This window comes from Huaxiibacter chinensis, from assembly GCF_022171985.1.
Lineage (GTDB): Bacteria > Pseudomonadota > Gammaproteobacteria > Enterobacterales > Enterobacteriaceae > Enterobacter > Enterobacter chinensis_A.
Genome location: NZ_JAJVHF010000001.1, coordinates 680,521 through 911,206, shown reverse-complemented (window position 1 = coordinate 911,206; position 230,686 = coordinate 680,521). Strand labels below are relative to the sequence as shown.

At 54.3% G+C, this 230,686-nt stretch carries 207 protein-coding genes, 12 tRNA genes and 3 pseudogenes (2 of these 222 running past the window's edge); 111 read left to right on the top strand and 111 right to left on the bottom strand.

What is annotated here, in order from left to right; translation table 11 throughout:
• Positions 1 to 1,354: the 3' portion of a cation-transporting P-type ATPase gene (locus LZP96_RS04410; protein ID WP_064325194.1), read on the top strand. Its footprint begins 1,343 nt before the window's first position; the window shows 1,354 of its 2,697 coding nt (coding positions 1,344-2,697); its start codon lies off the left edge, out of view; the stop codon is at positions 1,352 to 1,354.
• Between the two features lie 200 nt (positions 1,355 to 1,554).
• Here the strand turns inward: LZP96_RS04410 and LZP96_RS04405 are convergent.
• A pseudogene (locus tag LZP96_RS04405) lies at positions 1,555 to 2,123 on the bottom strand (hypothetical protein).
• Positions 2,124 to 2,470: 347 nt separating this feature from the next.
• Between LZP96_RS04405 and LZP96_RS04400 the strand changes: the two are divergent.
• Entirely contained in the window at positions 2,471 to 3,394 is a 924-nt protein-coding gene (locus LZP96_RS04400) for a hypothetical protein (RefSeq protein WP_064325195.1), read from the top strand.
• A 210-nt stretch (positions 3,395 to 3,604) separates the two neighbouring features.
• Here LZP96_RS04400 and LZP96_RS04395 read toward each other — a convergent pair whose 3' ends face one another.
• On the bottom strand, positions 3,605 to 4,501 hold the full coding sequence (locus LZP96_RS04395) for a LysR substrate-binding domain-containing protein (protein ID WP_198324763.1): 897 nt from the start codon (positions 4,499 to 4,501) through the stop codon (positions 3,605 to 3,607).
• Positions 4,502 to 4,588: 87 nt separating this feature from the next.
• Between LZP96_RS04395 and LZP96_RS04390 the strand changes: the two genes are divergently transcribed.
• From LZP96_RS04390 to LZP96_RS04380, 3 genes are read left to right on the top strand one after another with little or no spacing between them, the layout of a single operon-like run.
• Positions 4,589 to 4,891, top strand: a complete 303-nt coding sequence (locus tag LZP96_RS04390) for a carboxymuconolactone decarboxylase family protein (protein WP_064325197.1) — start codon at positions 4,589 to 4,591, stop codon at positions 4,889 to 4,891.
• Positions 4,892 to 4,896: 5 nt separating this feature from the next.
• On the top strand, positions 4,897 to 5,286 hold the full coding sequence (locus LZP96_RS04385; protein ID WP_064325198.1) for a tautomerase family protein: 390 nt from the start codon (positions 4,897 to 4,899) through the stop codon (positions 5,284 to 5,286).
• Positions 5,287 to 5,327: 41 nt separating this feature from the next.
• On the top strand, positions 5,328 to 5,783 hold the full coding sequence (locus LZP96_RS04380; protein ID WP_232462956.1) for a DUF4865 family protein: 456 nt from the start codon (positions 5,328 to 5,330) through the stop codon (positions 5,781 to 5,783).
• A 361-nt stretch (positions 5,784 to 6,144) separates the two neighbouring features.
• Here LZP96_RS04380 and LZP96_RS04375 read toward each other — a convergent pair whose 3' ends face one another.
• Positions 6,145 to 6,426, bottom strand: coding sequence for a hypothetical protein (locus LZP96_RS04375; RefSeq protein ID WP_064325200.1), 282 nt, complete (start codon positions 6,424 to 6,426; stop codon positions 6,145 to 6,147).
• Positions 6,427 to 7,091: 665 nt separating this feature from the next.
• On the opposite strand from LZP96_RS04375, the gene LZP96_RS04370 reads away from it, so the two are divergent.
• Positions 7,092 to 12,002 (top strand): NACHT domain-containing protein, encoded by a 4,911-nt coding sequence (locus tag LZP96_RS04370; protein ID WP_064325201.1) that lies wholly within the window; start codon positions 7,092 to 7,094, stop codon positions 12,000 to 12,002.
• A 680-nt stretch (positions 12,003 to 12,682) separates the two neighbouring features.
• Positions 12,683 to 13,597 carry a hypothetical protein gene (locus tag LZP96_RS04365; RefSeq protein ID WP_038418598.1) on the top strand — a complete coding sequence of 305 codons (915 nt, stop codon included), beginning with the start codon at positions 12,683 to 12,685 and terminating at the stop codon, positions 13,595 to 13,597.
• A 144-nt stretch (positions 13,598 to 13,741) separates the two neighbouring features.
• On the opposite strand, the gene LZP96_RS04360 is transcribed toward LZP96_RS04365, so the two are convergent.
• Positions 13,742 to 14,260 carry a hypothetical protein gene (locus LZP96_RS04360; protein ID WP_048968430.1) on the bottom strand — a complete coding sequence of 173 codons (519 nt, stop codon included), beginning with the start codon at positions 14,258 to 14,260 and terminating at the stop codon, positions 13,742 to 13,744.
• Between the two features lie 353 nt (positions 14,261 to 14,613).
• Positions 14,614 to 15,714 (bottom strand): hsdR, encoded by a 1,101-nt coding sequence (locus LZP96_RS04355; RefSeq protein ID WP_258925701.1) that lies wholly within the window; start codon positions 15,712 to 15,714, stop codon positions 14,614 to 14,616.
• A 398-nt stretch (positions 15,715 to 16,112) separates the two neighbouring features.
• Between LZP96_RS04355 and LZP96_RS04350 the strand changes: the two are divergent.
• Positions 16,113 to 16,714 (top strand): annotated as a pseudogene (locus LZP96_RS04350) (site-specific integrase).
• A gap of 151 nt (positions 16,715 to 16,865) precedes the next feature.
• Here LZP96_RS04350 and LZP96_RS04345 read toward each other — a convergent pair.
• On the bottom strand, positions 16,866 to 17,636 hold the full coding sequence (locus LZP96_RS04345) for a DUF5677 domain-containing protein (protein WP_064325203.1): 771 nt from the start codon (positions 17,634 to 17,636) through the stop codon (positions 16,866 to 16,868).
• Between the two features lie 466 nt (positions 17,637 to 18,102).
• Positions 18,103 to 18,660, bottom strand: coding sequence for a histidine phosphatase family protein (locus LZP96_RS04340; protein WP_232462957.1), 558 nt, complete (start codon positions 18,658 to 18,660; stop codon positions 18,103 to 18,105).
• A 764-nt stretch (positions 18,661 to 19,424) separates the two neighbouring features.
• On the opposite strand from LZP96_RS04340, the gene LZP96_RS04335 reads away from it, so the two are divergent.
• The 3 genes from LZP96_RS04335 to bglB all read left to right on the top strand — a co-directional run bounded on the left by LZP96_RS04335 (position 19,425) and on the right by bglB (position 22,965).
• Positions 19,425 to 20,414 (top strand): LacI family DNA-binding transcriptional regulator, encoded by a 990-nt coding sequence (locus tag LZP96_RS04335; RefSeq protein ID WP_064325206.1) that lies wholly within the window; start codon positions 19,425 to 19,427, stop codon positions 20,412 to 20,414.
• A gap of 241 nt (positions 20,415 to 20,655) precedes the next feature.
• The gene (locus LZP96_RS04330; RefSeq protein WP_198324753.1) at positions 20,656 to 21,747 is read left to right on the top strand and encodes an alcohol dehydrogenase catalytic domain-containing protein; all 1,092 of its coding nucleotides are present in this window, start codon (positions 20,656 to 20,658) and stop codon (positions 21,745 to 21,747) included.
• Positions 21,748 to 21,822: 75 nt separating this feature from the next.
• Positions 21,823 to 22,965, top strand: a complete 1,143-nt coding sequence (gene bglB, locus LZP96_RS04325) for a beta-galactosidase BglB (RefSeq protein ID WP_064325208.1) — start codon at positions 21,823 to 21,825, stop codon at positions 22,963 to 22,965.
• Between the two features lie 277 nt (positions 22,966 to 23,242).
• Here the strand turns inward: bglB and LZP96_RS04320 are convergent, their stop codons facing one another.
• The 3 genes from LZP96_RS04320 to LZP96_RS04310 all read right to left on the bottom strand — a co-directional run bounded on the left by LZP96_RS04320 (position 23,243) and on the right by LZP96_RS04310 (position 26,591).
• Positions 23,243 to 25,075 carry a glycoside hydrolase family 15 protein gene (locus LZP96_RS04320; protein ID WP_232462958.1) on the bottom strand — a complete coding sequence of 611 codons (1,833 nt, stop codon included), beginning with the start codon at positions 25,073 to 25,075 and terminating at the stop codon, positions 23,243 to 23,245.
• Positions 25,076 to 25,370: 295 nt separating this feature from the next.
• On the bottom strand, positions 25,371 to 25,958 hold the full coding sequence (locus LZP96_RS04315; RefSeq protein WP_064325209.1) for a DUF4142 domain-containing protein: 588 nt from the start codon (positions 25,956 to 25,958) through the stop codon (positions 25,371 to 25,373).
• A 222-nt stretch (positions 25,959 to 26,180) separates the two neighbouring features.
• Positions 26,181 to 26,591, bottom strand: a complete 411-nt coding sequence (locus LZP96_RS04310; RefSeq protein ID WP_064325210.1) for an ASCH domain-containing protein — start codon at positions 26,589 to 26,591, stop codon at positions 26,181 to 26,183.
• A gap of 190 nt (positions 26,592 to 26,781) precedes the next feature.
• Between LZP96_RS04310 and LZP96_RS04305 the strand changes: the two genes are divergently transcribed.
• From LZP96_RS04305 to LZP96_RS04250, 12 genes are all read left to right on the top strand, one after another.
• Positions 26,782 to 27,291, top strand: coding sequence for a hypothetical protein (locus tag LZP96_RS04305; RefSeq protein ID WP_198324754.1), 510 nt, complete (start codon positions 26,782 to 26,784; stop codon positions 27,289 to 27,291).
• A 563-nt stretch (positions 27,292 to 27,854) separates the two neighbouring features.
• Complete coding sequence (locus LZP96_RS04300; RefSeq protein ID WP_064325211.1) at positions 27,855 to 28,601, top strand: alpha/beta fold hydrolase; 747 nt, start codon at positions 27,855 to 27,857, stop codon at positions 28,599 to 28,601.
• A gap of 69 nt (positions 28,602 to 28,670) precedes the next feature.
• Entirely contained in the window at positions 28,671 to 29,015 is a 345-nt protein-coding gene (locus LZP96_RS04295; RefSeq protein WP_064325212.1) for a DUF1294 domain-containing protein, read from the top strand.
• 126 nt (positions 29,016 to 29,141) lie between these two features.
• A complete protein-coding gene (locus LZP96_RS04290; protein WP_064325213.1) occupies positions 29,142 to 29,870 on the top strand; it encodes a MerR family transcriptional regulator in 729 nt (242 codons plus the stop codon).
• A gap of 215 nt (positions 29,871 to 30,085) precedes the next feature.
• Complete coding sequence (locus LZP96_RS04285; RefSeq protein ID WP_064325214.1) at positions 30,086 to 30,520, top strand: nuclear transport factor 2 family protein; 435 nt, start codon at positions 30,086 to 30,088, stop codon at positions 30,518 to 30,520.
• Complete coding sequence (locus LZP96_RS04280; protein ID WP_064325215.1) at positions 30,517 to 31,236, top strand: SDR family NAD(P)-dependent oxidoreductase; 720 nt, start codon at positions 30,517 to 30,519, stop codon at positions 31,234 to 31,236. Before LZP96_RS04285 ends, LZP96_RS04280 begins: the two co-directional genes overlap by 4 nt.
• Positions 31,233 to 32,489, top strand: a complete 1,257-nt coding sequence (locus LZP96_RS04275) for an NAD(P)/FAD-dependent oxidoreductase (protein ID WP_064325216.1) — start codon at positions 31,233 to 31,235, stop codon at positions 32,487 to 32,489. Before LZP96_RS04280 ends, LZP96_RS04275 begins: the two co-directional genes overlap by 4 nt.
• A gap of 1 nt (position 32,490) precedes the next feature.
• Positions 32,491 to 33,213: a DUF1365 domain-containing protein gene (locus LZP96_RS04270; protein ID WP_064325217.1), complete on the top strand. Its 723-nt coding sequence runs from the start codon at positions 32,491 to 32,493 to the stop codon at positions 33,211 to 33,213.
• A complete protein-coding gene (locus LZP96_RS04265) occupies positions 33,210 to 34,430 on the top strand; it encodes an SAM-dependent methyltransferase (protein ID WP_064325218.1) in 1,221 nt (406 codons plus the stop codon). The genes LZP96_RS04270 and LZP96_RS04265 overlap by 4 nt, the downstream gene beginning before the upstream one ends.
• Positions 34,427 to 34,912, top strand: a complete 486-nt coding sequence (locus tag LZP96_RS04260; RefSeq protein ID WP_064325219.1) for a DUF2878 domain-containing protein — start codon at positions 34,427 to 34,429, stop codon at positions 34,910 to 34,912. Before LZP96_RS04265 ends, LZP96_RS04260 begins: the two co-directional genes overlap by 4 nt.
• Positions 34,909 to 35,436, top strand: coding sequence for a chalcone isomerase family protein (locus LZP96_RS04255; protein ID WP_258925700.1), 528 nt, complete (start codon positions 34,909 to 34,911; stop codon positions 35,434 to 35,436). Before LZP96_RS04260 ends, LZP96_RS04255 begins: the two co-directional genes overlap by 4 nt.
• Positions 35,433 to 35,981 carry a DUF3833 domain-containing protein gene (locus tag LZP96_RS04250; protein ID WP_064325221.1) on the top strand — a complete coding sequence of 183 codons (549 nt, stop codon included), beginning with the start codon at positions 35,433 to 35,435 and terminating at the stop codon, positions 35,979 to 35,981. The genes LZP96_RS04255 and LZP96_RS04250 overlap by 4 nt, the downstream gene beginning before the upstream one ends.
• 12 nt (positions 35,982 to 35,993) lie before the next feature.
• Here the strand turns inward: LZP96_RS04250 and LZP96_RS04245 are convergent, their stop codons facing one another.
• Both LZP96_RS04245 and LZP96_RS04240 read right to left on the bottom strand, forming a co-directional pair.
• Positions 35,994 to 36,764, bottom strand: coding sequence for a hypothetical protein (locus LZP96_RS04245; RefSeq protein ID WP_064325222.1), 771 nt, complete (start codon positions 36,762 to 36,764; stop codon positions 35,994 to 35,996).
• A 1-nt stretch (position 36,765) separates the two neighbouring features.
• On the bottom strand, positions 36,766 to 36,951 hold the full coding sequence (locus LZP96_RS04240; protein WP_374230084.1) for a hypothetical protein: 186 nt from the start codon (positions 36,949 to 36,951) through the stop codon (positions 36,766 to 36,768).
• A 310-nt stretch (positions 36,952 to 37,261) separates the two neighbouring features.
• On the opposite strand from LZP96_RS04240, the gene LZP96_RS04235 reads away from it, so the two are divergent.
• A complete protein-coding gene (locus LZP96_RS04235; RefSeq protein WP_064325224.1) occupies positions 37,262 to 37,732 on the top strand; it encodes a cold-shock protein in 471 nt (156 codons plus the stop codon).
• Between the two features lie 164 nt (positions 37,733 to 37,896).
• Positions 37,897 to 38,592 (top strand): GNAT family N-acetyltransferase, encoded by a 696-nt coding sequence (locus LZP96_RS04230; protein ID WP_064325225.1) that lies wholly within the window; start codon positions 37,897 to 37,899, stop codon positions 38,590 to 38,592.
• 10 nt (positions 38,593 to 38,602) lie between these two features.
• Here LZP96_RS04230 and LZP96_RS04225 read toward each other — a convergent pair whose 3' ends face one another.
• From LZP96_RS04225 to betI, 6 genes are all read right to left on the bottom strand, one after another.
• Positions 38,603 to 39,247 (bottom strand): anti-sigma factor, encoded by a 645-nt coding sequence (locus tag LZP96_RS04225; RefSeq protein WP_064325226.1) that lies wholly within the window; start codon positions 39,245 to 39,247, stop codon positions 38,603 to 38,605.
• Positions 39,244 to 39,798 (bottom strand): RNA polymerase sigma factor, encoded by a 555-nt coding sequence (locus LZP96_RS04220; RefSeq protein WP_064325227.1) that lies wholly within the window; start codon positions 39,796 to 39,798, stop codon positions 39,244 to 39,246. Before LZP96_RS04220 ends, LZP96_RS04225 begins: the two co-directional genes overlap by 4 nt.
• A 43-nt stretch (positions 39,799 to 39,841) precedes the next feature.
• Positions 39,842 to 40,405, bottom strand: coding sequence for a fasciclin domain-containing protein (locus LZP96_RS04215; protein ID WP_064325228.1), 564 nt, complete (start codon positions 40,403 to 40,405; stop codon positions 39,842 to 39,844).
• 136 nt (positions 40,406 to 40,541) lie between these two features.
• Positions 40,542 to 42,206, bottom strand: coding sequence for a choline dehydrogenase (gene betA / locus LZP96_RS04210; protein WP_064325229.1), 1,665 nt, complete (start codon positions 42,204 to 42,206; stop codon positions 40,542 to 40,544).
• Between the two features lie 13 nt (positions 42,207 to 42,219).
• Positions 42,220 to 43,692 carry a betaine-aldehyde dehydrogenase gene (gene betB / locus LZP96_RS04205; protein WP_064325230.1) on the bottom strand — a complete coding sequence of 491 codons (1,473 nt, stop codon included), beginning with the start codon at positions 43,690 to 43,692 and terminating at the stop codon, positions 42,220 to 42,222.
• 13 nt (positions 43,693 to 43,705) lie between these two features.
• Positions 43,706 to 44,293 carry a transcriptional regulator BetI gene (betI, locus tag LZP96_RS04200; protein WP_064325231.1) on the bottom strand — a complete coding sequence of 196 codons (588 nt, stop codon included), beginning with the start codon at positions 44,291 to 44,293 and terminating at the stop codon, positions 43,706 to 43,708.
• A 127-nt stretch (positions 44,294 to 44,420) separates the two neighbouring features.
• Between betI and betT the strand changes: the two genes are divergently transcribed.
• The 5 genes from betT (at position 44,421) to LZP96_RS04175 (ending at position 50,222) form a co-directional block, all read left to right on the top strand.
• The gene (betT, locus tag LZP96_RS04195) at positions 44,421 to 46,454 is read left to right on the top strand and encodes a choline BCCT transporter BetT (RefSeq protein WP_064325232.1); all 2,034 of its coding nucleotides are present in this window, start codon (positions 44,421 to 44,423) and stop codon (positions 46,452 to 46,454) included.
• Positions 46,455 to 46,814: 360 nt separating this feature from the next.
• On the top strand, positions 46,815 to 47,726 hold the full coding sequence (locus LZP96_RS04190) for a metal ABC transporter substrate-binding protein (protein ID WP_064325233.1): 912 nt from the start codon (positions 46,815 to 46,817) through the stop codon (positions 47,724 to 47,726).
• Positions 47,727 to 47,728: 2 nt separating this feature from the next.
• On the top strand, positions 47,729 to 48,532 hold the full coding sequence (sitB, locus tag LZP96_RS04185; protein ID WP_064325234.1) for an iron/manganese ABC transporter ATP-binding protein SitB: 804 nt from the start codon (positions 47,729 to 47,731) through the stop codon (positions 48,530 to 48,532).
• Positions 48,529 to 49,386 carry an iron/manganese ABC transporter permease subunit SitC gene (sitC, locus tag LZP96_RS04180; RefSeq protein WP_064325235.1) on the top strand — a complete coding sequence of 286 codons (858 nt, stop codon included), beginning with the start codon at positions 48,529 to 48,531 and terminating at the stop codon, positions 49,384 to 49,386. Before sitB ends, sitC begins: the two co-directional genes overlap by 4 nt.
• Positions 49,383 to 50,222: a metal ABC transporter permease gene (locus LZP96_RS04175; protein ID WP_064325236.1), complete on the top strand. Its 840-nt coding sequence runs from the start codon at positions 49,383 to 49,385 to the stop codon at positions 50,220 to 50,222. Before sitC ends, LZP96_RS04175 begins: the two co-directional genes overlap by 4 nt.
• Here the strand turns inward: LZP96_RS04175 and entD are convergent.
• Positions 50,164 to 50,853: an enterobactin synthase subunit EntD gene (gene entD / locus LZP96_RS04170; protein ID WP_064325237.1), complete on the bottom strand. Its 690-nt coding sequence runs from the start codon at positions 50,851 to 50,853 to the stop codon at positions 50,164 to 50,166. The genes LZP96_RS04175 and entD overlap by 59 nt on opposite strands.
• Positions 50,854 to 51,346: 493 nt before the next feature.
• Positions 51,347 to 53,596 (bottom strand): TonB-dependent siderophore receptor, encoded by a 2,250-nt coding sequence (locus LZP96_RS04165; protein ID WP_064325238.1) that lies wholly within the window; start codon positions 53,594 to 53,596, stop codon positions 51,347 to 51,349.
• Positions 53,597 to 53,849: 253 nt separating this feature from the next.
• On the opposite strand from LZP96_RS04165, the gene fes reads away from it, so the two are divergent.
• The 3 genes from fes to entF are packed head-to-tail and all read left to right on the top strand — an operon-like array spanning position 53,850 to position 59,132.
• Entirely contained in the window at positions 53,850 to 55,055 is a 1,206-nt protein-coding gene (gene fes, locus LZP96_RS04160) for an enterochelin esterase (protein WP_064325239.1), read from the top strand.
• Positions 55,056 to 55,065: 10 nt separating this feature from the next.
• Positions 55,066 to 55,278: an MbtH family protein gene (locus tag LZP96_RS04155; protein ID WP_064325240.1), complete on the top strand. Its 213-nt coding sequence runs from the start codon at positions 55,066 to 55,068 to the stop codon at positions 55,276 to 55,278.
• Positions 55,275 to 59,132 carry an enterobactin non-ribosomal peptide synthetase EntF gene (gene entF, locus LZP96_RS04150; protein WP_064325241.1) on the top strand — a complete coding sequence of 1,286 codons (3,858 nt, stop codon included), beginning with the start codon at positions 55,275 to 55,277 and terminating at the stop codon, positions 59,130 to 59,132. The genes LZP96_RS04155 and entF overlap by 4 nt, the downstream gene beginning before the upstream one ends.
• Positions 59,133 to 59,311: 179 nt before the next feature.
• Here the strand turns inward: entF and fepC are convergent, their stop codons facing one another.
• The 3 genes from fepC to fepD are packed head-to-tail and all read right to left on the bottom strand — an operon-like array spanning position 59,312 to position 62,102.
• On the bottom strand, positions 59,312 to 60,112 hold the full coding sequence (gene fepC, locus LZP96_RS04145; RefSeq protein WP_064325242.1) for an iron-enterobactin ABC transporter ATP-binding protein: 801 nt from the start codon (positions 60,110 to 60,112) through the stop codon (positions 59,312 to 59,314).
• The gene (gene fepG, locus LZP96_RS04140) at positions 60,109 to 61,101 is read right to left on the bottom strand and encodes an iron-enterobactin ABC transporter permease (protein ID WP_064325243.1); all 993 of its coding nucleotides are present in this window, start codon (positions 61,099 to 61,101) and stop codon (positions 60,109 to 60,111) included. The genes fepC and fepG overlap by 4 nt, the downstream gene beginning before the upstream one ends.
• Complete coding sequence (gene fepD / locus LZP96_RS04135; protein WP_064325244.1) at positions 61,098 to 62,102, bottom strand: Fe(3+)-siderophore ABC transporter permease; 1,005 nt, start codon at positions 62,100 to 62,102, stop codon at positions 61,098 to 61,100. Before fepD ends, fepG begins: the two co-directional genes overlap by 4 nt.
• A gap of 111 nt (positions 62,103 to 62,213) precedes the next feature.
• On the opposite strand from fepD, the gene entS reads away from it, so the two are divergent.
• Positions 62,214 to 63,461, top strand: a complete 1,248-nt coding sequence (gene entS, locus LZP96_RS04130; RefSeq protein ID WP_064325245.1) for an enterobactin transporter EntS — start codon at positions 62,214 to 62,216, stop codon at positions 63,459 to 63,461.
• Positions 63,462 to 63,507: 46 nt separating this feature from the next.
• Here the strand turns inward: entS and fepB are convergent, their stop codons facing one another.
• Positions 63,508 to 64,467 carry a Fe2+-enterobactin ABC transporter substrate-binding protein gene (fepB, locus tag LZP96_RS04125; RefSeq protein WP_064325246.1) on the bottom strand — a complete coding sequence of 320 codons (960 nt, stop codon included), beginning with the start codon at positions 64,465 to 64,467 and terminating at the stop codon, positions 63,508 to 63,510.
• A gap of 187 nt (positions 64,468 to 64,654) precedes the next feature.
• Here fepB and entC point away from each other — a divergent pair, with 187 nt between their 5' ends.
• From entC to entH, 5 genes are read left to right on the top strand one after another with little or no spacing between them, the layout of a single operon-like run.
• Positions 64,655 to 65,830: an isochorismate synthase EntC gene (entC, locus tag LZP96_RS04120; protein WP_064325247.1), complete on the top strand. Its 1,176-nt coding sequence runs from the start codon at positions 64,655 to 64,657 to the stop codon at positions 65,828 to 65,830.
• A gap of 9 nt (positions 65,831 to 65,839) precedes the next feature.
• The gene (entE, locus tag LZP96_RS04115; RefSeq protein WP_064325248.1) at positions 65,840 to 67,450 is read left to right on the top strand and encodes a (2,3-dihydroxybenzoyl)adenylate synthase EntE; all 1,611 of its coding nucleotides are present in this window, start codon (positions 65,840 to 65,842) and stop codon (positions 67,448 to 67,450) included.
• Between the two features lie 10 nt (positions 67,451 to 67,460).
• Entirely contained in the window at positions 67,461 to 68,315 is an 855-nt protein-coding gene (locus tag LZP96_RS04110) for an isochorismatase (protein WP_064325249.1), read from the top strand.
• Positions 68,315 to 69,070 carry a 2,3-dihydro-2,3-dihydroxybenzoate dehydrogenase EntA gene (gene entA / locus LZP96_RS04105; protein ID WP_064325250.1) on the top strand — a complete coding sequence of 252 codons (756 nt, stop codon included), beginning with the start codon at positions 68,315 to 68,317 and terminating at the stop codon, positions 69,068 to 69,070. The genes LZP96_RS04110 and entA overlap by 1 nt, the downstream gene beginning before the upstream one ends.
• Complete coding sequence (entH, locus tag LZP96_RS04100; RefSeq protein WP_064325251.1) at positions 69,071 to 69,484, top strand: proofreading thioesterase EntH; 414 nt, start codon at positions 69,071 to 69,073, stop codon at positions 69,482 to 69,484.
• Between the two features lie 406 nt (positions 69,485 to 69,890).
• Here the strand turns inward: entH and LZP96_RS04095 are convergent, their stop codons facing one another.
• On the bottom strand, positions 69,891 to 71,003 hold the full coding sequence (locus tag LZP96_RS04095) for a M20 family metallopeptidase (RefSeq protein WP_258925699.1): 1,113 nt from the start codon (positions 71,001 to 71,003) through the stop codon (positions 69,891 to 69,893).
• A 289-nt stretch (positions 71,004 to 71,292) separates the two neighbouring features.
• Between LZP96_RS04095 and cstA the strand changes: the two genes are divergently transcribed.
• Positions 71,293 to 73,398, top strand: coding sequence for a pyruvate/proton symporter CstA (cstA, locus tag LZP96_RS04090; RefSeq protein ID WP_064325254.1), 2,106 nt, complete (start codon positions 71,293 to 71,295; stop codon positions 73,396 to 73,398).
• A 54-nt stretch (positions 73,399 to 73,452) separates the two neighbouring features.
• Positions 73,453 to 73,650: a YbdD/YjiX family protein gene (locus tag LZP96_RS04085; RefSeq protein WP_064325255.1), complete on the top strand. Its 198-nt coding sequence runs from the start codon at positions 73,453 to 73,455 to the stop codon at positions 73,648 to 73,650.
• Here the strand turns inward: LZP96_RS04085 and LZP96_RS04080 are convergent.
• The 4 genes from LZP96_RS04080 to LZP96_RS04065 form a co-directional block, all read right to left on the bottom strand.
• Positions 73,647 to 74,000, bottom strand: a complete 354-nt coding sequence (locus LZP96_RS04080; RefSeq protein ID WP_258925730.1) for a helix-turn-helix domain-containing protein — start codon at positions 73,998 to 74,000, stop codon at positions 73,647 to 73,649. The genes LZP96_RS04085 and LZP96_RS04080 overlap by 4 nt on opposite strands.
• A gap of 31 nt (positions 74,001 to 74,031) precedes the next feature.
• On the bottom strand, positions 74,032 to 74,328 hold the full coding sequence (locus LZP96_RS04075; protein WP_064325257.1) for a type II toxin-antitoxin system RelE family toxin: 297 nt from the start codon (positions 74,326 to 74,328) through the stop codon (positions 74,032 to 74,034).
• A gap of 190 nt (positions 74,329 to 74,518) precedes the next feature.
• Positions 74,519 to 75,262, bottom strand: coding sequence for an SDR family NAD(P)-dependent oxidoreductase (locus tag LZP96_RS04070; protein ID WP_064328081.1), 744 nt, complete (start codon positions 75,260 to 75,262; stop codon positions 74,519 to 74,521).
• Positions 75,263 to 75,317: 55 nt separating this feature from the next.
• Entirely contained in the window at positions 75,318 to 76,406 is a 1,089-nt protein-coding gene (locus LZP96_RS04065) for an oxidoreductase (RefSeq protein WP_064325258.1), read from the bottom strand.
• 159 nt (positions 76,407 to 76,565) lie between these two features.
• On the opposite strand from LZP96_RS04065, the gene LZP96_RS04060 reads away from it, so the two are divergent.
• Genes LZP96_RS04060 through LZP96_RS04045 form a run of 4 tightly spaced genes read left to right on the top strand, consistent with a single transcriptional unit; the run spans position 76,566 to position 81,382 of the window.
• On the top strand, positions 76,566 to 78,068 hold the full coding sequence (locus tag LZP96_RS04060) for a sugar ABC transporter ATP-binding protein (protein ID WP_064325259.1): 1,503 nt from the start codon (positions 76,566 to 76,568) through the stop codon (positions 78,066 to 78,068).
• On the top strand, positions 78,065 to 79,060 hold the full coding sequence (locus LZP96_RS04055) for an ABC transporter permease (protein ID WP_064325260.1): 996 nt from the start codon (positions 78,065 to 78,067) through the stop codon (positions 79,058 to 79,060). Before LZP96_RS04060 ends, LZP96_RS04055 begins: the two co-directional genes overlap by 4 nt.
• A gap of 19 nt (positions 79,061 to 79,079) precedes the next feature.
• Positions 79,080 to 80,144 (top strand): sugar ABC transporter substrate-binding protein, encoded by a 1,065-nt coding sequence (locus LZP96_RS04050; protein WP_064325261.1) that lies wholly within the window; start codon positions 79,080 to 79,082, stop codon positions 80,142 to 80,144.
• Positions 80,141 to 81,382, top strand: coding sequence for an LVIVD repeat-containing protein (locus LZP96_RS04045; RefSeq protein ID WP_064325262.1), 1,242 nt, complete (start codon positions 80,141 to 80,143; stop codon positions 81,380 to 81,382). The genes LZP96_RS04050 and LZP96_RS04045 overlap by 4 nt, the downstream gene beginning before the upstream one ends.
• A gap of 51 nt (positions 81,383 to 81,433) precedes the next feature.
• On the opposite strand, the gene mtnK is transcribed toward LZP96_RS04045, so the two are convergent.
• On the bottom strand, positions 81,434 to 82,633 hold the full coding sequence (gene mtnK, locus LZP96_RS04040; protein WP_064325263.1) for an S-methyl-5-thioribose kinase: 1,200 nt from the start codon (positions 82,631 to 82,633) through the stop codon (positions 81,434 to 81,436).
• A gap of 105 nt (positions 82,634 to 82,738) precedes the next feature.
• Between mtnK and mtnA the strand changes: the two genes are divergently transcribed.
• Positions 82,739 to 83,767: an S-methyl-5-thioribose-1-phosphate isomerase gene (gene mtnA / locus LZP96_RS04035; protein WP_064325264.1), complete on the top strand. Its 1,029-nt coding sequence runs from the start codon at positions 82,739 to 82,741 to the stop codon at positions 83,765 to 83,767.
• A gap of 462 nt (positions 83,768 to 84,229) precedes the next feature.
• Here mtnA and LZP96_RS04030 read toward each other — a convergent pair whose 3' ends face one another.
• The 3 genes from LZP96_RS04030 to LZP96_RS04020 are packed head-to-tail and all read right to left on the bottom strand — an operon-like array spanning position 84,230 to position 86,069.
• On the bottom strand, positions 84,230 to 84,772 hold the full coding sequence (locus LZP96_RS04030; RefSeq protein ID WP_064325265.1) for a 1,2-dihydroxy-3-keto-5-methylthiopentene dioxygenase: 543 nt from the start codon (positions 84,770 to 84,772) through the stop codon (positions 84,230 to 84,232).
• Positions 84,769 to 85,458 carry an acireductone synthase gene (gene mtnC / locus LZP96_RS04025; RefSeq protein ID WP_064325266.1) on the bottom strand — a complete coding sequence of 230 codons (690 nt, stop codon included), beginning with the start codon at positions 85,456 to 85,458 and terminating at the stop codon, positions 84,769 to 84,771. Before mtnC ends, LZP96_RS04030 begins: the two co-directional genes overlap by 4 nt.
• A complete protein-coding gene (locus LZP96_RS04020; RefSeq protein WP_064325267.1) occupies positions 85,455 to 86,069 on the bottom strand; it encodes a methylthioribulose 1-phosphate dehydratase in 615 nt (204 codons plus the stop codon). The genes mtnC and LZP96_RS04020 overlap by 4 nt, the downstream gene beginning before the upstream one ends.
• A gap of 125 nt (positions 86,070 to 86,194) precedes the next feature.
• On the opposite strand from LZP96_RS04020, the gene LZP96_RS04015 reads away from it, so the two are divergent.
• On the top strand, positions 86,195 to 87,355 hold the full coding sequence (locus LZP96_RS04015) for a pyridoxal phosphate-dependent aminotransferase (RefSeq protein ID WP_064325268.1): 1,161 nt from the start codon (positions 86,195 to 86,197) through the stop codon (positions 87,353 to 87,355).
• On the opposite strand, the gene LZP96_RS04010 is transcribed toward LZP96_RS04015, so the two are convergent.
• The 3 genes from LZP96_RS04010 to citR all read right to left on the bottom strand — a co-directional run bounded on the left by LZP96_RS04010 (position 87,356) and on the right by citR (position 90,265).
• The gene (locus LZP96_RS04010; RefSeq protein WP_064325269.1) at positions 87,356 to 87,982 is read right to left on the bottom strand and encodes an IbrB-like domain-containing protein; all 627 of its coding nucleotides are present in this window, start codon (positions 87,980 to 87,982) and stop codon (positions 87,356 to 87,358) included. It lies immediately after the preceding gene.
• Positions 87,967 to 89,190, bottom strand: coding sequence for a phosphoadenosine phosphosulfate reductase (locus LZP96_RS04005; protein ID WP_064328082.1), 1,224 nt, complete (start codon positions 89,188 to 89,190; stop codon positions 87,967 to 87,969). Before LZP96_RS04005 ends, LZP96_RS04010 begins: the two co-directional genes overlap by 16 nt.
• A 175-nt stretch (positions 89,191 to 89,365) precedes the next feature.
• A complete protein-coding gene (citR, locus tag LZP96_RS04000) occupies positions 89,366 to 90,265 on the bottom strand; it encodes a DNA-binding transcriptional repressor CitR (protein ID WP_064325270.1) in 900 nt (299 codons plus the stop codon).
• Positions 90,266 to 90,917: 652 nt separating this feature from the next.
• Here citR and ahpC point away from each other — a divergent pair.
• Both ahpC and ahpF read left to right on the top strand, forming a co-directional pair.
• Positions 90,918 to 91,481, top strand: coding sequence for an alkyl hydroperoxide reductase subunit C (ahpC, locus tag LZP96_RS03995; RefSeq protein WP_064325271.1), 564 nt, complete (start codon positions 90,918 to 90,920; stop codon positions 91,479 to 91,481).
• Positions 91,482 to 91,667: 186 nt separating this feature from the next.
• A complete protein-coding gene (gene ahpF / locus LZP96_RS03990) occupies positions 91,668 to 93,233 on the top strand; it encodes an alkyl hydroperoxide reductase subunit F (protein ID WP_064325272.1) in 1,566 nt (521 codons plus the stop codon).
• A 112-nt stretch (positions 93,234 to 93,345) separates the two neighbouring features.
• Here ahpF and uspG read toward each other — a convergent pair whose 3' ends face one another.
• A complete protein-coding gene (uspG, locus tag LZP96_RS03985; protein WP_064325273.1) occupies positions 93,346 to 93,774 on the bottom strand; it encodes a universal stress protein UspG in 429 nt (142 codons plus the stop codon).
• Between the two features lie 223 nt (positions 93,775 to 93,997).
• Between uspG and LZP96_RS03980 the strand changes: the two genes are divergently transcribed.
• Positions 93,998 to 95,236 (top strand): zinc-dependent alcohol dehydrogenase, encoded by a 1,239-nt coding sequence (locus LZP96_RS03980; RefSeq protein WP_064325274.1) that lies wholly within the window; start codon positions 93,998 to 94,000, stop codon positions 95,234 to 95,236.
• A gap of 4 nt (positions 95,237 to 95,240) precedes the next feature.
• Here LZP96_RS03980 and yldA read toward each other — a convergent pair whose 3' ends face one another.
• Both yldA and rnk read right to left on the bottom strand, forming a co-directional pair.
• Positions 95,241 to 95,330: a small membrane protein YldA gene (gene yldA / locus LZP96_RS24130; protein WP_272482199.1), complete on the bottom strand. Its 90-nt coding sequence runs from the start codon at positions 95,328 to 95,330 to the stop codon at positions 95,241 to 95,243.
• A 138-nt stretch (positions 95,331 to 95,468) separates the two neighbouring features.
• A complete protein-coding gene (gene rnk / locus LZP96_RS03975; protein WP_064325275.1) occupies positions 95,469 to 95,879 on the bottom strand; it encodes a nucleoside diphosphate kinase regulator in 411 nt (136 codons plus the stop codon).
• Between the two features lie 253 nt (positions 95,880 to 96,132).
• On the opposite strand from rnk, the gene LZP96_RS03970 reads away from it, so the two are divergent.
• The 3 genes from LZP96_RS03970 to LZP96_RS03960 all read left to right on the top strand — a co-directional run bounded on the left by LZP96_RS03970 (position 96,133) and on the right by LZP96_RS03960 (position 98,528).
• A complete protein-coding gene (locus LZP96_RS03970) occupies positions 96,133 to 96,963 on the top strand; it encodes an alpha/beta fold hydrolase (protein WP_064325276.1) in 831 nt (276 codons plus the stop codon).
• A gap of 88 nt (positions 96,964 to 97,051) precedes the next feature.
• Entirely contained in the window at positions 97,052 to 97,672 is a 621-nt protein-coding gene (locus tag LZP96_RS03965) for a flavin reductase family protein (protein ID WP_064328083.1), read from the top strand.
• A complete protein-coding gene (locus tag LZP96_RS03960; protein WP_087892577.1) occupies positions 97,656 to 98,528 on the top strand; it encodes an AraC family transcriptional regulator in 873 nt (290 codons plus the stop codon). Before LZP96_RS03965 ends, LZP96_RS03960 begins: the two co-directional genes overlap by 17 nt.
• 3 nt (positions 98,529 to 98,531) lie before the next feature.
• On the opposite strand, the gene ptsP is transcribed toward LZP96_RS03960, so the two are convergent.
• The 7 genes from ptsP to dcuC form a co-directional block, all read right to left on the bottom strand.
• Positions 98,532 to 101,027, bottom strand: a complete 2,496-nt coding sequence (ptsP, locus tag LZP96_RS03955; protein ID WP_064325278.1) for a phosphoenolpyruvate--protein phosphotransferase — start codon at positions 101,025 to 101,027, stop codon at positions 98,532 to 98,534.
• A gap of 22 nt (positions 101,028 to 101,049) precedes the next feature.
• Positions 101,050 to 102,090, bottom strand: a complete 1,041-nt coding sequence (gene ypdE / locus LZP96_RS03950) for an aminopeptidase (RefSeq protein ID WP_064325279.1) — start codon at positions 102,088 to 102,090, stop codon at positions 101,050 to 101,052.
• A complete protein-coding gene (ypdF, locus tag LZP96_RS03945; RefSeq protein ID WP_064325280.1) occupies positions 102,090 to 103,175 on the bottom strand; it encodes an aminopeptidase in 1,086 nt (361 codons plus the stop codon). The genes ypdE and ypdF overlap by 1 nt, the downstream gene beginning before the upstream one ends.
• Before the next feature lie 12 nt (positions 103,176 to 103,187).
• On the bottom strand, positions 103,188 to 104,438 hold the full coding sequence (locus tag LZP96_RS03940; protein WP_064325281.1) for a PTS fructose transporter subunit IIC: 1,251 nt from the start codon (positions 104,436 to 104,438) through the stop codon (positions 103,188 to 103,190).
• A gap of 24 nt (positions 104,439 to 104,462) precedes the next feature.
• A complete protein-coding gene (locus tag LZP96_RS03935; RefSeq protein WP_064325282.1) occupies positions 104,463 to 104,789 on the bottom strand; it encodes a PTS fructose transporter subunit IIB in 327 nt (108 codons plus the stop codon).
• 172 nt (positions 104,790 to 104,961) lie between these two features.
• Positions 104,962 to 105,771: a ribonuclease I gene (rna, locus tag LZP96_RS03930; protein WP_064325283.1), complete on the bottom strand. Its 810-nt coding sequence runs from the start codon at positions 105,769 to 105,771 to the stop codon at positions 104,962 to 104,964.
• 90 nt (positions 105,772 to 105,861) lie between these two features.
• Complete coding sequence (dcuC, locus tag LZP96_RS03925) at positions 105,862 to 107,235, bottom strand: anaerobic C4-dicarboxylate transporter DcuC (RefSeq protein WP_064325284.1); 1,374 nt, start codon at positions 107,233 to 107,235, stop codon at positions 105,862 to 105,864.
• Positions 107,236 to 108,063: 828 nt separating this feature from the next.
• Between dcuC and pagP the strand changes: the two genes are divergently transcribed.
• Positions 108,064 to 108,639, top strand: coding sequence for a lipid IV(A) palmitoyltransferase PagP (gene pagP / locus LZP96_RS03920; protein WP_064325285.1), 576 nt, complete (start codon positions 108,064 to 108,066; stop codon positions 108,637 to 108,639).
• Between the two features lie 190 nt (positions 108,640 to 108,829).
• Positions 108,830 to 109,039, top strand: coding sequence for a transcription antiterminator/RNA stability regulator CspE (gene cspE, locus LZP96_RS03915; RefSeq protein ID WP_000034826.1), 210 nt, complete (start codon positions 108,830 to 108,832; stop codon positions 109,037 to 109,039).
• Between the two features lie 219 nt (positions 109,040 to 109,258).
• Here cspE and crcB read toward each other — a convergent pair whose 3' ends face one another.
• The gene (gene crcB / locus LZP96_RS03910) at positions 109,259 to 109,642 is read right to left on the bottom strand and encodes a fluoride efflux transporter CrcB (protein ID WP_064325286.1); all 384 of its coding nucleotides are present in this window, start codon (positions 109,640 to 109,642) and stop codon (positions 109,259 to 109,261) included.
• A 67-nt stretch (positions 109,643 to 109,709) separates the two neighbouring features.
• Between crcB and LZP96_RS03905 the strand changes: the two genes are divergently transcribed.
• Both LZP96_RS03905 and tatE read left to right on the top strand, forming a co-directional pair.
• A complete protein-coding gene (locus tag LZP96_RS03905; protein WP_064325287.1) occupies positions 109,710 to 110,498 on the top strand; it encodes a deaminated glutathione amidase in 789 nt (262 codons plus the stop codon).
• Between the two features lie 128 nt (positions 110,499 to 110,626).
• A complete protein-coding gene (gene tatE / locus LZP96_RS03900; protein WP_064325288.1) occupies positions 110,627 to 110,830 on the top strand; it encodes a twin-arginine translocase subunit TatE in 204 nt (67 codons plus the stop codon).
• 78 nt (positions 110,831 to 110,908) lie between these two features.
• Here tatE and lipA read toward each other — a convergent pair whose 3' ends face one another.
• The 14 genes from lipA to leuS all read right to left on the bottom strand — a co-directional run bounded on the left by lipA (position 110,909) and on the right by leuS (position 125,869).
• Positions 110,909 to 111,874, bottom strand: coding sequence for a lipoyl synthase (lipA, locus tag LZP96_RS03895; RefSeq protein ID WP_064325289.1), 966 nt, complete (start codon positions 111,872 to 111,874; stop codon positions 110,909 to 110,911).
• A 206-nt stretch (positions 111,875 to 112,080) separates the two neighbouring features.
• Positions 112,081 to 113,034 (bottom strand): YbeF family transcriptional regulator, encoded by a 954-nt coding sequence (locus LZP96_RS03890; RefSeq protein ID WP_064325290.1) that lies wholly within the window; start codon positions 113,032 to 113,034, stop codon positions 112,081 to 112,083.
• Between the two features lie 297 nt (positions 113,035 to 113,331).
• Entirely contained in the window at positions 113,332 to 113,973 is a 642-nt protein-coding gene (lipB, locus tag LZP96_RS03885; protein WP_064325291.1) for a lipoyl(octanoyl) transferase LipB, read from the bottom strand.
• A gap of 95 nt (positions 113,974 to 114,068) precedes the next feature.
• Positions 114,069 to 114,332, bottom strand: coding sequence for a DUF493 family protein YbeD (ybeD, locus tag LZP96_RS03880; RefSeq protein ID WP_064325292.1), 264 nt, complete (start codon positions 114,330 to 114,332; stop codon positions 114,069 to 114,071).
• A 105-nt stretch (positions 114,333 to 114,437) separates the two neighbouring features.
• Positions 114,438 to 115,649, bottom strand: a complete 1,212-nt coding sequence (dacA, locus tag LZP96_RS03875; protein WP_064325293.1) for a D-alanyl-D-alanine carboxypeptidase DacA — start codon at positions 115,647 to 115,649, stop codon at positions 114,438 to 114,440.
• A gap of 139 nt (positions 115,650 to 115,788) precedes the next feature.
• The gene (gene rlpA, locus LZP96_RS03870) at positions 115,789 to 116,895 is read right to left on the bottom strand and encodes an endolytic peptidoglycan transglycosylase RlpA (RefSeq protein WP_258925698.1); all 1,107 of its coding nucleotides are present in this window, start codon (positions 116,893 to 116,895) and stop codon (positions 115,789 to 115,791) included.
• Positions 116,896 to 116,911: 16 nt separating this feature from the next.
• A complete protein-coding gene (mrdB, locus tag LZP96_RS03865; RefSeq protein WP_064325295.1) occupies positions 116,912 to 118,024 on the bottom strand; it encodes a peptidoglycan glycosyltransferase MrdB in 1,113 nt (370 codons plus the stop codon).
• A 2-nt stretch (positions 118,025 to 118,026) separates the two neighbouring features.
• Positions 118,027 to 119,928: a peptidoglycan DD-transpeptidase MrdA gene (gene mrdA / locus LZP96_RS03860; protein ID WP_064325296.1), complete on the bottom strand. Its 1,902-nt coding sequence runs from the start codon at positions 119,926 to 119,928 to the stop codon at positions 118,027 to 118,029.
• 27 nt (positions 119,929 to 119,955) lie between these two features.
• Positions 119,956 to 120,423: a 23S rRNA (pseudouridine(1915)-N(3))-methyltransferase RlmH gene (gene rlmH, locus LZP96_RS03855; RefSeq protein ID WP_064325297.1), complete on the bottom strand. Its 468-nt coding sequence runs from the start codon at positions 120,421 to 120,423 to the stop codon at positions 119,956 to 119,958.
• Positions 120,424 to 120,426: 3 nt separating this feature from the next.
• Positions 120,427 to 120,744, bottom strand: a complete 318-nt coding sequence (gene rsfS / locus LZP96_RS03850) for a ribosome silencing factor (RefSeq protein WP_064325298.1) — start codon at positions 120,742 to 120,744, stop codon at positions 120,427 to 120,429.
• A gap of 266 nt (positions 120,745 to 121,010) precedes the next feature.
• A complete protein-coding gene (nadD, locus tag LZP96_RS03845) occupies positions 121,011 to 121,676 on the bottom strand; it encodes a nicotinate-nucleotide adenylyltransferase (RefSeq protein ID WP_258925696.1) in 666 nt (221 codons plus the stop codon).
• Positions 121,669 to 122,700 (bottom strand): DNA polymerase III subunit delta, encoded by a 1,032-nt coding sequence (holA, locus tag LZP96_RS03840; protein WP_064325300.1) that lies wholly within the window; start codon positions 122,698 to 122,700, stop codon positions 121,669 to 121,671. Before holA ends, nadD begins: the two co-directional genes overlap by 8 nt.
• Complete coding sequence (gene lptE, locus LZP96_RS03835) at positions 122,700 to 123,272, bottom strand: LPS assembly lipoprotein LptE (RefSeq protein ID WP_064325301.1); 573 nt, start codon at positions 123,270 to 123,272, stop codon at positions 122,700 to 122,702. Before lptE ends, holA begins: the two co-directional genes overlap by 1 nt.
• Before the next feature lie 14 nt (positions 123,273 to 123,286).
• Complete coding sequence (leuS, locus tag LZP96_RS03830; protein WP_064325302.1) at positions 123,287 to 125,869, bottom strand: leucine--tRNA ligase; 2,583 nt, start codon at positions 125,867 to 125,869, stop codon at positions 123,287 to 123,289.
• Positions 125,870 to 126,083: 214 nt separating this feature from the next.
• On the opposite strand from leuS, the gene LZP96_RS03825 reads away from it, so the two are divergent.
• On the top strand, positions 126,084 to 126,566 hold the full coding sequence (locus LZP96_RS03825; protein ID WP_064328084.1) for a zinc ribbon-containing protein: 483 nt from the start codon (positions 126,084 to 126,086) through the stop codon (positions 126,564 to 126,566).
• Positions 126,567 to 127,020: 454 nt separating this feature from the next.
• Here the strand turns inward: LZP96_RS03825 and rihA are convergent, their stop codons facing one another.
• The 10 genes from rihA to miaB all read right to left on the bottom strand — a co-directional run bounded on the left by rihA (position 127,021) and on the right by miaB (position 137,235).
• Positions 127,021 to 127,962, bottom strand: a complete 942-nt coding sequence (gene rihA, locus LZP96_RS03820; protein WP_064325303.1) for a pyrimidine-specific ribonucleoside hydrolase RihA — start codon at positions 127,960 to 127,962, stop codon at positions 127,021 to 127,023.
• Between the two features lie 122 nt (positions 127,963 to 128,084).
• Complete coding sequence (locus tag LZP96_RS03815) at positions 128,085 to 128,810, bottom strand: amino acid ABC transporter ATP-binding protein (RefSeq protein ID WP_064325304.1); 726 nt, start codon at positions 128,808 to 128,810, stop codon at positions 128,085 to 128,087.
• Entirely contained in the window at positions 128,807 to 129,484 is a 678-nt protein-coding gene (gene gltK, locus LZP96_RS03810) for a glutamate/aspartate ABC transporter permease GltK (RefSeq protein WP_064325305.1), read from the bottom strand. The genes LZP96_RS03815 and gltK overlap by 4 nt, the downstream gene beginning before the upstream one ends.
• Positions 129,484 to 130,224, bottom strand: a complete 741-nt coding sequence (gene gltJ, locus LZP96_RS03805) for a glutamate/aspartate ABC transporter permease GltJ (protein WP_064325306.1) — start codon at positions 130,222 to 130,224, stop codon at positions 129,484 to 129,486. Before gltJ ends, gltK begins: the two co-directional genes overlap by 1 nt.
• Positions 130,225 to 130,380: 156 nt before the next feature.
• Positions 130,381 to 131,286, bottom strand: a complete 906-nt coding sequence (locus tag LZP96_RS03800; protein ID WP_064325307.1) for an amino acid ABC transporter substrate-binding protein — start codon at positions 131,284 to 131,286, stop codon at positions 130,381 to 130,383.
• Positions 131,287 to 131,620: 334 nt separating this feature from the next.
• A complete protein-coding gene (gene lnt, locus LZP96_RS03795) occupies positions 131,621 to 133,159 on the bottom strand; it encodes an apolipoprotein N-acyltransferase (RefSeq protein ID WP_064325308.1) in 1,539 nt (512 codons plus the stop codon).
• Between the two features lie 5 nt (positions 133,160 to 133,164).
• A complete protein-coding gene (gene corC, locus LZP96_RS03790) occupies positions 133,165 to 134,043 on the bottom strand; it encodes a CNNM family magnesium/cobalt transport protein CorC (RefSeq protein WP_064325309.1) in 879 nt (292 codons plus the stop codon).
• A 104-nt stretch (positions 134,044 to 134,147) separates the two neighbouring features.
• Positions 134,148 to 134,615: an rRNA maturation RNase YbeY gene (gene ybeY / locus LZP96_RS03785; RefSeq protein ID WP_064325310.1), complete on the bottom strand. Its 468-nt coding sequence runs from the start codon at positions 134,613 to 134,615 to the stop codon at positions 134,148 to 134,150.
• Positions 134,612 to 135,658 carry a PhoH family protein gene (locus LZP96_RS03780; protein ID WP_064325311.1) on the bottom strand — a complete coding sequence of 349 codons (1,047 nt, stop codon included), beginning with the start codon at positions 135,656 to 135,658 and terminating at the stop codon, positions 134,612 to 134,614. The genes ybeY and LZP96_RS03780 overlap by 4 nt, the downstream gene beginning before the upstream one ends.
• Before the next feature lie 152 nt (positions 135,659 to 135,810).
• Positions 135,811 to 137,235 carry a tRNA (N6-isopentenyl adenosine(37)-C2)-methylthiotransferase MiaB gene (gene miaB / locus LZP96_RS03775; protein ID WP_064325312.1) on the bottom strand — a complete coding sequence of 475 codons (1,425 nt, stop codon included), beginning with the start codon at positions 137,233 to 137,235 and terminating at the stop codon, positions 135,811 to 135,813.
• Between the two features lie 134 nt (positions 137,236 to 137,369).
• On the opposite strand from miaB, the gene ubiF reads away from it, so the two are divergent.
• Entirely contained in the window at positions 137,370 to 138,545 is a 1,176-nt protein-coding gene (ubiF, locus tag LZP96_RS03770) for a 3-demethoxyubiquinol 3-hydroxylase (protein WP_064325313.1), read from the top strand.
• 477 nt (positions 138,546 to 139,022) lie between these two features.
• Here ubiF and LZP96_RS03765 read toward each other — a convergent pair.
• From LZP96_RS03765 to nagB, 12 genes are all read right to left on the bottom strand, one after another.
• Positions 139,023 to 139,097, bottom strand: a tRNA-Gln gene (locus LZP96_RS03765).
• 37 nt (positions 139,098 to 139,134) lie between these two features.
• Positions 139,135 to 139,209: transfer RNA gene (locus tag LZP96_RS03760), tRNA-Gln, on the bottom strand.
• A 44-nt stretch (positions 139,210 to 139,253) separates the two neighbouring features.
• Positions 139,254 to 139,330 (bottom strand) — tRNA-Met (locus LZP96_RS03755).
• Between the two features lie 16 nt (positions 139,331 to 139,346).
• A tRNA-Gln gene (locus tag LZP96_RS03750) sits at positions 139,347 to 139,421 on the bottom strand.
• Between the two features lie 31 nt (positions 139,422 to 139,452).
• Positions 139,453 to 139,527 (bottom strand) — tRNA-Gln (locus LZP96_RS03745).
• A 22-nt stretch (positions 139,528 to 139,549) separates the two neighbouring features.
• Positions 139,550 to 139,634, bottom strand: a tRNA-Leu gene (locus tag LZP96_RS03740).
• 8 nt (positions 139,635 to 139,642) lie between these two features.
• Positions 139,643 to 139,719 (bottom strand) — tRNA-Met (locus tag LZP96_RS03735).
• 222 nt (positions 139,720 to 139,941) lie between these two features.
• Positions 139,942 to 141,606: an asparagine synthase B gene (gene asnB, locus LZP96_RS03730; RefSeq protein WP_064325314.1), complete on the bottom strand. Its 1,665-nt coding sequence runs from the start codon at positions 141,604 to 141,606 to the stop codon at positions 139,942 to 139,944.
• A gap of 251 nt (positions 141,607 to 141,857) precedes the next feature.
• Positions 141,858 to 142,610, bottom strand: coding sequence for a ribonucleotide monophosphatase NagD (gene nagD / locus LZP96_RS03725; RefSeq protein ID WP_064325315.1), 753 nt, complete (start codon positions 142,608 to 142,610; stop codon positions 141,858 to 141,860).
• A 47-nt stretch (positions 142,611 to 142,657) separates the two neighbouring features.
• Complete coding sequence (gene nagC, locus LZP96_RS03720) at positions 142,658 to 143,878, bottom strand: DNA-binding transcriptional regulator NagC (RefSeq protein ID WP_064325316.1); 1,221 nt, start codon at positions 143,876 to 143,878, stop codon at positions 142,658 to 142,660.
• A gap of 8 nt (positions 143,879 to 143,886) precedes the next feature.
• Entirely contained in the window at positions 143,887 to 145,035 is a 1,149-nt protein-coding gene (gene nagA / locus LZP96_RS03715) for an N-acetylglucosamine-6-phosphate deacetylase (protein ID WP_064325317.1), read from the bottom strand.
• Between the two features lie 54 nt (positions 145,036 to 145,089).
• Positions 145,090 to 145,890 (bottom strand): glucosamine-6-phosphate deaminase, encoded by an 801-nt coding sequence (nagB, locus tag LZP96_RS03710; RefSeq protein ID WP_064325318.1) that lies wholly within the window; start codon positions 145,888 to 145,890, stop codon positions 145,090 to 145,092.
• Between the two features lie 325 nt (positions 145,891 to 146,215).
• Between nagB and nagE the strand changes: the two genes are divergently transcribed.
• A complete protein-coding gene (nagE, locus tag LZP96_RS03705; RefSeq protein ID WP_064325319.1) occupies positions 146,216 to 148,165 on the top strand; it encodes a PTS N-acetyl glucosamine transporter subunit IIABC in 1,950 nt (649 codons plus the stop codon).
• Positions 148,166 to 148,334: 169 nt separating this feature from the next.
• Complete coding sequence (gene glnS, locus LZP96_RS03700; RefSeq protein ID WP_064325320.1) at positions 148,335 to 150,002, top strand: glutamine--tRNA ligase; 1,668 nt, start codon at positions 148,335 to 148,337, stop codon at positions 150,000 to 150,002.
• A gap of 43 nt (positions 150,003 to 150,045) precedes the next feature.
• On the opposite strand, the gene LZP96_RS03695 is transcribed toward glnS, so the two are convergent.
• From LZP96_RS03695 to LZP96_RS03685, 3 genes are read right to left on the bottom strand one after another with little or no spacing between them, the layout of a single operon-like run.
• The gene (locus LZP96_RS03695) at positions 150,046 to 151,338 is read right to left on the bottom strand and encodes an ABC transporter substrate-binding protein (protein WP_064325321.1); all 1,293 of its coding nucleotides are present in this window, start codon (positions 151,336 to 151,338) and stop codon (positions 150,046 to 150,048) included.
• Positions 151,335 to 153,476, bottom strand: coding sequence for an ADP-ribosylglycohydrolase family protein (locus LZP96_RS03690; protein ID WP_064325322.1), 2,142 nt, complete (start codon positions 153,474 to 153,476; stop codon positions 151,335 to 151,337). Before LZP96_RS03690 ends, LZP96_RS03695 begins: the two co-directional genes overlap by 4 nt.
• A gap of 29 nt (positions 153,477 to 153,505) precedes the next feature.
• Positions 153,506 to 154,507 carry a LacI family DNA-binding transcriptional regulator gene (locus LZP96_RS03685; RefSeq protein ID WP_064325323.1) on the bottom strand — a complete coding sequence of 334 codons (1,002 nt, stop codon included), beginning with the start codon at positions 154,505 to 154,507 and terminating at the stop codon, positions 153,506 to 153,508.
• Positions 154,508 to 155,030: 523 nt separating this feature from the next.
• On the opposite strand from LZP96_RS03685, the gene chiP reads away from it, so the two are divergent.
• Both chiP and chiQ read left to right on the top strand, forming a co-directional pair.
• On the top strand, positions 155,031 to 156,428 hold the full coding sequence (chiP, locus tag LZP96_RS03680) for a chitoporin ChiP (protein WP_064325324.1): 1,398 nt from the start codon (positions 155,031 to 155,033) through the stop codon (positions 156,426 to 156,428).
• 45 nt (positions 156,429 to 156,473) lie between these two features.
• Positions 156,474 to 156,803 (top strand): ChiQ/YbfN family lipoprotein, encoded by a 330-nt coding sequence (gene chiQ, locus LZP96_RS03675; RefSeq protein ID WP_064328085.1) that lies wholly within the window; start codon positions 156,474 to 156,476, stop codon positions 156,801 to 156,803.
• A gap of 155 nt (positions 156,804 to 156,958) precedes the next feature.
• Here chiQ and fur read toward each other — a convergent pair whose 3' ends face one another.
• The 4 genes from fur to ybfF form a co-directional block, all read right to left on the bottom strand.
• On the bottom strand, positions 156,959 to 157,405 hold the full coding sequence (gene fur, locus LZP96_RS03670) for a ferric iron uptake transcriptional regulator (protein WP_064325325.1): 447 nt from the start codon (positions 157,403 to 157,405) through the stop codon (positions 156,959 to 156,961).
• A 291-nt stretch (positions 157,406 to 157,696) separates the two neighbouring features.
• Positions 157,697 to 158,227: a flavodoxin FldA gene (gene fldA, locus LZP96_RS03665; protein WP_064325326.1), complete on the bottom strand. Its 531-nt coding sequence runs from the start codon at positions 158,225 to 158,227 to the stop codon at positions 157,697 to 157,699.
• A gap of 157 nt (positions 158,228 to 158,384) precedes the next feature.
• A complete protein-coding gene (gene ybfE / locus LZP96_RS03660; RefSeq protein WP_064325327.1) occupies positions 158,385 to 158,672 on the bottom strand; it encodes a LexA regulated protein in 288 nt (95 codons plus the stop codon).
• 129 nt (positions 158,673 to 158,801) lie between these two features.
• Positions 158,802 to 159,575, bottom strand: a complete 774-nt coding sequence (gene ybfF / locus LZP96_RS03655) for an esterase (protein WP_064325328.1) — start codon at positions 159,573 to 159,575, stop codon at positions 158,802 to 158,804.
• Positions 159,576 to 159,758: 183 nt separating this feature from the next.
• On the opposite strand from ybfF, the gene seqA reads away from it, so the two are divergent.
• Complete coding sequence (gene seqA / locus LZP96_RS03650) at positions 159,759 to 160,301, top strand: replication initiation negative regulator SeqA (protein WP_064325329.1); 543 nt, start codon at positions 159,759 to 159,761, stop codon at positions 160,299 to 160,301.
• Positions 160,302 to 160,325: 24 nt separating this feature from the next.
• Positions 160,326 to 161,966 (top strand): phosphoglucomutase (alpha-D-glucose-1,6-bisphosphate-dependent), encoded by a 1,641-nt coding sequence (pgm, locus tag LZP96_RS03645; RefSeq protein WP_064325330.1) that lies wholly within the window; start codon positions 160,326 to 160,328, stop codon positions 161,964 to 161,966.
• A 54-nt stretch (positions 161,967 to 162,020) separates the two neighbouring features.
• On the opposite strand, the gene potE is transcribed toward pgm, so the two are convergent.
• The 9 genes from potE to kdpF all read right to left on the bottom strand — a co-directional run bounded on the left by potE (position 162,021) and on the right by kdpF (position 173,957).
• Positions 162,021 to 163,337, bottom strand: coding sequence for a putrescine-ornithine antiporter (gene potE, locus LZP96_RS03640; protein WP_064325331.1), 1,317 nt, complete (start codon positions 163,335 to 163,337; stop codon positions 162,021 to 162,023).
• Positions 163,334 to 165,532, bottom strand: coding sequence for an ornithine decarboxylase SpeF (gene speF / locus LZP96_RS03635; protein WP_064325332.1), 2,199 nt, complete (start codon positions 165,530 to 165,532; stop codon positions 163,334 to 163,336). Before speF ends, potE begins: the two co-directional genes overlap by 4 nt.
• A gap of 253 nt (positions 165,533 to 165,785) precedes the next feature.
• Positions 165,786 to 165,890 carry a leader peptide SpeFL gene (gene speFL / locus LZP96_RS03630; protein WP_157685350.1) on the bottom strand — a complete coding sequence of 35 codons (105 nt, stop codon included), beginning with the start codon at positions 165,888 to 165,890 and terminating at the stop codon, positions 165,786 to 165,788.
• A gap of 280 nt (positions 165,891 to 166,170) precedes the next feature.
• Positions 166,171 to 166,848, bottom strand: a complete 678-nt coding sequence (gene kdpE / locus LZP96_RS03625) for a two-component system response regulator KdpE (RefSeq protein ID WP_064325333.1) — start codon at positions 166,846 to 166,848, stop codon at positions 166,171 to 166,173.
• Positions 166,845 to 169,532 carry a two-component system sensor histidine kinase KdpD gene (gene kdpD / locus LZP96_RS03620; RefSeq protein ID WP_064325334.1) on the bottom strand — a complete coding sequence of 896 codons (2,688 nt, stop codon included), beginning with the start codon at positions 169,530 to 169,532 and terminating at the stop codon, positions 166,845 to 166,847. Before kdpD ends, kdpE begins: the two co-directional genes overlap by 4 nt.
• On the bottom strand, positions 169,533 to 170,108 hold the full coding sequence (gene kdpC / locus LZP96_RS03615; RefSeq protein WP_064325335.1) for a potassium-transporting ATPase subunit KdpC: 576 nt from the start codon (positions 170,106 to 170,108) through the stop codon (positions 169,533 to 169,535).
• 12 nt (positions 170,109 to 170,120) lie between these two features.
• Positions 170,121 to 172,169 carry a potassium-transporting ATPase subunit KdpB gene (gene kdpB / locus LZP96_RS03610; protein ID WP_064325336.1) on the bottom strand — a complete coding sequence of 683 codons (2,049 nt, stop codon included), beginning with the start codon at positions 172,167 to 172,169 and terminating at the stop codon, positions 170,121 to 170,123.
• 19 nt (positions 172,170 to 172,188) lie between these two features.
• Positions 172,189 to 173,868, bottom strand: coding sequence for a potassium-transporting ATPase subunit KdpA (gene kdpA / locus LZP96_RS03605; RefSeq protein WP_064325337.1), 1,680 nt, complete (start codon positions 173,866 to 173,868; stop codon positions 172,189 to 172,191).
• Positions 173,868 to 173,957 (bottom strand): K(+)-transporting ATPase subunit F, encoded by a 90-nt coding sequence (gene kdpF, locus LZP96_RS03600; protein WP_014069365.1) that lies wholly within the window; start codon positions 173,955 to 173,957, stop codon positions 173,868 to 173,870. Before kdpF ends, kdpA begins: the two co-directional genes overlap by 1 nt.
• A gap of 306 nt (positions 173,958 to 174,263) precedes the next feature.
• Between kdpF and LZP96_RS03595 the strand changes: the two genes are divergently transcribed.
• The 10 genes from LZP96_RS03595 (at position 174,264) to nei (ending at position 182,775) form a co-directional block, all read left to right on the top strand.
• A complete protein-coding gene (locus LZP96_RS03595; protein ID WP_064325338.1) occupies positions 174,264 to 174,470 on the top strand; it encodes a YbfA family protein in 207 nt (68 codons plus the stop codon).
• A gap of 604 nt (positions 174,471 to 175,074) precedes the next feature.
• Positions 175,075 to 176,487: a deoxyribodipyrimidine photo-lyase gene (gene phrB / locus LZP96_RS03590; protein ID WP_064325339.1), complete on the top strand. Its 1,413-nt coding sequence runs from the start codon at positions 175,075 to 175,077 to the stop codon at positions 176,485 to 176,487.
• Positions 176,488 to 176,498: 11 nt separating this feature from the next.
• A complete protein-coding gene (locus tag LZP96_RS03585; RefSeq protein WP_064328086.1) occupies positions 176,499 to 177,242 on the top strand; it encodes a type 2 GTP cyclohydrolase I in 744 nt (247 codons plus the stop codon).
• 14 nt (positions 177,243 to 177,256) lie between these two features.
• The gene (gene pxpB / locus LZP96_RS03580) at positions 177,257 to 177,913 is read left to right on the top strand and encodes a 5-oxoprolinase subunit PxpB (protein ID WP_064325340.1); all 657 of its coding nucleotides are present in this window, start codon (positions 177,257 to 177,259) and stop codon (positions 177,911 to 177,913) included.
• Positions 177,907 to 178,839, top strand: coding sequence for a 5-oxoprolinase subunit PxpC (pxpC, locus tag LZP96_RS03575; protein WP_064325341.1), 933 nt, complete (start codon positions 177,907 to 177,909; stop codon positions 178,837 to 178,839). Before pxpB ends, pxpC begins: the two co-directional genes overlap by 7 nt.
• The gene (gene pxpA, locus LZP96_RS03570; RefSeq protein WP_064328087.1) at positions 178,829 to 179,563 is read left to right on the top strand and encodes a 5-oxoprolinase subunit PxpA; all 735 of its coding nucleotides are present in this window, start codon (positions 178,829 to 178,831) and stop codon (positions 179,561 to 179,563) included. Before pxpC ends, pxpA begins: the two co-directional genes overlap by 11 nt.
• A 40-nt stretch (positions 179,564 to 179,603) precedes the next feature.
• Entirely contained in the window at positions 179,604 to 180,323 is a 720-nt protein-coding gene (locus LZP96_RS03565) for a DUF969 domain-containing protein (protein ID WP_064325342.1), read from the top strand.
• Positions 180,320 to 181,315, top strand: a complete 996-nt coding sequence (locus tag LZP96_RS03560) for a DUF979 domain-containing protein (RefSeq protein WP_064325343.1) — start codon at positions 180,320 to 180,322, stop codon at positions 181,313 to 181,315. The genes LZP96_RS03565 and LZP96_RS03560 overlap by 4 nt, the downstream gene beginning before the upstream one ends.
• Positions 181,316 to 181,324: 9 nt before the next feature.
• Positions 181,325 to 181,969, top strand: a complete 645-nt coding sequence (pcp, locus tag LZP96_RS03555) for a pyroglutamyl-peptidase I (protein ID WP_064325344.1) — start codon at positions 181,325 to 181,327, stop codon at positions 181,967 to 181,969.
• A 14-nt stretch (positions 181,970 to 181,983) separates the two neighbouring features.
• Entirely contained in the window at positions 181,984 to 182,775 is a 792-nt protein-coding gene (gene nei, locus LZP96_RS03550; protein WP_064325345.1) for an endonuclease VIII, read from the top strand.
• Positions 182,776 to 182,872: 97 nt separating this feature from the next.
• Here nei and LZP96_RS03545 read toward each other — a convergent pair whose 3' ends face one another.
• The gene (locus tag LZP96_RS03545) at positions 182,873 to 184,156 is read right to left on the bottom strand and encodes a citrate synthase (protein ID WP_064325346.1); all 1,284 of its coding nucleotides are present in this window, start codon (positions 184,154 to 184,156) and stop codon (positions 182,873 to 182,875) included.
• Positions 184,157 to 185,033: 877 nt separating this feature from the next.
• Here LZP96_RS03545 and sdhC point away from each other — a divergent pair.
• The 8 genes from sdhC (at position 185,034) to sucD (ending at position 194,679) form a co-directional block, all read left to right on the top strand.
• Positions 185,034 to 185,438 carry a succinate dehydrogenase cytochrome b556 subunit gene (gene sdhC / locus LZP96_RS03540; protein ID WP_064328088.1) on the top strand — a complete coding sequence of 135 codons (405 nt, stop codon included), beginning with the start codon at positions 185,034 to 185,036 and terminating at the stop codon, positions 185,436 to 185,438.
• The gene (gene sdhD, locus LZP96_RS03535; protein ID WP_064325347.1) at positions 185,432 to 185,779 is read left to right on the top strand and encodes a succinate dehydrogenase membrane anchor subunit; all 348 of its coding nucleotides are present in this window, start codon (positions 185,432 to 185,434) and stop codon (positions 185,777 to 185,779) included. The genes sdhC and sdhD overlap by 7 nt, the downstream gene beginning before the upstream one ends.
• Positions 185,779 to 187,545, top strand: a complete 1,767-nt coding sequence (sdhA, locus tag LZP96_RS03530; RefSeq protein WP_064325348.1) for a succinate dehydrogenase flavoprotein subunit — start codon at positions 185,779 to 185,781, stop codon at positions 187,543 to 187,545. The genes sdhD and sdhA overlap by 1 nt, the downstream gene beginning before the upstream one ends.
• 15 nt (positions 187,546 to 187,560) lie before the next feature.
• Positions 187,561 to 188,277, top strand: coding sequence for a succinate dehydrogenase iron-sulfur subunit (locus LZP96_RS03525; protein ID WP_064325349.1), 717 nt, complete (start codon positions 187,561 to 187,563; stop codon positions 188,275 to 188,277).
• Positions 188,278 to 188,501: 224 nt separating this feature from the next.
• Positions 188,502 to 191,309 (top strand): 2-oxoglutarate dehydrogenase E1 component, encoded by a 2,808-nt coding sequence (sucA, locus tag LZP96_RS03520; protein WP_064325350.1) that lies wholly within the window; start codon positions 188,502 to 188,504, stop codon positions 191,307 to 191,309.
• 14 nt (positions 191,310 to 191,323) lie between these two features.
• Positions 191,324 to 192,544 (top strand): 2-oxoglutarate dehydrogenase complex dihydrolipoyllysine-residue succinyltransferase, encoded by a 1,221-nt coding sequence (gene odhB / locus LZP96_RS03515; RefSeq protein WP_064325351.1) that lies wholly within the window; start codon positions 191,324 to 191,326, stop codon positions 192,542 to 192,544.
• 99 nt (positions 192,545 to 192,643) lie between these two features.
• Complete coding sequence (gene sucC, locus LZP96_RS03510) at positions 192,644 to 193,810, top strand: ADP-forming succinate--CoA ligase subunit beta (protein ID WP_064325352.1); 1,167 nt, start codon at positions 192,644 to 192,646, stop codon at positions 193,808 to 193,810.
• Positions 193,810 to 194,679, top strand: a complete 870-nt coding sequence (gene sucD / locus LZP96_RS03505; RefSeq protein ID WP_006809578.1) for a succinate--CoA ligase subunit alpha — start codon at positions 193,810 to 193,812, stop codon at positions 194,677 to 194,679. The genes sucC and sucD overlap by 1 nt, the downstream gene beginning before the upstream one ends.
• An 83-nt stretch (positions 194,680 to 194,762) precedes the next feature.
• Here sucD and LZP96_RS03500 read toward each other — a convergent pair whose 3' ends face one another.
• A complete protein-coding gene (locus LZP96_RS03500; protein WP_258925695.1) occupies positions 194,763 to 195,479 on the bottom strand; it encodes a GntR family transcriptional regulator in 717 nt (238 codons plus the stop codon).
• Positions 195,480 to 195,650: 171 nt separating this feature from the next.
• Between LZP96_RS03500 and mngA the strand changes: the two genes are divergently transcribed.
• From mngA to pnuC, 20 genes and pseudogenes are all read left to right on the top strand, one after another.
• The gene (mngA, locus tag LZP96_RS03495) at positions 195,651 to 197,567 is read left to right on the top strand and encodes a PTS 2-O-a-mannosyl-D-glycerate transporter subunit IIABC (RefSeq protein ID WP_064325354.1); all 1,917 of its coding nucleotides are present in this window, start codon (positions 195,651 to 195,653) and stop codon (positions 197,565 to 197,567) included.
• 22 nt (positions 197,568 to 197,589) lie between these two features.
• Positions 197,590 to 200,223: pseudogene (gene mngB / locus LZP96_RS03490) on the top strand (mannosylglycerate hydrolase).
• Between the two features lie 679 nt (positions 200,224 to 200,902).
• Positions 200,903 to 202,471, top strand: a complete 1,569-nt coding sequence (cydA, locus tag LZP96_RS03485) for a cytochrome ubiquinol oxidase subunit I (protein ID WP_064325356.1) — start codon at positions 200,903 to 200,905, stop codon at positions 202,469 to 202,471.
• 15 nt (positions 202,472 to 202,486) lie between these two features.
• The gene (gene cydB / locus LZP96_RS03480; RefSeq protein WP_064325357.1) at positions 202,487 to 203,626 is read left to right on the top strand and encodes a cytochrome d ubiquinol oxidase subunit II; all 1,140 of its coding nucleotides are present in this window, start codon (positions 202,487 to 202,489) and stop codon (positions 203,624 to 203,626) included.
• 14 nt (positions 203,627 to 203,640) lie between these two features.
• Entirely contained in the window at positions 203,641 to 203,754 is a 114-nt protein-coding gene (cydX, locus tag LZP96_RS03475) for a cytochrome bd-I oxidase subunit CydX (protein WP_064325358.1), read from the top strand.
• Complete coding sequence (ybgE, locus tag LZP96_RS03470; RefSeq protein WP_064325359.1) at positions 203,754 to 204,044, top strand: cyd operon protein YbgE; 291 nt, start codon at positions 203,754 to 203,756, stop codon at positions 204,042 to 204,044. Before cydX ends, ybgE begins: the two co-directional genes overlap by 1 nt.
• 148 nt (positions 204,045 to 204,192) lie before the next feature.
• Positions 204,193 to 204,597, top strand: coding sequence for a tol-pal system-associated acyl-CoA thioesterase (gene ybgC, locus LZP96_RS03465; protein WP_064325360.1), 405 nt, complete (start codon positions 204,193 to 204,195; stop codon positions 204,595 to 204,597).
• The gene (tolQ, locus tag LZP96_RS03460; RefSeq protein ID WP_064325361.1) at positions 204,594 to 205,286 is read left to right on the top strand and encodes a Tol-Pal system protein TolQ; all 693 of its coding nucleotides are present in this window, start codon (positions 204,594 to 204,596) and stop codon (positions 205,284 to 205,286) included. Before ybgC ends, tolQ begins: the two co-directional genes overlap by 4 nt.
• A 3-nt stretch (positions 205,287 to 205,289) precedes the next feature.
• On the top strand, positions 205,290 to 205,718 hold the full coding sequence (tolR, locus tag LZP96_RS03455; protein WP_064325362.1) for a colicin uptake protein TolR: 429 nt from the start codon (positions 205,290 to 205,292) through the stop codon (positions 205,716 to 205,718).
• A 28-nt stretch (positions 205,719 to 205,746) separates the two neighbouring features.
• Positions 205,747 to 207,027, top strand: coding sequence for a cell envelope integrity protein TolA (tolA, locus tag LZP96_RS03450; RefSeq protein ID WP_064325363.1), 1,281 nt, complete (start codon positions 205,747 to 205,749; stop codon positions 207,025 to 207,027).
• 134 nt (positions 207,028 to 207,161) lie between these two features.
• The gene (gene tolB / locus LZP96_RS03445) at positions 207,162 to 208,454 is read left to right on the top strand and encodes a Tol-Pal system beta propeller repeat protein TolB (RefSeq protein WP_064325364.1); all 1,293 of its coding nucleotides are present in this window, start codon (positions 207,162 to 207,164) and stop codon (positions 208,452 to 208,454) included.
• 35 nt (positions 208,455 to 208,489) lie between these two features.
• On the top strand, positions 208,490 to 209,011 hold the full coding sequence (gene pal, locus LZP96_RS03440; protein WP_003858578.1) for a peptidoglycan-associated lipoprotein Pal: 522 nt from the start codon (positions 208,490 to 208,492) through the stop codon (positions 209,009 to 209,011).
• Positions 209,012 to 209,020: 9 nt separating this feature from the next.
• The gene (cpoB, locus tag LZP96_RS03435) at positions 209,021 to 209,821 is read left to right on the top strand and encodes a cell division protein CpoB (RefSeq protein ID WP_064325365.1); all 801 of its coding nucleotides are present in this window, start codon (positions 209,021 to 209,023) and stop codon (positions 209,819 to 209,821) included.
• 162 nt (positions 209,822 to 209,983) lie between these two features.
• Positions 209,984 to 210,059 (top strand) — tRNA-Lys (locus LZP96_RS03430).
• Between the two features lie 27 nt (positions 210,060 to 210,086).
• Positions 210,087 to 210,162, top strand: a tRNA-Val gene (locus LZP96_RS03425).
• Positions 210,163 to 210,165: 3 nt separating this feature from the next.
• Positions 210,166 to 210,241, top strand: a tRNA-Lys gene (locus tag LZP96_RS03420).
• A gap of 140 nt (positions 210,242 to 210,381) precedes the next feature.
• Positions 210,382 to 210,457 (top strand) — tRNA-Lys (locus LZP96_RS03415).
• Between the two features lie 28 nt (positions 210,458 to 210,485).
• Positions 210,486 to 210,561: transfer RNA gene (locus LZP96_RS03410), tRNA-Lys, on the top strand.
• Between the two features lie 401 nt (positions 210,562 to 210,962).
• Positions 210,963 to 212,006 (top strand): quinolinate synthase NadA, encoded by a 1,044-nt coding sequence (gene nadA / locus LZP96_RS03405; protein WP_064325366.1) that lies wholly within the window; start codon positions 210,963 to 210,965, stop codon positions 212,004 to 212,006.
• Between the two features lie 22 nt (positions 212,007 to 212,028).
• A complete protein-coding gene (pnuC, locus tag LZP96_RS03400) occupies positions 212,029 to 212,748 on the top strand; it encodes a nicotinamide riboside transporter PnuC (protein ID WP_064325367.1) in 720 nt (239 codons plus the stop codon).
• Here pnuC and zitB read toward each other — a convergent pair.
• Together zitB and LZP96_RS03390 are read right to left on the bottom strand one after the other, a co-directional pair.
• A complete protein-coding gene (zitB, locus tag LZP96_RS03395) occupies positions 212,745 to 213,677 on the bottom strand; it encodes a CDF family zinc transporter ZitB (protein ID WP_064325368.1) in 933 nt (310 codons plus the stop codon). The genes pnuC and zitB overlap by 4 nt on opposite strands.
• A 106-nt stretch (positions 213,678 to 213,783) precedes the next feature.
• Positions 213,784 to 214,164 (bottom strand): YbgS-like family protein, encoded by a 381-nt coding sequence (locus LZP96_RS03390; protein ID WP_064325369.1) that lies wholly within the window; start codon positions 214,162 to 214,164, stop codon positions 213,784 to 213,786.
• Between the two features lie 304 nt (positions 214,165 to 214,468).
• Between LZP96_RS03390 and aroG the strand changes: the two genes are divergently transcribed.
• Positions 214,469 to 215,521: a 3-deoxy-7-phosphoheptulonate synthase AroG gene (gene aroG / locus LZP96_RS03385; RefSeq protein ID WP_064325370.1), complete on the top strand. Its 1,053-nt coding sequence runs from the start codon at positions 214,469 to 214,471 to the stop codon at positions 215,519 to 215,521.
• A gap of 59 nt (positions 215,522 to 215,580) precedes the next feature.
• On the opposite strand, the gene gpmA is transcribed toward aroG, so the two are convergent.
• A complete protein-coding gene (gene gpmA, locus LZP96_RS03380) occupies positions 215,581 to 216,333 on the bottom strand; it encodes a 2,3-diphosphoglycerate-dependent phosphoglycerate mutase (protein WP_064325371.1) in 753 nt (250 codons plus the stop codon).
• 379 nt (positions 216,334 to 216,712) lie between these two features.
• Here gpmA and chbC point away from each other — a divergent pair, with 379 nt between their 5' ends.
• Together chbC and chbR are read left to right on the top strand one after the other, a co-directional pair.
• Entirely contained in the window at positions 216,713 to 218,071 is a 1,359-nt protein-coding gene (chbC, locus tag LZP96_RS03375) for a PTS N,N'-diacetylchitobiose transporter subunit IIC (RefSeq protein ID WP_064325372.1), read from the top strand.
• Between the two features lie 12 nt (positions 218,072 to 218,083).
• The gene (chbR, locus tag LZP96_RS03370) at positions 218,084 to 218,902 is read left to right on the top strand and encodes a transcriptional regulator ChbR (protein WP_064325373.1); all 819 of its coding nucleotides are present in this window, start codon (positions 218,084 to 218,086) and stop codon (positions 218,900 to 218,902) included.
• Between the two features lie 108 nt (positions 218,903 to 219,010).
• Here chbR and galM read toward each other — a convergent pair whose 3' ends face one another.
• The 6 genes from galM to modE form a co-directional block, all read right to left on the bottom strand.
• Positions 219,011 to 220,051: a galactose-1-epimerase gene (gene galM, locus LZP96_RS03365; protein WP_258925694.1), complete on the bottom strand. Its 1,041-nt coding sequence runs from the start codon at positions 220,049 to 220,051 to the stop codon at positions 219,011 to 219,013.
• The gene (galK, locus tag LZP96_RS03360) at positions 220,045 to 221,193 is read right to left on the bottom strand and encodes a galactokinase (protein ID WP_258925693.1); all 1,149 of its coding nucleotides are present in this window, start codon (positions 221,191 to 221,193) and stop codon (positions 220,045 to 220,047) included. Before galK ends, galM begins: the two co-directional genes overlap by 7 nt.
• Positions 221,194 to 221,197: 4 nt before the next feature.
• Positions 221,198 to 222,244, bottom strand: coding sequence for a galactose-1-phosphate uridylyltransferase (gene galT / locus LZP96_RS03355; protein WP_064325376.1), 1,047 nt, complete (start codon positions 222,242 to 222,244; stop codon positions 221,198 to 221,200).
• 9 nt (positions 222,245 to 222,253) lie between these two features.
• A complete protein-coding gene (gene galE / locus LZP96_RS03350) occupies positions 222,254 to 223,270 on the bottom strand; it encodes a UDP-glucose 4-epimerase GalE (RefSeq protein ID WP_258925692.1) in 1,017 nt (338 codons plus the stop codon).
• 199 nt (positions 223,271 to 223,469) lie between these two features.
• Positions 223,470 to 224,942, bottom strand: a complete 1,473-nt coding sequence (gene modF, locus LZP96_RS03345; RefSeq protein WP_258925691.1) for a molybdate ABC transporter ATP-binding protein ModF — start codon at positions 224,940 to 224,942, stop codon at positions 223,470 to 223,472.
• Between the two features lie 67 nt (positions 224,943 to 225,009).
• Positions 225,010 to 225,798 carry a molybdenum-dependent transcriptional regulator gene (modE, locus tag LZP96_RS03340; protein WP_064325379.1) on the bottom strand — a complete coding sequence of 263 codons (789 nt, stop codon included), beginning with the start codon at positions 225,796 to 225,798 and terminating at the stop codon, positions 225,010 to 225,012.
• Between the two features lie 129 nt (positions 225,799 to 225,927).
• Between modE and LZP96_RS03335 the strand changes: the two genes are divergently transcribed.
• The 4 genes from LZP96_RS03335 (at position 225,928) to modC (ending at position 228,779) form a co-directional block, all read left to right on the top strand.
• On the top strand, positions 225,928 to 226,077 hold the full coding sequence (locus LZP96_RS03335; RefSeq protein ID WP_064325380.1) for an AcrZ family multidrug efflux pump-associated protein: 150 nt from the start codon (positions 225,928 to 225,930) through the stop codon (positions 226,075 to 226,077).
• A gap of 178 nt (positions 226,078 to 226,255) precedes the next feature.
• A complete protein-coding gene (gene modA / locus LZP96_RS03330) occupies positions 226,256 to 227,032 on the top strand; it encodes a molybdate ABC transporter substrate-binding protein (RefSeq protein WP_258925690.1) in 777 nt (258 codons plus the stop codon).
• Positions 227,029 to 227,718 carry a molybdate ABC transporter permease subunit gene (gene modB / locus LZP96_RS03325; RefSeq protein ID WP_064325382.1) on the top strand — a complete coding sequence of 230 codons (690 nt, stop codon included), beginning with the start codon at positions 227,029 to 227,031 and terminating at the stop codon, positions 227,716 to 227,718. Before modA ends, modB begins: the two co-directional genes overlap by 4 nt.
• Before the next feature lie 2 nt (positions 227,719 to 227,720).
• Positions 227,721 to 228,779, top strand: coding sequence for a molybdenum ABC transporter ATP-binding protein ModC (gene modC / locus LZP96_RS03320; RefSeq protein WP_064325383.1), 1,059 nt, complete (start codon positions 227,721 to 227,723; stop codon positions 228,777 to 228,779).
• Here modC and LZP96_RS03315 read toward each other — a convergent pair whose 3' ends face one another.
• Positions 228,780 to 229,598 carry a pyridoxal phosphatase gene (locus LZP96_RS03315; RefSeq protein WP_064325384.1) on the bottom strand — a complete coding sequence of 273 codons (819 nt, stop codon included), beginning with the start codon at positions 229,596 to 229,598 and terminating at the stop codon, positions 228,780 to 228,782.
• Between the two features lie 140 nt (positions 229,599 to 229,738).
• On the opposite strand from LZP96_RS03315, the gene pgl reads away from it, so the two are divergent.
• Positions 229,739 to 230,686 carry the 5' portion of a 6-phosphogluconolactonase gene (gene pgl / locus LZP96_RS03310; RefSeq protein ID WP_064325385.1) on the top strand. It continues 48 nt past the right edge of the window, so the window shows 948 of its 996 coding nt (coding positions 1-948); the start codon lies at positions 229,739 to 229,741; the stop codon falls past the right edge of the window.

Genomic DNA, 230,686 nt, shown 5'->3' with positions numbered 1-230,686 from the left:
CACACTGTACCGTCTGGGCGATGAAGAGGTCATTTTAATCACTGGCGCGCCGGACGTCCTGTTCCGCCTCTGCCAGTTCCAGCAGACCAATGACGGGCTGCAGCCGTTCGATCAACCTTACTGGGAAGGGAAGATTGAAGAGTATGCCCGAGAAGGGCTGCGCATGGTGGCTGCGGCCTGGAAATCTGCCCGCGAAGGACAACGCGAGCTGACTCACGCTGACCTGCAGGATGGCGTGATCCTGCTTGGCATTGCCGGAATGATGGATCCGCCGCGTCCGGAGGCCATCACCGCCATTGCCGATTGCCTGCAGGCAGGGATCCGCGTGAAGATGATCACCGGCGACCACCCGCAAACGGCGATGAGCATTGGACAAATGCTGGGTATTGGTAACGCCGCAAGCGCTATCACCGGACGCGAGCTGGAGGTGATGGACGATAATCAACTGAGCGAAGCCGCGCAGCAGTATGATATTTTCGCCCGCACCAGCCCCGAGGATAAATTCCGCCTTGTCCAGGCCCTGCAAAGTAAGCAGGAAGTTGTGGGCATGACCGGAGATGGCGTGAACGATGCCCCGGCGCTCAAACGGGCGGATGTGGGTATCGCTATGGGGATTAAGGGAACGGAGGTAACCAAGGAAGCCGCTGACATGGTGTTAACGGATGACAACTTTGCCACTATTGCCCGGGCAGTACACGAGGGACGGCGGGTTTACGATAACCTGAAAAAGACCATTCTTTTCGTTATTCCCAGCAACATTGCTCAGGCCCTGCTGATTATCATCGCGCTGCTGGCGGGCAACCTGATCCCGCTGACGCCGGTCCTGATCCTGTGGATGAACATGGCAACCTCGGCAACGCTCTCTTTTGGGCTGGCGTTTGAGGCGGGTGAAAAGGACATTATGAACCGACCGCCGCGCAAGGCGAATCTGCACGTGATGGACGGTTATGCCATCTGGCGCGTGATCTTTGTCGGCTTAATGATCGCTATCAGCGCCTTCGTGCTGGAAGCCTGGCTGCAGCCACGCGGCTACTCAGCGGAGTTTATCCGTACCGTGTTGCTGCAAATGCTGGTCACCGCGCAGTGGTTTTACATGCTCAACTGCCGTGTTAACGACGGCTTCTCGCTGAGCAAAGGCCTGCTGGAGAATAAAGGGATCTGGATCGTGAGCGGCGTGCTACTGGCACTCCAGCTTTTAATCATCTACGCGCCGTTTATGCAGATGCTGTTTGGCACCGAAGCGCTGCCGTTCCGCTACTGGGTCATCACCTTCCTGATTGGTTTTGCGATGTTCATGATTGTCGAAATAGAAAAACCGTTGGCGCGAATCTGGAGAGAAAAATATCGCCGATAGAATCCCTGTATCGTTCTAAAAAAGACATCCACATAAGTGGATGTCTTTTTTAGTTTTTGAGAATGGAAGGATACTGTTAAGGCGTAGCAATTTTTTTCGTTATTTCGTTTTCTTCGATACAGCCGGGTTTACACTATTACACCGTCTTCTGGCCAGATATAACCCGCTCATCACATTAAGATCGTTACCAAAAAATTTCATTATATACAGGGCCCAGTCGCGCATCCGTACATCATGAACAGCGGGAACAAAGGCAATAAAGGGATCAGGGCGAAGGTGCCAGCAGTGCTCAGCGTTTGGGTTTTATCATTGATTGACACCACCACTGGGCGTTCTAACCGGTAGGGGGCGGCCATTTCTTCAGCGTACGATGAAGACCAAAATCCTGCCGCTTTAAACAAAATGCCGAGGCGCGCATTGTCTATTTGCACCGCCTGATACTCATTAACCAGCACCCTAAGCTGCCCGGAATCCAGCTTGCGTTTATCAATTACACCAGATATTGCGCTGTCACTTTATGGTGTTCTACTTCAAAGTTAACCCGCACACCGGACGCTTGCTGATGAAAGCGGTCATAAAATATCTTACAACGCTCATATTCATGGGGCACACCGTTACGTAAGAAGCGGTAACTGTATTTGGCTGAGCTGGCGATAATGCCGGTCTCAATAGGTTTAAGAGCCACAATTGTATCAGTAGGGGGTAAGTTTGGTGCACTTGTACACCCTGTGAGAATCATCACCGCCAGCAGCGATAAATATTTCATTATGTCAATCATGCCATGTTCATGATTTCGTCTGTGACGTTAGGGCAATTTTGCTGTAGACGCAGCCCACGCATGCTCGTTCCTGTTTATCATCACGGCCGTACCTGCTTAACATAGACGAACCCTCACCGTGTCAGGTCCGCTTCTCGCGCGTTGCGGACAGCGGTTCTCGCTCACCGCGTATCGCCATTCAATGAGTGAGTTCGCTCTTTACCTCGAGCGGCTGTCGTCACAATATAGTTTTGAACGTTTACGTCCCACCTCACTTTTGTGATATGCCCATAAAAAATCAAGTTTTTAGCAGTGGTTGCCGATATTCGTTTCTCAGGATTAAACAAGGGGAAGGATGAATGAAAATTTTGTTATCGCGATCGCTTTCAATTGTGTTTACAACGCTGCTACTGACGGCCTGCTCGGGCATTCGTGACAATTCTACAAAGCCTTATACCTATCGAGCTGAACATAGCGTCGCCTGGAATATTATCAACGCATCCGGCATGGACCTCTACAGCGACGCCCCGGTCAGCCAGTCTCAAAGCGAAATGTTCAGCCGCACTGATTACGAATTTACCTTTCCGACAGAGGGAAATGATAATTCAAATGAAGCGTTATTGCCTTTGACCCCGTTACTGCAATATCGTCCCACGGGTATGAGTGTGGAAGATTGGTATTTTGATGGGCTTCTGGCATGGATCCCTACCGAACTGGCAACCACACCCCAGGCGGCTTCACTGGTACTCTCCGATAAAATAGAATCTGCTGTGCTGGCGACCTTAAAAGAATCTAAACGCGAATATAGCGATGTTCGTAAGGGGGCGGGATACAATGACTGGTTAGGAAAATACGTTTTTCAGGTCAATGCCTCCCGCTATCTGGTCATTAAATTTGCAGATAAAGATGCGGGATGTGAGCTTCCAAAAGATGAATATTTCGATCCTGCACGCATGAATAGTCCGACCTGTATCTTTTACTCAAGCTTCCACGATGCAGAAAAAATTGTCCGCACGCCTGATTTTATAGGCGCAAATGCAACCGGGAAAAGTTATTTCATAAGAAATGATGGTGTAAATGGAAGTTCACTCCCCCCGGTATTCAGAAAAAGTGCCGGTCATTCCGATGCAGAAAATGAGCGTATGAATTATGCCTTCATGCAGCAAGTCAGTCGCCATCTTCCCGCCTGGGTAATACTTTACCTGTCACCTCATGAGAGACAGGGTTTGCCTGCCGTTGCATTACAGCAAGGAAAAGTCCATTTTTTCTTTCACGTTAAATAAAGCCGATTGCATCAATAAATGATTATAATGTCCGCTTCGTGCAGGGAGCGGACGTTAACTAAGCTGGCAGAATCTATATTTTTGACAGACAACGACAGAAGGTATTGAAGCCCTCCTGGATTTTAAATAATTCAAACATTTTATTATACATGTCTTGTCTTCACGCAAACGATCGCTCTTTCCCGTCATCATTGACGACCCAGGACAGGATTATTTTACGCTGAGCAGCGCCTCTTCCATCAAGTGCGCAAGTACTGTCTGCGCCCCCTGATCCGCGTCGTTCACCTGCCCCTGCTCCAGGGAAATCCCCAGGCTTCCCGGCGACGGCAACATGCTTCCCGCCGTACGCAGAATACCGGGCATCCCGACACGCGTACGTACGGTAATCCCCAGTCCTGCCTGTACAGCCGCCCAGATACCGCTCAGACTATGGCTGACAAATATAACCCGCCATGGGATGCCCGCCCGGTCCAGGCAGGCGATGGCACGCGAGCGCATCAGGCAGGGGTTGTCAAACATCACCAGCGGCAAGGGTTCCCCATGCTCCAGTAGCGTGCTGAGGTCAAAATCAGCGTGCAGTATCCACTCAAGCTGACACTGACCGATAATCTTGCATGTTCGCTGCACGCTTTCCGGCTGCCATAGCAGCGCCATATCAAGGGCGTTCTCATCAAGCGCATTAAGCAGTGCCTGGTTACGGTCCACTCGGGCAATAATACGCATTCCAGGATGGTGGCGTTTGAATTCACCAAGGATGCCGGGCATCAGAGATTCGCCAAAATCTTCCTGCATACCAATGCGTATTTCCCCCTGCAACAGCTCACCTTTAAGTGCACGCTTCGCTTCATCATTTAACGCCAGCAGGCGACGGGCATACCCCATTAATATCTCACCGTTACGGGTCAACGCCAGGTGACGCCCGTCCTTTACTACAAGTTGGGCCCCGCATTGTTGTTCGAGTTTCTTAAGCTGCGCGCTGACCGCGGAGGTTGAACGACAAAGTCGCGTAGCCGCCAGCGCGAAGCTGCCGCACTCAATGCCGGTAACAAAACTGCGGAGTGCATCAAGGTCTAATGTCGGCGCTAACTTTTCCATAATAATCCTGATATTCGGGATCGTTGATCTCGTTTAATTTGATTTTCAGGATGAAAGTATTTGGTCAGAATCGCTTTACTGTCAATACGGAGAAACATCATGACGACTTGCCTTAATCGCGAAACCCTGGCCCGTGTTGCGCCGAAGCTGGCCGAACTGAGTCAGGAGGTACTTTTCAATGATATCTGGAAACGTGAAGCGCTATCTCCGCGCGAGCGCAGCCTGATTACGCTGAGTGCTCTTACTGCTTTGGGTCGGGTGCAGCAGTTATCCTGGCATATCGACTTCGCGCAACAAAATGGCCTGACCCGTGTAGAAATTGTCGAAGTCTTCACGCATCTGGCGTTCTATGCCGGCTGGCCTTCAGCTGTTTCTGCTCTGGCATGTCTGGAAGAGGAGTAGCATAAATGCCTTTTACCCGTATCTCTCTGCGTCAGGATTACAGCGACGCACACTTAATGCAAATTTCGGACATTCTGCAACAAAGCCTTGAGGAGGAGTTTGCTGTCCCGCCTGGCGATCGCTTTCAAATTTACGAAGCGCTTCCTGCCCGACTGCGTAGGTTTGACCGTCATTATAAAAGCGGCGGGCGCAGCGATAATTTTATTCAGTTCCATATCCTCGCGGGCAAGCCTCGCTCATTCGAGCAGAAGCAAAACCTGTGTCGGGTGCTGTGCGAAAAACTGCATGATTGTCTGAATATCTCTCCGGATGACGTGATGGTGATGATTCAGTTCAACACCTCCGATGAATGGAGTTTTAGTAAGGGCCAGATGTTGTCTGAGGAGAAATTATGATCGTTATGCAATATCGTTTTACCCTGCCTGGCGACTACGATATGTCCATCATCGAGACACGCATTAAAGAGAATGGCGCAAAACTCAATGGTTTTGCAGGGCTGTTTTTTAAGGCTTATCTGGTTTCAAGACGTGATGAAGCCAATACGGACGAAAATCGTTACGCTCCGATTTATGTCTGGAAAAATGCTGAGGCAATGGCACAATTTTTACAGAGCGCCGGCTTCAAAAAGCTGACGCAGGATTTTGGCTGGCCGCAGATTGACACCTGGCTGGCGTTGCGCCTTCCGGCCATTGATGTAGTAAAAAAGGCTGGATGGCTCTCAATAACCAGAAAGCATATTGCCGCGCATACCGACCTTTCGACTCTGGCGCTGGACGGTCAGCTTTGTGCGTGGGATGTCAGCCAATGGCAAATGCTTCAGATTGATTTTTGCGAAACGATGCAGGCTGGTAAAGAGCGTTATCGCATTGAATATGTGGCAAACGAGGCGTGAAAAATGGTGTCGTAAGGGGGAGAACGTATGTCATTTCCTGCAATGAAGGACATATAACATGTTCAAATAAGGGGGTTAAGAAAACTCCTGCTCAATGTCGAACATGTCAAACTGTGTTCCGTCAGGGTGGCAGGCTGATCATTTCAAGCACCTTACGCCAACATAACAGATAAGCATTACAGCTCCGTTCTGCCGTAGCATCTTACAATCCACAGGATCTAAAAACGTGGTACATGACCGTCCGCTCTGTGCCAGAAGCGGACGTTATTAGCATCGAATTTTTTATTAACCGTGAGCAGTTCACAGGATATGCGGTTCGCGCGATTAGGGCGGAGTCTGGAAGCCTTCCAGGCCTGACAAATCAGTTGGCTTCGCCCTGCAGTCGGTGTCGATAATATTTCAGGATAACGTGTGTCACGATCTGGCCGTAAATAAAGCCGCCCAACCCAGAAAATATTGCAGTGCTGGCTATGCCGCCAAAGTACGCTCCCGCGCCGCCGAAGGCCCCGCAGAGGGCGATGCCGCCCCAGGTCTGCCAGTGCCGGAAGGCCGATTTATACGCACTCCGCCACCGTCTTCCGCGCTCCCGAAACGATAAGTCTTTTAGTTCGGTAATGCTTTTTAGGGTCCAGTAGATTTTCACAGGGATTTCCTTGTTCCGTTGCCTGAGCGAAGGAAAACATAAAACGATGGCATAGGAAAGTATTACACACCATCCGCTTTTCGCTCTTAACGGACATCGTTCTAGAATGAGGTACAAATTCCATTCTCAGCTGTATATCATTTGTGCTCCACCTCTTTGCCATCAAACCCCAGCCGCATGGCCCGAAATGCAGCCTTTGGCGGTTCGGCGAAGCTTGCCGGCTTTGCCGGATAGCGAATTCGGGCTGAATCCCCGAGTATATCAAGGAGCAGGCTGGATGGTTTAGGAGAACCTGGATTTTCCTACGAACCTAATCCGGCCTGAGTGCTACTGGTGTAATGGCTGAACGCTGACGCCACTGTGCAATAAACAGGGGAGCAGTGTGCCTTTCAATGCTTATGAGTTAAACTGTTGATAATCTAAACGTACATTACCGCCATGCGTAAGGCAGCGACGATTGCCCAGGTCACTTCCAAGGGATTTATTGCGACTTAAGCCCGCTGAAGACAGCTGTTTGTTCGCTGATGTTACGGGGTAAGAAAATGCGGTGCGGCTTGAGGGCATCGGGTCTACCGCTTGCCTGAAAACAGTGCCACCGCATCGTTAAATGAAGCTGGTCAGTTACAGACAAGATGTCAGATTTCCATAATCATGAAGGAACAAACATGTTTTCTGATATTAGTACCGCGAATATACCTGCATGGCTGAGCGCTCCTCCTGATAAATCGTTTCCGGCGCTTCCTCTGGATACCCGCCTGCAAACCCTGCCTTTTGGTGAGCTAGCATGGGAAAACTTCGAACGTTTAATCAAACGAATCGTAACCCGAGAACAGATTATAACTGATTGCTGGATTTATGGTCTTCCGGGGCAGACTCAGTTCGGTCTGGATATACTGGCAAAAGGAAAGGGCGACTCGGGGATTTTTTGTTATCAATGCAAACGTGTAAAAATTTACAACGCCGATGATATAAAGAAAGCCGTTGATAAATTTCTGGATGGGAAGTGGGCAATCAAATGCGGGAATCTCGTCCTGTGTGTATCATCCACATTAAGTAAAACGGAATGCGTTGATGAAATAAACCGCCAGATTGAACGGCTGTCATTGCGGAATATCCATTTTGAAGTATGGGATGGCGCCGAAGGCGGAGTTTTAGCGGAAAAACTGAAACTTCATCCAGATTTGGTTGATGATTTCTTTTCAAGGGAATGGGTGAGACGGTTCAACGGAGAACATGCAGCTGAGGCACTCGGAGAACGACTTCAGGGTCTGGAGCTGCACCAGTTACGCGTCCAGCTCAATAACATTTACAAGACCCTTTTTCTCCGTCATGACCCCGGTCTTCGACTGGGATCGCAAAGACCAGCCTCGCTGATTAGCCGCTATATTCCCCCCGTGGTTATTGAGACTAGGAATATTATTACAACCGATACGACTACTGAAGAAAAAGTCTATCATCACCACATTGGTGCCCCTACTCACCATGACTCTAAACCTTCACCACACACGAAAGTAAAAACAAGCAGTCCTCAGGAAATTCGCATTTCGCTGGGTGAGTGGTTTTCCAGACATCACCGCAGTGTTGTACTGGGTGAGCCTGGATTTGGTAAGAGCACCTTGTTACGCGTTCTGGCGCTGCAATTGCTTTCCGCAAGTGATGACCCGATTAAAAACCCCTGGAGTGATTTGCTGCCGGTGTGGATTTCATTTGGCGGATTCAGTTCTGCGGTGCAGACACATCCGGGCCTCAGTCTTGAGGATTACTTTGATAACTGGCTGCATCAGAATGCCGCTGATGATGTCCGTCCTCTTTTCAGGCGCGCCATAAAACAAAGTGGGTTGCTTCTCCTTATTGATGGTCTGGATGAAGGGCAGGATGTGGATGCTGCAAAGCAGGCCATGGACAGGATAAGCGCGTTTCTGGCCATCAGGCCGGTACCTGCCATTTTTACCAGCAGGCCACGAGGATATGAGCGTGTCCGCCCTGATGGTAACTGGCCAGTAACCCGATTGGGTGCGTTCGATAAAAATCAAATCGAAAAATTCGCCACAATGTGGTTTGAATATCTTGAGTCACCCTTAACGAGCCAGCCTGATCGTATTAGTGGACATGTCCAGCAACGCACGAGCGATTTCCTTAAAGCCACTCAGGTCAACTCAAGGATCATTGAGCTGGCCCAAACGCCTTTGTTCTGCCAGCTGCTGATAGATATTTTCAGATTCTCACATCATCTTCCGGAACAACGCATTAAAGTTTATGAAAAAATAATTGATCTGTTACTTTCGGACCATCCGTCCGCCCGATCACAGGCTTCGGGCATTAAGGGAAATCTTCTGCCCCGTGCGGAAGATATGCGCCAGATGCTGATGAGGTTAGCATTGAGTATTCAGGAGGCGGGCGGTGCGGGCGTTATATCTGTTGAAGCTTGTCAGGCTTCTTTTTGCGGTTTTTTAACGGATGATCTGAATGGCCCCGGTCTCAGTAATTATGATGCAAAGTATCAGGCTAGTATTATTACAGATTACGCGTTAGCTGGTCTGGGGCTGATGACTGAGCGTGCGCCTGATGAACTGGGATTCTTTCACCTGACCATCCAGGAATACCTCGCTGCTCAGGCGATGATCCGTCAGGAAGAAGAACAGCAACTTATCTGGTTGGTTAGAGTATGGAATCTTCCTCAGTGGCACGAGGTTGTACTGGCCTGGTTCAGCATCCGCGGTATGGATCAGGGGAAAGGGGCAACCCAGCGCGCGATTGACCGTTTAAAAGAATCAGCACGTTCACCCTGGGAGTGTCTTCAGCTGCTGGTGCTACGTACCGAACTGGCTGCAAACGATTTGGGTCTGTCACCAAGAGAAGCCCGGGCCACGATTGAACAGGCAGCGATTGAAATAGAAACCACACCATTTCCCAAGGTCAGGCTGGTATTGTCCGGTTATATCACACAGGGACTTCGCTCATCTTCCGTAAACAGTTTATGTGAACAGTATATTACGAGATGGATACCGGCCCGAAGCGAATGGGACAGATCGAGGCTGATTAGCCAATTATCGCACTGGAAGCCTTCCGACGACTTACTAAATGCCCTCAAGTTGTGCCTGCATGACGAGAGCCTCAGATGCCGCTGGTCTTCGGCCGAAAGCTTGGCTGCACTTTATTCAGGTGATGAAGAGACCGGACGTGAGCTTTTAACCAAAGCCAGAGACTGGCCTGATGTAAATGTGCGGGCAGCAGCGTTATATTGCCTCTGGATGGGCTGGAGAGATCATGAAATGTTGGATTCGCTTGCAGAGGTGGCCAGTCATTCACCTGACTCGGTTTCAGCATTGGTGGGTATCTTGATCAAGATATCCAGAAATCATGCCACTGAGCAGGACTGTCAGCGGGTCTGCCATATGTATTTCGACCGGACGGTCCCCTATGATCTGGAAGGGTTTTGCTGTGATATCTTGGTAAAAGGCTGGAGCAAAGACGAACGCCTTAAAAAGCGGGTTCTGGAACTTCTGAAGATTAAGCGTAACAGCGGCATTTTTGAAACCGAGCGATTCATTTCCTTCCTGACGCGCGCATGGCCAGGGGACGATAAAGTCAGTCATGTCATCATTGACTATATGAAGAAATACGCTTCTGGAATGATGCACGTCTCAGGACTATGGAAGACGATTGCATCGAATTTTAGCGGTAATAAAGAGCTTATTGTCTTAGTCAGAGAAACTTTAAAAGAACGCAAAGAGAAATTTAGTGCTATCTACTGGGGACCGGATGTAAAACACGCGTATCTACTTATCGGGGATGAAGCGGCAAAAAAAGAGCTGATCGACGCATTTTCCAGCACAAATAATCCAATGGATAAACACTGGATATGCGCGACACTCATAGCTGGATGGTTAGATGATGCCGAAGTTAAGCAACTCTTGACAGATACATTTCTGAAATCACCGAGAGAAAATGCCGTGCTTGCGGCATGGGTACGTTTATTTATTCATGATAAAGATGCTAGACGTTTATGGTTGCTTGAGGCTGCTAAGTCCGAGTCCAAAAGAAGTAATTTATCGGCTTTAGGTCAGTTACTGGATGAGTTTAAGGATGAAGAGTGTATTGATGCCGCTTGGTCATTTCTGTCCGAAAAGCATAATTTATATTCTGAAATTGAGGTGAAAAATAAACTCGTCACCGCCATTCCTGACGACCCGCAGGTTTCTGAATGGGTGGGCAAGGCATTTGAAGAAACAGAAGGAGTTTCGCTTGCAGTAATAGCGATGAGTCATGAGGATAACATGGCTGTTAGAAGAAGGATTCTGGATTCCATTTGCCCAATTCACTCTGAAGCTAGGAGGGAGATTTTCAGGGTTATCCGTGAAACACTTATGCCACCTGCCACGGTGATACGGGTGACCAACCAAATTCTCGCCGAAACTAACCCATCAATCCGCACCTCTGGACTCATCGCAAGATGTATTGCAAGCCAGCATGATCCTGAGGTTCAGTTATCTTTTCAGCATGCTTTGCTGAACGAACTGAGCGCGGTGGGGATGAGTTTTGAGATGCGCAGGCGCAGTGCATTTTCAGCGCTCTTATACCTCAAATGTTATGATGAGTGTGCCGATTATTTATGTCGTGAGAATAATGGGTCGACTCACTGGTTAAGTGATCATTTGCAGGAAGATGTCTTATCTACGCGAATTATGTTTGATAACTGGCCGGCACTGAAAAATCATGAACTTCTGTTACAAGAGGAGTTTGAGATTAGCTGGTCCATCTTCATCCATAACGGTGCGGCCAGAGGTGGGATGATGGATGATTTTGTCAGGCATCATCTTATCGACTGCTTAAAGCAGATGTCTGTAAATGAACACAGCGCGCAAAGTTTGTATTTAATGGCTGACCTGCTTCCTGCATCCCATGAGTTACAGGGCAGTCTGATAGAGTTAATGAGCCAGACAGGTAACAACAGTAATCATTCCATTGAGAAACTGGCTATTGCGCAGAGTATCTATGCAGAGCAATTCTCAGGCATTACTGAGGCATATCAGTCACTGGCGAAATTATGGATTTCACTTGGTCTGAATGAGGATATTAATTCAGAAAATCTTTGTAATATATTATACGCCCTTGTTACAGGATGGCCGCATTCAGCCCTGGTGCAGTCATATATAGATAATCCTGTACAGCCAAAGGTAGTATTACATGCTGCTTTGGTACTTTGTGGTCTGACAGGTGATATTGATAGAGCACAGCGCTGTATTGAAGCAATGAGTGTAGAGGCATTAAATGAATTTCATCCCTTTACTGAATTATATGCAAAGGCGCTCAGGAAATGGTCAGTATCTTCATCAGCCGACATTCTTTTGAATACTTTCCTAAACGAATCAAACCCCACTAATTTGATAACTTCGCTCAGGTTGCTCAGTTTTAGGGGAAAAGCAGAGGAAGAGTTACGCTTGAGAATGGTTGGCATTTTTAATCAGCAACTGAATGGCGAAAGTGAGATAATAGAAGGGATTGATGTTTTCAGAGGGAAAGTGGCTTCCGTTATTCAGGTGATTGCCGATGAGTTTATCCTTATGACTCATTAACTTGATTGAGAAGTGCTTCTCTACTTATAGCGTACTAAGCGTTCTCGTACGCTTTTTGAAGCATAAATGGCCATACCCATTAGTCGCTATCTATCAATAGCAATAACTCATTGGCTTGAGTTATTGCGCAGGATGTCACGGCCCTTATCATTTACAGAGTGGGCCTATATGTACTGAATCCCTGAATAACCTCCCCCCTTTGGTTGTCACACTGCATTGCCAGAACATCTATGGTTACGAAATCTGAGGTGCGAACGTCCGCTCCCCGCTCACAGTGGACTTTCTGCTCAGTGAATCCGTCCACTCCGTGCCAGAAGCGGACGTTGGATTAACTTTTAATTTCTCAGGCCAAAAGCTAAAGCCTTTTTATTAGTGATACTAGGTGAATCTTTCTACAATCTGCTTTTCAATTAACTGGAGGGCTATCAGCGTTTAAACTCCACAAAGGCTATCACCTCAAGCCCTAGGTTAGCACCGCATGTGGGGCTGATTGCTCGTTGATGTCATAGACGACCCGAATTTAAAGCGTAATGCGCTGTTAAACTTAATCATGTATGGTTTGGTTAATCATCCCTAATGGTTCTGGTTTCTTGTAGCCCTATCAAAAAAATGGGGTTGTATATATTTTCATCGATGCTACCATTACGAGGGATAATTTAATAAAAGGGGTTATTTTCCAGATGGTTAGTACAAAACAGCAAAGGGTAGATCTAAATAACAATTGGCCTACAAAGTCATTATTTCCAGCCGAAAAGTCTCTAATTGATAAAATGGCTAAATTTGGCATTGAGCAAGTTTTCCAACCGGCGAAATTACAATACTCAAAAGACCAAAATTTTCATGATATGCTTAGTCATTATTTAGAGGCTCTAGATCAACTACCCTTGAGACCAGATATTGCTTTTGATTGTATTTGGAAGGCATTAGATGCGGAGTTTGTCCGACTTCAGAAAGAGAATGGAAGCAAAGAAGGTAGATTTAGTCTTTTCTATAAACACATAAGCAAAAGCACATATACTTGTAACTCATATTCACAGTTAACAGAAGTAATACCATTACAAACATGTGAATTTGTGGCAAAGAGAATATTAGAAAATAACATTTCATATAAAGCTAGCCCGAGAAACAACGACTTCCAAAGTTTTAGGAAGAGAATAATCCAAAGCTTCGGTCAAAGTCTTTATAACGTCTTTATTGATAAATACGAGACATTGTGGGCATCCAATAAAGCTAACACACAACGTGATGCGGGACTTTTGATCCAAAAGTTGCTAAAGGGGAAGAAATTATTAATTGAAACAATCGAGTTTCAACTTTCGGATCAAGATAGGGCTCTTTTTTTGACGGCAGTAACCATGCCTCAGTTCAGAAATGAGCGATTTCATGGTCTAACGACACCTCCTTTTAGATCAAGCGCTGCCACATTAAAGACCTATTCTCATGCTTATTTTGTATTCCATGTGGCATATATTCACCTTTTAGAGGTATTCCTGTATAGGCAATTTAATACTATTGACATCAAGACTGCAACCCAATCAATTAATGACAACTTAAATTTGTTCTTAACAGTATTTAAAAGTGAAATAAATAAATAAAGCCCCTAATCGCGGGGGCTTTCAGTATTATTAAAATTTATTCAAAATTGGATATCATCTGCGAAATTGATCGATAGCTCATTACTCAGCGCAAGGGATCCCTACTGCGCTTCGTCAGAATATACAGTTAACACCAGAAATTAGCTAGAGATTATTAATCAAGGTGTTCAAACATTTTGCCATGCCTAGTTTATTCATTATGTGATAATAGCATTTTTTTATTCTTACATAATCTTCAGGAGAAAATTTCATAATTACAGAAGGTAGATTAATAGACTCTACATACTCACGCTGCTTTTCATTCCATTGGCCATGAACGTAAGCATTTCTTATGTATTTACAGGCAAGGAAATCATCAAAGCACTCTCTTTCAGGAGAAAAACCTCTTATTTCAAATGCTTTAAATAATCTATCAATCCTTTCTGTATTTGAACCTTCTTCAAAATAAGAGGCTATGTCAGCCATTGCGTAGTTTGACTTAGTCCATACTTTAATCATCATCTCTATACTTCCCACCATCATAACTACCCAAAGCCGACAGAAAGAAGAGTATTTTATACTGTCTGGAACCAATCCTTCGGACGAATGCTCATTGACTAATTTCTCTATCATTTCTAGATATATTTGGTCATCAGAGTATGCATCTATAAATTCGTTAGTCAAAATAAACTCCTGTTCATAAAGTAGGCTAATTACTACATCATCACGAATCTTCGTCAAGTTGCGATTCAGAATCGTTTCCGTAGTTCTTACTAGACTACGTCAGAATAGAATATAAATGAATAATTTCTCGTTCTTAATTCTTGCTTAAGCAATTGCGCAGTCACGTCAGTCAGTTAACTTCGATTTTAGCAGGGATAGCCACGGCTTCCGTAGCCATTTTTCATCGTAGGTAGATCAGTATTAACGTCCGCTCCTCGCTCCCAGCGGACCTTCAGCTTCGTTAACACGTCCGCTTCGTGCCAGGAGCGGACAGTCCAACCCATCCCTGAAGAGCTTAGATTATGTATGGTAATTCAGTCATCAAAATAACGTTGGTCACCATCACAAAATTCACATCCTCGGATATGGCTCAGTTCAGGAACGCCATCGCTCAGGTGACCGCAACAACCACATACATGAAGCTCGGTGTAATAGATGAAACACTGAGTGCAAAGATAGCCGTCTCCAAATTTACATACGCTTTCAGGAGTCATGCAATTGGTACATCCAGCAGGAAATACGGAGAGTAGCTGTTCATCCACACTGTGGAACAACTCCTCATCCAGCAGTTTATACCTATCCGAAGTGTAGTCGCAGTGTTCGCATTCAAAATCACCATCTCCCTCAGGTAGCAATTGAGGTATTTCGCAGTCTGGACAAACCAGGGTAATTTGCCTTACAGCACTGGTGCAAACCTTACACCGCGTAACTTCAAGCTTGCGGTTTTCATTACCGGTCGTTTCAGTCCCTGTTACCGTCGCATGCTGATGGCACTCATTGCAGTTACCGATTTGAATATTCTTTTCAGAGAGCTGCTCGAGTTCAGGCTTAACCTGTTTAAACCGCACCTCGGCATAAAATTCGTTTCCCCTAATCAGACGAGTTTCACCGAAAGCCAGCTTCCAATTATGTTTGACACCGAAGATAACTTTCCATTCATCCCTTAATAACCGGTTCAGGGCAAACCAGGCGTCAGCTTGTTCTTTGAGTATTTGACGTTGTTCAGCCTCGGTGAAAGTGGGGTGGTAGAAATGAACTACGCGGTTGCGGTGCTTTCTGACCTTATCAAAAGCACTGTCCGTTTCTCTGTCTAGGGGTCTTTCAAGTACGTCCTTAAGCCTTTCACGGGTTTCTTCGTAGGTCACCGACTGAAAATCACCGGCTAGGTAAGCCTGCTTTTTTATTGGCTTTTTCGGGCTGCAGACCAACGACCAGTGTTCGTGCGCCAGCGGAACTTTCAGTAAAATCTCGACCGCAGTCCAGAAACTGACGACGGAGAACTTCGGCTTCGAGGCCTCCAACTCTTCACGGGCTTTATCCAGAAAATCCAGACCATTGTTGATCAGCGCCTGCACATCCTGACTGAGTTCACGGGGGTCGGGAGTATCGGGTGCAGTATCGTCAACATCGAACATCATTATCTCCTTTAATCAGCTTCCACCACGCAGTTGCTACAGCGCGTTAGTTGTATCCAGTGTAAACTGGACTTGGTAGCTGGCAGCCACATCGAGCGCAAAAAACCGTAAATTAACTTCTGTAGACTCGTACTTTTCGTGACCCATGCGTACCCGCAGGATCTTCGGGTGCACGTGACCATAAAGCAGGTGCCTACTAAAGCTGTGGCGATTCAGATCTCTAAACTGATGGGGTCCCAAAAAGTATGCCATAGCAAGTGTAAGTATCCCTAAAATCTGCACTATTCTCTTTTTATAAATCCTCTGACATGTGAATTAGATTGCCCTAAAGTGAGCTTCCGCTCCTCGCTCATAAGGACAACCATACTCAAATCTCCCACATTGCAGGAGATTTGAGTATGAACACGTCACCGTGGAACAAAGACCGTATCATAGGCCAAAAAAGACCACTTCAGATATCTCATATCTGGGGTATCCGAATCCGACTTGAACTGGAAGGTAAAACGCGCGATTTAGCTCTGTTCAACATGGCCCTGGACAGTAAGCTTCGAGGCTGTGATCTGGTCAAACTCAAAGTATCTGATGTTGCATATGGTAGCTCTGTTTCAAGCAGAGCTACGGTTCTACAACAGAAAACCGGCAGCCCTGTCCAATTTGAGATAACCAAAGGGACAAGAGAAGCTGTTTCTGCATTGATAAAGCTTGGCAATTTACGCAGTAAAGATATTTGTTCCGATCTCGGGTCGGTACTAAGCAACACATATCAACCCGGCAATACAACCGAATTTTTCATGGGTGGGTAGCAAAACTTGGTCTCGAAGATTCGCTTTACAGTACACATTCCTTGAGAAGAACAAAACCTTACCTGATTTACAAGAAAACTAAGAATCTCAGGGTGATCCAACTTCTGTTAGGCCATAAGAAACTGGAAAGCACAGTCCGTTATCTGGGCATTGAAGTCGATGATGCGTTAGAGATCTCTGAATCGATTGAAGTCTAAGGTTGCCAGGGCTGCAACAGCAGTCCTGTGCCAAAAGCGGGCATTGCTAACATCAATATAAATTGTTCTATGGGGCGCATGTCATTTGCAGTATATAAAGAAGAAATTAAAAGACTGTCAAATAAAAAGCCCCTCTACAGGGGCTGAGTTTTTACTGTTTACCACGTTTAGTCATCTCATCTGCCAACTGTGAAGACCAATAATGTTGATTCTTCGCATCTAATATGAAGTGTAGCGCTCTCGCGCAATGTATCTGAGCAGACTTATAAGCATGGATATTACCAACTGAAGTAGGAACTAAGTGGGTTTCAGGTGTGTAGTATTGGTAGATGCTCGTTTGTGAAGGATGAACATATTCGCTAAGTATGTCATACGTCAGTTCAAAATCGCTTTCTCTCCCCTTAGTCTGTTTCATCTCATCTTCATAGAGATCGCGTAAAGCATTCATCACATGCTGACTGACAGCAAGTAGGTTTTCAAAACGATGCTTAGTCTCTTCAGTAAACATGTAGTCGTTAGGGTCAAATACTCCTTTCCGAATCTTTTCTTGCTCTGACTTTTTAAATCGGGAACTGTTCGTAAAGCCCAGGATGACATCGAGAGCTTTATCTACACTTTCGCGACCGCTTTGGTTCGTCAGGATCTTCTCCACTTTCTTGTTTAAGAGTCGTGAGAAAGCATGTGTTTCAATCATCCCCCGGCTAACGACACAAGCGGTTTGGTATCGTTCGTTTTCGAGGAGGAGAAGCGCATCATCAAAGATATCTATCTGCCTGTTCATTAGCAAATTTGCATAGTTAGCGAGATACAACCCCTGATCAGGATTATGCATCTTTCCGACAACTACGCCGTTAACCTTGTTCAGCGCAGCTCTGGCGGCTTTTGCCTCGTTTAGGCTCTGCTCTATAAGTTCTTTAAACATGCTGTGTTTCCTTACAGGATAATGTGTCTCAACAAGTAATCATTCCAGCTTTTGCCCGCTTCTTGATCTGTTCTTTTGATAGCAAGGTATTATGCTGAAGAGAGGGGCACCAATCACTAGGATCTTCTCCCAACGATAAGTATAAACCCACCGATGCTGTAATTATCCCGCTTAATTAAACAAACCACTTTTGGTATTCACTGTAGCCCAATGTGACCTGCCCCTTGTTATTGATACGCAACCACGTTAGCAAAACCCCCACCTGCTTGCTAAACCACTCGAACGTCCGTTTCTCGCTCAAAGCAGACCTGAAAGTTAATGGGTCTGCTGCCCGCGCCAGGACCCCTCTCTTTCTGTACGGATTGCTATCCATCAGGAAATAGCTGCTTCAGGAGCGGCTCAATGTCATTAGCAGATCCGGCAATCTAAAAAAACTGGAGAGAGGAGATGTGAATCAGTGCTTTACTTATCCTAAGCTGTAAATACCTGCGTTCCAGTAACCATTACCCTGTCGACGACACTCTTTCCAGCCCAACGATTTGAGTTCTTTTGTAATCAATCGATTCATAACGCCATGCCCCATAAGTAACACTGGACCGTTCGATTCTTTTGCACAGGCCACGAGAATTTTGGCAGCCTGCCTAGCACGTTGTTTTGCAACGTTTAGCGGCTCCGCATTAGGGGAAAATCCCAGTAGCCACATGACACGGAAAAAAGCAGCCCAAAGGGTGGGTGATAACTTCAACATGGGCATGTGAAATATCGGCAGGCCAGCTTCCTTAAATACCTCATCGATGAGTTCAGGCTCACGGCCTAATGCCTTCAAAGAAGAAAGCGCTCTGGGAAGATTACTGCTTATGATCCGATGTGCGCTGGACGCTAAAGATAGTGTGGACGCTGAGGGTATATCGGTACCCGTATCAGAGAGATCATATTCAGTGACCCAGTCTGCCATTTCACCGCTCCTTATCCTTGAAGAGCCGGTAAAAGCAGGTTTTCCATGACGCATTAAAATAATTTCCATACAAAGCATCTTGTTAGTGAGTCTTCCAGTGCAGGCAGACTACGCTATCAAGATTGAGAGTACTACCACCCGATTTAGAGTTGACGCAAGAGGTTAAGATATCTTATCAGGAGAGTAACAAGGCAAGCAGAACCGTTAGGCAAAATTTAGTGGGGAAGGGGGATGATGGTCGTTTCGATACAGCACCCTGTGTAATACTTTCAGGAAAGTAACCCGATCTCATAAAGGAAGAAAAATGTCAGTATTCTTGATAATTGCGGTTCCAATGCTGTGCATAGCAATGGTTATGTTCTATTTGGCTCGTAAAAAGCGGACCAATAGCTTTCTCATCCCTGGTTTCGTTCTTCTGTCTGCGGGGTTTGTTAATCTGATACTCGGCCTGACAATACGCTAAGGGACGGTTGTATTAGTCATTGATTGAGCATTTTTATATTGCAAACTGCTTTGATCTCTGTGACTCACACAGAAAGTTACCAATATCCTCATATCGCTCCTACCGGGCCTTTTCCCATGTGCATCTGCGCTGAGTGCCTGGTATAAACCAACAGCAGTACAGCCCATGCAAGTGTGCCCGTTAATCGCCTGATGGAGAGCGTGTGATACGGAAAAACGATCGGTAGCTTGCGGGCAGTGAAGCGCGTTGTGGGTTAAAAACGCCACCTCAGCGGCAACGTTGACTCAGGCGCTTTTCAGCGGGTAAAAGTAAAATACGCTTTTCAAATTGATGGTATATTCATCTTTTTCAGTGAAGAAAGAGCATAAAAATGAAAAAAATCAGTAATAAAGCACCTACGATCACTGATATCGCTCGTCTGGCGGGGGTCAGCAGCATTACTGTTTCCAGGACTTTTACCGATCCGGATAAAGTGAAAAGCAAAACGCGTGAGAAAATACTGCGTATCGCAAGTGAAGTTGATTACGTACCCAACATTTTTGCCCAGAACATAAAGACATCCCTGAGCCCCATTATTGGGATTGTCACCGATGACACGTTTAATCAAAGCTATTCCTATGTGATTCAGCAGCTTTGCCAGCAGGCGGAATCCAAAGGCTATTCGGTAATGATTTTTACCACCGGCGGTAACCGTGATTCAGAGATAAAGGCCATCAATACTTTAGTCGGCTACAAAGTGGCAGGCGTTGTTTTATCCGTCATCAGTGATACGCCTGACTACGATACCAGCCACCTGAAAATACTGCGAAACTCTGCCACAAAACTCATTCAGTTTGACCGCCAGTTTGATACGACACTTCCCGCCGTTTACGTCAACGATGAGCGGGCAGGGGAACTCATTGCCTCTGTGATTACCCAGAAACAGTACCAGCATGTTCTTGTCATTGGCGGTCATGAACAGTCGCGTATCACCCAGGCGAGAGTGTCCAGCATTTGCCAGAATCTTCCTGCTTCAACGCAGGTGACTCATCTGTATACCGATTATCGTTACGATAACGCGAAAGAGATGATTGCCGCGCATTTTGCGGTGGGGGAAAGACGTTATGACGCAATTGTGGGCGTCAATGGCGCAATTTCGCTGGCGGCGCACAGCGTGGCGACAAAATGGTCACTCAAACTGGATTTCCTCTCAATAGACGACATCCCGCATGCTGAAGCCTTTGGCTTTTATTACCCGTCCGTCGTTCACGATTACAAACAGTGGGCCACCATTGTGGCAGAGAACCTGGTCGCAGCCATTGAAGGTCGTCCCTGGCAGGCTCGTACTGTCATCAACGGATTCCTGAAGAACATTCGCTGATCGCTCTTCACGGCTCATTTTTTTGTACTCAGATGTTCACATAAACATTTTGTAGCGATGAGAATGTGTTATTTGTATTGTGGCGTAAATGGATAAAATTGATAACAAAATTATCTGTCTGATATTTAAGGGCTTTGATAGACTAAATGTAAAGGCGATCACAAAATCATGCGGCTGAATTATAAATGTTTACGAAAACATTATAAGGTTTATGCAACTTCATTCGTACAGGAACGTCGCTGTGAACCTTAAACCTGCGCATATCAAACAGCTGGTCAATTTTGGCCCTCACGATTACCGTTTAATCACTTCGCTATTGCCGGAACCGCAACACAATGAATTGCTGGTGAAAATAGGGGCGTGCGGCATCTGCGCGTCTGATTTTCATTGTTACCACGGTGCGCCCATGTTCTGGGGCAATGAAACATTCCCAGCGTATGTAAAAACCCCGGTGGTCAGCGGCCATGAGTTTTTCGGTACGGTGGTTGCTGCAGGTCCGAATGCGCTTGAGCACTTCGGCGTTGAAGAGGGCGACCGGGTTATCGCCGAGCAAATTGTTCCCTGCAACACGTGCCGCTTCTGTCGTAACGGACAGTACTGGATGTGCGAAAAACACGATATCTATGGTTTTCAGAAACAGGACGCTGACGGCGGCATGACTGAATACATGTTATTTAAGCCAACGAGTCGGGTGCATAAAATACCCTTCTCGCTTTCTCTGGAAGAGTGCGCGCTCATCGAACCTTTTTCCTGTTCCGTACACGCCGTAAACCGGGGAGATATCCAGTTTAATGATGTGGTTGTTCTCGCCGGGGCCGGAACACTTGGGCTGGGCATGGTACAAGCCATAAAGCTCAAGACCCCGAAAAAGCTGATCGTTATCGATACCATGCCTTATCGCCTGGCACTGGCGAAAAAACTCGGCGCGGATGTGGTGCTGAACCCGCTTGAAGACGACGTCATCGCGGAAGTGAAAGCCCTGACAGACGGCTATGGTTGTGATGTGTATATCGAAGCTTCAGGTAATCCTGCCGGGGTTACGCAGGGGCTACAGATGATTCGCAAACTGGGGCGCTTCGTTGAGTTCAGTGTGTTCAGTCGCGAAACAACCGTGGACTGGTCGATCATTGGCGATCGCAAAGAGCTGGATATTCGTGGCGCGCATCTAAGCCCCGGCTGCTACGAGACCGTGATTGACCTGTTCAGTCGCAAACTGCTCACCGCTGAAGGGATTGTGACGCATAAATTCCCGCTCGATCGCTGGGAGAACGCCTTCGAAACCTTCGGAACCCCAGAGGCGGTAAAAGTGCTGCTGATCCCGCACGCGGAGTAATCTGGACAGGGTTAACCCTTTGCTGCTGGCGGCCTTGCATGCCAGCACGATCCGACAACGTTACAGGATGACACAATGACGATTTATCCCGTGAAAGATAGTGCTTTGCTCCGTCAACCAGACCACTTTATCTCGCGTGATGCACTAAAGGCTTTAATTCATAAAGTCACCAAAAATCTGGTTGCGATTGAAGATACAACCGGTGAGTTTGCTCTTCATCTTGATGATGGACGAATCATCGATGCTAAAGGCTGGGCAGCAGGATGGGAATGGACGCATGGCATTGGGCTGTATGGAATTTTTCAGTATTACCAGCAAACTGGCGAGCCTGAGATGCAGGCCATTATTGACGACTGGTTCAGCGCGCGGTTAGCCGAAGGCACCCCGACTAAAAACGTTAACACTGTCTGCCCACTCTTAACGTTAGCTTACCGTTATGAAGAGACGCGCAATCCAGCCTGGCTGCAGCTGCTTGAACGATGGTCGGAATGGGTGATGTACGAAATGCCACGTACGGAAAAGGGGGGGATCCAGCACGTCGTCATTCATAAAGAAAATAATCAGCAGCTTTGGGACGATACCCTGATGATGACCGTCATGCCTCTGGCAAAAATTGGCAAGCTGTTGGGGCGTCAGGAGTATATCGAAGAGGCCAAGTTCCAGTTTTTGACCCATATCCAGTACCTGATGGACAGGGAAACCGGCCTCTGGTTTCATGGCTGGACCTTTGAGGGCAACCACAACTTTTCCCGTGCCCGCTGGGCGCGAGGGAATAGCTGGCTGACGGTGGCCATTCCGGATTTCATCGAGTTGCTGGAACTGCCCGAATACGACGCGACGCGTCGGTTTTTACTGGAGGTACTCAACAGCCAGGTGAGCGCGCTGGCGCAGCTTCAGGATGAAAGCGGTCTGTGGCATACGCTGCTGGATGACAGGGATTCCTATCTGGAAAGCTCTGCCACGGCTGGATTTGCCTATGGCATTCTTAAAGCCGTACGCAAACGCTACATCAGCAGTCACTATGGCATTGTTGGGCAAAAAGCCATACGCGGCGTAGTAAACTGTATCAGTGACGAAGGCGAACTCACGCAGTCCTCTTTTGGCACCGAGATGGGACCCAATCTGGACTACTACCGACAGATCCCGTTGACGCCCATGCCTTACGGGCAGGCGATGGCGATACTCTGTATGGCTGAATACTTACACGCCTATCTCTAAATCACGGCGAGAGAGAGCCGCCGTGCATATTCGCGTGTGAAAACGTGGCGGGTGAAGAAGATTTCAGGGCCGAACGATCTGATTGATCGTCAAGGATGACGGGCACCGGAAGCCTCTTTTCATTAACGATTCGGCGCAGAGTGGCCGCATCCATTGTAGATTGACCCCCGTGCCCGGACGTTATCATGAGTAAAGTCCGGGCCCCGGGGTCAGGCGCGTCATTCGTCATGCAGGAGACGCTGCTGGCGAAGATTAGCAGCACGGTGCAGCTTGAGGGTTATTCGTGCCCGTGATGCTCGCTGATGGCCTGCGCCGCGCAGATCAGGGCAAGGTGGCTCAGACCCTGAGGCATATTGCCCACCCACTCGCCGGTGCGGGTATCAAACATTTCGTTGAACGTTTCGACATTGCCGCGGTGGCACAGTGTCTCCAGTATCTCTTCCATTAGCTCTGCGGCAACCGCCGGATTACCCATCGAAGCCCAGGCCTCTGCCAGCCAGAACGAGCAGGCAATGAAGGTGCTCTCCTCCTGCTCAACGCCGCTATAGCGGTAGATCATCGCGCTGTTATGCCCCAGCTCGCGCTGGATAGCCTGATAGGTCAGCTTCATGCGTTTTGGGTTCACTTTTACGCCGTAACGCGAAACCAGGGCAAGCGAGGCATCCAGCTGGCCGCCGTCCCCGACGTAAAAGCAGTAGGACTGATGGGATTCCGACCAGCAGTGCTCTTCAACCCAGTCGCGGATCCGGTCCCGCTCGCGTTTCCAGCGCGCTTTCCAGGTGGGTTCGATATGGCTGGACTCCGCCAGCACCACGGCACAGTCCAGCGCCAGCCAGCAGGACATCTTGGAATGGGTGTAATGCTGCTCATCCGGCAGCTCCCAGATACCGGAGTCCTTCATGCGCCAGCGGTCGGCGCACTGATTGGCAAGATGCCCCAGAAAGCGCGAAGTCCCCGTATCCAGAATATTGCCCGCTTCGACAAACAGCTTTGCCACGCCAAGCATATCGGCATACATGCTTAACTGACGTTGGTTGCGGGCGTTATTGCCAATGCGTACCGGCTGTGAATGTTGGTAACCCTGGAGTTCCGCGTACTGCTCCTCCGGGACCAGTTCGCCTTCGAGGGTATAACAGGCCCGCATCTCCGGGCCGTGTTTAATAATGGTTTTCGACAGCCAGGAGAACGCCGCCTTACACTCTTCAAGGGTGCCCAGATAGGTAAACGCCTTGATGATCAGGCAGGCGTCTCTTACCCAGGCAAAGCGGTAGTCATAGTTTTTCTCGCCGCCGATCCCTTCCGGCAGGGACGTGGTGGCCGCAGCGGCCAGCGCACCCGTGGGAGAATACCAAAGGAACTTCAGCGCCAGCGCGGAACGGATAACGTGATCTTTATAGAGTCCATCGTACTTAAGCCCTTTCACCCAGTCCTGCCAGGCGGTGTGGCTGGTTTCGATGCGATTATCAATGGCCTGAATGTCTGGCACGGCAAGGGGTTCGTTCTGGGTGACGAGCAGCGCGACAACTTCCCGGCTTCCCTTCTTAAGGGTGATTTCCGCTTCGATCTCTTCGTCATCGGCATGGGTAATGACGACATTTTCGCTGGTGTGCAGCATCGCCATGAGATCGCCGATATGGTAAACACTGCCTTTGAAGGTATCCGATCGCCAGGGCGAACGCGTCTCGACCATCGTTCCGAACCGCAGATTGAGCCGGAATGGGACGGTGCCGCGAATGCCTTCCAGCCGTCGCGCCAGCTCACTCCAGGGCAGACGTCCCGCCAGGGTACTGTTAATCGATTCTGTTAATAACGCCGTGCCGTCATCCGTCTCATAACGGGTTTCCAGCACGTTGCTATCCGCGCGGTAAGCGCGCGTGACGGTATAGTCAACCGCAGGCGTCAGGCTGAAAAAACCGCCGATGGTTGGGTCAAGTAACCGATCGAAAAGGGGAGGCGAGTCGAGATTGGGCGCGCCCCACCAGTCAATCGAACCATCCGGGGCGATGAGCGCCACGGAGCGACCCTCACCAATCGCGGCATAATCCCCCAGTCCAATAAACCCTTCCTCGCGTAACGGCATCGTATATTTTGCATTTTTCAAATGAGTCATCCCTTTTGTCTGGCGCAGCAGGCCGTGTTGTCGTCACGTTGTGATGAAGTCTTTAAATCCTGGCATAATGTGATGGATATCGCGCTTTAAGGTGGGCATTTGATCATTCAGCCAGTTCAGGACGTCTTAATCACATCGTTCACGGGCTGTTATGGCTGAAGCGGGGGAGGGGGCGGGAAGTCGCCAGGACCGCGCAGATAACAGGGCTGGCCGTCGCCAGAAGCGCTCCTTCGCAACGCATGCCATGCCTGGCGGTTAAAAAGGACGCAGCATCCTGCGTCCACGGTAAAACCTGTTATTTATCGGCTGGCAACTTAATCTGCTCGGCAGACTTCAGATGCTGCTCAACGACCGGCGTATGTGCGTCGGCCAGGGCCTTCACGTCCGGGTCTTTAATATTTTTGGCGTCGCTCTCCAGTTTCGACAACACCTTCTTGTGGTCTTTTGTCCCGGCGTTTTCCATATACATTTTGTCAAATGCGTCGCCGCTCTCTTTTTCCAGCTTCTCGGCCATCGCCTTATGGCTTGCATCAGGCTCTGTCGGCAACGTGACGCCCTTATCTTTGGCGACCGTCTGCACTTTGGTCAGGGCAGCCCCGTGGTCATCGACCATCTTCTGCGCGAAGGCTTTGACGTCGCTGCTCTGGGCTTTGCTCAGCGCGATTTTAGCGGCGGCAACTTCATTGATATTGGCCTGCGCCATATCCTTCAATGCTTTTTCATCGCCGGCATTGAGCTTTGCCATCGAGCCGGTGGAGCTGGTCTGGGCTGTGGCGTCGCTCTGCGCGGCGCTTGTGGTCTGGGCATGTACACCGACAGTGCTGAACATTGCTGCGACTGCTGATGCAACCAGCAGCCCTTTCAAGGTTTCACGCTTTTGCATATTGCTCTCCTGATGGTCATGGCTAGGGTTTAAGTCAGGGAATAAATCGTGCGTCTTCTCCTGTGGAAACGACACCTACACTGGTCAGTATAGTGGGTGGGGGGGGCAGGGCAGCAGATTAAGCCATATTCCTGGTCGGAGGGGGGGCAGGAAATGATGAATGTCCGCACCCTGCAGGGTGCAGACAGTGTTATACAAGCAGGGCAGACCCTGTGCGTCGAATTACAGCACGTCTACCACGACAAATTCTTCTGCGATCAGCTCCATGTCCTCAGAAAAATGCCCTTCGCGCATAAAGAACCGCCGATGTTCTTTCTGCCAGTATTCAAGGCTTAAATCACCTTCGCCTTCTTTGCGGGCAAACGCCTCAGTAACATCACAAAAACGCACCAGCTGCATAGAAAGCAGCCTGATGACGCAGACAGGAACGTTCTGTCCATTAAGGATGATGTTATAGCTGCCAACCTTCGGGGCAGTCTCCTCCTGCTGATAAGAGGTAAAAGATCCGCAGGAGGCCGTTTTGATCCCTTTTTTAATCAGGTTCGCAAGCTCGTTGGCCAGTGCCGGACTGTCACCCACCTGCCAGGCATTTGCGCCAGGATACTTCGCTTTTAATTCATCAACCGCAGCCATGAGTTGCCCTTCTTAAGTGTCAATTCACAATCTGATACGGGTTGTAGCATGAACCGGACACTCACGGACAGTATTGCTTTCCCCAGGGTTGATGGTCCGATTTTCGCCCACTGGCTACGAATGCAGCACATATCAGAGAACTTAACGGAAATGGGAATTGTAAAGATTTCCATTTTCTTTGTAAGGTTGTTTGAATAACCCCGTTGCTGCGTCTACGCTTATTTTTCAGCACGAAATTACTTACAAGCTGGAGCATGCTCGATGGAATGCAGAGCATGATGGCGCGAACACGTTTAAAGAGGGGTTTATGGAGTGGAAAATCGTTGAAACGGTGGCAAGCCCGGAGACAGGCACGATTTTTGGAAAAGTAGAAACATCGTATGGGCTGAATTATATCCTCTGGTTCAAAGGAGATTACTACGTGCGCACCGGGGAAGTCGTAACGATGACGGAAAAGGGAATATTGATTGATAACCGTCGAAGAAGGGTATGGGTGGCTCACGCAATGCCTTATTCCTCAGTGCGTTGGCTCGGTTTCAGGATGAAAAATGAGTGCCCGGGTAACCGTCGCGAAACCCGTCAGCGTTGCGATCATACCTTGCCGTGTCAGTTTAAACTCTGTCCCTTTGGACTGAAAAACTACTCGCCTGAAAGTTATTACACAGTGGAAATTAACAATTCTGAAAGAAAGGCGCTGTAAGCCCTTTGGCGGCATGCTAATGGCTGCGATCGCACACTGAAAACCGGATAGTCTGGTAAAAACAGGTTCACTGGCACACAGTGAACACTTATTTTAGCCATGTGAAAGATCGACGGGCTCGGTGTCTACGATTTCACTGCCTCTGTCGTTCAACCTGTTCATCTCGATAAACGCCCCTTTACGCCTGTCTGGTCGTGGACGTTAACTTTTTCACGCGAGCGGAGTTCCTGCGGCTCATATTTGCTTAAAACCCATTTTTTTTTACAGTCCGTTATTCAACGCGCACAAGCTGCGAAATATCCCATTCACCCGGGGCCGTGGAGAGTGCCATGCTATCGTTTTCGCAAAGACAATAAACAGGCAGGGAGCAAGGGGCTCCCTGCCTGTGAAAATGTACCTGCGTGGTGCGTTTTAGTGTGCTCTGCTCGTTTTATTCAAACAAAACAGGACGCCAACCGCGGCCAGACAGAATACAGAAGTACCGTACAGCGCGGTGAATGTGCCAAAATACTGCGCGATTAACGCTCTTGCTCATTCGACATTTGCTAAAAGGTGCAATACAAATGAACGCTTTTTTCTCATCGGTAGCGGGTTGCCTTGTTCGTTGGCAGGCGTTGCCGGGAAAGGGCACGCCGCTGGTATTTGTTCATGGATTAGGGTGTGCTTCTTCTTACGAATATCCCCGGGTGGTGACAGATTCAGCTTTTGGCGGCAGAAACGCCATACTGATCGATTTGCCGGGATGCGGATACAGTCAAAAACCACAGGATTACAGTTATTCCATTTCCGACCAGGCAAAAGTGGTGGCGGAGTTGGTGGATCATCTCGACTTTTCTGCGTTCTTTTTGTACGGGCACAGTATGGGTGGCAGCATCAGCATTGAAGCGGCGGAAATTGTGCAAGAACGTCTTTCAGGGCTGGTTGTGTCCGAGCCTAACTTTCATCCCGGAGGCGGTTTCTTCAGCAAAAAGATTGTTAGCTTTCCTGAAGAGGCGTTTATTCACACTGCCTGGCAGCACATGGTAGAGGAAGAAACGAGTCCGTGGGCGGGTAGCCTCGCAGTTGACGCGCCCTGGGCATTGTGGCGTGGTGCTGCCAGCCTGATAAAAGGCAATAACTGGCTCGAACGTTTTGTTCACTTATCCGTTAAAAAGCAGCTTATCTTCGGGGAATTCTCTTTGCCAGACGAGGACTTTACGCATCTTTCTACATCGGAAATCTCCACATGTATCCTGCCGGGCTGTGGGCATTCAATGTCGTGGGAAAACCCTCACGCACTCGCGGGAGCCTTATCCGACTTTTGCCGATAAGGATTGAACTGGAAAAATGGTCAAACTTCCCCGGACACAAGCACACGCAGAAATGCCGCGGTTAATCCGATGAATCTCAATCGCTTTTGTTATTTACTCCTGGCCTTTGCGACGGTCGGAAGTGTTTTCACCCCGTATCCTGTGTTGATGTGGTTTCTGCTCGTCAACGTGCTGACGCTGCTGATTTACGGTCTCGACAAAATAGCGGCGCGCAAGGCCTGGTATCGGATACCAGAAGCCACGTTGCTGATCTTTGGTACGATTGGCGGATGGCCGGGCGCGCTGACAGGGCAGCAACTCTTTCGCCATAAAACGCAGAAGCAGCCGTTTAAAACGTATTTCATTGCCAGTGTGATGGTGAATATCGGCGTTATGGTGGCGCTCTACTTCGTCAGTCCCGTTTTAGGGGGCTGAGCACGCTCGCTGATGAAAAGAACGTGTGAAACGAAGCCTGATAATAATTGGGCGTCACCCTTGGCCCTCACGCCTGACGATATTCGTAGTATATTGAGTGTAATCTTTTCTATCAGGTGTACTTGAATGTCTTACTCCATCGGTGAATTTGCCCGGCTATGCGGAATAACCGCCACCACGCTCAGGGCCTGGCAGCGTCGATACGGGCTTCTGAAGCCACAGCGAACGGATGGTGGACATCGCCTTTACAACGACGATGATATTCAGCAGGCGCTGAAAATCCTCGACTGGGTTAAAAAAGGGGTTCCCATTAGCCAGGTCAAACCCCTGCTGGCTCGCCCTGGCGTGCGTCTGACGGATAACTGGCTGACCCTGCAAGAAAAAATGTTGCAACGGCTGAACGAGGGCAAAATTGAAGCTCTGCGTCAGCTGATTTACGACGCGGGTCGCGAATACCCGCGCCCGGAACTGGTCACTAAGGTGTTACGGCCGCTGCGCAGCAAAGTCTCCGCCAACGTGCCGGCCATGCTCACCCTGCGTGAAATTCTCGACGGCATTATCATCTCCTACACCTCGTTTTGCCTTGAAGGGGACAGGCGTGCGCCAGGGGATAACTACCTGATTACCGGCTGGCATCTTACCGATCCCTGCGAAATCTGGCTTGAAGCGCTCTGTCGCACGGGGCAGGGGCACCGTATTGATGTGCTTCCCGCGTCGCCAGTCGCGCTGGCGCCTGAAATCTTCCCTGACCGTAAATGGCTGCTGGTCACCAGCGGCAAGGTCAGCGCCGCCCGTAAAAAACAACTTGCTCTCTGGCAGCAGCAGGTCACTTCTCTGGATATCATTCCACTGTAGCATCGCCTTTCCTCATCACACCCTTTCAGTTGCGCCACCATAACGGTGGTGCACACTTCTTTTTGCCTCAAAAACCACTTTCCCGTAGCTAAACTAACCAATTGAATTTGAACGGCTTATAAAAATATTTCATTCTAAACTTGGACAAATAATATTAATTGTGTAAGTTTTAATTATACCGCTTCACCACGTTGTTCAGATTCAGGGTAGGATTTATGAGCGCAATGCAATCCGTTATCGACAGATTTGTTGATTACTATACCGGTCTGGATAACCAGCCCCCCTCGGCGCTTGCCGCGCTCTACGACGTGAATGCCACGCTGCGCGATCCCTTTGGCGAGCATCAGGGGTTATTCGCCATTCAGCGCTATTTCACTCATCTGCTGACCAACGTCGAGAGCTGCCGCTTTACTATCGATCCGCCGCTGTATGACGACCGGCGATTTGTGGTGACCTGGACCATGCACTGGTCGCATCCGCGTATTGCGGCAGGTGAAATCCTGACTCTTCCCGGCTGTTCCTCGGCAGAGATTGCGGGCGACACCATCATTCGCCAGCGCGATTACTACGATGCTGGTGAGATGATCTATGAACATCTTCCGCTGTTGGGCTGGGCGGTGCGCGGTGTGAAAAGGCGGGTGCGCTCATGATGACTGTCCTCATCACCGGCGCGAGTTCCGGCATTGGCGCTGGCCTGGCAAAAGCCTGGGCTGACGACGGCTGCAAGGTAATTGCCTGCGGTCGGGATCCGCAACGTCTGGAAACCCTGCGTCAGTACAGCCCCCACATTTCAGTGCGCGCGTTCGATATGACAGACAGGGACGCCTGTCGCCTGGCGCTACAGGACTGCCACCCAGAGCTGGTGATTCTCTGCGCGGGCACCTGTGAATATCTCGATCGCGGTGTGATAGACGCTGAGCTGGTCGAGCGGGTCATGGCGACCAACGTCCTTGGCCCCGTTAATTGTCTGGCGGCGCTTCAGGCACAGCTGATGTCCGGTAGTCGGGTGGTACTGGTGAGCTCGATGGCGCACTGGCTGCACTTCCCACGGGCGGAAGCCTACGGCGCGTCGAAAGCCGCATTAACCTGGTTTGCCAATACCCTGCGACTGGACTGGGAGCCGAAAGGCATTGCCGTCACCGTGGTTTCACCTGGGTTTGTTGATACCCCGCTTACGCGTAAAAACGATTTCCCGATGCCGGGGCAGGTCAGTGTGGATCACGCCGTCAGGGCGATTCGTCAGGGGCTGGCAAAGGGAAAAAATCATATCGCTTTCCCGACAGGCTTTAGCGTGCTGCTGCGTTTGCTGGCCGGCATGCCTGAATTTATTCAACGCGTATTGCTGCGCAGAATGGTGCGCCCATGAAAATTGCGATTATTGGCAGCGGCATTGCCGGATTAACCTGTGCCTGGCGCCTCGCCGGACACCATCAGGTCACCCTTTTTGAGGCGGAGCCGACCCTCGGGGGACATACCGCCACGGTGGATGTCGCCACGCCGCAGGGGAATTATGCCATTGATACCGGGTTCATCGTCTACAACGACCGCACCTACCCACGTTTTATCGGCCTGCTGAGCGAGCTGGGGATCCACGGGCAAAAAACGCAGATGAGTTTCTCGGTGCATAATCCGCAAAGTGGCCTGGAGTACAATGGTCACACGCTCACCACGCTGTTCGCCCAGCGTCGCAACCTGCTGAATCCCGCGTTCTGGGGGCTGCTGCGGGAGATCGTCCGTTTCAACCGGCTGGCTAAAGCGTCACTCAACAACGTCGATCACCTTGCGACGCTGCAGACCTTTCTTGAGCAGCACAACTTCAGCGCCTTTTTTGCCCGTCATTACATTTTACCGATGGGAGCCGCGATCTGGTCATCGTCATTGCAGGAGATGCGCCGTTTTCCTCTTCCGCTGTTTTTAAGCTTCTTTGAGCATCATGGACTGCTGGATATAACGCATCGCCCGCAATGGTACGTGGTACCCGGCGGTTCGCGGCAGTACATCCGCGCCATGCTTGAGCAGCTAAGCGATCGTCTGACGGTACATCTGAATGCCCCGGTTAAGCAGGTCTCACGTGATGCCAGCGGGGTCCGTATTCACCTCGACGCAGCGGAACATGCGTTTGACCAGGTGATCTTCGCCTGTCATTCGGCGCAGGCCCTGGCAATGCTGGACGCGCCAACGTCTGCCGAGCGTGAGGTGCTGGGCGGCATTGGCTGGCAGCGCAATGAGGTGGTCTTACACAGCGATCGTCGCTGGTTGCCGACGCGCGAACGCGCCTGGGCGAGCTGGAACTATCGCCTCAGCGGGCAGGAGCAAGCCAGCGCCTGTGTCACCTACAACATGAATATTCTGCAGGGTTTACCGGCAGGCAGCCCGTTATTCTGCGTCACCCTGAATCCGGATGCAGCAATCGATGAGCAACACGTCTGGAAACGGTTTGTGTATGAGCACCCGCGTTTCAACCCTGAAAGCTGGCAAGCGCAGGCGCGACGCGAGGAGATTAACGGCCTGCACCGCAGCTGGTTCTGCGGGGCGTACTGGTACAACGGTTTTCACGAGGATGGCGTGCGTAGCGCGCTGGATGTGGTGAAAGGGATTGCTGGCGGAGAGGCGCGCTAAGATGAACAGCTGCCTCTATTATGGCGTGTTACGCCATCGTCGCCTCCAGCCGAAAACGCACCAGTTTCGTTATAACGTCTTTATGGCCTGGCTGGATCTGGACGAACTGCCTCTTCTGGCGGGCGTTGGAATACGACGAAATCGCTTCGCGGCTGCCGCTTTCCACGATGCGGATTATCCGCTCGGGATGCCGCTGAAAGAGAACGCACTGAAAAAGCTGGAAAGCCTGACCGGAGAACGCCCCGAAGGCCGCGTAATGCTCCTGACGCAGTTAAGGTACTTTGGTTTCCACTTCAATCCGGTCAATTTTTACTACTGCTATGACCGCGCCAATACCCTGCGCTGGGTACTGACCGAAGTGCGAAACACGCCGTGGAATGAACGCCATTACTATGCGGTTGACGCCCGGACCCAGCATCCGCTGGAAAAAGCCTTCCACGTTTCGCCGTTTAATCCGATGGACATGGTCTATCACTGGCGCTTTAACGCGCCCGATAAAACGCTCCGGATGCACATAGAAAATCATCAGGCGGCCAAAGTCTTTGATGCGACCTTAACGCTCAAGTACGAGCCGTTGACGCGGGCAACCCTGCGCTCGCGGCTGATGCGCATCCCTTTTATGACGCTTAAAACCCTTTTCGCGATTTACTGGCAGGCGCTGCGGTTGTGGCTCAAGCGCGTGCCCCTCTATCCCCATCCCGTTAGCAGGAGTGAACGATCATGACCCATCCCGCCTTTGCGCTTGAACCCGATTTTCCGCGCAACGCCCGTGTCGCGCGATGGTTACTTTTCCGCCTGCTGAGCGGCATTCGTGAAGGCTCGCTCACGGTGCGCGAAGGGGGCCAGACCTATCATTTTGGCGATGATGCCGCGACGTTGCGCGCCGACGTCCATATCCTATCGCCGAAGGTGTACTGGCGAATGCTGACAGGTGGCAGCCTTGCCGTGGCTGAGACCTGGATAGACGGAGAGTGGGAAACGCAGCACTTGACGCCTCTTCTGCAAATTTTTGCCCTTAACAGCACGATTCTCGGCAGGCTGGAAAGCGGTTTTCGCCTGCTGGGTAAACCCGTTGAGCGCTTGCGTCACTGGACCCGACGCAACCATCGCCAGCAGGCGCGGGAAAACATCGCCGCGCATTACGATTTGGGAAATGATTTTTACGCCCACTTTCTGGACGAAGAGTTGCTCTATTCCAGCGCACTCTTTACCAGCGAAGAGCAGGCGTTGACGCTGGCTCAGCAGGCGAAAATGGCGCGGCTGTGCGAACAACTGGCGTTAACCTCCAGCGATCATCTGCTGGAAATCGGCACGGGCTGGGGGGCGATGGCGGAATATGCCGCGTGCCATTACGGCTGCCGCGTGACCACGACGACGCTCTCGCAGGAACAGTTTCAGTGGACGACCGCGCGCATCGCGCGCGCGGGCTTGCAGGACAGGGTGGAGGTCTTGCTCTGCGATTATCGCGACCTGACCGGCGAGTACGACAAACTGGTGTCGGTCGAAATGATCGAGGCGGTGGGGCAACGCTATCTGCCTGCCTTCTTCCGGACATGTCAGGCGCGCCTGCGGCCGGGGGGCAAAATGGTGATCCAGGCCATCACCATTCAGGATCAACGTTATCGCGACTACAGCAAAAGCGTCGATTTTATTCAGCGCTATATCTTTCCGGGCGGCTTTTTACCCAGCATCACCGCGATGAGCGAGTTGATGACCCGTCACACGGATTTCGTGGTACGCAATCTGTTTGATATGGGGCCGGACTATGCCCGCACGCTGGCGCACTGGCGGCAGCGTTTCATCCACGCCTGGCAGGATATTGAGAAGCTGGGCTTTGATGAGCGCTTTCGTCGGATGTGGTTGTACTACTTCGGCTATTGCGAAGCCGGGTTCAATGCCCGGACCATCAGCGTTGTACAGCTGACGGCAGAACGTGCATGAAACGCCATCTGCAGGTCTTTCTGCTGGCCGTGGGGTTCGATATTTACTGGACGCTGGTGGTGCTGTTTCGTGAACGCGGCCTGGTGATATGGCTCGCCCTGGCCATTCTGGCCTGCATTCTGCTGCCGTCCACGCAGCGCCTGTACGCGCTACTGCTGGCCGCCGCAGGCAGTGGTCTGGATGCCCTCTGGGCCCTGACGGGGCTGCTTGATTTTAAGGGTGATGCGCTTTTGCCACTGTGGATGGTGTCGCTGTGGCTGATGTTCGCTGCCGTCTGGACGCGGCTAACCTTTACGACCACGTTGCCTGGGTGGTTGCTGACCCTGTTGGCCACCTTTGGCGGACCGGTGGCGTATCTGTTGGGTGAGCGTCTTGGGGCTATTACCTTTCTCGAACCGACGTTTATTGTCGTCAGTTTAATGGCGGCGGGCTGGCTGGTGCTGATGCTGTTTTACCACATCCTCTGCGGGAGGCGACAATGAAGCACACTTTACTGTTGCTGTTGTGGTTAAGCATTTTGTCCCCTGTTGCCAGCGCGGCTGACTGGTTAGCCTGGCGTAAAGTGGGCGACGCCACGCTGACCTGGGGGCCGTTCACCGTTTATACCTCCCAGCTGCGTACGCCTGACGGACGTTACGCCGGGCCACAGCAGGATCAGGTGCTAATTATCACCTATAAACGCCAAATCGAGCGGCAGGATCTGGTCGATGCCACCCGTGACCAGTGGCAGGCGCTGGGCATTATGACGCAAGAGGCGCGGAGTCAGGCCTGGCTTCGTATGCTGGAAGACATCTGGCCGGACGTGGTGCCCGGCACGCAGCTGGCCTTTGTCTTTCGCGAGAACCAGGGGCAGTTCTGGTATCGCGCATCGGCAATGCAAAAAACCTTTACGCCGCTTGGGCCACGCCAGTCGGCGGATTTCAGCAAAAACTTTCTCGCCATCTGGCTCGATCCCCGCACGCAATATCCTGCGCTGCGCCAGCAGTTAACTGGAGGTGAAAAATGAAACCTTTACTGACGTTGCTTTTGACCCTGGCCCTGGGCCTTCCTTTTATCGTTCAGCTCACGGGCTGTAGCACCGAGGTCGCCGATTATCGTCAGCAGACCCCAAAGCTGGACATCTTTCACTATTTTCAGGGCGAGACGGAAGCATGGGGGATGGTCCAGGATCGCAGCGGTAAGCAGATCCGTCGCTTTCACGTCATCATTAATGGCGATGTACTGGGCGATACGTTGACCCTGAACGAGCGGTTTGTCTATGACGATGGCGAAAAGCAGCAGCGTGTATGGCATATCCGTCGTATCGGTACCGATCGTTATGAAGGCACCGCAGGGGATATTGAAGGCGTCGCAACGGGGATGGCGGCGGGCAACGCCTTTAACTGGCACTACAGCATGAATGTAAAAGCCAACGACAAAACCTGGCTTTTACATTTTGACGACTGGATGTACCTGCAGGATGGCCAGCATCTGTTTAATAAAACCGAGATGAAGAAATTCGGCATTACCGTCGCCACGGTCACGCTCTTTTTCTCCCGTAAGGCGCCCTAACGCTACGTTAGCCTATTCGATCTTGTCCGGTCGCTCCTCCATGGGGAGCGCACTGGCGCTGGCGGGATCGAAAAGGGAGAGACTCTCGATTTGATCCAGCATGATCACCTTTCTGAAGGCCATGGCGCTCTTCGGCTCTGAGTCGAGCGTGATGTCATGGTCGGCATACCACTTGCTGTAATTATGCTCAATGCAGAGATTCATGGTTTCCCCGTCGCGGTAGCCGCTCAGCATCGGTATAAGCACGATGTTGGCCGTCTTTTCGTATTCCAGGGTCGCGGTATGAATCATCCCAATATAGATTCGTCTCGACTTCAGCGTCACCAGCGCCAGCTCGCCTTCTTCCATACACTGATACAACAGCTGTTCGATACCATTCGCGCGCGCCAGACGCTTATAGAGCTTTTTCCTGCCCTCGCCGTCAAGCCTGGCGCTGCCAGCCCAGTTCGAACGATACAGACAAAATAAAATCGCGAAGGCCAGCATCACCACCACCGGCGCCTGGATGCCGAGAAAGCTCCAGTTCATAAAATCTATCTGCCAGTTGGCAGACGGCTGCGGTAACACGTGCAAACTATTGACGATGAAGGAGAAGCCCAGAAGCAACAACCAAACCAGCCCGGTCGCGATGACGCCCTGCAACACAAAAATACAGCCATACAGCGCGACAAGAAAGTAGACATCCCAGCCAAAGGAACGCTTGATTTTAAAGCGGGTAGAGAGGTCGCGGCTGGTATACCAGTACCCACAGACCATCAGCACCATAAATATTGCCGTGCCCATATTAAGCCCTCTTTAGCGCGTTAACATGACGGTGGAAATCCTCTTGCACCTCTCTGCTTTTGATATTGACGGAGACATTGCCGTCCTGATCAATAAGAATACGGTCGCCATCCTCCAGCGCTTCGATAATTTCCTGGTGGCTCATGACCTGCAGCAACGACTCCGGGCTTGAGAAAATCGACATCATCAAACGGCTCACGGCAAATATCCTCACAATTTAAAAGAGAAAAGCCTGGCAGAGGAATGCACGGTTTGCCTTAAGTTAAAACCGAAAGTCCTGCATGAAGGATGCCAGGAGCATGGCGCGCATCATTAAAAACCGTGCTTCGCTGCGCGGGTTTAACGCGATGAGATGGCGCCAACGCTTGCCATTCCCTCGCAGGGCGGTAAATTATTGTCCACACTTAAGCCAAAGGCATAGGCGGCGCAGGCATTGTGCTTTACACTGCGCGCTGCAAAAATTAAGTCATTGAACGAAGAGATGGGCGGTAACAGCGATGAACGGAACAATCACAACCTGGTTTGAAGACAAAGGCTTTGGATTTATCAAAGATGAAAACGGTGACAACCGCTATTTTCATGTGATTAAGGTCGCCAACCCTGATCTGATCAAAAAAGATGCGGCGGTAACCTTTGAACCCACCACGAACAATAAAGGCCTGTCCGCCTACGCGGTGAAAGTGGTGCCGGAAAGCAAATACATCTTTATCGCCGGTGAGCGTTTAAAGCTGACCTCCATTAAATCTTTCGTGGTATTCAGCGAAGAGGTCCCGGTAGAAACCCGCATTGATAAAGAGAACGCGGTACTCTCCGTTGGCATGCTGATGAACAGCATTAGCCCGAAAGCGAAACCGGGTGAAATGCGCACCGTGAAAAAGCTGGCAATCACCACCTTCCAGGGCAAGACGCTGATTTTCTCTGAAGACGAAATCGATGTGGACGCGACGGCAAAAATGCTGAAGGTCTGATGATTTCATCGGCCCTTCTTTTTGAAGAGGGGCCTGACACCCTGCCTGCCACGCCCGATCCGGCCCCAGAGTTAAGCGGTTTCCCCCCTCAGTAGTTCCTGCACCTTTGCGAGCACGTTTTAACCTGCTATAACAAAATCTTTGTCTTTCAGGGAGTCATCACCGTGCCCGAAGTGAATCAACATGGTCAAACCGTCAACGACATTGTCCCTGGCTGGAAGGGCGCACGCGTCTTAAGCCGAACGCCGCTCAGCGGGCGCGTTTGCCGGCTTGAGCCGCTGGATGCTGCCCGCCACGCCCACGATCTTTTCGAAGCTTATGCCCTGGGGGATGATAGCGACTGGACCTGGCTTGCCAGCACTCAGCCTGAAAGCATGGAGGCCACCGCGCACTGGTTGCTGGGTAAAGTGATGGATGACGCGCTGGTGCCCTACGCGGTAATCGACCTTCGTACCGGGCGTGCGGTGGGGCTGATGAGCTATATGGCTATCGATCGGCAACAGGGGACCGCTGAGATTGGGCATGTTACCTGGTCGCGGCGCATGAAGCAGACCGCCATGGGAACGGAGAGCGTCTGGCTTCTGCTGAAAAACGCGTTTGAACATGATTACCGCAGGCTGGAGTGGCGTTGTGACTCAATGAACGTTGCCTCACGACGCGCGGCGGAGCGGCTGGGTTTTGTCTGGGAAGGGCGACTGCGAAATAAACTGGTGCGGAAAGCGCGCAATCGTGACAGCGATATCCTGTCGATCATTGAAAGCGAATGGCCCGAGCGTGATGCAGAACTGCGGGCATGGCTCGCGCCGGATAATTTTGACGCGCAAGGGCAGCAAATCCGTCGGTTAGCGGCCTTCCGCTAAAGACCGAACGCTAAATCTTACCGCTATACAGAACCGGCCCCGTCGGCTGGCCCGTCGGCGAGCCGCCCTGAGGCTCAACGCTGATGGCGATCACCGCGTCAGGGGCAAGGGTTTCGTTTTTCAAATCAACACGCGTGGGTGAGCGATTGTCCACCAGGCCCAGAGAAACCGGCGCCTGTCCCCGGGGGATCAACCAAAGCTGAAGGCTCTTTTGCGCAGCCAGGGGCGTCGGGCGTAACGGAGCGATACTTAGCGACTGGCGACGCGAGTCGGCATTGACCACCCATTGACCCTGCTGTTGAGTATCATTTAGCACCACCAGAGGCGACATCTCTGGCGCCCGTGTTGAGACCCATGTGAGCGTGACGGCTGCCAGACCTGCCGCCACCGCCCAGCCGAGCCAGCTTCGCGCACGCGGGACAGAGGCGGGTGAAGGCAGGTCGAGGACGATTTTTTTCCATACCTGCTCGGGTGGCGTGACCGGAGTAAGATGGCTGTCCAGCGTGCTCAGGGCCGTTTGCCAGCGCGCAACGCGCGCAGCGAGATCGGGCTCATGTTGCATTCTGTTCTGAAATCGCAGCCGGGCCTGGCCTCTGAGCGTACCCAGAGCATATTCTGCCGCCAGGGCATCATCGCGTTTGTTGTGATCGTTCATAGGCCAATACATTCCCGTAGGTGTTCCATCGCCCGGCGGATCCAGCTTTTCACCGACCCGACCGGCTGCTTAAGCCAGTCAGCGATATCACTGTGGGACATGCCCTGATAATAGGCGAGGGCAATACTCTGGCGCTGATCGCTACTCAGATGGGCAAGACAGTGCCGCAAGCGTTCCGCCTGGTCGTGATCGTGCCAGTTGTTCTGTTCGTCATGCTCCTGCACGAGAAGCTCATCGACATACTCCTCTTCATGGCGGGCGTTGCGTACCGGACCGCTACGCAGCCAGTCGATGCAGCGGTTACGCACAATGTGCGTCAGCCAGGTCATAGGGGAGCTCAGGGTCGCGTTGTAGGTATCCGCTTTGCTCCAGACCGTGAGAAAACAGTCATGCAGCACCTCTTCGGCCCAGTGACGCTGGCGCAACATGCGAAGCGCCACGGCAAACAGATGCGGTGATGTCAGACGGTACAGTTGTTCAAATGCGCGGCGATCGCCTTTTGCGACCGCCTGCATTAACGAGATCTGCTGTTCTGTCAGCGCATTATCCATATCAGTCCTGAAAGCCGATGAGCGACTTTCGAAGTATAGACAATTACTTAGGCATCAGAACGGTATCGATGACATCGATAACGCCATTTTTCTGCTGGACGTCATAGGTGCTGATATTCGCCACATTGCCTTTTCCGTCTTTCAGCTGAATGTTGTGTGGACCGTTGCTCATAATCCACAGTGGCTGCCCGTTTACCGTTTTCAGTTCCGCATGGCCGCCGCCCTGTTTGATTTTTGCCTCCAGCGCTTTCATATCATATTTCCCGGCAACCACGTGATAGGTCAGAATACTGGTGAGCGTGGCTTTATTTTCCGGCTTGACCAGGTTTTCCACGGTACCGGCGGGAAGCTTCGCAAAGGCGGCATCGGTTGGCGCAAACACGGTAAATGGCCCTTTGCCCTGCAGGGTATCCACCAGACCGGCCGCTTTCACTGCCGCAACCAGGGTGGTGTGGTCTTTCGAATTCAGGGCATTTTCAACGATATTTTTACTCGGGAACATTTCTGCACCCCCTACCATCACCGTGCCGGAATTCATGGCGGAGAAGGCGCCTGCGGTGAAGAGTAAAGCGCTGGATACGAGTGCAACAGAGATTAACTTTTTCATCATATATCCTCGGAGTAGGGAGCGAAGGAGTTGCTCACATACTTACATACGAGAACGGTGTGGAAACTGGATGCAGAAAAAGGAAAAAATATTTTACCTCTCCCCGGGCGGGGAGAGGTGGAGTGAGTGTCAGGGATTACCGGCGTACCGGTGCCCCGTTCGCCACATAGTAATTCGCCGTACTCTTTGCCAATGGCTCGCGTCCGCGAATGGCGTCGGCAATTTTCTCGCCAATCATGATGGTGGTGGCGTTCAGGTTGCCGGTGATAATCAGCGGCATAATGGAAGCATCGACCACACGCAGCCCTTCCAGCCCGTGCACACGACCCTCTCCATCGACTACTGCCATCTCATCACTGCCCATTTTGCAGGTGCCGCACGGGTGGAAAGCGGTTTCGGCGTGGTTACGCACAAACTCGTCCAGCTGTTCGTCCGTCTGGCATTCAATGCCGGGGCTGATTTCACGGCCACGGTAGTTGTCCAGCGCAGGCTGATGCATGATTTCGCGGGTGATGCGAATTGCATCGCGGAACTCCTGCCAGTCCTGTTCATGCGACATGTAATTAAACAGAATCGCTGGATGCTGGTGCGGATCGCGCGATTTAATGCGCACATGCCCACGGCTCGGCGAGCGCATGGAGCCGACGTGGCACTGGAAGCCGTGCTCTTTAACCGCGTTCGAGCCGTTGTAGTTAATGGCAACCGGCAGGAAGTGGTATTGAATATTCGGCCATTCAAATTCTTCGCGGCTGCGGATAAACCCGCCCGCTTCGAAGTGGTTGCTGGCCCCCACGCCGGTACCGCCAAACAGCCACTCCGCGCCGATTTTCGGCTGGTTCCACCACTGCAGGGCAGGGTAGAGAGAGACCGGCTCTTTGCACTCATACTGCAGATACATCTCCAGATGATCCTGCAGGTTTTCCCCGACGCCTGGCAGATCGTGCACCAGCGGGATATCGAACTGCTTCAGCAGTTCCGCGTTACCCACCCCGGAGCGTTGCAGGATCTGCGGAGAAGCAATCGCTCCCGCGCACAGCAATACCTCTTTACTGGCTGACGCTTTTGATGGAATAGTGCTTTCACCTTCCAGCCACTCCACGCCCACCGCGCGCTTGCCGTCAAAAATAATATGATCGGTCATGGCATGGGTGCGAATGGTCAGGTTCGGGCGTGATTTCGCCTGATCCAGATAACCGCGCGCCGTGCTGGAACGGCGGCCCTGTGGCGTGACCGTACGGTCCATCGGGCCAAAACCTTCCTGCTGATAGCCGTTAAGATCCTCGGTGCGCGGATATCCCGCCTGCACCCCGGCTTCAACCATCGCTTCAAACAGCGGGTTTACGCCGGGTTTCGACGTGGTCACGCTCACCGGACCGTCGCCGCCGTGCCAGTCGTTTGGCCCGACGTCGCGTGTTTCTGACTTACGGTAATAGGGCAGGCAGTTGAGATAGCTCCAGTGTTCCAGACCCGGCTCTTTGGCCCAGTTATCCAGATCCATGGCGTTGCCGCGGATATAACACATACCGTTGATCAACGACGAGCCGCCCAGCCCTTTACCGCGACCGCACTCCATGCGGCGGTTGTTCATGTAAGGTTCCGGCTCGGTCTCATAGGCCCAGTTATAACGCTTGCCCTGCAACGGAAACGCCAGCGCGGCGGGCATCTGGGTACGGAAGTCAAACCGGTAATCCGGGCCGCCTGCTTCGAGCAGCAGAACGGTGGTATTCGGATCTTCCGTCAGTCGGGTTGCCAGCACGTTGCCGGCAGAGCCGGCACCAATAATGATGTAGTCAAATTGCAAATAAACCTCCCGGTTAAAATATGGACTGGAATTTACCCATCTCAACCTGGATGGACTTCACCTGGGTATAGCTCTGGAGCGTCATCACGCCGTTCTCGCGGCCAATGCCGGAGTGTTTGTAACCGCCCACCGGCATTTCAGCGGCGGATTCGCCCCAGGTGTTGATCCAGCAAATACCTGCTTCGAGCTGGTGGATCGCGCTGTGCGCGCGGTTCAGGTCGGCAGTCACGATGCCCGCCGCCAGACCGTAATCGGTGTCGTTGGCGCGACGGATCGCTTCTTCATCGGATTCATAGGTGAGGATGGACATCACCGGTCCGAAGATCTCTTCGCGCACAATGGTCATTTCGTCGGTACAGTCGGTGAATACGGTCGGTGCTACCCACGCGCCGTTATCAAAGCCGTCGCCTTTCAGTACGTCGCCGCCGCACAGCACGCGTGCGCCTTCCTCTTTACCTTTGGCTATATAGCGCAGCACGTTGTCGCGGTGCGGGAAACTGACCAGCGGACCAAAGTTGGTCTGTTCATCAAAGAGATCGCCCGCGTGAATACGGCCTACGCGTTCAATGATTTTCTGCTCAAAGTCGGCTTTGAATTTTGCCGGGACGAACACGCGGGTACCGTTGGTGCAGACCTGACCAGAGCTGAAGAAGTTGGCCATCATCGCGATGTCGGCGGCCATATCAAGATCCGCGTCGTCGAAAATAATGAGCGGAGATTTCCCGCCCAGCTCCATCGTGACCTCTTTGAGCGACGAGGCTGCCGAGTTCGCCATCACTTTTTTGCCGCTGGCGACGCCGCCGGTGAAGGAGACTTTGGCGATATCCGGATGCTCGGTCAGATACTGACCGGTTTCTGCGCCCACGCCCGGCAGAACGTTAAACACGCCGTCAGGCAGGCCCGCTTCGGTGTAGATCTCGGCAAGCTTCAGGGCGGTGAGCGGCGTCACTTCGCTCGGCTTGAAGATCATCGCGTTGCCTGCGGCCAGCGCCGGGGCGGATTTCCACAGGGCGATCTGGATGGGATAGTTCCACGCGCCGATACCTGCAACGACGCCCAGCGGTTCACGACGGGTGTACACAAATGAGGTGTCGCGCAGGGGGATCTGGCTGCCTTCCAGCGCCGGGATGAGACCTGCGTAATACTCCAGTACGTCCGCGCCGGTGACGATATCCACGGTGCGGGTTTCTGAAAAGGCTTTGCCGGTGTCGAGAGTTTCCAGCTTCGCGAGATCGTCGTTACGCTCGCGAAGAATATCAACCGCGCGACGCAGGATGCGCGAGCGCTCCATCGCCGTCATCGCGGCCCAGATTTTTTGCCCCTTTTGGGCACTTTTAACGGCGCGATCCACATCCTCGCGCCCGGCGGCCTGCAGGCTCGCCAGAACATCACCGTTGGCCGGGTTGATGGTCTCGAAGGTGTTACCGCTGGTGGCGGAAGTATAACCACCATGGATATAAAGCTGCTGTTCTGCCATTCGGGACATAATTTCTCCTCGGTTAATCGGTCTGTAGGTGCTGGCTGATGAAGTGGCTGGTCAACGACTGGGCCAGATTTTTGTCCAGCGGTTTGCCGCTTAACGCGGCGCGCAGCCACAGGCCGTCGATCAGGGCGGCCAGGCCATAGCCCGCTTCCTGTGCGGGTTGACGCGGCAGTTCACGGGAAAATTCACTGACCAGATTCGACAGCAAACGACGACTGCTCACCTGCTGCAAACGGTACAGCATGGGCTGATGCATACTGCTCGCCCAGAAGGCCAGCCAGGCTTTCATGGCGGCGCCGCTTATCTGCGTTTCATCAAAATTGCCGGCGACAATGGCCTGTAAACGCTGCTCGGCGCTGCCGTCCGGCAGGGCGCGAAGACGGCTCAAGACCGCATGTCGGAGCTGACTGGTGATGTCGCGCATGGTTGCTTCCAGCAAACCATTTTTGTCCTTGAAGTAGTGGCTGATGATCCCGGTCGAGACGCCCGCCCGGCGGGCAATCTGCGCGATCGTCGCGTCATGCATTCCCACTTCATTAATTGCTTCCAGCGTGGCGTCAATCAATTGCCTGCGCCGGATTAGCTGCATCCCCAGTTTGGGCATTTTGCCGCTCCATTCATCAGCGTTGGTTAACTATTAAAGCGGTTTTTGATTGGACGTTCAATATAAAATGTGTCTTAATTGTTGCGGATTTTGTTTTCAATAGTTACAAAAACAGTGGGGATACTGGATGACAGACCTTTCACAAGACAGAGAAAAGGACAAAATCAATCCGGTTGTTTTTTACACATCTGCCGGACTGATTTTGTTGTTTTCCCTGATGACGATCTTCTTTAGTGATTTTTCCGCGCTCTGGATAGGTCGAACATTAAACTGGGTTTCAAAAACATTTGGCTGGTACTACTTGCTCGCCGCGACGCTCTATATCGTGTTCGTGGTCTGTATCGCCTGCTCGCGATTTGGGTCGGTAAAACTCGGGCCAGAGCAGTCTAAACCAGAGTTCAGCCTGCTGAGCTGGGCGGCGATGCTCTTTGCGGCCGGGATTGGCATCGATTTGATGTTCTTCTCTGTGGCCGAGCCGATCACGCAATATATGCAGCCGCCTGAAGGGCAGGGGCAGACGATTGAAGCGGCGCGTCAGGCGATGGTGTGGACGCTGTTCCACTACGGCTTAACCGGCTGGTCGATGTATGCCCTGATGGGCATGGCGCTGGGATACTTTAGCTACCGTTATAATTTGCCGCTCACGATCCGTTCCGCGCTCTATCCTATCTTTGGCAAACGTATCAATGGCCCCATCGGTCACACCGTCGATATTGCGGCGGTCATTGGCACCATCTTCGGTATCGCGACTACGCTGGGGATTGGCGTGGTGCAGCTCAACTACGGGCTGAGCGTGCTGTTTGATATCCCGGATTCGATGGCGGCCAAGGCGGCGCTGATTGCGTTGTCGGTCATCATTGCCACCATCTCTGTCACCTCGGGCGTTGATAAAGGTATCCGCGTGCTGTCTGAGTTGAACGTGGCGCTGGCGCTGGGGCTGATTCTTTTCGTGCTGTTTATGGGCGACACCTCGTTCCTGCTCAATGCGTTAGTGTTAAACGTGGGCGACTACGTGAACCGCTTTATGGGCATGACGCTGAACAGCTTCGCCTTTGATCGCCCGGTTGAATGGATGAATAACTGGACGCTGTTCTTCTGGGCATGGTGGGTGGCCTGGTCGCCGTTTGTCGGTCTGTTCCTGGCGCGTATTTCGCGCGGGCGCACCATCCGCCAGTTTGTGATGGGCACGTTGATTATCCCGTTCACCTTTACTCTGTTGTGGCTGTCGGTGTTTGGGAATAGCGCGCTGTACGAGATTATTCACGGCGACGCAGCATTTGCACAAGAGGCAATGGCGCACCCGGAACGCGGCTTCTACAGCCTGCTGGCGCAATATCCGGCGTTCACCTTTAGCGCCTCCGTGGCGACGATCACCGGTCTGCTGTTCTACGTCACCTCGGCGGATTCCGGCGCGCTGGTGCTGGGTAACTTCACCTCGAAGCTGAAGGACATTAACAGCGATGCGCCAAACTGGCTGCGTATCTTCTGGTCGCTGGTCATTGGCCTGCTGACGCTGGGCATGCTGATGACCAACGGGATTTCGGCCTTGCAGAACACCACGGTCATCATGGGTCTGCCGTTCAGTTTTGTCATTTTCTTCGTGATGGCAGGGTTGTATAAATCACTGAAAGTCGAGGATTATCGCCGTGAAAGCGCCAGTCGAGACACCGCACCTCGTCCGGTAGGTTCTCAGGATCGCCTGAGCTGGAAAAAGCGTCTTTCGCGGCTGATGAACTATCCGGGTACGCGTTATACCAAACAGATGATGGAGACGGTCTGCTTCCCGGCGATGGAAGAAGTGGCACAGGAGTTAAAACTGCGCGGCGCCCACGTCGAGTTGAAAAGCCTGCCGCCAGAAGAGGGGGAAACGCTGGGCCATCTGGAACTGCTGGTGCATATGGGGGACGAGCAAAACTACGTCTACCAGATTTGGCCGCAGCAGTATTCGGTGCCTGGGTTTACCTATCGCGCCCGCAGCGGGAAATCGACCTACTACCGGCTGGAAACCTTCCTGCTGGAGGGTAGCCAGGGCAATGACCTGATGGATTACAGTAAAGAGCAGGTGATCACGGACATACTGGATCAGTATGAAAGGCATCTGAACTTTATCCACCTGCACAGGGAAGCGCCGGGAAATAGCGTGATGTTCCCGGATGTGTAAAGGCTGACAGGAAAAGGACGTCATGCACTGCATGACGTCCTTTATTAAACGCTTCATATTACCTTTGCGGAATTTTTTTGGTTATACAGCGGCAGCAAATATCATTTATCAAATGATGCCAGTCTGACCTTTTAATAGTCAGTTTCCACCTGGGCGTGAATCTGCAAAGCGTCCCCCACATCGTAAACCATCATCCACTGTGTCATTTGCATGCCGGCCGTTATCTCAGTTGCAGAGTAAGTGATGATGCAAGACAAAATACTTTAATGATAACCATTTTCATTTAAACATAGCCTGTGCTATACCTTATAGCACGGGCTAATTTTGCTTTTAATTTAACCACATCAGGAGACGTCTGCGATGCACCCACTGCAAGGATTGAAAAGACTGCTGCTAGGCGCGCTGTTCACCGCCGTAACCACCACTGGCGCGGTAGCGGCTGAAAAGTTCCAGGTCATCACCACCTTTACCGTTATCGCTGATATGGCGAAAAACGTGGCAGGGGACGCCGCAGAGGTCACCTCTATTACCAAACCGGGTGCGGAAATCCATGAGTACCAGCCGACGCCGGGCGATATTAAACGCGCGCAGAGGGCGCAGCTGATCCTCTCTAACGGCATGAACCTTGAGCTGTGGTTTAAGCGCTTCTATCAGCACCTTAACGGCGTGCCGGAAGTGGAGGTGACCAAAGGCATCACCCCGATGGGCATCAGCGAAGGGCCGTATAACGGCAAGCCCAATCCGCATGCGTGGATGTCACCGGATAACGCCCTGATTTACGTCGATAATATCCGCGACGCGCTGATGAAATACGATCCTGCCAACGCGCAGACCTATCAGCGTAACGCCGACGCCTATAAGCAGAAGATCACCGCCACTCTCGAACCGCTGCGTAAGCAGGTGGCGGAGATCCCGCAAGACAAACGCTGGATGGTGACCAGCGAAGGCGCTTTTTCCTATCTGGCGCGAGATTTAGGTCTGAAGGAGCTGTATCTGTGGCCGATCAATGCCGATCAACAGGGTACGCCGCAGCAGGTGCGTAAGGTGATCGATCTGGTTAAAAAACATCAGATCCCGGCGGTGTTCAGCGAAAGTACCGTATCTGATAAGCCGGCCCGTCAGGTGGCTCGCGAAACCGGTGCGCATTACGGGGGAGTATTGTATGTCGACTCGTTGAGTGCCGAAAACGGTCCGGTCCCGACGTATCTCGATCTCCTCAACGTCACGACCCGCACCCTGGTGCAGGGGATCCACGACGGTATGAAGGGGTAACTATGCACAAGGGGATTGTCGTAAAGGACGTCACTGTCACCTACCGCAACGGACACACCGCACTGCGCGATGCCTCGTTTAGCGTGCCGGGTGGGTCGATCGCCGCGCTGGTTGGCGTGAACGGTTCCGGAAAATCAACGCTGTTTAAAGCGGTGATGGGATTTGTGCGCGCGTCGGGTTCGATTTCCATTCTCGGTATGCCGCCCTCGCTGGCGCTGCGCAAGAATCTGGTGGCCTATGTACCGCAATCCGAAGAGGTCGACTGGTCTTTTCCGGTGCTGGTTGAGGACGTGGTGATGATGGGACGCTACGGCCACATGGGGTTTATGCGCCGTCCTAAAGAGCACGACCGCCGCATCGTGGCGCAGGCGCTGGAGCGTGTCGATATGCTCGAACTGCGCCACCGGCAAATTGGTGAGCTGTCCGGCGGGCAGAAGAAACGTATCTTCCTGGCGCGCGCCATCGCCCAGCAGGGGGAGGTTATCCTGCTCGACGAGCCGTTTACCGGCGTGGACGTCAAAACCGAGGCGAAAATCATCGACCTGCTCCGCGAGCTTCGCGATGAGGGGAAAACCCTGCTGGTGTCGACCCACAACCTCGGGTCCGTGACCGAATTCTGTGATTACACGGTGATGGTCAAAGGCACCGTGCTGGCGAGCGGCCCGACGGAAACCACCTTTACCGCAGAGAACCTTGAGCGCGCGTTTAGCGGCGTGCTGCGCCACGTGGTATTGAGCGGCTCGGAGGAGCGCATAATCACCGATGACGAGCGGCCCTTCGTCACGCACCGTCGGGAGGGAGCATGAGCGCGCTGCTGGAACCGTTTGGCTATGAATACATGCTCAACGCGATGTGGGTCTCGGCGATGGTGGGCGGGCTGTGCGCGTTTCTCTCGTGCTACCTGATGCTCAAAGGCTGGTCGCTGATCGGTGATGCGCTGTCGCACTCGATTGTGCCGGGCGTTGCGGGAGCGTATATGCTCGGGCTGCCGTTTTCGCTCGGGGCGTTTTTATCCGGTGGGCTGGCGGCGGGCAGCATGCTGTTTCTCAATCAGCGCAGCCGCCTGAAAGAGGACGCTATTATCGGGCTCATCTTCTCTTCCTTCTTCGGGCTGGGGCTGTTTATGGTCTCCCTCAACCCGACCTCCGTTAATATCCAGACGATTGTATTGGGCAATATCCTGGCCATCGCGCCGGAAGATATCCTCCAGCTGTCGATTATCGGCGTAGTGTCGATGGGGGTCCTGCTGTTCAAATGGAAGGATCTGATGGTGACCTTTTTCGATGAGAACCACGCGCGGGCGATCGGCCTGCGCCCGGAACGGCTGAAAATTTTGTTCTTCACGCTGCTGGCGGTCTCGACGGTGGCGGCGCTGCAAACGGTCGGCGCTTTTCTGGTGATCTGTCTGGTGGTGACGCCCGGTGCCACGGCGTGGCTGCTCACGGACCGTTTCCCGCGCCTGCTGATGATTGCGGTTGCCATCGGGAGTATCACCAGCTTCCTCGGCGCGTGGGCGAGCTATTATCTCGACGGCGCGACCGGCGGTATTATCGTGGTGGCGCAGACCCTGCTGTTCCTGCTGGCGTTTGTCTTTGCGCCGAAGCACGGCGTACTGGCTAACCGCCGACGGGCGCGTGCGGCGCTGGAGGTGCAGCCATGATGACGCTGTTATTAGAACCCTTCCAGTTTGCGTTCATGAACAACGCATTGCTGATTTCGCTGATGGTCGCCGTTCCCTGCGCGTTGCTGTCGGTATTCCTGGTGCTGAAGGGCTGGGCGCTGATGGGAGATGCCATGAGCCACGCGGTCTTCCCCGGCGTGGTACTGGCATGGATGGCCGGTCTGCCGCTGGCGGTCGGGGCTTTTGTCGCCGGGCTGTTCTGCGCGGTGGCAACGGGTTATCTCAAAGACAACAGCCGCATCAAGCAGGACACCGTGATGGGCATCGTCTTTTCCGGTATGTTCGCCGTCGGGCTGATTTTGTACATCGCCGTGAAGCCGGAAGTACATCTCGACCATATTCTGTTTGGCGATATGCTGGGCATTAACGGGGGGGATATTCTGCAAAGCGGGATCGTCGCCGCGCTTATCGCGCTGCTTATCGGCGTGAAGTGGCGAGAGTTTCTGCTGTTTTGCTTTGATTATCAGCAGGCGCAGGCCAGCGGATTACGCACGCGCTGGCTGCACTACGGCCTGCTGTGCATGGTCTCGCTGACCATTGTCGCCACGCTAAAAGCGGTGGGGATCATCCTGTCAATTTCACTGCTGATTGCCCCGGGGGCGATTGCGGTGCTGCTTACCCGACGCTTTCACGTCGCGCTGATGGTGGCGGTGGCGGTGTCCGGGCTGGTGTCGGTCAGCGGGGTGTATCTCTCGTTCTTTCTCGACAGCGCGCCCGCGCCGACCATCGTGGTGCTGTTTGCGCTGGTGTTTATTGTCACCTTTGCGGCAACCAGCGTGAGCGCGAAGCGGCGGGAACGGGCGGGAGCAGTGTGATCAGCGTGTTGCCGTCGCGCAGCCAGAATAGCGTGAAGGTATCATCCTGAGAAAACCCCGCCAGCGGACGGGTCAGCGCCAGCGTCAGGCTGGTCTCGTCGAGCGCCGTGACGCGGGCGCTGTCAAAGCCCATCATCGCCTGAACCTCTGAAAAAAGCGCCTTAAAGAGGCTCTCTTTGGCGCTAAACGCCAGCGTCAGCGCCTGCGCAAACGGCAGGGCAGTGTGGCGCAGCAGGGTGTCCTCGGCGGGACTCACTATCCCGTCTTTTATCTCCTCCGCTTCGTCATCTGCAAGGATGATTTCTCCGTCGATACCCGTCAGCCCGCTTTGCGTGACAACGGCCAGCGCCCGCGTGGTGGTATGGCTGATGCTGCCCGTCACGCCGACAGGCCACAGCGGCTCCCCGCTGCTGCCGATAGCCGGTATGGATGTGATGCCGTAATCCCGCAGGGCATGAGCGGCGGCGAGACGACCGCCCAGGTGCTCGGCTTTCCGTTTGGGGGCGGCGTGAGCAAGCGTATTGTGATGGGGGAGCCAGAGGAGATCGGCGTCGGTGAAGGTTGCAGGGTCGAAGGTGATTTGGTGGACCGCGTGTCCGGCAAGACGAAATGTGGAGTGAGTGGTGCGCATTTTTTTGTCCTGACGTTGTGGAATAGTGCGGCCTGATGCCCTCACCCCGGCCCTCTCCCAAAGGGAGAGGGGGAAAAGCTAACCCTGCTCGCTCGAACAGAGGAGCCTGCTCGATCAACTCCCTCTCCCTTTGGGAGAGGGTAGGGGTGAGGGGGAACATGCGGCTCCGGCGTTTACCCGGCGTGCGGCCTGATGCCCTCACCCAGGCCCTCTCCCACAGGGAGAGGGGGAAAAGCTAAAACCCACTCGCTCGAACAGAGGAGACGAGCCTGCTCGATCAACTCCCTCTCCCACAGGGAGAGGGGGAAAAGCTAACCCCGCTCGCTCGAACAGAGGAGTGGAGCCTGCTCGATCAACTCCCTCTCCCTTTGGGAGAGGGTAGGGGTGAGGGGGAACATGCGGCTCCGGTATTTACCCTGCGCACGGCCCGATGCCCTCACCCATAAAAAGAAGAATTAAAAACGGCAACCGAAGTTGCCGTTTTGCGTTCACCTTAGAAGCGTGTATTCACGCTCATGTACCAGGTGCGGCCCGGCTCATTATAGGTGTATGCGCCTGCGCCGTACATATACGCACCGGTTGCGGTGTTGCCCGTCGTCTGGGCATTACCCGCACGCCACTGGCGTTTGTCGAAGACGTTATCCACGCCACCGGTCAGGCTGATGTTTTTGGTCGCGTCCCAGGTCGCGCTCAGGCCAACGATGCTGTATGGGCTGACTTCGTCTTTTTCAGACCCGGTCACCGGCTGGCCCTTGTAGTTGTACTTCTTCGGCTGCTGCTTGCCGTACCAGGTGAAGGTCGACTGCAACGAAACATCCTGATGAACCTGCCAGCTCAGGGTTGAGTTGAGCGTGTACTCCGGGATAATCGACAGACGGTCGCCGGTCTCTTTGTTCTTACTCTGCAGCATGTAGGTAATGTTGTTGGTCCAGTTGATCGTGTCGCTGACCGGCACGTTCAGGGAGCCTTCAAGACCTTCTACCACCGCTTTCGGCACGTTTTCCCACTGATAGATATCGGTGGTCACTTTGCTGGTGGATGTCTGGCCGATTGGCGCATAGCCCGCTTCAATCTTATCGCGGTAGTCGTTGCGGAACCAGGTCACACCGGCCAGCCAGCCGTCGTGTTTCCACTCAAGACCAATCTCTTTGTTGATGCTGGTTTCGGCTTTCAGATCGTCGTTACCCATCATGTAACAGCCCACGCCGTCGGAGCTGGCGTAGCAGCCCTGGCCTTTGCTGTAGAGCAGATAGTTCGGGTTGGTCTGATACAGGCTCGGGGCTTTATAGGCGCGCGCGATACCCATCTTCAGGGTGAAGTCATCGCCCAGACCTTGTGACAGGTTCAGGGACGGGCTCCAGTTATTGCCGACAATGGTATGGTGATCGAAACGTAACGCCGGGGTCAGTATGGTGCTGTCGGTCAGCTCCATATTGTTTTCCGCGAACAGGGAGAAAATCTCCGCCGAGGAGTACGGACTGCGATCGTCGCTCATGCCCGGAATGAGACCGCCTTGCTGGGCCTGCGAGTTAGAAGTGGAATCCTTCATACGCTGCTGATTCCATTCGGTACCCAGCGTCAGATTTTGGTTCACGAGGAAATCGATCGGCAGGTTGATCTCACTGTGCAACATCACGTCGGCCAGGTCGGTGTCGGTAAATTTATTGCTGTTGAACAATCCTTCCAGACCGCCGGCTAAACCTTCACCCAGGCGAGAGTTGCGGGTGTGCTCGTACTGCGCCCAGTTACTGGTGGTGATGCCGTTATCCCAGCCGCCGTTCCAGGTGACGGCAAAGTTTTGCCGATAAATACGGTTAGTCTCTTTACCGTAATTTTTCTTCACCAGGCCGTTCGAGCTATTGTCGTTGTTAGTGTTCTGCGTGTCGCCCGCATAAAGGTTGTTCTGACGGCTGTAGCCTGCTTCGAACTCCAGAGACTGCATAGGGGCAAATTCCCAGCGCACAACGCCGTTAATGTCTTTATTTTCCACCCCTTCACGACCGGCTGGCAGCGTGTCGGCATACGCGCCGGTACGGTCAGACTGATGGCCCTGGTTGATGTCCCAGGCATCGGCCTGGGTTTTGTCCAGGTTGCCGAACATGCGGAAGCTGAAATCGCCGCCCAGCGGGCCGCTCAGGCTGAAGTTGGTGCGTTTTGTCGAGCCTTCATCCTTGTGTTCAGGCGCGTTCAGATAGGTGTTCCAGGAGCCGTGCCACTGGTCGTCGAATTTTTTGGTGATGATATTCACCACGCCACCCGCGGCACCGTTGCCGTAGCGTGCTGCGGCCGGACCACGAATCACTTCGATGCGTTCAACCATTTCTGGCGGAACCCAGCCGGTATCGCCACGGGTATCACGCTCGCCGCGCCAGCCCAGACGGATAGAGTTACGGCTGGTAACGGGTTTACCGTCAATCAGGATCAGGGTGTTTTCCGGGCCCATACCACGGATATCAATCTGACGATTGTTACCGCGCTGGCCGCTGGTGGAGTTGCCCGTCAGGTTGACGCCAGGCATGGTGCGGATGATCTCGGCGACATCGCGCGCGGGAGGATTTTTACGGATTTCATCAGCGGTGATGGTGGATACACCGGGTGCCTGCAGGTTCTGTTCTGCGGCGGTGATCACCATGGTGTCTTCGTGCTGCGCCGTGGCGGTGTTGTCCGCTGCCAGTGCGGGCAATGCGATGCCATAAATCCCTACGTTGACCAGCAAGGCCAGGGAGTGAATCTTCTTATTCATTGTACGTCCTGCTTTCCGTTGCCGCATCCCCAGGCTCCATTCCCGAAGGGGAGAGGAGACGGCATGTTGTCACCCGCACGTTGCGTAAGCAGCCCTGTCCTCGAGCGCACACAATGCATGGTCTGTTTGTTTTATGAGCGCGCTTCCCACAGCGCGGGCACTACGCTATTGCAAATGCAAATAGTTATCAATAATATTATCAATAATTTTTGTCTTAGCACAAAAAAATACTGTTAAACATGAGGTTATAAGGGTGACGGCATTAACAACGGGAAGTGAAGCCTGGTGGCAGTCGAAGCACGGCCCCGATGTGGAGCGTGTTGCAGAAAAATATCGCGTTACGTTCTGGTGGCGCGACCCTGCGGGGACGCAGAACACGTCGCCAGTGAAGCGCGTCTGGCTCTATATTACAGGCGTGACCGACCACCATCAAAATGCCCGCCCGCAATCCCTTGAGCGTATTCCCGATACCAACGTCTGGCAGTGGCAGGGTGAATTCAGCCCTGAATGGCGCGGCAGCTACTGTTTTATCCCCTCGAATAATGAAGTCGATTTTGCCGATGCGGTGTTTCACAGCGAACAGCCTGATCGCACGGCGCTGCGTGAAGGGTGGCGCAGACTGCTGCCGCACGCGGTTGCCGACTCGCTGAACCCGCAAAGCTGGCGCGGTGGGCGCGGTCATGCCGTCTCAGCGATTGAAATGCCTGATGCTCCGGTACAACCGGGCTGGGATCGTCCTGAAACGCCGTATGCCTCGCCAGACTGTATTGAGTGGCACAGCAAGCGTCTGGGTAATCGTCGCCGCGTCTGGATCTTTACCACGGGTGAGGCGCAGGCCTCTGAGCGCCCGCTCGCCGTTCTGCTCGACGGACAATTCTGGGCTGAAAGTATGCCCGTTTGGCCTGCGCTGACGGCGCTCACCGTTGCGCGCAAATTGCCACCCGCGGTCTACGTGCTGATCGACGTTATCGACACCGCGCACCGCAGCCGCGAGCTGCCCTGCAACCCCGAATTCTGGCTGGCGGTGCAGGAAGAACTTCTGCCTCAGGTGAAAAGGCTCACGCCTTTCAGCGACCGGCCCGACGCCACGCTGGTCGCGGGGCAAAGTTTCGGCGGGCTTTCCGCGCTTTACGCCGGCCTTAACTGGCCGCAGCGTTTTGGCTGCGTGCTCAGCCAGTCGGGCTCGTTCTGGTGGCCGCACCGCGGCGCGCAGCAGGACGGGCTGCTTATCGAACAACTTAAAGCGGGTGAAAAAACCGCGCGCGGGCTGCGTATCGTCCTTGAGGCCGGGCGCAACGAGCCGCTTATCTTCCGCGCAAATCAGGCGATCTACGCCGAACTACACCACACGCAGCAGCCGGTTATCTGGCGTCAGGTTGACGGCGGACACGATGCGCTTTGCTGGCGCGGCGGGCTGACGCAGGGGCTCATGACCCTCTGGCAACCGCTCATTGACTAACGGAGTCTGTATGGAATTCAGTAATCCTTTCGATAATCCGCAGGGACAATTCGCGATTTTGCGTAATGACCCGGGCCAATACAGCCTGTGGCCGCAGCAGTGCGATCTGCCCGCAGGCTGGCACGTGGTCTGCGAGCCGCAGTCTCAGGAAGCGTGCCAGCAGTGGCTGGCCGAACACGGGCAAACGCTGGTGCCCTCTCATTTTGCGAAGGAGAACGCATGAACCGTCTTCCTCTTGTGGCCGCTCAGCCGGGGATCTGGATGGCGGAACAGCTTTCCTCCCTGCCAAACGCCTGGAGCGTAGCACACTACACCGAGCTGAAGGGCGATATTAATGCGCCGCTGCTGGCAAAAGCCATTGTCGAAGGGATGATGCAGGCCGATACCCTGCGCACGCGTTTCACCGAAGATAACGGTGAGGTGTGGCAGTGGGTCGATGACGCCATGACCTTAGCGGAGCCGTCCGTGGTGCGCGTCGCGTCTCATGACGAAGCCGTCGCGCTCATGGAGGCCGATCTCAATCAGAATCTGCGTGTGGACAGCGGTCAGCCGCTGGCATTTCATCAGTTAATACAGGTGGGTGAACGCCACTGGTACTGGTATCAGCGATATCATCATCTGGTGGTGGATGGCTTCAGTTTCCCGGCAATTACCCGCCAGATCGCCGCGATTTATGCAGCATGGCGGCAGGGCGAACCTACGCCTGCTTCCCCTTTTACGCCGTTTGCAGAGGTGGTGGACGAGTATCAACGCTATCGCAACAGTGAAGCCTACCAACGCGATGGCGCCTTCTGGGCTGAACAGCGCAAACAGCTGCCACCTCCCGTGTCACTCTCGTCGGCACCGTTACCGGGCCGCGCCGCAACAACCGATATTTTGCGCCTGAAAATGACGGCAGACAGCCGCGCTTTCAGCCAGCTTTGTCAGGCGGCAGGGCCGGTGCAGCGCACCGATCTGGCGCTTGCGCTGGTGGCGCTCTGGCTCGGGCGGCTGACCGGGCGGCCGGACTACGCTGCCGGGTTTATCTTTATGCGCCGCATGGGCTCCGCGGCCTTAACGGCAACCGGACCGGTGCTGAACGTCCTGCCGCTGGCGGTGAATATTGCCCCGCAAGAGCGACTTTCCGAGCTGGCGTTACGCCTGGCTGGTCAGCTTAAAAAAATGCGCCGTCATCAGCGCTACGACGCCGAGCAGATCGTCCGCGACGCCGGGCGTGCGGCGGGTGATGAAGCGCTGTTTGGTCCGGTGCTGAACGTCAAAGTATTCGATTACCAGCTGGATATTGCGGGTGTAGAAGCCCTCACCCATACGCTGGCGACCGGCCCGGTCAATGACCTTGAACTGGCGCTGTTCCCGGACGAGCAGGGGGGGCTGAGCATTGAGATCCTTGCCAATAAGCAGCGCTACGATGAAGCGACGCTTAAGCGCCACGTCGCGCGCCTGAACGCCATGCTGATGCAATTTGCCGCCAATCCGGATTTGCGCTGCGGTGAGGTCGAGACCGTTTCTGAGCCAGAGTACGCACAGCTCGCGCGCATCAACGACACCGGGCATCACGTACCGGCAACCACGCTGGCAGCGCTGGTCGCGGAACAGGCGAGCAACACCCCGGATGCCCCGGCGGTGGCGGATGCGCACATTGAACTGAGCTATCGCCAGATGCGCGAGCAGGTCGTCGCGCTGGCGAAACTGCTGCGTGAACGCGGCGTGAAGCCCGGCGACAGCGTGGCGGTGGCCTTACCGCGCTCGGTGTTTTTGACCCTGGCACTGCACGGTATTGTGGAGGCAGGCGCCGCATGGTTGCCGCTGGATACCGGCTATCCGGACGATCGCCTGCGCATGATGCTGGAGGACGCGAAGCCGTCGCTGCTGATTACCACCGACGAGCAGCTGGCGCGCTTTAGCGATCTGCCCATCGCCTCCTTTAGTTACAACACACTATTGTCGGGCACGGATGTTGAACCTCTGCGCCTGGCGACGCCGGCGCAGACGGCGTATATCATCTTTACCTCTGGCTCGACAGGGCGTCCGAAAGGGGTGATGGTCGACCATACCGCCATCGTCAACCGCCTGATGTGGATGCAGGATCATTATCCCCTGGACGCGCGTGACGTGGTGGCACAAAAAACGCCGTGCAGTTTTGACGTCTCGGTGTGGGAGTTCTGGTGGCCCTTTATCGCCGGGGCGAAGCTGGTGATGGCCGAGCCGGACGCGCACCGCGATCCGCAGGCGATGCAGGCCTTCTTTGCGCACTATGGCGTCACCACGACGCACTTTGTGCCGTCGATGCTGGCGGCATTTGTCGCCTCGCTGACGCCGGAAAATGCCGGGTGCTGCAAGACCCTGAATAAGGTGTTCTGTAGCGGGGAAGCGCTGCCGACCGAATTGTGCCGTGAGTGGGAACAGCTTACCCACGCGCCGCTGCATAACCTTTACGGCCCGACGGAAGCGGCGGTAGACGTGAGCTGGTATCCGGCGTTTGGCCCGGAGCTGGCGGCGGTGCAGGGCAACAGCGTGCCGATTGGCTTCCCGGTGTGGAATACGGGACTGCGTATTCTGGACGCTATGATGCGCCCGGTGCCGTTCGGCGTGGCGGGTGACCTGTACCTCACCGGGATCCAGCTGGCACAGGGATACCTGGGCCGGCCGGATCTGACTGCCAGCCGCTTCATTGCCGATCCTTTCGCGCCTGGCGAGCGGATGTACCGCACCGGCGACGTGGCCCGCTGGCTGGATAACGGCGCGGTAGAATATCTGGGCCGCAGTGACGATCAGCTTAAAATTCGTGGTCAGCGTATTGAGCTTGGCGAAATCGACCGGGCACTGCTTTCACTGCCTGACGTGGCGCAGGCCGTGGCGCATGCCTGCGTGTTTAATCAGGCGGCGGCAACCGGGGGCGATGCCCGTCAACTGGTAGGATATGTCGTCTCCGAATCCGGTTTACCGCTGGATCGCGATGCGCTGTTGCACGCGCTTAAAGCTCAGCTGCCGCCGCACATGGTCCCGGTGGTGTTGCTACAAATAAACGCATTGCCCCTCTCCGCAAATGGCAAACTTGACCGCAAAGCGCTGCCGTTGCCGGAGCTGACCCGCACTACGTCAGGCCGTGCGCCTGAAACAGACACCGAAGTGGCCATCGCGCAGGCCTTTTCTGCACTCCTTGGCTGCGAGGTGAATGATATCGACGCCGATTTCTTCGCCCTCGGCGGACACTCCCTGCTGGCGATGCGTCTGGCCGCGCAGCTCAGCCGCACGTTTTCCCGCAAGGTCACGCCGGGGCAGATTATGGTGGCCTCGACGGTTAACGCGCTGAGCGCGCTGGTGGATTCTCCCCTGGATGACGAACAGGCACAGCGTCTGGGCTACGAAACGATCCTCCCGCTGCGTGAAAGCCATGGACCGACGTTGTTCTGCTTCCATCCGGCGTCCGGTTTTGCCTGGCAGTTTAGCGTGCTGGCGCGCTATCTCAGCCCGCGCTGGTCCATCACCGGCATTCAGTCGCCGCGTCCGGAAGGGCCGATGCAGCAGTGCGCCACGCTGGACGGAATAATAGACCATCATCTGCAGACCCTCCGCGCACAGCAGCCGCAGGGGCCGTATTATCTCTTCGGCTACTCGCTGGGCGGTACGCTGGCGCAGGGGATTGCCGCGCGACTGCGCGAGCAGGGCGACGCCGTGGCGTTCCTCGGTCTGCTCGATACCTGGCCGCCGGAAACCCAGAACTGGGCAGAGAAAGAGGCCAATGGTCTTGATCCGGAGGTGCTGGCGGAGATCGAACGTGAACGTCAGGCGTTTATCGCCGCGCAGCAGGGGCAGGGCTCGAACGCGTTATTTAACGCAATCGAAGGCAACTATGCGGATGCCGTGCGCCTGCTCACCACGGCGCACAGCGCACGCTTCGACGGCAAAGCAACCCTGTTCGTTGCCGAACGCACGCGAACCCAGGATCCAAAGCAGGCGTGGGCACCGTTTGTGGCTGAGCTGGAGGTGTATCATCAGGATTGCGCCCACGTGGATATCATTTCACCGCAGGCGTTTGAAAGGATAGGTCCGGTGTTGAAGGAGATATTGGGATAGCGGTTTCCCCTCACCCTAACCCTCTCCCATAGGGAGAGGGAACAGTTTGCGTCCGGTCCTTATCGGCAGTGCGGTTTTTGCTCCCTCTCCCTGTGGGCAGTGCGGTTTTTGCTCCCTCTCCCTGTGGGCAGTGGGTTTTTTACTCCCTCTCCCTGTGGGAGAGGGCCGGGGTGAGGGCATCAGACCGCACGCTTCCCCAGCGGCACCACCAGCGGTGTACCCGCAACCGGATCGTCAATGATCACGCAACGCATACCATAAATTCGCTCAATCAGGTCCGGCGTCACGATCGCTTTGGGTGCGCCTTCTGCCACGATTTTCCCGTCGCGCAGGGCAATAATATGGGTGGCATAACGACAGGCCTGATTCAAATCATGCAGCACTGCCGCCAGCGTATAACCCTTCGTGCGGTTCAGGTCGCTCAGCAACTCCAGCAAATCAATCTGATGGCTGATATCCAGCCAGGTGGTGGGCTCGTCCAGCAGCATAATCGAGGTTTCCTGCGCCAGCACCATCGCAATCCACGCCCGCTGGCGTTGCCCCCCGGAAAGGGTGTCCACGCTTTGCCGCGCCAGATCGGTAATGCCGGTGGCGTGCATCGCCCGGGTGACTGCCTCTTCGTCCTCTTTTCGCCAGCGGGTAAACAGCGGCTGGTGGGGATAACGCCCCCGGGCGACCAGCTCCTGCACGCTAATATCGCCTGGCGTGGTCGCGTTTTGCGCCAGCAGGCCAATTTGTCGCGCCACCTCTTTGCTGGCGAAGCGCTGAATAATCTCTCCGTCCAGAAAGACGTTTCCGTGTAGCGGGGTCATCAAGCGGCTGAGCGTACGCAGCAGCGTCGATTTGCCGCAGCCGTTCGGGCCAATAATCGCCGTAAAATGTCCTTCGGGGATCGCCACGGTTAAATCGTGGGCTACGATTTTTTTGCCATAGCCCAGGCTTAGGTTTTCGCCGCGCAAGCGGGTTGCGGTTTGGGTCATTTCTTGCGTGACTCCTGAACTAACAAGACGATGAGGTAAATACCGCCAAGGCTGACGGTCACCACACCTACCGGAAGTTGATAAGGCATAAAGAGTTGCTGGGCGCAGAGATCGGCCGCTAAGAGCAGTAATGCCCCGCACAGTGCCGACAGGGTCACCCCCCAGCGTGCGGTGTTACTGATTCGCCGCGCGATGTGCGGTGCGACCAGCGCAATAAAGGAGATAGGCCCGGCAATCGCCGTGGCGGCAGCCGTCAGCACCACCGCGACCAGCATCAGCGTCAGGCGCGAGCGTTCCACGTTCACGCCCAGCGCGCTGGCAGTGTCATCGCCCATCTCCATCAGACGCATTCGCCTGATGAGCAGGAGTGCAAAGACGAACATCGCGAGAATAATGGGCGCGGCGGGCAGGGTCTTTGACCACGTCAGACCGTTAAGCGAACCGGCGTTCCACAGGCCTGCGGTCACCGCGGTTTCCAGCGATGCCTGCAGCAGCAACCAGGTGTTAAAGGCCACCAGCATGGCGCGAACGCCAATGCCGATAATGATCAGACGAAAGGTTTCAATGCCGTTGCGCCAGGCCAGCAGCCAGACGATCAGAGAGGTGAGTATCCCGCCCGCCATGGCCGCCAGGGCAATGGCGGTTAAATGCTGCCCAAACAGCACCATCGCCACCAGCACGCCGCTCCAGGCACCGGTATTAAAGCCCATGACGTCCGGGCTGCCCAGTGGATTACGCATCAACGACTGGAAGATGGCACCGCTCACGCCCAAGGCGGCCCCCACCAGGATGGCCATCACCACGCGCGGCAATCGCCATTCGGTCACCACCAGGGTGACATTACGCGGCGCGTTGCCGGTGAGGGCATGGAAGACCTGAGAAAAATCGAGGGTGACCACGCCGCTGCGCAGGCTCCAGACGGCCACGAGCAGGCTGGCGCAAATCAGCAGTAATGCGCTCAGGACCAGGCGTTTTGACGGCGTATTCACAGGCTCCCTCCACGCTGACGACGCACCAGAAATATCAGCACCGGTGCGCCGATAAAGGCGCTGACCACCGAAACGCGCAGCTCGCCGGGCACCAGCAATCGGCCAATAATATCGGCAAACAGCAGCAGAACGGGGGTTGCCAGCAGCGTCACCGGCAGCGACCAGCGATGATCCGCGCCCACCAGCCAGCGCGCCATGTGCGGCATCATCAGCCCAATAAACGCAATCGGACCCACAACCGCCGTTGCGCTACCGCAGAGTACGGTTATTGCCAGCAGGCCGATAAGCTGGGTTCGCGCAACGCGGCTGCCCAGCGCGGTGGCGGTATCACTGCCCAGACTCAGGCTGTTGAGCGCCCGGCTTAAGAGCAGGGCGACCACACCGGCGACGATCACCGGCACGGCGACCAGATGCAATGTGTCCAGCGTGCGGATATCCAGCGAACCGGCCTGCCAGAAGCGCAGCCGATCGTAGACATCCGGGTTAAGCAAGGCGATGCCGTTTGAGAGCCCTTCAAGCACGGCACCGAGCGCGACGCCAGCCAGCGTCAGGCGAACCGGACTGAGCTGCCCGCCGCCCTGACTGCCGGTAAACGCCACGATTAACGCCGCCGCCAGCGCGCCGCAAAAGGCCATCAGCAGTTGTTCTGTCGGGGACGAAAAACCAAACAGGGCCGCGCCCAGCACAATGGCAAAGCTGGCCCCGGCGTTGACTCCCAGCAAGCCCGGATCGGCAAGCGGATTGCGGGTCAGGGTTTGCATCAGCGCTCCCGCCATACCCAGCGCGGCCCCGGCCAGCAGGCCGGCAAGGGTGCGGGGCAGTCGGGCATCCAGCACAATTGTGCAATCCGCACTCTGGCAGGTGCCTGACAGCGCATCGACAATCACCGAGGCGGGCAGAGACCTGGCGCCAACCAGCAGGCTGAGGGCCATTGCAATGAGTAACAGCAGTAGTAAAGCGGGCACCGCAAAGGCGCGCAGCGCGGGAGAGGAAAACGACATAGCCACGTCCATGATTTGATAATGATAGTAATTATCGTTATCTATCTTATTTGGCTATGTTAGCATGTGCGGCCATGGAAATGGTAGACCGTTAGACCTCAAGGCCTTGTCATGAATCAAAAATCCTGGCTGCTCAATCTCAGCCTGCTCAAATCACATCCGGCGTTTCGCGCCGTCTTTATTGCGCGTTTTATCTCCATTTTATCGCTGGGCCTGTTAGGCGTCGCGGTACCTGTACAGATCCAGGCGATGACCCAGTCGAGCTGGCTGGTGGGTCTTTCCGTCACCTTAACGGGCAGCGCGATGTTTATTGGCCTGATGGTGGGGGGCGTGCTGGCCGATCGCTATGAGCGCAAAAAACTCATTTTACTGGCGCGCGGCACCTGTGGCGTGGGGTTCGTCGGGCTGTGCCTGAATGCCCTGTTACCGGAGCCCTCGTTGATAGCGATCTATGTCCTGGGATTATGGGACGGCTTTTTTGCATCGCTCGGCGTTACGGCGTTGCTGGCGGCGACGCCTGCGCTGGTCGGGCGCGAAAACCTGATGCAGGCGGGGGCGATCACTATGCTCACCGTACGACTGGGATCGGTGATTTCACCCATGGCAGGGGGGCTGCTGTTGGCGACCGGCAACGTGGCGTGGAACTACGGTCTGGCGGCGGCGGGCACCTTTATTACCACCCTGACGCTGCTGCGTTTACCGGTATTACCGCCACCCCCGCAGCAGCGTGAGCACCCGCTGAAATCCCTGATGGCGGCGATCGGTTTTCTGTTCAGCCACCCGCTGATTGGCGGCATTGCGTTGATCGGCGGCCTGCTGACGATGGCGAGCGCGGTGCGTGTGTTGTACCCGGCGCTGGCAGGCGAGTGGCAGATGAGCGCCTCGGAGATAGGTATCTTATATGCAGGTATCCCGCTCGGGGCGGCCTGCGGCGCGCTGACCAGCGGTAACCTTGCGCACAGCACGCGACCGGGACTGATCGTGCTGCTGGCGACGCTGGCCGCGTTTGTTGCGATTGGCTTCTTCAGCCTGATGCCGGTGTGGGCGCTGGGCGTGCTGTGTCTGGTGATTTTTGGCTGGCTCAGCGCAATCAGCTCGCTATTGCAATACACCTTGATCCAGACGCAAACCCCAGAAGGGATGCTGGGTCGCATCAACGGGCTGTGGACCGCGCAGAACGTGACGGGCGATGCGATTGGCGCGGCGATCCTCGGTGGATTAGGTTCGATGATGACCCCGGTGGCGTCGGCGAGCAGCAGCGGGTTTGCATTAGCCCTGGTGGGTGGAATTTTAGTGCTGGTGTTGGTGGAGCTGCGGCGGTTCAGGCAGGAGGTTGTGTTGAACGACAGTGCGGCCTGATGCTCTCATCCCGGCCCTCTCCAGTGGGGAGAGGGCCGGAAAAGTATTATCTGAACGTGGCCTCTAAACGCTGCAGCACCCGCATCGCACTGTAATAATCCAGACGGAACGTCTCTGTCCCCAGCGCCCAGACGCGTTTGTTTTGTACCGCAGGCAGGTGTGCCAGCAGCGGATTGGCGTAAATGGCCTCCACATCTTTTTGATCGCCTGCGAACAAGAACAATCCCTCACCGTTCAGCCCCGTTGCCAGATTTTCTCCACCCAACTGAATGATGTCGTGGCGTTTGCCCTGGCTTGTTGACGTCTGCAATCCGGCGGGGAGGTCAGCCAGCGTAAAGCCTAACTGGTGCAGCAACTGGCCCTGGGCCGACTCGGCGGTCCACAGGTTGGCGCTGTGCGCGGCGGCGGTATAGACGATGGCGTTCACCGGCTGCGGAGGCAATTTCATCTGCTTTTTCACCTGCGTGAGCTGCTGATCAAACGCAGCAATTCGTTCGGCGGCCTGTTTTTCCTGGCCGGTAATCGTGCCGAGCTGGGTCAAAAGGGCCTGCCAGCTTTTGTCATCGTAATTGATCACAAGCGTAGGGGCGATGGCGGAAAGCTGATCGTACAACGCCAGCGCGGAATCCCCTCCGGTTGCGCTAATCAGGATCAGATCCGGCATTTGTGCCGCGACGGCTTCGGCGCTTGGCTCGCCAATATACAAACGGGTGAGCTTACGCTCTTTCGCGATATCGCCCCACTGGCGCAAAAACCCCTGATCGTCTGCGACGCGGTTATTGGGCGTCGTTGCGCCGCTTGCCACGACCGGTGCATCAATGGCCAGCAACGAACCGGTGAGCGTGACGCTGGTCGACACAATACGCGTCGGTTTGCTCTCCAGCGTATGCGTGCCACGGCTGTCCGTCACCTGACGCGGCCAGTCTGCGGCAAACGCTGAGGTTAGTCCTAAAACAAAAAGTCCTGATAAAAGAAGGGCCTTACGGCAAACAGCGAAAAGAGTCACGAAGCGGCATCCTGTTTTTGTTGAAGTTAATGCTTCTCATTTTCATGAATGCCCGACAGGGATGCAAGCGTTAGTCGCACAAGATGCACTCTCTGTGGTTGACACCATCGCGCTGTGCGATTAGGTTAGCCATCGAAAATATAAATGATAATTATTCGTACTGCGTTTATCATTTTAGGAGGATGATATGGATACGTCATTGGCTGAGGAAGTTCACCACAACGCGACCACGCTGCAATCAGACAGCTTTTTCTTTATGTCGCCTTATCGCAGCTTCACCACGTCAGGCTGCTTTGCCCGTTTTACTGAATCCGCCGTCGGCGGCGACGATCCCGCCGGGCACTTTCAGCAAACGTTAGCCCAGGCTTTCCGCGACGCGAAGGCCAGCGGCATTGCCCAGCCAATCATGGTGGGCGCTATCCCGTTTGATACTCGCAAACCGTCATCACTGTTTATTCCAGAGAGCTGGCAGGCATTTTCACGCACGGCGCGGCAAAAATCCGCCTGCTATCACTCTGCCGCCCAGGCGCTGAAGGTCGCAAACCGGACCGAGATCCCGCCGCAACCGGTGTTTGAAGAGATGGTGTCGCGCGCCGCCGCGCTGACCGCTACGCCGCAGGTGAATAAAGTGGTGCTTTCGCGCCTGATTGATATCGCCACCGATCGGAAGATCGACAGCGGTGCGCTGCTGGAGCGCCTTATCGCGCAAAACCCGGCAAGCTTTAACTTCCACGTCCCGCTGGAAGATGGCGGCGTGCTGCTGGGCGCAAGCCCGGAACTGCTGCTGCGTAAAGAGGGCGCGCACTTTAGCTCCCTGCCGCTGGCAGGCTCTGCCCGTCGTCAGCCGGACGATATGCTGGATCGGGAAGCGGGAAACAAACTGCTGGCCTCAGAAAAAGATCGCCATGAGCACGATCTGGTGACCCAGGCGATGAAAGCCATTCTGGAACCCCGCAGCCATCACCTCAGCATGCCCTCTTCGCCTCAGTTGATCACCACGCCGACCCTGTGGCATCTGGCCACGCCGGTCGAAGGCGAGGCGCGCGATCATGAAAATGCGCTGACGCTGGCGTGTCTGCTGCACCCGACGCCGGCGCTGAGCGGCTTCCCCCACCAGGCGGCAAAACAGTTGATTGCCGAGCTGGAGCCCTTCGATCGTGAACTGTTCGGCGGCATCGTCGGATGGTGCGACAGCGAAGGGAATGGCGAATGGGTCGTCACCATACGCTGTGCGCGTTTAAACGAAAACAGGGTTCGCCTGTTTGCCGGCGCGGGCATTGTCCCGGCGTCCTCACCCGTGGGTGAATGGCGTGAAACCGGCGTGAAGCTTTCGACCATGCTCAATGTTTTTGGTTTGCACTGAGGAATTATCATGACCATCCCCTTTACCCGCTGGCCCGAGGCGTTTGCCCGGCGCTACCGTGAAAAAGGCTACTGGCAGGATCTGCCGTTGACCCACATCCTGACCCGCCATGCGGACAGTGATGCCCTGGCTATTATTGACGGCGATCGTCACTACACCTACCGGGAATTCCATCAGGCGGTGAATAATCTGGCCAGCGCACTACAGGCCCAGGGCATCAAGCGCGGTGAGACCGCGCTGGTGCAGTTGGGCAACGTGGCCGAATTTTATATCACCTTCTTCGCGTTGTTACAGGCGGGCGTGGCGCCGGTTAATGCGCTCTTCAGCCATCAGCGCAGTGAACTCAACGCCTACGCCTCGCAAATTAAACCGGTCGTGCTGATTGCGGATCGTCAGCATGCGCTGTTTACGGGCGATGATTTCCTCAATGGTTTTGTCGATCAGCATCGATCTGTGCGCGTGGTGTTGCTGCGCGGCGACCGTGGCGAACATGCGCTTGAAGCGGCGATCGCCCGTCCGGCGGATAATTTTATAGCCTCGCCAACGCCTGCGGATGAAGTGGCCTTCTTCCAGCTCTCCGGGGGCAGTACCGGCACGCCGAAGCTGATCCCGCGCACGCATAACGACTATGACTACAGCATTCGCCGCAGTAATGAGGTATGCGGAATCCATGCCGATACCCGTTATCTGAACGCGCTCCCTGCCGCGCATAACTTTGCGATGAGCTCTCCCGGCTCGCTCGGGATCTTTATGGCTGGCGGCTGCGTGGTGCTGGCGAACGATCCGAGCGCGACGATCTGTTTCCCGCTGATTGAAAAGCATCAGGTCAACGTTACCTCGCTGGTGCCTCCTGCGGTCAGCCTGTGGCTACAGGCGATTGCCGAGGGCGCAGACGCGGCACAGTTACGCTCTCTGGAGCTGCTGCAGGTAGGCGGCGCACGGCTTTCCGCCACGCTGGCCGCGCGCATTCCTGCCGAGTTGGGATGCCAGCTTCAGCAGGTGTTCGGCATGGCGGAAGGGCTGGTGAACTACACCGCGCTGGATGATTCGCCTGAACGCATCATGAACACCCAGGGCCGTCCGATGTCTCCGGATGATGAAGTCTGGGTTGCCGACGAAAACGGTCATCCGTTACCGCGGGGAGAAGTCGGACGCCTGATGACCCGCGGACCCTATACCTTCCGGGGCTATTTCAACAGCCCGGAACACAACGCCAGCGCCTTTGATGCTGACGGTTTCTACTGTTCTGGCGATCTGATTTCTATCGATGAGCAGGGCTATATCACGGTACAGGGCCGCGAGAAAGATCAGATCAACCGCGGTGGCGAGAAGATCGCCGCAGAAGAGGTTGAAAACCTGCTGCTGCGCAACGAAGCGGTGATCCATGCGGCGCTGGTCAGCATGGAAGATAGCCTGCTGGGCGAGAAAAGCTGCGCTTACCTGGTGGTGAGCAAACCGCTGCGTGCGGTGGACGTGCGTCGTTTCCTGCGCGAGCAGGGCGTTGCGGAATTCAAGCTACCGGATCGCGTGGAGTGCGTGGATGCACTGCCGCTGACGCCGGTAGGGAAAGTGGACAAGAAACAATTGCGCCTGTGGCTGGCTGAACGCGCCCGGGGCTGAGGAAAAAAGTATGACCATTCCAAAATTAAACGGCTATGCACTGCCAACCGCCGCTGAACTGCCGGATAACAAAGTGAGCTGGGCTTTTGAACCTGAGCGTGCCGCGCTGCTGATCCACGATATGCAGGACTATTTCCTTCACTTCTGGGGCGAAAATAGCCCGATGATGGCGCAGGTGGTGGCGAATATCGCTAAACTCCGCGATTACTGTAAAGCGCATAACATTCCGGTCTATTACACCGCGCAACCCAAAGAGCAGAGTGATGAAGACCGCGCGTTGCTCAACGATATGTGGGGACCGGGCCTGACGCGCTCCCCGGAACAGCAGCGTATTGTGGCAGAACTGACGCCAGACGAAGCCGACACGGTGCTGGTGAAGTGGCGCTACAGCGCGTTTCACCGTTCGCCGCTGGAACAAATGCTAAAAGAGACCGGGCGTAATCAGCTGCTCATCACCGGGGTCTATGCCCATATCGGCTGCATGACCACCGCCACCGATGCGTTTATGCGTGATATCAAACCGTTCTTTATTGCCGATGCGCTGGCCGATTTCAGCCGCGAAGAGCATCTGATGTCACTGAAGTATGTGGCGGGGCGTACCGGGCGCGTGGTCATGACTGACGAACTACTGCCGTCGGTACCGGCGTCGAAGGCGGCGCTGCGTGCGGCGATCCTGCCTCTGCTGGACGAATCCGACGAGCCGATGGATGATGAAAACCTGATCGACTACGGTCTGGATTCAGTCCGCATGATGGCGCTGGCGGCACGCTGGCGTAAAGTGCATGGCGATATCGATTTTGTCATGCTGGCGAAAAATCCTACGCTGGATGCCTGGTGGGCGTTACTGTCCCGTGAGGTGAAGTGATGGCGGGACTGGATTTTACTGGCAAAACCGTCTGGGTCACCGGAGCCGGGAAGGGGATTGGCTACGCGACTGCCCGGGCATTTGTCGACGCAGGCGCAACGGTGACCGGGTTCGACCTGGCCTTTGCACAGGCGGACTATCCGTTTACGACCACAACGCTGGACGTCGCTGACGCACAGCAGGTGCGCGAGGTGTGCGGCGCTCTTCTGAACGCGATCGATCGTCTGGACGTGCTGGTGAATGCGGCGGGGATCCTGCGCATGGGCGCAACCGACCAACTCTCCCGGGAGGACTGGGAGCAGACCTTCGCGGTAAACGTCGGCGGAGCGTTTAACCTTTTCCAGCAGACGATGGGGCAGTTTCGTCGCCAGCAGGGAGGCGCGATAGTCACGGTCGCTTCTGACGCTGCGCATACGCCGCGTATGGGGATGAGCGCGTATGGGGCATCGAAGGCGGCGCTTAAAAGCCTGGCCCTGACGGTGGGGCTGGAGCTGGCAGGTAGCGGCGTGCGCGCGAATCTGGTGTCGCCGGGTTCAACCGATACGGACATGCAGCGGACGCTCTGGACCAGTGATGATGCAGAACAACAGCGGGTACGCGGCTTTGGCGAGCAGTTTAAGCTGGGCATTCCGCTGGGTAAGATTGCCCGTCCACAGGAAGTCGCCAGCACGATTTTGTTCCTTGCCTCCGATGCCGCCAGCCATATTACGTTACAGGATATCGTGGTGGACGGCGGCTCCACGCTGGGGGCATAGATGATCTGGAAACGTCATTTAACGCTGGACGAACTTAACGCTACCAGCCTGAACACCATGGTGGCGCATCTCGGCATCGTCTATACGCGGCTTGGCGACGAAACGCTGGAAGCAGAAATGCCGGTGGAGGCGCGAACGCATCAGCCATTCGGCCTGCTGCACGGTGGCGCCTCGGCGGCGCTGGCGGAAACGCTGGGCTCGATGGCCGGTTTTCTGATGACCCGTGACGGGCAGAACGTGGTAGGCACAGAGCTGAATGCCACGCATCATCGTGCTGTCGCGCAAGGAAAGGTGCGCGCCGTATGCCAGCCGCTGCACTTAGGGCGTTCCAGCCAGAGCTGGGAGATTGTGGTGTTTGACGAACAGGGACGGCGTTGCTGCACCTGCCGGTTAAGTACGATGGTGTTAGGGTAGCGTTGTGCGGGCTGATGCCCTCACCCTAACCCTCTCCCACAGGGAGAGGGGATGGATGGTGCGGTTTGATGCTTTGGCTCTGACGTTCTGCCATGGGGGGTTGTGCGGTTTGATGCCCTCACCCTAACCCTAACCCTCTCCCACGGGGAGAGGGGATGGATGGTGCGGGTTGATGCTCTGGCTCTGACCTTCTGCCATTGCAAAATGGATAGGGAGCCACGGGCAGTGATGAGGTGCACAATGTACTCCCTCTCCCTTTGGGAGAGGGGTGGGGTGAGGGGAGCAGGCGGCTCAGCCCCCGCCGTTCTGCTGACCAAAGTACCTTCAGACCCGCTTCCCGTTGTCATCCTTCAATCTCAATGCGCCGTTTTCAGCGCTGCCCACAGGGATAATGAGCGTTACACGTTTAGCGCATAGAAATGACGCGTCGTAGCAACCGGATCCTCGGCTCTATTGAGGCTATATCGAGCCACTCCGTCGGGCTGTGAAAACCTGCCCCAACAGGGCCTAAACCGTCCAGAGTCGGGATCCCAAGCGCGGCCGTATGGTTGGCATCGCTGCCGCCGCCTACCGCCTGCCACGTGATGGGAATACCTTCTTCCCGACCTGCCGCTTCAACCTGCTCCATCAGCGCCTGAGTCGCTTCACTCGCGGCCATTGCGGGCTTATGGTTCACCCGGATGAGTGAGGTGGTCACGCCCTCGAAAAATCCTTTCTCACAGAGCGCATTCAGCGCGTGATGCACCCGATCGTATTCGTCGTTTTCCCAGAAACGCACGTCCAACTCGGCGATAGCACTCTCTGCGACTACGTTTGCGGCGCTGCCGCCGTGGATAACCCCGACGTTCAGCGTGGTTCCTTTATCCAGGTCTGCCAGAGCGTTGATGGCAAGAATGCTGCTGGCCAGCGCGGTAATCGCTGAGCGGCCTTTTTCCGGCTCGTTGCCCGCGTGGGCCGCCACGCCGCTAAACGTGAGGTGGTAGCCCGCCATCCCTTTACGCGCTTTTACCAGCGAGCCGTCGGCACGCGCGGCTTCGCATACCAGCACGCAGCGGGAACGTTTTGCCAGTTCGCCAATCCATTCGTGAGACCAGACCGAGCCTGTCTCTTCGTCCGGGTTCATCGCCACCGCAATCGCCAGACGTTCTTTATCTGCGGCATCCAGCCCGCGCATTGCCCACAAAATATTCAGTAACCCGCTCTTCATATCTGAGACGCCCGGCCCGTAAAGGCGAGTCGCATCCTGGCGCATCGGACGACATGCGACCGTACCTGCGGGGAACACGGTATCAAGATGGCCGACCAGCAGGACGTCAAACTGCTCCGCCTGGGGTTTGTTGCTGACAAACACGCCGGGCCCGACGTTGTCGCCCAAATTCACCTGTTCGGTATGCCAGCCTTCCCGCTGCCACAGGGATTCGATTATGTCTGCTACTCTGGCAACGCCCTCCAGCGTTTGCGTACCGCAGTCAACATTCACCAGCGTTTTCAGTTCTTCAATGTAATGGTCAAGATTCATTTTTACTTCCTGTCAGAGAACGATCCGTAGACACAGTCTGGCGAAGTGATGAACCAAAAAGATGACTTAAATCATTCGCTAAAGACGTTTTTGGCTGAAAAAGCGAAAAATGTGACTGGAAAAAGGCGTGAATTCGACCCGGTTACCGTCCGAAAGTGATCGGCTTAACACTGTCAGGTAAATGTCTGGTTTGACCACACATTATTGCGTTTCAAAGTTGTTAAATTGCCCGGCGTGATCTAGAAACAAAATGTAACATTTCGCTGTTTCATGCTAATGGACACCTTCTATGAATAATTCAGGGAAATACATCATCTGGGCAGGGCTTTCCGTTGTGGGGGCATTTGCTCTGGGCTATATCGCCCTCAATCGTGGTGAGCAGATCAATGCATTATGGATAGTGGTCGCCTCCGTCTGTATTTATCTGATCGCTTATCGTTTCTATGGACGCTTTATTGCGAAAAATGTGCTGGCGGTAGACGCCACGCGCATGACGCCTGCCGTTCGTCATAACGATGGTCTGGACTATGTCCCGACCGATAAGAAAGTGCTGTTCGGTCACCATTTTGCGGCAATAGCCGGTGCGGGTCCGTTGGTCGGACCGGTGCTTGCCGCGCAAATGGGTTACCTGCCGGGGATGATTTGGATCCTGGCCGGGGTGGTGCTGGCCGGTGCGGTACAAGACTTTATGGTGCTCTTTGTCTCCACACGGCGCGACGGACGTTCGCTGGGTGAACTGGTCAAAGAGGAGATGGGCGCGACCGCAGGCGTGATTGCGCTTATCGCCACCTTTATGATCATGGTGATCATTCTGGCGGTACTGGCGATGATTGTGGTGAAAGCGTTGACCCACAGTCCGTGGGGAACCTACACCGTGGCCTTCACCATTCCGCTGGCGCTGTTCATGGGCATTTATATCCGCTATCTGCGTCCGGGACGCATCGGTGAAGTGTCGATCATCGGTCTCTTCTTCCTGATTTTCGCCATTATCTCTGGCGGCTGGGTTGCGGAAAGCCCGACCTGGGCCCCGATGTTTGACTTTACCGGCGTGCAGCTCACCTGGATGCTGGTGGGGTATGGGTTTGTCGCCGCGGTTCTGCCGGTCTGGCTGCTGCTGGCTCCACGCGATTACCTCTCGACGTTCCTGAAAATCGGTACCATCGTGGGCCTGGCAATTGGCATTTTGATCATGCGTCCGACCCTGACCATGCCTGCCTTAACGAAGTTTATCGACGGTACTGGCCCGGTCTGGACCGGTAACCTCTTCCCGTTCCTGTTCATCACCATCGCCTGTGGTGCCGTCTCTGGCTTCCATGCCCTGATTGCCTCCGGGACCACGCCGAAAATGCTGGCGAATGAAAACCAGGCTTGTCTCATCGGCTATGGCGGCATGTTGATGGAGTCCTTCGTGGCGATTATGGCGCTGGTTTCTGCCTGCATTATCGATCCGGGCGTCTACTTCGCGATGAACAGCCCCATGGCGGTACTGGCACCAGCCGGAACGGTTGACGTGGTGGCGTCTGCCGCGCAGGTGGTGAGCGGCTGGGGCTTTGCTATCACGCCAGAGACCCTGACGCATATTGCCAACGAGGTGGGTGAGCAATCCATTATTTCCCGTGCGGGCGGTGCGCCTACGCTGGCGGTGGGGATGGCCTACATTCTGCACGGAGCGCTTGGCGGCCTGATGGACGTGTCGTTCTGGTATCACTTTGCCATTCTTTTTGAAGCGCTTTTTATCCTGACGGCGGTGGATGCGGGAACGCGTGCGGCGCGCTTTATGTTGCAGGATCTGCTCGGGGTCATCTCTCCCGGACTGAAGCGAACCGACTCCTTACCGGCAAACCTGCTGGCGACCGCCCTGTGCGTACTGGCCTGGGGATACTTCCTGCATCAGGGAGTGGTCGATCCGCTGGGGGGAATTAACACCCTGTGGCCGCTGTTTGGGATTGCCAACCAGATGCTGGCAGGTATGGCGCTGATGCTCTGTGCGGTGGTGCTGTTCAAAATGAAACGCCAGCGTTATGCCTGGGTGGCGCTGGTGCCGACCGCGTGGCTGCTGATTTGTACCCTGACCGCCGGCTGGCAAAAAGCCTTTAGCCCGGATGCCAAAGTGGGGTTCCTCGCTATCGCCAATAAATTCCAGGCAATGATCGACAGCGGTAAAATCCCGGCGCAGTATACGGAATCGCAGCTGTCACAGCTGGTGTTCAACAACCGTCTGGATGCGGGCCTGACCATCTTCTTTATGGTGGTGGTCGTGGTGCTGGCGGTGTACTCTCTGAAGACCGCACTGGCCGCACTGAAAGTGGCGACGCCGACAGCGAATGAAACACCTTATGAGCCTATGCCTGAGAATCTGCAAGAGATAGTGACTCAGGCGAAAGGGGTCCATTAACCCCTACCTTAACCCTCTCCCCGTTGGGGAGAGGGATTGACAGGAAATATGACGATGTTCGACACCCTTTCTAAAGCAGGTAAATATTTAGGCCAGGCCGCCAAAATGATGATTGGCGTACCGGATTACGATAACTACGTCGAACACATGCGCGTCAATCACCCCGATCAGACGCCGATGACCTACGAAGCGTTCTTTCGTGACCGTCAGGATGCCCGCTATGGCAGCAAGGGCGGCCCAAAATGCTGTTAATCCTCTTTCGGTAAATAGAGGCTGATCTGTTCCTGAGTGCAGCCGTAAATCGCGGCCAGTTTTTCCCGGGTGCGCTTTTGCGGGCGGGAATCGAGGGCTTCGAGTTGTGAGACGGCTGACTGGCTGATGCCCAGCTTCTCTGCCACCTCTTTCTGGGACAGGCCGCGCCAGATGCGCCAGGCTGCCTGCAGACTGACGTTTTCTTTGTGCATCACATCACACACGTCGCCTGGTAAAATGACGTTATCGTAGATATCCGATTCATACGGTATCTCTTCCCACTCTTTTTCATCATCGTTGTCATACTCAAGCATGGCCATGCGCATGCGAAAATATTCTTTGTAGGGAATGACGGCGAATTGTGCTTTTCCTTACTCATCCTTAATTAACTGAACACTCATATTCCCTATGCTCCTCATGAAGGTAGGTCGTGGTTGTCCGGCGTTTTACCGAAACCACGTAACAGGTATCACTTTGCTGCTCTTTGAGGGTGTAAATCACGCGGTAATCCCCCAGGCGTAAGCGATAGTGATTTTCGGGTATGGCTAATTTTTTGATATCTGCGACCGGCGCTGCGTTGTCATCCAGGTTTTCCAGTCTGGATTTAATGCGAGTCTGATATCGACAATCAATTTTCGAAAACTGCTTCTCTGCGGCTTTTGACCAGACAATCTTCATCCGTACCTCCACTGTACGCCCACACAAAATATAAGGAAATAATAAGACTATTAGATAAATTCCGAATTTCATATGGGCTACTGTAGGGCGATCGAAAAGCGGGAGAAAGGGTGAAAGCGTCAGCCTGCGAGGCGGCCCGAAAAGGCCTCTGTCGGGTGACAGAGGCCGACAAAAAATCTGCGAACCGGCGTCAGGCGTTCAGCCCGCCGTCGACGTCCAGACCGGTGCCTGATATTTGCCCGGCCGCCGGGCTTGCCAGAAACGTCACGGCGGCGGCAATATCGTCCGGTTGGCCATAATGACCCACGGCTATGAGCTGACGCTGTGAGTCGGCCTGATCGCCGTCCTCCGGGTTCATATCACTGTTTGTCGGGCCAGGGTGGACGAGGTTGACGGTAATACCGCGTGGCCCCAGATCGCGAGCCAGACCGCGGGTCAGGGAGTTGAGGGCCGACTTGGTCATCGAATAGACCGATATGTTGGGCTGAGCGACGCGATTTGCCAGACAGCTGCCAATATTGATGATGCGTCCGCCGTCAGACATATGCACCAGGGCGGCCTGAATCGCGATCACCACGCCACGGATATTGACGTTGATAAGGGCATCAATATCCGCCAGTGTCATGGACTCCAGCGGGCCACCGCGCGCAATCCCGGCATTATTGACCAGAATATCCAGCCCGCCCAGGGTGCGCGCCGCGTGGGTGACAGCATCCTGAATGGCCTCTGCGCTGGCGCTGTCAGCCTGAATCGCCTCGCTGAGTCGCCCAAGCGCGGCGATTTCATCGGCCACCGCCTGGGCTTTGTCGGCGGATTTTTCATACGTAATAACCACATCGGCACCGGCGCGTGCCAGTGACAGCGCGATTGCACGACCCAACCCACGGCTGGCGCCGGTGACCAGCGCTTTTTTACCTGACAAATCGATCTGCATGATGACCTCGTTTGGAGTGATGAGAATCATCATTAGGTATAGTCGGTCGGCGCCATTAACGGTTGAAGGTTTCTACCTTCTCAAACGCGGCACGCAGCACCGCAGGGGTGAGGGCGATCGGCAAATAATGAATAGACTCCACCGGGCGCAGGGTATGGGCAATAACGCGATCCAGCTCATCGCGATTGTTAATGTCCACCTCCAGCTCGCGAAGCGTGGTGGGCAGGTTAAAGCGCTGATAGGCCGCCACCAGCTGCGCCAGCACGTCGTCCTGATCGAGAAGGGCGCTCTGAACCAGAATGCCGTAAGCCACTTTGGTCCCGTGCAGGTATTTTTCGGTCTGTGGCAGCACGGTTAAGCCGTTATGGACCGCATGGGCGGCCGCCACGCGGGTATAACGTTCGCCCAGACCGCCTACCATCCCGCCGCCGGCAATGATTGCGTCGACCACATCGCGAAACGCCTGCGTCAGTTCCCCGCGCGCCTGGTCCGCCAGGGCCTGCTCGCTCTGCTCAAGCAACACGTCCCGAATGGCCTGCGCCCCGTTAAGGCCCAGCCGGACGGTCAGTGAAAGCGCGTCAGGATTCGGTGCCAGAACCACCGCCTCATACCATTTTGCCAGGGTGTCGCCGATGCCTGCCAGCAGATAATCTGCCGGCGCGTTGAGGATGATTTCAGGCTCCACCAGCACCAGGAAATTGGCATCGTCAAAAATCTCGAACTGCAGCGCCTGACCGGCATCGTTGTACCAGACGGAGAGCGGCGTCCAGGCCGCACAGGTCGCCGCGATGGTCGGTATGGCTACCGCAGGCACCTCCAGACGACGCGCGACAGCCTTAGCGGTATCGAGCAGCGCACCGCCGCCGATGCCGATCACGACGCTGGCGTTTGGACCGGCGTCATTCACCAGCTGCGTGACGTCGCGCTCGCTACAGTGGCCCTTAAACAGCAGGTGGCGTGCCCCCTCGGCGTGAAAAACCGCCGGAAGGAATGCCTGTGCACCCGCTATTGCCCGCTCGCCGTAGATCCATACGGCGCGAGAAAGCTGCTCCGGCGTAAAGAAATCATGCAGATGGGCGAGGCTGCCGGGATGGGAAAAATAGTTTGCCGGGCCGGGTACGACGCGAATATCAGTATTGCTCATGGTGGTGTCCTTATTGGCGAAGCGCTAACCTGATGTTATGTCTGGACATCCGGATGGCTAATAATATTTAGCTTTATCTTATGCCTTTTCTATCATTGCCAGTCAACCCGACCTGTGAAAAATTCGGTAAATCAGAATAGTTATGAAGGATTTACGCGGATGAATTCCAGTCGCCTTGAGATGCGCGGTATCAGCCTGGCCTTTTCCGGTTTTCAGGCGCTGTCGCGGGTGGATTTCACCCTGACGGGCGGATCGGTGCATGCGTTAACCGGGGCAAACGGGGCAGGGAAATCAACGCTGATGGCGGTTCTGTGCGGCACCTACGACCACTATGAGGGCGAAATCTGCATCAACAACCAGCCGGTGGGTATTCGTCAGCCGCTTGACGCGAAACAGCTTGGGATCCACCTGGTGCAGCAGGAGGTCGATGTGGCGCTTATCCCCGGGCTGAGCATCGCGGAAAATATCATGCTCGATCATCTGGCGCAGCCGGGCCACCGTTATCGCTGGCACGCCATCCGTGAGCAGGCAAAGCAGGCGCTCGCCCAGCTGGATGTCTCCCTGAACGTTCGTCGCTCTATCGACACCTGCTCGCTTGCCGAGAAACAGCAAATTTTGCTGGCGCGGGCGTTGTCGCATCACTGCCGTTTTCTGATCCTTGATGAACCTACCGCGCCGCTGGATGCCCACGAAAGTGAACGGCTTTTTGCGGTGGTGAAGCGCCTGCAACAGCAGGGTATAGGCGTGGTGTTTATTTCGCACCGCATTCATGAGCTAAAAGCCATTTGCGACACCTTAACGGTACTTCGCGACGGCAAGCTGATTGAGTCCGGCCCGATGGCGGCGCTTAGCGGTGAGGAGATTGTCGAGAAAATGCTCGGGCATGAACTGAGCGATATCTATCCCCCTGCACGCCCGCCGTTAAGCGATGAGATTGTGCTGCGCGTCGAAGGATTACACGACGATGCGTTGTTAAAAGCGATCTCTTTACATCTGCGTAAGGGGGAGATTTTAGGCATTGCCGGTCTTGCTGGCGCAGGCAAAACCGAGCTGTGCAAAGCGTTGTTTGGCGCCAGCAAAAGCCGTGTTGAAGGTGGCGAGCTGCATCATCAACCCTGGAAACCGCGCGATCCGGCAGACTCGGTTATGCGCGGGCTGGCGCTGGTGCCGGAAGAGCGCCGTAAAGAGGGGATATTTATCGACGAACCGGTGAGCATGAACCTTTCGGTGAGTGCGGATAACAGCTTTTCGCGCTGGGGCGTCTTTGGTCATCGTCAGGCGTGGCGCTGGGCCGAAGAGGTGATAGCCCGCGTAGGCGTCAGAGCGCGTGGGCCGGGGCAGGTGTTGCGTCGGCTTTCCGGCGGGAATCAGCAAAAAGTGGCGATCGGCAAATGGCTGCGTAACGAGGCCAGCGTGCTGATTTTTGACGAGCCCACAAAAGGCGTGGACGTCAAAGCCAAAACCGATCTTTTCCAGCTGATTGATGCGCTGGCACGGGAAGGCAAGGGGGTGATTTATGCCTCCGGGGAGTTCGCCGAGCTGGTGGGTTTGTGCGATCGCATTTGCGTCCTGTGGGATGGACGTATCGTGGCGGAAATCGCCGGGGCCGAGGCCCGGGAAGAGACTTTACTTTACTATTCAACCGGAGGAACGGCGCCGTGAGCAAGGCCCTTTCAGTCAGTGCGACGGCATCAGGCCGTCAGCAGTTTTTCGATTTTCTTTATAAATGGGGCATGTTGCTGACCGTGGTCGCGCTGGTGGTTGTTTTTGGCCTGGCGTCGGAGAACTTCCTCGATCCGAACAACATCATCAATATCCTGCGCTCCATCGCGATTGTGACGGTAATCGCCATTGGCGTGTCGATATCACTGACCGTCGGCGGGTTTGATCTGTCGGTGGGGTCGACGGCCTCGCTGGCGAATGCGCTGGTGATTTCGCTCTTTGTCTGGCATGGCTTCGGCACGACGGAGTCGATTGTGATCACTCTGGCGCTGTGCACCCTGGTGGGGCTGTTTAACGCGTTTCTTATTGTCATTCTGCGCATTCCCGACATGCTCGCCACGCTTGCCAGCCTGTTTGTGATCCAGGGGGTGGCGATGACCTACAGCTACGGCGGTTCGATAACCGAAAACATGGTGCTGCCGAGCGGGGATATGGCAGAAGGCACAATCCCGGCGGCTTTTGGGGCACTGGGCCAGGTGCCCACTATTGTGATTATCATGCTGGTGGTAACGGTGCTTGCGCAGCTGGCGCTGTCGCTGACCACCCACGGACGCCGGATGTACGCCATTGGCGGTAACCCGGAAGCGGCACGTTTATCCGGTATTCGCACCACGCGCTACAAGGTGGCGGCCTATGTGCTGGCCTCGCTGCTGGCAGGGCTGGGGGGCATTTTGCTGGCCTCGCGTATCGGTTCGTCGCAGGTCAACGCGGGGGGCGGCTATCTGATGGATGCGGTTGCGGCCGCCTGGATAGGCTTTTCTCTGGCGGGCTCTGGCAAGCCAAACGCGCTGGGTACGCTGGTGGGGGCGGTCATTCTGGGCGTGCTTTCTAACGGGCTGGTGATGCTGTCGGTACCTTATTACGCCATGGACATTATAAAAGGGTTGGTGCTGGCAGTTGCCCTGGCGCTGACTTACATACAAAAACGCTAACAACACAACGGAAACCATAATGAAAAAAATTGCACTCTCTTTCGTGGCGCTGGGGTTACTGACGGCTTTACCCGGCTATGCCGCCACGTCTGCACCGGTTCCGGCGGCTATTGCCCAGCATGACGGGCCGATTCGTGTCGCGGTGATCCGCAATCTGGGTTCCGACGATAACACCACGCAGTTTGTCGCGGGGGCAATCCAGGAAGGAAAGAAGCTGGGCTTTAAGGTCAGCACCTTTTTGAGCAACGGTGATGACGCCAAATTCCAGGATTTTGTTAATCAGGCCATTAGCCAGAAATATGACGGCATCATCCTCTCGCAGGGTCGCGACCCTTATTCCACCGCGCTGGTAAAAAAAGCGGTGGATGCCGGCATTAAGGTCGCGGTGTTTGATACCGCCGTGAACGGGGATATCCCCGGCGTGACGGTGACCCAGCAGGATGACGCGTCATTAACGAACCTCTCCTTTGGTCAACTGGCGAAAGATTTCAACGGCAAGGCCAATATTATCAAACTGTGGGTCGCGGGCTTCCCGCCGATGGAGCGCCGTCAGGCCGCCTATAAGGAGCTGCAAAAGCAGTATCCGGGCATTAAAGAGCTGGAATCCATCGGGGCTGTCTCGTCCGATGTGCAGGGCGATACCGCCAATAAAGTCGGTGCCGTGCTGGCGAAATATCCGAAAGGCAAAATCGATGCGATCTGGGGCACCTGGGATGCGTTCAGCCAGGGCGCCTATAAGGCGTTAAAAGAAAATGGCCGGACGGAGATCAAACTCTACAGTATTGATATTTCGAACCAGGATTTGCAGCTGATGCGTGAATCAGGCAGCCCGTGGAAGGTGAGCGTAGCGGTCGATCCGAAGCTGATTGGGGCAACCAACGTCCGCCTGATCGCCAACAAAATTGCCGGAGAAGCAACGCCTGCGACCTACGACTTTAAGGCCGCCGCCATCCCTCAGGCGCTGCTGGCGGCGCAACCCGGGGCGGTAAATGTAGCCTCGCTGGGGAAAATCATTCCGGGCTGGGGTCAGACCCAGGATTTCGTTGCGCCGTGGTTTGCGACGCTGGAAGCGAAAAATAAATGAGTCGGCTTCCCACGCCCGAATTCAGCCGCAATATGCGGCTGATCGGCCATAGCGATCAGGGCGGTCGTCCGGATGGCGTACAGCTGATGGTGCATCGGGGCTTTGCCTACATTGGCCATATGGTGTCGCAGGGCTTTTCGATTGTGGACGTACGCGACCCGAAAAACCCCAGGGCCGCAGGCTATGTGGCTGCGCCGCCCGGCACATGGAACGTACATCTTCAGGCCCATGACGATCTGCTGCTGGTGATAAACGCCCGCGATCTGTTTGCCGACGCACGTTTTGCGGATGAGAAGGTTTACTACACGCGCCAGGTGGGAGAGACGGTCAGCGACGTGCAGGACAAAGGCTGGAGCGCCGGGCTGCGTATTTTTGATATTGCGACGCCGGACAAACCGAAGGAGATCGGGTTTCTGTCGCTCGAGGGCATTGGCATCCACCGTATCTGGTACACAGGTGGCCGCTGGGCATATGTTTCAGCCCTGATTGACGGGTTTACCGATTACATCTTCCTGACCATCGACCTGGCCGACCCGCGTAAGCCAGCGGTCGCAGGGCGCTGGTGGTTGCCAGGCATGAACCAGGCCGCCGGTGAGCAGCCTTCCTGGCCTGAAGGGAAACGCTATGCGTTGCACCATGCCATTATCGCCGGGGATACCGCTTACGGGAGCTGGCGCGATGGTGGCCTGACGTTGCTCGACGTGAAGGACCGGGCGCAGCCAAAGTTGATTAGCCATCGTAACTGGAGCCCGCCGTTTGGCGGGGGGACACATACGGCGCTGCCGCTGCCGGATCGGGATTTACTGGTCGTTCTGGACGAAGCGGTACTGGATAATCAGGAAGATGGCGAAAAGCTGATTTGGCTGTTCGATATTCGCGAACCGTCTAATCCGGTGAGCATCGCCACCTTCCCGCAGCCGGATGAAGCCGATTACGTGGCGAAAGGGGCCCACTTTGGTCCTCATAATCTGCATGAAAACCGGCCCGGAAGTTTTGTCAGTTCAACCCTGATCTTTGCGACATATCAGAATGCGGGGGTGCGGGCTTACGATATTTCCAATCCGTATCGCCCGGTGGAAACCGGTGCGCTGGTACCTGCCGCACCGGCGAAAATGATGGATACCCGCCCGAACCGGCCGCAGATTATTCAGTCGTGCGACGTCTTCGTGGATGCGCAGGGGATTATCTACAGCACGGATTACAACGGCGGTCTGTCGGTGATTGAGTATCTGGGGTAAGGGCGGGCTGATGCCCGCGACCCGGCCCTCTCCGGCGGGAGAGGGTGAACATTAGCTGTACTGGCGTACCCTTGCGACCAGCTCTTCCGCGCTGTCGATTCTGTCGGCAATCACAATCAGCGCCCGGCCCAGATGAATGGCGTGACGCAGACAGGCATGGCGCATGGCCTCGTCCTGGATGGTGTCGATATCCGCGACGTGAGATAACCCTACGCTTCGGCGAATCAGTTCGGTGCCGCAGAAACCAATGGCGTCATTCCACACCTTTTTCAGGAACGCAGAGGCATAGCCGGGCGTTGCCAGAGCGCTATCACGGGTTTTCTCCGTGGCCAGCGCCTGAAAACGTTCCGCAAAGGTCGTCCACAGAACCTGAATATCGGTCAGACGCTGCTCGCGCGCGGCGGCGGCATCGCGAATACCCAGATGACCCGGCAGGCCGCAGAAGTTCAGCAGCAGATTACCGATGGCGGTGCCAACGTCAAAGCCAACAGGGCCGTAAAAACCAAATTCCGCGTCGATAGCTTTCAGGCTCTCATCGGCGACAAAAATAGATCCGCTGTGAATATCCCCGTGCAGCAATGCTTCGGCCTGCGAGAAGAAGCGGTGCTTGAGCGAGGCCACGGCGATCTTAAGTTGCGCATCATCGCGCAGGGCGGCAACGTCGTTTTCAAGCTCTGCCGGGTAGTTGTTGCGTTCGTGAATCTGATAAGGATCGTTAAAGAACAGATCTTCCGTGATCTCGCACATCTCAGGGTTAATGAATTTTGCGACCTGCGCTTTTTTCTCGTGCGGATGCAGGTAAAAATCGCTGGTGTGGAACAGCGTATGCGCAAGGTATTCGCCCAGCTGCCGCGCGGCCTGGGGATAGAAGTGGTTTTTAATCAGCTCTCCACGCCAGATCTGATGGCTGGAGAGATCTTCCATCACCATCACCGCAAGCGCAGGGTCGTAATGGATAATGTTCACCGTGTGCTGCGGGCTGTGCTGGTAGTGCGCCACTAATGTCTGCGCTTCAAGGCGGGCGCGATCCAGCGTTAAGGGCCAGGATTCACCGACGCAGCGCACGTAGGGCAGCGCCTGCTTGACGATGATGCGGCTGACGCCTTGCGCGTCGAAGATTTTAAACACCAGGTTGAGATTGCCGTCGCCAATTTCCTGCGCCTCTACCAGTGATGAGGGGTTATCAAGCCCGCCAAATTGCTTTGCATAGTCCACGGCATCCTGGGCGGTAAAGGTACGGTATTGCGACATTGCCTGTTCCTCATTGATTCTGCTAATAAAGACATTTAGACGTCTATACATCTGAATTTTATCCTGACACAATGTGATACAACAACGCAACAGAGAATTAACGACATGCAGACATTACAGACGACAAGTCTACGAGTGGTGAAAAATCAGCTCTTTATTCTCGACCAACAGGCCCTGCCGCAGGAGAAAAGCTGGCTGGATGCCTCCAGCGTAGAGGCGCTTGTCGGCCACATTCATGCCCTGCGCGTGCGCGGTGCGCCGCTGATTGGACTCTCTGCCAGCCTGCTGCTGGCGCTGCTCGCCGAACGTGGCAACAGCCGCGACGAGCTGGCCGTCGCGCTGGAGACGTTGCGCGCTTCTCGCCCGACCGCGGTGAATCTGATGAACAATCTCGATCGTATGAAGCAGGCGCTCTGGCAGGAAGATTTTGTGCCGGCGCTGGTGGCTGAGGCGTTGCGTCTGATTGAAGAAGATAAGCAGCTATGCGACGCCATTGCGAAAGCTGGCAGTGCGCTGGTGAAACCGGGCAGCCGTCTGTTAACCCACTGCAATACCGGTGGGCTGGCGACAGCGGGCGTGGGGACCGCGTTGGGGGTGATTGCCCATGCCCATCAGCAGGGGCTCGTCAGCAATGTCTGGGTGGATGAGACACGCCCGCTGCTGCAAGGGGGGAGATTAACCGCGTGGGAGCTGGGTGAGCTGGGCGTGCCGTATCAGCTGATAGTGGATTCGATGGCGGCGAGCCTGATGGCGAAAGGCGAGGTAGACGCGGTATGGGTTGGAGCCGATCGCATTGCTGCTAATGGCGACGTGGCGAATAAAATTGGCACCTATTCGCTGGCGGTGCTGGCGAAATTCCACGGCATTCCGTTCTATGTGGCGGCACCGCATACCACGCTGGATCCTGACTGCCCGAACGGGGAAGCCATTCCGATTGAGCAGCGCGCGGCAAGTGAAGTGACGGGCGTCGCCGGAAGCTTTGGCGCGGTGCAGTGGGCACCGGAAAAAGCGCGGGTGTATAACCCGGCGTTCGACGTCACGCCCGCGGCGCTGATCGCGGGTTGGGTGCTGGATACGGGCGTGGTGACGCCGGAGGCGGTAAGCAACGGCTTTTTCAGGGGCAGTGCGGCCTGATGCCCTCACCCCGGCCCTCTCCCACGGGAGAGGGAGAAAAACGGTTCCGGCTGTTAAACCTGAGGGAGAAAACGGTTTCGGCTACTGATGGGGAAGGGGAAATCGGGGGCTGCGCGTGAAGCAGTGCGGCCTGATGCCCTCACCCCGGCCCTCTCCCACGGGAGAGGGGGAAACGGTTCCGGCTGTTAAACCTGAGGGAGGAAACGGTTTCGGCGACTGATGGGGAAGGGGGAATGGGGGGCTGCGCGTGAAGCAGTGCGGTCTGATGCCCTCACCCCGGCCCTCTCCCACGGGAGAGGGGGCAAAGGCGGCTCCGGGTACTGATGGGGAAATCGGATTTGAGGCTACGGGTGCTGATCCTGAGGGGCGCGCAAAACGGTTCCCTCTCCCTTTGGGAGAGGGGTAGGGTGAGGGAAACCAGTGGGCACCGTCCCCCTTCACCTGCAACATCCACCCCAACTATTACGGCAGGCGGGGATAACCGTTCGCAATCGCATCACCGGTAAACTGCGCAATCCACCCCTCGGGGTTATCGAAAATACGGATTGCGGTAAAATTCGGTTCTGAACCCATATCAAACCAGTGCGGTGTCCCAGCAGGAACCGAAATCAGATCGTTTTTCTCGCATAACACCTGGTAAACCTGGTCGTCGATATGCAGGCAAAACAGCCCGGCGCCTTCGACAAAGAAACGCACTTCATCTTCGCCATGCGTATGTTCACTGAGGAACTTCTCGCGCAGCGCCGCCTTTTGCGGGTTGTCTGCACGCAGGCTGATCACATCCCAGCTCTGGTAGCCTTTCTCCTCGACCAGCTTATCGATGGCATGCTGATACGCGTTGATCACGGTCTCTGCGGACGGATCGCGACCCAGATCACGGTCGGCTTCCCAGCGCTCGAAGCGCACGCCGCGTGCAGTGAGCTTCGCGGCGATATCACCGGCGTCGGTGCTGTGCCAGAGAGGTTCTCGGGAATCGGTGTCTGAATAAATCGTTAATGCGCTCATGAAGGGATCTGCTCCGGATTAATCTCGTCAAATTGATGCACCTGATGATGGTGGCTGGCACCGTCATCATCGCCCCGAATTAACTGCAAGGTGCGAAAACCGGCCTGCTCAGCGGCATCCAGCTCCTGATGAATATCCGATAAAAACAGGATCTGCGACGGCGCTGCACCGATGTGTGTCGCAATATGCTGATAAGACGACACCTCACGCTTGCCGCCTACATGGGTGTCAAAATAGCCGCTGAACAGATGAGTAATATCACCTTCATCGCTGTAGCCAAATAACAGTTTTTGCGCCGCGACGGACCCAGAGGAATAAACATAGAGATCAATCCCTTGCGACTTCCATTTTTCCAGTGAAGGGAGAACGTCGGGATAAAGATGGCCGGTAAAGTCGCCATTAAGGTAGCCCTCCTGCCAGATAATGCCCTGCAGCGCCTTCAGCGCGGTGGATTTGCGATCTTCATCCATAAAGGCAAACAGGGTGTCGATCAGTTCGCTGATACTGGCATGGGGCGCGTCTGTCTCATCACGCAGGTTGTCCAGAATGGATTTCACCGGCTCGGCGTATTGCTGTGCGGTGACAAAGGCCGCCAGACGCTCGCGTGCGTAGGGAAACAACACATTGTGAACAAAACGAATATCGCTGGTGGTGCCTTCAATATCCGTCACTATGGCGCGAATCATACTCTCTCCAGTTGTCGTAAACGCATCTCGCATTCAAATAAGAACTCTAATCCTTCCAGATGACGGCGGGCTTCGGCCACATCACGTCCCCAGCAGGTTAAGCCATGGCCCCGCAGAAGAAAACCATAATTAAGCGTGCGTTCTTGCGCGTAATGGGCGATTCGCGAGGCGAGGGCATCAATATCCTGGTCGTTATCAAATACCGGTACTGCGACGGTGTCCAGATGGGTAGTCTGTCCGGAGAGCGATTTTTGCATTTCAAAGCCGCTAATCAGCAGCTCCTGCGTTCGAATCAGGCGCGACAGCACCGTGGCGTTAACGGTATGGACATGCAGTACCGCATTCACCTCCGGGAACAGACGATAAACCAGCGTGTGCAAACCCGTTTCTGCAGAGGGTTTACGGCCTGAGGGGGCACGGTTGGTGGCGATATCCACGAGCAGGAAATCTTCCGTCGTCAGGCTCCCTTTGTCTTTCCCGGATTCGCTGAGCCAGCACTGGTCAGCGTCCTGACGCACGGACATGTTCCCCCCGGTGGCGGGCGCCCAGCCTTTTGTACCAATCCAGCGGCAGGTTTCAACAAGTGATGCGAGTTGCAGGTTGTCTGTCATCGTCCTCTTACCCTCGGTCGGCCAGGAATATCGATATGGTATAGACGTCTAAGCGTCTTGATTGCCAAAGACTAACATCGTGTTATAGTGTCAGCAACATAAGTATTACAAGCAGGCCTGACACGATGAGCAATAACGCCTTGATTCCGCAGAGTAAACTTCCCAACCTCGGCACGACAATCTTTACGCAGATGAGCGCTCTGGCGCAGGAGCATAACGCGATTAACCTGTCGCAAGGCTTCCCGGATTTTGACGGCCCGGCCTGGCTGCAGGAACGTCTGGCGTATCACGTGGCGAGCGGGGCGAATCAATACGCGCCCATGACCGGCGTTCAGGCCCTGCGCGAAGCCATCGCGGACAAAACCGCGGAACTGTATGGTTATAAACCCGACGCCAACCGTGAGGTGACGGTCACCGCCGGGGCGACAGAGGCCCTGTATGCAGCGATTACGGCGTTGGTTCGGCCTGGCGACGAGGTGATTTGCTTTGATCCGAGCTACGACAGCTATGCCCCCGCCATCGAACTCTCCGGAGGTGTCGTAAAACGTATTGCGCTTCAGCCGCCGCATTTTCGCCCTGACTGGCAGGCCTTTGAACAGTTGCTCAGCGCCAGAACGCGTCTGGTGGTGATTAACACGCCGCATAATCCATCCGCGACCGTGTGGGAGAAAGCGGATTTTGCCGCGCTGTGGCAGGCGATCGACGGGCGTGAAGTCTATGTCCTGAGCGATGAAGTGTACGAACATATCTGTTTCGCCAAAGAGGGGCATAACAGCGTGCTGGCCCATCCTCAGCTGCGCGAACGGGCGATTGCGGTCTCCTCGTTTGGCAAGACGTATCATATGACCGGCTGGAAAGTGGGGTATTGCGTGGCGCCTGCCGCGATAAGTGCTGAACTGCGTAAGGTGCATCAGTATTTGACCTTTGCGGTAAACACCCCGGCACAGCTGGCGCTGGCGGATATGCTGCGCGCTGAACCGGAACATTATCGCGCACTGCCTGAGTTCTACCGTGCGCGGCGCGATCTGTTTATTAATGCCTTAAGCGCCAGCCGCCTGGAAATAGTACCGAGTGAAGGCACCTATTTCCTGTTAGCAGACTACAGCGCCATTTCCGATCTCGACGATGTCAGTTTTTGCCAGTGGCTGACCAGAGAAGCCGGCGTGGCGGCGATCCCGCTCTCGGTGTTTTGCGCCGACCCCTTCCCGCACAAGCTCATTCGTTTGTGCTTTGCCAAGCAGGAGTCGACCCTTCTGGCCGCCGCTGAGCGCCTGAATCAACTGTAACTATTTTACCGTCCAGGCTTCAGAGTAACGACGGTCTGCAAAGAGTTCGAGCAGGCCGTTGATCTGTTTCAGGCGCAGGACTTCATCGCTGTCCATGCCCAGCTCCTTACCGATTTTTTCATCATTCCAGTTAAGTAAGGTTAATTCGCGGACAATCTCGGCCATTGCATTGATTTGGTGGCGACCCCGGGCGCGGTTGTGGCGAATGGTGGCGGCCATGCGGTCAAACTTTTCCCGCCGCTCTTTACGCAGGCAGGTGACGGGAAGGTAGCCTTTGAGCTGGCGTTTGAGTGACGCGCGGTTTTTGCCGATTTCGTGGCGGTGAAAACCATCCACGATCTCAAAGTGCTGCGGTTCGCCTTCCGTCACGACGATAGGCTGCGTGAAGCCATCCAGTTCCAGGGATTTGCCAAGGAGCCTTTTTTCCGGCGGAGCGACGCTGTTGGGGTTGTAATCGTTGGCGACAATCTCATCCTGTTTAATCCAGAGTACGCAGTCGACAGGCTGTTCCCGAAAGGGGCTTAATGCGTGGATTGCCTGACGAAAAGCATTGATAGCCTCAATACGTTCTGTCTCCGGGAGCGACTGAAGATAGTCTGCCATCTCGTGAATTATTCGTTGTTGCATAAAATCCCCCACTCCTTGCGTCTGGATTTAATTCGTTCACTGTAGCGCTGATAATGTTTGGGTTTGTTCGGGCTAAACGACAGCGCCCGACACCAGTAATCATTGTTAAGTAAAACCTTGCATATGCGCCGCCAGGACGGAATATCTTTTGAACCGATATCACCTTCCTGGGTGTCCGGGATCTCCGCTATGCCCTTTTTTTGATACCAGTGTAAATAGACAGCGATTTTATTGCGGTAATGCTCGGACGTGGCCTGCGGCATGCTATCCAGCAGCAGCAGGGCGTATTCACGCCAGCTAAGATGATCCGGTTTGAGAAGTTTGCGATGCCCATAAAAAGGGTTATCGTGCCCGGCGTAAATCCCCCCGCTTCGAACCCCGCTGACGCGCTCGCACATCGCCGCCCAGCGTTCAGGCTCAAGCACGTGGTAGAGCCACAGACCCTGACGCTGTTCCGGCCCAAAGGGTTCACAGATGCGCATATAGCGTGGCGGTACCCCGGCCTGGTACATCAGGTCATAAAGCGGGTTGTAGCAGCAGTGTGATTTTGCAAACCAGGTCCAGATATCGGCTGTTTTCCAGTCGTAAACGGGATAAACGTACCAGGCATGGCCTCCCGGAGCGATGGTGGTCCAGGGTTTGTCATCAGAAAAACGCTGCTTGCGGGCGGACGCTATCGCTAAAAAGCGGTTGTAGGATTCATCGGCACGGATCCCTATCAGCACGGCCGCAGGGCGACTTTGCGAAAACCACTCGGCAAAGCAGCGGACAAAAGATTCAAAGGTCATCCCTGCCTGGTAAAACGGGAAATAATCGGGTTGAGTGATGGCGTCTTCAGGCGGCTGTCGCACCCAACGGGCGCCGGGTTCCCAGCACTGCCATTCGGGCTGAAACTGGGAAAGGGCGTTCTGGGTGGTCAGCGGTAAGGCCACCCACCAGAACTCAGCGATGACATCCGCGTACAAATGCCGCATTTTTTCCACATGCTGAATGGTGCAGGAGAACTGAGCCTCCCAGTCAATGAACAGCACATGGATTTTCTTGTTCATAAGACGAGCTTGCTGAGCCGCCAGATGAAGCATCACGGTGGAATCTTTTCCGCCAGAAAAGGAGACACACACCCGGGAAAGAGTATCAAGCGCCCAGGTAATACGGTCTTTTGTCGCTTCAAGGACATTATGGTTAAGAGGTATTTTATATATTGACACGATCAATCACTTCCTGTGAAAGGGATAACGGATATGTCTCGTCAATGGAAACAGGAGAGTAATATTCACCATTATTATTGTTATTTATTCACTGCCGTGAAAAGAATAACAATAATAATGTGCTACGTATGCGCGAGTTTCTCAAGCGGCTTTTTCAGCCGCTGAAGAATTATTGTTAATTTTTCTGAATTCGTTCAATAAATTGAGCGAAAACCGAACTGTTTAACGCGGAGCGGTTAAAGAGCATATAAAGGTCAACGGAGGGGAGCGCAAAGGGGGCTTCAATACGTTTTAAATTGAGCGAAGACCGATAGGTGTCAAATACCGTCTCGGGGATGTAACCCACCAGGTCAGAGGCAGAGATCATGGTCACCAGTGAGATCAAAGAATCGCTGCGAAAAACAATATTTCGTTCGGGGAAGGCATCGTTCACCTGCACCTGAAACTCTTTTACCCCCGTCTGGTTGCTCTGGTAAAAGGTAAATCTTTCCTGCAATAACGCGTCGGTTGTGGCGCTCTCTTTCAGGCGGGGATGGTTGGCGCTGCTGACCATCACCGTGGGGACGGTAATGAAATGAGTGCAAATGATAGACCGGTTATTAACGGGCGCGAAGGTGAGCACTATATCGGCTTTACGATATGCCAGGAGATCCTCTGCTGATTCAGGCGAAAGCAGGATATCTCGTTGTTCGACTTCGTAATGTTCATCGGCGATCAGTAAATTGATGAGCGACAGCATACGCCCGCGAGAAGCCATCTGTGGGCAATAAATCACAAAGTTCTTCTTCAGATCGGACCCATGAAGAATGTTAATGGTCTGCTCTAATTCGTTGAGGTTTTTTTCAAGATGATGGTGCAAATTGATGCCTACCGTCGTGGCGGTGATCCCTTTACCGGAACGGATAAACAACGGGTCGTTAAGTTGTGCACGCAAGCGCTGCAAGGACTGGCTGACTGCAGAAGGGGTGATATAGAGCGTTTCTGCTGCCTTGCTGATGCTAAGGTGCTGGTAAATACACTCAAAGATGACTAATAGATTGAGGTCGAATTTTTTTAAATCATAGAGATTAGCCATGTTTCATCCTGAACGTGAGGTTACATACATCATAACTATAGAAGATAGTTAACCATTTACATTCCTTTTAGGTTAACCGACTTAAAGTATTTTGAAACTTTACTAAATATATCATGCTTGCAGATTAATGAAATACATCTTACGTCGAAGTTTAGTTATTTTTATTCATTTTAATTTGAGGGCAAGTATTAACTTACGTTCAGGTGTGATCTTTTAATTGAACGCTATCCTGACTTTAAACGGGGTGTCATGGATGAATTCATTCATTATATAAATATTTCCCATCAGCGCCTTCGATAAACCGGGTTCAAAAGAGGTTTGGTAAAACCTATCAAAGCCATAGGCAAGAACACCGCCCCGGCACATTGCCCTTGAAACCGCCGGATGGTGTAATCGTTGCGCTATGACGACCTCGATGAGGTATTTAGAGCGCAACGCGAGCCAGCGAAAGCTGGCGCTGAATCGACCTTTGGGACGTTCAGGTAACAGGGCCGCCCAATGAGGCGGCCTTTTTACGTTCAGGCTATCCGTTTATCCGATCCTGAAGTGGGGTTGTAAGGTTTGACTGATTGATTTGATACAGCGAACGCATTAGCCCCGATAATGAAAGTTGGTTACTTTAGCTCTCAACGAAAACACGGAGGAAGTACAGATGTCTTTGATTAACACCAAAATTAAACCTTTTAAAAACCAGGCGTTCAAAAACGGCGAATTCATCGAAGTGACCGAGAAAGATACCGAAGGCCGCTGGAGCGTGTTCTTCTTCTATCCGGCTGACTTCACCTTCGTTTGCCCGACCGAGCTGGGCGACGTGGCAGATCATTACGACGAACTGCAGAAGCTGGGCGTAGACGTTTACTCTGTGTCTACTGATACCCACTTCACCCATAAAGCATGGCACGGCAGCTCTGAAACCATCGCGAAAATCAAATACGCGATGATTGGCGACCCAACTGGCGCGCTGACCCGTAACTTCGACAACATGCGTGAAGACGAAGGTCTGGCAGACCGTGCAACCTTCGTTGTTGACCCTCAGGGCATCATTCAGGCGATCGAAGTGACCGCTGAAGGCATTGGCCGCGATGCGTCTGACCTGCTGCGTAAAATCAAAGCAGCTCAGTATGTTGCTTCTCACCCAGGCGAAGTCTGCCCGGCGAAATGGAAAGAAGGTGAAGCGACGCTGGCTCCATCTCTGGACCTGGTCGGCAAAATCTAAATTTCCGTCCTATTCGCGCCATAGCGGCTCAGGCGAGCCGCCTTGCTCTGACGCGAAATACTGTGGAAATTGTTTCAGTCATGGGCGCACCCGCGCCCATTTCATTCCAGCACCATGATGCAAGTTGCATTCAGGCAGCCCGTTTAAGGCAGCTTGCATGATGACGTTTTTAGAGAGGGAAGAACAATGCTCGACACTAATATGAAAACCCAGCTCAAAGCCTACCTTGAGAAATTGACCAAACCGGTAGAGTTAATTGCCACGCTGGATGACAGCGCGAAATCGGCAGAGATCCGGGATTTGCTGGCGGAGATCGCTGACCTGTCACCGAAAGTGACCTTTAAAGAAGATAACAGCCTGGCGGTACGTAAGCCCTCTTTCCTGATCGCCAATCCGGGTTCCGATCAGGGGCCACGCTTTGCCGGTTCTCCGCTGGGGCACGAATTTACGTCACTGGTACTGGCTCTGCTGTGGACCGGTGGACATCCGTCAAAAGAGGCGCAGGCTCTGCTTGAGCAGATCCGCGATATCGACGGTGATTTTGAATTTGAAACCTATTATTCGCTCTCCTGCCACAACTGCCCGGACGTGGTGCAGGCGCTGAACCTGATGTCGGTGCTGAACCCGCGTATCAAGCATACTGCAATTGACGGCGGTGTTTTCCAGAACGAAATCACTGAACGTAATGTGATGGGCGTTCCGGCGGTCTACCTGAACGGACAAGCGTTCGGCCAGGGGCGTATGACGCTGACTGAAATCGTGGCTAAAGTGGATACCGGTGCTGAAAAACGCGCAGCGGAAGAACTCAACAAACGCGATGCGTATGACGTGCTGATTGTGGGTTCCGGCCCGGCAGGGGCGGCGGCAGCGATTTACTCCGCCCGTAAAGGCATTCGTACCGGTCTGATGGGTGAACGTTTCGGCGGCCAGGTGCTGGATACCGTCGATATCGAGAACTACATTTCCGTCCCGAAAACAGAAGGTCAGAAACTGGCGGGGGCATTGAAAGCCCACGTGGATGATTATCAGGTCGACGTGATTGACAGCCAAAGCGCCAGCAAACTGATTCCGGCGGCAACCGAAGGCGGCCTGCATCAGATTGAAACCGCCTCGGGTGCGGTGCTGAAAGCGCGTAGCGTGATCGTGGCGACCGGCGCGAAGTGGCGCAATATGAACGTGCCTGGTGAAGATCAGTATCGGACGAAAGGCGTAACCTACTGCCCGCACTGCGACGGTCCGCTGTTTAAAGGTAAACGCGTGGCGGTGATTGGCGGCGGTAACTCCGGCGTCGAAGCGGCAATCGACCTGGCTGGGATTGTTGAGCACGTCACTCTGCTGGAATTTGCCCCGGACATGAAAGCCGACCAGGTTCTGCAGGATAAAGTGCGTAGCCTGAATAACGTCGATATCATTTTGAATGCGCAAACCACGGAAGTGAAAGGCGACGGCACAAAAGTGACCGGCCTGGAATACCGTGACCGCGTGAGCGGGGATGTCCACAGCGTCGCGCTGTCGGGTATCTTTGTGCAGATTGGTCTGCTGCCAAATACCACCTGGCTGGAAGGCGCCATTGAGCGTAACCGTATGGGTGAAATCATCATCGACGCGAAGTGTGAAACCAGCGTGAAGGGTGTGTTTGCGGCGGGAGACTGCACCACGGTGCCGTACAAGCAGATTATCATTGCAACAGGTGAAGGGGCGAAAGCCTCACTGAGTTCCTTCGACTACCTGATTCGCACGAAAACCGCATAACAAAAGAAAGTAAGGCTCCACCTGCACGATAAGAGGCCACCGAAAGGTGGCCTCACTCGTTGTCGAAAAGCACATGTTGCGTCGCGTCGCGGCACACATCCGACAGGCGTAATTATCTGACGACCATTACCGGAATGTGGGTATGGCGAATGACGCTGGAAGCATTGGAGCCTAACAGATGGGTGCTGATGGACGGGTTACGCGAGCCGATCACCACCACGTCAGCGCTGAGTTCCTTCGCCAGTTCATTGACCGCATCACGTACGTTGCCAAAGCGGACATGGGTTTTAATCCGTGCGGGATCGAGGCTGAAGTGTCCTACCATGGTCTGCAGGCGCGTCTCGGCTTCGCGTTGCAGATGTTCTTCGAAGCGGCGAACATCGGCAGCAAAACGGTGCAGACTCAGGCTCGCTGAACCCGGCAGAACGTGTAAAAGATGAATAATTCCGTCCTGCTGCGCCAGAAATTCGGCGTGGCGAATGGCCTTGTCGCTCAGTTCCATTTCAAAAACATCAACCGGCATAATGATAGTCTGATACATACCCGTTTCTCCTTGTTATTAAACGCTGAAGTCATTCAAACACAATATAATATTTGTTTTTGGTATGTGTCTGGCACTTTTTCATATCGAATCATTTTTTGAACAAACTTTACGCCGGTGTGCCGCCAGGAATAATCTCAAAGCCGTGCAATAGCCCGCTATTTCGTCCCTGATGTCTACCCTTTAGAAAGATATTCTTCTGAATGTAGATGACGGAGGTTGCATGAAAGCACTGACGTACCATGGCGCACACGATGTGCGTGTAGAGAATGTTCCTGATCCTGTCATTGAACAACCTGACGATATTATCCTGCGCGTGACCGCCACGGCGATTTGCGGCTCAGATTTGCATCTCTATCGCGGCAAAATACCGCAGGTGAAGCATGGCGATATCTTCGGTCACGAATTTATGGGCGAAGTGGTCGAGACCGGCGGCGAGGTTAAAAACCTCAGTAAAGGCGACAGGGTGGTTATCCCCTTCGTGATTGCCTGCGGAGACTGCTTTTTCTGCCGGCTCAATCAATATGCGGCCTGCGAAAATACCAACAGCGGGCAAGGCGCGGCGCTGAATAAAAAGCAGATCCCGGCGCCGGCTGCGCTGTTCGGCTACAGCCACCTGTACGGTGGGGTGCCCGGGGGGCAGGCCGAGTATGTGCGCGTACCAAAGGGGAATGTGGGCCCGTTCAAAGTGCCGCAACTCCTCTCCGATGACAAAGCGCTCTTCCTGTCCGATATTCTGCCGACGGCCTGGCAGGCGGCAAAAAATGCTCAAATCGGCAAAGGGTCCAGCGTGGCGGTATTTGGCGCAGGGCCGGTCGGATTATTGACCATTGCCTGCGCCCGCCTGCTGGGGGCTGAGCAGATTTTCGTGGTGGATCACCACGACTACCGTTTGCGCTTTGCCGCTGAACGCTACGGCGCAATCCCCATCAATTTTGATGATGATAACGACGCCGCAGAGAAAATCATCGAACAGACCGCCGGCCACCGTGGCGTGGACGCCGTGATCGATGCGGTCGGATTTGAGGCGAAAGGCAGTACCACTGAAACCATCCTCAGCAATCTCAAAATCGAAGGCAGCAGCGGTAAGGCGTTACGCCAGTGTATCGCCGCCGTGCGTCGCGGAGGGATTGTCAGCGTGCCGGGCGTCTATGCCGGATTTATTCATGGCTTCCTGTTTGGCGATGCGTTTGATAAAGGGCTCAGTTTTAAAATGGGCCAGACCCACGTTCACGCCTGGCTGGGCGAACTGTTGCCGCTGGTGGAGCAGGGACTTCTGACACCAGAAGAGATCGTCACACACCACCTGCCGCTTGAAGAGGCCGCCCGGGGATACAAAATTTTTGAAAAACGGGAAGAAGAGTGCCGAAAAGTGATTCTGGTGCCAGGCGCGGCGCGGGATCAGGTGATCGGTCAAACGCAGGCGGGGCTGGTTAACCCCATGCCGGGGGATGCAGTTTAAACCCTCACCAGTGACGCTCCAGGTAAAGCACGGCCATGACGATAATCGCCAACACAATGAAATAGACCAGTGTGATGCCGAGTATCTCATTCATGCATGACCTTCTCCCAGGCATCGAAACGGATTAAGCCTGGATGAAGGGAGTGCGCCGCGCGCCAGGAGGAAAGGGTGAATTTGCATAAAGAGGATGCGACGGCATCCTCCGATAAAGCGATAACTCTTTCAGACGGGATTAACGCAGATATTCGCCCGCGGCTTCTGGCTGGTAGAGCAGTTCAAGCACTTCAAGATGTGCCGCCGTTCCGCCAGGCAGTTCCCAATGGATGGTATCACCCGTGCGCAGGCCAAGCAGGGCCGCGCCCACCGGGGCGAGTACGGAAAGCTGCGTGCTGCTGTCGGTCATATTCGCCGGATACACCAGCGTGCGGGTACGCGTTTCACCGGTGCTGAGATCGCGGAATGTCACCTGGCTGTTCATAGTGACAACGTCCTTCGGCATGGATTCCGGTGTACACATCTGCGCCCGGTCCAGTTCCTCGTTCAGTGCGTCGGCAACCGGCAGTGAAGCGAATTCAGGTTTCTCCAGCAGTCTGTCGATACGTTCTGCGTCGAGTTCATTGATGATTATCGTAGGTCTGGACATTTTTACTCCATGTCGTTAATGCTGCGCCTGGCGCAGAAACCAATCCAAAAGAAAACCCTCGCCGTCTGGCAGCGAGGGTTTTATCTCTTCTGATGATACTGATTGTGCCCTCTGGTTTGAAGTGATGAATGTCACATTCGTTGCGCATGTGAATTTTCTGCGAAAAACGCACCGGTTCTCAGATTTGCATTATTCTTTTTAAGCGCCCGTTGTGGGCGACCATCCGCACTTCGTGTTCTGTCCAGGAGATCTCATGAGTAATTACGACAAACTTACCCTCAAAGACGGCAGTTATTTGCATTTCAAAGACTGGGGCAGCGGGCAGCCTATCGTATTCAGCCACGGCTGGCCGTTAACGGCAGATGCCTTTGAAGATCAAATGTTGTATCTGGGGTCGAAGGGATTTCGGGTGATTGCACACGATCGACGCGGGCACGGACGTTCTGCCCAGCCGTGGGACGGACATAACATGGATCAGTATGCCGACGATCTGGCAGAACTGACCGCACATCTCAATTTGAAAGATGCGGTCCACGTGGGCCACTCAACCGGTGGCGGTGAAGTGGCGCGCTACATTGGCCGTCACGGTACCGATCGCGTGGCGAAAGCGGTGCTGATTGGGGCGGTGACCCCCATTATGATCAAGACCGATTTCAACCCGAGTGGCGTGCCGAAAAAGGTCTTTGACGGTATTCGCGAAGGGGTCGTGAACGATCGTGCCGCCTTCTTCTACGAGCTGACCGCAGCCTTTTATGGTTACAACCGCGACGGCGCAAAAGAGTCGAAAGCGGTGCGCGAAAGTTTTGTTGAGCAGGGGCTGCAGGGATCGATTAAAGCGCTTTATGACTGCGTAAAAGCCTTCTCGGAAACCGATTTGCGTGAGGACCTGCGCAAAATGACGATCCCAACGCTTGTCATCCACGGTGATGACGATCAAATTGTTCCGATTGAAACCTGCGGTAAAGTGGCGGCTGAGATCCTGCCGAACGCTGAGCTGAAAGTGTATCAGGGCGGTTCGCATGGGATCTGTACGACACATAAACACCAGATTAACGAAGACTTGCTGAAATTTATTCAGTCATAATCTTTAACGGATTGCGCTACGCTGATCCTCCTGGCTCAGGGGGATGAGCGAAGCGTTATTCGTGCCTGAATTTAACACAGAGAGTGCCATGTATTTTTATCAACCGTCTCAGGGCCACGGCCTGCCGCACGACCCCTTAAACGCGATCGTTGGGCCGCGTCCGATTGGCTGGATTGCCTCGCAGGACACCGCGGGTCGTCATAATCTGGCCCCGTACAGTTTCTTTAACTGCTTTAACTATCGTCCACCGATTATTGGTTTCTCCAGCAATGGCTGGAAAGACAGCGTGCGCAATATTACCGAAACAAAAGAGTTCGTCTGGAATCTGGCTACGCGTGATCTGGCCGTGGCAATGAATGAAACCTCTGCCAGCCTGCCGCAGGACGACGATGAGTTTGATATTGCCGGGCTGACCAAGGCCGGAAGCCGCGTGGTCAACGTACCCCGCGTGGCGGAAAGCCCCGTTAATTTCGAATGTCGCCTGTCGCAGTGCATTCAACTGACCGGCGCAGATGGTGCGCCCATTGATACCTGGCTGGTGCTGGGCGAAGTCGTGGGGATTCACATCGCAGACTTTTTGCTGGAAGAAGGGATTTACCAGACCGCGAAGGCGCAGCCCATCCTGCGTGCGGGTGGCCCGAGCGCCTACTACGGGATAAGTGACACTCATCGCTTTGATTTGGTGCGCCCGGATGCGCGCAAACCCTGAGATGACGGCCCGCACGCTGCCCCCCGATCAGCAGTTTTTTGCCGACCTGTTGGCAGGGCTGGTGCTCAATCCGCAGCAGCTGGGCCGCGTCTGGTTTGCCCGGCGTCCGGCGACCTTATGCGCTGACGCCGTCAGCATGGAGTGGCCGCGCCTTGATGTGGTCTTGCGGGGGGAATACGGGAATCGCCTCATTGCGGAACAAAAGCAGATTGCACAAGGGGAGATGCTTTTTCTACCCGCTCACGCTGCGAATGTACCCATCTTTGAGAAACAGGTCATGCTGTTGAGTATCGTATTTGCCCCTTCCTGGCTTGGGCTGCATTTTCACGATGCGCGTAAGGACGAGCCGGGCAGTGCGCAACGAAAGATGGAGTTACCTCATCCTGAACGGGGCGAGCGGACCGCGATCTTAATGGCCTTAACCCATCTGAGCGCCTCGCCCCAGGATCAGGCGATAATTCAACCGCTGGTGCTGAGTCTGTTGCACTGGTGTCGCAAGGTGGTCTCAGCTCTCCCGGAGACGGGAGTGACGCGGGCTGATTTTCTCTACCAGAGCATCTGTCACTGGGTGCAGGATCACTATGCGGAGCCCGTTTCGCGGGAACGTGCGGCCGCTTTCTTTAATATCAGCCCGAACCACCTTTCGCGCCTGTTTTCCGGGCAGGGCAGCATGAGTTTTGTCGATTATGTTCGCTGGGTGCGGATGGCGAAAGCGCGGACCATCTTACAGAAATATCACCTTTCGATTGGCGAGGTGGCGAAACGCTGCGGTTACGCAGACAGCGACTATTTTAGTCGGCTGTTCCGGCGTCAGTTTGGCCTGACGCCGGGGGAGTATCGCGCACGCTTTCAGTGATGATTAAAAGGTCATCTCGGCGTTAAGCAGCTCCAGAATGCTTTGCGGCGTGGTGGCCGAGAATAACGCCTCCCTGAAGGCCTTATTCACCAGCTTACGCGCCAGCTGCGAAAAAACTTTCACATGATTATTACCTTCCCCTGCGCCCAGCGTCAGCATAATCACCAGTTCAACGTCGCCCATCTCTGATTCCCAGTCTATGGGCTTCTCCAGGCGGGCGATGCTGATGCTGGAGTGACGTATCCACGGCGATTTTGTGTGGGGAATCGCCACGCCAAAGCCGACGGCGGTGGTGACAATCTCTTCACGCTGCCAGAGATCTTCTTCAAGCTCGAGAGGATGGTCGGTTCGCCCGTTTATCGCCAGATTGCCGCAAAGGAATTGCAGCACCTGCTCTCTGGAGCCGAGCGGCTCATGCATCACGATATTTTCCAGTGCCAGCAGCGGCCGCGTGGGCTCTTCCGGCGTGAAGGCGGTGAGCAGGGTTTCGATTTCCGTCGCGCTGCGGCACTCGCAGGCTTGTTCTGCCAGGGTCTGACACGCCTGGCTGTCCAGATTACGCAGCAGCGCTTTTACCGCCGGAATGCGCGGACCGCTCATGCTGAATTCATCGATGCCAAGCCCTAACAGCAGGGGGAGATAGCGGCCTTCACCGGCCAGTTCACCACAGATGCCGACCCATTTTCCGTGCCGGTGGGCGGCGCTCACGATCTGGCGCACCATACGCAAGAACGAGGGGGCTATTGGGTTATAGAGGGGCGACACCCGTGAATTATTGCGATCGACGGCATAAAGATATTGCGTCATATCGTTGGAGCCGATGCTGAAAAAATCCACCTCATCGCAGAAATGATCGATGATGAAGCAAACAGAGGGGACTTCCACCATGATCCCCAGCGGCAGGTGAGGGGTGTAACGCAACCCCTCGGCTTTTAGCTCGTCCTGAACCTGGTGGAGCGTCTGTTTAACCCACAAGATTTGATCGAGGCTGTGAACCATCGGGATCATAAGCAGAGCATTACCGCTGGCCCCGGCGCGTAAAATGGCCCGAAGCTGGGTGCGGAACAGGCTGGAAAATTCCGGATAGATGCGCACGGCGCGATAGCCGAGGAAGGGATTTTCCTCCTGCGGAAGCGAGAGGTAGGGGATCTGTTTATCGCCGCCGATATCCATGGTTCTGAAAATCACCGGTTTGCCTTCCGCAGAGAGCAGAACCTGCTGATACGCTTCAAATTGTTCCTGCTCGTCCGGCGCGGCGTCGCGATCCATGTAGAGCATTTCCGTGCGGAATAATCCCACCCCCTGAGCGCCACTGGCGAAGGCCCCCGGTGCTTCCAGCGCGCTGCCGATATTCGCGGCAATATCGACCGGCACATTGTCTTTTGTACGTGCAGGCAGCCCGGCATCTTTGATTTGTTGCTGGTGGCGTTTAGTGGCCAGGCGCTGGGCGACAGCGTAATAGTGACTGACGGCGCTATCCGGCTCCGGCACCAGGACGCTACACACGCCGTCGAGGATCACCTCTTTGCCGATAACCGGCTGGAGCGAGTCGACCGTTAAGCCACTCAGCACCGGAATTGACGCGGCGCGGGCCAGAATCAGCGTGTGCGAAGTACGGCCCGTTTTTTCCAGCACCATGCCCTTCAGATGGCGCGTATCCAGGCTCAGAAACTGGCTGGGGGTTAGATCGTCGGCCAGCAAAATGGTGGGGGACTGGAGCGTAAAAGCGGCGGCGGGGGCCAGTTCAGGCCAGGTAATGCTCAAAAGCTGTTCACTGATATCGCGGATATCGCTCACCCGCTCGCGGAGATAATCACTGGCAGACAGGGAGAGTTTGTCGCAAATCTGATCCATATTACGAATAATCGCCTCTGCCAGGCTCAGGCGCGCTTCGGTCATCAGGCGGTGAATATTGCCCCCAAATTCGTCATCCTGAATCAGGGAAAGGTGGGCGCTGATAATGGTCTTACTCTCACCGTCCAGCCCGCGCAGTTGGTGATTAAGGCGTTCCGCCAGGGTCGCAAGGCTATGTTCCAGCCGGGTGGTATCTTCCGGGCTTGCCGGGTACTGACGATAGCGCTGTAAGTTGTTGCTTTCAAAACGACGCAGGGTGCCTGCGCCAATCCCGCTGGCAAGCGTGATAGCGTGTTCTAAGTGTGGGCTAAGACGCAGAAGAGAGCGCGGCAGCGGATGCGCAACGTGCGGCGCATCGCCTGACGGGATGGCATCGCTGTCGATAAACGCCCCGGCCAGATAGATCTCCAGCGTGCGTCTGGCCTGTTCTTCGTCACTGCCGCTGATTTCCAGCACGCAACGATCGTTAAACAACGTACCGGTACTGATCAGCGCCAGCGAGCTTTTTGCATCGGCGTGGCTGTTAAGACGGGTGTTAATAAAGCGGATATCGCTGCGCCAGGCGCTGCACTGCTCTTTCAGCGCCCAGGCGGGCCGGGCATGTAAACCATTCGGCAGCGGGCAGAAAAATTCAATCGTTAACATACTTCCTCCGTTCAGCGTGAGATCAGCATCTGAAGTCCGTCAGATGAGCTACGGTCTCACGATTCAAGCACGCCGCCAGCGCAACCAGCAGCTGGTGGGTTTGGTTGATATCCTGCGCGTCAGCAATGGAGGCGGCGCAGTGGCCGTGTCGGGTTGGCGGGCCTATCACCACGGTTGGCACACCCGTGCCGGAAAGATGAATCGCGCCTCCGTCGGTGCCACCGTTGCTGAACATGTCTTTTTGCAGCGGAATGCCCAGCGAGCGGGCGATTTTCTCTACGAATGCCGTCAGGCGGGGAGGCGCAATCAGGGTTTTGTCGTACACCACCAGCAGGGGGCCGCTGCCGATCTGACGATGGTTGGCGCTGCCGTAGTCGAAATTTTTTGACCAGCAGGCGGTATCCAGCACCAGGGCAAGATCGGGGTTAATCTTGTTGCTGGCCGTTTGCCCACCCCGCAGGCCCACTTCCTCGCTGGAGCTGGCTACCAGCCACAGTTCGCATGGCAGCGGGGCCTTGTGGAGTTCGCGTAGCAGGGTCACGAGAAGGTAACAGCCGAGGCGATCGTCAAAGGCTTTGCCCATCACGCGCTGATTGGGCAAAGGGGTAAAGAGCGTATTGAAAGTGACGCTATCTCCCACATCGATCCCGGCAGCAAGAACCTCTTCGTCGGAGGTCGCACCCACGTCGACGCGTAAATTGTCGACCGTGTCGCCTTTCACGTCGCCATCGAGTAAGCCCGAGATTTTGCGCCCGTCGCGCGTAGTGATGCGAACGGGTTGCAGCGTACGCGCCATCATACGGACGTTGCCAATGGGCAGTACGTCGATGGCCCCTTCACGGGAGATGCTGCGCACCATAAAGCCGACTTCGTCCATGTGCGCACAGACCATAATACGGGGCCCGCTGCTTTCGTTAACCCGAATGAGCACCGAGCCCAGCCCGTCAAACTGCACCTCTTTATTGTACCGGCGTGCTTCTGCGAGCAGAATATCGCGCACTTCCTGCTCCGACGCGGCAATGGCATCCGCTTCGCTGAGCTGTCGTAGTAATTCGATATCCATCAGATCTCTCCTGTCAAAAGCAGCGTTTTCGGCTGGTGGTAGAACACCTCTGCGCCGCTGTCCGTCACCAGCACCACGTCCTCGATGCGCACGCCGCCCTGGCCTTCCAGATAAATACCCGGCTCAACGGTGAGCAGCATTCCCGCCTGCAAGAGGGTGGTCTCTGTCGGGGAGAAACGCGGGTTTTCATGGACATCAATGCCGATGGCGTGGCCGGTATTGTGTCCAAACTGCGCGCCATATCCGGCATTCTGAATCACTGAGCGGGCGGCGCGATCCACCTCCTGACATGCCACGCCAGGACGAATCGCCGCGATGGCCGCCAGCTGCGCCTCCAGAACCGTCTGGTATATCGCGTAGAGAGGATGGGCCTCAGGGGGGCTGTTTTGTCCGCTAACGAGGAAGGTCCTCGTCATATCCGAGCAATATCCCTGGTGTTGCGCGCCAAAGTCGATCGTCACGAATTCGCCTGCGACGATAACTTTGTCCGAGGCCTTCCCGTGCGGCAGTGCGCCGCGTGGCCCGCTGGCGACAATGGTGTCGAAGGCGGGCTTTTCCGCGCCGTGCTGGCGCATAAACCACTCCAGCTCTGCCGCTACCTCGCGTTCACGCAGGCCAGGCTGAATAAAACGGCGGATATGGCCGGCAGCGTGGTCAGCGATGTCGCAGGCGGCGCGGATACGGACGATCTCATCAGCGGTTTTGATCTGGCGTAAGGCATCCAGCGAGATACTGCAAAGCGTCGTATTCAGGCTTGCGCGCCACTGGCTGCCGGTTTGCCAGCTGACGTGCTCCCCTTCAAATCCCAGCGTGGCGATCCCTTCGCGTTCAATCAGTCGGTTTATCGCCACCGTAAAGGGGTTATCCGTATTCAGCAGGTGCATCTGATAGCCTGTCGAACGTGAGGCGAGATCGCTGTAATAGCGAAAATCCGTCAGTATATGCGCCGTTTTACGCGTCACCAGCACGTAGCCTGACCCGGTGGATATCCCCAGATGCGGCTGTTTATTCTGCCGTGAGGCGATCAGTACCGCGTCCAGATTCTCTGCGGCAAGCCAGTTGCGAAGCCTTGTCAGTAATTCCATTTCGCCCCCTCGTTACAGCGTATCGATAGACAGTTTTCCGCGCTTGTACATGCTGTTGCGAATCAGTACGACCAGCAGCGCGGTGATGACAGCGCCCACCAGAATACTCAGCATATAGGCGCCGAGATTGGTCACCAGCGGCCAGGCCCATATGGCGGATTCCGGGAACCACTGCACGGCCCCGAGCGCGGTGGCGGTCATCGCACCGGCGATAGCGCCGACCATATACGCAGGCAGCGTGGCAAGCGGGTTTTCCAGCAGGAAGGGAATCGCCCCTTCGCTGATGCCCATGAAGGCGAGGAACATGGCCGTTTTACCCTGCGGGTAAAGCTGGGGGCTGAAAAGACGTTTTCCGGTTAACCGGTGGTCGATAAGCGTTGCCAGCCCCAGGCCAATCGGTGGGATAACAATTGCCACCGCACGCGACGTGATGGGCAGAACATGATCCGTCGTGAGCCCCAGCCCCACGAAACCGGCGGCTTTATTGATCGGCCCGCCCAGATCGATTGCGGTAGCCGCCGCCATGCCGATGGCGTACATCATTGACCCGGCTTCGCCTGCGGCAAGCAGCAGGGTGCGCATGCCCGCATTCAGCCAGCCACCGATGGGGGTGATCACGTAATACATCGCCAGCATCACGAACAGCGCGGAGAGGATCGGGATCAGGAAGGTGCTTTTAAAGGCCAGCAGATACTGGGGCACGCTGATTTTGGTGTTTAACCATTTCACCAGATACCCGGCCGCGATGGCGATAATCAGCGCACCTATAAAGGTGGAGGGAACGGGTTTGGTGGCAAGCCAGGTCAGTTTTTCCGCATCGAAATTGAGCACCAGCGTCGGTTGCGTGGAGACAAGACCGCCAATAAATCCTGCCGGGAAGGCCAGTTTTCCACCGATGGAGTTAGCAACAAAAGCGGAGAACATGGGAATAGCAAAACTAAACAGCAGCCCACCGAAGGATTCGGTCAGGTAACCAAACTTCAGCACTGACAGATTAAAACCGGTGAATTTGCCGGAGTTGAGTGCATCCAGAATGCCGGTATCGGGCGGGATTTCCAGCCACACATAGGCAATAAGCTGCGAAATGGCGAGAATGACCCCGCCCATGATAAGCGTAGGCACCATGCGGGAAATGCCCGACATAATGTGCTGAGGAAGTTCTTTCCAGAAGGTACTGCCTGCTGCCACTGGCGCGGGTTTCATAACCAGCGTGTCACCTTCGTGACCCGCTGAGCGAATCGCACTGCGTTTTTTAATTGCCATGACGAAGACCCCTGAGGTGGAGAATTATTGTTGTTCTGCAGCAATCATTTCTTCGATATCTTTCAGGGTGCCCGCCGCATTTTTGATGGCGTCCTGAAGGGTAATTTCATACACATCCCGCGTTTCGAAGCGTTCGTTGTCTTCCGGGGTGATCGCTATCGCGTGAATAATAATGTCGGCCGTGGCGATATCCTCTGCGGTTAAACGATTCTGGATGCCGTCTGCCCCCTGTGTTTCAATTTTGACGTCATAGCCTGCTTCAACGGCAGCGTCTTCCAGAGCCTGAGCCGCCATAAAGGTATGGGCCAGTCCCATCGGGCAGGCGCATAACGCAATCAGTTTTTTAGCCATGTGAAATTCCTCCTGTTGATGACACCGCGATTATGGCGGCGAGGATTCAACGCTGTTTACCGGATAAATGAGGCTTTAGCTGGATAAATGATGCAGGAGATCGGAAGTGTGACGCTCATCGAGCTATAAGAGGAAAGGATGGAATGCCGGGCAGGGGATGCCCGGCCGAAGATCAATAACCCGCTTTATCGATGACGAATTGCTTCGCACAGTTGCCCGGATGCGGTTGTGGGGCGAACGAGGCCTCTGAAAGAGGGGCGTTGATGGTTGCCGCTTTGAGGGAAATCTGCATCTCCGTCAGGTAAGCGGGATTGCCCTGGCAGGTCAGCTTAACGGCTTTCACATTGGCTTTGCCAAAGCTCCGGGCGACAGCGTCATCAAAGGCCCGACGGGTTACCGTCTTACCGTAATTCTCCGCCAGGAAGGTCCCCATCGGGCTGGCTTTTACCGCCTGATTGAGACGGACCATGGTGCCAAAGTAAGCGTCCGGGTCGAAGCCGAAACAGACGCCGTGCTTGGCGTATTCGTAGCGTTCCAGACAGGAGTTCCCCCCGGCGCCGGGCATTACGCTATTGAGTTTTGCGGCGGTCTCAAGAGAAAGTCCTGTTTCTGCAGCCGCGCATTTGCGGTTGGCTTTGGCTTCGGGCAGATTGGGGATGGGGCGCGTTGCACAGCCAAAACGCATCCAGCGGCGATCGTCCACACCCCGAGCGGAGATTGTCTTCGGCAGGCTGGGCCACAGCCCGTGCACGGTCAGGAAGTCAGTTTTAACGTTACTCTCTTTTTGCAGGCGACACTCGTCTGGCTCATTGCGGTTGGCGTCATGCACGCTCTGGCAAAAACCCGTTTGCCACGACAATGCAAGGACGTAGCGATCAAAATCACCGTACTGCGTTGCCTGGAGCGGGGCGGCCTGAGTCGTAAAAGCACACAGAAGCAGCGCCGCGGTGCTAAACCGGCTGACAATATCCTTCCTGAACATTTGAATTCCTGATGGTTTATAGCGAATTTATTTCAGAAGGTTATTAAAGCACAAAAAGCGCCCGCAGGCGCTTTTTGATGGTGACGAGACTTAACCTGCGGCGGTGCCGGGCACCAGAATTTCGGTGGCGACAATCACAATGACCAGACCCACCAGCACGGGAACAGAGGTGCGTTTTACCACTTCAAACGGAGAGATTTTTGCCATGCCCGCAACGGCAACGACCACGCCAGAAACCGGAGAAATCGTTCGGCCCAGATTGGACGCCTGCAGCATCGGAATGGACAGATAGGCCGGATTGATGCCGGAGGAGTGCGCCAGCTTCGGGATCATTTCGACAAACGCATAGAAGGGGGCGTTACCAGAGCCGGTGGTCATCGCCGCCAGCATCGTCAGCACAACCAGGACCAACATCAGAATGATGCTTGCCGAGCCAAAAGAGGTGGCAATCGAGATGAGGCTCTGAATAAAGCCGATGGTGCTCAGGCCCTGCGCAAAGACACCGGCGGCAACCAGCAGCATGACCACGCCCGCAAAGGCATCCGCCATGCCACGATAGGCCACTTCCAGACCCGAGAACACTTTTTGGGTATTAAAACCACGCACAAACTCCAGCAGGGCGGCCAGCAACATGCAGATCACCAGAATGGTAATGATGTGAAGCTGCGGGCCCCATTTCCCGTCGAAAATCAGCACGCCGATAATCGGGGTAAAGGGCAGAATGGCGTAGAAAGAGGGGGCAGTGGTGTTGATTTCATTCACGTCCAGCATCTCGTGGCTGATGTTCTCTTTTTTATCGAGATACTTCTGCCAGAAGTAGTGGGCGATAGCCATGCCAATAATGGCCGCAATTGAAATGGGCAGCGTGGTTTTAAACGCAAAGTCGATCAGCGGCATTTCCGCTGCTTTCGCCGCAAGCACCACATCGCCGGACGTAGGGGAAAGAATGATAGCCGCAGGCGAGGCGCAGATTGCCGCGGCAGCACCACGGCTGATACCGACGTTGACCATCACCGGGAACAGGGTTGCCATCAGCAGAACGCCAAGGCCAGTGGCCGAGGAGACCGCCAGAGACATCAGGCAGGCCACGAAATAGGCGGCAATCATCAGAATATACGGCGAGTTAATATATTGCAGCGGTTTCGACGCCAGCTTTACGACCATGTCGTTGGCACCGATGTGCGTCATATACGCGGCGAAACCACACAGCATCATAATCATCATGCCGAGATCGCCACCACGGCTCATCAGCAGGATTTTAATATATTCAACGATATCCGTTGCGGAATAGCCGGTGCTGGTTTCACTGGCGGGCAGCACCTTGTGTCCCATCAGCGCACTGATGATAAGCAGCGTCAGGCCGCCGACAAATAACACGCCCGTGGCGGAATAGCCCTTAATGATGTAACGCGCGACGCCGACAATGACGACGACTCCAATGAGGAGCTCGATAAAGGTAAGCATGGTTTCCCCTGTACGTTGCGCTCCCCAGAGAGCACGGAAATCTAAATTTGAAGGGTGAGAATGTGCCGAATAAACGGCCAGTCATAGATGATTAAAATCAATAAATCGACATCTAACGCCGATATCGCGACTATTTTGCCACTGCGGTACCCTTTATGTCATTAACCTGGTGATCATGTAAATGCATTTAATTGTTAATTACATGGTAATTATTTGTTAATTATTTGGGCGCCGAGTTTTACAGAGAAATTAGCAAAGAAACAGGAGAGGCGTTCAGCGAAAATATCAGCGTTCAGCGTAAGGTTTTTTATCGTGGTTTAACCACAGGCGTATTACGGTCTCTGCGGCAAAAAATACTGGCAGCGAGATAACAGGATATCCGCTTTTTTAAAATGGTTATTAGGTAACTTTGAGGCCTCACGGCAAGCTGCAAAGATTAACAGAACTGGCTAAGAAAACCTGAACTGCACTCCATGGTAATCCTGCAGCGAAGTGTGCCGTGCGGGTCATCAATTCCGGAACCAGAGAAGCCTGCCAGAGCCCGTGCCGCGGGCTTTCCCTTACTTCAGAATGACATAAGTCAGCAGGGAGAGGATATACCTTGCAAGCGAACTCAATATCAAATCCGCCGAGATGTATTTGTAGGGATAATGATATAAACGTTATGTTTTGTAATGTTGTCTCATATTCTTCGTCTCTGTCTGTTCCGCTTATGAGATTATTCCCACTTGGTAAACACATTTTCAGATAAAAGCCGGTGTCGTTAAGACTTTATTCAAATAGACTTTGTTAAGTTATGCATCGAATACAAAGAATGGTAATGATATCGTGATTTTAAAGAATAATATTTTTGCAATTTTTCTGTTTATTTTTGGCCAGTTAACGCTGGTTTCCTCAGCGACAGCAGACGATAAATCAGCGGATAAAGGCTGGTTCAACACTTTTAAAGATAACGTCGCGCAAACCTGGAATGAACCAGAGCATTACGATCTCTATGTCCCGGCTATTACCTGGCACGCGCGTTTTGCGTACGACAAAGAAAAAACCGATCGCTATAACGAACGTCCCTGGGGCGCGGGCTTCGGTCAATCCCGTTGGGATGACAAAGGTAACTGGCACGGTCTCTATTTAATGGCCTTCAAAGACTCCTATAACAAGTGGGAACCGATTGGCGGTTACGGCTGGGAGAAAACCTGGCGTCCGCTGGCGGATGAGAACTTCCACATGGGGCTGGGCTATACCGCAGGTTTTACCGCGCGAGACAACTGGAAATATATCCCGGTACCGGTCCTTTTACCTCTGGCCTCCATTGGCTATGGCCCGGCGACGTTCCAGATGACCTATATCCCTGGCACATACAATAACGGTAACGTTTACTTTGCCTGGATGCGCTTTCAGTTTTAACTGAAAAAGGGGCAGGGAGTGGCGAAAAAAGAGCCACTTTTAGCGGGCTGGAGGATAACGTGTCGGGCGCGAAAAATTCCGCGACTTTTGTCACTTTTTGCTAAAGAAGCGCTGGACAAAATGGCCCGTAATTGTTGTACTGATACCCGACACAGCATTTGTGTCCATTTTTCATGTAAAGGTAATTTTGATGTCTAAGATTAAAGGTAACGTTAAGTGGTTTAATGAGTCCAAAGGATTCGGTTTCATTACTCCGGAAGATGGCAGCAAAGATGTGTTCGTACACTTCTCTGCAATCCAGACTAATGGTTTCAAAACCCTGGCCGAAGGTCAGCGCGTTGAGTTTGAAATCACTAACGGTGCCAAAGGCCCTTCTGCTGCTAACGTAACTGCTCTGTAATTACAGACGCGTCAGCATGAGTTTCAAAACCCGCTCCCTGAGCGGGTTTTTTTTGGCATTCATTAATTGAAGAGATACATCTTAATAAAACTGGCGACGATCAGAACGCTCAGTAAAACCATTCCCGCCTGCATTAAAGTCGCTTTCATTTTCTTACCCTCACGCGATATTGCGCTAAGCGTGACAGAGAAAAATTAAGCCAACATTAACGTGCGGTTCTTAGTGCGCGTTTGCCGCAGAAAAAATCCAAAATGCGATCGCGGTCATAGCAAACGAGCCGAGCATATTGACGGCAATGTTGGTGAGCGCCCACGCAAACTTACCCTCCTGAAACAGGAACACCACCTCGGCTGAGAAGGTGGAAAAGGTTGTTAATCCTCCGCAAAATCCGGTCGTGATGAGTAACTTCCACATGGGATCAATGTGGGTCATCCGGTTAAACCAGGCAAGTCCCATCCCAATGATGAAAGCCCCAATCAGGTTGGCCGTCAGGGTCCCAATGGGAATTGCCTGATGCATTGGGTTAAATCTCATGCTAAGAAACCATCGCGCGACGCTCCCGGTTCCCCCACCAATAAAAACGGCTAAAAGCAGTTGTAACACAGCGAATTCCTGCTATCTGGTATGGTTAGGGCAATAAGTTTAACGCTAATTGGAACCGGGTGAAAATATGTATGTTGCTGTGGGGCAGTTTGCGGTCACGCCAGACTGGCAAGAAAATGCACGACATTGTGCAGAACTGATGTCGCAGGCGGCAGGCAAAGGCGCGTCGCTGTTAGTGTTACCTGAAGCGCTCCTGGCGCGTGACGACAACGATCCGGATCTGTCAGTGAAATCAGCGCAGTCGCTCGACGGGGATTTCCTGAAAGTGCTGAAAACAGAAAGCGCAGCGAATACACTGACCACGATCCTCACTCTGCATGTCCCCTCATCGCCGGGGAGAGCGGTTAACACGCTGGTGGCCCTGCGGGGTGGGGAGATTGTGCAGACCTATGCCAAGCTTCATCTCTACGACGCGTTCTCCGTGCAGGAATCCCGGCACGTGGACCCGGGGCATCAGTTGCCGCCCGTCATCGAGGTGGGGGGATTTAAGCTGGGTCTGATGACCTGCTACGATCTACGCTTCCCGGAGATGGCGATGAATCTGGCGCTGTCAGGCGCCGATGTATTAATCCTTCCCGCGGCCTGGGTGAAAGGGCCGCTTAAAGAGCATCACTGGGCGACCCTGCTCACGGCCAGGGCGCTGGATACCACCTGCTATGTTGTCGCGGCAGGAGAGTGCGGGAATAAAAATATTGGCCAAAGCCGGGTGATTGATCCGTTAGGCGTGACGGTCGCTGCGGCGGCAGAGAAACCGGCACTTATCATAGCGGAGCTCGATCGCGAGCGGGTACACGCCGTGCGCCAGCAACTGCCGGTCTTACGCAACCGAAGATTTGCGCCACCGCAATTATTATGATGTTTTTTTCATCAGTGCTTGATTCACCTTGTTACAGATTGCTATTGTGTGCGCGCGCCAAATGGCCGTTAATAACGTCAGGTCTTTAGGGCGCATAACGCAGCCTGTTTTAAGTGAAGAAGGTATCTATGGGTGAGATCAGTATTACTAAACTGTTAGTGGTGGCCGCACTGGTTGTCCTGCTGTTTGGTACCAAGAAGTTGCGCACGCTGGGCGGAGACCTGGGTGCAGCCATCAAAGGCTTCAAAAAAGCGATGAATGACGATGATGCGTCTGCGAAGAAAACCGCCGATGACGAAATCGTCGCTGAGAAGCTCTCGCACAAAGAGTAATGGCGAGCCATTAACGGCATGCGAAATAAAAAACCGGCACAGTGGCCGGTTTTTTTATGGGCGAAGTGTAATTAAATGTTACTTCACTTCCTCGCCTTTCGCCTGCATATCGGCATGATAGGACGAGCGAACAAACGGGCCGCAGGCTGCATGGGTAAAGCCCATTGCCATCGCCTCCGCTTTCATTTCATCAAATTCATCCGGGCTGACGTAGCGCTGCACAGGCAGGTGGTGACGGCTTGGCTGCAGGTATTGACCTAATGTCAGCATTGTCACGCCATGACGACGCAAGTCGCGCATCACCTCAACGATTTCAGCATTGGTTTCACCCAGACCGACCATCAGACCCGATTTAGTCGGAATATGCGGATGGGCTTCTTTAAAGCGCTCGAGCAGCTTCAATGACCAGTTGTAGTCGGCACCAGGACGAACCTGACGGTAAATACGCGGCACGTTCTCCAGGTTGTGGTTAAACACATCTGGCGGGGTTGCAGTCAGGATATCCAGCGCGCGATCCATACGACCACGGAAGTCGGGAACCAGCGTCTCAATCTTGATGTTTGGACTTTTCTCACGAATAGCGGTGATGCAGTCAGCAAAATGCTGGGCTCCGCCGTCGCGCAGATCGTCACGGTCGACCGAGGTGATAACCACATAGCGCAGCGCCATGTCGGCAATTGTCTGGGCCAGCTTAAGCGGCTCATTGGTATCTGGTGCTACAGGGCGACCATGCGCGACGTCACAGAACGGGCAACGGCGCGTGCAGATGGCACCGAGGATCATGAAGGTTGCCGTACCGTGGTTGAAACATTCCGCAAGGTTCGGGCAAGAGGCTTCTTCACAAACGGAGTGAAGCCCATTTTTTCGCATCGCCGCTTTGATACCCTGGATGCGTGACGAGTCTGCCGGAAGCTTGATCTTCATCCATTCCGGCTTTCTTAACAGCGCTTCGCGCTCGGTGGCCACGTTTTTAACCGGGATAAGGGCCATTTTATCGGCGTCGCGGTACTTAACACCGCGTTCCATCACAATGGGTTTACTCATAGCGTGCGTGTTCCAGTTGCGAAATTCGAGGAAAGCGTTTCAATTCAAGGGAATGTTGTATTTATCAACTATTTTTGAACGAACGACAGGCAGTATATCATTGATATGGTCGATAAAGCAGCCTGTGAGGTCGCCAAATTGTAAAATAGTTGTTGTTTTGTGCCCTTTGTCCCTGCGGAGGACCGAATGAGGGCAGGATGACAGCGTCAGAATGCTTTTCTGATGATATTGATGACGTTTTCCAGCACCGGATCGCGCAGGCTCAATTTATTGTAATGCAGCGCAATTTCAATGGCTTCACTGTTGAGCGGTGCGAAAGGGATCTGCTCAAGCGGCCAGCATTGACGAAGTAAATTGAAGAGACGCAAAGGCATGATACTGAGCAGATCGCTGCTGCCAAGCAGGGCGGCAATAGTGAACATATTGTAACTGCTGAAGCTGATTTGGCGATCGAGGAAAATTTCGTTGACCCGCTTGCGGAGCTGGCTATGGTCGCTTCCCTCATGAGTGAACAGGGCGTGTTCATACTCTTCCAGACTTTCATGCGTGGCCGTCTTGCTGAGCGCAGGATGACCCTTGCGGCAGACCAGCACCAGGCTGTCTGCATAAAGCGTATGTTGACCTAACGCGCGTGCCGAGAAGGTATTGTTGTCAATGATGAGATCCGTCTGGAACTGTGACAGCTGGGTCTCTGCATCATTAATGGGAATATTGCGTAACAACAGATGGGGCACTTCGCGCTTTATCGCCTGGTGAACAATGGGCAGCACCAGAGCACCCACAGAAGGGGATGTGCCTATAGTAATGGTCCGCTGTTTATCGTAGCTGCCGGTAAGATCCAGAGCGCCAAGAATCGACTCCAGGCCCTGACTGATATACTCATGAAGGTGCGTAGCATAGGCGGTTGGCGTAACGCCCTGGCCTTTACGAATAAAGAGAGGATCGGGAAATATAGCGCGCAGTTTTTGGATTGACTGGCTAATTGCGGAGGGGGTGAGATTCAGAATTTTCGCAGCGTTAACGATACCCTTGTGGACATATACCGCCTCAAAAATGGTCAATAAATTGAGATCTATATTACGTAAAGTCCGAAAAATTTGTGGCTTACCCGCACCACCGGGATCATTTAATCGTTTAGCTGGTAAATTATTATTATCCACGCTGTTACTCCGAATTCATTCACAATATGAATGATAGTTGAATTTATATATTGTGCCTGTCGTTATAGGTAAAGTATTTTATCGGAATCATATGTTTAAAAAAATCAAACGGTTGTACGATTTTTGATCAAATGATGACTGACCCACCCTTTTACTTTTTGGAAGATGAATATTGCGCTGCAAATAGGGGAGTTTGCCCAGGCGCTTCGAAAATATAGAATCTCAGGAATATTGTAAAGCTTAAAGGGGGAAATAAATGATGGCCCGGGAAATTACGTGACCATCATGTATCATATATTAAGCGTTGATATATTCACTGGGTGGATTGTTAAGCCGTGCTAAAAACTTGCTGACTAAAACCGGTTGAATAATATCAGGGGTGACCGATTCAACCCACTGGCTCATTTGCACCATTTCCATTCCCGCATAGCCGCAGGGATTAATGCGCAGGAAAGGCGATAAGTCCATATTGATATTCAGCGCCAGGCCGTGGAAGGAGCATCCCCGACGGATGCGTAAGCCCAGAGAACAGATTTTGCTATCCCCTACATAGACGCCCGGTGCGTCCGCACGGGGATGCGCCTGAATGCCATAGGCAGCAAGGGTATCGACGACGGTGTTTTCCAGCAGGGTAACCAGCTCTCTGACGCCCAGCTTGCGACGCTTAAGGTCCAGCAGGACGTACATCACCTGCTGACCCGGTCCGTGATAGGTGACCTGGCCGCCACGATCGCTCTGTATAACGGGAATATCACCCGGCACTAAAACATGTTCCGCTTTGCCCGCCTGGCCCTGAGTAAACACAGGGTAATGCTCGACCAGCCAAATCTCGTCGGGAGAGGTTTCATCACGGGTGTCAGTGAAATCATGCATAGCCCGGGAGACAGGTTCGTAAGGTTGAAGCCCAAGATGGCGGACAAGAATTTTATCCTGATACAAAACAGCAGCTCCGGTGACGGGGGAGAAAAGGTGTCAGGGAGTATATCACAGCAGAGAGGCGGGTTACCCGGCTAACCGGGCAACCGCGAAAGGACTTACAGCACCATACGGACGATTTCGATATTGCCTAACTCTTCATAGAGCGTTTCGACTTGTTCGATGTGCGTCGCAGTGATGGTGATAGATACCGAGTGGTAATTGCCTTTGCTGCTGGGTTTTACCGTTGGAGAGTAGTCACCGGGCGCATGGCGCTGTACCACTTCAACCACCTGATCAACCAGCTCAGGTTTCGCCTGACCCATTACTTTGTAAGTAAAGGAGGTAGGGAATTCAAGCAGTTCGTTAAGTTTGGTTTTCATGTCAGCTCCGGCATTACATTAAAAAGAATAACTCCCACGTCAGGTGGGAGTTATCAGGATACCTAGTATATGGGGATCAAAATCACACTTTCAAGTGTTCAATTTTTAACCAAACCAGTGATGGAACATCAATTTAATGTAATCAATGATTTTGCCGAAGAAATTGCCTTCAGGGATCTCATCCAGCACGACCAGTGGACGCTGATCGATGGTCTTACCGTCCAGCTGGAAGTTGATGGTGCCCACAACCTGATTTTTCTTAAGCGGCGCGTGAAGCTCGCTGGTGGTCAGCACGTAGCTTGCCTTCAGGTCTTTCATGCGGCCACGCGGAATGGTCAGGTACAGGTCTTTGTCGACGCCCAGTGAGGCGCGATCGTTGTTACCAAACCAGACGGGCTCAGAGGCGAACTCTTTACCGGCTTTCAGCGGATTAACGGTTTCAAAGAAACGGAAGCCCCAGGTCAGCAATTTTTTGCTTTCGGTTTCACGCCCTTTGAAGGTACGTCCGCCCATGACGGCAGAGATCAAACGCATCTGGCCTTCGGTGGCAGAAGCGACCAGGTTATAACCTGCTTTGTCCGTATGACCCGTTTTGATGCCGTCCACATTCAGGCTGTTATCCCACAGCAGACCGTTGCGGTTGGTCTGGCGAATGCCGTTAAAGGTGAACTCTTTCTCTTTATAGATGGTGTATTCATTGGGCACATCACGGATCAGCGCCTGGCCAATCAGCGCCATGTCGCGCGCAGAGCTGTACTGCCCGTCTGCATCCAGGCCGTGAACGGTCTGGAAATGGCTGTTTTTCAGGCCCAACGCTGAGACGTAGCTGTTCATCAGGCCTACAAACGCGTCCTGGCTGCCAGCGGCGAAATCCGCCATCGCCACGCAGGCGTCATTGCCTGATTGCAGGTTGATGCCGCGAATCAGCTGAGAAACAGGCACCTGCATGCCGGGCTTCAGGAACATCAGCGATGAGCCTTTGAACACCGGGTTACCCGTTGCCCAGGCATCGTTGCCGATGGTGACCAGGTCCGTTTCTTTGAATTTGCCTGCTTTCATGGCCTGGCCGATGACGTAGCTGGTCATCATCTTGGTCAGACTGGCCGGATCGCGACGCGCGTCAGCATTTTGTTCTGCCAGCACTTTACCGGAGTTGTAATCGATCAGGATGTAGGATTCCGCGTCAATCTGCGGAACGCCAGGGATCATGGTCTTAATGTTCAGGTCATCAGCGTGAGCTGCTGAGAGAGCAGATGCGCAAAGGGCCGTGGTCAGCGCCATGCGCTGCAAAAAACGAGCGGAAAAAGTGGTCTTCATGGTCAGAACTACGACATCCGTGATGGAATTAAAAAAAGTGCCTTACTATAGCAAAAGCTATACAGGCAGGCATCCGACTTTCAGCATGAGTTTGTGAACGTTAATTACATAAACTGACAATTCGGATACCGCCGATTAATTATTTCGCCTCTGCGATAAACGACTGCAGTTGTGCTTCATTTTGCAGACGTTGTTGCAGCGAGCTGGCCTGCGTTTTGCTGGCGAACGGGCCCATCTGGATACGCCAGACGGCGCCGTTTTGCTCAACACGACCCGGCACGCCAAATTGCTGGCTCAGGCGCTGCTGATATTGCTCGGCACGGGCACGATCGCTGACGGCACCCACCTGAACCACATAACCTCCGTTGGTAGAGGCGGCCGGGGCCGGGGTATTTTGTGCCGCCGCAGGGGCTGTCACGGGGGCAGTTTGGCTGGCGGGCGGAGTGACAACGGGGGCAGGAGTAGGCTCGCTGCCTTCGAGTACGCCCGTGGCCAGGGTGGTCGGTGCGCCCAGGAAACCGCTGCTCTTAACCGGCGCGCCGGTGGGGTCGTCACTTTGTAATGTATCGTTGCTGATGGCGCGTACTTCGCCCTGGGGCTGCATCGGTTCTGTCGTGGACGAGGCCGCGCCCATGCCGCCGCTCAAATCCGGGCGAGCCGGGAGAGCATAAGTTTGTTTCGCCACTGTCGTACAGACAGTGCCTGGGCCGGACAGCGTTCCGTCCTGCGCCACAATAATAGGATCAATACGCACTTTGGTATTGTTTGAGGTATTCAGGCGATCGGCTGCTGCGCGGGAGAGGGAGATCACGCGATCGTTGCCATAAGGGCCCCGATCGTTAATCCGCACAACGATCATCCGTCCGTTCGCGAGGTTGGTTACACGCACATAGCTTGGGATCGGCAACGTAGGGTGGGCGGCCGTAATCTGTGCAGGATCGAAGGTTTCACCGGAGGCGGTGAGATTGCTACCAGGCTCGGCGTCATAAATGGCGGCAAATCCCGCCTGACTGAAGCGGGACGGATCCTGAACGATTTTATAGCTCTTACCGTCGCGTTGATAATCCTGATTCGCGGTGGCGTTAAGCGGTTCAAAGACCGGGTCCGCGCCGCTGATATCGACGACAGGACCGTTACAGACCGCCGGTTGCGGTGGCGCAACGGTTGCCTGCTGTTGACCATCATCACTTGTACAGGCTGCCAGCAAACTTGCTGCGATGCAGATACCCAACCACTGCTTGCGCATTGCGATCCCCTTATTGTTATACGCTTTTGGACAACATTTTTCGGTGGGTATGGATAGACATGACTATCCCAAACCCGGCCATCAATACGATTAACGCCGATCCCCCATAACTGACCAGCGGGAGCGGCACGCCTACAACGGGCAGAATACCACTCACCATACCAATATTGACGAAGACATAAACGAATAAAATCAGCATTAACCCGCCCGCCATAACGCGTCCGAAGGTGGTTTGCGCATGGGCCGCAATCCACAATCCGCGCATAATCAGCAGTACATAGAGCGCCAGCAGAATCAGTATCCCCACCAGGCCCAGCTCTTCAGCAAGCACGGCAAAGATAAAGTCTGTATGGCGTTCTGGCAAGAATTCGAGCTGTGATTGCGTACCATGCAGCCAGCCCTTGCCGCGCAATCCGCCCGAGCCAATAGCAATTTTAGACTGAATGATGTGATAGCCTGCGCCCAGTGGGTCGGTTTCCGGATCCAGTAACATCATGACGCGCTGACGTTGATAATCGTGCATCAGGAAGAACCAAAGAATCGGTATAAAGGCCGCGATTAACACCACGGCAATGCCAATCAGGCGCCAGCTTAAGCCGGACAGGAACAGAACAAACAGGCCTGATAAGGCGATCAGAATTGAGGTGCCAAGGTCAGGCTGCGCGGCGACCAGCAAGGTCGGCAGGAAGATCAGCACCAGGGCAATTGCCGTATTTTTTAGCGAAGGAGGACAGACGTCGCGGTTAATAAAGCGCGCGACCATCAGCGGAACGGCGATTTTGGCGATTTCAGAAGGCTGAAAACGAACAATACCCAGATCCAGCCATCGCTGCGCCCCTTTTGAAATGGCGCCAAACGCATCGACGGCCACCAGCAAAATGATACAGACAAAGTAAAGATAGGGTGCCCATCCTTCATAAACCCTTGGCGGAATTTGCGCCATCACGACCATGATGATCACACCCATGGCGATTTGGCCGATTTTACGCTCCATCATGCCAATATCCTGGCCGCTGGCGCTCCAGATGACCATGGCGCTATAAGTAAGCAGCGCCAGCAGGATCAGCAGCATCGCCGGGTCGATGTGGATTTTGTCCCACAACGATTTTTTATTCGGATTATCCGTCATGATTATTGGTCCTCTGCCGCGGCGGTTGCCGGGTTTTCTGTCGGCAGTTCGGTGTTGTTATCGCCCAGCATAATGTGGTCGAGGATCTGGCGCATAATCGTCCCGACGGCCGGGCCTGCGCCGCCGTTTTCCAGAATGATCGCCACCGCAACCTGTGGATTGTCGTAAGGGGCAAACGCGGTCATCAGTTTGTGGTCCCGGAGACGTTCAGCAATTTTATGCGCGTTATAGGTTTCATTCGCTTTCAGGCCAAAGACCTGAGCGGTACCGGATTTGGCGGCCACTTTATACGGGGCGCCGGCAAAGTATTTATGCGCCGTTCCGTTCGGGCGGTTGGCCACGCCGTACATGCCGTCTTTGGCGATCTCCCAGAAACCAGAGTGAATATCGCCCACCGGTGGTTCGTGCGGCTGTACCCAGGGCACTTTATTGCCGTTTTCCAGGGTACTCATCAGCAGGTGAGGAACCTTCACCACGCCGTCATTGATAAGGATCATCATCGCCTTGTTCATCTGCAACGGCGTCGCGGTCCAGTAGCCCTGACCAATCCCCACCGGGATGGTATCGCCCTGATACCAGGGTTTTTTAAAGCGTTTTTGCTTCCATTCACGGGTCGGCATATTACCGGAGCGCTCTTCGGAGAGATCGACACCCGTATAATGGCCGTAGCCAAATTTACTCATCCACTCTGACAGGCGATCGATGCCCATGTCATAGGCGACCTGATAGAAGAAGGTATCCGCCGACTCTTCCAGCGACTTGGTCACATTCAGATGACCATGGCCCCATTTTTTCCAGTCGCGATAGCGTTTTTCCGAGCCGGGCAACTGCCACCAGCCTGGGTCAAAGAGGCTCGTATTACGAGTGATAACGCCTGCGCTGAGCGCCGAGACGGCCACATAAGGTTTAACGGTGGACGCCGGTGGATAGACCCCCTGCGTGGCACGGTTAACCAGTGGCGTATTCGGGTCATTGAGCAAACCGGAATAATCTTTGCTGGAAATGCCATCCACAAACAGGTTGGGATCGTAGCTTGGCATGGAAACCAGTGACAGGATGCCGCCGGTGCGAGGGTCGGTGACCACCACGGCGGCACGACTGCCTGCCAGCAGGGTTTCGATATATTGCTGAAGTTTAAGATCGAGAGTCAGGTAAACGTCATGGCCCGCCTGTGGCGGCACCTCTTTCAGCTGACGGATGACGCGACCCCGGTTGTTAACTTCGACCTCTTCGTAGCCCGTCTGCCCGTGCAGAACTTCTTCGTAATAACGCTCAATACCCAGTTTGCCAATATCGTGTGTCGCGGCGTAGTTCGCCAGCTTGCCGTCTTTATCGAGACGCTCCACGTCTTTATCGTTAATTTTTGAAACGTAGCCGATGACGTGGGTCAGCGCAGAGCCGTAAGGATAGAAACGACGCTTATAGCCTTTAACTTCCACGCCCGGGAAGCGATATTGATTCACCGCAAAACGGGCAACCTGGACTTCAGTCAGGTTGGTTTTGACCGGGATAGAGGTAAAGCGGTGCGAGCGGGCACGCTCTTTTTTAAAGTTCGCGATGTCGTCGTCGTTAAGATCGACCACCCCTTTCAGGGCGTTGAGGGTATCCTGAACATTGTCGACCTTCTCTGGCATCATTTCGATTTGATAGATGGTGCGGTTCAGCGCCAGAGGAACGCCATTACGATCGTAGATAATGCCGCGGCTTGGTGCGATGGGCACCAGCTTTATGCGGTTTTCGTTGGAGCGCGTTTGATAGTCGGTAAAGCGGACAATCTGCAGATTGTAGAGGTTGGCGATCAGCACGCCCGTCAGCAGCAAAATCCCCGTAAAGGCGACCAGCGCCCGGCGCACAAACAGCGCGGACTCAGCCGTATAGTCGCGAAAAGAATTCTGTAGTTTCATCCGCTGGTTAATCTACCTGGTCAGTCATTACTCACGATGATAAGGATGGTTGGTGGTAATGCTCCACGCGCGATACAGACTTTCTGCCACCAGAACCCGAACCAGCGGGTGGGGGAGGGTCAGCGCGGAGAGGGACCAACTTTGTTCGGCTGCCGCTTTACAAGCTGATGACAAGCCTTCCGGCCCACCAATCAACAAGCTGACGTCACGACCGTCCTGTTTCCAGCGTTCCAGTTCGTGTGCCAGCTGCGGCGTATCCCAGGGTTTACCCGGAATATCGAGGGTAACGATGCGGTTCTTGCCTGCGGCAGCCAGCATCAGTTCACCCTCTTTATCGAGAATACGTTTGATATCCGCGTTTTTACCGCGCTTTCCGGCAGGGATCTCCACCAGTTCAAACGGCATATCTTTTGGAAAACGTCGCAGATACTCGGTAAAACCCGTCTGTACCCAGTCAGGCATTTTTGTGCCGACGGCGACTAATTGCAACTTCACGCATTAGCCCCAGAGTTTTTCCAGCTCATACAGACGACGGCTCTCTTCCTGCATGACGTGGACAATCACATCGCCGAGGTCGACTACAACCCAGTCAGCAATGGCTTCGCCTTCAACGCCCAGCGGCATCATGCCCGCAGCGCGTGATTCCTGAACAACGTGGTCAGCAATAGAGGCAACGTGACGCGTGGAGGTACCGGTGCAGATAATCATGCAATCGGTAATACTGGATCGACCTTTTACGTCGATAGCGATAATGTCCTGACCTTTCAGGTCATCAATTTTGTCGATAACAAAATCCTGGAGTTCTTTACCCTGCAAGTTTTCCCCCTGGTGAGTGAAGTAGCGCAGTCATGAATGAGTAGCCTGACAGTATACCTGAACTGTTGGCAGTGTCGGGACAAATGTCACCGGACAGACGTTGAAGGCGGGTATCATCCCATCCTCGGTCTGACATTGCATCGCCATTTTTGTAAAACAATTTCTTAAAGACAACGTTCGGCGGGAATGTCAGGCGCGGAGGATATCAGCATGGAGGGACCTGTCAATGGCAGCACAGCGAATAACGCGATTTTTCGCGTTTCCCCTTATGCGTCTGTGCTTTTCTGATACAAGCCTTGCTGATGAATATAGTCCAGCACCGCAGGCGGCAGGAGATCGTCACACGAGATGCCCTGCTGCAGACGCTGGCGAACGATCGTGGCGGAGATATCAAACCAGGGCGTTTCGGCCAGATAAATTTTACCCGCGGGCAGGGTGTGCAGATCTTCCGTTTTGTTTGTCAGATGATCGTCGAGCCACGCCTGATGCTGCGCGTCGTTCATGGTGAGCGGATACCCCGGGCGGCGACAGACGATCAAATGGCTGTTGTGCAAAATGGTGTCGTATTGATGCCAGCTCGGAAAGTTCAGCAGCGAATCCTGGCCGATAATAAATGCTAATGGTCGTGACGGGCCCTGTTCGGTACGCCATTGCGCGAGCGTTTCGGCAGTATAGGATGGGGTATCGCGCTGCAGTTCACGCTCATCCAGCCGGAAGAGCGGTTTATCGGCAATCGCCAGTTCCAGCATGTGCTTGCGCTGCGCGCTCGTGGCTTCCGGCTGTGGGCGATGTGGCGGAACGTTATTGGGCATGATGATGATTTGCTGTAACCCAATCAGGTTCGCCAGGATCTCTACCGGTTTCAGATGACCATAATGGACGGGATCAAACGTACCGCCATAAAGCGCCAGTAAAGATTTCATATCAACCATCAATAAAAACGTCTGCCAGTGCCTTATGACACAGCAGCAGCGAAAGACTTTCCAGCTCGGCCCAGACCGACTGACCGTAATCTTTTTTGAGCGTTAATTCAGCCTGCGTCAGCAGCTGTACTGCCTGACGGAGCTGATCGTGGCTCAGACGATTTACCGCTTCGGTTGTCATCACCCGACGGTTTTGCCAGACGCGGTGTTTATCAAACAAAGCCCGCAGCGGCGTGGTGGCGGACTGCCGTTTTAAGGTAATTAACAGCATGAGTTCACGCTGAAGCGTACGCAATAATATCACCGGTTCACTGCCTTCCAGCCTGAGCTGTTGCAGGATATGCAGCGCGCGTTTGCTCTTCGCCGAGAGTAAGGCATCCACCCAATGGAAGGGAGTAAAGTGCGCCGCATCGTTCACCGCCTGTTCAACCCGGGGGAGCGTGAGTTTTCCATCCGGCCACAGCAGCGACAGGCGATCCAGTGCCTGCGTCAGCGCCAGCAAATTGCCTTCATAGCAGTAACACAGCATCTGATTTGCGGCATCGTCCAGCTGCAGGTTCAGCTGCTTAGCCCGGTTAGCGACCCATTTCGGTAACTGCGCCTGTTCAGGCGTCTGACAGGTCACCTGCACGGAATGGCTGGCAAGCTGTGTCACCCAGGCCGCGTTTTCCTGCGCTTTCGTCAGTTTATTGCCCCGAACGATCAGCAGCAGATCGTCATGTAACAGGCTGACCAGCGTAGCCAGTTGTTCATTGATGGCAGCATTGGGGCCGTTATCAGGCAGAAGCAACAGCAGCGTCTGGCGCGCGGCGAACAGACTCATCGCCTGACAAAGCGAAAAGAGGGCGGGCCAGTCCGTGTTGTTATCGATCTGAACGGTGTGGTGTTCGTCAAAGCCATGCGATGCCGCCACATGGCGAATCGCATCCTGGCTTTCCTGCAGTAACAGCGGATCGTTTCCGAGGAGCAGATACGCCGTGCGCAGCCCTTCATTGAGCTGCGCACGGAGTTGTTCTGGATACAGCCTGAGCATTAGTTACCCAGCGTCGTCGAGACGCGTTGCGGGGACTCGCTCTTTTCAGGCTGCTCCACGGCAGTGATCTCTTTCGAGGCCACCTGAATGCTTGGCAGCTTACGAATCAGCTGTTCCGCCGCTTTGTCGTACATTTCGTTGATGATAATTTGCTGTTCAGCATCCTTTGCCAGGGCTGTTTGCGGGTTATCAAAGAACGAACGGTAGACTTTGGTACTGATAGGATAAATTTCTTTCCCTGGGATCAGTACGGCTGCGCTAACGTAAAGCACCATCTGGTATTCCGCAGTACGACCATCCTGGAAGATGGACGCGGTATCTTTGCTCAGCGTTGAGTTCAATACGCGGAATGACGGCACATCCTGACGCAACGTTCCTTTTTCAATCAGTTCAACGTTGTTCAGGCGTAGCTGGTTGCGGATCGCACGGCTCAGCGGACCGTTAGGGTCACCTGAGTCGAAGATCATCGTTTTCATCTCGGCGGGCACTGCCGTTGTATTGCGCAGATGCCAGCCACAGCCTGCGGTGACAAGCACCGCAAGAGATAAGAGTATTGTTGCCAGTTGTCGCACGTTTCCTCCCGCGCTTAGCCAACGACCAGATTCAGCAGTTTACCCGGTACGTAGATCACTTTACGCACGGTAACGCCCTCAAGGTATTTCGCAACCAGATGTTCCTGGCCTGCGCGTTCACGAACCTGTTCTTCGGTAGCATCGACGGCAACGGTAATTTTGCCACGGACTTTGCCATTGACCTGAACGACCACCAGCGTGGTGTTTTCCACCATCGCGGCATCGTCGGCCACTGGCCATGGTGCGTTGTCGATGTCACCTTCACCTTTCAGTTCCTGCCACAGCGTGAAGCTCACGTGCGGTGTGAACGGATTCAGCATACGAACAATTGCCAGCAAGGCTTCACGCATTAAGGCACGATCCTGCTCGCCTTCCTGCGGGGCTTTCGCCAGCTTATTCATCAGTTCCATAATAGCCGCAATCGCGGTATTGAAGGTCTGACGACGACCAATATCATCGGTGACTTTAGCAATCGTTTTATGAACATCACGGCGCAGCGCTTGCTGATCTTCCGTAAGTGCCGCCACGTTCAGTGCTGGCGCCTCGCCCTGAGACGTGTGCTCATAAACCAGTTTCCAGACGCGTTTCAGGAAGCGGTTCGCCCCTTCAACACCGGATTCCTGCCACTCCAGCGTCATATCGGCCGGGGAAGCAAACATCATAAACAGACGAACGGTGTCCGCGCCATAACGTTCCACCATGACCTGTGGGTCAATGCCGTTGTTTTTGGACTTAGACATTTTGCTCATGCCAGTGTAAACCAGCTCATGGCCCGCCGCGTCTTTCGCTTTCACGATACGGCCTTTCTCGTCACGTTCAACGATAGCATCCACCGGAGAAACCCAGTTACGCTCGCCATTCTGGCCGACGTAGTAGAACGCATCCGCCAGTACCATACCCTGACACAGCAGTTGCTTAGCCGGTTCGTCCGAGTTCACCAGGCCTGCATCACGCATCAGCTTGTGGAAGAAGCGGAAGTAGAGCAGGTGCATGATGGCGTGTTCGATACCGCCGATGTAGATATCTACCGGCAGCCAGTAGTTCGCTGCATCGGAATCCAGCATCCCTTCCTGATACTGCGGGCAGGTATAGCGCGCGTAGTACCAGGAGGACTCCATGAAGGTGTCAAAGGTGTCGGTTTCGCGCAGGGCAGGCTGACCGTTAACGGTGGTTTTGGCCCACTCAGGATCGGCTTTAATTGGGCTGCTGATCCCATCCATGACCACATCTTCGGGCAGAATGACCGGCAGCTGATCTTCTGGCGTCGGCATCACGGTGCCATCTTCCAGCGTCACCATCGGAATTGGCGCACCCCAGTAGCGCTGACGGGAAACGCCCCAGTCGCGCAGACGGTAGTTCACTTTACGCTCACCGACGCCCAGCGAGGCCAGTTTGTCCGCGATCGCGTTGAAGCCTTCTTCAAAGCTCAGGCCGCTAAATTCGCCCGAATTAAACAGGGTACCTTTTTCGGTCAGCGCGTGTTCAGAGAGGTCGGGTTCTGACCCATCTGCCGCCAGAATGACCGGCTTGATGTTCAGGCCATATTTAGTGGCAAATTCGTAATCGCGCTGATCGTGGCCCGGTACGGCCATTACGGCACCGGTGCCGTATTCCATCAGCACAAAGTTGGCGGCCCAGACTGGAACCGCTTCACCCGTCAGCGGATGGATAGCGTTAAAGCCGGTTGCGACGCCTTTTTTCTCCATGGTGGCCATTTCAGCTTCAGCCACTTTGGTGTTACGGCACTCTTCGATAAAGGCCGCGAGTTCAGGGTTGGTGGCAGCCGCCTGCTGTGCCAGCGGGTGACCTGCCGCAACGGCCAGGTAGGTGGCACCCATGAAGGTATCCGGACGGGTGGTGTAAACGGTCAGTTTCTGATCGCTGCTTTCCACGTCAAAGGTGATTTCGACACCTTCTGAACGGCCAATCCAGTTACGCTGCATGGTTTTAACGGTATCAGGCCAGTGATCCAGGGTGTCCAGATCGCGCAGCAGTTCGTCAGCGTAAGCGGTGATTTTGATAAACCACTGCGGGATCTCTTTACGCTCGACTTTGGTATCACAGCGCCAGCAGCAGCCGTCGATAACCTGTTCGTTCGCCAGGACGGTCTGGTCGTTCGGGCACCAGTTAACCGCAGAGGTTTTCTTATACACCAGGCCTTTTTTATACAGCTCGGTGAAGAATTTTTGCTCCCAGCGATAGTATTCCGGGGTGCAGGTTGCCAGCTCACGGCTCCAGTCATAACCGAAGCCCAGCATTTTGAGCTGGTTTTTCATGTACGCAATGTTGTCATACGTCCATGGGGCAGGGGCCGTGTTGTTTTTCACCGCCGCGCCTTCCGCCGGCAAGCCAAACGCATCCCAGCCAATCGGCTGCAGAACGTTTTTACCCAACATACGCTGGTAGCGTGCGATCACATCACCGATGGTGTAGTTACGCACGTGGCCCATGTGTAGTCGACCAGAAGGATAGGGAAGCATCGACAGGCAGTAATACTTCTCTTTGCTCTCGTCTTCGGTTACTTCAAAGGTGCGCTTCTCGTCCCAGTGTTGCTGGACTTTATTTTCTATCTCTTCCGGGCGGTATTGCTCTTGCATGGCAGCCAGTGGTCCTGTTCTCAGTACAGCTACAAACGTAGCCAATGAATGTGGTATCTCAGATCCGCATAGCATAGCCCAAACGCCCGCGTCAAAACAGCCTTTCGCAAAATTGCCCTTTGCAGGAATTTACCGGGTCTGTGCTTCACCTGACAAAGCGGCTGCGAAATAAGGTCTATTATTAGAGAGAGTTACTTACCCGGGAGGCAAAATGATGAACAAGGTTGCTCAATTTTACCGCGAACTGGTCGCCACACTGACGGAACGGCTGCGCAATGGCGAGCGTGATATTGATGCGCTCGTTGAACAGGCCCGTCTGCGCGTGTTGCAAACGGGTGAGCTAACGCGAACAGAAGTGGAAGAGGTGACGCGCGCGGTGAGGCGAGATCTCGAAGAGTTTGCGCGGAGTTACGAAGAGAGCCAGACAGAGGTGACCGACAGCGTCTTTATGCGGGTGATTAAAGAGAGCCTGTGGCAGGAGCTGGCGGATATCACCGATAAAACGCAGCTGGAGTGGCGCGAAGTTTTTCAGGATCTTAACCATCACGGCGTCTACCATAGTGGTGAAGTCGTGGGGCTGGGCAATTTGGTCTGCGAGAACTGCCATTTCCATCTGGCTGTGTATACCCCGGACGTGCTGCCGCGCTGCCCGAAATGCGGACACGACCAGTTCCAGCGTCGGCCGTTTGAGCCCTAGATCACATCTACGGTGAGGTTTGTTGCCCTCACCCCAGCCCTCTCCCACGGGAGAGGGAGAAAGGCTTACCCCTCCAGAGCATCAGGCCGCACAGGGTAAAATGCAAAACGGCCACGACAGTGGCCGTTTTGGTGTGTGTTCCCTCTCCCTGTGGGAGAGGGCCAGGGTGAGGGCATCAGGCCGCACAGGGTAAACGCAAAACGGCCACGACAGTGGCCGTTTTAGTGTGTGTTCCCTCTCCCCGTGGGAGAGGGCCAGGGCGAGGGCTTCAGGCCGCACAGGGTAAACGCAAATCGGCCACGACAGAGGCCTTTTTTAGTGTGTGTTCCCTCTCCCTGTGGGAGAGGGCCAGGGTGAGGGCATCAGGCCGCACAGGGTAAAGCGAAACGGCCACGACAGTGGCCGTTTTAGTGTGTGTTCCCTCTCCCTGTGGGAGAGGGCCAGGGTGAGGGCATCAGGCCGCACTGTACCGTTGCAGCCGCTCCGCCAGTAAATCCACAAACGCCTGCCTGTCGATATCCACCATCAGGGTGGTATTCGGCGTATTCCCGGTCAGGAAGTAGAAATCCACCACCGTCATACCCTGGGTGTATTTCCCCTGCGTCTCCACGCCGACCCAGCGCTCAACCGTCGTGAAAATCTCCGGCTTTAACAGCCAGGCAATGGTGCAGGGATCGTGTAATGGCGCTCCCTGGAATCCCCATTTTTCGGTTTTATGGTATTCCATAAAGAAGTCGAGCAGCCCGGCAACGGCGTTTGCAACGGGATTAGGGATGGAGCGGAAGCGTTCAATATCGTCCGCCATGATTTGCGCCCGATGGGTCACGTCCAGTCCCGCCATCACCACCGGCAAGCCCGACTGGAAGACGATTTCGGCGGCTTCCGGATCAACAAAAATGTTGAACTCGGCGGCCGGTGTCCAGTTTCCTAACCCCATTGCACCACCCATGATGACGATACGGGCAATTTTGCTGTGCAGCTCAGGATGGCTGTTAAGAAGCAGCGCCACGTTGGTTTGCGGACCGGTGGCCACCAGCGTCACCGGCTCATCGCTTTCACGCAGCACTTTCGCCATCAGTTCGACGGCGGTGCAGTTTTGCGGCGCGAAGCCAGGCTCTGGCAATGCCGGGCCATCCAGACCGGTTTCACCGTGAACGTTATCGGCGATGATAAGCTCGCGCATCAGCGGCTTCATTGCCCCGCCCGCAACCGGAATATCGGTACGGTTAAGCAGCGTCAACATACGTAACACGTTACGCAGGGTTTTCTCAGGGGTCTGGTTGCCGGCAGAAGAGGTCACGGCTTTTAAGGTCAGTTCCGGTGAGGCGAGGGCGAGGACAAGGGCGATCGCGTCATCATGACCTGGATCGCAGTCGAGAATAATAGGTTGTGCCATAGCGTGCTCCGTACATAGCGTGATTTTGTGACAAGATTAACGTGGCAATGAAAGGGAGACGAGACGCAGAGGCGTAAAGCGTGAAGCAGTGCGCAATCCTGAGATTGCGCACACATCTGATATTAATGCAGAATTTTGGCGAGGAAGTCTTTTGCCCGATCGGACTGCGGATTGGCGAAGAACTCTTCTTTTGGCGAGTCTTCAACAATTTTGCCTTCATCCATAAAGATCACCCGGTTCGCCACCTTGCGGGCAAAGCCCATTTCATGGGTCACCACCATCATGGTCATACCTTCATGCGCCAGCTCAACCATCACGTCCAGCACTTCGTTGATCATTTCGGGATCGAGCGCGGAAGTGGGTTCATCGAAGAGCATGGCGACCGGGTCCATGCAGAGTGCGCGGGCGATAGCCACACGTTGCTGCTGTCCACCGGAGAGCTGGGCCGGGAACTTATCCGCATGCGCCGACAGTCCGACGCGTTCAAGCAGTTTCAGCCCTTTTTCCCGTGCCGCCGCCTTATCGCGATTCAGGACTTTAACCTGCGCCAGGGTCAGGTTCTCAATAATCGACAGGTGCGGGAACAGCTCGAAATGCTGGAACACCATGCCGACGTGAGAGCGCAGCTTCGCGAGATTGGTTTTTTTGTCGTTAACTTTGGTGCCATTGACGACAATTTCGCCCTTCTGTACAGGCTCAAGCCCATTCACCGTTTTGATGAGCGTGGATTTGCCGGAACCCGAAGGCCCACACACCACGACCACTTCACCTTTTTTTACTTCCGTGGAGCAATCGGTCAGCACCTGAAAGTGCCCATACCATTTAGAAACATTTTTCAGGGAAATCATTGCACAGTCCTTTTCTTCAGCCAGCTGACCAACAGCGACGCACTTAAACTAATGGCAAAATATACCGCACCTGCAAACAGGATCATCTCAACCTGGGTACCGTCACGCTCACCGATGGTGGAAGCGGTACGGAAGAAGTCCGCCAGGCTCAATACATAGACCAGCGACGTATCCTGGAAGAGCACAATCCCCTGGGTGAGCAGGAGTGGAACCATGGCGCGAAACGCCTGCGGCAGAATGATGAGCTTCATTGACTGCCAGTGGGTCATGCCCAGGGCGAGCGCCGCGCTGGATTGCCCGCGTGAGATACTCTGGATGCCTGCACGAATAATCTCTGAATAGTAGGCGGCCTCAAACATCGAGAAGGCAACCATTGCAGAGATTAAGCGGATATCCGCCTTGGGTGAAAGCCCCAGTACGTTTTGCAGGAAACCCGGCACGATCAGGTAGAACCACAGCAGAACCATGACCAGCGGAATGGAGCGGAAAACGTTAACGTAGGCCGTGGCGAACCAGGCGAAAGGTTTAAAGCTCGACAGGCGCATGACCGCCAGAATCGTCCCCCATACGATACCGACGACAATGGCAATGGCGGTGATTTTAAGCGTGATCACCAGCCCGGCCATCAGATAAGGCATGGAGGGAATCACAGAACTCCAGTCAAATTCGTACATTATTTGCCTCCCAGATTGCCCGGCAGGCGAGTTTTGCGTTCAACCAGGTTCATCACCAGCATGATGACAGTGTTAATCAGGACATAGGCCAGCGTGATGGCGGTGAAGGATTCCCATGCGTGGGCAGAGTAATCCAGCAATTTACCCGCCTGGGCCGCCATATCCACCAGACCGATCGTTGAGGCGATGGCCGAGTTTTTAACGAGGTTCATCATCTCGGAGGTCATTGGCGGCACAATCACCCGGTAGGCGTTGGGCAACAGCACATAGCGGTATGCTTGTGGCAACGTCAGTCCCATGGCCAGCGCGGCGTTTTTCTGCCCGCGCGGCAGAGACTGAATGGCAGCACGAACCTGCTCGCACACGCGCGCAGCCGTGAACAGGCCCAGGCACAGCATGGAGGAGACAAAGAACTGAATGTTAGGATCCAGTTCTGACTTAAACCACATACCGATGTTTTCCGGCAGCAGTTCCGGGATCACCAGGTACCAGGTAAAGAACTGCACGATCAGCGGAACGTTACGGAACAGTTCCACATACAGGGTGCCGAGCGATGAGAGAAAGCGATTAGGAACGGTACGCAGAATACCGAACAGCGAGCCGACAAGAAAAGCGATGATCCAGGCCGTTATGGATAAGGCAACGGTGACCTGAAAGCCGCTCCAGAGCCAGCCCAGATAGGTGGTGTTGCCGAACGGGGCTTGTTGCAGAAAAATGCCCCAGTTCCAGTCAATTGACATAATCTACTCCAGAAAAAAAAGGGTAGCAGCGCTACCCTCGAAGATTGGTGAGAAGCTCATGTTCGCGCTGAGTGGGGAACGACCACTCAACGTATAGTCTGTCCGTGCTTCCCGACAATCGAGAGGGCAGGAGGACCCGCCCCTTAATGGTTCTAATTAGTTAAGTGCTTTGTCGTTTGGTGTTTTGAACAGGGCTTTCATGTCGTCAGACAGTTCAAAGTTCATGTTCAGATTTTTTGGTGGGATAGGGTTTTTAAACCACTTATCGAACCATTTTTCCGCTTCGCCAGAAGTCTGGGTCTGGGCGATGGTGTCATCGATCAGTTTTTTGAAGTCAGCATCGTCTTTACGCAGCATGCAGCCGTAAGCTTCTTTTGACTGCGCGGTACCCACGATTTCCCAGTTGTCAGGTTTTTTGGCCTTCGCACGTTCACCTGCCAGCAGAGCATCATCCATCATAAATGCGACAGCACGGCCACTTTCCAGGGTACGGAAAGAGTCACCATGGTCTTTCGCACTGATGATGCGCATGTCCATTTTTTTCTCCTCGTTCAGCTTGTGCAGCAGAACTTCAGAGGTGGTACCAGAAGTGACCACGACCGCTTTGCCTTTCAGGTCAGCGAAGTCTTTAACATCGCCGCCTTTTTTGGTCAGCAGACGCGTACCCACGACGAAGATAGTGTCGGAGAAGGCCGCTTGTTTCTGACGCTCCAGGTTGTTAGTGGTAGAGCCACATTCAAAATCAAAGGTGCCGTTTTGCAGCAGAGGAATACGGTTTTGCGAGGTGATTGGAATCAGCTTGACCTGCAGATCAGGCTTGTTCAGTTTTTTCTTCACCGCTTCAACGATAGCGTTGGAGTAATCCTGTGAATAGCCCACGACTTTCTGTGTGTTGTCGTAGTATGAGAACGGGACAGAAGATTCACGGTGGCCGACCACGATGACGCCGTTTTTGGCAATCTTGTCGAGAGTGCTCCCGGCAGCAGGGGCATCTTCAGCGTGAACGACGCCTGCAGACATTCCCATTACCAGCATGGCTGTGGCCAGTTTACGTAATTGCATACCCAACTCCTTTATTATCTGCGCCAGTGGCACATTGTTACCCATTGTGATGTTGTTATATCTCGCGCTAAGCGAGTGCAGTGTTATGCAAGCTTGTTAACATTTAGTCTGGCTTAATGTAAAGATTTTGCTGCGTTATTGTTTATTTTTGCGAAGCGCGCCGCACCATTCAGAGGCAATAATCTGTCGTTGCACCGTTTCGGTGCTACAAATGATCGACCCTGGTGCGACCGGGTTGCACGTAAAGCCAAACTGCGTTTGCGTGAAGAGATAAAGCAAGAGGCGTGCCAGAAATGCCCCTCTCCACGGCGGGAGAGGGGTGAGAGAAGGGAGATTATCGACGGCGCTGACGCAGGCTCATTAATACTGCGCCAAAGCCAAACAGTACGGTCAGGATCCACAGCGGCCAGTTACCCGTACGGGCATACGGCGTCAGCCCCGTTGTCGGCGTGACTTTGGTCGTCAGCACCGCACGGCTAAACTGCGGGATCATCGCCTGAATTTCACCCTGCGGCCCAATGACGGCAGTGATGCCATTATTGGTGCTGCGCAGCAGCGGACGTGCCAGCTCCAGCGAGCGCATGCGTGCCATCTGGAAGTGCTGCCACGGCCCAATCGACTTGCCAAACCAGGCGTCGTTAGAGATGGTCAGCAGATAATCCGTATCCGGACGGAAGTTATCGCGCACCTGCTCGCCAAGGATAATTTCGTAACAGATGGCGGGCGTCAACGCCAGATTATGCGCATGGAGCTGCGGCTGCACGTAAGGCCCACGGCTGAATGACGACATCGGCAGATCGAAGAAAGGCGCCAGCGGACGCAGAATCGATTCCAGCGGAACAAATTCACCAAAGGGAACCAGGTGGTTTTTGTTGTAGCGATTGGTCGATTGATAGCTGTACGGATTATCTTTGCCCAGCGTGATAATGGTGTTGTAGGTATCGTAACGATTCTGCTTGTTGAGGCGCGCATCGACGATTCCGGTAATCAGTGTGCTGTTACGCGCCCGTAGCAGATCGTCCATCATGCTCAGGAAGCGCTGCTGGTTAATCTCTAAATCCGGGATGGCCGACTCAGGCCAGATAATCAGCTGCGATTTGCCCATCTCTTTTTGCGTCGCATCCAGGTAGATCTTCAGCGTATTAATGAGCTGATTTTCATCCCATTTGAGCGACTGCGGGATATTTCCCTGCACCATCGAGACCTGGGTCGCCCGTTCGGGAACAAGGCTATACCACTGGATATAGCGCAGCGGGAAGGGAAGGGCGAAAAGTACCAGTCCGGCGATAAGCGGTCGTAAGCTACGCTGCACCAGCGCCAGAACCAGTAGGCCACTGACCACCATCAGCAGGAAGTTGATCGCTTCGACGCCCATTACCGGCGCAAGGCCTTTCAGTGGGCCATCGATCTGGCTGTAACCAAACTGCAGCCACGGGAAGCCGGTTAACACCCAGCCGCGCAGGAACTCTGTGATTTGCCAGACAACGGGCGCGGCGATGGCCACGCGGATCCAGTGGGTTTTCGGCCACAGGCGGGAAAGCACCCCGGCAAACAGACCGGTATACAGCGAAAGATAGGCTGCCAGCAGCACGACCAGGAAAATATTGACCGGGCCAGGCATGCCGCCAAACTGCGCGATACTGACATACACCCAGTTAATGCCGGAGCCGAACAGCCCCAGTCCCCAGAAGTAGCCAATCGCAGCGGCCTGGACGGGACGACGGTTTAACGTCAGCCCCTGGAGGCCCATCAGCGAGATAAGGGCCGCAGGCCAGAAATCGTAAGGTGAAAAAGCCAGCGTACCGCTGGCTCCAAAGAACAGCGCCAGCAGCAAACGGACGCGCTGGCGTTCAAGTAATGAGGCAAATGCCATTTACATTAGTCTTCCATTTTAGGTACCGGTGAATCGTCCGGCATTCTGACATGAACCTGAATAATACGACGGCTGTCGGCCATGGCGACCTTAAACTGGTAACCGTCTATGTCAACGGATTCGCCACGGGCCGGAAGATGACCAAATGCCTGCATGACCAGCCCACCGATGGTATCAACCTCTTCGTCGCTGAAGTGGGTGCCAAAGGTTTCGTTGAAATCTTCGATAGAGGCCAGAGCGCGCACGGTCCAGGTATGGCGGCTCAGCTGACGGAATTCGATATCATCTTCTTCGTCGTACTCGTCTTCGATTTCGCCCACGATCAGCTCAAGAATGTCTTCAATCGTGACAAGGCCAGACACACCGCCAAATTCATCGATAACAATCGCCATGTGGTAACGCTGAGAACGGAACTCTTTCAGCATGCGGTCAACACGCTTACTTTCCGGTACCACCACTGCCTGGCGTAACACTTTTTCCATGCTGAAGGCTTCGGCATCACTGCGCATAAACGGCAGCAGATCCTTCGCCATCAGAATCCCTTCAATGTGATCTTTATCTTCGCTGATGACCGGGAAACGCGAGTGGGCAGACTCGATAATGACATCGAGGCACTCGTCCAGGGTTTGGTTACGTTTCAGGGTGATCATCTGCGAGCGGGGGATCATGATGTCGCGGACACGCTGGTCTGCAATGTCCATCACCCCTTCGAGCATTTCGCGCGTATCTTCATCGATAAGGTCGTTCTGCCCGGAATCACGAATCAGCTCCAGAAGTTCATCACGGTTTTTTGGTTCACCGTGGAAAAGCTGGCTCAGAATGAGGGAGAAAAATCCCTTTTTACTGGTTGTCGTGTCGCTACTGTGTGAATTGTCGTCGCTCATGGCGTTTGTTAAGGGTTCTCTCGTCAATGAAATGCTCACCGCCGCAGGAGAATGTCCGGTGCGGCGGCCTGATGGGTCAGTCCCGTGTAGGACGGTTAAACTGACTATTCTTTCTCGGCAATGTACGGATCCTCATAGCCCAGAGCAAGCATTATCTCTGTCTCAAGGGATTCCATCTCTTCCGCTTCGTCGTCTTCAATATGATCATACCCCAGCAAATGCAGACTGCCGTGAATGACCATATGCGCCCAGTGCGCATCAAGCGGCTTCTCTTGCTCTTTTGCTTCCTGTTCAACCACCTGGCGGCAAATGATCAAATCGCCCAGCAGCGGCATCTCGATACCCGGCGGCGCTTCAAAAGGGAAGGAGAGCACGTTAGTGGGCTTATCCTTCCCGCGATAGGTCAGGTTCAGCTCGTGGCTTTCTGCTTCGTCAACCAGACGAATAGTGACCTCTGACTCTTCCTGAAACTGAGGAATCACCGCATCGAGCCATTGCTGAAACTGTGCCTCTTCAGGCAAACCTGACGTGTCTTCGCATGCCAGCTGTAAATCGAGAATAACCTGACTCATTTCTGTTCCTGTTCCTGGGATTCGCGTTTGCGTTCAGCGGCCAGCTCTGCCTTACGCTTTTGTTCCGCTTCTTCCCACGCCTCATAGGCATTCACGATGCGGGCCACCACCGGATGGCGCACCACATCTTCACTGTTAAAGAAGTTAAAGCTAATTTCATCGACCTCGGCCAGAACTTCAATGGCATGACGCAGGCCCGATTTGGTGCTGCGCGGCAGGTCAATCTGGGTGATATCGCCGGTGATGACGGCTTTTGAATTAAAGCCGATACGGGTCAGGAACATCTTCATCTGTTCGATGGTGGTGTTCTGACTCTCATCCAGAATGATAAAAGCATCGTTCAGCGTACGACCACGCATATACGCCAGCGGGGCAACTTCAATCACGTTGCGCTCAATCAGCTTCTCGACTTTTTCAAAGCCCAGCATCTCAAACAGCGCATCGTAAAGCGGGCGAAGATAAGGATCGACCTTCTGGCTTAAATCGCCTGGCAGGAAGCCCAGTTTTTCACCGGCTTCGACCGCCGGGCGGGTCAGCAGAATACGACGAATATCCTGACGCTCAAGGGCATCCACCGCAGCCGCAACCGCCAGATAGGTTTTCCCCGTCCCTGCCGGGCCGATGCCAAAGGTGATGTCGTGATCGAGGATGTTGGCGATGTATTGCGCCTGATTCGGCGTGCGCGGCTTAATCACGCCCCGCTTGGTTTTGATATTAATGACCTTGCCGTATTCAGGCACACGCTCTGCGCTCTGCTCCAGCACGCGCGCTTCTTTAATGGCAAGATGGATTTTTTCCGGCTCAATGTCCTGGCTTTCGCCACGCATCGGGGCGGTATCCACATACAGGCTACGCAAAATATCCGCAGCGGCGTTGACGCAAATGGCGCGTCCGGTGAGTTTGAAGTGATTATCGCGACGATTGATTTCGATACCCAGACGTCGCTCCAGTTGTTTGACGTTGTCATCAAACGGCCCGCAAAGGCTCAGCAGGCGAGCGTTGTCTGCTGGCTCAAGGGTAATTTCACGCGTTTCTGTATTCAAACTGTTCCTCTTTTGAATGTGCTTTCAGGCCCGTTCAGTCGGGTCTATGGTGAAAGTATTCACGCCATGGAATAAAGGCGCAAGCCTTGCAATGCATATTGGGGATACGGAAGGGAATTGCAAGGCCTGCCGGAGTGGCAGGCCTGACAGGATCAAGGCTGATAAACACCCACGCCCAGGTCATTTTCTTTGCGGGTACGTGCAATGACGGAGGCCGGCGTTTCAGCCACGCGCAGGCCCATTTCATCTTCTGTGCGTACCACAACACCGCGCAGGGAGTTGGTGAGCACTTCCTGAATCTCGATATCCACAAATTTACCGACCATATCCGGCGTGCCTTCAAAGTTAACCACGCGGTTATTTTCGGTACGGCCCGTCAGCTGCATGATGCTTTTACGGGAGGTACCTTCCACCAGAACGCGCTGAACGGTGCCCAGCATACGACGGCTCCAGGCATTCGCTTGCTGTAGCAGGCGCTCCTGCAGGATATACAGACGCTGCTTTTTCTCCTCTTCCGGGACATCATCCACCATGTCGGCGGCCGGCGTGCCGGGACGTGCGGAGAAGATAAAGCTGTAGCTCACGTCAAAGTTCACGTCACCGATCACTTTCATGGTGCGTTCAAAATCGTCTGTTGTCTCACCCGGGAAGCCGACGATAAAGTCGGAGCTAATCTGGATATCCGGACGGGCTTCACGCAGTTTGCGAATAATGGATTTGTACTCCAGCACCGTATGGGTGCGCCCCATCAGGTTCAGCACGCGGTCCGATCCACACTGAATCGGCAGGTGCAGGAAGCTCACCAGTTCTGGCGTATCGCGATACACATCGATGATATCGTCAGTAAATTCGATCGGGTGGCTGGTGGTAAAGCGGATGCGATCGATGCCATCGATCGCCGCGACGAGACGCAGCAGATCGGCAAATGAGCCGGTAGACCCGTCATAGTTTTCGCCCCGCCAGGCGTTCACGTTCTGGCCGAGCAGGTTCACTTCACGTACGCCCTGTGCCGCCAGTTGGGCAATTTCAAACAGAATATCATCGCTTGGGCGGCTGACTTCTTCACCACGCGTATACGGCACGACGCAGTAGGTGCAGTATTTGTTGCAGCCTTCCATAATGGAGACGAACGCGGTCGGGCCATCCGCGCGGGGTTCCGGCAGACGGTCAAACTTTTCGATTTCCGGGAAGCTGACATCCACAACCGGGCTGCGATCGCCGCGCACCGAATTGATCATCTCCGGCAGGCGGTGCAGCGTTTGCGGACCAAAAACGATATCAACATAATGGGCACGGCTTCGAATCAGCTTACCCTCTTGCGACGCAACGCAACCGCCCACACCAATGATGAGGTCGGGATTTTTCTTTTTAAGCAGCTTCCAGCGGCCTAACAGATGAAACACTTTTTCCTGCGCCTTCTCACGAATTGAGCAGGTGTTCAGCAGCAAAACGTCGGCTTCTTCTGCCACGTCGGTCAGCTTGTATCCGTGGGTCGCATCCAGCAGATCGGCCATCTTCGATGAATCGTATTCGTTCATCTGACAGCCCCAGGTTTTGATATAGAGTTTTTTCGTCATCGACTTGCTCAGCTCAGGAGTGCAAGCCGCGTATTGTAATGCTTTGCCAGGGTTGTGACCAGTATGAAGGTTAGCCGACTCAAGGCGAAAAAATCCGGTAAACTTAAGGGATTCTCTTTTAAGGACTATTGACCATGACACTCCAACAAACCGAAATTGCCGTAGTCGGCGGCGGTATGGTCGGCGGGGCACTGGCGCTCGGGCTGGCACAGCAAGGATTCGATGTCACTGTGATTGAACAGGCGGTGCCACCGGTATTTGACGCGACGGAAAAACCTGATGTGCGGATCTCGGCGATCAGTGCCGCCTCGGTCGATCTTCTGCGCGGACTCGGCGTCTGGGAAGCCGTGCGGGAGATGCGCGCTCACCCTTACCGCCAGCTCGAAACCTGGGAGTGGGAAACCGCCCATGTGAAATTCCATGCTGCGGAACTGAAGCTGCCGCAGCTGGGTTATATGGTCGAGAACAACGTGCTGCAGCATGCGCTCTGGCAGTCCCTTGAGGCGCATCCGAACGTTACGCTGCGTGTTCCGGCGTCGCTGAGCGCGCTGCATCGGTTACCGCAGGGACATCGCCTTGAGCTGGATAACGGTGATGAACTGGCGGTGAAACTGGTGATCGGGGCCGATGGCGCCAATTCTCAGGTGCGACAAAAAGCGGGTATCGGTCTTCACGCCTGGCAGTACGATCAGTCTTGCATGCTTATCACGGTAGAGTGTGAAAATGAGCCCGGCGACAGCACCTGGCAACACTTTACTCCGACGGGCCCTCACGCTTTTCTGCCGCTTTTCGACCGATGGGCCTCGCTGGTGTGGTATGACACCCCCGCCAGGATTCGCCAGCTGCAAGGGCTGTCGCTGGAACAACTACAGCGCGAAATTACCCGGCACTTCCCGGCTCGCCTGGGGCCCGTGACGCCCGTTGCGGCTGGCGGGTTCCCGCTCACGCGTCGTCACGCCTTAGATTACGTGCAGGACGGCCTGGCGCTGGTGGGGGATGCCGCGCATACCATTCATCCTCTGGCCGGGCAGGGCGTTAATCTGGGCTATCGAGACGTGGAAGCCTTACTGGACGTGCTGAGCAGTGCGCGGCAGCATGCGGAACCCTGGGCGAACCTGCGCGTGTTAAAGCGCTATCAGATGCGACGGATGGCCGATAATTTTATCATGCAGTCGGGGATGGATCTGTTCTATGCCGGATTTAGCAATGATTTAGGGCCGATGCGGCTGGTGCGAAATCTTGGGCTGATGGCGGCAGAACGCGCTGGTGGGCTGAAGCGACAGGCGCTGAAGTATGCATTAGGATTGTAGCGATTGTATCCGGGATGCCCTCTTCTGGTGGTGAAGGGGAAGCATGCGGCTGTGCAGTTTATTCCGTTCACCTTACGAACAGCACCTCTTTGTCATAGCGGTGCTGGTGAACGTGCCAGGGCGGCTCAATCGCCGCCACCCTGGCGACCCGGGCTCCCGGCAAGAAATTCGCCGCTACGCGGTGCCCTCCGCTTTTTCCTTCAGCCTATCGGGTCGGGCGCGATGCAGCGTCCCTGCAAATCGCGCCCTCTCGGCGCATCCCTGCGCCTCGCCCCGGCCTTCCGGAAACGCTTCGGCGATTTTCAGCCGGACCAGCACCTGGCTGTAAATTGCTAGCCTGCGTCGGCATTGTTATGGCTGTAAGAAGGAAAATGACGTGAGATAACGCGGCAATGTATAGAGAGGGGAGTATGAGTGGCCCGATGCACCCTACAGCAAAAACAAAAAAGCCCGCAGAGCGGGCTATTTTGTTTTAAGTGGCTGGGGTGCAGGGATTCGAACCCCGGAATGCTGGTATCAGAAACCAGTGCCTTACCGCTTGGCGACACCCCAATTGCGTTAAGTAAAAACACTCAACGACTTTTTAAATTGGCTGGGGTACGAGGATTCGAACCTCGGAATGCTGGTATCAGAAACCAGAGCCTTACCGCTTGGCGATACCCCAACAATTCTTTTAACGTTACCGATTAAATCGATAACTCACTAATTTGGTGGCTACGACGGGATTCGAACCTGTGACCCCATCATTATGAGTGATGTGCTCTAACCAACTGAGCTACGTAGCCAGACTACAATCTTCGATGGCTGGGGTACCTGGATTCGAACCAGGGAATGCCGGTATCAAAAACCGGTGCCTTACCGCTTGGCGATACCCCAATAACCGCGGAGAACCGCAAATCGAAGAAAATGGCTGGGGTACCTGGATTCGAACCAGGGAATGCCGGTATCAAAAACCGGTGCCTTACCGCTTGGCGATACCCCATCCGTGCAACGCTTACTGGAAATGGTGCGGGAGGCGAGACTTGAACTCGCACACCTTGCGGCGCCAGAACCTAAATCTGGTGCGTCTACCAATTTCGCCACTCCCGCAAAAAAGATGGTGGCTACGACGGGATTCGAACCTGTGACCCCATCATTATGAGTGATGTGCTCTAACCAACTGAGCTACGTAGCCATCTTTTTTTCGCGTAACCTTATCGGCGTTGCGGGGCGCATTATGCGTATAGACCCTTGCAGCGTCAACACCTTTTTCAACGAAAATGTCCTGAATGTGACTGTTTGGTTAGGTTGCGAACAGCGTGACCGAATATTCGGCAATTATTGTTTATTAATCGTTTTTGTTGAACAAAATCGACAACGAAAAAAGGCCCCGAAGGGCCTTTTAGATCGGATGGGATCATTTATAGGCAGACTGGTGAACGCCTACCGCACGTCCTGATGGATCGTTCATGGATTTGAACGATTCATCCCACTCAATCGCTTTCGCAGAAGAGCAGGCGACTGACGGGCCGCCAGGCACACATTCTGCTGCGCTGGGGACCGGGAACAGCTCTTCAAAAATTTCACGGTACAGATAGGCTTCTTTAGAACCCGGCGTGTTATACGGAAAGCGGAAGCTGGCGGTTTCCAGTTGTTGATCGGTCACGTGCTTAGCGGCCACTTCTTTCAGCGTGTCAATCCAGCTGTAGCCAACGCCATCAGAGAACTGCTCTTTCTGACGCCAGGCGACGCTTGCCGGCAGATAGGATTCAAAACATTCGCGCAGGATATGTTTTTCCATTTTGCCGTTTCCGCACATTTTATCCTGCGGGTTAATACGCATGGCGACATCAAGGAATTTTTTGTCCAGGAACGGGACACGGGCTTCCACGCCCCACGCGGACATTGCTTTGTTGGCACGGGCACAGTCAAACATATGCAGCGCCTGCAGCTTACGCACCGTCTCTTCATGCAGCTCTTTGGCATCTGGCGCTTTATGGAAGTACAAATAGCCGCCGAACACTTCATCCGAGCCTTCGCCGGAGAGCACCATCTTAATGCCCATCGCCTTGATTTTGCGGGACATCAGATACATCGGCGTCGAGGCGCGGATGGTGGTCACATCATAAGTTTCAATGTGATAAATCACATCACGAATCGCATCCAGCCCTTCCTGCACGGTGAAGTGAATTTCATGGTGCACGGTGCCAAGATGGTTAGCGACTTCCTGGGCGGCTTTCAGATCGGGTGCACCTTCCAGACCCACGGCAAAGGAGTGCAGCTGCGGCCACCAGGCTTCAGAACGCTCCTGATCTTCAACGCGACGTGCGGCGTACTTTTTGGTGATGGCAGAAATGACCGAGGAGTCCAGACCGCCGGAGAGCAGCACGCCATAAGGAACGTCTGACATCAGATGGCTTTTAACCGCCTCTTCCAGCGCCTGGGTCAGCTCAGCTTTGTCGGTCACGTTGTCTTTCACCGCCTCATAATCGAACCAGTCGCGCTGATAATATGAACGGATTTCTCCGTCTTTGCTCCACAGGAAGCTTCCGGCCGGGAACTCTTTGATGGTGCGGCATACCGGCACCAGAGCTTTCATTTCAGACGCAACGTAGAAGTTCCCGTGTTCGTCGTGGCCCATATACAGCGGAATGATACCAATATGGTCACGGGCGATCAGGTAAGCGTCTTTTTCGCTGTCGTACAGAGCAAAGGCGAACATTCCCTGGAGTTCGTCAAGGAATTCAGGGCCTTTTTCCTGATACAGCGCCAGGATAACTTCGCAGTCGGATCCCGTCTGGAAGGCATAGCGGTCGCCATATTCCGCGCGCAGCGCCTGATGGTTGTAAATTTCACCGTTAACGGCCAGCGCGTGCGTTTTCTTCTCGTTATACAGCGGCTGAGCACCGGCGTTGACGTCAACAATGGACAGGCGTTCATGCGCCAGAATTGCTTTATCGCTTGCGTAGACCCCAGACCAGTCCGGACCGCGGTGACGCATCAGACGAGACAGTTCCAGTGCCTTTTTGCGCAGTTCGCCTGCGTCAGTTTTAATATCCAGTACGCCAAAAATAGAACACATAACCTTCTCCGTTAACCCTGTAGCCGTGTGATGTTGCTTGCTTATGAAAATGCCGCAAAACAGCCTGGGTGCGCAAGGGTTTTAGGCGCAGAAAAGTAAATAGTGCAATGCTGATTGCTGAATGTTGAAAATAACGCAGGTCGGGCGTGGGTTTATTGATGATTGTTCAGTAATGCTGGCTTTTTATTAGATGTCACACTGATTTCAAGGCGTAGAAATGAAAAACCACGCGCGATGGCGTGGTTTCGGGGTCAAATGACGTCGATCTCGGCGACGGAGGGGTAAATCCAGCTGGGCCGGAAGGGCATCGAATCGATATCGTCAATGGTGGATACACCCGACAACACCAGGATGGTCTCCAGGCCTGCCTGAAAACCCGCCAGAATATCGGTGCGAAGGTTATCGCCGACAATGACCGTTTGCTCTGAGTGCGCCTGCATCTTATTAAGGGCTGCGCGGATGATCCACGGGCTGGGTTTACCGACATAAAAAGGCTTACGGCCGGAGATTTTCTCAATGCCCGCGCAGAGCGCACCGCAGGCGGGATAAAAACCGCGGCCATGGGTATCGGGATTGGTGGCGATAAAGCGGGCGCCGTTAGCCACAAAGAAGGACGCTTTGTGCATCATTTCCCAGTTATAGGATCGCGTTTCGCCCACGATCACAAAATCCGGGTTCACATCGGTGATGGTGAAGCCTGCTTTATAAAGCTCGTGAATGAGCGCACCTTCGCCGACGACATAGGCTTTTTTACCTTCCTGACGTTTCAGAAAGTCTGCCGTGGCCATTGCAGAGGTATAGAACACGCTGTCCGGAACGTTCACGCCCGCGGTAGCGAATCGGTTTGCCAAATCTTGTCCGGTCTGTGACGGATAGTTGGTGAGCAGCACCAGCGGCATGCCCTTTTCCAGGATACGGTTCAGAAATTCTGCCGCACCGGGTACAGCAACGTTGTCGTGCATCAGCACGCCATCGATATCGCAAATCACATTCTGAATGGTCATGGACTACCTGGCATCTCAAAAAAAGAAGGCGTCACTATAAAGTGCTCTTAGCTTTCCAGCAAACGCTGGAGTAACAGACCGTTAAGCATGGCGCGTTTCACCAGGGCGAAAGCCCCGATGGCAGAACGGTGGTCGAGCGTGGAGCGCACCACGGGCAGATTCTGGCGGAATGCCTTCAGTGCCTGGGTATTAATGCAGCCTTCAATAGCCGGCAGCAGCACTTTTTCGGCTTCGGTGATTTCACCTGCAATAACGATTTTTTGCGGGTTGAAGAGGTTAATGGCGATGGCGATGGTTTTACCCAGGTGGCGGCCAACCTGCTCAATGACCTCACAGGCCAGCGCATCGCCTTTATTGGCGGCTTTGCAGATGGCGTTAATTTTGCAGTCTTCCAGCGTCACGCGGCTCTGATAGCCTTGTTCCAGCAAATGGCGCACGCGTTGTTCAATCGCGGCGTTGGCTGCCACGGTCTCCAGACAGCCGAAGTTGCCGCAGTGACACCGCTCGCCCAGGGGATCAACCTGGATATGGCCAATCTCGCCCACGTTGCCGTTGCGACCAATAAAGATACGGCCGTTCGAGATGATCCCGGCCCCTGTCCCCCGGTGGACGCGCACCAGAATAGAGTCTTCACAGTCCTGGCTTGCGCCAAAATAGTGCTCGGCCAGTGCCAGACTGCGGATATCATGACCCACATAGCAGGTGACGTTGAAGCGTTTTTCGAGTGCCTGAACCAGCGCCCAGTTCTCAACCTGAATATGCGGCATATAGCGAATCACGCCGCTTTCGGGATCGACCAGCCCGGGCAAAATCACCGAGATGGCGATCAGCTCGCGAATTTTTCGCTGACTGTTTTCGATAAACTGAGCAATGGTATTGAGTAACGCGTGTTCGAGCGTCTCTTGCGTGCGTTCTGGCAGGGGGTAATGTTCTTCGGCAATCGCCTTGCTGCTCATATCGTAGAGCGTGAGCGTGGTATCGTGGCGGCCCAGCCGCACGCCAATGGCGTGAAAATTGCGGGTTTCGGTCACGATGGAGATGGCGCGGCGACCCCCGGTAGAGGCCTGCTGATCAACTTCTTTAATCAGGCCGCGCTCAATAAGCTGACGCGTGATTTTCGTTACGCTGGCGGGCGCAAGTTGGCTTTGTTCGGCAATCTGAATACGTGAGATAGGACCGTGCTGGTCAATCAGACGATAAACAGCTGCGCCGTTGAGTTGTTTTACGAGGTCAACATTACCAATTTGAGCTTGTCCGCCAGATGTCATACTTTTGCTTACTCGGTGACGACCTCGTTACCATTAACGATGGTCTTAATGATTTTATAATCACGTGTGAACGCGGTGAGGTTAGCAATTTTACCCGGCGCGATAGCGCCCAGCTGTTTTTCGACGCCAATCGCACGAGCCGGATAGAGCGTTGCCATGCGCAGCACTTCATCCAGTGCAATGCCGCAATGTTCCACCAGGTTGCGCACCCCTTCAATCATCGTTAAAGAAGAGCCGCTCAGCGTACCGTTCTCATCCACACACAATCCATTATGGTAGTATATTGTTTTACCAGCAAAAATGAACTGTTCTATATTCGCCCCGGCCGGTGCCGTTGCGTCGGTGACCAGGCACAGCTTGTCGCCTTTCAGGCGTTTGGCGTTGCGAATGTTAGCGTAATCAACGTGCATGCCGTCTGCGATGATGCCGCAATACCAGTCTGGCTCATCAAAAATCGCCCCGGCAAGGCCAGGTTCACGGCCCGTAATGTAAGGCATGGCGTTAAAAAGATGCGTCGCAAACGTAATACCCGCGCGGAAACCGGCCTTCGCTTCTTTCAGCGTGGCGTTAGAATGTCCGGCTGAAACGACAATACCTGCCGCAGCAAGTTGAGTAATGACCTCGGGCGCAACCATTTCCGGTGCCAGGGTCACTTTGGTGATCACATCGGCGTTAGCACAGAGGAAATCAACCAGTTCGGCATCAGGCTTGCGCACGAAGTCAGGATTGTGGGTGCCTTTCTTGACGATGTTGAGCCATGGCCCTTCAAGGTGCAGACCCAGCGCCTGATGCGGATGTTTTGCCAGATAGTCGCGCATCACCCGCACGCCTTGCTTCATCAGGTCGTCGCTGGTGGTGATAAGCGTAGGCAGATAGCTGGTGCAGCCCGATTTCTCGTTGGCTTTTTGCATGATTTCCAGCGTTTCTACGGTGACCGCCTCTGCGGTGTCATTGAACTGCACGCCGCCACAGCCGTTAAGCTGAACGTCGATAAAACCGGGGGAGATGATGGCTCCATTGAGTGAGCGCTGCTCAATTCCCGACGGCAGTTCTGCCAGCGGACAAACTCGTTCAATCAGGCCATCAGCGATAACAATCGCGTGGTCATCCAGAATTTCATGGCCGGTATAAATCCGACCGTGGGTTAATGCATACATAACGACCCCCGGTTTAAAAATCGTCCGCCTCTTCGGGAAGAGGCGGCTATTTACTTACAGACCTTTAATATTTTCTGCTTCTAACTCGTTGAAGTATTTCAGCGTTTTAACTTTCAGTTCCATAGTGGACGGCTCGTCGCAGACGACAACGGCTTTCGGATGCAGCTGCAGGCAGCTGATGGTCCACATGTGGTTCACGTTGCCTTCAACCGCTGCCTGCAACGCCAGGGCTTTCACATTGCCCAGCACCAGAATCATCACTTCTTCCGCATCCAGCAGCGTGCCGACGCCCACGGTCAGCGCGTATTTTGGCACCTGATTAACATCACCATCAAAGAAGCGGGAGTTTGCCACGCGGGTGTCATGGGTCAGCGTTTTAATACGCGTACGGGACGCCAGAGAAGACGCCGGTTCGTTAAAGGCGATGTGACCATCGTTACCGACGCCGCCCATAAAGAGATTAATTTTGCCGTAAGAACGGATTTTTTCTTCGTACTGACGGCATTCTGCGTCAATATCAGGCGCATTTCCATTCAGCAAGTTAATATTTTCAGGTTGAATATCAACGTGATCAAAGAAATTACGGTGCATAAAGCTATGGTAGCTTTCCGGATGTTCCTTTGGCAGGCCGACATATTCATCCATGTTGAACGTAACAACATGCTTAAAGCTAACCTGGCCCGCTTTATGCATTTCAACCAGTGCCTTATAGGCGGTCAGCGGCGTGCCGCCGGTTGGAAGACCCAGAACGAAAGGACGATCGGCGGTTGGCTTGAACGCATTGATGCGGTTAACGATATGACGTGCGGCCCATTTACCGACCTGTTCAGCTGTTGCCAGGGGAATCAGTCTCATTGTTCACCTCTAAGTTAACGTAAAAAAGGGGGCGGATAGCGTGCCTGAAACTGAATTAAGCGTAACCTGGATCACGGGAATCAGGGTCAATCCGTCTTGATTTTTTGAATGATAAAATAAGTTTTCGCTCTTAGCCAGTCCGGAGGAGGGTTAATAACGATATTTGGTGACAAAACTCACAAAAAATACGTGTTTAATTTGCGATACGAATTAATTTTTCACACACTCACAATGCCAGTGAATCATCCACTGAATTGATAAGTTGTAACACTATAAAAACGCAGCTGAGAACGTGCCTTAAACGGGGTCTCATAGGGGGAATAAGATGAATATTTTAGGTTTTTTCCAGCGACTAGGGCGGGCCTTGCAGCTCCCTATCGCTGTACTGCCGGTGGCAGCGCTGTTGCTGCGATTTGGGCAGCCCGATCTTCTTAATGTGCCGTTTATCGCGCAAGCGGGTGGCGCAATCTTTGATAACCTGGCGCTGATCTTTGCCATCGGTGTGGCCTCCAGCTGGTCGAAAGACAGCGCAGGTGCGGCAGCGTTAGCGGGTGCCGTAGGTTACTTTATCCTGACCAAAGCGATGGTCACCATTAATCCGGAAATCAACATGGGTGTGCTGGCCGGTATCATCACCGGTCTGGTTGGTGGTGCTGTCTACAACCGTTGGTCCGGTATCAAACTGCCTGATTTCCTGAGCTTCTTCGGTGGCAAACGCTTTGTGCCGATTGCGACAGGCTTCTTCTGTTTAATTCTGGCGGCGATTTTTGGCTACGTCTGGCCGCCGGTTCAGCATGCTATCCATGCAGGCGGCGAATGGATCGTGTCTGCGGGAGCACTGGGTTCAGGCATCTTTGGCTTCATTAACCGTCTGCTGATCCCAACGGGTCTGCATCAGGTTCTGAATACCATTGCCTGGTTCCAGATTGGCGAATTCACCAACGCAGCCGGCGCCGTCTTCCACGGTGACATCAACCGCTTCTACGCGGGTGACGGCACTGCGGGTATGTTCATGTCAGGCTTCTTCCCAATCATGATGTTTGGTCTGCCTGGTGCGGCGCTGGCGATGTACTTTGCTGCGCCAAAAGCACGTCGCCCAATGGTGGGCGGTATGCTGCTGTCCGTCGCGATCACGGCCTTCCTGACCGGTGTTACCGAGCCGCTGGAATTCCTGTTCATGTTCCTGGCTCCGCTGCTGTATCTGCTGCACGCGGTGTTGACCGGTATCAGCCTGTATGTCGCCACGCTGCTGGGCATCCACGCTGGCTTCTCGTTCTCTGCGGGCGCCATTGACTACGTTCTGATGTACAACCTGCCAGCGGCAAGTAAAAACGTCTGGATGCTGGTGGTAATGGGTCTGGTCTTCTTCGCCATTTACTTCGTTCTGTTCTCTGCGGTCATCCGCATGTTCAACCTGAAAACCCCAGGTCGTGAAGATAAAGACGATGAGATCGTTAGCGAAGAAGCAAACAGCAATACGGAAGAAGGCTTAACCCAGCTGGCGACGAATTACATCGCGGCAGTGGGCGGTACCGATAACCTGAAAGCGATTGACGCCTGTATTACCCGTCTGCGTCTGACGGTGGCAGATTCTGGCCGCGTCAGCGATGCCATGTGTAAGCGCCTGGGCGCTTCCGGCGTGGTGAAACTGAACAAACAGACCATTCAGGTCATTGTGGGTGCAAAAGCGGAATCCATCGGCGACGAAATGAAAAAAGTCGTTGCACGTGGTCCGGTTGCGGCGGTGTCGGCGGATAGCGCACCGGCAGCGGCGGCTCCGGTTGTGAAACCTCAGGCCGTGCCTAACGCAATCACCATTGCTTCACTGGTTTCCCCTGTGACCGGCGAGATTGTTGCGCTTGAACAAGTGCCAGATGAAGCCTTCGCCAGTAAAGCGGTTGGCGACGGTGTGGCGGTGAAACCAACGGAAAAAACCGTTGTCTCCCCGGCAGCCGGTACCATTGTGAAAATCTTCAACACCAACCACGCATTCTGTCTGGAAACGGAAAAGGGCGCGGAAATCGTTGTCCACATGGGTATCGATACTGTTGCGCTTGGCGGCAAAGGCTTTACCCGTCTGGTGGAAGAGGGCGCTGAAGTGGTGGCAGGCCAGCCGGTCCTCGAAATGGATCTGGACTTCCTGAACGCCAATGCGCGCTCCATGATTAGCCCGGTCGTTTGCAGCAACATCGACGACTTCAGCGGCCTGGTCATGCAGGCGAAAGGTCAGGTCGTTGCGGGCCAGACGCCACTGTACGAGATTAAAGGCAAGTAATCGCTCCTGAGTAGAGTCATGCCTTCAGCGGCGGGGATAATTCTCCGCCGCTTTTTTTTGCAGCAAATATCCCCATTATTTACCTCAGGGACGTTTTAAGGGTTGTCACTGCGTCCGGCTTATAAGATCATATGCCGTTATACGTTATTTACGCCTTGAGGAATCCACGATGAGTGAGGCTGAAGCCCGCCCGAGTAACTTTATTCGTCAGATCATCGATGAAGATCTGGCCAGTGGTAAGCACACCACAGTTCATACCCGTTTCCCGCCGGAGCCAAACGGCTACCTGCACATTGGTCACGCGAAATCCATCTGCCTCAATTTTGGTATCGCGCAAGACTATCAGGGGCAGTGCAACCTGCGTTTCGATGACACCAATCCAGCAAAAGAAGACATCGAATACGTAGAATCCATCAAGCACGACGTGCAATGGCTGGGCTTCAACTGGTCTGGCGACATCTGCTACTCCTCTGATTACTTCGATCAGCTGTTTGCCTATGCGGTTGAGCTTATCAATAAAGGTCTGGCGTATGTCGACGAGCTGTCTGCAGAAGAGATCCGCGAATACCGCGGCACGCTGACCGCACCGGGTAAAAACAGCCCGTACCGCGATCGCAGCGTAGAAGAGAACCTGGCACTGTTTGAAAAAATGCGTGCGGGCGGCTTCGAGGAAGGTAAAGCCTGCCTGCGTGCTAAAATCGACATGGCCTCACCGTTCATCGTCATGCGCGATCCGGTGCTGTACCGTATAAAGTTCGCTGAACACCATCAGACCGGCAACAAGTGGTGCATCTACCCGATGTACGACTTCACCCACTGCATCAGCGATGCGCTGGAAGGCATTACCCATTCACTGTGTACCCTTGAGTTCCAGGATAACCGCCGTCTGTACGACTGGGTTCTGGATAACATCACGATCCCTGTGCATCCGCGTCAGTACGAATTCTCTCGTCTGAATCTGGAATACACCGTGATGTCCAAGCGTAAGCTGAATCTGCTGGTGACGGACAAGCACGTAGAAGGCTGGGATGACCCGCGTATGCCGACCATTTCCGGTCTGCGTCGTCGTGGCTATACGGCGGCGGCTATCCGTGAATTCTGTAAGCGCATTGGCGTGACCAAGCAGGACAACACCATTGAGATGGCCTCTCTGGAATCCTGTATTCGTGAAGATCTGAACGAAAACGCCCCGCGTGCGATGGCAGTGATCGATCCGGTTAAGCTGGTTATCGAAAACTACCCGCAGGGTGAAAGCGAACGCGTTACCATGCCTAACCATCCGTCCAAACCGGAGATGGGCAGCCGTGACGTGCCGTTCAGCGGTGAGATCTGGATCGATCGTGCTGACTTCCGCGAAGAAGCCAACAAACAGTACAAGCGTCTGGTCATGGGCAAAGAAGTCCGTCTGCGTAACGCGTACGTGATCAAAGCGGAACGTGTTGAAAAGGATGCCGACGGCACCATTACAACCATCTTCTGCACCTATGATGCTGAAACGCTGAGCAAAGATCCGGCCGATGGTCGTAAAGTGAAGGGCGTGATCCACTGGGTGAGCGCTGCGCACGCGCTGCCTGTTGAAATTCGTCTGTACGATCGTCTGTTCAGCGTACCTAATCCAGGCGCTGCAGAAGACTTCCTGTCGGTGATGAACCCGGAATCACTGGTGATTAAGCAGGGCTTCGCAGAGCCTTCGCTGAAAGCCGCAGAAGCAGGCAAAGCGTTCCAGTTCGAGCGTGAAGGGTACTTCTGTCTCGACAGCCGCTATGCAACGGCGGAAAAACCGGTGTTTAACCGCACTGTCGGTTTACGTGATACCTGGGCTAAAGCCGGCGAATAAGTTGCCAGCAGTAATGTAAACGCCGCATTGCGCGGCGTTTTTTTTAATGCTGTTGTATGAGCTCCTGTATGCGTTGCTGACTGCGTTCCAGCACCGGCGCTGCCTCTTTATTACCCACCGTCACCTGATTTACCATCTCACCCAGGATCGCCGATCCGGTAATATCACCCATTCGGGTAAAGTTCTTTTCGCCCACCGATCCAAAGACCTGCATGTTCGGGTACTGAGCGATTAACTGCGCGGGCAGGGTGCCAAAGACCTTTATCGCCGGGCTGTCTTTAAAAGCCGGGTTTTCAGCGACGGCTTTTGTGACCGGCAGCACGGCGCCCGGCGACATTAAGACCCACTCTGCGGCGTTCTGCGCCTGTTCCATAAAGGCGACAAATTTCCGGGACGCCTCGTTCTCTCGCGCCGTTTGACCAATCGTCATCGTTAATGAGGTAATGACCCCAAATACCGCGGGCGTTTTTTCAGTCGGAACAACAAAACCCAGATCCGCCAGCGTGCCCTCCTGTTGAATGGCCGGCAGGATATAGGTTGAATAGACAGCCATCGGTGCGGTGCCATTCATAAAGGCATCTTTAATTTCCATAACGTTATTTGAACCCGGCATGGTGCAGCGGGCCAGCTCACGGTAATAGTTCAGCGAGGCGAGCATCTCCGGCGAGTTGACGGTGACGTTGCCCTCTGCGTTAAAGACGTTGGCGTTATTTGACAGGGCGAACTGCGAAAACGTTTGTTCGCTCATCACGCTTTCCGCCGTCGGCAACGCGATGCCATATTTTTTATCCCGGGCATGGGTCAGCCTGCGTGCGGCATCCAGTAACTGTGCCCAATTTTTCGGTTCTTCAATCCCGGCATTCGCCAGAACCGATTTGCGATACCAGATCCCCTGAAGCCAGGCGCTAACGGGCACCCCGGTATAGCCCGTTCCGTCTTCAGTGCGTACCACGCGCAGCACGCCGTCATAAAAGGCATCCTCACCCAGCGTATTAATCAGCGTTTTTACCGCGTCATGGTCGATTAACTGCTCTTTATCCATCACTTTGGCGTAGTCATGGCTCACTTCGACAACGTCCGGCAGCGATCCTGAACGGGCAAGCGTGATGATTTTAGTGTTATAAGCATCTTCTTCCACCGGGACCTGCTTAACGGTGATTGACGGATTCTCTTTTTGAAAGCGGTCAATCAACTGGCTAATCACCGTCTGGCGCTCTTGCTCAACGGCCGAGTGCATAAATTCGATGGTGACCTGCTGTTCTTCGTCCTGTTTACATCCTGTTAGCAGCGCCACGGCGGTGAATAACGAGAGCAGTACTGTTGTAGATGGTTTCATTTAAAACTCCTTGTCATTAAATCCTGTTCCTTACAGCCTCCGTCGATATGGATAGCATCCGTGGATAACGCCCCGGCACAAATGAGTAACCCCACGCCGCCATCAGAGAATGCCTCAGGTTCCTTGTCCTCCACGCAGAGCCTTATTCCGTCTACGGTTGCAGCAATACGATGGCCCTTGACGGTAATATCAAACGCTACCGGTCTTTCAAATACATCCTGTATGGCCGCCTCGGCCAGAACGCGGGTGGTCTCGTCGCGCACGCGGATGAGCTGGACATGTCCGTCACGCAGAATACGTACCGTGTAGTAGCGCCTCATTCCCTGAACCCGGAAAGCCAGACCGCCGTAGTCGCCCAAATGTAAGGTGATTTCACTTTGCACGCGGTAGTCGGTCCACTGGCGGGTGCCGTGAATAATGAGGCCTTCCTCATACTCTTTTGAGATGCGAAAACTGGCTGGGTAGTGTCGGGAGAAGAGATCCACTCCGTTTACCCACGCCCGCCACCAGAAATTGTTCTCTCCGTTGGGCTTACGCAGCGTCAGTTCTGGCGCGCCATCCCAGCGCATACTGTCGATAAGGAGCTGCCCACAGGCAAAGGGCGCGTGGCTGCTGAGCGTGACGCCGACCTCTCCAATGGGCTGGCCTTTGCAGTCGGGTATCACCAGCGAGAGCGTGGCCGTATCGCCCGGTAAGAGTGTCCGGGCCTCGCCATAGCACGGCGTGAGGCAGTTATTTTCATCATAAACCCGGTAGCAGAGCTGAACGTTAAGCGACGCGGTGTTGCTGGCTGGAGCAATAACATCGGCCTGTAGCCGTTGACCTGGATAGATCAACGGCGTTGCCATAAGGTCGTAACTGCGCATGTCGACAATTTCGGGGGGCGTGAAAGTCTGTGTCGTGACGCTGGCATGAAGTCCCGGGGCCAGAGCGCGATAGCGGAGGCTCAGCATCTGTCGGCCATCGTGCGCCTCGTTGCCCACCTCTACCGGTGCGGCGTTTGTCTCATTCAGCCAGCGAAAACCCTGCACGCTCCCCGGCAGCGAGAAGTGATACTGCGCACCTGCTTTTTTTGGCTCAGGACGAGGCTGACCGGCAATTTGATGCCCCAGTCCAACCAGATAATCGGTGATGCGAACGGCGTTGTTAATAGAGAATCCGCCGTCTGCCGAGGAGATCAGCATCCTGTCCGCCAGCGGGCCGCGCCAGTCTGGCCCCTCGTCAATGCCCTTTAGCCCCAGCATGATGCCGGACAGGCACCCGACGTTTCCGGCATTACAGTCGGTATCCCAGCCAGACGTGTTAACAATGCACTGCGCCTGCTGGAAATTATCAGGCGCATACAGAATGGCCATAATCATCAGCGCATGGTTTGGGATCACATGACAGTTGCTGGGATATTTATGGTATCCATAGTGCTCTTCGATTTTTTCCCGCGTGACCTGCCAGTCGTTGTCTTCATACCGCCAGCGACGGACGTCGGCGACCAGCCGGGCGATAGCTGAGTTTTCGGGAATGACGGATAATCCACACTCAAGCAGCTTATCGATGTCCTGACACACAAAAGCCTGAGATTCCATTGCCGCCCAGAGCATCGCGGCATGGACGGATTCCCCATCATGGCTCACGCTGGCGGCTTTTTTTGCCAGCGTCGCCGCAAGCTGAGGTTGCCCTGGCGCCACTAATGCCCAGCTATCAATAAAAATTTGCGCGCCGATTTGCTCCGCAATGGTTTTACCGTTGGTTTCGATTGCCCCGCTCAGCGGGGCTGGAATACCTTTTTTGAGGTTCAGCCATGCGGTGTGTTCAGTGGAGTTACCATTGCCCCCCCACCAGAGGATGGTACGTTTATCGATAATGTAATTCAGCCAGCAGTGTCCTATCTGCTCCGACGTCAGATCCGGGGGCAGGGCATAATCTTCCAGCGCGCGAATAAAGGTAAACGTCCCTGCGACATCATCATCAGTAATGACCAGGGGGCGGTTGAATTTCTCATGAACGTAATACTGTACTGGACCCAGCTCCTGCATGATTTTTTGATAGGTCCAGCCTTCAAAGGGGCGGCCTAAATAGACGCCGATTAATTTTCCCAACACGCCTGCGTAAACCCGGGACTCATAATCAGAAGGTAATTCCATCTACACGTTCCTTTTCGTTTTGTTGGCCGTCAGGCCGATTCTCTTGCGATCAAACGCCAGGGCATGGCCGTCGAGCTACCCTGGCTGGAGGCGGCGCCAGCGTCCGGGGCCATCAGGATAGCCCCCGCCCGCTGGCCCAGTTGTTCCGGAAACTGCGCCAGGGTGGTCAGGGAAGGGGTCACTAACGCGGAGGCGGGAATATCATCAAAACCAATCACCGCAAGCTGGCCGGGTATAGCTATCCCTTTTTCTCTGGCCGCCCGCATCACGCCGATGGCCATTAAATCGTTAGCCGCAAAGAGCGCGTCCGGGCGCGCCGGTTGGCTGAAAAGCTGAATTGCCATCTGGTAGCCACTTTGCTCCGTAAAATCAGGACGTGTAAGAATGCGCGGCGGCAGGCCTGCTTGCTCCATGGCCTGCTGATACCCCTGTGCTCTGGCAGATTGCGGCCCGCCAGTGCCGGCGATCAACCAGATATTCTTATGGCCTTTACGCAACAGGTAGTCGACAGCTTCCCGGGCGGCGGCGACGTTATCAATAAAAAGGGTGTGGAGGGGTAAAGGACCGTTTTTTTTCTCCCCGGCTTCTATGCGCACAATCGGTATCCCGGCCTGTAAATAAGGTTCGAAATCCGCCATTCCGGCGTTAAAAAAGGTGCCGATCACCGCGTCTACCCGGCCCTGCGCGGCCCAGCGCAAAAAATGCAACTCTCGTTCCCGAAGACCATCCGTGCTGGCGACGACCACATCGTAGTGATGTTTATCCATCACGGACTGTACGCCGCGTATCAGTGAGGCATAAAAAGGGTTAGCGATATCCGGAATAATGCAGGCCACGGAGAGCGTTTTATTGGTTTTAAGCGCCTGAGCAAAACGGTTGGGAACATAACCCAGCTGTAATGCAGCCGCTTCGACGCGGTCGACCGTCTCCTGAGGGTACGCATGACTCCCTTTGTTCAGCACGACCGACACCACCGCCTGCGACACGCCGACAAGGTTTGCAACGTCCCGCTGTGTAACCCTTTTCTTCATATTTCTCTCAACTTATACGTATAACTGAGCCTTAAATAAATTGGCTCGGGTCATTAGTCAATAATAACCATCGAAAGAAAGGGGTTTTTGTGCGTGAAAAAGGATCGTTGTCACAGAATCAATAGCGGATCGTCAGGTCTGTCGCGGTGTGAAATATTTTGTTTGTGGAGCGAATTAATTGTACAGCGTTAACAATTAATTTTCTGAATGTATTAATGGGCTTTAATTTGTTTGATAAATATCAAAGCAATGAAACCGATTACATCTGCATGGAAAACAACAATTATTTTTCACTTTTCCTCATTTTCTCCCCATTCGCTGAAATGTAACAGAAGGAAATAGAATATGTGCAGTTGCTCATATTTTCACATTCCCGTTACAGAAATCTATTGATAATTCGCGTCGCGAAAAATAGTCTGTTCACTGTAGTCAGCGAGGTTTTTCTCAACGCTACTTTTTAATTTTATTTTTTTCGCTGTTTTCCTTTGGTAACAGCAATTTATATGTCAAAGAGGAACATTATATGCGTACGTTCAGTGGCAAACGTAGTGCGCTGGCGCTGGCTATTGCCTGTGTCACAGCAGTGTCGGGCTCCATCATCTCTCCCCAGGCTCATGCAGCAGGATTTATCGACGATTCAACGCTCACGGGCGGCATTTATTACTGGCAACGTGAACGTGACCGTAAAGATGTCACCGAAGACAAATACAAAACAAACCTCGCGCACTCCACCTGGAACGCCAACCTTGATTTCCAGTCGGGTTATGCGGCGGATATGTTTGGCCTGGATATTGCTGCCTTTACGGCCATTGAAATGGCCGAAAATGGCGACAGCGGGCACCCGAATGAAATCGCTTTCTCCTCCAGTAATAAAGCCTATAAAGAGGACTGGTCTGGCGATAAGAGCGGTGTCAGCCTGTATAAAGCCGCCGCGAAATTTAAATACGGTCCGGTTTGGGCGCGTGGAGGCTATATTCAGCCGACGGGGCAAACGCTGTTAGCGCCGCACTGGAGCTTTATGCCGGGCACCTATCAGGGTGCCGAAGCGGGCGCGAATTTTGACTACGGCGATGCCGGTGCGTTGAGCTTCTCCTATATGTGGACCAACGAATACAAAGCGCCGTGGCACATTGAGATGGACAAGTTCTATCAGAATGACAAAAAGACCAAAGTGGAATATCTCCACTCGCTGGGCGCGAAGTACGATTTCAAAAACGATCTGGTGCTTGAGGCCGCCTTTGGTCAGGCCGAAGGCTATATCGACCAGTACTTTGCCAAGGCAAGCTACAAATTTGATATCGTGGGCGGCCCGTTGACGACCTCTTATCAGTTCTACGGCACCCGTGATAAAGCCAGCAACGGCAGCGTCAACGATATTTATGACGGAACCGCATGGCTGCAGGCATTAACCTTCGGTTATAAAATCGGTCAGGTCGATCTGCGTCTTGAAGGCACGATGGTCAAAGCGGAAGGGCAGCAGGGCTACTTCCTGCAACGTATGACCCCAACCTACGCCTCGTCAAATGGTCGTCTCGATATCTGGTGGGATAACCGCTCTGACTTTAACGCCGATGGCGAAAAAGCCCTCTTCTTCGGTGCAATGTACGATCTGAAAAACTGGAATCTGCCAGGCTGGGCAGTCGGTGCATCCTATGCCTACGCATGGGACGCGAAGCCTGCAGATATGGCGACCCCGGATGCGTACTACGATCCTAACTACCGCCTGAAAGAGTCTTCCTACAGCCTGGACGCTATTTATACCCTGCAGGAGGGACGCGCCAAAGGCACGATGTTTAAACTGCACTTCACCCAGTACGACAACCACTCCGACATTCCTAGCTATGCGGGCGGTTACGGCAACATTTTCCAGGACGAGCGCGACGTGAAGTTCATGGTTATCGCCCCATTCACTATTTTCTGATAAACGGACCAGCGGGTAACGCCCGCTGGACGGGAGACTGTTATGATGAAAAAAATCGTCCTGATTGCCATGATGGCTACAGCGTTGACCGCCTGCGTGCAGCAGCCGGCCCCAAAAGAGGATTCACGTCTCAAAGAGGCCTATAGCGCCTGCATTAATACGGCCGAAGGGTCGCCTGAAAAAATAGAAGCCTGTCAGAGCGTGCTCAATGTGCTTAAGAAAGAGAAGACGCATGAGCAGTTCGCCACGCAGGAAAATGTACGGGTAATGGATTATCAGGCCTGCATTCAGGCGCGTAAAACGGGTAACGATCAGGAAGTGGCCACACGCTGCGATAAGATTTGGCAGGAGATCCGCAGCAACAATAGCCACTGATAAACGACCTGAACGCCCGGTGACGTTGCGCTGACCTGCCTGTGGGAGCAAACCTCTGCAGGCCCGGTTAAGGCAGCGTCACCGGGCTTTTTTTGCTTAACGTCAGGCATAAAAAAAGCCAACCTGTCGGCTGGCTTACACTCTGTCAAAACACCTTATTTGGTGTCGTGCGCATGTTCGTTTTCGCGGCAATCACCCTCAGCACAGTGACCGTAAAGGTACAGGCTGTGGTTGGTGAGACGGATGCCATGACGCGTGGCAATCTCACGCTGACGCGCTTCAATGGAATCATCGCTAAATTCGATCACTTTGCCGCAATCCAGGCAAATCAGGTGGTCGTGGTGATGCTGCTGTGTCAGTTCAAAAACGGATTTGCCGCCTTCGAAATTGTGGCGGGTGACAATGCCGGCGTCATCAAACTGGTTCAAAACACGGTATACGGTCGCCAGCCCAATCTCTTCACCCATGTCAATCAGGCGCTTGTATAAGTCTTCCGCACTGACATGATGATTGTCTGGCCCTTGCAGAACTTCCAGGATTTTTAAACGAGGAAGCGTAACTTTCAGGCCAGCTTTCTTTAATGCGGTATTGTTGTCAGTCATGCGGAATCTGTCCTGTTGCTAAACGATTCACTTCAAACGAAGAAGTGACAGAAAATGCACTTGGGATAATGCGTCTCATTATAGAACTGCCATGGGTAAATGAAAACTGCAAGTCTCAAGCAAAGTATGCTTATAAAAACGTGGTACCGCCAACAAAGTTGGGCGAATGCGTCCACTTTAACCTGGGTTATTGTACAGGTCTGAAAGCAAAAGTTAAAAATTTGTAGCAATTATTTTAATTGGAATTACCTATCAATGCGACGCAGCCTGAAAGCTGCGCCGTATGATCAATCAGGCATTCAGAATGTCGTCGAGGTTCAGTTCATCACGAATCTGTTTTACCCACTGCGTGACGCGTTCTGCGGTGAGTTCAGGCTGGCGATCTTCATCGATGGCCAGGCCGACAAAGTGGTCGTCATCCGCCAGGCCTTTAGAGGCTTCGAAGTGATAACCCGCTGTTGGCCAGTGACCCACAATCGCGGCACCGCGCGGCTCGATGATGTCACGGATGGTGCCCAGCGCATCGCAGAAATACTCTGCATAATCTTCCTGGTCGCCGCAGCCAAACAGCGCAACCAGCTTACCGTTGAAGTCGACTTCTTCTAATGTAGGGAAGAAGTCGTCCCAGTCGCACTGCGCTTCGCCGTAATACCAGGTTGGAATGCCCAGCAGCAGGATATCGTAACCCTCGAGATCCTCTTTGCTGCTTTTAGCAATGTCATGCACGTCGGCAACGTCTTTACCAAGCTGTTTCTGAATGTTTTTTGCGATGTTTTCGGTATTACCGGTATCGCTGCCGAAAAAAATGCCGATGATTGCCATGAGTAAAATAACCTCTTGAAACTTAATGGTATGGTGGCGCAAATTGTCCACGGATAAGGGCAATCATAGCAGAACAGGTAAGGTAGCGGAAACAGCTATCATGCCGGACTGCACTCTGTGCTACATGATTGGTGAAAATGCGCAGATTTTCAGACTTTCACCTGGTGTTGTGCAGGGCCTGAAGTTGTTCAAGCAACAGCGCTTCGATCAGCTCGCTGCGGCTGATATCTCGGGCGTCGGCCAGCTCATTCAGCGCGTCCACCGCATCCGCATTGAGTTTTAACTCGACGCGTTTAAGCCCGCGACTTTTATCGCGTTTGAGCTGATTGCGTTTATTGATACGCAGCTGTTCATCACGCGACAGCGGATTTGTTTTTGGGCGTCCCGGTCGACGTTCAGTTGCGAACAGATCTAATGTCGTACGGTCCGTTTGTTCTTTGGCCATGATTCAGAGACTTCGGGGGAAAACAGGCAGCCCTGCTATTGCCGGGGCGATGAGCGCGACATCATACATCACCGCTACCCACACGCCAACGACTGGCGGCGCTCAGGCATCCAGTCGCTGGCTTTTTAATCAAATGTCGTTCTCACCCAGGTAGCGGCGGATAGCCCGCAGCACCGCGTCGGGTTTTTCTGCGTGCACCCAGTGACCGGCACCGGCAATCACATGGGCTCGGGCCTGTGGAAATTGCGCCAGTAGCGCGTCGCGATAGGCGTCGGTGACGTAAGGCGAGTTGCCCCCGCGGATAAACAGGGTAGGGTGCTGCCAGGCGGGAACCGGCTGCCAGCCCACGATGTGGGGATATTGATCCCACAATACCGGCACGTTAAACCGCCACGAGCCGTCGACGAAGGATTTTAACAAAAACTGCACCACGCCTTCTTCTGCAAGGTGCTCGCGCATCACCGTCGCAGCCTGCTGGCGCGTGGTGACACCGGCTTGCGTAACGGCATTAATCGCGGCGAAGATCTCATCGTGGCGACGCACGTCGTAATCTACCGGCGCAACATCAATCACCACCAGTTGATCGACTCGCGCCGGAGCGAGTGCGGTCAGCGCCATCACCGCTTTGCCGCCCATTGAGTGGCCAATCAGCGTGGCTTTCTCAATGTTGTTAGCATCAAGTGTCTCCCGCAAATCTTCCGCCATCGCCGCGTAGGTCATGTCGTTGCTACGTCCGGAAAGGCCATGGTTGCGCATATCCACCTGCAGGATGTCGCGATCCTTCACCAGATCGCGTGCCAGCACGCCCAGGTTATCCAGGCTGCCAAACAGGCCGTGAACCAGTACGATGGGGGAATTATTGTTCGGCGATTGTGCAGATTGCGCTCGGCTATTCAATTTCATGGCAAAGTTCTTTTTTTACGGGTGTCAGGTTAGGGTATTATGTTGACCATTCTGCCGCCCGGCTGCAAGGATCCAGTTTAATCTGACTTTTGCCGCCATCCTGGCTTGACCCTATCCGCGGTTGGGATTTGAACCTATAATCCCAACGACTTGTATTCAGATAAGATATTGCACTGGATTAAGATGAAAACAATCGAAGTTGATGATGAGCTTTATCAGTATATTGCCAGCCACACGCGACATATTGGCGAGAGCGCGTCCGACATTTTACGGCGCATGCTGAAATTTTCCGCCGCCTCACAGCCCGCAACTCCGGTTTCCAAAGAGATTCGTCAGCCTCAGGCTGTCGCGGAAGCAAAAACGGTCGCCCCGGTTAAAGATAAGGTCCGCGCCGTGCGCGAAATGCTGCTTTCTGACGAATATGCCGATCAGAAAAAGGCGGTTAACCGATTTATGCTGGTGCTGACTACACTGTATTCACTCGATAACAAAGCGTTTGCAGAAGCGACAGAGTCTCTGCACGGTCGTACCCGCGTTTATTTTGCGGCCGATGAGCAGACGCTGCTGCAAAACGGTAATCAAACTAAACCCAAACACGTCCCGGACACACCGTACTGGGTGATCACCAATACCAATACCGGACGCAAATGCAGCATGATCGAACACATCATGCAGGCAATGCAGTTCCCGGCGGAATTGATTGAAAAGGTTTGCGGTACAATCTAACCCTTGCAAAAGAAGGACCCGGCAATGGCAAATCACGATCGTGCAGGTCAACCTGCACAACAAAGCGATTTGATTAACGTCGCTCAACTGACCTCTCAGTACTATGTATTAGAGCCGGAAGTGGGCAACGCAGAACACGCAGTGAAGTTTGGTACGTCTGGCCACCGTGGTAGCGCGGCTCGCCATAGCTTTAACGAACCGCATATTCTGGCCATTGCTCAGGCCATCGCGGAAGAGCGCGCCAAAAATGGCATCACCGGGCCATGCTTTGTGGGTAAAGACACGCATGCCTTATCCGAACCGGCATTTATCTCCGTGCTGGAAGTGCTGGCGGCAAACGGTGTGGATGTCATCATTCAGGAAAAAAACGGTTATACGCCGACCCCGGCCGTGTCGAACGCCATTCTGGAACATAACAAAAAGGGTGGCGCTCAGGCCGACGGCATTGTGATCACGCCATCGCACAACCCGCCGGAAGACGGTGGGATTAAATACAATCCGCCGAACGGCGGCCCGGCTGATACCAACGTGACTAAAGTGGTTGAAGACCGTGCCAATGCCCTGTTAGCGGATGGCCTGAAAGGCGTTAACCGTATTTCTCTGGATGCGGCAATGGCGTCCGGTCATGTGACCGAGCGCGATCTGGTTCAGCCATTTATTGAAGGCCTGGCCGAGATCGTGGATATCGCCGCGATTCAGAAAGCGGGCCTGAAGCTCGGCGTCGATCCGCTGGGCGGGTCGGGCATCGAATACTGGAAGCGGATTGCTGAATTCTACAAGCTGGATCTGACCATTGTGAACGATCAGGTCGATCAGACCTTCCGCTTTATGCACCTGGATAAAGATGGCGCGATCCGTATGGATTGCTCCTCCGAGTGTGCGATGGCGGGTCTTCTGGCGCTGCGTGATAAATTCGATCTGGCGTTCGCCAACGACCCGGATTACGACCGTCACGGCATCGTCACCCCTGCGGGCCTGATGAATCCAAACCACTACCTGGCGGTGGCGATCAACTATCTGTTCCAGCATCGTCCGCAGTGGGGCAAAGAGGTCGCCGTCGGGAAAACGCTGGTTTCGTCTGCCATGATCGATCGCGTGGTGAACGACCTGGGCCGTAAACTGGTCGAGGTACCGGTGGGCTTTAAATGGTTTGTTGACGGTCTGCATGACGGCAGCTTCGGCTTTGGTGGTGAAGAGAGCGCCGGGGCATCGTTCCTGCGTTTCGACGGTACCCCATGGTCCACCGATAAAGACGGCATTATCATGTGCCTGCTGGCGGCGGAGATCACCGCGGTCACCGGTAAAAACCCGCAGGAGCACTACAACGAGCTGGCCGCTCGCTTTGGCGCACCAAGCTACAACCGTATTCAGGCAGGAGCGACCACCGCGCAAAAAGCCGCGCTGTCTAAGCTCTCTCCGGAGATGGTGAGTGCCAATACGCTGGCGGGCGATCCTATCACGGCACGTCTGACCGCCGCGCCGGGTAACGGCGCTTCTATTGGTGGCCTGAAAGTGATGACGGAAAACGGCTGGTTTGCCGCACGTCCATCCGGCACGGAAGACGCCTACAAAATCTACTGTGAAAGCTTCCTCGGTGACGAACACCGTAAGCTGATTGAAAAAGAAGCGGTAGAAATTGTCAGTGAAGTCCTGAAGAACGCCTAAGCGAAGGCGAACACAGTCAAACGGCAACCCCAGGGTTGCCGTTTTGCGTTGAGTTTAACCGTGTTTGTTCTTCAGTTCGAACCGCGGTGAGACCAGACCATACAGCGTCCAGCCCATAAAGGTCACCATCGCGCCGTAAAGCATCGCCTCTTGCCCCGAGGAGTAAAGGGCGTAGAAGCTGTAAATGGCACCGACCAGCGCCACGATATTGGCTACTTTTGCCTTACGCGGCTCGACTTTTGCCACCTTCTGTATAATTACCAGCGCCGCCATCGACAGGATATACGGGATGATATTCGTCACCACCGCCAGGTTAACCAGCACGTTAAACTGGCTGTTCAGTGAGGGGCTAATGGTCATCAGCGACAAACCACTCTGGAAGATAACGATCGCCAGCATGCCCTGTATCGGCGCCTCTGACTGACTCACGCGGGAGAAAATTTTCGGGAAGTAACCTTCATCCGCCGACGATTTAAATACCTGCGCGATAGTGAACTGCCAGCCCAGCAACGAACCGCAGCAGGACATCACCATCAGCCCCATGATCACTTTGCCCACTTCCGGGGTAAACATCTGAGCGAAAGCCAGACCGAACGGCGCGGTGGAGTTAGCCAGATCCATATTTGGCACAATGCCGGCAATCACGTTGGTGGAGATAATATAAATTACCGCCGCGCCAAGGGTACCGCCCAGGACCGCGATTGGGACGTTCTTTTCCGGATTCTCCACCACTTCGGCGTTGGCACAGGCAGACTCCAGGCCCAGGAAAGCCCACAGCGTCATGGCAATGGAAGAACCGACCGCCGTGAAGAAGGGCACGTGATGCGGGTTCCATGAGTTGGCATACAGTGTCGGGCTGAACCAGAACCAGCCGATGATGCACAGTCCCACCACGGGAATAATGACCCCCCAGACGGTAATACTGCTGATTTGACCGGTGATCCGCGCCCCGCCAAAGTTAGCCACGGTGCACAGCCATAGCACGCCGATAGTGGCAAGACCAATCTGCACCGGGGTCAGGGCGACGCCGAACAGCTCGGTGCCATACCCCACGGCGGAAATGGCTATGGCGACGTTCGCAATCAGTAACGACACGCCATAGGTATAGTTCGCCATAAAGTTGCCGGACTTCCCGAAGGCGTACTCCGCGTATCCCCCCATTCCGCCAGACTTACGGCTGAACATGCCACATTTCGCGAAGGCCCAGGCCAGCGCCATGGAGCCCACGGCGGTGACCAGCCAGGAGATAATCGAGATGGTACCCACCTCGGCGAGCTTGGTGGGCAGCATGATGATGCCCGACCCCATCATGTTCACCATCGTCAGGATGGTGAGCTGTACGACGCCCATTTTATTATTGGATTTACTCATAGTTTTTCTCCTTTCAGCAGAGCAGGCTGAGCGGCAGGCTGTTTAATCACATAGCAGCGAACCTGTTTACGTCCATCACACTCCTCGATGTAGACGCCCTGTAGCTCTGGCGCGAACCCTGGCAGCAGATTGATCCCTTCTTCCAGCGCGATGAAGTAGCGCAGTACCGCATCCCCCCAGACTTCGCCAGGAACGACGCACAGCACGCCAGGCGGGTAAGGAAGCGCGCCCTCGGCGGCAATTCGGCCTTCGGCATCGCGCAGGGAAACCAGCTCGACGTCTCCGCGCAGATAGGCAAAGTTCGCCTCCTGCGGATTCATCATGACGCGGGGGAAATGCGCTTTGCGGAACATCTCTTTTTGCAGTTGCTTGACGTTATGACGGGCATAAAGATTGTGCATCTCCTGGCAAATCTGGCGCAGAGAGTAATCGGCATAGCGTTCCGGGTGCTGTCTGTAGAGCGAAGGCAGAACCTCCCGCAGCGGGGCATCGGTTTCCAGCAATTTCTCGAAACGAACCAACTGTGCGATAAGCTGTTGCAGCTTGCCCATGTCTTCCGCCGGGGTCAGCAGGAACAGAATGGAGTTGAGGTCGCATTTCTCCGGAATAATGCCGTTTTCACGCAGGAAGTTCGCGAGGATAGTTGCGGGCACGCCAAACGCCTCGTACTCGCCGGTGCGGGCATTAATGCCGGGCGTTGTCAGCAGGAGTTTGCACGGATCGATAAAATACTGATGCTCGGCATAGCCTTCGAAGGCATGCCACTTTTCGCCAGGCACAAAATGGAAGAAGCGCAGATCGGAAGAGATGTCGGCGGTCGGCCAGCTTTCCCACGCTTTGCCGTCGACGCTTTCCGGCACAAACGGGCGCACATGGTGGCAGTTTTGCAAAATTAATTTGCGCGCTTCAATCCCGTTCACCACGCAGTCCATCCACATGTTGCGTCCGCTTTGGCCCTCATGCATGCGGGCGTTGATATCCAGTGCGGCAAAAAGCGGATAGAACGGGCTGGTGGAGGCATGCATCATAAAGGCGTTATTTAAGCGTTTATGCGGTACGTAACGCTGTTGCCCCTTGATATGGCGGTCTTTTTTATGAATCTGAGATGTTTGTGAAAAACCAGCCTGTTGTTTATGAACCGACTGGGTGACCAGAATACCCGGGTCGTTCTCGTTAAGATCCAGCAGCAGCGGAGAGCAATCCGCCATCATCGGAATAAACTGCTCATAGCCAACCCAGGCAGAATCGAACAGGATGTAATCACACAGATGACCTATCTTGTCGACGACCTGGCGCGCGTTGTAAATGGTGCCGTCGTAGGTACCCAGCTGAATCACGGCAAGGCGGAACGGACGGACATCTTTCGCACGGGCAGGGGCAACCTCTGCCACCTGTTCGCGCAGGTAGCGCTCTTCAAAGCAGTGGGCATCAATACCGCCGATAAAGCCGTAGGGGTTGCGGGCTGTCTCAAGATAAACGGGCGTCGCGCCCGCCTGAAGTAAAGCGCCGTGATGATTGGATTTGTGGTTGTTACGATCGAACAGGACCAGGTCGCCTGGCGTGAGCAGGGCGTTGAGCACCACTTTGTTTGAGGACGATGTGCCATTCAGGACAAAGTAGGTCTTATCGGCATTAAAGACTTTTGCCGCATGCTGCTGTGCGATACAAGGTGCGCCCTCGTGAATGAGCAGATCGCCCATTGCGACGTCAGCATTGCACAGGTCTGAACGGAACAGCGTCTCACCAAAGAAGTCGACAAACTGGTTGCCGGCAGGGTGGCGACGGAAAAACTGCCCGCCCTGATGCCCCGGACAGTCAAACGCGCTGTTTCCCTGATTCACGTAATCGACCAGTGCGCGGAAAAACGGTGGGCGCAAATGCATTTCATACTTTTGCGCCGCGGCCTCAAGTTGTCTTCCGTAAAAATCGTTACTGTTATCGTTGTACTCAAACACGCCGTGGATGCGCGATAAGTACTCCGCGGGAACAATTTCTTCTTTATGGGTGGCGATAAATATGGGGATGCCAAAACCGGTGGCTTCGATGGTTTCTATAGTGCCATTAAAAATATCGCCCACGGCAAGCACAACGGCTGCAACGTCAATATAATCGGAAGCGCTGACCTCAACCATTTCACGGGTAGTGGTAAAGCAATCCGGACACGCACGGCTGGCAGCAATTTTTAATTTGTTCATGTTCAACTCGTTATTTTAGATAATAAGTGGCCCTCGATTTCTCATTAAAAGAAATCGATATTTCCGGAATAAAAGGCAATATCAGGTCGCTGACAGATAATCAGTTAATTGACTTTTAATGGATTAAATCCATGCCGTCCGGTTGCGACAAAGGCAGGATCTAAAGAGAAATAGTGCACGTCTTAACAGGCAATTAACTGTTTAAAAAGCGTTTTCAGTATAGCCTGCAAGCAAATGCACCCAGATCGAGGGACTAACGGGCGTTGAAGAAATGAAAGTCAAAGCTGTTGCGGTGGGCGAACATCATAATATGCGTTGTTCGCCTGATATGGGGCATTGAACGATTATTGTTTTCCATGCTTAATTTTCCTTTCAGTAATTGAAAGCACGGTCATTTTATCCAGGAAAGGAAGGTAAACTGTGAAGATGATCACCAATAATCGATCTGATCAGAAATAAATATTCGCCAGAAGTGAATATCACGGAGAAAAATGCTGCTTTGTGAAAACAATGTTAAAGATGTGTTTTAATGCTGTGTTTGTGCATCCAAAAATATAATGGGAATAACCCGTGCGTTATTTTATAAATAATAATCAGCAACATTCTAATTCGAAGGGGAGAATAGTTTGAATAACTATTCACAACATAAAGCGATAACCGATACCGGTTTCCGTTAATAAATGGAGAGGGCGTGCGGGGTCGTTTTCGAGTTTTTGCCGAAGGTGGCCCATATATATGCGTAAATAATGACTATGTTCAACGGCATTAGGCCCCCAGACCTGATTCAGCAGCTGACGCTGGGTAAGGACTTTGCCATGGTTGTTGAGCAAAACGGCCAGCAGACGGAATTCAATGGGGGTCAGGTGGATCTCTTCTGTACCACGCTGGATACGGCGGGCAGCCAAATCGACCCGCACATCAGAAAAGGTATACACCGGTTCGGCCGGCGTGGTGGCGCTGTGCCGACGGAGCGCCACGCGCAGTCGGGCCTGCAGTTCGCCAATGCCGAAGGGCTTACTGAGGTAATCATCCGCGCCAGCATCGAGGGCGGCAATTTTATCGCTCTCTTCGGTGCGGGCCGAGAGCACGATAATTGGCATCTGGCTCCACTGGCGGACCTCACGGATAAAATCAATGCCGTCTCCATCGGGAAGACCTAAATCAAGGATCACCAGGTCTGGCTTGCGGGTCGCAGCCTCAATTAAACCGCGCTGTAATGTTCCGGCGTCATACACGCGCAGGCCATCGCCTTCCAGCGCGGTGCGCAGAAAGCGGCTGATAGCCAGTTCGTCTTCAACGATCAGAACGTTAATCACAAATCCTCTGGTAATTCATCAAGTTCGGGTGGCGTGTCCAGCGGCAGTGTAACACAAAAACAGGCACCGCCTTCCTGGCGGTTACGGGCCGTGATGGTGCCCCCATGCACGTCGATAATGGCCTGACAAATCGCCAGCCCCAGTCCAACGCCAGGAATCGCCGACTCTTTGTTTCCGCGGGCAAATTTCTCAAAGATGGCCTTCTCTTGCCCGGCGGGAATGCCCGGTCCGTCGTCCCAGACCTCCAGCTCAAGCGCCTGGTGGTGCACGCTGGCGTTAAGTCCGATATGGGCGCGGGGTCCGGCATATTTTAGTGCGTTTTCCAGCAAATTGATCAGTACCCGTTCGAACAGCGGTCCGTCCACATGAATCAGCGCTAACGGTTCCGGCAACGACAGGGCGACAGGGTGCCCGCCGAATCCGGGTTCAAGCATTTTCAGCGCGCTGCCGACCACTTCCTCCAGCGTCAGCCACTCTTTTTTCAGGTTAAAACCCCCGGACTGAATGCGGGCCATATCCAGCAGATTATTGACCAGGCGCGTCGTGTTCAGCACGTGCTGACGGATTTCGCTGGCCTGCGGCGCATGGGGTGAATTCTCGCTGGCCAGATCCAGGGTCAGGATTTCGGACTGACCAAATAGCACCGTTAACGGCGTGCGCAAATCATGAGAAAGCGCCGCGAGCAGGGCGTTGCGTATGCTCTCCCGTTCGCTTGCCAGACGCGCGTGCTCTTCACTTGCCGTCAGCGCCAGTCGCTCCAGCGCGCTGGCCACCAGCAGGGTGAAGGTTTCCAGCAGACGCTGCTGCTCAGGAATCATTAACTGGCGCAAGTTTGTCGGTTCGACAATCACCAGACCCAGCTGTTTTTGCGCGCTTCGCAGCGGCAGAATTTGATAGGGTACGCCCGGCAGGGTATCTGTGCCCGCGCCGGCGGGAAGCCCTTTATCAAAGCTCCAGCGGGCGATGGCTTCATCCCATGGGGACATCCCGCTCGCGGCGGTCAACGGACTCAGTTTTCCCTGCTCATCCGGCAGCAAAATCAGGCTGCTTGCGTGAAAGGTTGAGCGAATAAATTGTTCGCTGGTTTGCACAATATCCAGTGGCGTACGGCCTACGGCGAGGGATTTGGACATTTCGTAGAGATGGCGCGTGCGCTGCTCACGGTAGCGGGCAATGCGCGCCTGATAACGCACTCCCGCCGTCAGATTACCGACAATCAGCCCGACGGAAAGCATGACGGCAAACGTAAGAACGTACTGCACATCGGTGACGGCCAGCGTGCCGCGTGGTGCGATGAAAAAGAGATCAAAGCTGACCACGTTAATAACCGTAGCCAGCACGGACGGCCAGCGTCCGTAAAAGAGCGCGACGATGACCACGCCAAGTAGATAGATCATCACCAGATTGGCGGCATCAAATGCGATCAGCCACTGGCTTGCAACAAGGGTAATCAGGGTGCAGAGCACAACCGCGACGAGACAGCCGCGCAGCTGAATCCGCCATTTTTCGCTGATTGACCGGGCATCCGGCGCACGCGGCGGCAGGGCGGCGGGTTTGTCATCAAGCGCCACAATCACCAGGTCCAGATCGGGCGCGCGTTTTGCCAGTTTATCGGCAAAAGATTCGCGGCTGAACCAGCGACGATGCTGGCGACGACCAATAACAATTTTGCCCAGATTATGCTCGCGGGCGTAACGAAGAATCGCTTTCTCTTCTGCCGGATCGGACAGCGTGGCGGTTTCGGCTCCCAGCTCTTGCGCCAGCCGTAGCGCGCTTAAGATGGCGCGACGCTGATGTTCCGGCAGGGCGTGCAGGTGGGGCGTTTCAACATAGACAGCATGCCAGATGCTGCCAAATTTCGCCGCCAGACGGGCAGCGGTGCGCACCAGTTTTTCATTACCGCTGCCGTGTCCGATACACAGCAGGATAGCGTCCCGGGTGTGCCAGACGCGCTCCTGACCCTGCCTGTCGCGCCAGGCACGCATCTGATCGTCCACGCGATCCGCCGTGCGTCTGAGCGCAAGCTCGCGCAGGGCGATGAGGTTACCCTTACGGAAAAAATGTTCGATGGCGCGCTCAGCCTGGCCCGCTATATAGACTTTACCTTCATGCAGACGCTGACGGAGATCGTCCGGCGGCAGGTCCACCAGCACCACTTCATCGGCAGAATCAAAGAACGGATCGGGCACGGTCTCGCGGACCTGAATTCCCGTCACCCCGCTGACCACGTCGTTGAGGCTCTCCAGATGCTGAACGTTGACGGTGGTCAGAACGTCAATTCCGGCCTCCAGCAGCTCTTCAATATCCTGCCAGCGCTTGGGGTGACGTGAACCAGGCGCATTGCTGTGCGCCAGTTCATCCATCAGGATTAACGCCGGGCGACGGGCGAGGGCGGCATCAAGGTCAAATTCCGTCACCCGTCGTCCGCGATGATTCATCGTGCGGGCGGGCAGCGTAGCCAGCCCGCTCAACAGCCCGGCGGTCTCTTTACGACCGTGGGTTTCGACAACGCCGATCAGGATATCCAGCCCTTGCGCCCGTAACCGCTGTGCTTCAGCGAGCATCGCGTAGGTTTTCCCGACGCCCGCGCAGGCGCCAAAGAAGACTTTCAGCTTGCCGCGATGGGGAGCTGCTGTCTGTTCAAGCAACCGGTCCGGATCGGGGCGCAAAGGCTCGTCGGTCATTTAGTTTTTCCTTTGCGCATCCAGCGCCAGATTCAGTTCAACAATATTCACCACCGGCATGCCGATAAAACTGACCAGTGGTTTTTGAGTATGCGCGTCCACCAGGTGACGCACCTCGTCGGTGGAGAGCTTACGGGCGGCCGCCACGCGCGGGATCTGCCAGACGACGGCCTCAGGCGACAGGCCATAATCCAGCCCGCTTGCGGAGGCGGTCACCAGTTCAACGGGAACGTCGCGGCTGGCCTGCGGGTTTGCCTGGCGCAGCGCGGTAACGCGTTCCGTGATGGCATCATCTAACGCAGGGTTGCTGCCTGCCAGATTGCTCCCGCCCGAAGCCATTGGATTATACGGGCTTTCCGCCGTGGCGGAAGGTCGTCCATGAAAGTAACCCGCGTCGGTAAAACCTTGCCCAATCAGGCGTGAACCGCGTGTTTCACCGTTCTGAATAATCAGCGAGCCGTTGGCCTGATCCGGAAATAACCACTGGCCCAGTGCGGTGGTGATCAAGGGATAGAGACCGCCAGTGACCAGCGACAAAAGAATAAAAAGAAGTATAGCCGGGCGTAACATAGTCATTTGATTTGCCTCTTAAACCAGCCCAAAAACGGTAAGCAGAATGTCGATCAGTTTGATGCCGATAAAGGGAACGATAAGACCGCCGAGGCCGTACACCCACAGATTACGGCGTAGCATGGCGGCAGCCGTAAGCGGCTTATAGCTCACTCCTTTCAGGGCCAGCGGGATCAGGATGACGATAATCAGGGCGTTAAATATTACCGCGCTCAGGATCGCCGAGGCCGGAGAGTGCAGATGCATCACATTCAGCGCGTTAAGCTGCGGGTAGGTCGCGGCAAACGCGGCGGGAATGATGGCAAAGTATTTTGCGACATCATTGGCAATACTGAAGGTGGTGAGCGACCCGCGCGTCATCAGCATCTGTTTACCGATATGCACGACTTCAATCAGTTTGGTGGGATTGGAGTCCAGATCGACCATGTTGCCCGCTTCTTTTGCGGCCTGGGTCCCGGAATTCATCGCCACCGCTACGTCCGCCTGTGCCAGCGCCGGGGCGTCGTTGGTACCGTCGCCGGTCATGGCAACGAGACGGCCATCAGACTGATACTGGCGAATCAGGGCCAGCTTGGCCTCTGGCGTGGCCTCGGACAGAAAATCGTCCACGCCAGCTTCCGCCGCGATGGCTGCGGCGGTCAGACGGTTATCCCCGGTGATCATCACCGTTTTAATCCCCATTTTACGCAGCTGGGCAAAACGTTCTTTGATGCCTCCTTTAACGATATCTTTTAAGGCGATGACGCCCAGAACCGTTGCCCCTTCGCAGACCACTAACGGTGTGGCTCCCTGACGCGCCACGTTCTCGACCAGGCTGTCGACCGCTGGCGGGAAATGACCATTGTTAGCCTCAATATGACGGCGAATGGCGTCAACCGAACCTTTGCGGATCATCCGGTCCTGAATGTTGATACCGCTCATGCGGGTTTGCGCAGTAAAGGGCACAAACGTGGCGTTCAGGCTCTGCACATCCCGCTGGCGCAGATTGAAACGCTGTTTGGCGAGGATCACGATACTGCGACCTTCCGGCGTTTCGTCCGCCAGCGACGAGAGCTGTGCGGCATCGGCCAGCGTTTTTTCATCCACGCCCGGCGCGGGCAGGAATTCCGACGCCTGGCGATTACCCAGGGTGATTGTCCCGGTTTTGTCCAGCAGCAGGACATCCACATCGCCCGCGGCTTCTACCGCGCGTCCGCTGGTGGCGATGACGTTCGCGCCGAGCATGCGGCTCATCCCCGCTACCCCGATGGCAGACAGCAGACCGCCGATGGTGGTCGGGATCAGGCAGACCAACAGGGCCACCAGCACCGTCACGCTGACGGCGGTGCCGCCATAGGCTGAGAAGGGCCATAGCGTGGCGGTGGCCAGCAGGAAGACGAGCGTCAGGGCAATCAGCAAAATGGTCAGGGCAATTTCGTTAGGGGTTTTACGCCGTTGCGCGCCTTCAACCATGGCAATCATGCGGTCCAGGAAGGTTTCGCCCGGATTTACGCTGCACTGGATCACCAGCCAGTCAGAAAGAATACGCGTTCCTCCGGTTACCGAGGCAAAGTCGCCGCCGGATTCGCGGATCACCGGCGCAGACTCGCCGGTAATGGCGCTTTCGTCCACGGAAGCACCGCCCTCAATCACTTCCCCGTCGCAGGGGATAATATCGCCCGCCTCGACCAGCACCACGTCACCTTTGCGCAAATCCTCGGCCGGGACATGATCCATCGGGGCACCGTATTTCGCTTCACGCAGTTTGCGGGCGAAGGCCGTTTTTTTGACGCCTTTCAGGCTGTTGGCCTGTGCCTTGCTACGGCCTTCGGCTAACGCCTCGGCGAAGTTGGCAAAAAGCACGGTGAACCACAGCCATACGCTAATGGCTGCGGTAAAGCTTGCCTGCCCGGCAAGGTGACCGGTACTCATGGCGATAGCCAGCAGGGTGGTCAGAACGCTACCGATCCAGACGATAAACATCACCGGATTGTGCCATTGCACCCGCGGGCTTAATTTTTTCACCGCATCCATCAGCGCCTGACGAACCAGAGAAGGTTCTAACAGGGCCAGTTGCTTACGACTCATGACGCATGTCTCCGCACTATTAACGTAAAGAAAGATGTTCCGCGACCGGGCCTAACGCGAGGGCGGGGATAAAGGTCAAGGCACCGACCAGCAATACGGTGCCAATCAGCAGGCCGATAAACAGCGCGCCGTGGGTGGGCAGCGTGCCGCTGGTGGTGGGCTGAATTTTTTTGTTCACCAGCGCGCCGGCAATCGCCATCACCGGGACAATCACCCCGAAGCGACCGACAAACATGCAGAAGGCCAATAAACAGTTCCAGAAAGGAGAGTTCGCGCTTAAGCCTGCAAAGGCGCTGCCGTTGTTATTCGATGCAGACGAAACGGCGTAGAGCACCTCACTAAAGCCGTGAATGCCCGGGTTGAAAATACCGCTGCGCCCGGCGTCGGTCATTAACGCCAGCGCGGTGCCCATCAGCACCAGGGCAGGGGTGACCAGAATGGCCAGTGCGGTCAGTTTCATCTCGCGCACGTCGATTTTTTTACCCAGATATTCCGGCGTACGTCCAATCATCAGTCCGGCGATAAATACCGCCAGCAGGACAAACAGCATCATGCCGTACAGACCTGAGCCAACGCCGCCGAAGACCACCTCGCCAATCTGCATCAGCCACAGCGGGATCATGCCGCCCAGGGCGGTGAAGGAGTCGTGCATGGCGTTCACCGCACCGCAGGATGCCGCCGTGGTGACCACCGCATACAGACTGCTTGCCAGGATGCCAAAGCGACTCTCTTTCCCTTCCATATTGATGGCGCTATCCGCACCCAGCGCCAGCAGGTGAGGATTTCCCTGCCACTCAGCCCACATCACCAGCGCGACGCAGACGATAAAGATCAGCGACATCGCCCACAGAATGGCGCGTCCCTGGCGGCGATCGTTGACCACATCGCCAAACGCAAAACAGAGCGCGGCGGGGATCAGGAAAATCGCCCACATCTGTACCAGATTGGTCAGCGCAGTCGGGTTTTCAAAAGGATGGGAGGAGTTGGCGTTAAAGAAGCCCCCGCCGTTGGTGCCGAGCATTTTGATCGCTTCCTGCGAGGCGACCGGCCCCATCGGCAGCATCTGTTTCACCCCTTCCAGCGAGGTGTACGAGGTATAAGGGAGAATATTTTGCAGGGTACCTTGCTGAATAAAGAACAGAGCAATCAGCAATGAAAGGGGCAGCAATACCCACAGGGTGATGCGCGTCACATCCACCCAGGCATTTCCCAGCGTCCCCATGCTTTGACGAGCAAAGGCGCGCGCCAGGGCAAACATCACGGCGATACCGCTGGCCGCCGAAAGGAAGTTTTGTACGGTGAGCCCCACCATCTGACTGAGGTAGCTCAGCGTGGTTTCACCGGCGTAGGACTGCCAGTTAGTGTTGGTGACAAAACTCACGGCGGTATTGAGCGCCAGGTGCCATGACAATCCGGGCAGCCCTTGCGGATTCAACGGCAGAATGCCCTGCATCATTAGCAGGGTGAATAAGAAGGCGAGACCGGACAGGTTTAACAATACGATGGCCAGCAGATACTGACGCCAGTTCATTTCACGATCGTGAATGCCGAGCGTACGCCAGATCCCTTTTTCCACTTTCCCTACGCCGGGCAGCGCGACGTTGTTAATCATGCTGGCGAGCAGCGTTCCCAGCGGTTTGGCCAGCAGGAAGAGCACCAGTAAAAAACTACCAATGAGTAAAAATGCCTGGGCAGCCATCAGAATGCCTCCGCATTGATCAGGGCATAGACCAGATAACCCAATAACAGGAACACCAGCACGATGCCGGCAATCAGACCTGCACTCACAATTCACCTCCGGGTGACATTCGTATTTGTGCTTACGATAGGATTTTCGGCGCAAAGATTTCGCAAAAAAGCGGCAGGCAGGTGTAAAAAAAGTATAAAGAGAGAAAAACCATTGTTTTACTAATGGTTAGTATCTTGTTAACTTTTTTGTAACTTAATTACGGGCAAACTGTAAATATTCACTAAATGAATAAAAAATAGTGGTCGGATGAGTAGTAAAATTACAAACAAAACGGTACTATTTTAGCCAGATAACCAAATTTGATTCCCGGATAACGTTTCCGGCCAACTATAGGGGAGAAAACAATGGACTTTTACAAAGCGTATCCAGCTCATGTGGTCTTTTTACGTCGTGCTTTCGCCGTAGTGGCGGGAATACTGGCATTGCCCGTGATGTTATTCTGGAAAGATCGCGCACGTTTTTACAGCTATCTGCACCGCGTCTGGGCGAAAACCAGCGAGAAGCCGGTTTGGATGGATCAGGCCGAAAAAGCGACCTGCGATTTCTACTAAAAAAGACGGCACACAGCCATAAAAAAAACCGCCTACAGCAATGTGGCGGTTTTTTTGTCCCTCAGGATTCGCGGTCCGTTGGGAAGTTTTTCAAGCTCCCTTCAGAGGATGACAAGCATACTTCCGCTGGATTAAAAATTAAAATCCTCCGCACTAAATATATTCCTAAAGAGTAGCCCGGTGGATTACGCTTTATTGGTACGACGTTTAGTATGCAGCGTCCCTTTCCGCCATCTCGCACATGGGCACCGGTCCCGGGAAAGGAGTTACCACAACCGTCAGTCAAGCTTCCTTCAGAGCTTGAGTCCACCGACTTATCACCGGTGGTGAACGGTGGAGCGGTTAGCTGCAGGGACCGCATAATGAAACGCTATCTGTGCATTGCGTTCATTGTCGCCAGCGTATTCGTGGTGAAAAGTGATGAACCGTCCAGGTTTGTTGCTTTAACCATGCTAACGCCAGACAAGTAGCGTTAAGGCCGCCGTTCAAGGCGGCCTTTTTTATTTCATCCCGTCTACACTTCATGGCAAAGTACACAAAAGCCTGCCGTTTTCTCTTAAATGGCATGGCCTTACGGACATAATGGACAATTGCCAGGAGTTTTATGCCCACCCATTTGGTTTGGTTTCGCGCGGATTTGCGCGTACATGACAACATCGCGCTTGCGGCGGCCTGCCGCGCCCGGAACGCAAAGGTGCTCGCCCTGTTTATTGCCACGCCGGAGCAGTGGCGGCAACATGATATGGCGCCGCGACAGGCGGCCTGCCTGCGTTCACATCTGAATCATTTACAGCAAGCGCTGGCTGAAAAAGGTATCCCTCTGATTTTCGAGGAGGTGAGCGACTTTGACGCCCAGGTTAAAAAAGTGCAGGCGATTTGCGCGCAGCACGACGTCAGCCATCTTTTTTATAACTATCAGTATGAGTTCAACGAACAGCAGCGTGACAGACAGCTGGAAAAAACCCTCACAGAGCTGGTCTGTCAGGGGTTTGACGACAGCGTTATGTTGCCACCGGGCAGCGTGATGACCGGCAATCGGGAAATGTACAAGGTTTTCACCCCCTTCAAAAATGCCTTTATTAAACGGCTGAAGGAGAGTTTACCCGAGTGCGTTGCGGCCCCTGCTACCCGGGAGGGGGAGGTCCCGCCGCAAAAGGCCATTCAATTTGATTATCCCCAGCAGGCGTTCGACAGCGCGCGCTTTCCCGATAACGAGAAAGCGGCCATCGCCCAGCTGCGCCATTTCTGCAAACATCATGCGGGTGATTATGAAACCCAACGCGATTTCCCCGCCATAGAGGGGACCAGCCGTCTGTCGGCCTGTTTAGCGCTGGGGGCTTTGTCACCGCGTCAGTGTCTGCATCGCCTGCTGGCAGAACAACCTCAGGCGCTGGACGGCGGGGCAGGTTCAGTATGGCTGAACGAGCTTATCTGGCGGGAGTTTTACCGTCATCTGATGACGTATCACCCTGCATTATGTAAACATCGGCCCTTCATCCGCTGGACGGAGAAGGTGCAGTGGCAGGATAACCCGGCGCATCTTGAAGCCTGGCAACGCGGTCAAACCGGTTATCCCATTGTGGATGCCGCCATGCGCCAGCTTAATGAGACTGGCTGGATGCATAACCGCCTGCGTATGATTACCGCCAGTTTTTTGGTGAAGGACTTACTCATCGACTGGCGCACCGGAGAGCGTTATTTTATTTCTCAGCTGATTGATGGCGATCTGGCCGCCAATAACGGTGGCTGGCAGTGGGCAGCCTCGACGGGAACCGACGCCGCTCCTTATTTTCGTATTTTTAATCCGACCACCCAGGGACAACGTTTTGATGCGACCGGCGAGTTTATTCGTCAGTGGTTGCCGGAGCTGGCCGATGTTCCCGACAAAGCCCTCCATGAACCCTGGGTATGGGCAGATAAAGTGGGGAAAACCCTGACTTATCCTCGCCCAATTGTCGATCATAAACAGGCGCGCGTCGCCACGCTGGCGGCCTATGAAGCCGCGCGAAAAGCATAAAGAGAGTCATGATGAAAAACAGCGAACTGGAAAGTCTGATTAATGAAAAGCTGAACAGCGGCAGCTTTAGCGACTACGGTCCGAATGGATTGCAGGTAGAAGGCCGTGAAACGGTGCAGAAAGTGGTAACCGGCGTCACCGCAAGCCAGGCGCTGCTGGATGAAGCCGTGCGCCTTGGGGCGGATGCGGTCATTGTGCATCACGGTTATTTCTGGAAAAACGAAGCGCCCATTATTCGTGGTATGAAGCGCAATCGCCTGAAAACGCTGCTGGCCAACGATATCAATCTGTACGGCTGGCATTTACCGCTGGATGCACATCCGGAGCTTGGCAACAACGTCCAGCTGGCCCAGCTGTTGGGGATCACGGTGATGGGCGAAATTGAACCGCTGGTGCCGTGGGGTGAACTGTCAATGCCGGTACCGGGCCTTGAACTGGCCTCCTGGATTGAAGCCCGTCTGGGCCGCCGTCCCCTGTGGAGCGGTGATACCGGGCCCGATTTAGTGAAGCGTATCGCCTGGTGTACGGGCGGGGGGCAGGGCTTCATCGATAAGGCGGCGCACTTTGGTGTGGATGCCTTTATTACCGGTGAAGTCTCAGAGCAGACGATTCACTCGGCGCGTGAGCAAGGTCTGCATTTCTACGCGGCGGGGCATCACGCTACCGAGCGCGGCGGCATACGCGCTTTAAGCGAATGGCTGAACGAAAACACCGATCTGGACGTCACCTTTATTGATATCCCTAACCCCGCCTGATGAGAGGTGCATAAGTGCAGCGAGCGCGTTGTTATTTATTAGGCGAAACGGCCGTCGTTCTGGAGCTTGAGCCTCCGGTGACGATGGCTACGCAAAAAAGAATCTGGCGTTTAACCCAGCGGCTGGCAGAAATCCCCGAAGTGGTCGAAGCCATTCCGGGGATGAACAACATCACCGTGGTGCTGCGTAATCCACAGTCGGTGGCGCTGGATGCCATTGAGCGGTTGCAGCGCTGGTGGGAAGAGAGTGAGGCGCTGGAGCCTGAATCCCGCTTTATCGACATCCCGGTGGTCTATGGCAAAGCGGCCGGGCCCGATCTGGGCGAGGTGGCCAGTCACGCCGGGCTCAGTGAAAAACAGGTGGTTGAGCTGCACGCCTCGGTTGAGTATGTGGTGTGGTTTTTAGGTTTCCAGCCTGGCTTCCCGTATCTGGGCGGATTACCGCCACAGCTGGCCATGCCCCGCCGTGGGGAGCCGCGTTTAGTGGTACCCGCCGGCTCGGTGGGTATTGGCGGGGCACAGACCGGCATTTATCCTCTGGCTTCGCCCGGTGGCTGGCAGTTGATAGGTCACACCGACCTGCCGCTGTTCGATCCACTTCGTGACGAACCCGTGTTGTTAAGGCCCGGCGATACCGTGCGATTTGTCCCGCAGAAGGAGGGGGTATGTTAAAAGTCATACGTGCCGGACTCTACATGTCAGTGCAGGATGGCGGACGAACCGGACAACGGCAGTCCGGGATCAGCTATTGCGGGGCGCTGGACAAACCGGCGCTGCACATCGCAAACGTGCTGGTGGGTAACAGTCCTGATGACGCCGCGCTGGAAATCACCCTGGGTCAATGTTGCGTTGAGTTTGAAACGGATACCTGGTTTGCCCTGACCGGCGCGGGTTGTGAAGCCACCCTGGACGATGCCGCTGTCTGGACCGGCTGGCGGCTCAGGGCGAAAGCCGGACAGCGCCTCACGCTTCGCCGTCCGCAACACGGCGTAAGAAGTTATCTTGCCGTCGCAGGCGGTATCGATGTCCCTGTGGTGATGAATTCCCGCAGCACCGACCTGAAAACCGGCATGGGCGGCTTTGAAGGCCGCTTGCTCAAAGATGGCGACAGGCTGCCGCTCGGTGAATGTCCACACGCGTTCGTGGAGGCGCAGGGGATCAAACAGCTGCTCTGGAGCAATCGCATTCGTGCCCTGCCCGGGCCGGAATATCACGAGTTTGATCGGGCGTCGCAGGACGCGTTCTGGCGTTTGCCCTGGAAGCTTAGCCCTCAGAGTAACCGTATGGGGTATCGCCTGCAGGGACAACAGCTGATGCGCAACACCGATCGCGAAATGGTCTCGCACGGTCTGCTACCCGGCGTGATTCAGGTACCTCACAACGGGCAGCCCATCGTGTTAATGAACGATGCCCAAACCACCGGCGGTTATCCCCGCATCGCCTGCATCATTGAGGCCGATATGTACCATCTGGCGCAAATTCCCCTCGGCCAGCCGATCCACTTTGTCCTCTGTACCCTGGAAGATGCCCTTGAGGCGCGACGCGTGCAGAAGCAATACATCGAACAACTGGCATGGAGGTTGAATGATCGTCGTTGATCTGAATGCGGACCTGGGTGAAGGGTGCGGCAGCGATGCCGCGCTGTTAGACCTGGTGTCGTCGGCCAATATCGCCTGTGGCTATCATGCGGGCGATGCGCAAACCATGCAGGCGTGCGTGCGCGAGGCTGTAAAAAAAGGGGTTGCGATTGGCGCGCATCCCAGCTTTCCCGATCGGGAAAACTTTGGGCGGACGGCGATGAACCTTCCGCCGGACACGGTGTTCGCGCAGATGCTGTACCAGATTGGTGCATTAAAGGCCATCACCCGCGCGGAAGGGGGGCAACTCCGCCACGTTAAACCGCATGGCATGTTGTATAACCAGGCGGCGAAGGACGCTACGCTGGCAGAGGCTATCGCCCGTGCGGTGCAGGCTGTCGATCCGGGCCTCATCCTGGTAGGGCTTGCGGGCAGTGAGCTTATCCGGGCGGGTGAACGTCACGGTCTGGTGACACGCGAAGAGGTCTTTGCCGATCGCGGCTATCGGGCCGACGGAAGCCTGGTGCCGCGAAGCGAGCCGGGTGCGCTGATCGACCAGGAAGAACGGGCGCTGGAGCAGACGCTTGAAATGGTCCAGAGCGGCCGGGTAAAAAGCCTGACCGGCGAGTGGGCGAACGTGCGGGCACAGACGGTGTGTTTGCACGGTGATGGAGAACATGCGCTGGCGTTTGCCCGTCGGCTGCGTGAAGCCTTTAGCGTTAACAATATTAAAATCAGTGCGTAACGCACAACAGTAAACACAACACAACAACAGGAATTTCATCATGGCAGAGACGCTTTCCCTCTGGCCACTCATCGGTATTGCGGTGATTGTGGTCGGGTTTCTCTTACGCTTCAATCCGGTTCTGGTGGTCATCGTCGCCGGGATTGTCACCGGCGTGGCGGCACATATGCCCGTCGCCACCATCCTCGAAAAGCTCGGCGAAGGGTTCCTGAATACGCGAAATTTGCCGTATATCCTGCTGATCCCGCTGGCGGTCATAGGCCTGCTTGAGCGCCATGGGCTGAAGGAGAGGGCGCAGGCGTGGATTGCCAAAATTCACAGTGCAACCGCAGGCCGACTGCTGATTGTCTATCTGTTTGTGCGTGAAGCCACCGCTGCGATGGGCCTGACCAGCCTGGGCGGGCATCCGCAAATGGTGCGTCCATTGCTGGCCCCGATGGCGGAAGGCGCAGCGGAGAAAAAATATGGTGCACTGCCGGGGGCCGTACGTTATCGCCTGAGAGCGATGTCAGCGGCAACGGACAACGTCGGGCTGTTCTTCGGGGAAGATATCTTTGTCGCCTTTGGTGCCATTATCTTTATGCACAACTTTATGCTGGAGTCCGGTGGGATCCAGACCGAGCCGCTGCATATTGCGCTTTGGGGGATCCCGACCGCGCTCTGTGCCTTCATTATTCATGCCACACGGCTATGGCGGCTGGATAAACATCTTGAACGCGAACTGGCGAAAACCACGACCGGACAGGGAGATCGCGCATGAATTTCCAGCAAAGTTATCTGTACTGGCTCGCGGGGCTGGTGCTGCTGATTGTCGCAGTAATGTCCTTTCGTGATAAAGCGAACCCACGCCGTGTCACAACCGGTCTTTTCTGGGGCCTGTACGGCCTGATTTTCCTCCTGGGCGACTGGACGTATCAGCTGGTGGGTGACAAACGCACGGTGCACATTGCCGTCGGCGTGGCGGTCGTTGGGTTAGCGCTGATTGCCGGTTTCGGCGGCGTGCGCCTGGGCAGTTATCATCAGCGTAAACAGGAAGAGCGAGAAAGCAGCGCGAAGCGTCTGGGCAACCGACTGTTTTATCCCGCCCTGGCGATTCCGGTGGTGACGGTGATCGGGGTGCTGATGTTTAACCATATTCCCGGTTTACAGGAGAGCCTGTTCGGCCCGGGCAATCATTCCACGCTGGTGACGCTCTTTTCCATGACGGTGGGCTCGCTGATTGGTCTGGCGATGGCGGTGAAGATGACCCATGAAAAGGCGCATCAGCCGATTCAGGAGGCGCGCCGTCTGCTGGACTCCATCGGCTGGGCCTTTATCCTGCCGCAAATTCTGGCCACCCTGGGCCTGCTGTTTACCGCAGCCGGTGTGGGAGAAGGGATCTCCTGGCTGACCCAAACGTATCTGGCGGTAGACAGTCGGTTTATCGCCGTCGCGGTCTACGCTATCGGGATGGCCCTGCTGACGATGGTGATGGGTAATGCTTTTGCGGCGTTCCCGATAGTGACCGCCGGAATTGGTATTCCGATACTGGTCTTGCAGCATGGCGGGAATCCGGCGGTAATGGCGGCGATTGGTATGTTCTCAGGCTACTGCGGAACCTTAATGACGCCGATGGCGGCCAATTTCAATATCGTGCCTGCCGCCCTGCTGGAGCTGCCGGATAAAAACGCGGTGATCAAGGCGCAGGTGCCCACCGGCGTGCTGCTGTTGATCGTGAACGTTTTCCTGCTCTATTTCCTGATGTTCCTGTAAGGAGTGACGATGCGTACTGTATTAGTGACAGGTTTTGAGCCCTTCGGGGGCGAGAGCATTAATCCCTCCTGGGAAGTGGTGAAACAGTTCGACGGGACGATCATCGATAACTGTCGCGTCGTGGCGCGCCAGTTACCCTGTGTGTTCGGTGAATCTTTAGCGGTGCTAAACGCGGCGATAGACGCGCTGTCGCCAGCAGTGGTGCTTGCTGTTGGCCAGGCGGGGGGACGCGTGGATATCACCGTTGAACGCGTGGCCATCAACATCGATGACGCGCGCATTGCCGATAACAGTGGTCAGCAGCCGGTCGACGCACCGGTCATCCCGGACGGCCCGGCGGCATGGTTTAGCTCGCTGCCCATTAAAGCAATGGTTGCTGCGCTTCGTGAGCGCGGGATCCCGGCTTCCGTGTCGCAAACGGCGGGCACCTTTGTCTGTAATCACGTGATGTACGGCCTGCTGAATAAAATCAGCGGGCAGGCGGAAACCAGGGGCGGATTTATCCATATTCCTTATCTTCCCCAGCAGGCGGCGGCACATCCAGGGGCACCCAGCATGGCGGCAGAGACGGTCAAAGAGGCGCTGGAAATCGCCATTTCGGTGGCGTTGCACCAGACTACGGATATCAAAATAACAGGCGGTGCGACGCACTGATAAAGGGAGTACGTATGCCAGAAGGTCCGGAGATCCGCCGCGCAGCGGATAGCCTGGAGGCGGCGATAAAAGGCAAACCATTGACCGAAGCGTGGTTTGCCTTTCCTCAGTTGAAGCAGTATGAAGCGGGCCTCATTGGGCAAACCGTTACGCACATTGAAACGCGTGGCAAAGCCCTGCTGACGCATTTCTCCCATAACCTGACGTTATATAGCCACAATCAACTTTATGGCGTCTGGCGGTTGATCGATGCCGGAGAAGCGTTGCAAACAACACGCGTTTTGCGGGTTAAACTGCAAACGGCAGATAAGGCGATTTTGCTCTATAGCGCCTCAGATATTGAGATGTTAACGCCGGATCAATTACTGACGCATCCTTTCCTGCAGCGGGTTGGCCCGGATGTTCTCGATCTGCGCCTGACGGCTGAAGACGTAAAGGCACGACTGTTGTCGCCGAAATTTCGCAACCGGCAATTTTCCGGGCTGCTGCTCGATCAGGCATTTCTGGCCGGATTAGGCAACTATCTGCGGGTAGAAATTCTGTGGGAAGTAGGTCTGGCGGCACAACATAAAGCCTCACAGCTTAGCGATGCGCAGCTGGATGCGCTGTCCCATGCGTTACTGGACATCCCGCGTTTGTCTTACACCACGCGCGGCGTGGTGGATAACAATAAGCATCATGGCGCGCTGTTTCGCTTTAAGGTTTTTCATCGTCAGGGTAAGGCCTGCGAGCGCTGTGGCGGCATAATTGAAAAAACCACGCTGTCGTCGAGACCCTTTTACTGGTGCCCCGGGTGCCAGAGCTAAACGCAAAACGGTAACCCGAAGGTTACCGTTTTTTGTGTTCCCCCTCTCCCGTGGGAGAGGGCCGGGGTGAGGGCATCAGGCCTCACCCCACTCAACATTAACGCTTAATATCAGACTTAAAATCACGCTGCTCGTAGCCGGTATAAAGCTGACGTGGACGCGCGATTTTCATGCCGTCGGTGTGCATCTCGTTCCAGTGTGCGATCCAGCCTACGGTACGGGCCATAGCGAAAATCACGGTGAACATGGAAGACGGAATACCCATCGCTTTCAGAATAATGCCAGAGTAGAAATCGACGTTCGGGTACAGTTTCTTCTCGATGAAGTACGGGTCGTTCAGCGCAATGTGCTCAAGCTCCATCGCCACTTCCAGCAGATCGTCCTTCGTGCCCAACTCTTTCAGCACTTCGTGGCAGGTTTCACGCATCACGGTGGCACGCGGATCGTAGTTTTTGTACACACGGTGACCGAAGCCCATCAGACGGAAGGAGTCATTCTTGTCTTTCGCGCGACGCACGAATTCAGGAATGTGCTCAACGGAGCTGATCTCTTCCAGCATCTTCAGTGCCGCTTCGTTTGCACCGCCGTGCGCCGGTCCCCACAGAGAGGCAATACCCGCCGCGATACAGGCGAACGGGTTCGCACCAGAAGAGCCCGCGGTACGCACGGTTGAGGTCGATGCGTTCTGCTCATGATCGGCGTGCAGGATCAGAATACGGTCCATGGCGCGCTCCAGAACCGGATTAACCTCGTAGGTTTCACACGGGGTGGAGAACATCATATTCAGGAAGTTACCCGCATAAGAGAGGTCATTGCGCGGATAAACAAACGGCTGGCCGATAGAGTATTTGTAACACATCGCTGCCATGGTCGGCATCTTGGACAGCAGACGGAACGCCGCGATGTCACGGTGACGTTGATTATTCACGTCCAGCGAATCGTGGTAGAACGCCGCCAGCGCGCCCGTGATCCCGCACATTACCGCCATCGGATGGGAATCACGACGGAACGCGTGGAACAGACGGGTAATCTGCTCGTGAATCATGGTGTGACGCGTCACGGTGGTACGGAACTCATCGTACTCTTTCTGCGTCGGTTTTTCGCCGTTCAGCAGGATGTAGCACACTTCCAGATAGTTGGATTCAGTGGCTAACTGGTCGATGGGGAAGCCGCGATGGAGCAGGATACCTTCGTCACCGTCGATAAAGGTGATTTTGGATTCGCAAGATGCGGTGGAGGTGAAACCAGGATCAAAAGTGAACACGCCTTTTGAACCCAACGTACGGATATCAATTACGTCCTGACCGAGCGTGCCTTTTAGCACATCCAGTTCGATAGCAGTATCACCCCCAAGAGTGAGCTTTGCCTTTGTATCAGCCATTTACGGTCTCCTTAGCGCCTTATGTCTAAGACTGCTAAACACTTTGTCCTTCGCACTATCTTTGCGTGGGTGGCGTCCTCAAACGCTGGTGACATAGTTCGCTATGCTTCCAGAGATTCTCCGGCATGCCGCCTTGCTTTAGCCCGAATGACGTTGTGTCTGGGATTTGCATTCTGTTGATGTTCGATCGTTACTAGTTTGTTATTGGGCTTACCGCTCAGCTCACGAGGAGGAACCAGGGTACAGAGCTATGGCGCCTTGCAAGTAAACGACTGAAAATCAGAGAATTAACAGCAAATCAGTGTCTTCGCAGTCCGAATTATTCAAACCTGTATATCACTAATAACTGTCCTGATAACTTCGGTCAATACCATCACACTGTTACATAACTAATTGTCAGGTGAAAGAGAGACCTCATAACTTTTGCGCATTATATGCCTTTTCTGATGACGTTTGTAACAATATTGTTTAACATTTGTCAAATCAGATGATTAAAAATTAAAAAGATGTTGTTATCGTGACTCCGCTCACTGTTCCGTATAAAACCCGACAAACTGTATGTAGGTTAATTGTAATGATTTTGTGAACATCCTATACTGCCGCCAGGTCTCCGGAACACCCTGCAATCCCGAGCCACCCAGCGTTGTAACGTGTCGTTTTAGCATTTGGAAGCAATGTTTTGCATGACGCGCAGTTATAGAAAAGGAACGCTGTCTGACCCGCACGCAGCCGGAGTAAGGAAATCCCATAGTCTTTCACGCTACAGGTGCGTTGGCTGCGCCCGCTTGTCCCGGTCACAATACTTTTGTGTTCACGGGGATTCCCGGACTTGCCGCCTTCCTGTGACGCGAAATCCAAAGGGAATAATAAGAACAGCATGTGGGCGTTATTCATGATAAGAAATGTGAAAAAACAAAGACCTGTCAATCTGGATCTGAAAACGATCCGATTCCCTGTAACGGCCATAGCGTCCATTCTGCACCGCGTATCCGGTGTGATTACGTTTGTGGCGGTTGGCATTCTGCTGTGGTTACTGGGAACCAGCCTCTCGTCTCCTGAAGGATTCCTCCAGGCCTCCGCCATTATGAACAGCTTCTTCGTGAAATTTATTATGTGGGGCATTCTGACCGCGCTGGCCTACCACGTCGTCGGCGGCGTTCGCCACATGATGATGGACTTTGGCTATCTGGAAGAAACCTTCGAAGCCGGGAAACGGTCAGCGAATATCTCTTTTGTCATCACTGTCGTGCTTTCAATTCTCGCAGGAGTTCTCGTATGGTAAGCAACGCCTCCGCATTAGGACGCAACGGCGTACATGACTTCATTCTGGTCCGCGCTACTGCCATCGTCCTCACGCTTTATATCATCTACATGATTGGTTTCTTCGCGACCAGCGACACGCTGACGTGGGAAATCTGGAGCGGATTCTTCGGATCTGCCTTCACCAAAGTGTTCACCCTGCTGGCGCTCTTCTCCATTCTTATTCATGCCTGGATTGGCATGTGGCAGGTGTTGACCGATTACGTTAAACCTCTGGCAATTCGCCTCCCTCTGCAACTTCTGATTGTTGTCGCACTGGTGGTTTACGTTATTTATGGATTCGTTGTGGTGTGGGGTGTGTAATGAAACTGCCAGTCAGAGAATTTGATGCTGTAGTGATTGGTGCGGGTGGCGCAGGTATGCGTGCCGCACTGCAAATTTCCCAGAGCGGCCAGACCTGTGCGCTGCTCTCAAAAGTGTTCCCGACCCGTTCGCACACCGTCTCTGCGCAGGGTGGCATCACCGTTGCGCTCGGTAATACCCATGAAGATAACTGGGAATGGCATATGTACGACACCGTAAAAGGGTCGGACTACATTGGTGACCAGGACGCGATTGAATACATGTGTAAAACCGGGCCGGAAGCGATTCTGGAACTGGATCACATGGGTCTGCCGTTCTCCCGTCTGGAGAATGGCACCATCTATCAACGTCCGTTTGGCGGCCAGTCGAAAGATTTCGGCGGCGAGCAGGCGGCACGTACTGCGGCAGCGGCTGACCGTACCGGTCACGCGTTACTGCACACGCTGTATCAGCAAAACCTGAAAAACCACACCACCATCTTCTCCGAGTGGTATGCGCTGGATCTGGTGAAAAATGAAGATGGCGCGGTAGTGGGTTGTACCGCTCTGTGCATCGAAACCGGTGAAGTGGTTTACTTCAAAGCCCGCGCGACCGTGCTGGCGACCGGCGGTGCAGGCCGTATTTATCAGTCCACGACCAATGCCCACATCAACACCGGCGACGGCGTTGGCATGGCAATCCGCGCGGGCGTCCCGGTGCAGGATATGGAAATGTGGCAGTTCCACCCAACCGGCATCGCCGGTGCAGGTGTTCTGGTGACGGAAGGCTGTCGTGGTGAAGGCGGATACCTGCTGAACAAACACGGCGAGCGCTTCATGGAGCGTTATGCCCCGAATGCGAAAGACCTGGCGGGTCGTGACGTGGTGGCGCGTTCCATCATGATCGAAATCCGTGAAGGTCGCGGCTGTGACGGCCCATGGGGTCCACACGCTAAACTTAAGCTGGATCACCTGGGTAAAGAGGTTCTGGAATCCCGCCTGCCGGGCATCCTGGAGCTTTCCCGTACCTTCGCGCACGTCGACCCGGTGAAAGAGCCGATTCCGGTCATCCCGACCTGCCACTACATGATGGGCGGTATTCCAACCAAAGTGACCGGTCAGGCGCTGACCGTGAACGAGCAGGGTGAAGACGTTGTGATCCCTGGCCTGTTTGCCGTGGGCGAAATCGCCTGCGTATCCGTACACGGTGCAAACCGTCTTGGCGGTAACTCCCTGCTTGACCTGGTGGTATTCGGTCGTGCGGTGGGCCTGCATCTGCAGGAATCCATCGCTGAACAGGGCGATCTGCGTGATGCAACCGAGGCGGAAATTGATGCGTCACTGGCGCGCCTTAATCGCTGGAACGGTAACCGTGACGGTGAAGATCCGGTCGAAATCCGCAAAGCGCTGCAGGAATGTATGCAGCACAACTTCTCGGTGTTCCGTGAAGGTGACGCGATGGCCAAAGGGCTTGAAGAGCTGAAGGCGATCCGCGAGCGTCTGAAAAACGCCCGTCTGGATGATACCTCCAGCGAATTTAATACCCAGCGCGTTGAGTGTCTGGAGCTGGATAACCTGATGGAAACCGCTTACGCCACGGCAGTTTCTGCGAACTTCCGTACCGAAAGCCGTGGCGCGCATAGCCGCTTCGACTACCCTGATCGTGATGACGAAAACTGGCTGTGCCACTCCCTGTATCTGCCAGAGTCGGAATCCATGACGCGTCGTAGCGTCAATATGGAGCCGAAACTGCGTCCGGCGTTCCCGCCGAAGATTCGTACTTATTAATGCGGAGACAGGATAATGAAACTCGAATTCTCAGTTTATCGTTATAACCCGGATGTTGATGACGCTCCGCATATGCAGGATTACACCCTGGAAGCGGAAGAAGGTCGCGACATGATGCTGCTTGATGCCTTAATGCAGCTGAAAGAGAAAGATCCGACACTGTCGTTTCGTCGTTCCTGCCGTGAAGGGGTGTGTGGCTCCGACGGTGTGAACATGAACGGCAAAAATGGCCTGGCCTGTATTACGCCGATTTCGGCACTGCAGCGTGCAGGGCAGAAAATTGTTATCCGTCCTCTGCCTGGCCTGCCTGTCGTGCGTGATTTGGTGGTGGACATGGGGCAATTCTATGCACAATATGAGAAGATTAAGCCTTACCTGTTGAATAATGGGCAAAATCCTCCGGCTCGCGAGCATTTACAGTCGCCAGAGCAGCGCGAGAAACTCGATGGTCTGTACGAGTGTATTCTGTGCGCATGCTGTTCGACCTCTTGCCCATCGTTCTGGTGGAACCCGGACAAGTTTATCGGTCCTGCGGGTCTGCTGGCCGCCTATCGTTTCCTGATCGATAGCCGCGACACCGAGACGGATAATCGTCTGGAAGGCTTAAGTGATGCTTTCAGTGTATTCCGGTGCCATAGCATCATGAACTGCGTCAGTGTATGTCCTAAGGGGCTGAACCCGACGCGGGCCATCGGCCATATCAAGTCGATGCTGTTGCAGCGTAGCGCGTAAGTCATAAGAGGGGACGTTGTTCCCCTCACCTTAACCCTCTCCCAAAAGGAGAGGGGATAAAATGTAGGAAACCTCTAAAAACTGCCCCGAGGTGCAGACAGTTTTTAAAGGTTCCTTCGCGAGCCCAAGACAACATAAGAGCTCGCAGGTGAACCCCGGCACGTACGTGTTGTACGTGGTAGTTTCTACGGCGAAATAAGCATACACATGCTTAAGGGATCACGATGCAGAACGGCGCAATGAAAGCCTGGCTGGACTCTTCTTACCTCTCTGGTGCGAACCAGAGCTGGATAGAACAGCTCTATGAAGACTTCTTAACCGATCCTGACTCAGTGGACGCTAACTGGCGTTCCATGTTCCAGCAGTTACCTGGAACTGGGGTCAAACCGGATCAATTCCATTCCAAAACACGTGATTATTTCCGTCGTCTGGCGAAGGATGCCTCACGTTACTCTTCCTCGATCTCTGACCCCGACACCAATGTGAAGCAGGTTAAAGTCCTGCAGCTCATCAATGCTTATCGCTTCCGTGGTCATCAGCATGCCAATCTTGATCCACTGGGATTATGGAAACAGGACCGCGTTGCGGATCTCGATCCAGCGTACCACGATCTGACTGAGGCCGATTTCCAGGAAACCTTTAACGTGGGTTCGTTTGCCAGCGGCAAAGACACGATGAAGTTGGGAGAATTACTGGAGGCGCTGAAGCAAACCTACTGCGGCTCCATCGGTGCAGAATATATGCACATCACGTCGACCGACGAAAAACGCTGGATCCAGCAGCGTATCGAATCGGTGACCGGTCACGCCAGCTTCAGCACTGATGAGAAAAAACGTTTTCTCAATGAGCTGACCGCGGCGGAAGGCCTTGAGCGCTATCTCGGTGCAAAATTCCCGGGAGCAAAACGCTTCTCGCTGGAAGGCGGCGACGCATTAGTCCCCATGTTAAAAGAGCTTATCCGCCACGCGGGTAAAAGCGGAACACGTGAAGTGGTGCTGGGCATGGCCCACCGTGGTCGCCTGAACGTGCTGGTTAACGTGCTCGGTAAAAAACCGCAGGATCTCTTCGATGAGTTCGCGGGGAAACATAAAGAACATCTCGGTACGGGCGATGTGAAGTACCACATGGGCTTCTCGTCAGATATCGAAACCGAAGGCGGTCTGGTTCACATGGCGCTGGCGTTTAACCCGTCGCACCTTGAAATCGTCAGCCCGGTGGTTATCGGCTCCGTACGTGCGCGTCTGGACCGTCTGGACGAACCGAGCAGCAATAAAGTGCTGCCTATCACCATCCATGGTGATGCGGCGGTTACCGGTCAGGGCGTGGTGCAGGAAACCCTGAACATGTCCAAGGCGCGTGGTTACGAAGTGGGCGGTACCGTTCGCATCGTTATCAACAACCAGGTGGGCTTCACCACTTCCAACCCGCTGGATGCGCGCTCCACACCGTATTGCACCGATATCGGCAAAATGGTTCAGGCGCCTATTTTCCACGTTAACGCGGATGACCCTGAAGCGGTTGCTTTCGTTACCCGTCTGGCGCTGGATTTCCGTAATACCTTTAAACGCGATGTGTTCATCGATCTCTTCTGCTATCGCCGTCACGGTCATAACGAAGCGGATGAGCCAAGCGCAACCCAGCCGCTGATGTACCAGAAGATCAAAAAGCATCCGACCCCGCGCAAAATTTATGCTGACAAACTGGAAGCAGAAAAAGTCGCGACGCTGGAAGATGCCACTGAGCTGGTTAATCTGTACCGCGATGCGCTGGATGCCGGCGAATGCGTGGTGAAAGAGCTGCGCCCAATGAACATGCACTCCTTTACCTGGTCGCCGTACCTCAACCACGAGTGGGATGAGAGCTACCCGAACAAGGTCGAGATGAAGCGTCTGCAGGAGCTGGCGAAACGCATCAGTACGGTGCCGGAAGCCATTGAAATGCAGTCCCGCGTACAGAAAATCTACACCGACCGTCAGTCAATGGCGACCGGTGAGAAACTGTTCGACTGGGGCGGCGCGGAAAACCTGGCCTACGCCACGCTTGTGGATGAAGGTATTCCGGTACGTCTGTCCGGTGAAGATGCGGGACGCGGAACCTTCTTCCACCGTCACGCGGTCATTCACAACCAGACGAACGGTTCAACCTACACCCCACTGCAGCACGTGCATAACGGTCAGGGCCAGTTCAAGGTCTGGGACTCCGTGCTGTCTGAAGAAGCGGTGCTGGCCTTCGAATACGGTTACGCCACGGCAGAACCTCGTACCCTGACCATCTGGGAAGCGCAGTTCGGTGACTTCGCCAACGGTGCGCAGGTCGTTATCGACCAGTTCATCTCCTCCGGCGAACAGAAGTGGGGCCGTATGTGTGGCCTGGTCATGCTGTTGCCGCACGGTTACGAAGGGCAGGGTCCGGAGCACTCCTCCGCGCGTCTGGAACGTTATCTGCAGCTTTGCGCTGAGCAGAACATGCAGGTCTGCGTACCGTCGACCCCGGCACAGGTTTACCACATGCTGCGTCGTCAGGCGCTGCGCGGTATGCGCCGTCCGCTGATTGTTATGTCACCGAAGTCTCTGCTGCGTCACCCGCTGGCGGTCTCCTCGCTGGACGAACTGGCTAACGGTACGTTCCTGCCGGCGATTGGTGAGATCGACGAACTCGATCCACAGGCGGTGAAGCGTGTCGTGATGTGTTCTGGTAAGGTTTATTTTGACCTGCTGGAACAGCGCCGCAAAAACGATCAGAAAGATGTCGCCATTGTGCGTATCGAACAGCTTTACCCCTTCCCGCACCAGGCAGTGCAGGAAGCGCTGAAGCCATATGCACACGTACATGATTTTGTCTGGTGCCAGGAAGAGCCGCTTAACCAGGGCGCATGGTACTGCAGCCAGCATCATTTCCGTGATGTGATTCCATTTGGGTCTGGTCTGCGTTACGCAGGTCGCCCGGCCTCTGCCTCTCCGGCAGTAGGGTATATGTCCGTTCACCAGAAGCAGCAACAAGATCTGGTCAATGACGCGCTGAACGTCGATTAATTAAAGGATACATAATGAGTAGCGTAGATATTCTTGTTCCCGACCTGCCTGAATCCGTCGCTGACGCCACCGTAGCGACCTGGCATAAAAAACCAGGCGACAGCGTCAAGCGCGATGAAGTGCTGGTAGAAATCGAAACTGACAAAGTGGTACTGGAAGTACCGGCATCGGCGGATGGCATTCTGGATGCAGTGCTGGAAGATGAAGGGACTACCGTCACTTCCCGCCAGATCCTGGGTCGCCTGCGCGAAGGCAACAGCGGTGGCAAAGAGTCCAGCGCCAAGTCTGACAGCAAAGAGTCTACACCGGCTCAGCGTCAGCAGGCTTCTCTTGAAGAGCAGAACAACGATGCGCTCAGCCCGGCGATCCGTCGCCTGCTGGGTGAGCATAATCTTGAAGCCAGCGCTATCAAAGGCACTGGTGTGGGTGGTCGTTTGACCCGTGAAGACGTGGAAAAACACCTGGCGAAGGCCCCTGCTAAAGAAGAGGCGAAAGCCCCTGAAGCGGCGCCAGCACCACAGCCAGCGCTGGGCGCACGTAGCGAAAAACGCGTGCCAATGACGCGTCTGCGCAAACGTGTTGCTGAGCGTCTGCTGGAAGCGAAAAACTCCACCGCTATGCTGACCACCTTCAACGAAGTCAACATGAAACCAATCATGGATCTGCGCAAGCAGTACGGCGACGCGTTTGAAAAACGTCACGGTATCCGTCTGGGCTTTATGTCGTTCTACGTGAAAGCGGTTGTTGAAGCGCTGAAACGTTATCCGGAAGTGAACGCCTCAATCGATGGCGAAGATGTGGTGTACCACAACTACTTCGACGTCAGCATGGCGGTATCAACGCCACGCGGCCTGGTGACCCCGGTTCTGCGCGACGTAGACACCCTGGGTATGGCTGATATCGAGAAGAAAATCAAAGAACTGGCGCTGAAAGGCCGTGACGGTAAGCTGACCGTTGACGATCTGACCGGCGGTAACTTCACCATTACCAACGGTGGTGTATTCGGTTCCCTGATGTCCACGCCAATTATCAACCCGCCGCAGAGCGCGATCCTTGGCATGCACGCAATTAAAGATCGTCCGATGGCGGTAGACGGCAAAGTCGAGATCCTGCCAATGATGTATCTGGCACTTTCTTACGATCACCGTCTGATCGACGGCCGCGAGTCGGTGGGTTACCTGGTGGCGATTAAAGAGCTGCTGGAAGATCCAACGCGTCTGCTGCTGGACGTGTAGTAAAGCTTTAGCGTCACCTGCCCTGCAGGCCGGAAAAGCGTCGCGCTCCTGGCCTGCAGGTTTAAAGATAACGATTACCCTGAAGGATGGATAGAACACATGAACTTACATGAATATCAGGCCAAACAACTGTTTGCCAGGTCAGGCTTGCCGGCTCCGGTGGGTTATGCCTGTACTACCCCACGCGAAGCAGAAGAAGCCGCATCTAAAATCGGTTCCGGCCCGTGGGTAGTTAAATGTCAGGTTCACGCTGGTGGCCGTGGTAAAGCGGGCGGTGTGAAGGTTGTTAAGAGCAAAGAAGAGATCCGTGCCTTTGCTGAACATTGGCTGGGCAAACGCCTGGTAACGTATCAAACAGATGCGAACGGTCAGCCTGTAAACCAGATCCTGGTCGAAGCGGCGACAGATATCGCCAAAGAATTGTACCTCGGCGCAGTGGTAGACCGTAGCTCACGTCGCGTGGTGTTCATGGCGTCTACCGAAGGCGGCGTGGAAATCGAAAAAGTGGCGGAAGAGACCCCGCACCTGATCCACAAAGTGGCTATCGATCCGCTGGCAGGCCCTATGCCTTACCAGGGTCGTGAGCTGGCGTTCAAACTGGGTCTGGAAGGCAAGCTGGTACAGCAGTTCACCAAGATCTTTATGGGTCTGGCGAATATCTTCCTGGATCGCGATCTGGCGCTGATTGAAATTAACCCGCTGGTTATCACCACTCAGGGCGATCTGATCTGCCTGGACGGTAAACTGGGCGCTGACGGCAACGCACTGTTCCGTCAGGCCGACCTGCGCGAAATGCGCGACCAGTCGCAGGAAGATCCACGTGAAGCGCAGGCTGCACAGTGGGAACTGAACTACGTCGCACTCGACGGCAACATCGGTTGCATGGTTAACGGTGCGGGCCTGGCAATGGGCACCATGGACATCGTTAAGCTGCACGGCGGTGAGCCAGCGAACTTCCTGGACGTGGGCGGCGGCGCGACGAAAGAGCGTGTGACCGAAGCGTTTAAAATCATCCTCTCTGACGACAAGGTGAAAGCCGTACTGGTTAACATCTTCGGCGGTATCGTGCGTTGCGACCTGATTGCCGACGGTATCATCGGTGCCGTAGAAGAAGTGGGTGTTAACGTCCCGGTTGTGGTTCGTCTGGAAGGGAACAACGCTGAACTCGGCGCGAAAAAACTGGCTGACAGTGGCCTGAATATTATTGCAGCGAAAAGTCTGACGGATGCAGCTCAGCAGGTTGTTGCCGCAGTGGAGGGGAAATAATGTCAGTTTTAATTAATAAAGATACCAAGGTTATCTGCCAGGGCTTCACCGGTAGCCAGGGGACTTTCCACTCCGAACAGGCGATTGCCTACGGTACGCAGATGGTTGGCGGCGTAACGCCAGGTAAAGGCGGCACCACGCATTTGGGCCTGCCGGTCTTTAACACCGTGCGCGAAGCGGTAGAAGCCACTGGCGCAACCGCGACCGTGATCTACGTTCCGGCACCGTTCTGTAAAGATTCCATCCTGGAAGCGATCGACGCGGGCATCAAACTGATTATCACCATCACCGAAGGTATCCCGACGCTGGATATGCTGACCGTGAAGGTGAAACTGGATGAAGCAGGCGTGCGCATGATTGGCCCGAACTGTCCGGGTGTGATCACCCCAGGCGAGTGCAAAATCGGCATCATGCCAGGCCACATTCACAAGCCAGGTAAAGTCGGCATCGTTTCCCGTTCCGGCACCCTGACCTATGAAGCGGTTAAGCAGACCACCGATTACGGTTTCGGCCAGTCCACCTGTGTGGGCATCGGCGGTGACCCTATCCCGGGCTCTAACTTCATCGATATCCTGAAGCTGTTCCAGGAAGATCCGCAGACCGAAGCGATCGTGATGATCGGTGAGATCGGCGGCAGCGCTGAAGAAGAAGCGGCGGCCTACATCAAAGATCACGTGACCAAACCGGTTGTGGGTTACATCGCTGGTGTGACCGCGCCGAAAGGCAAGCGTATGGGCCACGCGGGCGCCATCATCGCGGGTGGTAAAGGGACGGCAGATGAGAAGTTTGCCGCGCTGGAAGCCGCAGGCGTGAAAACCGTGCGCAGCCTGGCCGATATCGGCGAGGCGCTTAAATCTATCATTAAGTAAATCCTCTCTGCTCTCTGAAAGGGGAGCTTTGACATAATAATTGTCCGTTTCGACATGGTTGGCCGCTTAAACGCGGCCTTTTTTTATTGTCTGCGTCGCGCCACCAGCGTGAATTTGTAATCGTCGCTGTTAAAAACGTTGCGGCTGTATTCAAAAACACGACCGTCTTTCAGAAATCCGCGGGACACCTTTTCGAGGACAGGTTTTGCGGGTTCGAGCGCGAGGGCGTCAATGGCTTCGGCTGACGGCATCACCGGCACCAGCTCCTGCTCGCTGCGATCGATAACCATCTTTTTGGTCTGCTCAATGTAGTGGTATTTCGACTTTTCCATCACTTCCCAGGTGAGATCGACAAACATCGCCAGCGGCATCCAGGTCTCTTCCAGGTTCACCGGCTTTTGCTTGATGAAGCGCACGCGTTTAACGTGCCAGACGTTGTCACCGACCTTAAGCTGAAGTTTTTCCGCCAGCCGCGCGTCGGCCTTGATCGCTTCGAAGATTTTCACGTCGCTGTGGGTGTCGACATTTCTGTCGGCCAGTTTCTCGTAAAAACCCGTGAGCTGATAAATATCGTAATTGACACGCGCTTCTTTTACGTAGGAGCCGCTGCCCTGAATACTCTCAACGATCTGCTCGTCGGTCAGGCGTTTTAAGGCCTGGCGTACCGTTACGCGGCTGACGCCGTAGGTCTCCTGGAGGATCGATTCCGTAGGCAGGGCATCGCCCGGTTTTAACTCCCCGGCGCTGATTTTCTCGCGTAGCGCATCGGCTATCTGCCGGTACATCGGTTTATTACCCATTTTCCACAGCCTGTTTAATACCTTTTCAACGAATTATGCCCTTACCGGTTAATTTGTAAATAATACAACTTAGATACAAATTATCGTGATTAGTGAAAATGATCACATAAAGGTATTAATTACTCTGACAGAATCCCCGCAGACACTAACGCTTTTACTGTGAGGATCGTGATGAACCTGACGACTCTGACCCACCCCCGCGCGGTCTGCGTGCAGGCGCATTTTTCCAGCCGGGAGGACGCTATACGCCAGCTGGCGATGCGTCTTACGGAGCTGGGTTCTGTAACCGACTGCGACGCCTTTCTGACGGAAGTCTTCCTTCGTGAATCTTTGGGGCCCACCGCACTGGGCGAAGGGCTGGCGGTGCCGCATGGCAAAACAGATGCGGTGAAAGAGGCGGCTTTTGCCGTGGCAACACTCTGTGACCCGCTGCAGTGGGATGGCGTGGACGGGCCTGAAAACGTCGAGCTGATTTTTCTGCTCGCCATTCCGCCGGCGCAAGCGGGCTCAACGCATATTCAACTGCTGACGGAATTGACCAGCCGCCTGGCAGATGATGATCTGCGGGCTCGCGTCATGGCGGCTACCACGGCGCAGGCATTGCTGACAGCCCTGGAGGATGAACCCCAGACGCTGATAACCGCGCCGCCGGAGAATGCGCCCGCGCTGGTCTGCGTGACCGCCTGTCCGGCAGGCATTGCGCATACGTATATGGCTGCTGAATATCTTGAGAAGGCGGGGCGTAAGCTTGGCGTTCACGTGGCGGTGGAAAAGCAGGGGGCCAACGGTATCGAAGGCCGCCTGACTTCACAGCAGCTGCGGAGCGCGCAGGCGTGTATTTTTGCGGCAGACGTGGCCATTAAAGAGCGTGAACGTTTTCAGGGGATTCCCTCGCTTTCCGTTCCGGTTGCGGAGCCGCTGCGTCATGCAGAAGCCTTAATTCAGCGTGCGCTCGCGCTTGAGCCCTCTTCGGTCACGCGCGCTGAACCCGCCGACGGCACAACCGCTAATAGCGTTAAAACCGAACTCAAACAAGCGCTGCTGAGCGGTATTTCCTTTGCCGTGCCGCTGATTGTGGCGGGCGGCACCGTGCTTGCCGTCGCAGTATTACTGGCTCAGTTGCTGGGGCTACAGCATCTGTTCGATCAGGAAAATTCGTGGCTGTGGATGTACCGCAAACTGGGCGGCGGCATGCTGGGGATTCTGATGGTGCCGGTGCTTGCCGCGTATACCGCGTATTCGCTGGCGGATAAACCCGCGCTGGCCCCCGGCTTTGCGGCAGGGCTTGCAGCCAACATGATTGGCTCGGGTTTTCTCGGTGCCATCGCAGGTGGGCTGATTGCCGGTTATCTGATGCGTTGGGTAAAAAACCATATTCGTTTAAATAACCGCTACAACGGATTCTTAACCTATTACCTCTATCCGGTGATCGGGGTACTGGGTGCGGGTAGCCTGATGCTGTTTGTGATCGGTGAACCGGTGGCCTGGCTGAACAATTCTCTGACCGCGTGGCTTAACGGACTCTCAGGCGCCAATGCGCTCATGCTGGGGGCCATACTCGGCTTTATGTGTTCGTTCGATCTGGGCGGCCCGGTGAATAAAGCGGCTTATGCCTTTTGTCTGGGGGCGATGGCCAATGGCGTCTACGGGCCGTATGCCATTTTCGCCTCTGTCAAAATGGTGTCGGCGTTTACCGTGACCGCCTCAACCCTGCTGGCACCTCAACTCTTTAAACCCTTTGAAATTGAAACCGGCAAGTCAACCTGGCTGTTAGGGTTGGCGGGAATAACCGAAGGCGCCATTCCGATGGCGATAGAGGATCCGCTGCGGGTGATCGGCTCCTTTGTGCTGGGATCGATGGTGACAGGCGCCATGATCGGATCGCTGGGCGTGGGGCTTTCTACTCCGGGGGCAGGCATTTTCTCGCTCTTTTTACTGCACTCTGACGGGTTAGGCGGTCTTGTTGCCGCGGCGGGCTGGTTGGGGGCGGCGCTGGTGGGTACCGCCATCTCTACGTTTATTTTACTTCTCTGGCGACGTCAGGCGGTCAAAAGCGGCAAATACGTCACCGAAGACGTCCTGCCATAACACGCACTAACAGGAAATGACGATGAAAGCAGACTCTCGCGTTCATATTACGCCGCATATGCACTGGGACCGTGAATGGTATTTCACCACCGAAGCCTCACGCATTCTCCTTGTCAATAATATGGAGGAGATCCTCACGCGTCTGGAAGCGGATGAAGCGTACAAATATTACGTTCTCGACGGTCAAACGGCGGTGCTGGAGGATTACTTTGCGGTTGTGCCTGAAAACCGGCCACGGGTGAAGGCGCTGGTGGCGGCGGGTAAGTTAATTATCGGCCCGTGGTATACCCAGACGGACACGACGCTTGTCTCCGGCGAGTCGATTTTACGCAATCTGATGTACGGCATCCGCGACTGTCAGCCCTTCGGCGAGCCGATGAAAATCGGTTATCTGCCGGATTCATTTGGCATGTCCGCACAGCTTCCGCATATCTATAACGGCTTTGGCATCACCCGGACGCTCTTCTGGCGGGGATGTTCGGAGCGCCACGGAACCGACAAAACCGAGTTCATCTGGCAGAGCAGCGACGGCAGCGAGGTTACAGCACAGGTGCTGCCGCTGGGCTACGCGATTGGTAAGTACTTACCGGAGGATGAAGCAGGTCTGCGCAAACGACTCGACGATTACTTTGAGGTCCTGGAAAAAGCCTCTGTCACAAAAGAGATTTTACTGCCAAATGGGCATGATCAGATGCCGCTGCAGCAGAACATTTTTGCGGTGATGGAAAAACTGCGTGACATCTATCCCCAGCGTCACTTTGTGATGAGCCGGTTTGAAGAGGTCTTCGACCATATTGACGCGCACCGCGATCGGCTGGCGACCCTGAAAGGGGAGTTTATCGACGGGAAGTATATGCGTGTGCACCGGACCATTGGCTCGACGCGCATGGACATTAAAATCGCGCATGCCCGCATCGAAAACAAAATCGTTAACAGTCTGGAACCGCTGGCGAGCCTCGCCTGGACGCTGGGCTTTGAGTATCACCATGGCCTGCTGGAAAAAATGTGGAAGGAGATCCTCAAAAATCACGCCCACGACAGCATTGGCTGCTGCTGTAGCGATAAGGTTCACCGTGAAATCACGTCCCGTTTCGAACTGGCAGAGGACATGGCCGACAACCTGACGGTCTTTTATATGCGTAAGATTGTCGACAATATGCCGCAAAGCGAGGAAGACAAGCTGGTGATGTTCAACCTGATGCCCTGGCCGCGGGAAGAGGTCATTAACACAACCCTTCGTTTGCGCGCCAGTCAGTTTCAGCTGCGGGACGACAAGGGGCAGGTGGTGCCGTATTTCATTCGCGCGGTGCGTGAAATTGACCCCGGGCTGATTGACAGACAAATTGTCCATTACGGCAATTACGAACCCTTCAGGGAGTTCGATATTTAGCTGAGTCAAATCCTGCCCTCTATGGGCTACCGAACCCTCTATATCGAACCCCATAAGGCCGGGCGGCAGATCTCTGCGGCAGCCCCCTCTACGGACGGGCTGGAAAATGCCTTCTGGCACATTCATATCAACAGCGACGGCACGCTGCGCCTGCATGATAAAGCATCAGGTCTGGTGTATGACCGCGTGCTGGAAATTGAAGAGAGTTCCGATGACGGGGACGAGTACGACTACTCGCCTTCACGAGAAGAGTGGCGGCTCACTTCTTCTCAGGGAACCCATGACGTTGAGGTTATTCACGAAGCCTGGCAGAGCAGGGCGGTCATACGGCATCACATGGCGGTTCCGGCAAACCTGGCCGAACGGTCGGCACGCCAGCAAAGCGGCAAGCTGGTGGCGGAGATCGAGGTCACGCTGAGCCATACCAGCCGACGTATTGATGTCGCGGTGCGGCTGGATAATCAGGCCGATGACCATCGGGTTCGCGTGCTGATCCCCACGCCGTTCGCCACGGAAACGGTGCTCGCCGATACGCAATTTGGTTCGCTGACCCGCCCGGTCAGCGATCCAGCGATGGAATGCTGGCGGGAAGAGGGGTGGAAAGAGGCGCCGATCCCTGTCTGGAATTTACTGAATTATGCCGTTCTGCAGGAGAGGCGCCAGGGCATGGCGCTCTTTACCGAGGGGCTGCGCGAATTTGAAGTGGTCGGGGATGGCACAAAGAGCTTTGCGTTGACCCTCCTGCGCGGTGTTGGGGTGCTCGGGAAAGAGGATCTGTTGCTGCGTCCAGGAAGACCGTCCGGTATCAAAATACCCGTACCCGATTCTCAGGTCAGAGGCGCGCTCGACTGCCGTTTCAGCCTCTTTACCTTTAGCGGAACGCCGGAAAACGCAGGCGTTGCTCAGCAGGCGAAAGCGTGGCTGACGCCGGTGCACTGCTACAACAAAATCCCCTGGGATGCGATGAAGCTTAATCGCGCTGCGTTTACCACACCTGAGCGTTACAGTCTGCTCAGCCTGTCGCCGACGGGCTGCCAGCTCAGCGCGCTGAAAAAGGCTGAAGACCGGGACGCGCTCATCATTCGCCTCTTTAACCCCTCTGAGTCTGCCTCCTGCGATGTCTCTTTGTGTATGCATCGCGTCATTACCGCATGTGACGAGACTGACATGAATGAACAGTGTAAAAATGCCGGGGACGATCAAAAGGGCATTACGGGTCCGTTTCGGCCAGGACAGTCGCGGACGTTTAGCCTGAAGCTGGCATGACAATCGACGTTATGAATGTGGGCTGCGTATATCGCAGCCTTTTTTCATGAAAGCGTCATCAAGAAGTGTTAATTTTAGGGGCTATAAAAGTGAAATTAATGTAATTATCAAAACCTGTCACAGCACCGTAAAAAAAACTGTGCGTCAACTACCATTAATTGTTCGAACGTTTGTAAAGATTGGCACCAGGATAACGTTAATTAAAAACCCTGCTTTTATATTTTTCCTTGTATTTGATAACCCCCAATATCTGATAAAGCACATACCATTAACATGGTATTTACCATTCTCACCGCAATTAAACATGGTTAACAATAACGGCCGTTTTTGATTTAAATCAATGTTTAATCCTTGGAAAAAGACGGTAAAAGGCGTTAAATTGTTCGCGATCAAATTGGTCGAAAACTGCTAGATTAGCTATAAATTGATCACCGTCGTAAAACGTAAAACTGATTCAATAAAAACCTGTTTATTGTAAGGGTTTTGCAGCGTATTATATTTGCGGGATCAATTAGAGTTTTTTCTTAACGTATTTGTAACCTTTCCTCACCGCTTTTTCCTCTTAAGAGAAATCAGTCACGAAGAAGGGAAGCAGATAACTTTGTATTGGGGCATGCGTGTGGATCCTTTCTAACGGGGTTCACTCTCGGAGTCTTCATGCGATGAGCAAGGAGTCATGATGTTAGATATAGTCGAACTGTCGCGCTTACAGTTTGCCTTGACCGCGATGTACCACTTCCTTTTTGTGCCACTGACGCTCGGTATGGCGTTCCTGCTGGCCATCATGGAGACGGTCTACGTCCTTTCCGGCAAACAGATTTATAAAGATATGACCAAGTTCTGGGGCAAGTTGTTTGGTATCAACTTCGCACTGGGCGTGGCAACCGGTCTGACCATGGAGTTCCAGTTCGGGACAAACTGGTCTTACTATTCCCACTATGTCGGGGATATTTTCGGTGCGCCGCTGGCCATTGAAGGTCTGATGGCCTTCTTCCTCGAATCCACCTTTGTAGGTCTGTTCTTCTTCGGTTGGGATCGTCTGGGTAAAGTCCAGCACATGGCCGTGACCTGGCTGGTGGCATTAGGCTCCAACCTGTCCGCACTATGGATTCTGGTGGCGAACGGCTGGATGCAAAACCCTATCGCGTCTGATTTCAACTTCGAAACTATGCGTATGGAGATGGTCAGCTTCTCTGAGCTGGTCCTGAACCCGGTCGCACAGGTGAAATTCGTCCACACCGTGGCATCGGGCTATGTCTGTGGCGCCATGTTCGTGCTGGGCATCAGTGCGTACTATATGCTGCGTGGACGTGACTTCGCCTTCGCTAAGCGCTCCTTTGCCATCGCGGCAAGTTTTGGTATGGCGGCAATCCTCTCCGTTATCGTTCTGGGTGATGAATCCGGTTACGAAATGGGGGATGTGCAGAAAACCAAACTGGCAGCCATTGAAGCAGAGTGGGAAACCCAGCCTGCGCCGGCGGCATTCACCCTGTTTGGTATTCCTGACCAGGATGCGCAAGAAAACCGCTTTGCTATTCAGATTCCTTATGCGCTCGGGATCATCGCAACCCGCTCCGTCGATAAACAGGTCACTGGCCTGAAAGACCTGTTGGTACAGCATGAAGAGCGTATCCGTAACGGGATGAAGGCTTACTCGCTGTTAGAACAGCTGCGTGCAGGTTCAACCGATCAGGCCGTTCGCGATCAGTTCAACGACGTGAAGAAAGACCTGGGTTACGGCCTGCTGCTGAAACGCTATACCCCGAACGTGGCGGACGCGACGGAAGCACAGATTCAACTGGCAACCAAAGACTCGATTCCACGCGTTGCGCCGCTGTACTTTGCCTTCCGTATCATGGTGGGTGCGGGCATTATTATGCTGCTGATTATTGGCGCCTCCTTCTGGTCGGTGATTCGTAACCGTATCGGTCAGCGTAAATGGCTGTTGCGCGCTGCGCTGTATGGCATGCCGCTGCCGTGGATCGCCATCGAATCCGGCTGGTTTGTGGCGGAGTATGGTCGTCAGCCATGGGCGATTGGTGAGGTGCTGCCAACGGCAGTCGCCAACTCCTCGCTCACAGCAGGAGACTTAATCTTCTCTATGCTGCTGATTTGTGGTCTGTACACCCTGTTCCTGGTGGCCGAACTGTTCCTGATGTTCAAGTTCGCACGCCTTGGCCCAAGCAGCCTGAAAACCGGTCGCTATCACTACGAGCAGTCCAACGTGGCTACTCAGCCGGCACGCTAAGACAGGAGTCGTCAAATGATCGATTATGAAGTATTGCGTTTTATCTGGTGGCTGCTGGTCGGTATCTTACTGATTGGTTTTGCGGTCACCGACGGGTTCGACATGGGGGTGGGCATGCTCACCCGTTTCCTCGGTCGTAATGACACCGAGCGTCGAATCATGATCAACTCCATCGCCCCGCACTGGGACGGTAACCAGGTGTGGCTGATCACTGCAGGCGGCGCGCTGTTCGCGGCCTGGCCGATGGTCTACGCGGCTGCGTTCTCCGGTTTCTACGTGGCGATGATTCTGGTGCTGGCGTCGTTATTCTTCCGTCCGGTAGGCTTTGACTACCGTTCCAAGATTGAAGACAACCGCTGGCGCAACATGTGGGACTGGGGCATCTTCATTGGTAGCTTCGTGCCACCGCTGGTGATCGGTGTGGCGTTCGGTAACCTGTTGCAGGGCGTACCGTTCCATCTGGATGAGTACATGCGCCTCTTCTATACCGGCAACTTCTTCCAGCTGCTGAATCCGTTTGGCCTGCTGGCGGGTATTGTCAGCGTCGGGATGATCCTGACGCAGGGCGCGACCTACCTGCAGATGCGTACCGTGGGTGAACTGCATCTGCGTTCCCGTGCGACGGCTCAGGTTGCCGCGCTGGTCACGCTGGTCTGCTTCGCGCTGGCCGGTGTGTGGGTGGTGTACGGTATCGATGGCTATGTAGTGACGTCTGCCATTAACCACGCGGCGCCGTCTAACCCACTGACCAAAGAGGTAGTGCGTCAGGCGGGAGCCTGGATGGTGAACTTCAACAATAATCCTGTGCTGTGGGCTATCCCGGCGCTGGGTGTGTTGCTGCCGCTCCTGACTGTACTGGCCTCGCGCCTGGAAAAAGGGGCCTGGGCCTTCGTCTTCTCTTCACTGACGCTGGCGTGCATTATTCTCACGGCAGGTATCGCTATGTTCCCATTCGTCATGCCATCCAGCACCATGCTGAACGCAAGCCTGACCATGTGGGATGCGACCTCCAGCCAGCTGACGCTGAATCTGATGACGTATGTGGCCTGTGTGTTCGTACCGATTATCCTCCTGTACACCGCCTGGTGTTACTGGAAAATGTTCGGTCGTATCACCAAAGAGCATATTGAAAGCAACACCCACTCTATGTATTAAGTCAGGAGCTGAATATGTGGTATTTCGCATGGATTTTAGGGACGCTTCTTGCTTGTGCATTTGGTGTCATCACCGCCCTGGCGCTTGAGCACATCGAAGCGTCTAAAGCGGGTGAAGAAAAACACTAATGAACATTATCGCGACGCTTTACGCGGTAATGGATAAGCGCCCGTTACGGGCGCTTTCTTTAGTGATGGCATTACTGCTGGCAGGCTGTATTTTCTGGGACCCGTCGCGCTTCGCGGCAAAGACCAGCGAGCTTGAGATTTGGCACGGTTTTCTCGTCATGTGGGCGGTCTGTGCCGGGGTGATTCACGGCGTGGGCTTTCGCCCGAAGGCCGTTCACTGGCAGGGCATTTTCTGCCCGCTGATTGCCGATCTTGTGCTTCTTGCCGGGCTCATGTTCTTTTTCTTCTGAATAAGAAATGTCCGTTAATGATATGGGCTTACCCAAGCCCATAAAAATTTACTCTCCGTTTACTTCTCCCCATTCCAAACCATCATTCCCGCGCGTATAGTAGCGAAGTTTAAAAGCGCTAACTTTTGTTGCATTACCAGGATGTAAAGTGAATACAACGCTGTTTCGATGGCCGGTTCGGGTCTACTACGAAGACACTGATGCCGGGGGTGTGGTCTACCACGCCAGCTACGTTGCTTTTTATGAACGGGCACGTACAGAGATGCTGCGCCATCATCATTTTAGTCAGCAGGTTTTGCTGGCTGAGCGTGTCGCCTTTGTGGTGCGCAAGATGACGCTGGAGTATTTTGCACCCGCCAGACTCGACGATATGCTCGAAGTCCAAACGGAAATCACAGCAATGCGCGGAACCTCGCTGGTTTTCACACAGCGGATCGTCAATGCAGACAACGCGGTGCTGAACTCAGCAGAAGTCCTGATTGTTTGTGTTGATCCAACCATAATGAAGCCTCGTGCGCTTCCTAAGTCCATTGTCGCGGAGTTTAAGCAGTGACTGACATGAATATCCTTGATTTGTTCCTGAAGGCAAGCCTTCTGGTTAAACTTATCATGTTGATTTTGATTGGTTTTTCAATCGCCTCCTGGGCCATCATTATCCAGAGAACGCGTATCCTCAATGCGGCAACGCGTGAAGCGGAAGCCTTTGAAGATAAGTTCTGGTCTGGTATTGAGCTTTCTCGTCTGTATCAGGAAAGCCAGGGTCGCCGTGAAAACCTTTCAGGCTCCGAACAAATTTTCTACAGCGGTTTCAAAGAGTTTGCCCGTTTGCATCGTGCTAATAACCATGCACCGGAAGCGGTCGTTGAAGGGGCATCACGTGCGATGCGTATTTCAATGAATCGTGAACTGGAAACGCTTGAAAACCATATTCCTTTCCTCGGCACCGTGGGTTCCATCAGTCCGTATATCGGTCTGTTCGGTACGGTGTGGGGGATCATGCATGCCTTTATCGCCCTGGGTGCGGTTAAACAGGCAACGTTACAAATGGTTGCGCCAGGTATTGCAGAAGCATTGATCGCGACCGCTATTGGTCTGTTTGCCGCAATCCCTGCCGTTATGGCTTATAACCGCCTGAATCAGCGCGTGAACAAACTGGAACTGAACTACGACAACTTCATGGAAGAGTTCACCGCGATTCTGCACCGCCAGGCGTTTACCAGCACCGAGAGCAACAAGGGGTAAACCATGGCCAGATCGCGTGGACGAGGTCGTCGCGAACTCAAGTCCGAAATCAATATCGTTCCGTTGCTTGACGTCTTGCTGGTGTTATTGCTGATCTTTATGGCAACGGCGCCCATCATTACGCAAAGCGTGGAAGTTGATCTGCCGGATGCGACAGAATCACAGGCGGTAAGCTCTAATGATGAACCCCCGGTCATTATTGAAGTCTCCGGGGTGGGGCAATATAGCGTGGTGGTCGAAAAAGATCGTATGGATCAGCTTCCGCCAGAGCAGGTTATCGCCGAAGCACAGCGACGTCTGGGAGCCAATCCTAAAACGGTCTTCTTGATCGGCGGTGCGAAAGACGTGCCTTACGATGAAATCATTAAAGCGCTGAACTTGCTACATAGTGCGGGCGTTAAGTCAGTTGGCTTAATGACTCAGCCTATTTGATCATCTGCGTAGTTTTTGGGAACCGATAGTGTCAAAGGCAACCGAACAGAACGACAAGCTTAAGCGAGCGATCATTATCTCCGCAGTGCTGCATGTGATTCTTTTTGCAGGGCTGATCTGGAGTTCGTTCGATGAGCATATCGATGCATCAGCGGGCGGCGGTGGAGGCTCCTCCATTGACGCCGTGATGGTGGATCCCGGCGCGGTAGTGCAAAACTATAACCGTCAGCAACAGCAGCAGGCGAGTGCAAAACGTGCTGAAGAGCAGCGTGACAAACAGGCGCAACAGCAAGCCGAGGAGCTGCGTGAAAAGCAGGCCGCGGAGCAGGAGCGACTGAAGCAGCTTGAAAAAGAACGTTTGCAGGCGCAGGAAGCGGCGAAAGAGCAGGCAGAGCAGCAAAAACAGGCAGAAGACGCCGCGAAGAAAGCGCAGGAACAGCAAAAGCAAGCGGAAGAGGCAGCAGCCAAAGCCGCGGCAGATGCGAAGGCGCAGGCGGATGCTCAGGCAAAATTAGCGGCTGAAGCCGCGAAGAAAGCCGCTGCCGATGCACAGAAAAAAGCGGAAGCAGAAGCGGCTAAGAAAGCTGCTGCAGACGCACAGAAGAAAGCGGAAGCAGAAGCGGCGAAGAAAGCGGCTGCTGATGCACAGAAGAAAGCTGAGGCCGAGGCCGCGAAGAAAGCGGCTCAGGAAGCAGAGAAAAAAGCAGCGCAGGACGCGGAGAAGAAAGCCGCTGCCGAGGCTGCGAAGAAAGCCGCCGCCGCTGAGAAGGCTGCGGCAGCTAAAGCGGCTGCGGCTGAAAAGGCTGCGGCGGATAAAAAAGCGGCCGCGGCAGAAAAAGCCGCTGCAGATAAAAAAGCGGCTGCCGATAAAGCAGCAGCGGCTAAAGCCGCCGCTGCCAAAAAGGCTGCCTCTGCATCTGATGTAGACGACCTGTTCGGTGACCTGAGTTCAGGTAAGAATGCACCGAAAACCGGGGGTGGGGCGAAAGGAAGTAACGCAGCACCTGCCGGAAGTGGTAACACTAAGAACAACGGTGCTTCAGGCGCTGAGATCAATAGCTATGCCGGGCAGATTAAATCCGCGATTGAAAGCCGATTTTATGATGCTTCCTCTTATGCCGGTAAAACGTGTACGTTGCGTATAAAACTGGCACCAGACGGTATGCTCCTTGATATTCAGTCTGAAGGCGGGGATCCGGCTCTCTGTACGGCTGCGCTGGCTGCGGCTCGTCAGGCTAAAATGCCAAAACCGCCTTCGCAGGCCGTTTATGAAGTCTTTAAAAATGCACCACTGGACTTTAAACCTTAAATGACATTTTCCCCGTGCAATCGGGGAAAAATAGACCAGGTTTAGTGTCAGGGGTCTGGTAGTTTTGTCTATTTGAGTTTGTTAACATTCTGCTAAATTATCGTGGGTAAGATTATCCAGATAAGGGAGATATGATGAAGCAGGCATTACGTGTAGCGGTAAGTTTCTTTATGCTGTGGGCAGCTGTGCTGCATGCAGAAGTACGCATTGAGATCACCCAGGGGGTGGACTCAGCGCGTCCAATCGGCGTTGTTCCGTTCCAGTGGGCAGGCCCGGGTGCTGCACCTGAGGACATTGGCGGCATCGTGGCGGCCGACCTGCGCAACAGCGGTAAATTCAACCCATTAGATCGTTCTCGTCTGCCTCAGCAGCCGGGCACTGCGCAGGAAGTTCAACCTGCTGCATGGTCTGCGCTGGGTATCGATGCTGTCGTTGTCGGCCAGGTTACGCCTGCCCCTGACGGTGGCTATAACGTCGCTTATCAGCTGGTGGATACCGGCGGTGCGCCGGGTACCGTACTGGCTCAAAACACGTATAAAGTAAACAAGCAGTGGCTGCGTTATGCGGGCCACACTGCCAGTGACGAAGTGTTTGAGAAGCTGACCGGTATTAAAGGGGCGTTCCGTACCCGTATCGCCTATGTGGTGCAGACCAATGGCGGTCAGTTCCCGTATGAGCTGCGCGTTTCCGACTATGATGGTTATAACCAGTTCACCGTTCACCGTTCACCGCAGCCGCTGATGTCTCCGGCATGGTCTCCGGACGGCTCTAAGCTGGCCTATGTGACCTTCGAAAGCGGCCGTTCTGCGCTGGTTATCCAGACGCTGTCTAACGGTGCGGTTCGTCAGGTTGCGTCATTCCCGCGTCACAACGGTGCGCCAGCTTTCTCCCCGGATGGTTCTAAACTGGCCTTTGCGTTGTCTAAAACCGGTAGCCTGAATCTGTACGTTATGGACATTGGTTCTGGTCAGATCCGCCAGGTCACTGATGGTCGCAGCAACAACACGGAACCTACCTGGTTCCCGGACAGCCAGAACCTGGCCTTTACCTCTGACCAGGCCGGTCGTCCGCAAGTGTATAAAGTTAATGTTAACGGCGGTGCCCCGCAGCGTATTACCTGGGAAGGTTCACAGAACCAGGATGCTGATGTAAGCAGCGACGGTAAAACGATGGTAATGGTAAGTACGGCTGGTGGTCAGCAACACATTGCCAAACAAGATCTGGTAACGGGTGGCGTGCAAGTTCTGTCGTCAACGTTCCTGGATGAAACGCCGAGTCTGGCACCTAACGGCACGATGGTAATCTACAGCTCTTCTCAGGGGATGGGATCTGTGCTGAATCTGGTTTCTACAGATGGGCGTTTCAAAGCGCGTATTCCGGCAACTGATGGACAGGTCAAATCCCCTGCCTGGTCGCCGTATCTGTAAATAATAATTAATTGATTACTAAAGGAATCTTAGAAATGCAACTGAACAAAGTGCTGAAGGGGCTGATGATCGCTCTGCCTGTTATGGCAATCGCAGCGTGTTCTTCCAACAAGAACGCAAGCAACGACCAGAGCGGCGAAGGCATGATGGGTGCCGGCACTGGTATGGACGCTAACGGCAACGGCAACATGTCTTCTGAAGAGCAAGCGCGTCTGCAGATGCAGCAGCTGCAGCAGAACAACATCGTTTACTTCGATCTCGACAAGTACGACATTCGTTCTGACTTCGCTGCGATGCTGGATGCGCACGCTAACTTCCTGCGTAGCAACCCGTCTTACAAAGTCACCGTAGAAGGTCATGCGGACGAACGTGGTACTCCAGAGTACAACATCTCCCTGGGCGAACGTCGTGCTAACGCTGTTAAAATGTACCTGCAAGGTAAAGGCGTTTCTGCAGACCAGATCTCCATCGTTTCTTACGGTAAAGAAAAACCTGCAGTACTGGGTCATGACGAAGCGGCTTACTCCAAAAACCGTCGTGCCGTACTGGTTTACTAAGAGAATTGCATGAGCAGTAACTTCAGACATCATCTGTTGAGTCTGTCGTTACTGGTTGGTATAGCGGCCCCCTGGGCCGCTTTTGCTCAGGCACCAATCAGTAGTGTCGGCTCAGGCTCGGTCGAAGACCGCGTCACCCAACTCGAGCGTATTTCCAACGCTCACAGTCAGCTTTTAACTCAACTCCAGCAGCAACTTTCTGATAACCAAAATGATATTGATTCTCTCCGTGGTCAAATCCAGGAAAATCAGTATCAGCTCAATCAGGTTGTAGAACGCCAGAAGCAGATCTTATTGCAGATGGATAGCCTGAGCAGCGGTGGTGGTAGTGGTGCAGCACAACCTGCGGCAGGCGATCAAACGGGTGCCGCGACCGCGACTCCGGCTCCTGGCTCAGATGCGGGCGCTGCAACAGGTGCGCCTGTACAGAGCGGTGACGCGAATACGGACTACAATACCGCCTTTGCCCTTGTGCAGGACCAATCACGTCAGGAAGACGCTATTGCGGCGTTCCAGAACTTCGTGAAGAAGTATCCTGATTCTACTTACCAGCCAAATGCAAATTACTGGCTTGGTCAGTTGAACTACAACAAAGGTAAAAAGGATGATGCGGCGTTCTATTTTGCCTCTGTGGTAAAAAATTACCCCAAATCACCGAAGGCACCCGACGCGATGTTTAAAGTCGGCGTGATCATGCAGGATAAAGGCGACAGCGCAAAAGCGAAGGCCGTTTATCAGCAGGTTGTAGCGAAGTATCCTGGCACCGAAGGTGCAAAACAGGCGCAAAAACGTCTCAGCACGATGGGATGACGATCGCATGACCAGAAATCGCGTTATTTCTGGTCGTGCTGCGTGATTCCTAAGCAGTTAAGTGATCTGTATCGAAATTTTTGTTGCGCTGAATTCTTAAATCAGTAATATATGCCGCCGTTGCCAAGGGATATCAAACACCCCAAAAGCAGCAAAAATAGTGGGTCGTTAGCTCAGTTGGTAGAGCAGTTGACTTTTAATCAATTGGTCGCAGGTTCGAATCCTGCACGACCCACCACTAAAAGCAGTTCCGGTAGTTCAGAGTGGGTGATTAGCTCAGTTGGTAGAGCATCTCCTTTACACGGAGGGGGTCGGCGGTTCGAGCCCGTCATCACCCACCACTCGGGTCGTTAGCTCAGTTGGTAGAGCAGTTGACTTTTAATCAATTGGTCGCAGGTTCGAATCCTGCACGACCCACCAATTTTAATGTCTTACTCAGATATTAAACGTGAAGGATAACGTTGCATCAGCAACGGCCCGTAGGGCGAGGCGAAGCCGAGTCATCCTGCACGACCCACCAGTTATATTGGTACAGAGTAAATTTTCAGGCGTACCCGAGAGGGTCGTTAGCTCAGTTGGTAGAGCAGTTGACTTTTAATCAATTGGTCGCAGGTTCGAATCCTGCACGACCCACCAGCCTGAAAAAAGAAGTTCATCCCGAAAGGGGTCGTTAGCTCAGTTGGTAGAGCAGTTGACTTTTAATCAATTGGTCGCAGGTTCGAATCCTGCACGACCCACCAATGTAAAAAGGCGCCCTAAAGGCGCCTTTTTGCTCTCTGCGGTATAAACGATTCGAATCTGCAGCAGGTTTGAGCCGAACGCAGTGAGGCACCGGAGCCGCTTGCGGCGACGGCCCGAAGGGCGAGCGAAGCGAGTCATCCTGCACGACCCACTAATGTAAAAAGGCGCCCTAAAGGCGCCTTTTTGCTTTCTGCGATATAAACGATTCGAACCTGCAGCGATAGTAGCCTTCAAATGTCGATTTGCGAAGTGCCATCTGCAAACGCAGTACGCGTAATTCCGATGACATTTCCTCACAAATTCGCTATCTTGTTTAGTATACAAAACATATTCAGCCCGTCTTGCGGTTGCTTTAGGTAAGACAGAGATTATTGTTAAGCCTGTAAAACGAGATATGACGATGAGCGTGATGTTCGACCCTGAAGCCGCAATCTATCCTTTCCCGCCAAAGCCGGTTCCCTTGACGGCGGACGAGAAACAATTTTATCGTCAGAAAATCAAGCGATTACTGAAAGAGCGCGATGCGGTTATGGTCGCGCATTATTACACCGATCCAGAAATTCAACAGCTTGCCGAAGAGACGGGCGGATGTATTTCTGACTCGCTTGAAATGGCGCGGTTCGGTGCAAAGCATCCGGCGTCAACGCTGCTGGTTGCGGGCGTTCGCTTTATGGGCGAAACGGCTAAAATCTTAAGCCCGGAAAAAACGATTCTGATGCCAACCCTTAACGCCGAGTGCTCACTCGATTTAGGGTGTCCGATTGACGAGTTCACCGCGTTTTGCGATGCCCATCCGGATCGTACCGTGGTGGTCTACGCCAATACCTCCGCTGCGGTGAAAGCGCGGGCCGACTGGGTGGTCACCTCCAGTATTGCGGTTGAACTGATTGAGCATCTTGATAGCCTGGGCCAGAAAATTATCTGGGCACCGGATAAACATCTTGGTGGCTATGTGCAAAAGCAAACTGGCGCAGACGTACTTTGCTGGCAGGGGGCCTGCATCGTGCATGATGAATTTAAAACGCAAGGGCTGATGCGCATGAAGGCGCTCTATCCGGAAGCGGCCATTCTGGTGCATCCGGAGTCTCCACAATCCGTGGTCAACCTGGCTGATGCGGTAGGATCGACCAGTCAGCTCATCCACGCCGCGCAAACTCTGCCACATCAACAGCTGATCGTGGCCACCGACCGCGGCATTTTTTATAAAATGCAGCAGGCCGTGCCGGAGAAAGAGTTGCTTGAAGCGCCCACCGCTGGAGAAGGGGCGACATGCCGCAGCTGCGCGCACTGCCCGTGGATGGCAATGAACGGCCTGAAAGCCATTGCAGAAGGGTTAGAAAACGGCGGAGCGGCGCATGAAATCCATGTTGATGCGGCACTGCGTGAAGGCGCGCTGATTCCGCTTAACCGCATGCTGGATTTTGCGGCTACACTTCGTTCATAAATCACTAATTTTTGAGGAAGAGATGGATTTTTTTAGCACGCAGAACATCCTGGTTCATATCCCGATTGGCACCGGTGGCTACGATCTCTCATGGATTGAAGCAATCGGCACTCTGGCGGGCCTGCTCTGCATCTGGCTGGCAAGCCTTGAAAAGATAAGCAACTATGCGTTTGGGCTGATTAACGTCACGCTCTTCGCCATCATCTTTTTCCAGATCCAGCTGTATGCCAGCCTGCTGTTACAGCTGTTTTTCTTTGCCGCCAATATTTACGGCTGGTATGCCTGGTCAAGGCAAAACAGCCAGCAGGAAGCCGAGCTGCAAATTCGCTGGCTACCCTTGCCGAAAGCCATCGCCTGGCTCGTGGCCTGCGTGGTCGCCATCGGCCTGATGACCGTCTATATCAATCCGGTTTTCGCTTATCTGACCCGTATCGCGGTCATGGTGATGAGTTCACTTGGCCTGAATGTCACCCAACCTGAACTACAGCCGGACGCGTTTCCGTTCTGGGATTCCTGCATGATGGTGCTGTCGATTGCAGCGATGATCCTGATGACGCGTAAATACGTTGAAAACTGGCTCCTGTGGGTCATTATCAACGTGATAAGCGTAGTGATCTTTGCGCGTCAGGGCGTTTACGCCATGTCGCTGGAGTATCTGCTGCTCACCTTCATTGCGCTGAACGGTAGCCGGATGTGGATCAAGAGCGCGCGTGAGAGAGGCTCCCGCGCGCTGGCACGTTAATGATGGTGATGGTGCGTGTGGCCGGGCTGCGTCTCATTGAGGTGGCAGTCCGGCCCATTGCAGGGCTGATACTCCATCTGGATCGTCGCATGACCAATCTCATAATGATGCGCGAGAAAATGCTGGATTCGACCCAGAAGGGCGTCATGATCGTGGGGCGGCACAACCTGCACATGCAAAGTCATAACCGGTTTTTCGCCCACCTGCCAGACGTGAACGTGGTGCACATTCCGCACTTCCGGCACGGAACGACAAAGATCGCGTTTCAGCTGAGGAATATTCAGCGAGACCGGTGCACCCTCCAGTAACTCATTCACACTCTCTTTTAACAGCCGCCATGCGCTGCGTAAGACCAGGCAGGAAACCAGTACCGACAGTATCGGGTCGACGGGCGTCCAGCCGGTATAGAGGATGACCAGCGCCGCGACAATAGCGCCCACAGACCCAAGAAGGTCGCCCAGCACGTGCAGCGCGGCGGCACGCACGTTCAGGTTTTGCTCCGCACTGCCGCGGTGCAAAATCCAGAATGATAAGATGTTCGCCACCAGACCCGCGACGGCAATGGCCATCATGGTCGCCCCGGCGACAGGTTGCGGGTGGGAGAATCGCTGAAAGGCTTCCCAGACAATTAAAATCGTGATCACCACCAGGGCGATGGCATTAACGAAGGCGGCAAGGGTGGTGAGTCTCAGCCAGCCAAACGTATGACGCGTATTCGGTGGGCGACGTGCAAAGTGTACCGCCATCAATGCGAAAAGGAGCGCAGCCGCATCCGTCAGCATATGTCCGGCGTCAGCCAACAACGCCAGTGAACCCGACACCAGTCCGCCAATGACCTCAATAACCATAAAGAGGGCGGTGACGCCGAAAGCCAGCATGAGTCGTTTAGCGTTATCGTCGCCAGAGGCGGGTGAGTGAGAGTGCGCCATGGGTAGTTCTGCTCCGTTATCCCTGTGAGCTTAGAGTCTTTAACATTTTGCCCAAAAAAGAAAGGAGAGCTTGCGCTCTCCTTCTTGATTCAGACATCAGGCTCTATTACTGCGTGGTGCCGTCTGTTTTGGTGTTGGCATCGTCACCGACTTTTTTGCTGGTATCGGGACATTTACCGTCTTTACACATAGAGTTTTTATGCATTTCGTCCTTGGTCATGTTGTCATGATTCATGGTGCCGGAATCCGTTCCATTCGAATTCATCATGGTGCCACCGGTATTGGTGCTGCCGTTATTAATGTCGTTATTGTTAACGCCATTAGGGGCAATATTCTGCTTTGCATCAGGGGCCACCTGACCGGCTTCAGCTGCGGCGTTTGCCTGACCTGTACCATCTGAAGAGCCCGTTTCTGCGGCAAGTGCTGCGCCGCTGGCCATGGTGAGTGTCGCTGTCAGGAAAAGGGTCGCGAGTTTGGTCATTTTCATTATGCTGCTCCTGTTCTGGTCGTTATTTGCTGGATAACTTTCCAACAGTGCACGTCATTGAGTGGTCAAAGATTCCGCCCTATGTTGCTGTGGCAGGATGGAATCATGTCTAAAAGATAAATCTCAGTCGTTACAGTTAAAAAGTGTAGATTACCTCTCGTTTTTCGCTACTTTGTGACGTTTATTAACCTATTTCCAGGAATTATCCGTGTGAAGTGTAAAAGCCCGTTTACACTTCGCGAATGACGAGATAGATTGGAGGGATTGCATTCATGATGAAAGATATGGCAGAGCTGGAAAGAAAATGAATTATCAGAACGACGATTTACGCATTAAAGAGATCAACGAGTTATTACCTCCCGTCGCACTCCTTGAAAAATTCCCTGCTACTGAAAACGCGGCAAATACGGTTTCTCACGCCCGCAAAGCGATCCATAAGATCCTGCAAGGCGGCGACGATCGTCTTCTGGTGGTGATTGGCCCTTGTTCCATTCACGATCCTGCCGCGGCAAAAGAGTATGCATCTCGTTTGCTGACGCTGCGCGAAGCGCTGAAAGACGAGCTGGAAATTGTTATGCGCGTCTATTTTGAAAAACCGCGTACGACGGTGGGCTGGAAAGGGCTGATCAACGACCCTCATATGGATAACAGCTTCCAGATCAACGACGGTCTGCGTATTGCGCGCAAGCTGCTTCTGGAAATCAACGACAGCGGTTTACCGGCTGCGGGTGAATTTCTGGATATGATTACGCCGCAGTATCTGGCGGATTTAATGAGCTGGGGCGCCATCGGCGCACGGACAACGGAATCACAGGTTCACCGTGAGCTGGCGTCCGGTCTCTCCTGCCCGGTTGGATTTAAGAACGGCACTGACGGCACCATTAAGGTCGCCATCGATGCGATCAATGCTGCGGGGGCGCCGCACTGCTTCCTTTCCGTCACCAAATGGGGACATTCTGCCATCGTTAACACCAGCGGAAACGGCGACTGCCATATCATTTTGCGCGGTGGTAAAGAGCCTAATTACAGCGCACAGCATGTGGCTGAGGTGAAGTCCGGGCTGGAAAAAGCGGGTCTGACGCCTAACGTGATGATCGATTTCAGCCATGCGAACTCCAGCAAGCAGTTCAAAAAGCAGATGGACGTGGGTACCGACGTCTGTCAGCAGATGGCGAACGGTGAAAAAGCGATTATCGGGGTGATGATTGAAAGCCACCTGGTGGAGGGAAATCAAAGTCTCGAAGGCGGTGAACCGCTGGTTTACGGCAAAAGCGTTACGGATGCCTGCATTGGCTGGGAAGATACCGATGCGATCCTGCGCCAGCTTGCCGGGGCGGTAAAAGCCCGTCGCGGCTAACGCTCAGCAAGGCCAAAAAAAAGCGTGGAGGCTCCACGCTTTTTTTACGTCTGCGAAAATTACTTCGCTTTACCCTGGTTTGCTACGGCAGCCGCTTTCGCCGCGATTTCGTCTGCATTGCCCAGATAGTAACGTTTCAATGGCTTGAAGTTTTCGTCGAATTCATACACCAGCGGAACGCCCGTTGGGATGTTCAGTTCGAGGATCTCTTCTTCGCTCATGTTATCCAGGAACTTCACCAGCGCACGCAGGGAGTTACCGTGGGCAGCGACGATAACGCGCTCACCGCTTTTAATGCGTGGCAGGATGGTTTCGTTCCAGTATGGCACCACGCGGTCGATGGTCAGCGCCAGGCTTTCAGTCTGTGGCAGCTCTGCATCGGTCAGTTTTGCGTAGCGTGGATCGTGGCCCGGATAGCGCTCATCATCTTTGGTCAGCTCTGGTGGGGTGACCGCGAAGCCGCGACGCCACTGCTTAACCTGCTCGTCGCCGTATTTCTCAGCGGTTTCGGCTTTGTTCAGGCCCTGCAGCGCACCATAGTGACGCTCGTTCAGTTTCCAGGATTTCTCAACCGGCAGCCAGGCTTGATCCAGTTCGTCCAGGACGTTCCACAGGGTGTGGATGGCACGTTTCAGCACAGAGGTATAAGCAAAATCAAAGCTGAAGCCTTCATCTTTCAGCAGCTTACCTGCTGCTTTTGCTTCGCTTACGCCTTTCTCGGACAGGTCAACGTCGTACCAACCGGTGAAGCGGTTTTCGTTGTTCCACTGACTTTCGCCGTGGCGCACCAGAACCAGCTTAGTTACAGCCATATTTTACTCCTCAAGCTTTATCGAATGATAACAATTCTCATTATATTGCCCTGACCATGCCAGCAGCAACGCTTATTCAATACAATAGCGAAAATCTGCGCTCTATGTAAGACACTTGTAAACCAGTCGTTGCTCAAACATGTATGTTGGTTGATCGTTTGGCGAAAATTGCTGCGGACAGAGAAAGCGCCCGGCACAATTATGCAATTTGTGAAAACCATCAACCCGACAGGTCAACCATTCACCATTTGCGATACTCATTCGTTATCGCCCAGAAGGCCGCTCAGTTATGCTAAACACCATTCTGCTGATGTATGAGCAACGTCCTTTTAAAGAATAAAAGCTTAATTTCCCCATTAAAAATGTGAGGGTGTCATTTATGGCTGGTTTTGTCGGTTCGCTGGAGCGCATGATTTTGCCTGTGGCAATCAGGCTGGGAAAGCAAGTACACGTTAATGCGATAAAAAACGGATTTATTCGGTTGATGCCCTTAACCCTGGTTGGGGCGATATTTGTGCTAATTAATAATGTATTGCTTAATTTTGAGAATGGGTCATTTTTTTGGTCAATAGGTATCCATCTGGATGCCGAGACGATAAATACGTTCAATGGGTTAAAAATGACAGGCAACAGCGTGTATAACGGCACGCTGGGGATTATGTCTCTTATGACGCCGTTTTTTATCGGCATGGCACTGGCTGAAGAACGTAAAGTGGATCCGCTGGCGGCAGGATTATTATCCATTGCCACTTTTATGACGCTCACGCCATTCAGGGTGGGGGAGATAAATGCCGTTGGCGCGAACTGGCTGGGCGGCGCAAATATTATCTCAGGTATTATTATTGGCCTGGCCGTGGCCGAGACAGTCACCTTTATTCTTCGGCGTAAATGGGTTGTGGTGCTGCCCGACAGCGTACCGGAGTCTGTGTCTCGTTCATTTACCGCACTTGTCCCCGGCTTTATTATCCTGCTTATCGCTGGAATGATCTCCTGGGCACTCGCGTTGTCAGGCGCCCACTTCCACCAGGTTATTATGAATTCCATCTCGAATCCGCTGGCGTCGCTTGGCGGGGTTGTGGGCTGGGCTTATGTGATTTTTAATTCCTTACTATGGTTCTTTGGCGTCCATGGTGGACTGGCGCTCACTGCCTTAAACAGCGGCATCCTTGGCCCCTGGGGTCTGGAAAACATGGCTACGTATACGGAATATGGGTCCATTGAGGCGGCGCTGGCGGCCGGGAAAAATTTCCACTTCTGGACCGGGCCGATGCTGGAATCCTACGTTTATCTGGGTGGGACAGGGGCAACCCTTGGACTGATTTTTGCGATATTCATTGCCTCGCGCCGCGCTGACTACCGCCAGGTCGCGAAAATGGCATTGCCCTCTGGGTTATTCAATATTAATGAGCCTATTCTGTTTGGCTTGCCGATCATAATGAACCCGGTGCTGATGATCCCCTTTGTGGTCATTCAGCCGATCCTCGCGGGCATTGCGCTGGCTGCCTGGTCGCTGGATATTATTCCGCCATCCACGAATTTCGCGCCATGGACCATGCCGCCGGGGCTCGGAGCTTTTTTCAATAGTAACGGCAGCGTACCCGCGCTGTTCCTCGCGCTGGTTAACCTGTCCGTGGCGACATTTATCTATCTGCCGTTTGTCGTTATCGCGAACAAAGCACAAAGCGTAATAGAAAAAGAAGAGAGCGAAGAAGAGATCGCGAATGCGTTAAAATTCTGACGAGGAACAATCATGGAATGCCATACCGTACAGGAGAGCCAGTTTCTGAAGGGCAAAGATTTCTATTTCTTTATTCTGGATAAAACGGAAAGCAGGAGTGGCTTACATGAGCATGATTATTACGAATTTACGCTCATTTTGAATGGCATTTGCAGTCAGATTATAAATGGTAAAAGAGTGGATCTGGCCCGAGGTGATTTCGTCTTCATTCCGGTGGGGTCAAATCACCAGACCTATTATGACTATGGTGTGACCCGCATACTTAATATGGGAATTGGCAAGCGCTATTTCGACCAGCATTATCTTTCCCTGCTGCCATCGTGTTTTGTGGCATCGCAACGTTATTCCGTTACGGGTTCTTTTTTAAACTATATCGAATCTACGCTCGCAACGTTAAACGCCTATCCTGGTGAGTTTGACGAGTTCAATAAGCTCTTAACCTATTATATCGTCAACCGTTTATGCCACTACGATAATGCGCAGGAGCAGAGTGAGGTTCCCGGCTGGCTTACCCTGTTAGTTCGACAGATGCACAATAAAGCGTTGTTTGCGGAGAAAGCGCTGGAAAATATGGTTCGGCTATCAGGGAAAACGCAGTCTTACCTGACCAGAGCCACGAATCGCTATTATCAAAAAACGCCCGGCCAGTTGATTAACGAAATACGTATCAACTATGCCAGGCAGCAGCTGGAAACCACCAACTTCTCCGTCACGGATATTGCGTTTGACGCGGGTTTCAGCAGTCCAGGCCTGTTTATTAATCACTTCAAAAAGATCACTTCCGTCACGCCGGGGCACTATCGGCGACGTCTGGTCAATCAAATTCTTTAACAGGAAGTTGAAGAGGCGGATTGAGGATAGTCTGGCACTCATGCCGGAGGATACGCTCTCGATTATGGTAAGTGCGCCCGCCGTAAACGGTGGGCGCAATGGTTATTTTCAGGCGGGGATAAAGTGGTAGTGGGTTACGCTCACATACTCTTCACCAGGACGCAGCACACAGTCTGGCTGGGGCCAGTCGGTGTGGTTTGGGCTGTCGGGTAAAAACTCGCTTTCCAGCGCCAGGCCTTGCCAGTCGCTGTACTCGTCATGCTCGCGCGCGAGCGTGCCGCCCAGATAGTTCCCGGAGTAAAATTGCAGCGCAGGCGCAGTGGTGTAGACCGTCATTTGCAGCTTTTCATCCGCTGACCAGAGCTGTGCCGCAGGCGCTGAAAGATCGCCTTTTGCCTGCAGGAGGAACGCGTGATCATAGCCTTTCATCTTGCGCTGATCGTCATCGCTCAGGAAATCCTGAGCAATGGTTTTCACCTCGCGGAAATCAAAGCTGTTGCCGTTCACCGACTTGAGACCCTGATAAGGGATGCCCGTTTCATCAACGGGAAGATACGCATCGGCCAAAATTTGCAGCTTATGCTGACGCACGTCGCAGCGATTGCCGTCGAGATTAAAGTAAGCATGATTGGTCAGATTCACCGGGCAAGGCTTATCGACGGTGGCGCGATACTCAATGGCAATACGATTATCGTCGGTCAGGGTAAAACGTGCCGTTGCAGAGAGATTTCCCGGGAAGCCCTGGTCGCCATCATGTGACTCAATGGCAAACAACACTTCGCTGTCATTCTGCTGAACGATACGCCAGCGGCGCTTATCAAAACCGTCTGGCCCACCGTGAAGCTGGTTTTCGCCCTGGCTTGGCAACAGCGTGTAGTGCTTGCCGTCGAGCTCAAACTGGCTTTTGGCGATGCGATTGGCATAACGTCCCACCGAGGCGCCGAGAAACGCCTCCTGCTGGGGATACTGTTCAGGCGAGGCGCAGCCAAGCAAGGTTTCCCGAACGCTGCCGTCAGGCATCGGGACGCGGGCGGAGAGCAGGGTAGCGCCCCAGTCCATGACCGTAACAACCATCCCGGCCGGATTACGCAGGGTGAGCAGACGGTACGGCAGACCATCCGCGGCGAGAGTTGGCGTTTCGTTTAGCACTGACCCGCTCCTTGTGAAGGTTTGCACACGTAAAAGGTTTCCTTGATGCCCGTTTTCGCTTCGTACTGTTTCTCAACGGCATCCTGTACAGCAGGAACCAGCGACTCGGGAATCAGTGCGACGATACAGCCGCCAAAGCCGCCGCCGGTCATGCGCACGCCGCCTTCATGGCCAATCGTCGCTTTCACGATCTCGACCAGCGTATCGATTTGCGGCACGGTGATTTCAAAGTCATCGCGCATCGAAGCGTGAGACTCTGCCATCAGCTCACCCATCCGTTTCAGATCGCCGTGCTCCAGTGCGGAGGCGGCTTCAACGGTGCGGGCATTTTCGGTCAGGACATGGCGAACGCGTTTTGCGACCACCGGGTCCAGCTCGTGAGCCACTTTGTTGAATTCGTCGAGGGTGACATCGCGTAAGGCCGGTTGCTGGAAGAATCGCGCGCCGGTTTCGCACTGTTCACGACGGGTATTGTATTCACTGCCGACCAGCGTCCGCTTAAAGTTGCTGTTGATGATGACCACCGCCGCCCCTTTCGGTACGGAGACCGCTTTTGTTCCCAGCGTACGGCAGTCGATCAGCAGGGCGTGATCTTTCTTACCGAGCGCCGAGATCAGCTGATCCATAATCCCGCAGTTACAGCCGACAAACTGGTTTTCCGCTTCCTGTCCGTTCAGCGCAATTTGCGCGCCGTCCAGCGACAGGTGATAAAGTTGCTGGAAAACCGTTCCGACCGCCACTTCCAGAGAGGCGGACGAACTTAAACCGGCCCCCTGTGGAACATTGCCGCTGATCACCAGATCGGCGCCCCCAAAGCTTTTGTCGCGATTTTGCAGGTGTTTCACCACGCCACGCACATAGTTTGACCACTGCTGCGACTCGTGCGCGACAATCGGCGCATCCAGAGAGAATGTGTCAGTTTGATTGTCATAGTCGGCGGCAATCACGCGTACCTGACGGTCATCGCGTTTCGCACAGCTGATGACGGTCTGGTAATCAATGGCGCAGGGCAGAACAAAACCATCGTTGTAGTCGGTATGTTCACCAATCAGATTCACGCGGCCGGGCGCCTGAATCGCGTGGGTGGCAGGGTAGCCGAATTTTTCAGCAAACAGGGATTGTGTTTTTTCTTTCAAACTCATGTTTTTAAACTCCTGATTCGCGGTAGTGGACGTCGCTGACAGCGCGCAGACGCTCTGCGGCTTGCTCAGCCGTCAGGTCACGCTGGGTTTCTGCCAGCATTTCATAGCCCACCATAAATTTACGCACCGTTGCGGAACGCAGCAATGGCGGATAGAAATGGGCATGCAGCTGCCAGTGCGCGTTCTCTTCCCCGTTAAACGGCGCGCCGTGCCAGCCCATAGAATAGGGGAAGGAGCACTGGAAGAGGTTGTCATAGCGGCTGGTAAGTTTTTTTAACGCCAGCGCTAAGTCGTCGCGCTGCGCATCTGTCAGATCGGTGATGCGTTGCACGGCGGCTTTAGGCAGCAGGAGCGTTTCAAACGGCCACGCCGCCCAGTACGGCACCACCGCCAGCCAGTGTTCAGTCTCGACGACGGTACGGCTGCCGTCTGCCATTTCGCGTTTGACATAATCGACCAACAGGGGCGACTGGTGCTCCGCGTAATAGGCTTTTTGCAGTCGGTCTTCACGCTCTACTTCATTTGGTATGAAGCTGTTAGCCCAAACCTGACCGTGCGGATGCGGGTTGGAACAGCCCATGGCCGCACCTTTATTTTCAAAAACCTGCACCCACGGATAGGTCTGGCCCAGCTCTGCCGTTTGCGCCTGCCAGGTGTTGACCACCTCTTTAAGCGCATCGACGCTCAGCTCAGGCAGCGTTTTGCTGTGATCCGGTGAGAAGCAGATAACCCGGCTCGTGCCGCGCGCGCTTTCACAACGCATCAGCGGATCGTCATTTTCCGGCGCGTCAGGCGTATCGGTCATCAGGGCCGCAAAATCGTTGGTAAACACGTAGGTGCTTTGATAATCCGGATTTTTATCACCGGTCACACGGGTATTGCCCGGACAGAGGAAACAGTCGGGGTCGTGCGCGGGAAGGGTCTGCTGAGCAGGCGTTTCTTGCGCTCCTTGCCAGGGCCGCTTCGCGCGATGCGGAGAAACCAGAATCCATTGCCCGGTTAACGGGTTATAACGCCGATGCGGATGATCGACGGGGTTGAATTGCGTCATCACTGATCCTTAGTCGGGATAGCCTTGCGGATGGCGTGACTGCCAGTGCCAGGTATCTTGTGCCATTTCATCCAGCGTGCGGGTCACGCGCCAGTTAAGCTCTTTATCGGCTTTGGTTGCATCTGCCCAGTAAGCGGGAAGATCGCCGTCGCGACGTGGGGCAAAGTGATACTTCACCGGTTTGCCACACGCTTTACTGAACGCATTCACGACATCCAGCACGCTGCTGCCAACGCCCGCACCCAGATTATAGATATGCACGCCAGGCTTACCCGCCAGCTGCTGCATGGCGGCAACGTGACCATCAGCAAGGTCCATCACGTGGATATAGTCGCGCACGCCCGTACCGTCTTCTGTCGGGTAATCATTGCCAAAAATGGCCAGAGAGTCGCGACGGCCCACCGCCACCTGCGCAATGTAAGGCATCAGGTTATTCGGGATGCCCTGAGGATCTTCGCCCATATCGCCCGACGGATGTGCGCCTACCGGGTTGAAATAGCGCAGCAGGGCAATGCTCCAGTCAGGCTGGGCTTTTTGCAAGTCCGCGAGGATTTGCTCGACCATCAGTTTACTTTTGCCGTAGGGGCTTTGTGGCGTACCGGTCGGGAAGCTTTCAACGTATGGAATTTTAGGCTGATCGCCGTAAACCGTGGCGGAGGAGCTAAAGATAAAGTTTTTCACGTTCGCAGCACGCATCGCCGAGATTAAACGCAGCGTACCGTTAACGTTGTTATCGTAGTATTCGAGCGGTTTTGCCACGGATTCACCGACCGCTTTTAGTCCAGCAAAGTGGATCACCGTATCGATAGCATGGTCGTGCAGAATTTCGGTCATTAACGCTTCGTTGCGGATATCGCCCTCTACAAACGTAGGTTGCTTACCGCCCAGGCGTTCAATCACAGAGAGGACGCTGCGCTTACTGTTGCAAAGATTGTCGAGGATGATGACATCATGCCCATTTTGCAGCAGTTGCACACAGGTATGACTTCCTATGTAACCGCTACCACCTGTTACCAGAACTCGCATGTTTCGCTCCATTAGGCTTATGGTATGTAATAAACATAGCATATCAGAGACGCGAAAAGTGTGACATGGGATAAAATAGTGGAATCGTTTACACTCAGACAGGACACCCTTTTTTGCCGTGGTTAGCCTATTCTAAATCAAAGAGATAGGGATGTATTGATGCAGGTTATCTGAAAAACGGGGCCGCAGCCCCGAAGGGTTATTCAATTTTGCTCAGCAGGTAGCGGTAGCCTTCACCTTCAGGCACGAACGCCAGTCGGTGCGTGATGCAGGAAGGCGCATCTTCGGCATGGTGTGAAACAAACAGCAGCTGTGTTTCACCTTCGCCAATCAGCACGTCTACAAAGCGGCGGATCAGCTGACGGTTTAGCGGATCCAGCCCCTGCAACGGTTCGTCCAGAATCAACAGCGTGGGGTGTTTAACCAGGGCGCGCACAATCAGCGCAAGACGTTGTTGCCCCCAGGAGAGACCATGAAACGGCGCATCGGCAAGGCGGTTGTCAAAGCCCAGTATATCCAGCCACTGCTGCACAAGTTTGTGCTGCCTGTCAGATACCGCCTGATAAATACCAATGGAATCGAAATAACCCGACAAAATAACGTTACGCACTGATGTGCTGACGCGGTAATCCAGATGCAGGCTGCTGCTCACGTAGCCGATATGTTTTTTAATATCCCAGATGGTTTCACCGCTGCCGCGGCGGCGGTGAAACAGGGTCAAATCATTACTGTATCCTTGCGGATGGTCGCCGGTAATCAGGCTCAGCAGCGTCGATTTACCGGCGCCGTTTGGTCCCGTAATTTGCCAGTGCTCACCCGGCTGCACCGTCCAGCTAAGTTGATTGAGAATAGGGCGATCGTTATAGGCGACCTGGCCATTATTTAGCACGATCAACGGCTGACCGCTGACCAGCCCGTGGCGGGCGGAGGGCACGTCCGGCTCGGGAAGACGAATACCGTCCAGCTTTTCGCTGTGCGCCAGCTGGGCAATCAGCGCCTGCTGTAATAAGGCGCTCTTTTCGCCTGTTTCAGTCAGTGCGCAATCGGCAAGAACACCGGCGTACTGAACAAAAGAGGGAATTTCATCAAAGCGGTTAAGCACCAGCACAAGGGTATAGCCCTGTCGGTTGAGCGTTTCCAGCAGGAGGGCCAGCTGCTCACGGGAATGCACGTCCAGCCCGTCAAAGGGCTCATCCAGAATCAGCAGGTCTGGCTCACTCATCAGCGCCTGGCACAGCAAAGTTTTGCGTGTTTCACCCGTCGAGAGGTATTTGAAGCGCCGTTCAAGCAGACCGGTAATACCAAACTGTTCGGCCAGCTGCTGGCAGCGGTCGCTGTCTTTCACCTCGTCCTGAATAATTTCGGCGGTGGTGCGGCCCGTATCCTCTTCACCGGGGCTGAGCAGATCGGTGTTGTTGCGCTGCCACTCGTCGCTGACCAGCTTTTGCAGCTGTTCAAAGGAGAGGCGCGTCACGCGGGTAAAGGTACTGTGGCGCTCGCCTTTAAGCTGAGTCAGTTCACCGGACAGGGCGCGCGCCAGCGCAGATTTCCCGCTGCCGTTGGTGCCGACAAACGCCCAGCTTTCGCCAGCGCGCAGGGTTAAGTCCGGCAGGGTTAAGATGTGGGTATCGCTAAGACGAAACGTGCCTTGCGAAATATGCAATGATGACATGAGTTATCCCGTTTTTTGCAGCAATAGTTCTCAGGGATACTCACTGGCGGCGCGTTTGTCAATGGACTTAGCACAACGTGGCGATAATGACGCGGTCAGCGTTAAAATATGCCGTGACGTCCGCACCTTCTTCTAAGTCGGTAGCATCGGCTAACGGAATTGTGGCGCATAGCGTCTGGCCGTCGGGCAGAGTCATCAACACTTCGCACTGCTCGTCTCCGCGTGAGATGTGGGTAATGGTTCCCTGTAACTGGTTGTCTGCCTCTTTGGCACGTTTCGCGTCACGCGTAATATTGACCCACGGCGCTTTTAACAGCACCAGCACCTCTTTGCCTTCGTCCAGCCCCAGGCGTTCGCCACTTTGCGCCGTGAGGGCCACTTTCAGGCGCGTGGCGCCATCCGCCAGAAGAATATCGACGTGTTGCTGCACGGTATCGCGATCGCGGGCGGTCACCGTGCCGAACCACTGATTGCGTGCGCTGGTCTGAAGTGAAAAGCGGGAGATGGCCGCCAGCAGGCTGTCCAGCGGCAGGGCATCGTCGTCGCTTAAGACATCAAAGGCTTTTTGCTGAATCTGTGCCAGCAAATCGTAAAGCTGAATCAGACGCTGGCCATACCGGGTGAGTAGCGCACCGCCGCCCCCTTTGCCGCCTGTGGCTCTGTCGACCAGCGTTTGTTCGCTCAGGGTGTTCATCTCGTTGATGGCATCCCAGGCGCTTTTGTAACTGATACCGGCGTTTTTGGCGCCCTGGCTAATTGAGCCCGTTTGTTCTATCTGTTTAAGCAGGGCGATACGGCGCGGATCGGCGAAAAGTTTCTGCTGAAGTCGTAAGGTAAGGAGAATTTCGGCCTGCATAGCACGGAGTCCTGGCAAAAAGGGTATTGTGACCCAAATGCCTTCCGGCGCAAAGGGCACCGCACAAAAGGGGATGTTTTTCTCTCTTTTAAGGGTAGAATACGCTATTCACATTGTCTGGAGAAAACCATGTTAGAGTTGTTGAAAAGTCTGGTATTCGCCGTGATCATGGTACCCGTAGTGATGGCCATCATCCTCGGTGCCATCTACGGTTTGGGTGAAGTGTTCAACCTGTTTTCGAACATTGGTCACCGGGACCAGCCTAAAAAGCAGCATTGATTTCCGTCAAAACGCCCGGCCTGCCCGGGCGTTTTGCTCTTAAGTTTTCGCCATTCCCGCCGATATTTATTCCATTCGCCGTGCGCTTTACTCATTAATCGGTACGATTTAACGCTAGGATCTCCCCGGTGATATCGTTATATTTATAAATATATAACGAAACTCAAAGAGGTTACCCATGACACGTACTGGATTACGTTTTTTCGCAGGGGCGATGCTGACGCTGATGCTCACCGGGCAGGCGCTGGCTGACGAAGGCAAAATTACCGTTTTTGCTGCTGCATCGCTGACGAACGCCATGCAGGATATTGCTGCACAGTATAAAAAAGAGCACAACGTCGACGTGGTCTCCTCTTTTGCCTCTTCGTCGACGCTGGCTCGCCAGATAGAGGCGGGTGCGCCGGCTGACCTGTTCATCTCTGCCGATCAGAAATGGATGGATTACGCGGCCGATAAAAAAGCGATTGATACGGCGACGCGCGCCACGTTGTTGGGTAACAGTCTTGTGCTGGTGGCGCCAAAAACCGGCACGCAGGGCGATGTAACCATCAGTAAAGAGACGCAATGGGCAAGCCTGCTCAACGGCGGACGTCTGGCGGTGGGCGATCCGGAACATGTTCCCGCCGGGATCTATGCCAAAGAAGCGCTGCAAAAACTGGGTGCCTGGGATACATTGTCGGCAAAACTGGCGCCGGCGGAAGACGTACGCGGCGCACTGGCGCTGGTGGAACGTAACGAAGCCCCGCTGGGCATTGTTTACGGTTCCGACGCCGTCGCCGGGAAAGGGGTCAAAGTGGTTGGCACCTTCCCGGAAGACTCCCACAAGAAAGTGGAATACCCGGCGGCCATTGTTGATGGACACAAAAATGCGACGGTCAGCGCCTTCTATGACTACCTGAAGGGGCCAGAAGCGTCGGCAATCTTTAAACGATATGGATTTACGACTCACGAATGATATTGACGGATCCTGAATGGCAGGCTGTTCTGCTGAGCCTTAAAGTCTCTTCCCTGGCAGTGGTGTTCAGTTTGCCTTTTGGGATCTTCTTTGCCTGGTTACTGGTTCGCTGCCGGTTTCCCGGCAAGGCGTTGCTCGACAGCGTGCTTCACCTTCCTCTCGTCTTACCGCCTGTCGTGGTGGGCTATTTATTACTGATTGCCATGGGGCGTCGCGGCTTTATCGGCCAGTGGTTATACGACTGGTTTGGCCTGACGTTTGCGTTTAGCTGGCGCGGCGCGGTGTTAGCTGCGGCGGTCATGTCCTTTCCCCTGATGGTGCGTGCCATTCGCCTGGCGCTGGAAGGCGTCGATATCCGGCTGGAGCAGGCGGCGCGTACGCTGGGTGCGGGTCGCTGGCGCGTCTTTATGACCATCACCTTACCGCTGACGCTGCCCGGCATCATTGTGGGGACGGTCCTGGCCTTCGCCCGTTCGCTGGGGGAGTTTGGCGCCACTATTACCTTTGTCTCAAACATACCCGGTGAAACGCGAACCCTGCCCTCGGCGATGTACACCCTGATCCAGACCCCCGGCGGCGAAGGTGCTGCCGCGCGGTTGTGCATCATCTCGATTGTGCTGGCCCTGGTGTCGCTGCTCATTTCAGAATGGCTGGCGCGCGTGAGCCGCGAGCGGATGGGGAAATAATCATGCTTGAACTGAATTTCACCCAAACGCTGGGTAACCATACCCTGACGCTGAATGAAACGCTTCCCGCCAGCGGCATCACCGCTGTCTTTGGTGTCTCAGGGGCGGGGAAAACGTCGCTTATCAACGCCATTAGCGGACTCACGCGTCCTCAAACTGGCCGCATAGTGCTAAACGACCGCGTGCTGACGGACGTTGACCGCAAGATCTTCCTGGCGCCGGAGAGACGCCGCATTGGTTACGTTTTCCAGGACGCACGTCTGTTTCCCCATTACAAAGTGCGCGGCAACCTGCGCTATGGCATGGCGAAAAGCATGGGCGCGCACTTTGATCATCTGGTCTCTCTTCTGGGCATTGAGGCATTGCTGGATCGGCTGCCATCCTCCCTTTCGGGGGGAGAAAAACAGCGTGTGGCAATCGGGCGCGCCCTGTTAACCGCCCCGGACCTCTTGCTGCTGGATGAACCGCTGGCGTCTCTTGATATTCCGCGCAAACGTGAACTGCTGCCATATCTTCAGCGGCTGGCGCGCGAAATCAATATCCCCATGCTCTACGTCAGCCACTCTCTGGATGAGATTTTGCATCTGGCCGACAAAGTGCTGGTGCTGGAAAACGGCAACGTGAAAGCCTTCGGCAATCTGGAGGAAGTCTGGGGGAGCAGCGTGATGCATCCCTGGCTACCGAAAGAGCAGCAGAGCAGCATTCTGAAGGTCAGCATAATGGAGCATCATCCGCACTATGCCATGACGGCGCTGGCGCTGGGCGACCAGCATTTGTGGGTTAACCGCATTGATAAGCCGCTGCAAACGGCGCTGCGAATCCGTATTCAGGCCTCGGATGTCTCGCTTGTCCTGCAACCGCCGTTGCAAACCAGTATCCGTAATATCCTGCGCGCAAAGGTAGCCCAGTGTTTTGACGACAACGGTCAGGTCGAAGTGCAACTGGACGTGGGAAGTAAAACCCTGTGGGCGCGTATCAGCCCCTGGGCCAGAGATGAGTTGGGCATCAAACCTGGCCTGTGGCTCTACGCGCAAATCAAGAGCGTCTCGATTACGACCTGATCACAGCAGATGGGTGTAGATGTACCGGGCAATGCTGTCGGTGGTGTTGTCGCCAATCACGATATTGGCGCGTGCTTTTACCGCATCATCGGCGTTGCCCATTGCCACCCCGATCCCCGCCGCTTCCAGCATACTGATGTCATTGTAGTTATCGCCAAAGGCAATGACATCCTGCATTGATCCGCCCTGCGACTCGACAAATTGCGTCAGGCGTTTACCCTTACTGTTGCCTTTGCGGGCGATATCAACCTGATCGTGCCATGACCATTCGCACTCCAGACCGAGCGTTTGCTCCACGTGCAGGGCAAATTCATTGAGTTTTGTGGTGTCTTCATCGGTCAGGGCAAATTTCCAGATAGCGTCGACTTCTTCAGCAGCCTGGCGCAAAGAGGAGACCTGCGTGAAGACCGGACGCTGCGCTTCAGGCAGCGACAGCGCCCAGTTGCTGGTGCGGATCACGTGGCCGGTAGGGCGCTCATACAGCATGGCATTATCGACATACATCAGGCCGTGAACGGCGTGTTCATCCAGCAGGTCAATGAGTTGCAGGGCCTGCTGTGCAGGCAAGGGATCGGCTTGCAGAACCTTTTTTGCATGATAATCATACAAATAAGTGCCATTACAACAAATTGCAGGTGTATCTAATGCCAGTGCCTGATAAAAAGGATGAATGGCAACGTGATGTCGGCCCGTGACGATGAGAAGTTGATACCCTGCTTCCTGAGCACGTTTCAGTGCCTCGAGCGAAGAGGGGAGCAAGGTTTTTTGCGGGGTCAGTAAGGTACCGTCTAAATCCAGAGCAATCACACGCGAGGTCATTTTTTATTCCGGGTTAATATTGAATTTAAAGTCTGCAGGGATGGTACACCGAGAGGCGAAAGCGTCAAAATCCCCGGCTCAAATTCAGCATTTGCCGTTAAAAGTTAACTACTTTCATGCGCAGTGAGGAGTGAGTATTCATGAAACAAACCGTCTATACCGCCAGTCCAGAAAGCCAGCAGATCCACGTCTGGCGTCTGAATTCCGAAGGTACGCTCACCCTGGTTCAGGTTGTTGATGTGCCAGGACAGGTTCAGCCGATGGTGATTAGCCCGGATAAACGTTTCCTCTACGTTGGCGTCCGTCCAGAATTTCGCGTGCTGGCCTACCGTATTTCACCGGATGACGGGGCACTCACCTACACCGCCGAGGCCGCCCTGCCGGGTAGCCCAACGCACATCTCCACCGATCGTCAAGGCCGCTTTATCTTTAGCGGCTCCTACAATGCGGGCTGCGTGAGCGTCACACGTCTTGACGACGGTATTCCCGTTGAGATCGTCGACGTGGTGGAAGGGCTGGAAGGCTGTCACTCAGCCAATATCTCACCGGACAACCGCACGCTGTGGGTGCCGGCGCTGAAACAGGATCGCATTTGCCTGTTTACCCTCAGCGAAGACGGTCACCTGGTGGCGCAGGAGCCCGCTGAAGTTACCACCGTTGAAGGCGCAGGCCCGCGTCACATGGTCTTCCACCCGAATCAGCAGTTTGCCTACGTGGTGAACGAACTGAACAGCTCCGTCGACGTGTGGCAACTGAACGACGCGCACGGTCAAATCGAGTGCGTGCAGACGCTGGATATGATGCCGTCTGATTTTACCGATACGCGCTGGGCGGCGGATATTCACATTACCCCGGACGGTCGTCATCTTTATGCCTGCGATCGTACCTCCAGCCTGATCACGATTTTCAGCGTATCTGAAGATGGTAGCGTACTGGCCGTCGAAGGCTTCCAGCCAACGGAGACGCAGCCGCGTGGCTTTAACGTTGATTTTAGCGGTAAATACCTGATTGCCGCAGGGCAGAAGTCCCATCACATCGCCCTGTATGAAATCACCGGCGAGCAGGGGCTGCTGGCAGAGAAAGGGCGC

What these genes read in the sequence shown, in the direction of transcription:
- LZP96_RS04400 (WP_064325195.1), top strand. Translation starts at nt 2,471, where the DNA reads ATGAAAATTTTGTTATCGCGATCGCTTTCAATTGTGTTTACAACGCTG.
- LZP96_RS04390 (WP_064325197.1), top strand. Translation starts at nt 4,589, where the DNA reads ATGACGACTTGCCTTAATCGCGAAACCCTGGCCCGTGTTGCGCCGAAG.
- LZP96_RS04385 (WP_064325198.1), top strand. Translation starts at nt 4,897, where the DNA reads ATGCCTTTTACCCGTATCTCTCTGCGTCAGGATTACAGCGACGCACAC.
- LZP96_RS04380 (WP_232462956.1), top strand. Translation starts at nt 5,328, where the DNA reads ATGTCCATCATCGAGACACGCATTAAAGAGAATGGCGCAAAACTCAAT.
- LZP96_RS04370 (WP_064325201.1), top strand. Translation starts at nt 7,092, where the DNA reads ATGTTTTCTGATATTAGTACCGCGAATATACCTGCATGGCTGAGCGCT.
- LZP96_RS04365 (WP_038418598.1), top strand. Translation starts at nt 12,683, where the DNA reads ATGGTTAGTACAAAACAGCAAAGGGTAGATCTAAATAACAATTGGCCT.
- LZP96_RS04355 (WP_258925701.1), bottom strand. Translation starts at nt 15,714, where the DNA reads ATGTTCGATGTTGACGATACTGCACCCGATACTCCCGACCCCCGTGAA.
- LZP96_RS04345 (WP_064325203.1), bottom strand. Translation starts at nt 17,636, where the DNA reads ATGTTTAAAGAACTTATAGAGCAGAGCCTAAACGAGGCAAAAGCCGCC.
- LZP96_RS04340 (WP_232462957.1), bottom strand. Translation starts at nt 18,660, where the DNA reads ATGGAAATTATTTTAATGCGTCATGGAAAACCTGCTTTTACCGGCTCT.
- LZP96_RS04335 (WP_064325206.1), top strand. Translation starts at nt 19,425, where the DNA reads ATGAAAAAAATCAGTAATAAAGCACCTACGATCACTGATATCGCTCGT.
- bglB (WP_064325208.1), top strand. Translation starts at nt 21,823, where the DNA reads ATGACGATTTATCCCGTGAAAGATAGTGCTTTGCTCCGTCAACCAGAC.
- LZP96_RS04320 (WP_232462958.1), bottom strand. Translation starts at nt 25,075, where the DNA reads ATGACTCATTTGAAAAATGCAAAATATACGATGCCGTTACGCGAGGAA.
- LZP96_RS04315 (WP_064325209.1), bottom strand. Translation starts at nt 25,958, where the DNA reads ATGCAAAAGCGTGAAACCTTGAAAGGGCTGCTGGTTGCATCAGCAGTC.
- LZP96_RS04310 (WP_064325210.1), bottom strand. Translation starts at nt 26,591, where the DNA reads ATGGCTGCGGTTGATGAATTAAAAGCGAAGTATCCTGGCGCAAATGCC.
- LZP96_RS04300 (WP_064325211.1), top strand. Translation starts at nt 27,855, where the DNA reads ATGAACGCTTTTTTCTCATCGGTAGCGGGTTGCCTTGTTCGTTGGCAG.
- LZP96_RS04295 (WP_064325212.1), top strand. Translation starts at nt 28,671, where the DNA reads ATGAATCTCAATCGCTTTTGTTATTTACTCCTGGCCTTTGCGACGGTC.
- LZP96_RS04290 (WP_064325213.1), top strand. Translation starts at nt 29,142, where the DNA reads ATGTCTTACTCCATCGGTGAATTTGCCCGGCTATGCGGAATAACCGCC.
- LZP96_RS04285 (WP_064325214.1), top strand. Translation starts at nt 30,086, where the DNA reads ATGAGCGCAATGCAATCCGTTATCGACAGATTTGTTGATTACTATACC.
- LZP96_RS04280 (WP_064325215.1), top strand. Translation starts at nt 30,517, where the DNA reads ATGATGACTGTCCTCATCACCGGCGCGAGTTCCGGCATTGGCGCTGGC.
- LZP96_RS04275 (WP_064325216.1), top strand. Translation starts at nt 31,233, where the DNA reads ATGAAAATTGCGATTATTGGCAGCGGCATTGCCGGATTAACCTGTGCC.
- LZP96_RS04270 (WP_064325217.1), top strand. Translation starts at nt 32,491, where the DNA reads ATGAACAGCTGCCTCTATTATGGCGTGTTACGCCATCGTCGCCTCCAG.
- LZP96_RS04265 (WP_064325218.1), top strand. Translation starts at nt 33,210, where the DNA reads ATGACCCATCCCGCCTTTGCGCTTGAACCCGATTTTCCGCGCAACGCC.
- LZP96_RS04260 (WP_064325219.1), top strand. Translation starts at nt 34,427, where the DNA reads ATGAAACGCCATCTGCAGGTCTTTCTGCTGGCCGTGGGGTTCGATATT.
- LZP96_RS04255 (WP_258925700.1), top strand. Translation starts at nt 34,909, where the DNA reads ATGAAGCACACTTTACTGTTGCTGTTGTGGTTAAGCATTTTGTCCCCT.
- LZP96_RS04250 (WP_064325221.1), top strand. Translation starts at nt 35,433, where the DNA reads ATGAAACCTTTACTGACGTTGCTTTTGACCCTGGCCCTGGGCCTTCCT.
- LZP96_RS04245 (WP_064325222.1), bottom strand. Translation starts at nt 36,764, where the DNA reads ATGGGCACGGCAATATTTATGGTGCTGATGGTCTGTGGGTACTGGTAT.
- LZP96_RS04240 (WP_374230084.1), bottom strand. Translation starts at nt 36,951, where the DNA reads ATGATGTCGATTTTCTCAAGCCCGGAGTCGTTGCTGCAGGTCATGAGC.
- LZP96_RS04235 (WP_064325224.1), top strand. Translation starts at nt 37,262, where the DNA reads ATGAACGGAACAATCACAACCTGGTTTGAAGACAAAGGCTTTGGATTT.
- LZP96_RS04225 (WP_064325226.1), bottom strand. Translation starts at nt 39,247, where the DNA reads ATGAACGATCACAACAAACGCGATGATGCCCTGGCGGCAGAATATGCT.
- LZP96_RS04220 (WP_064325227.1), bottom strand. Translation starts at nt 39,798, where the DNA reads ATGGATAATGCGCTGACAGAACAGCAGATCTCGTTAATGCAGGCGGTC.
- LZP96_RS04215 (WP_064325228.1), bottom strand. Translation starts at nt 40,405, where the DNA reads ATGAAAAAGTTAATCTCTGTTGCACTCGTATCCAGCGCTTTACTCTTC.
- betB (WP_064325230.1), bottom strand. Translation starts at nt 43,692, where the DNA reads ATGTCCCGAATGGCAGAACAGCAGCTTTATATCCATGGTGGTTATACT.
- betI (WP_064325231.1), bottom strand. Translation starts at nt 44,293, where the DNA reads ATGCCCAAACTGGGGATGCAGCTAATCCGGCGCAGGCAATTGATTGAC.
- betT (WP_064325232.1), top strand. Translation starts at nt 44,421, where the DNA reads ATGACAGACCTTTCACAAGACAGAGAAAAGGACAAAATCAATCCGGTT.
- LZP96_RS04190 (WP_064325233.1), top strand. Translation starts at nt 46,815, where the DNA reads ATGCACCCACTGCAAGGATTGAAAAGACTGCTGCTAGGCGCGCTGTTC.
- sitB (WP_064325234.1), top strand. Translation starts at nt 47,729, where the DNA reads ATGCACAAGGGGATTGTCGTAAAGGACGTCACTGTCACCTACCGCAAC.
- sitC (WP_064325235.1), top strand. Translation starts at nt 48,529, where the DNA reads ATGAGCGCGCTGCTGGAACCGTTTGGCTATGAATACATGCTCAACGCG.
- LZP96_RS04175 (WP_064325236.1), top strand. Translation starts at nt 49,383, where the DNA reads ATGATGACGCTGTTATTAGAACCCTTCCAGTTTGCGTTCATGAACAAC.
- entD (WP_064325237.1), bottom strand. Translation starts at nt 50,853, where the DNA reads ATGCGCACCACTCACTCCACATTTCGTCTTGCCGGACACGCGGTCCAC.
- LZP96_RS04165 (WP_064325238.1), bottom strand. Translation starts at nt 53,596, where the DNA reads ATGAATAAGAAGATTCACTCCCTGGCCTTGCTGGTCAACGTAGGGATT.
- LZP96_RS04155 (WP_064325240.1), top strand. Translation starts at nt 55,066, where the DNA reads ATGGAATTCAGTAATCCTTTCGATAATCCGCAGGGACAATTCGCGATT.
- entF (WP_064325241.1), top strand. Translation starts at nt 55,275, where the DNA reads ATGAACCGTCTTCCTCTTGTGGCCGCTCAGCCGGGGATCTGGATGGCG.
- fepC (WP_064325242.1), bottom strand. Translation starts at nt 60,112, where the DNA reads ATGACCCAAACCGCAACCCGCTTGCGCGGCGAAAACCTAAGCCTGGGC.
- fepD (WP_064325244.1), bottom strand. Translation starts at nt 62,102, where the DNA reads ATGTCGTTTTCCTCTCCCGCGCTGCGCGCCTTTGCGGTGCCCGCTTTA.
- entS (WP_064325245.1), top strand. Translation starts at nt 62,214, where the DNA reads ATGAATCAAAAATCCTGGCTGCTCAATCTCAGCCTGCTCAAATCACAT.
- entC (WP_064325247.1), top strand. Translation starts at nt 64,655, where the DNA reads ATGGATACGTCATTGGCTGAGGAAGTTCACCACAACGCGACCACGCTG.
- entE (WP_064325248.1), top strand. Translation starts at nt 65,840, where the DNA reads ATGACCATCCCCTTTACCCGCTGGCCCGAGGCGTTTGCCCGGCGCTAC.
- LZP96_RS04110 (WP_064325249.1), top strand. Translation starts at nt 67,461, where the DNA reads ATGACCATTCCAAAATTAAACGGCTATGCACTGCCAACCGCCGCTGAA.
- entA (WP_064325250.1), top strand. Translation starts at nt 68,315, where the DNA reads ATGGCGGGACTGGATTTTACTGGCAAAACCGTCTGGGTCACCGGAGCC.
- entH (WP_064325251.1), top strand. Translation starts at nt 69,071, where the DNA reads ATGATCTGGAAACGTCATTTAACGCTGGACGAACTTAACGCTACCAGC.
- LZP96_RS04095 (WP_258925699.1), bottom strand. Translation starts at nt 71,003, where the DNA reads ATGAATCTTGACCATTACATTGAAGAACTGAAAACGCTGGTGAATGTT.
- cstA (WP_064325254.1), top strand. Translation starts at nt 71,293, where the DNA reads ATGAATAATTCAGGGAAATACATCATCTGGGCAGGGCTTTCCGTTGTG.
- LZP96_RS04085 (WP_064325255.1), top strand. Translation starts at nt 73,453, where the DNA reads ATGTTCGACACCCTTTCTAAAGCAGGTAAATATTTAGGCCAGGCCGCC.
- LZP96_RS04075 (WP_064325257.1), bottom strand. Translation starts at nt 74,328, where the DNA reads ATGAAGATTGTCTGGTCAAAAGCCGCAGAGAAGCAGTTTTCGAAAATT.
- LZP96_RS04070 (WP_064328081.1), bottom strand. Translation starts at nt 75,262, where the DNA reads ATGCAGATCGATTTGTCAGGTAAAAAAGCGCTGGTCACCGGCGCCAGC.
- LZP96_RS04065 (WP_064325258.1), bottom strand. Translation starts at nt 76,406, where the DNA reads ATGAGCAATACTGATATTCGCGTCGTACCCGGCCCGGCAAACTATTTT.
- LZP96_RS04060 (WP_064325259.1), top strand. Translation starts at nt 76,566, where the DNA reads ATGAATTCCAGTCGCCTTGAGATGCGCGGTATCAGCCTGGCCTTTTCC.
- LZP96_RS04050 (WP_064325261.1), top strand. Translation starts at nt 79,080, where the DNA reads ATGAAAAAAATTGCACTCTCTTTCGTGGCGCTGGGGTTACTGACGGCT.
- LZP96_RS04045 (WP_064325262.1), top strand. Translation starts at nt 80,141, where the DNA reads ATGAGTCGGCTTCCCACGCCCGAATTCAGCCGCAATATGCGGCTGATC.
- mtnK (WP_064325263.1), bottom strand. Translation starts at nt 82,633, where the DNA reads ATGTCGCAATACCGTACCTTTACCGCCCAGGATGCCGTGGACTATGCA.
- mtnA (WP_064325264.1), top strand. Translation starts at nt 82,739, where the DNA reads ATGCAGACATTACAGACGACAAGTCTACGAGTGGTGAAAAATCAGCTC.
- LZP96_RS04030 (WP_064325265.1), bottom strand. Translation starts at nt 84,772, where the DNA reads ATGAGCGCATTAACGATTTATTCAGACACCGATTCCCGAGAACCTCTC.
- mtnC (WP_064325266.1), bottom strand. Translation starts at nt 85,458, where the DNA reads ATGATTCGCGCCATAGTGACGGATATTGAAGGCACCACCAGCGATATT.
- LZP96_RS04020 (WP_064325267.1), bottom strand. Translation starts at nt 86,069, where the DNA reads ATGACAGACAACCTGCAACTCGCATCACTTGTTGAAACCTGCCGCTGG.
- LZP96_RS04015 (WP_064325268.1), top strand. Translation starts at nt 86,195, where the DNA reads ATGAGCAATAACGCCTTGATTCCGCAGAGTAAACTTCCCAACCTCGGC.
- LZP96_RS04010 (WP_064325269.1), bottom strand. Translation starts at nt 87,982, where the DNA reads ATGCAACAACGAATAATTCACGAGATGGCAGACTATCTTCAGTCGCTC.
- citR (WP_064325270.1), bottom strand. Translation starts at nt 90,265, where the DNA reads ATGGCTAATCTCTATGATTTAAAAAAATTCGACCTCAATCTATTAGTC.
- ahpC (WP_064325271.1), top strand. Translation starts at nt 90,918, where the DNA reads ATGTCTTTGATTAACACCAAAATTAAACCTTTTAAAAACCAGGCGTTC.
- ahpF (WP_064325272.1), top strand. Translation starts at nt 91,668, where the DNA reads ATGCTCGACACTAATATGAAAACCCAGCTCAAAGCCTACCTTGAGAAA.
- uspG (WP_064325273.1), bottom strand. Translation starts at nt 93,774, where the DNA reads ATGTATCAGACTATCATTATGCCGGTTGATGTTTTTGAAATGGAACTG.
- LZP96_RS03980 (WP_064325274.1), top strand. Translation starts at nt 93,998, where the DNA reads ATGAAAGCACTGACGTACCATGGCGCACACGATGTGCGTGTAGAGAAT.
- yldA (WP_272482199.1), bottom strand. Translation starts at nt 95,330, where the DNA reads ATGAATGAGATACTCGGCATCACACTGGTCTATTTCATTGTGTTGGCG.
- rnk (WP_064325275.1), bottom strand. Translation starts at nt 95,879, where the DNA reads ATGTCCAGACCTACGATAATCATCAATGAACTCGACGCAGAACGTATC.
- LZP96_RS03970 (WP_064325276.1), top strand. Translation starts at nt 96,133, where the DNA reads ATGAGTAATTACGACAAACTTACCCTCAAAGACGGCAGTTATTTGCAT.
- LZP96_RS03965 (WP_064328083.1), top strand. Translation starts at nt 97,052, where the DNA reads ATGTATTTTTATCAACCGTCTCAGGGCCACGGCCTGCCGCACGACCCC.
- LZP96_RS03960 (WP_087892577.1), top strand. Translation starts at nt 97,656, where the DNA reads ATGCGCGCAAACCCTGAGATGACGGCCCGCACGCTGCCCCCCGATCAG.
- ptsP (WP_064325278.1), bottom strand. Translation starts at nt 101,027, where the DNA reads ATGTTAACGATTGAATTTTTCTGCCCGCTGCCGAATGGTTTACATGCC.
- ypdE (WP_064325279.1), bottom strand. Translation starts at nt 102,090, where the DNA reads ATGGATATCGAATTACTACGACAGCTCAGCGAAGCGGATGCCATTGCC.
- ypdF (WP_064325280.1), bottom strand. Translation starts at nt 103,175, where the DNA reads ATGGAATTACTGACAAGGCTTCGCAACTGGCTTGCCGCAGAGAATCTG.
- LZP96_RS03940 (WP_064325281.1), bottom strand. Translation starts at nt 104,438, where the DNA reads ATGGCAATTAAAAAACGCAGTGCGATTCGCTCAGCGGGTCACGAAGGT.
- LZP96_RS03935 (WP_064325282.1), bottom strand. Translation starts at nt 104,789, where the DNA reads ATGGCTAAAAAACTGATTGCGTTATGCGCCTGCCCGATGGGACTGGCC.
- rna (WP_064325283.1), bottom strand. Translation starts at nt 105,771, where the DNA reads ATGTTCAGGAAGGATATTGTCAGCCGGTTTAGCACCGCGGCGCTGCTT.
- dcuC (WP_064325284.1), bottom strand. Translation starts at nt 107,235, where the DNA reads ATGCTTACCTTTATCGAGCTCCTCATTGGAGTCGTCGTCATTGTCGGC.
- cspE (WP_000034826.1), top strand. Translation starts at nt 108,830, where the DNA reads ATGTCTAAGATTAAAGGTAACGTTAAGTGGTTTAATGAGTCCAAAGGA.
- LZP96_RS03905 (WP_064325287.1), top strand. Translation starts at nt 109,710, where the DNA reads ATGTATGTTGCTGTGGGGCAGTTTGCGGTCACGCCAGACTGGCAAGAA.
- tatE (WP_064325288.1), top strand. Translation starts at nt 110,627, where the DNA reads ATGGGTGAGATCAGTATTACTAAACTGTTAGTGGTGGCCGCACTGGTT.
- lipA (WP_064325289.1), bottom strand. Translation starts at nt 111,874, where the DNA reads ATGAGTAAACCCATTGTGATGGAACGCGGTGTTAAGTACCGCGACGCC.
- ybeD (WP_064325292.1), bottom strand. Translation starts at nt 114,332, where the DNA reads ATGAAAACCAAACTTAACGAACTGCTTGAATTCCCTACCTCCTTTACT.
- dacA (WP_064325293.1), bottom strand. Translation starts at nt 115,649, where the DNA reads ATGAAGACCACTTTTTCCGCTCGTTTTTTGCAGCGCATGGCGCTGACC.
- rlpA (WP_258925698.1), bottom strand. Translation starts at nt 116,895, where the DNA reads ATGCGCAAGCAGTGGTTGGGTATCTGCATCGCAGCAAGTTTGCTGGCA.
- mrdB (WP_064325295.1), bottom strand. Translation starts at nt 118,024, where the DNA reads ATGACGGATAATCCGAATAAAAAATCGTTGTGGGACAAAATCCACATC.
- mrdA (WP_064325296.1), bottom strand. Translation starts at nt 119,928, where the DNA reads ATGAAACTACAGAATTCTTTTCGCGACTATACGGCTGAGTCCGCGCTG.
- nadD (WP_258925696.1), bottom strand. Translation starts at nt 121,676, where the DNA reads ATGGTTGATATGAAATCTTTACTGGCGCTTTATGGCGGTACGTTTGAT.
- holA (WP_064325300.1), bottom strand. Translation starts at nt 122,700, where the DNA reads ATGCTCAGGCTGTATCCAGAACAACTCCGTGCGCAGCTCAATGAAGGG.
- leuS (WP_064325302.1), bottom strand. Translation starts at nt 125,869, where the DNA reads ATGCAAGAGCAATACCGCCCGGAAGAGATAGAAAATAAAGTCCAGCAA.
- LZP96_RS03825 (WP_064328084.1), top strand. Translation starts at nt 126,084, where the DNA reads ATGAACAAGGTTGCTCAATTTTACCGCGAACTGGTCGCCACACTGACG.
- rihA (WP_064325303.1), bottom strand. Translation starts at nt 127,962, where the DNA reads ATGGCACAACCTATTATTCTCGACTGCGATCCAGGTCATGATGACGCG.
- LZP96_RS03815 (WP_064325304.1), bottom strand. Translation starts at nt 128,810, where the DNA reads ATGATTTCCCTGAAAAATGTTTCTAAATGGTATGGGCACTTTCAGGTG.
- gltK (WP_064325305.1), bottom strand. Translation starts at nt 129,484, where the DNA reads ATGTACGAATTTGACTGGAGTTCTGTGATTCCCTCCATGCCTTATCTG.
- gltJ (WP_064325306.1), bottom strand. Translation starts at nt 130,224, where the DNA reads ATGTCAATTGACTGGAACTGGGGCATTTTTCTGCAACAAGCCCCGTTC.
- LZP96_RS03800 (WP_064325307.1), bottom strand. Translation starts at nt 131,286, where the DNA reads ATGCAATTACGTAAACTGGCCACAGCCATGCTGGTAATGGGAATGTCT.
- lnt (WP_064325308.1), bottom strand. Translation starts at nt 133,159, where the DNA reads ATGGCATTTGCCTCATTACTTGAACGCCAGCGCGTCCGTTTGCTGCTG.
- corC (WP_064325309.1), bottom strand. Translation starts at nt 134,043, where the DNA reads ATGAGCGACGACAATTCACACAGTAGCGACACGACAACCAGTAAAAAG.
- ybeY (WP_064325310.1), bottom strand. Translation starts at nt 134,615, where the DNA reads ATGAGTCAGGTTATTCTCGATTTACAGCTGGCATGCGAAGACACGTCA.
- miaB (WP_064325312.1), bottom strand. Translation starts at nt 137,235, where the DNA reads ATGACGAAAAAACTCTATATCAAAACCTGGGGCTGTCAGATGAACGAA.
- ubiF (WP_064325313.1), top strand. Translation starts at nt 137,370, where the DNA reads ATGACACTCCAACAAACCGAAATTGCCGTAGTCGGCGGCGGTATGGTC.
- asnB (WP_064325314.1), bottom strand. Translation starts at nt 141,606, where the DNA reads ATGTGTTCTATTTTTGGCGTACTGGATATTAAAACTGACGCAGGCGAA.
- nagD (WP_064325315.1), bottom strand. Translation starts at nt 142,610, where the DNA reads ATGACCATTCAGAATGTGATTTGCGATATCGATGGCGTGCTGATGCAC.
- nagC (WP_064325316.1), bottom strand. Translation starts at nt 143,878, where the DNA reads ATGACATCTGGCGGACAAGCTCAAATTGGTAATGTTGACCTCGTAAAA.
- nagA (WP_064325317.1), bottom strand. Translation starts at nt 145,035, where the DNA reads ATGTATGCATTAACCCACGGTCGGATTTATACCGGCCATGAAATTCTG.
- nagB (WP_064325318.1), bottom strand. Translation starts at nt 145,890, where the DNA reads ATGAGACTGATTCCCCTGGCAACAGCTGAACAGGTCGGTAAATGGGCC.
- nagE (WP_064325319.1), top strand. Translation starts at nt 146,216, where the DNA reads ATGAATATTTTAGGTTTTTTCCAGCGACTAGGGCGGGCCTTGCAGCTC.
- glnS (WP_064325320.1), top strand. Translation starts at nt 148,335, where the DNA reads ATGAGTGAGGCTGAAGCCCGCCCGAGTAACTTTATTCGTCAGATCATC.
- LZP96_RS03695 (WP_064325321.1), bottom strand. Translation starts at nt 151,338, where the DNA reads ATGAAACCATCTACAACAGTACTGCTCTCGTTATTCACCGCCGTGGCG.
- LZP96_RS03690 (WP_064325322.1), bottom strand. Translation starts at nt 153,476, where the DNA reads ATGGAATTACCTTCTGATTATGAGTCCCGGGTTTACGCAGGCGTGTTG.
- LZP96_RS03685 (WP_064325323.1), bottom strand. Translation starts at nt 154,507, where the DNA reads ATGAAGAAAAGGGTTACACAGCGGGACGTTGCAAACCTTGTCGGCGTG.
- chiP (WP_064325324.1), top strand. Translation starts at nt 155,031, where the DNA reads ATGCGTACGTTCAGTGGCAAACGTAGTGCGCTGGCGCTGGCTATTGCC.
- chiQ (WP_064328085.1), top strand. Translation starts at nt 156,474, where the DNA reads ATGAAAAAAATCGTCCTGATTGCCATGATGGCTACAGCGTTGACCGCC.
- fur (WP_064325325.1), bottom strand. Translation starts at nt 157,405, where the DNA reads ATGACTGACAACAATACCGCATTAAAGAAAGCTGGCCTGAAAGTTACG.
- fldA (WP_064325326.1), bottom strand. Translation starts at nt 158,227, where the DNA reads ATGGCAATCATCGGCATTTTTTTCGGCAGCGATACCGGTAATACCGAA.
- ybfE (WP_064325327.1), bottom strand. Translation starts at nt 158,672, where the DNA reads ATGGCCAAAGAACAAACGGACCGTACGACATTAGATCTGTTCGCAACT.
- ybfF (WP_064325328.1), bottom strand. Translation starts at nt 159,575, where the DNA reads ATGAAATTGAATAGCCGAGCGCAATCTGCACAATCGCCGAACAATAAT.
- seqA (WP_064325329.1), top strand. Translation starts at nt 159,759, where the DNA reads ATGAAAACAATCGAAGTTGATGATGAGCTTTATCAGTATATTGCCAGC.
- pgm (WP_064325330.1), top strand. Translation starts at nt 160,326, where the DNA reads ATGGCAAATCACGATCGTGCAGGTCAACCTGCACAACAAAGCGATTTG.
- potE (WP_064325331.1), bottom strand. Translation starts at nt 163,337, where the DNA reads ATGAGTAAATCCAATAATAAAATGGGCGTCGTACAGCTCACCATCCTG.
- speF (WP_064325332.1), bottom strand. Translation starts at nt 165,532, where the DNA reads ATGAACAAATTAAAAATTGCTGCCAGCCGTGCGTGTCCGGATTGCTTT.
- speFL (WP_157685350.1), bottom strand. Translation starts at nt 165,890, where the DNA reads ATGGAAAACAATAATCGTTCAATGCCCCATATCAGGCGAACAACGCAT.
- kdpD (WP_064325334.1), bottom strand. Translation starts at nt 169,532, where the DNA reads ATGACCGACGAGCCTTTGCGCCCCGATCCGGACCGGTTGCTTGAACAG.
- kdpC (WP_064325335.1), bottom strand. Translation starts at nt 170,108, where the DNA reads ATGACTATGTTACGCCCGGCTATACTTCTTTTTATTCTTTTGTCGCTG.
- kdpB (WP_064325336.1), bottom strand. Translation starts at nt 172,169, where the DNA reads ATGAGTCGTAAGCAACTGGCCCTGTTAGAACCTTCTCTGGTTCGTCAG.
- kdpA (WP_064325337.1), bottom strand. Translation starts at nt 173,868, where the DNA reads ATGGCTGCCCAGGCATTTTTACTCATTGGTAGTTTTTTACTGGTGCTC.
- LZP96_RS03595 (WP_064325338.1), top strand. Translation starts at nt 174,264, where the DNA reads ATGGACTTTTACAAAGCGTATCCAGCTCATGTGGTCTTTTTACGTCGT.
- phrB (WP_064325339.1), top strand. Translation starts at nt 175,075, where the DNA reads ATGCCCACCCATTTGGTTTGGTTTCGCGCGGATTTGCGCGTACATGAC.
- LZP96_RS03585 (WP_064328086.1), top strand. Translation starts at nt 176,499, where the DNA reads ATGAAAAACAGCGAACTGGAAAGTCTGATTAATGAAAAGCTGAACAGC.
- pxpC (WP_064325341.1), top strand. Translation starts at nt 177,907, where the DNA reads ATGTTAAAAGTCATACGTGCCGGACTCTACATGTCAGTGCAGGATGGC.
- LZP96_RS03565 (WP_064325342.1), top strand. Translation starts at nt 179,604, where the DNA reads ATGGCAGAGACGCTTTCCCTCTGGCCACTCATCGGTATTGCGGTGATT.
- LZP96_RS03560 (WP_064325343.1), top strand. Translation starts at nt 180,320, where the DNA reads ATGAATTTCCAGCAAAGTTATCTGTACTGGCTCGCGGGGCTGGTGCTG.
- pcp (WP_064325344.1), top strand. Translation starts at nt 181,325, where the DNA reads ATGCGTACTGTATTAGTGACAGGTTTTGAGCCCTTCGGGGGCGAGAGC.
- nei (WP_064325345.1), top strand. Translation starts at nt 181,984, where the DNA reads ATGCCAGAAGGTCCGGAGATCCGCCGCGCAGCGGATAGCCTGGAGGCG.
- LZP96_RS03545 (WP_064325346.1), bottom strand. Translation starts at nt 184,156, where the DNA reads ATGGCTGATACAAAGGCAAAGCTCACTCTTGGGGGTGATACTGCTATC.
- sdhC (WP_064328088.1), top strand. Translation starts at nt 185,034, where the DNA reads ATGTGGGCGTTATTCATGATAAGAAATGTGAAAAAACAAAGACCTGTC.
- sdhD (WP_064325347.1), top strand. Translation starts at nt 185,432, where the DNA reads ATGGTAAGCAACGCCTCCGCATTAGGACGCAACGGCGTACATGACTTC.
- sdhA (WP_064325348.1), top strand. Translation starts at nt 185,779, where the DNA reads ATGAAACTGCCAGTCAGAGAATTTGATGCTGTAGTGATTGGTGCGGGT.
- LZP96_RS03525 (WP_064325349.1), top strand. Translation starts at nt 187,561, where the DNA reads ATGAAACTCGAATTCTCAGTTTATCGTTATAACCCGGATGTTGATGAC.
- sucA (WP_064325350.1), top strand. Translation starts at nt 188,502, where the DNA reads ATGCAGAACGGCGCAATGAAAGCCTGGCTGGACTCTTCTTACCTCTCT.
- odhB (WP_064325351.1), top strand. Translation starts at nt 191,324, where the DNA reads ATGAGTAGCGTAGATATTCTTGTTCCCGACCTGCCTGAATCCGTCGCT.
- sucC (WP_064325352.1), top strand. Translation starts at nt 192,644, where the DNA reads ATGAACTTACATGAATATCAGGCCAAACAACTGTTTGCCAGGTCAGGC.
- sucD (WP_006809578.1), top strand. Translation starts at nt 193,810, where the DNA reads ATGTCAGTTTTAATTAATAAAGATACCAAGGTTATCTGCCAGGGCTTC.
- LZP96_RS03500 (WP_258925695.1), bottom strand. Translation starts at nt 195,479, where the DNA reads ATGGGTAATAAACCGATGTACCGGCAGATAGCCGATGCGCTACGCGAG.
- mngA (WP_064325354.1), top strand. Translation starts at nt 195,651, where the DNA reads ATGAACCTGACGACTCTGACCCACCCCCGCGCGGTCTGCGTGCAGGCG.
- cydA (WP_064325356.1), top strand. Translation starts at nt 200,903, where the DNA reads ATGTTAGATATAGTCGAACTGTCGCGCTTACAGTTTGCCTTGACCGCG.
- cydB (WP_064325357.1), top strand. Translation starts at nt 202,487, where the DNA reads ATGATCGATTATGAAGTATTGCGTTTTATCTGGTGGCTGCTGGTCGGT.
- cydX (WP_064325358.1), top strand. Translation starts at nt 203,641, where the DNA reads ATGTGGTATTTCGCATGGATTTTAGGGACGCTTCTTGCTTGTGCATTT.
- ybgE (WP_064325359.1), top strand. Translation starts at nt 203,754, where the DNA reads ATGAACATTATCGCGACGCTTTACGCGGTAATGGATAAGCGCCCGTTA.
- tolR (WP_064325362.1), top strand. Translation starts at nt 205,290, where the DNA reads ATGGCCAGATCGCGTGGACGAGGTCGTCGCGAACTCAAGTCCGAAATC.
- tolB (WP_064325364.1), top strand. Translation starts at nt 207,162, where the DNA reads ATGAAGCAGGCATTACGTGTAGCGGTAAGTTTCTTTATGCTGTGGGCA.
- pal (WP_003858578.1), top strand. Translation starts at nt 208,490, where the DNA reads ATGCAACTGAACAAAGTGCTGAAGGGGCTGATGATCGCTCTGCCTGTT.
- cpoB (WP_064325365.1), top strand. Translation starts at nt 209,021, where the DNA reads ATGAGCAGTAACTTCAGACATCATCTGTTGAGTCTGTCGTTACTGGTT.
- nadA (WP_064325366.1), top strand. Translation starts at nt 210,963, where the DNA reads ATGAGCGTGATGTTCGACCCTGAAGCCGCAATCTATCCTTTCCCGCCA.
- pnuC (WP_064325367.1), top strand. Translation starts at nt 212,029, where the DNA reads ATGGATTTTTTTAGCACGCAGAACATCCTGGTTCATATCCCGATTGGC.
- zitB (WP_064325368.1), bottom strand. Translation starts at nt 213,677, where the DNA reads ATGGCGCACTCTCACTCACCCGCCTCTGGCGACGATAACGCTAAACGA.
- LZP96_RS03390 (WP_064325369.1), bottom strand. Translation starts at nt 214,164, where the DNA reads ATGAAAATGACCAAACTCGCGACCCTTTTCCTGACAGCGACACTCACC.
- aroG (WP_064325370.1), top strand. Translation starts at nt 214,469, where the DNA reads ATGAATTATCAGAACGACGATTTACGCATTAAAGAGATCAACGAGTTA.
- gpmA (WP_064325371.1), bottom strand. Translation starts at nt 216,333, where the DNA reads ATGGCTGTAACTAAGCTGGTTCTGGTGCGCCACGGCGAAAGTCAGTGG.
- chbC (WP_064325372.1), top strand. Translation starts at nt 216,713, where the DNA reads ATGGCTGGTTTTGTCGGTTCGCTGGAGCGCATGATTTTGCCTGTGGCA.
- chbR (WP_064325373.1), top strand. Translation starts at nt 218,084, where the DNA reads ATGGAATGCCATACCGTACAGGAGAGCCAGTTTCTGAAGGGCAAAGAT.
- galK (WP_258925693.1), bottom strand. Translation starts at nt 221,193, where the DNA reads ATGAGTTTGAAAGAAAAAACACAATCCCTGTTTGCTGAAAAATTCGGC.
- galT (WP_064325376.1), bottom strand. Translation starts at nt 222,244, where the DNA reads ATGACGCAATTCAACCCCGTCGATCATCCGCATCGGCGTTATAACCCG.
- galE (WP_258925692.1), bottom strand. Translation starts at nt 223,270, where the DNA reads ATGCGAGTTCTGGTAACAGGTGGTAGCGGTTACATAGGAAGTCATACC.
- modF (WP_258925691.1), bottom strand. Translation starts at nt 224,942, where the DNA reads ATGTCATCATTGCATATTTCGCAAGGCACGTTTCGTCTTAGCGATACC.
- modE (WP_064325379.1), bottom strand. Translation starts at nt 225,798, where the DNA reads ATGCAGGCCGAAATTCTCCTTACCTTACGACTTCAGCAGAAACTTTTC.
- LZP96_RS03335 (WP_064325380.1), top strand. Translation starts at nt 225,928, where the DNA reads ATGTTAGAGTTGTTGAAAAGTCTGGTATTCGCCGTGATCATGGTACCC.
- modA (WP_258925690.1), top strand. Translation starts at nt 226,256, where the DNA reads ATGACACGTACTGGATTACGTTTTTTCGCAGGGGCGATGCTGACGCTG.
- modB (WP_064325382.1), top strand. Translation starts at nt 227,029, where the DNA reads ATGATATTGACGGATCCTGAATGGCAGGCTGTTCTGCTGAGCCTTAAA.
- modC (WP_064325383.1), top strand. Translation starts at nt 227,721, where the DNA reads ATGCTTGAACTGAATTTCACCCAAACGCTGGGTAACCATACCCTGACG.
- LZP96_RS03315 (WP_064325384.1), bottom strand. Translation starts at nt 229,598, where the DNA reads ATGACCTCGCGTGTGATTGCTCTGGATTTAGACGGTACCTTACTGACC.